The sequence below is a fragment of the Streptomyces sp. NPDC043685 genome, assembly GCF_056436585.1.
On record NZ_JBWKCH010000004.1, the window covers coordinates 182,999 to 407,992 of the forward strand.

General features: G+C 72.3%; 212 protein-coding genes, 1 tRNA gene and 3 pseudogenes (1 of these 216 running past the window's edge). 97 read left to right on the forward strand and 119 right to left on the reverse strand.

All coding sequences use genetic code 11. From position 1 onward, the window contains the following. Positions 1 to 69 precede the first annotated feature (69 nt). From AC0665_RS14260 to AC0665_RS14270, 3 genes are all read right to left on the reverse strand, one after another. Entirely contained in the window at positions 70 to 645 is a 576-nt protein-coding gene (locus AC0665_RS14260) for a SigE family RNA polymerase sigma factor (RefSeq protein ID WP_468408508.1), read from the reverse strand. Positions 646 to 1,167: 522 nt separating this feature from the next. Next, a complete protein-coding gene (locus tag AC0665_RS14265) occupies positions 1,168 to 2,244 on the reverse strand; it encodes an aspartate-semialdehyde dehydrogenase (protein ID WP_468408506.1) in 1,077 nt (358 codons plus the stop codon). Next, positions 2,244 to 3,521 carry an aspartate kinase gene (locus AC0665_RS14270; protein WP_356443529.1) on the reverse strand — a complete coding sequence of 426 codons (1,278 nt, stop codon included), beginning with the start codon at positions 3,519 to 3,521 and terminating at the stop codon, positions 2,244 to 2,246. Before AC0665_RS14270 ends, AC0665_RS14265 begins: the two co-directional genes overlap by 1 nt. Positions 3,522 to 3,756: 235 nt before the next feature. Between AC0665_RS14270 and AC0665_RS14275 the strand changes: the two genes are divergently transcribed. Together AC0665_RS14275 and AC0665_RS14280 are read left to right on the forward strand one after the other, a co-directional pair. Further along, positions 3,757 to 4,449 (forward strand): response regulator transcription factor, encoded by a 693-nt coding sequence (locus AC0665_RS14275; protein WP_468634939.1) that lies wholly within the window; start codon positions 3,757 to 3,759, stop codon positions 4,447 to 4,449. Beyond that, positions 4,446 to 5,804, forward strand: a complete 1,359-nt coding sequence (locus AC0665_RS14280) for a sensor histidine kinase (RefSeq protein WP_478705089.1) — start codon at positions 4,446 to 4,448, stop codon at positions 5,802 to 5,804. The genes AC0665_RS14275 and AC0665_RS14280 overlap by 4 nt, the downstream gene beginning before the upstream one ends. A gap of 6 nt (positions 5,805 to 5,810) precedes the next feature. Here the strand turns inward: AC0665_RS14280 and AC0665_RS14285 are convergent, their stop codons facing one another. Continuing rightward, on the reverse strand, positions 5,811 to 6,335 hold the full coding sequence (locus AC0665_RS14285; protein ID WP_478603386.1) for an SgcJ/EcaC family oxidoreductase: 525 nt from the start codon (positions 6,333 to 6,335) through the stop codon (positions 5,811 to 5,813). A gap of 173 nt (positions 6,336 to 6,508) precedes the next feature. On the opposite strand from AC0665_RS14285, the gene AC0665_RS14290 reads away from it, so the two are divergent. Next, positions 6,509 to 7,345: a PhzF family phenazine biosynthesis protein gene (locus tag AC0665_RS14290; protein ID WP_478705090.1), complete on the forward strand. Its 837-nt coding sequence runs from the start codon at positions 6,509 to 6,511 to the stop codon at positions 7,343 to 7,345. Between the two features lie 57 nt (positions 7,346 to 7,402). Here AC0665_RS14290 and AC0665_RS14295 read toward each other — a convergent pair whose 3' ends face one another. The 3 genes from AC0665_RS14295 to AC0665_RS14305 form a co-directional block, all read right to left on the reverse strand. Next, on the reverse strand, positions 7,403 to 8,062 hold the full coding sequence (locus tag AC0665_RS14295; RefSeq protein ID WP_478705091.1) for a DUF5063 domain-containing protein: 660 nt from the start codon (positions 8,060 to 8,062) through the stop codon (positions 7,403 to 7,405). Further along, positions 8,055 to 8,654, reverse strand: a complete 600-nt coding sequence (gene recR, locus AC0665_RS14300) for a recombination mediator RecR (protein WP_003991835.1) — start codon at positions 8,652 to 8,654, stop codon at positions 8,055 to 8,057. Before recR ends, AC0665_RS14295 begins: the two co-directional genes overlap by 8 nt. Before the next feature lie 93 nt (positions 8,655 to 8,747). Next, the gene (locus tag AC0665_RS14305; RefSeq protein ID WP_078615225.1) at positions 8,748 to 9,089 is read right to left on the reverse strand and encodes a YbaB/EbfC family nucleoid-associated protein; all 342 of its coding nucleotides are present in this window, start codon (positions 9,087 to 9,089) and stop codon (positions 8,748 to 8,750) included. A 276-nt stretch (positions 9,090 to 9,365) separates the two neighbouring features. Here AC0665_RS14305 and AC0665_RS14310 point away from each other — a divergent pair, with 276 nt between their 5' ends. After that, positions 9,366 to 10,124 carry an SLATT domain-containing protein gene (locus AC0665_RS14310; RefSeq protein WP_478705092.1) on the forward strand — a complete coding sequence of 253 codons (759 nt, stop codon included), beginning with the start codon at positions 9,366 to 9,368 and terminating at the stop codon, positions 10,122 to 10,124. 305 nt (positions 10,125 to 10,429) lie between these two features. Here the strand turns inward: AC0665_RS14310 and AC0665_RS14315 are convergent, their stop codons facing one another. From AC0665_RS14315 to AC0665_RS14325, 3 genes are all read right to left on the reverse strand, one after another. Further along, the gene (locus tag AC0665_RS14315) at positions 10,430 to 12,688 is read right to left on the reverse strand and encodes a serine/threonine-protein kinase (RefSeq protein WP_478705093.1); all 2,259 of its coding nucleotides are present in this window, start codon (positions 12,686 to 12,688) and stop codon (positions 10,430 to 10,432) included. Positions 12,689 to 12,766: 78 nt separating this feature from the next. Next, positions 12,767 to 13,225, reverse strand: a complete 459-nt coding sequence (locus AC0665_RS14320; protein WP_468408492.1) for a MarR family winged helix-turn-helix transcriptional regulator — start codon at positions 13,223 to 13,225, stop codon at positions 12,767 to 12,769. Beyond that, entirely contained in the window at positions 13,222 to 13,836 is a 615-nt protein-coding gene (locus tag AC0665_RS14325) for a type 1 glutamine amidotransferase family protein (RefSeq protein WP_478508290.1), read from the reverse strand. Before AC0665_RS14325 ends, AC0665_RS14320 begins: the two co-directional genes overlap by 4 nt. Positions 13,837 to 13,997: 161 nt before the next feature. On the opposite strand from AC0665_RS14325, the gene AC0665_RS14330 reads away from it, so the two are divergent. From AC0665_RS14330 to AC0665_RS14340, 3 genes are all read left to right on the forward strand, one after another. Continuing rightward, a complete protein-coding gene (locus tag AC0665_RS14330) occupies positions 13,998 to 15,353 on the forward strand; it encodes an aminotransferase class III-fold pyridoxal phosphate-dependent enzyme (protein ID WP_468408488.1) in 1,356 nt (451 codons plus the stop codon). 118 nt (positions 15,354 to 15,471) lie between these two features. Further along, positions 15,472 to 16,173 (forward strand): GntR family transcriptional regulator, encoded by a 702-nt coding sequence (locus AC0665_RS14335; RefSeq protein ID WP_363117516.1) that lies wholly within the window; start codon positions 15,472 to 15,474, stop codon positions 16,171 to 16,173. Positions 16,174 to 16,294: 121 nt separating this feature from the next. Next, positions 16,295 to 16,945, forward strand: coding sequence for a hypothetical protein (locus AC0665_RS14340; protein ID WP_363117515.1), 651 nt, complete (start codon positions 16,295 to 16,297; stop codon positions 16,943 to 16,945). 9 nt (positions 16,946 to 16,954) lie between these two features. Here the strand turns inward: AC0665_RS14340 and AC0665_RS14345 are convergent, their stop codons facing one another. Continuing rightward, the gene (locus tag AC0665_RS14345) at positions 16,955 to 17,248 is read right to left on the reverse strand and encodes a hypothetical protein (RefSeq protein ID WP_468408486.1); all 294 of its coding nucleotides are present in this window, start codon (positions 17,246 to 17,248) and stop codon (positions 16,955 to 16,957) included. A 135-nt stretch (positions 17,249 to 17,383) separates the two neighbouring features. Then, entirely contained in the window at positions 17,384 to 18,667 is a 1,284-nt protein-coding gene (locus tag AC0665_RS14350; RefSeq protein WP_468408484.1) for an adenylosuccinate synthase, read from the reverse strand. A 185-nt stretch (positions 18,668 to 18,852) separates the two neighbouring features. Here AC0665_RS14350 and AC0665_RS14355 point away from each other — a divergent pair, with 185 nt between their 5' ends. Further along, positions 18,853 to 19,734 carry a diacylglycerol kinase family protein gene (locus AC0665_RS14355; RefSeq protein WP_478603373.1) on the forward strand — a complete coding sequence of 294 codons (882 nt, stop codon included), beginning with the start codon at positions 18,853 to 18,855 and terminating at the stop codon, positions 19,732 to 19,734. A 1-nt stretch (position 19,735) separates the two neighbouring features. On the opposite strand, the gene AC0665_RS14360 is transcribed toward AC0665_RS14355, so the two are convergent. Then, complete coding sequence (locus tag AC0665_RS14360) at positions 19,736 to 20,242, reverse strand: GbsR/MarR family transcriptional regulator (protein ID WP_468408480.1); 507 nt, start codon at positions 20,240 to 20,242, stop codon at positions 19,736 to 19,738. Between the two features lie 74 nt (positions 20,243 to 20,316). On the opposite strand from AC0665_RS14360, the gene AC0665_RS14365 reads away from it, so the two are divergent. Both AC0665_RS14365 and AC0665_RS14370 read left to right on the forward strand, forming a co-directional pair. Beyond that, on the forward strand, positions 20,317 to 21,222 hold the full coding sequence (locus AC0665_RS14365; protein WP_468634919.1) for an ABC transporter ATP-binding protein: 906 nt from the start codon (positions 20,317 to 20,319) through the stop codon (positions 21,220 to 21,222). Beyond that, a complete protein-coding gene (locus AC0665_RS14370; protein WP_478603371.1) occupies positions 21,219 to 22,847 on the forward strand; it encodes an ABC transporter permease in 1,629 nt (542 codons plus the stop codon). The genes AC0665_RS14365 and AC0665_RS14370 overlap by 4 nt, the downstream gene beginning before the upstream one ends. 7 nt (positions 22,848 to 22,854) lie before the next feature. On the opposite strand, the gene AC0665_RS14375 is transcribed toward AC0665_RS14370, so the two are convergent. From AC0665_RS14375 to AC0665_RS14465, 19 genes are all read right to left on the reverse strand, one after another. Next, on the reverse strand, positions 22,855 to 24,060 hold the full coding sequence (locus AC0665_RS14375) for a cytochrome P450 (RefSeq protein ID WP_478603368.1): 1,206 nt from the start codon (positions 24,058 to 24,060) through the stop codon (positions 22,855 to 22,857). Positions 24,061 to 24,164: 104 nt separating this feature from the next. Then, positions 24,165 to 24,830 (reverse strand): response regulator, encoded by a 666-nt coding sequence (locus AC0665_RS14380; RefSeq protein WP_468408472.1) that lies wholly within the window; start codon positions 24,828 to 24,830, stop codon positions 24,165 to 24,167. Then, positions 24,827 to 26,170 carry a sensor histidine kinase gene (locus AC0665_RS14385; RefSeq protein WP_478705094.1) on the reverse strand — a complete coding sequence of 448 codons (1,344 nt, stop codon included), beginning with the start codon at positions 26,168 to 26,170 and terminating at the stop codon, positions 24,827 to 24,829. The genes AC0665_RS14380 and AC0665_RS14385 overlap by 4 nt, the downstream gene beginning before the upstream one ends. A 109-nt stretch (positions 26,171 to 26,279) precedes the next feature. Then, positions 26,280 to 26,963 (reverse strand): response regulator, encoded by a 684-nt coding sequence (locus tag AC0665_RS14390; protein ID WP_468408468.1) that lies wholly within the window; start codon positions 26,961 to 26,963, stop codon positions 26,280 to 26,282. Continuing rightward, positions 26,960 to 28,336 carry a sensor histidine kinase gene (locus tag AC0665_RS14395; protein ID WP_478705095.1) on the reverse strand — a complete coding sequence of 459 codons (1,377 nt, stop codon included), beginning with the start codon at positions 28,334 to 28,336 and terminating at the stop codon, positions 26,960 to 26,962. The genes AC0665_RS14390 and AC0665_RS14395 overlap by 4 nt, the downstream gene beginning before the upstream one ends. Next, positions 28,329 to 29,525, reverse strand: a complete 1,197-nt coding sequence (locus AC0665_RS14400) for an acyltransferase family protein (RefSeq protein ID WP_478603675.1) — start codon at positions 29,523 to 29,525, stop codon at positions 28,329 to 28,331. Before AC0665_RS14400 ends, AC0665_RS14395 begins: the two co-directional genes overlap by 8 nt. 7 nt (positions 29,526 to 29,532) lie before the next feature. Continuing rightward, positions 29,533 to 30,681 carry an alpha/beta hydrolase gene (locus AC0665_RS14405; RefSeq protein ID WP_478705096.1) on the reverse strand — a complete coding sequence of 383 codons (1,149 nt, stop codon included), beginning with the start codon at positions 30,679 to 30,681 and terminating at the stop codon, positions 29,533 to 29,535. 200 nt (positions 30,682 to 30,881) lie between these two features. Further along, on the reverse strand, positions 30,882 to 31,745 hold the full coding sequence (locus tag AC0665_RS14410; RefSeq protein WP_478705097.1) for an alpha/beta hydrolase: 864 nt from the start codon (positions 31,743 to 31,745) through the stop codon (positions 30,882 to 30,884). Between the two features lie 239 nt (positions 31,746 to 31,984). Further along, on the reverse strand, positions 31,985 to 33,169 hold the full coding sequence (gene kynU / locus AC0665_RS14415; protein WP_478508299.1) for a kynureninase: 1,185 nt from the start codon (positions 33,167 to 33,169) through the stop codon (positions 31,985 to 31,987). After that, a complete protein-coding gene (locus tag AC0665_RS14420) occupies positions 33,162 to 33,992 on the reverse strand; it encodes a tryptophan 2,3-dioxygenase family protein (protein WP_468408460.1) in 831 nt (276 codons plus the stop codon). The genes kynU and AC0665_RS14420 overlap by 8 nt, the downstream gene beginning before the upstream one ends. 150 nt (positions 33,993 to 34,142) lie before the next feature. Beyond that, positions 34,143 to 34,556, reverse strand: coding sequence for a DUF3151 domain-containing protein (locus AC0665_RS14425; protein WP_363117499.1), 414 nt, complete (start codon positions 34,554 to 34,556; stop codon positions 34,143 to 34,145). A gap of 122 nt (positions 34,557 to 34,678) precedes the next feature. Then, positions 34,679 to 36,145: an MFS transporter gene (locus tag AC0665_RS14430; RefSeq protein ID WP_468408458.1), complete on the reverse strand. Its 1,467-nt coding sequence runs from the start codon at positions 36,143 to 36,145 to the stop codon at positions 34,679 to 34,681. Positions 36,146 to 36,220: 75 nt separating this feature from the next. Beyond that, entirely contained in the window at positions 36,221 to 37,243 is a 1,023-nt protein-coding gene (gene fbaA, locus AC0665_RS14435) for a class II fructose-bisphosphate aldolase (RefSeq protein ID WP_468408456.1), read from the reverse strand. A 148-nt stretch (positions 37,244 to 37,391) separates the two neighbouring features. Continuing rightward, the gene (gene pyrE / locus AC0665_RS14440; RefSeq protein ID WP_184848200.1) at positions 37,392 to 37,940 is read right to left on the reverse strand and encodes an orotate phosphoribosyltransferase; all 549 of its coding nucleotides are present in this window, start codon (positions 37,938 to 37,940) and stop codon (positions 37,392 to 37,394) included. A 10-nt stretch (positions 37,941 to 37,950) separates the two neighbouring features. Further along, entirely contained in the window at positions 37,951 to 38,739 is a 789-nt protein-coding gene (locus AC0665_RS14445; RefSeq protein WP_468634901.1) for an aldose epimerase family protein, read from the reverse strand. A gap of 89 nt (positions 38,740 to 38,828) precedes the next feature. Continuing rightward, a complete protein-coding gene (locus tag AC0665_RS14450) occupies positions 38,829 to 39,872 on the reverse strand; it encodes an SRPBCC domain-containing protein (protein WP_478705098.1) in 1,044 nt (347 codons plus the stop codon). Between the two features lie 111 nt (positions 39,873 to 39,983). After that, on the reverse strand, positions 39,984 to 41,648 hold the full coding sequence (locus tag AC0665_RS14455; protein WP_478705099.1) for a polyamine aminopropyltransferase: 1,665 nt from the start codon (positions 41,646 to 41,648) through the stop codon (positions 39,984 to 39,986). A 189-nt stretch (positions 41,649 to 41,837) separates the two neighbouring features. After that, positions 41,838 to 42,365, reverse strand: a complete 528-nt coding sequence (locus tag AC0665_RS14460; protein WP_468408448.1) for a DUF2617 family protein — start codon at positions 42,363 to 42,365, stop codon at positions 41,838 to 41,840. Between the two features lie 556 nt (positions 42,366 to 42,921). After that, positions 42,922 to 43,248 (reverse strand): hypothetical protein, encoded by a 327-nt coding sequence (locus tag AC0665_RS14465; protein WP_478603345.1) that lies wholly within the window; start codon positions 43,246 to 43,248, stop codon positions 42,922 to 42,924. 127 nt (positions 43,249 to 43,375) lie between these two features. Here AC0665_RS14465 and AC0665_RS14470 point away from each other — a divergent pair, with 127 nt between their 5' ends. From AC0665_RS14470 to AC0665_RS14490, 5 genes are all read left to right on the forward strand, one after another. Then, positions 43,376 to 44,563: a pyridoxal phosphate-dependent aminotransferase gene (locus AC0665_RS14470; RefSeq protein ID WP_363117490.1), complete on the forward strand. Its 1,188-nt coding sequence runs from the start codon at positions 43,376 to 43,378 to the stop codon at positions 44,561 to 44,563. Between the two features lie 158 nt (positions 44,564 to 44,721). Next, entirely contained in the window at positions 44,722 to 45,291 is a 570-nt protein-coding gene (locus AC0665_RS14475; RefSeq protein ID WP_478705100.1) for a hypothetical protein, read from the forward strand. 17 nt (positions 45,292 to 45,308) lie between these two features. Continuing rightward, a complete protein-coding gene (locus AC0665_RS14480; RefSeq protein ID WP_478705101.1) occupies positions 45,309 to 46,598 on the forward strand; it encodes a peptidoglycan-binding protein in 1,290 nt (429 codons plus the stop codon). Then, the gene (locus tag AC0665_RS14485; RefSeq protein ID WP_478705102.1) at positions 46,595 to 47,305 is read left to right on the forward strand and encodes an ABC transporter ATP-binding protein; all 711 of its coding nucleotides are present in this window, start codon (positions 46,595 to 46,597) and stop codon (positions 47,303 to 47,305) included. Before AC0665_RS14480 ends, AC0665_RS14485 begins: the two co-directional genes overlap by 4 nt. Then, the gene (locus AC0665_RS14490) at positions 47,302 to 48,612 is read left to right on the forward strand and encodes an ABC transporter permease (protein ID WP_478705103.1); all 1,311 of its coding nucleotides are present in this window, start codon (positions 47,302 to 47,304) and stop codon (positions 48,610 to 48,612) included. The genes AC0665_RS14485 and AC0665_RS14490 overlap by 4 nt, the downstream gene beginning before the upstream one ends. Before the next feature lie 114 nt (positions 48,613 to 48,726). Here AC0665_RS14490 and AC0665_RS14495 read toward each other — a convergent pair whose 3' ends face one another. After that, positions 48,727 to 49,086, reverse strand: a complete 360-nt coding sequence (locus AC0665_RS14495; RefSeq protein ID WP_033310122.1) for a hypothetical protein — start codon at positions 49,084 to 49,086, stop codon at positions 48,727 to 48,729. Positions 49,087 to 49,388: 302 nt separating this feature from the next. Between AC0665_RS14495 and AC0665_RS14500 the strand changes: the two genes are divergently transcribed. After that, entirely contained in the window at positions 49,389 to 51,026 is a 1,638-nt protein-coding gene (locus AC0665_RS14500) for an ATP-binding protein (RefSeq protein ID WP_468408438.1), read from the forward strand. A gap of 9 nt (positions 51,027 to 51,035) precedes the next feature. Here AC0665_RS14500 and AC0665_RS14505 read toward each other — a convergent pair whose 3' ends face one another. From AC0665_RS14505 to clpB, 7 genes are all read right to left on the reverse strand, one after another. Continuing rightward, a complete protein-coding gene (locus tag AC0665_RS14505; protein WP_468408436.1) occupies positions 51,036 to 51,755 on the reverse strand; it encodes a response regulator transcription factor in 720 nt (239 codons plus the stop codon). A gap of 182 nt (positions 51,756 to 51,937) precedes the next feature. Further along, positions 51,938 to 52,813, reverse strand: coding sequence for a hypothetical protein (locus AC0665_RS14510; protein ID WP_478705104.1), 876 nt, complete (start codon positions 52,811 to 52,813; stop codon positions 51,938 to 51,940). Between the two features lie 667 nt (positions 52,814 to 53,480). Continuing rightward, on the reverse strand, positions 53,481 to 54,008 hold the full coding sequence (locus AC0665_RS14515; RefSeq protein ID WP_351636630.1) for a YbjN domain-containing protein: 528 nt from the start codon (positions 54,006 to 54,008) through the stop codon (positions 53,481 to 53,483). Between the two features lie 195 nt (positions 54,009 to 54,203). Then, a complete protein-coding gene (locus AC0665_RS14520; RefSeq protein WP_478508310.1) occupies positions 54,204 to 56,483 on the reverse strand; it encodes an ABC transporter permease family protein in 2,280 nt (759 codons plus the stop codon). Continuing rightward, entirely contained in the window at positions 56,480 to 57,172 is a 693-nt protein-coding gene (locus AC0665_RS14525) for an ABC transporter ATP-binding protein (RefSeq protein ID WP_468408430.1), read from the reverse strand. Before AC0665_RS14525 ends, AC0665_RS14520 begins: the two co-directional genes overlap by 4 nt. Positions 57,173 to 57,230: 58 nt before the next feature. Further along, the gene (locus tag AC0665_RS14530) at positions 57,231 to 57,641 is read right to left on the reverse strand and encodes a hypothetical protein (RefSeq protein ID WP_478603323.1); all 411 of its coding nucleotides are present in this window, start codon (positions 57,639 to 57,641) and stop codon (positions 57,231 to 57,233) included. A 307-nt stretch (positions 57,642 to 57,948) separates the two neighbouring features. Further along, on the reverse strand, positions 57,949 to 60,546 hold the full coding sequence (clpB, locus tag AC0665_RS14535; RefSeq protein WP_468408428.1) for an ATP-dependent chaperone ClpB: 2,598 nt from the start codon (positions 60,544 to 60,546) through the stop codon (positions 57,949 to 57,951). 104 nt (positions 60,547 to 60,650) lie between these two features. Here clpB and AC0665_RS14540 point away from each other — a divergent pair, with 104 nt between their 5' ends. Further along, positions 60,651 to 61,067, forward strand: coding sequence for a pyridoxamine 5'-phosphate oxidase family protein (locus AC0665_RS14540; protein ID WP_478705105.1), 417 nt, complete (start codon positions 60,651 to 60,653; stop codon positions 61,065 to 61,067). A gap of 167 nt (positions 61,068 to 61,234) precedes the next feature. Here AC0665_RS14540 and AC0665_RS14545 read toward each other — a convergent pair whose 3' ends face one another. Then, on the reverse strand, positions 61,235 to 61,570 hold the full coding sequence (locus AC0665_RS14545) for a Rieske (2Fe-2S) protein (RefSeq protein WP_030846386.1): 336 nt from the start codon (positions 61,568 to 61,570) through the stop codon (positions 61,235 to 61,237). Between the two features lie 370 nt (positions 61,571 to 61,940). Here AC0665_RS14545 and AC0665_RS14550 point away from each other — a divergent pair, with 370 nt between their 5' ends. Continuing rightward, positions 61,941 to 62,900 carry a helix-turn-helix transcriptional regulator gene (locus AC0665_RS14550; protein WP_468408424.1) on the forward strand — a complete coding sequence of 320 codons (960 nt, stop codon included), beginning with the start codon at positions 61,941 to 61,943 and terminating at the stop codon, positions 62,898 to 62,900. Between the two features lie 84 nt (positions 62,901 to 62,984). Here AC0665_RS14550 and AC0665_RS14555 read toward each other — a convergent pair whose 3' ends face one another. The 7 genes from AC0665_RS14555 to AC0665_RS14585 all read right to left on the reverse strand — a co-directional run bounded on the left by AC0665_RS14555 (position 62,985) and on the right by AC0665_RS14585 (position 72,395). Further along, positions 62,985 to 64,016, reverse strand: coding sequence for a helix-turn-helix transcriptional regulator (locus tag AC0665_RS14555; RefSeq protein WP_468408422.1), 1,032 nt, complete (start codon positions 64,014 to 64,016; stop codon positions 62,985 to 62,987). Between the two features lie 190 nt (positions 64,017 to 64,206). Then, a complete protein-coding gene (locus AC0665_RS14560; protein ID WP_478705106.1) occupies positions 64,207 to 65,574 on the reverse strand; it encodes a DUF6895 family protein in 1,368 nt (455 codons plus the stop codon). Next, positions 65,571 to 66,404: an ABC transporter permease gene (locus tag AC0665_RS14565; protein WP_478508313.1), complete on the reverse strand. Its 834-nt coding sequence runs from the start codon at positions 66,402 to 66,404 to the stop codon at positions 65,571 to 65,573. Before AC0665_RS14565 ends, AC0665_RS14560 begins: the two co-directional genes overlap by 4 nt. Next, positions 66,401 to 67,501, reverse strand: a complete 1,101-nt coding sequence (locus tag AC0665_RS14570) for an ABC transporter ATP-binding protein (protein ID WP_478508314.1) — start codon at positions 67,499 to 67,501, stop codon at positions 66,401 to 66,403. Before AC0665_RS14570 ends, AC0665_RS14565 begins: the two co-directional genes overlap by 4 nt. Beyond that, a complete protein-coding gene (locus AC0665_RS14575) occupies positions 67,483 to 68,883 on the reverse strand; it encodes a lanthionine synthetase C family protein (protein ID WP_478508315.1) in 1,401 nt (466 codons plus the stop codon). Before AC0665_RS14575 ends, AC0665_RS14570 begins: the two co-directional genes overlap by 19 nt. Continuing rightward, on the reverse strand, positions 68,880 to 72,101 hold the full coding sequence (locus AC0665_RS14580; protein ID WP_478603316.1) for a lantibiotic dehydratase: 3,222 nt from the start codon (positions 72,099 to 72,101) through the stop codon (positions 68,880 to 68,882). Before AC0665_RS14580 ends, AC0665_RS14575 begins: the two co-directional genes overlap by 4 nt. Positions 72,102 to 72,227: 126 nt before the next feature. Beyond that, positions 72,228 to 72,395: a gallidermin/nisin family lantibiotic gene (locus tag AC0665_RS14585; RefSeq protein WP_086603600.1), complete on the reverse strand. Its 168-nt coding sequence runs from the start codon at positions 72,393 to 72,395 to the stop codon at positions 72,228 to 72,230. A gap of 217 nt (positions 72,396 to 72,612) precedes the next feature. Between AC0665_RS14585 and AC0665_RS14590 the strand changes: the two genes are divergently transcribed. The 7 genes from AC0665_RS14590 to AC0665_RS14620 all read left to right on the forward strand — a co-directional run bounded on the left by AC0665_RS14590 (position 72,613) and on the right by AC0665_RS14620 (position 78,007). Further along, entirely contained in the window at positions 72,613 to 73,206 is a 594-nt protein-coding gene (locus AC0665_RS14590) for an RNA polymerase sigma factor (protein WP_478705107.1), read from the forward strand. Further along, positions 73,203 to 74,186 (forward strand): anti-sigma factor, encoded by a 984-nt coding sequence (locus AC0665_RS14595; protein WP_478603312.1) that lies wholly within the window; start codon positions 73,203 to 73,205, stop codon positions 74,184 to 74,186. The genes AC0665_RS14590 and AC0665_RS14595 overlap by 4 nt, the downstream gene beginning before the upstream one ends. A gap of 149 nt (positions 74,187 to 74,335) precedes the next feature. Then, positions 74,336 to 74,962: a hypothetical protein gene (locus AC0665_RS14600; RefSeq protein WP_478603309.1), complete on the forward strand. Its 627-nt coding sequence runs from the start codon at positions 74,336 to 74,338 to the stop codon at positions 74,960 to 74,962. Next, positions 74,963 to 75,817 carry a hypothetical protein gene (locus tag AC0665_RS14605; protein ID WP_478508318.1) on the forward strand — a complete coding sequence of 285 codons (855 nt, stop codon included), beginning with the start codon at positions 74,963 to 74,965 and terminating at the stop codon, positions 75,815 to 75,817. A 5-nt stretch (positions 75,818 to 75,822) separates the two neighbouring features. Further along, entirely contained in the window at positions 75,823 to 76,755 is a 933-nt protein-coding gene (locus tag AC0665_RS14610) for an ATP-binding cassette domain-containing protein (protein ID WP_468408402.1), read from the forward strand. Continuing rightward, the gene (locus AC0665_RS14615; RefSeq protein WP_468634861.1) at positions 76,752 to 77,180 is read left to right on the forward strand and encodes a DUF2511 domain-containing protein; all 429 of its coding nucleotides are present in this window, start codon (positions 76,752 to 76,754) and stop codon (positions 77,178 to 77,180) included. The genes AC0665_RS14610 and AC0665_RS14615 overlap by 4 nt, the downstream gene beginning before the upstream one ends. An 86-nt stretch (positions 77,181 to 77,266) precedes the next feature. After that, a complete protein-coding gene (locus AC0665_RS14620) occupies positions 77,267 to 78,007 on the forward strand; it encodes a helix-turn-helix transcriptional regulator (RefSeq protein ID WP_468634859.1) in 741 nt (246 codons plus the stop codon). Between the two features lie 441 nt (positions 78,008 to 78,448). On the opposite strand, the gene AC0665_RS14625 is transcribed toward AC0665_RS14620, so the two are convergent. From AC0665_RS14625 to AC0665_RS14670, 10 genes are all read right to left on the reverse strand, one after another. Next, the gene (locus AC0665_RS14625; protein WP_390983150.1) at positions 78,449 to 79,162 is read right to left on the reverse strand and encodes an ABC transporter ATP-binding protein; all 714 of its coding nucleotides are present in this window, start codon (positions 79,160 to 79,162) and stop codon (positions 78,449 to 78,451) included. A gap of 1 nt (position 79,163) precedes the next feature. Further along, complete coding sequence (locus AC0665_RS14630; RefSeq protein ID WP_478705108.1) at positions 79,164 to 79,970, reverse strand: lantibiotic immunity ABC transporter MutE/EpiE family permease subunit; 807 nt, start codon at positions 79,968 to 79,970, stop codon at positions 79,164 to 79,166. A gap of 120 nt (positions 79,971 to 80,090) precedes the next feature. Continuing rightward, positions 80,091 to 80,471, reverse strand: coding sequence for a DUF4288 domain-containing protein (locus tag AC0665_RS14635; protein WP_468408394.1), 381 nt, complete (start codon positions 80,469 to 80,471; stop codon positions 80,091 to 80,093). A gap of 45 nt (positions 80,472 to 80,516) precedes the next feature. Continuing rightward, entirely contained in the window at positions 80,517 to 80,858 is a 342-nt protein-coding gene (locus AC0665_RS14640; RefSeq protein ID WP_468408393.1) for a hypothetical protein, read from the reverse strand. Positions 80,859 to 80,973: 115 nt separating this feature from the next. After that, a complete protein-coding gene (locus AC0665_RS14645) occupies positions 80,974 to 82,083 on the reverse strand; it encodes a sugar ABC transporter substrate-binding protein (RefSeq protein WP_478603302.1) in 1,110 nt (369 codons plus the stop codon). Positions 82,084 to 82,363: 280 nt separating this feature from the next. Continuing rightward, positions 82,364 to 82,816: a heat shock protein transcriptional repressor HspR gene (locus AC0665_RS14650; RefSeq protein WP_363117689.1), complete on the reverse strand. Its 453-nt coding sequence runs from the start codon at positions 82,814 to 82,816 to the stop codon at positions 82,364 to 82,366. Positions 82,817 to 82,821: 5 nt separating this feature from the next. Next, a complete protein-coding gene (gene dnaJ, locus AC0665_RS14655) occupies positions 82,822 to 84,003 on the reverse strand; it encodes a molecular chaperone DnaJ (RefSeq protein ID WP_363117450.1) in 1,182 nt (393 codons plus the stop codon). A gap of 33 nt (positions 84,004 to 84,036) precedes the next feature. Continuing rightward, on the reverse strand, positions 84,037 to 84,702 hold the full coding sequence (gene grpE, locus AC0665_RS14660; RefSeq protein WP_468408389.1) for a nucleotide exchange factor GrpE: 666 nt from the start codon (positions 84,700 to 84,702) through the stop codon (positions 84,037 to 84,039). Further along, positions 84,699 to 86,555, reverse strand: coding sequence for a molecular chaperone DnaK (gene dnaK, locus AC0665_RS14665; protein ID WP_468408387.1), 1,857 nt, complete (start codon positions 86,553 to 86,555; stop codon positions 84,699 to 84,701). The genes grpE and dnaK overlap by 4 nt, the downstream gene beginning before the upstream one ends. 93 nt (positions 86,556 to 86,648) lie before the next feature. Continuing rightward, positions 86,649 to 87,668, reverse strand: a complete 1,020-nt coding sequence (locus AC0665_RS14670; RefSeq protein ID WP_478705109.1) for an MraY family glycosyltransferase — start codon at positions 87,666 to 87,668, stop codon at positions 86,649 to 86,651. A 242-nt stretch (positions 87,669 to 87,910) separates the two neighbouring features. Here AC0665_RS14670 and AC0665_RS14675 point away from each other — a divergent pair, with 242 nt between their 5' ends. The 10 genes from AC0665_RS14675 (at position 87,911) to AC0665_RS14720 (ending at position 99,602) form a co-directional block, all read left to right on the forward strand. Beyond that, positions 87,911 to 90,238: a (Fe-S)-binding protein gene (locus tag AC0665_RS14675; RefSeq protein ID WP_478705110.1), complete on the forward strand. Its 2,328-nt coding sequence runs from the start codon at positions 87,911 to 87,913 to the stop codon at positions 90,236 to 90,238. A gap of 383 nt (positions 90,239 to 90,621) precedes the next feature. Beyond that, positions 90,622 to 91,029: a hypothetical protein gene (locus AC0665_RS14680; protein ID WP_468634847.1), complete on the forward strand. Its 408-nt coding sequence runs from the start codon at positions 90,622 to 90,624 to the stop codon at positions 91,027 to 91,029. A 39-nt stretch (positions 91,030 to 91,068) separates the two neighbouring features. Further along, positions 91,069 to 91,194 (forward strand): hypothetical protein, encoded by a 126-nt coding sequence (locus AC0665_RS14685; protein ID WP_478603291.1) that lies wholly within the window; start codon positions 91,069 to 91,071, stop codon positions 91,192 to 91,194. 150 nt (positions 91,195 to 91,344) lie between these two features. Continuing rightward, positions 91,345 to 91,926, forward strand: a complete 582-nt coding sequence (locus AC0665_RS14690; RefSeq protein ID WP_478603289.1) for a dihydrofolate reductase family protein — start codon at positions 91,345 to 91,347, stop codon at positions 91,924 to 91,926. 228 nt (positions 91,927 to 92,154) lie between these two features. Beyond that, on the forward strand, positions 92,155 to 92,478 hold the full coding sequence (locus tag AC0665_RS14695; protein WP_478705111.1) for a hypothetical protein: 324 nt from the start codon (positions 92,155 to 92,157) through the stop codon (positions 92,476 to 92,478). Between the two features lie 261 nt (positions 92,479 to 92,739). After that, positions 92,740 to 94,146: an FG-GAP-like repeat-containing protein gene (locus AC0665_RS14700; protein ID WP_478705112.1), complete on the forward strand. Its 1,407-nt coding sequence runs from the start codon at positions 92,740 to 92,742 to the stop codon at positions 94,144 to 94,146. A gap of 35 nt (positions 94,147 to 94,181) precedes the next feature. Then, entirely contained in the window at positions 94,182 to 95,606 is a 1,425-nt protein-coding gene (locus AC0665_RS14705) for a hypothetical protein (protein WP_468634839.1), read from the forward strand. 38 nt (positions 95,607 to 95,644) lie between these two features. After that, positions 95,645 to 97,093, forward strand: a complete 1,449-nt coding sequence (locus tag AC0665_RS14710; protein ID WP_478705113.1) for an FG-GAP repeat domain-containing protein — start codon at positions 95,645 to 95,647, stop codon at positions 97,091 to 97,093. A gap of 17 nt (positions 97,094 to 97,110) precedes the next feature. Then, positions 97,111 to 98,472 carry an FG-GAP-like repeat-containing protein gene (locus tag AC0665_RS14715; protein ID WP_468408367.1) on the forward strand — a complete coding sequence of 454 codons (1,362 nt, stop codon included), beginning with the start codon at positions 97,111 to 97,113 and terminating at the stop codon, positions 98,470 to 98,472. 119 nt (positions 98,473 to 98,591) lie between these two features. Next, positions 98,592 to 99,602: a Yip1 family protein gene (locus tag AC0665_RS14720; RefSeq protein ID WP_468408365.1), complete on the forward strand. Its 1,011-nt coding sequence runs from the start codon at positions 98,592 to 98,594 to the stop codon at positions 99,600 to 99,602. A 93-nt stretch (positions 99,603 to 99,695) separates the two neighbouring features. Here the strand turns inward: AC0665_RS14720 and AC0665_RS14725 are convergent, their stop codons facing one another. After that, a complete protein-coding gene (locus AC0665_RS14725) occupies positions 99,696 to 100,223 on the reverse strand; it encodes a phosphoribosyltransferase (RefSeq protein ID WP_468635151.1) in 528 nt (175 codons plus the stop codon). Between the two features lie 23 nt (positions 100,224 to 100,246). After that, positions 100,247 to 100,822, reverse strand: a complete 576-nt coding sequence (gene dcd / locus AC0665_RS14730) for a dCTP deaminase (protein ID WP_363117436.1) — start codon at positions 100,820 to 100,822, stop codon at positions 100,247 to 100,249. A gap of 530 nt (positions 100,823 to 101,352) precedes the next feature. Between dcd and AC0665_RS14735 the strand changes: the two genes are divergently transcribed. After that, a tRNA-Gly gene (locus AC0665_RS14735) sits at positions 101,353 to 101,426 on the forward strand. A 246-nt stretch (positions 101,427 to 101,672) separates the two neighbouring features. Here AC0665_RS14735 and AC0665_RS14740 read toward each other — a convergent pair. From AC0665_RS14740 to AC0665_RS14750, 3 genes are all read right to left on the reverse strand, one after another. Further along, the gene (locus AC0665_RS14740) at positions 101,673 to 102,086 is read right to left on the reverse strand and encodes a DNA-binding protein (RefSeq protein WP_478705114.1); all 414 of its coding nucleotides are present in this window, start codon (positions 102,084 to 102,086) and stop codon (positions 101,673 to 101,675) included. Then, positions 102,083 to 102,364, reverse strand: a complete 282-nt coding sequence (locus tag AC0665_RS14745) for a hypothetical protein (protein ID WP_367560061.1) — start codon at positions 102,362 to 102,364, stop codon at positions 102,083 to 102,085. Before AC0665_RS14745 ends, AC0665_RS14740 begins: the two co-directional genes overlap by 4 nt. Positions 102,365 to 102,623: 259 nt before the next feature. Continuing rightward, on the reverse strand, positions 102,624 to 103,277 hold the full coding sequence (locus tag AC0665_RS14750; RefSeq protein ID WP_468408357.1) for a TetR/AcrR family transcriptional regulator C-terminal domain-containing protein: 654 nt from the start codon (positions 103,275 to 103,277) through the stop codon (positions 102,624 to 102,626). A 127-nt stretch (positions 103,278 to 103,404) separates the two neighbouring features. On the opposite strand from AC0665_RS14750, the gene AC0665_RS14755 reads away from it, so the two are divergent. Then, the gene (locus tag AC0665_RS14755) at positions 103,405 to 104,922 is read left to right on the forward strand and encodes an FAD-dependent monooxygenase (protein ID WP_478603273.1); all 1,518 of its coding nucleotides are present in this window, start codon (positions 103,405 to 103,407) and stop codon (positions 104,920 to 104,922) included. A gap of 228 nt (positions 104,923 to 105,150) precedes the next feature. Further along, the gene (locus AC0665_RS14760) at positions 105,151 to 105,585 is read left to right on the forward strand and encodes a hypothetical protein (protein ID WP_478705115.1); all 435 of its coding nucleotides are present in this window, start codon (positions 105,151 to 105,153) and stop codon (positions 105,583 to 105,585) included. Between the two features lie 223 nt (positions 105,586 to 105,808). On the opposite strand, the gene AC0665_RS14765 is transcribed toward AC0665_RS14760, so the two are convergent. After that, on the reverse strand, positions 105,809 to 106,504 hold the full coding sequence (locus AC0665_RS14765; protein WP_478705116.1) for a hypothetical protein: 696 nt from the start codon (positions 106,502 to 106,504) through the stop codon (positions 105,809 to 105,811). A gap of 128 nt (positions 106,505 to 106,632) precedes the next feature. Between AC0665_RS14765 and AC0665_RS14770 the strand changes: the two genes are divergently transcribed. Next, positions 106,633 to 107,430 carry a DJ-1/PfpI family protein gene (locus tag AC0665_RS14770; protein WP_478705117.1) on the forward strand — a complete coding sequence of 266 codons (798 nt, stop codon included), beginning with the start codon at positions 106,633 to 106,635 and terminating at the stop codon, positions 107,428 to 107,430. Positions 107,431 to 107,550: 120 nt separating this feature from the next. On the opposite strand, the gene AC0665_RS14775 is transcribed toward AC0665_RS14770, so the two are convergent. The 4 genes from AC0665_RS14775 to AC0665_RS14790 all read right to left on the reverse strand — a co-directional run bounded on the left by AC0665_RS14775 (position 107,551) and on the right by AC0665_RS14790 (position 111,651). After that, on the reverse strand, positions 107,551 to 107,982 hold the full coding sequence (locus tag AC0665_RS14775; protein WP_468408333.1) for a hypothetical protein: 432 nt from the start codon (positions 107,980 to 107,982) through the stop codon (positions 107,551 to 107,553). Further along, positions 107,975 to 108,940, reverse strand: coding sequence for a hypothetical protein (locus AC0665_RS14780; RefSeq protein WP_478705118.1), 966 nt, complete (start codon positions 108,938 to 108,940; stop codon positions 107,975 to 107,977). Before AC0665_RS14780 ends, AC0665_RS14775 begins: the two co-directional genes overlap by 8 nt. A gap of 298 nt (positions 108,941 to 109,238) precedes the next feature. Further along, complete coding sequence (locus tag AC0665_RS14785; protein ID WP_478705119.1) at positions 109,239 to 110,618, reverse strand: phosphatase PAP2 family protein; 1,380 nt, start codon at positions 110,616 to 110,618, stop codon at positions 109,239 to 109,241. Between the two features lie 187 nt (positions 110,619 to 110,805). Beyond that, the gene (locus AC0665_RS14790; RefSeq protein ID WP_478603258.1) at positions 110,806 to 111,651 is read right to left on the reverse strand and encodes a LysR family transcriptional regulator; all 846 of its coding nucleotides are present in this window, start codon (positions 111,649 to 111,651) and stop codon (positions 110,806 to 110,808) included. Between the two features lie 103 nt (positions 111,652 to 111,754). Between AC0665_RS14790 and AC0665_RS14795 the strand changes: the two genes are divergently transcribed. From AC0665_RS14795 to AC0665_RS14830, 8 genes are all read left to right on the forward strand, one after another. Next, positions 111,755 to 112,480, forward strand: a complete 726-nt coding sequence (locus tag AC0665_RS14795; RefSeq protein ID WP_468634771.1) for an SDR family oxidoreductase — start codon at positions 111,755 to 111,757, stop codon at positions 112,478 to 112,480. A gap of 432 nt (positions 112,481 to 112,912) precedes the next feature. Further along, a complete protein-coding gene (locus AC0665_RS14800; RefSeq protein WP_070024256.1) occupies positions 112,913 to 113,116 on the forward strand; it encodes a cold-shock protein in 204 nt (67 codons plus the stop codon). A gap of 186 nt (positions 113,117 to 113,302) precedes the next feature. Continuing rightward, on the forward strand, positions 113,303 to 114,793 hold the full coding sequence (locus tag AC0665_RS14805; RefSeq protein WP_468408319.1) for a DEAD/DEAH box helicase: 1,491 nt from the start codon (positions 113,303 to 113,305) through the stop codon (positions 114,791 to 114,793). 81 nt (positions 114,794 to 114,874) lie between these two features. Then, positions 114,875 to 115,108 (forward strand): CBS domain-containing protein, encoded by a 234-nt coding sequence (locus AC0665_RS14810; RefSeq protein ID WP_468408317.1) that lies wholly within the window; start codon positions 114,875 to 114,877, stop codon positions 115,106 to 115,108. Between the two features lie 478 nt (positions 115,109 to 115,586). Next, positions 115,587 to 115,937 (forward strand): MerR family transcriptional regulator, encoded by a 351-nt coding sequence (locus AC0665_RS14815; RefSeq protein WP_468408315.1) that lies wholly within the window; start codon positions 115,587 to 115,589, stop codon positions 115,935 to 115,937. A 235-nt stretch (positions 115,938 to 116,172) separates the two neighbouring features. After that, positions 116,173 to 118,236, forward strand: coding sequence for a discoidin domain-containing protein (locus AC0665_RS14820; protein WP_478603255.1), 2,064 nt, complete (start codon positions 116,173 to 116,175; stop codon positions 118,234 to 118,236). 19 nt (positions 118,237 to 118,255) lie between these two features. Beyond that, on the forward strand, positions 118,256 to 118,852 hold the full coding sequence (locus tag AC0665_RS14825; RefSeq protein ID WP_478705120.1) for a TetR/AcrR family transcriptional regulator: 597 nt from the start codon (positions 118,256 to 118,258) through the stop codon (positions 118,850 to 118,852). A gap of 124 nt (positions 118,853 to 118,976) precedes the next feature. Continuing rightward, on the forward strand, positions 118,977 to 119,264 hold the full coding sequence (locus tag AC0665_RS14830; protein WP_363117404.1) for a DUF4190 domain-containing protein: 288 nt from the start codon (positions 118,977 to 118,979) through the stop codon (positions 119,262 to 119,264). 132 nt (positions 119,265 to 119,396) lie between these two features. Here the strand turns inward: AC0665_RS14830 and AC0665_RS14835 are convergent, their stop codons facing one another. The 4 genes from AC0665_RS14835 to AC0665_RS14850 all read right to left on the reverse strand — a co-directional run bounded on the left by AC0665_RS14835 (position 119,397) and on the right by AC0665_RS14850 (position 123,750). Beyond that, positions 119,397 to 120,530 carry an FAD-dependent oxidoreductase gene (locus AC0665_RS14835; protein WP_478603251.1) on the reverse strand — a complete coding sequence of 378 codons (1,134 nt, stop codon included), beginning with the start codon at positions 120,528 to 120,530 and terminating at the stop codon, positions 119,397 to 119,399. Positions 120,531 to 120,570: 40 nt separating this feature from the next. Further along, positions 120,571 to 121,014: a hypothetical protein gene (locus tag AC0665_RS14840; protein WP_478603249.1), complete on the reverse strand. Its 444-nt coding sequence runs from the start codon at positions 121,012 to 121,014 to the stop codon at positions 120,571 to 120,573. A gap of 189 nt (positions 121,015 to 121,203) precedes the next feature. Continuing rightward, positions 121,204 to 122,412, reverse strand: coding sequence for a cation:proton antiporter (locus AC0665_RS14845; protein ID WP_478705121.1), 1,209 nt, complete (start codon positions 122,410 to 122,412; stop codon positions 121,204 to 121,206). Between the two features lie 552 nt (positions 122,413 to 122,964). Continuing rightward, the gene (locus AC0665_RS14850; RefSeq protein WP_478603244.1) at positions 122,965 to 123,750 is read right to left on the reverse strand and encodes a helix-turn-helix domain-containing protein; all 786 of its coding nucleotides are present in this window, start codon (positions 123,748 to 123,750) and stop codon (positions 122,965 to 122,967) included. A gap of 70 nt (positions 123,751 to 123,820) precedes the next feature. Here AC0665_RS14850 and AC0665_RS14855 point away from each other — a divergent pair, with 70 nt between their 5' ends. Both AC0665_RS14855 and AC0665_RS14860 read left to right on the forward strand, forming a co-directional pair. Continuing rightward, the gene (locus tag AC0665_RS14855; protein ID WP_478705122.1) at positions 123,821 to 124,654 is read left to right on the forward strand and encodes a phytanoyl-CoA dioxygenase family protein; all 834 of its coding nucleotides are present in this window, start codon (positions 123,821 to 123,823) and stop codon (positions 124,652 to 124,654) included. Continuing rightward, on the forward strand, positions 124,651 to 124,926 hold the full coding sequence (locus tag AC0665_RS14860; RefSeq protein ID WP_468408299.1) for a hypothetical protein: 276 nt from the start codon (positions 124,651 to 124,653) through the stop codon (positions 124,924 to 124,926). The genes AC0665_RS14855 and AC0665_RS14860 overlap by 4 nt, the downstream gene beginning before the upstream one ends. A gap of 100 nt (positions 124,927 to 125,026) precedes the next feature. Here the strand turns inward: AC0665_RS14860 and AC0665_RS14865 are convergent, their stop codons facing one another. The 8 genes from AC0665_RS14865 to AC0665_RS14900 form a co-directional block, all read right to left on the reverse strand. Further along, entirely contained in the window at positions 125,027 to 125,215 is a 189-nt protein-coding gene (locus AC0665_RS14865; protein ID WP_363117397.1) for a hypothetical protein, read from the reverse strand. A 109-nt stretch (positions 125,216 to 125,324) separates the two neighbouring features. Beyond that, positions 125,325 to 126,527 (reverse strand): acyl-CoA dehydrogenase family protein, encoded by a 1,203-nt coding sequence (locus tag AC0665_RS14870; protein ID WP_478705123.1) that lies wholly within the window; start codon positions 126,525 to 126,527, stop codon positions 125,325 to 125,327. A gap of 1 nt (position 126,528) precedes the next feature. Next, positions 126,529 to 127,479, reverse strand: a complete 951-nt coding sequence (locus tag AC0665_RS14875; RefSeq protein ID WP_478705124.1) for a 3-hydroxyacyl-CoA dehydrogenase NAD-binding domain-containing protein — start codon at positions 127,477 to 127,479, stop codon at positions 126,529 to 126,531. Beyond that, positions 127,476 to 128,222: an acetoacetate decarboxylase gene (locus tag AC0665_RS14880; protein WP_468634754.1), complete on the reverse strand. Its 747-nt coding sequence runs from the start codon at positions 128,220 to 128,222 to the stop codon at positions 127,476 to 127,478. The genes AC0665_RS14875 and AC0665_RS14880 overlap by 4 nt, the downstream gene beginning before the upstream one ends. A 7-nt stretch (positions 128,223 to 128,229) precedes the next feature. Then, the gene (locus tag AC0665_RS14885; RefSeq protein ID WP_468634752.1) at positions 128,230 to 129,003 is read right to left on the reverse strand and encodes a crotonase/enoyl-CoA hydratase family protein; all 774 of its coding nucleotides are present in this window, start codon (positions 129,001 to 129,003) and stop codon (positions 128,230 to 128,232) included. A gap of 20 nt (positions 129,004 to 129,023) precedes the next feature. Beyond that, on the reverse strand, positions 129,024 to 130,193 hold the full coding sequence (locus AC0665_RS14890) for a CaiB/BaiF CoA transferase family protein (protein WP_468408289.1): 1,170 nt from the start codon (positions 130,191 to 130,193) through the stop codon (positions 129,024 to 129,026). Between the two features lie 152 nt (positions 130,194 to 130,345). After that, on the reverse strand, positions 130,346 to 131,257 hold the full coding sequence (locus AC0665_RS14895; RefSeq protein WP_468634750.1) for a LysR family transcriptional regulator: 912 nt from the start codon (positions 131,255 to 131,257) through the stop codon (positions 130,346 to 130,348). Positions 131,258 to 131,327: 70 nt separating this feature from the next. Next, positions 131,328 to 131,543 (reverse strand): hypothetical protein, encoded by a 216-nt coding sequence (locus tag AC0665_RS14900; RefSeq protein ID WP_468635170.1) that lies wholly within the window; start codon positions 131,541 to 131,543, stop codon positions 131,328 to 131,330. Between AC0665_RS14900 and AC0665_RS14905 the strand changes: the two are divergent. The 6 genes and pseudogenes from AC0665_RS14905 to AC0665_RS14930 form a co-directional block, all read left to right on the forward strand. After that, a pseudogene (locus AC0665_RS14905) lies at positions 131,538 to 131,636 on the forward strand (DNA-binding response regulator); the annotation flags it as partial. The gene AC0665_RS14900 and the pseudogene AC0665_RS14905 sit on opposite strands and share 6 nt — an antisense overlap. 66 nt (positions 131,637 to 131,702) lie before the next feature. Next, on the forward strand, positions 131,703 to 132,884 hold the full coding sequence (locus AC0665_RS14910; protein WP_478705125.1) for a sensor histidine kinase: 1,182 nt from the start codon (positions 131,703 to 131,705) through the stop codon (positions 132,882 to 132,884). Further along, on the forward strand, positions 132,881 to 133,594 hold the full coding sequence (locus tag AC0665_RS14915) for a response regulator (RefSeq protein WP_468634747.1): 714 nt from the start codon (positions 132,881 to 132,883) through the stop codon (positions 133,592 to 133,594). Before AC0665_RS14910 ends, AC0665_RS14915 begins: the two co-directional genes overlap by 4 nt. A gap of 96 nt (positions 133,595 to 133,690) precedes the next feature. After that, positions 133,691 to 134,920 (forward strand): serine hydrolase domain-containing protein, encoded by a 1,230-nt coding sequence (locus tag AC0665_RS14920; RefSeq protein WP_478705126.1) that lies wholly within the window; start codon positions 133,691 to 133,693, stop codon positions 134,918 to 134,920. Between the two features lie 598 nt (positions 134,921 to 135,518). Beyond that, entirely contained in the window at positions 135,519 to 135,722 is a 204-nt protein-coding gene (locus AC0665_RS14925; RefSeq protein ID WP_003991681.1) for a cold-shock protein, read from the forward strand. Positions 135,723 to 135,875: 153 nt separating this feature from the next. Further along, positions 135,876 to 137,324 carry a DEAD/DEAH box helicase gene (locus tag AC0665_RS14930; protein WP_478705127.1) on the forward strand — a complete coding sequence of 483 codons (1,449 nt, stop codon included), beginning with the start codon at positions 135,876 to 135,878 and terminating at the stop codon, positions 137,322 to 137,324. A gap of 337 nt (positions 137,325 to 137,661) precedes the next feature. Here AC0665_RS14930 and AC0665_RS14935 read toward each other — a convergent pair whose 3' ends face one another. After that, positions 137,662 to 139,707: an RICIN domain-containing protein gene (locus AC0665_RS14935; RefSeq protein WP_478603222.1), complete on the reverse strand. Its 2,046-nt coding sequence runs from the start codon at positions 139,705 to 139,707 to the stop codon at positions 137,662 to 137,664. A gap of 329 nt (positions 139,708 to 140,036) precedes the next feature. Between AC0665_RS14935 and AC0665_RS14940 the strand changes: the two genes are divergently transcribed. After that, positions 140,037 to 141,023: a LacI family DNA-binding transcriptional regulator gene (locus AC0665_RS14940; protein WP_468408273.1), complete on the forward strand. Its 987-nt coding sequence runs from the start codon at positions 140,037 to 140,039 to the stop codon at positions 141,021 to 141,023. Positions 141,024 to 141,137: 114 nt separating this feature from the next. On the opposite strand, the gene AC0665_RS14945 is transcribed toward AC0665_RS14940, so the two are convergent. Further along, entirely contained in the window at positions 141,138 to 141,506 is a 369-nt protein-coding gene (locus tag AC0665_RS14945) for a YybH family protein (protein ID WP_478603218.1), read from the reverse strand. 106 nt (positions 141,507 to 141,612) lie between these two features. Between AC0665_RS14945 and AC0665_RS14950 the strand changes: the two genes are divergently transcribed. Next, complete coding sequence (locus tag AC0665_RS14950; RefSeq protein WP_468408269.1) at positions 141,613 to 142,503, forward strand: LysR family transcriptional regulator; 891 nt, start codon at positions 141,613 to 141,615, stop codon at positions 142,501 to 142,503. Positions 142,504 to 142,595: 92 nt separating this feature from the next. On the opposite strand, the gene AC0665_RS14955 is transcribed toward AC0665_RS14950, so the two are convergent. Continuing rightward, a complete protein-coding gene (locus tag AC0665_RS14955; protein ID WP_478705128.1) occupies positions 142,596 to 143,528 on the reverse strand; it encodes an NAD(P)-dependent oxidoreductase in 933 nt (310 codons plus the stop codon). 62 nt (positions 143,529 to 143,590) lie between these two features. Between AC0665_RS14955 and AC0665_RS14960 the strand changes: the two genes are divergently transcribed. The 7 genes from AC0665_RS14960 (at position 143,591) to AC0665_RS14990 (ending at position 147,727) form a co-directional block, all read left to right on the forward strand. After that, the gene (locus tag AC0665_RS14960) at positions 143,591 to 143,941 is read left to right on the forward strand and encodes a winged helix-turn-helix transcriptional regulator (protein ID WP_468408265.1); all 351 of its coding nucleotides are present in this window, start codon (positions 143,591 to 143,593) and stop codon (positions 143,939 to 143,941) included. Positions 143,942 to 144,081: 140 nt separating this feature from the next. Then, positions 144,082 to 144,720, forward strand: a complete 639-nt coding sequence (locus tag AC0665_RS14965; RefSeq protein ID WP_468408263.1) for an ankyrin repeat domain-containing protein — start codon at positions 144,082 to 144,084, stop codon at positions 144,718 to 144,720. A 281-nt stretch (positions 144,721 to 145,001) separates the two neighbouring features. Continuing rightward, positions 145,002 to 145,277 carry a hypothetical protein gene (locus tag AC0665_RS14970; protein ID WP_478705129.1) on the forward strand — a complete coding sequence of 92 codons (276 nt, stop codon included), beginning with the start codon at positions 145,002 to 145,004 and terminating at the stop codon, positions 145,275 to 145,277. Between the two features lie 441 nt (positions 145,278 to 145,718). Then, positions 145,719 to 146,093, forward strand: a complete 375-nt coding sequence (locus AC0665_RS14975) for a sortase-dependent protein (protein WP_468408259.1) — start codon at positions 145,719 to 145,721, stop codon at positions 146,091 to 146,093. Next, positions 146,090 to 146,731, forward strand: coding sequence for a class F sortase (locus tag AC0665_RS14980; RefSeq protein WP_468408257.1), 642 nt, complete (start codon positions 146,090 to 146,092; stop codon positions 146,729 to 146,731). Before AC0665_RS14975 ends, AC0665_RS14980 begins: the two co-directional genes overlap by 4 nt. Continuing rightward, positions 146,728 to 147,219, forward strand: a complete 492-nt coding sequence (locus AC0665_RS14985; RefSeq protein WP_478603207.1) for an RNA polymerase sigma factor — start codon at positions 146,728 to 146,730, stop codon at positions 147,217 to 147,219. The genes AC0665_RS14980 and AC0665_RS14985 overlap by 4 nt, the downstream gene beginning before the upstream one ends. Then, on the forward strand, positions 147,203 to 147,727 hold the full coding sequence (locus AC0665_RS14990) for a hypothetical protein (RefSeq protein WP_478508356.1): 525 nt from the start codon (positions 147,203 to 147,205) through the stop codon (positions 147,725 to 147,727). The genes AC0665_RS14985 and AC0665_RS14990 overlap by 17 nt, the downstream gene beginning before the upstream one ends. A 22-nt stretch (positions 147,728 to 147,749) precedes the next feature. Here the strand turns inward: AC0665_RS14990 and AC0665_RS14995 are convergent, their stop codons facing one another. After that, positions 147,750 to 148,730 carry a cytochrome c oxidase assembly protein gene (locus AC0665_RS14995; RefSeq protein WP_478603205.1) on the reverse strand — a complete coding sequence of 327 codons (981 nt, stop codon included), beginning with the start codon at positions 148,728 to 148,730 and terminating at the stop codon, positions 147,750 to 147,752. A 313-nt stretch (positions 148,731 to 149,043) separates the two neighbouring features. Here AC0665_RS14995 and AC0665_RS15000 point away from each other — a divergent pair, with 313 nt between their 5' ends. Next, entirely contained in the window at positions 149,044 to 149,952 is a 909-nt protein-coding gene (locus AC0665_RS15000) for a putative RNA methyltransferase (RefSeq protein WP_478705130.1), read from the forward strand. Here the strand turns inward: AC0665_RS15000 and AC0665_RS15005 are convergent. The 5 genes from AC0665_RS15005 to AC0665_RS15025 all read right to left on the reverse strand — a co-directional run bounded on the left by AC0665_RS15005 (position 149,918) and on the right by AC0665_RS15025 (position 154,668). Next, positions 149,918 to 150,616: a DUF4328 domain-containing protein gene (locus AC0665_RS15005; RefSeq protein WP_478705131.1), complete on the reverse strand. Its 699-nt coding sequence runs from the start codon at positions 150,614 to 150,616 to the stop codon at positions 149,918 to 149,920. The two genes, AC0665_RS15000 and AC0665_RS15005, sit on opposite strands and share 35 nt — an antisense overlap. Before the next feature lie 34 nt (positions 150,617 to 150,650). Then, the gene (locus AC0665_RS15010; RefSeq protein ID WP_468408249.1) at positions 150,651 to 151,013 is read right to left on the reverse strand and encodes a DUF952 domain-containing protein; all 363 of its coding nucleotides are present in this window, start codon (positions 151,011 to 151,013) and stop codon (positions 150,651 to 150,653) included. Next, positions 151,010 to 151,972 carry a class A beta-lactamase gene (gene bla, locus AC0665_RS15015; protein ID WP_478705132.1) on the reverse strand — a complete coding sequence of 321 codons (963 nt, stop codon included), beginning with the start codon at positions 151,970 to 151,972 and terminating at the stop codon, positions 151,010 to 151,012. Before bla ends, AC0665_RS15010 begins: the two co-directional genes overlap by 4 nt. A gap of 76 nt (positions 151,973 to 152,048) precedes the next feature. Then, the gene (locus tag AC0665_RS15020; RefSeq protein ID WP_468408245.1) at positions 152,049 to 152,597 is read right to left on the reverse strand and encodes a tellurite resistance TerB family protein; all 549 of its coding nucleotides are present in this window, start codon (positions 152,595 to 152,597) and stop codon (positions 152,049 to 152,051) included. Positions 152,598 to 152,748: 151 nt separating this feature from the next. Beyond that, the gene (locus AC0665_RS15025; RefSeq protein ID WP_478705133.1) at positions 152,749 to 154,668 is read right to left on the reverse strand and encodes a hypothetical protein; all 1,920 of its coding nucleotides are present in this window, start codon (positions 154,666 to 154,668) and stop codon (positions 152,749 to 152,751) included. Positions 154,669 to 154,978: 310 nt separating this feature from the next. Here AC0665_RS15025 and AC0665_RS15030 point away from each other — a divergent pair, with 310 nt between their 5' ends. Further along, positions 154,979 to 155,341: a DUF1304 domain-containing protein gene (locus tag AC0665_RS15030; protein WP_468634721.1), complete on the forward strand. Its 363-nt coding sequence runs from the start codon at positions 154,979 to 154,981 to the stop codon at positions 155,339 to 155,341. Between the two features lies 1 nt (position 155,342). Here the strand turns inward: AC0665_RS15030 and AC0665_RS15035 are convergent, their stop codons facing one another. Further along, positions 155,343 to 155,756: a DUF5994 family protein gene (locus AC0665_RS15035; RefSeq protein WP_468408239.1), complete on the reverse strand. Its 414-nt coding sequence runs from the start codon at positions 155,754 to 155,756 to the stop codon at positions 155,343 to 155,345. A 262-nt stretch (positions 155,757 to 156,018) separates the two neighbouring features. Between AC0665_RS15035 and AC0665_RS15040 the strand changes: the two genes are divergently transcribed. Next, positions 156,019 to 156,393, forward strand: coding sequence for a DUF6479 family protein (locus AC0665_RS15040; RefSeq protein WP_363117363.1), 375 nt, complete (start codon positions 156,019 to 156,021; stop codon positions 156,391 to 156,393). After that, a complete protein-coding gene (locus tag AC0665_RS15045; RefSeq protein WP_478705134.1) occupies positions 156,390 to 156,917 on the forward strand; it encodes a hypothetical protein in 528 nt (175 codons plus the stop codon). Before AC0665_RS15040 ends, AC0665_RS15045 begins: the two co-directional genes overlap by 4 nt. Here the strand turns inward: AC0665_RS15045 and AC0665_RS15050 are convergent. Together AC0665_RS15050 and AC0665_RS15055 are read right to left on the reverse strand one after the other, a co-directional pair. Beyond that, positions 156,911 to 157,648 carry an Ig-like domain-containing protein gene (locus tag AC0665_RS15050; protein ID WP_478705135.1) on the reverse strand — a complete coding sequence of 246 codons (738 nt, stop codon included), beginning with the start codon at positions 157,646 to 157,648 and terminating at the stop codon, positions 156,911 to 156,913. The two genes, AC0665_RS15045 and AC0665_RS15050, sit on opposite strands and share 7 nt — an antisense overlap. A 140-nt stretch (positions 157,649 to 157,788) precedes the next feature. Further along, positions 157,789 to 159,450, reverse strand: a complete 1,662-nt coding sequence (locus AC0665_RS15055) for a glycoside hydrolase family 13 protein (protein ID WP_363117360.1) — start codon at positions 159,448 to 159,450, stop codon at positions 157,789 to 157,791. 316 nt (positions 159,451 to 159,766) lie between these two features. Between AC0665_RS15055 and AC0665_RS15060 the strand changes: the two genes are divergently transcribed. After that, a complete protein-coding gene (locus tag AC0665_RS15060; protein ID WP_468408231.1) occupies positions 159,767 to 160,711 on the forward strand; it encodes an LAETG motif-containing sortase-dependent surface protein in 945 nt (314 codons plus the stop codon). 297 nt (positions 160,712 to 161,008) lie between these two features. Here the strand turns inward: AC0665_RS15060 and AC0665_RS15065 are convergent, their stop codons facing one another. Further along, the gene (locus AC0665_RS15065; protein ID WP_478705136.1) at positions 161,009 to 161,983 is read right to left on the reverse strand and encodes a nucleoside hydrolase; all 975 of its coding nucleotides are present in this window, start codon (positions 161,981 to 161,983) and stop codon (positions 161,009 to 161,011) included. A 345-nt stretch (positions 161,984 to 162,328) separates the two neighbouring features. On the opposite strand from AC0665_RS15065, the gene AC0665_RS15070 reads away from it, so the two are divergent. Then, positions 162,329 to 162,874, forward strand: coding sequence for a pyridoxamine 5'-phosphate oxidase family protein (locus AC0665_RS15070; protein ID WP_363117357.1), 546 nt, complete (start codon positions 162,329 to 162,331; stop codon positions 162,872 to 162,874). Between the two features lie 30 nt (positions 162,875 to 162,904). Here AC0665_RS15070 and thrS read toward each other — a convergent pair whose 3' ends face one another. Then, entirely contained in the window at positions 162,905 to 164,125 is a 1,221-nt protein-coding gene (gene thrS / locus AC0665_RS15075; RefSeq protein WP_468408227.1) for a threonine--tRNA ligase, read from the reverse strand. Between the two features lie 632 nt (positions 164,126 to 164,757). Between thrS and AC0665_RS15080 the strand changes: the two genes are divergently transcribed. After that, positions 164,758 to 165,555: a hypothetical protein gene (locus AC0665_RS15080; RefSeq protein WP_478705137.1), complete on the forward strand. Its 798-nt coding sequence runs from the start codon at positions 164,758 to 164,760 to the stop codon at positions 165,553 to 165,555. A 14-nt stretch (positions 165,556 to 165,569) separates the two neighbouring features. On the opposite strand, the gene AC0665_RS15085 is transcribed toward AC0665_RS15080, so the two are convergent. The 4 genes from AC0665_RS15085 to AC0665_RS15100 all read right to left on the reverse strand — a co-directional run bounded on the left by AC0665_RS15085 (position 165,570) and on the right by AC0665_RS15100 (position 169,901). Then, positions 165,570 to 166,361 (reverse strand): GAF and ANTAR domain-containing protein, encoded by a 792-nt coding sequence (locus tag AC0665_RS15085; protein ID WP_468634707.1) that lies wholly within the window; start codon positions 166,359 to 166,361, stop codon positions 165,570 to 165,572. Positions 166,362 to 166,641: 280 nt separating this feature from the next. Then, positions 166,642 to 167,484: a TIGR03943 family putative permease subunit gene (locus AC0665_RS15090; protein ID WP_478705249.1), complete on the reverse strand. Its 843-nt coding sequence runs from the start codon at positions 167,482 to 167,484 to the stop codon at positions 166,642 to 166,644. Further along, complete coding sequence (locus AC0665_RS15095; protein WP_478705138.1) at positions 167,481 to 168,470, reverse strand: permease; 990 nt, start codon at positions 168,468 to 168,470, stop codon at positions 167,481 to 167,483. Before AC0665_RS15095 ends, AC0665_RS15090 begins: the two co-directional genes overlap by 4 nt. Positions 168,471 to 168,557: 87 nt before the next feature. Further along, entirely contained in the window at positions 168,558 to 169,901 is a 1,344-nt protein-coding gene (locus tag AC0665_RS15100) for a helix-turn-helix domain-containing protein (RefSeq protein ID WP_478603174.1), read from the reverse strand. A 756-nt stretch (positions 169,902 to 170,657) separates the two neighbouring features. Between AC0665_RS15100 and AC0665_RS15105 the strand changes: the two genes are divergently transcribed. From AC0665_RS15105 to AC0665_RS15120, 4 genes are all read left to right on the forward strand, one after another. Continuing rightward, positions 170,658 to 171,218 (forward strand): hypothetical protein, encoded by a 561-nt coding sequence (locus AC0665_RS15105; RefSeq protein ID WP_468408217.1) that lies wholly within the window; start codon positions 170,658 to 170,660, stop codon positions 171,216 to 171,218. A 414-nt stretch (positions 171,219 to 171,632) separates the two neighbouring features. Then, positions 171,633 to 174,038, forward strand: a complete 2,406-nt coding sequence (locus AC0665_RS15110; RefSeq protein WP_478603172.1) for a glycoside hydrolase domain-containing protein — start codon at positions 171,633 to 171,635, stop codon at positions 174,036 to 174,038. A gap of 11 nt (positions 174,039 to 174,049) precedes the next feature. Next, entirely contained in the window at positions 174,050 to 174,505 is a 456-nt protein-coding gene (locus AC0665_RS15115; protein WP_468408213.1) for a hypothetical protein, read from the forward strand. Continuing rightward, positions 174,483 to 175,133, forward strand: coding sequence for a M15 family metallopeptidase domain-containing protein (locus tag AC0665_RS15120; protein ID WP_478705139.1), 651 nt, complete (start codon positions 174,483 to 174,485; stop codon positions 175,131 to 175,133). Before AC0665_RS15115 ends, AC0665_RS15120 begins: the two co-directional genes overlap by 23 nt. Here AC0665_RS15120 and AC0665_RS15125 read toward each other — a convergent pair. Next, a complete protein-coding gene (locus tag AC0665_RS15125; protein ID WP_478705140.1) occupies positions 175,126 to 176,235 on the reverse strand; it encodes a hypothetical protein in 1,110 nt (369 codons plus the stop codon). The genes AC0665_RS15120 and AC0665_RS15125 overlap by 8 nt on opposite strands. Before the next feature lie 65 nt (positions 176,236 to 176,300). Further along, complete coding sequence (locus AC0665_RS15130; RefSeq protein ID WP_478705141.1) at positions 176,301 to 177,506, reverse strand: PP2C family protein-serine/threonine phosphatase; 1,206 nt, start codon at positions 177,504 to 177,506, stop codon at positions 176,301 to 176,303. Positions 177,507 to 177,627: 121 nt separating this feature from the next. Between AC0665_RS15130 and AC0665_RS15135 the strand changes: the two genes are divergently transcribed. Both AC0665_RS15135 and AC0665_RS15140 read left to right on the forward strand, forming a co-directional pair. Continuing rightward, positions 177,628 to 178,068 carry a hypothetical protein gene (locus AC0665_RS15135; RefSeq protein ID WP_468408205.1) on the forward strand — a complete coding sequence of 147 codons (441 nt, stop codon included), beginning with the start codon at positions 177,628 to 177,630 and terminating at the stop codon, positions 178,066 to 178,068. Positions 178,069 to 178,215: 147 nt separating this feature from the next. Then, positions 178,216 to 179,184 (forward strand): hypothetical protein, encoded by a 969-nt coding sequence (locus AC0665_RS15140; protein ID WP_478705142.1) that lies wholly within the window; start codon positions 178,216 to 178,218, stop codon positions 179,182 to 179,184. On the opposite strand, the gene AC0665_RS15145 is transcribed toward AC0665_RS15140, so the two are convergent. After that, positions 179,081 to 180,430, reverse strand: coding sequence for an aminotransferase-like domain-containing protein (locus AC0665_RS15145; RefSeq protein WP_478705143.1), 1,350 nt, complete (start codon positions 180,428 to 180,430; stop codon positions 179,081 to 179,083). The genes AC0665_RS15140 and AC0665_RS15145 overlap by 104 nt on opposite strands. A gap of 77 nt (positions 180,431 to 180,507) precedes the next feature. Here AC0665_RS15145 and AC0665_RS15150 point away from each other — a divergent pair, with 77 nt between their 5' ends. Next, positions 180,508 to 181,317: an alpha/beta fold hydrolase gene (locus tag AC0665_RS15150; protein ID WP_468634691.1), complete on the forward strand. Its 810-nt coding sequence runs from the start codon at positions 180,508 to 180,510 to the stop codon at positions 181,315 to 181,317. Between the two features lie 43 nt (positions 181,318 to 181,360). Continuing rightward, positions 181,361 to 182,362 (forward strand): endonuclease/exonuclease/phosphatase family protein, encoded by a 1,002-nt coding sequence (locus AC0665_RS15155; protein WP_468634689.1) that lies wholly within the window; start codon positions 181,361 to 181,363, stop codon positions 182,360 to 182,362. A 74-nt stretch (positions 182,363 to 182,436) separates the two neighbouring features. On the opposite strand, the pseudogene AC0665_RS15160 reads toward AC0665_RS15155, so the two are convergent. Further along, positions 182,437 to 182,715 (reverse strand): annotated as a pseudogene (locus AC0665_RS15160) (snapalysin family zinc-dependent metalloprotease); the annotation flags it as partial. Here AC0665_RS15160 and AC0665_RS15165 point away from each other — a divergent pair. Beyond that, complete coding sequence (locus tag AC0665_RS15165; RefSeq protein WP_478705144.1) at positions 182,698 to 183,573, forward strand: LysR family transcriptional regulator; 876 nt, start codon at positions 182,698 to 182,700, stop codon at positions 183,571 to 183,573. The pseudogene AC0665_RS15160 and the gene AC0665_RS15165 sit on opposite strands and share 18 nt — an antisense overlap. A 43-nt stretch (positions 183,574 to 183,616) precedes the next feature. Here AC0665_RS15165 and AC0665_RS15170 read toward each other — a convergent pair whose 3' ends face one another. Next, entirely contained in the window at positions 183,617 to 185,680 is a 2,064-nt protein-coding gene (locus AC0665_RS15170; RefSeq protein ID WP_478705145.1) for a PhoX family protein, read from the reverse strand. Between the two features lie 279 nt (positions 185,681 to 185,959). Here AC0665_RS15170 and AC0665_RS15175 point away from each other — a divergent pair, with 279 nt between their 5' ends. The 4 genes from AC0665_RS15175 to AC0665_RS15190 all read left to right on the forward strand — a co-directional run bounded on the left by AC0665_RS15175 (position 185,960) and on the right by AC0665_RS15190 (position 190,640). After that, positions 185,960 to 187,948, forward strand: coding sequence for a VWA domain-containing protein (locus AC0665_RS15175; protein WP_478705146.1), 1,989 nt, complete (start codon positions 185,960 to 185,962; stop codon positions 187,946 to 187,948). Positions 187,949 to 188,095: 147 nt separating this feature from the next. Continuing rightward, a complete protein-coding gene (gene metG, locus AC0665_RS15180) occupies positions 188,096 to 189,811 on the forward strand; it encodes a methionine--tRNA ligase (protein WP_468634680.1) in 1,716 nt (571 codons plus the stop codon). Between the two features lie 146 nt (positions 189,812 to 189,957). Beyond that, the gene (locus tag AC0665_RS15185) at positions 189,958 to 190,323 is read left to right on the forward strand and encodes a PH domain-containing protein (protein WP_030846758.1); all 366 of its coding nucleotides are present in this window, start codon (positions 189,958 to 189,960) and stop codon (positions 190,321 to 190,323) included. A gap of 47 nt (positions 190,324 to 190,370) precedes the next feature. Beyond that, a complete protein-coding gene (locus tag AC0665_RS15190; protein ID WP_478705147.1) occupies positions 190,371 to 190,640 on the forward strand; it encodes a hypothetical protein in 270 nt (89 codons plus the stop codon). A gap of 225 nt (positions 190,641 to 190,865) precedes the next feature. Here the strand turns inward: AC0665_RS15190 and AC0665_RS15195 are convergent, their stop codons facing one another. Next, a complete protein-coding gene (locus tag AC0665_RS15195) occupies positions 190,866 to 191,828 on the reverse strand; it encodes a GlxA family transcriptional regulator (protein WP_478705148.1) in 963 nt (320 codons plus the stop codon). Positions 191,829 to 191,847: 19 nt separating this feature from the next. Between AC0665_RS15195 and AC0665_RS15200 the strand changes: the two genes are divergently transcribed. Beyond that, positions 191,848 to 192,870, forward strand: coding sequence for an NAD-dependent epimerase/dehydratase family protein (locus AC0665_RS15200; RefSeq protein WP_478603670.1), 1,023 nt, complete (start codon positions 191,848 to 191,850; stop codon positions 192,868 to 192,870). A gap of 95 nt (positions 192,871 to 192,965) precedes the next feature. On the opposite strand, the gene aspS is transcribed toward AC0665_RS15200, so the two are convergent. Beyond that, the gene (gene aspS / locus AC0665_RS15205; protein ID WP_468408180.1) at positions 192,966 to 194,729 is read right to left on the reverse strand and encodes an aspartate--tRNA ligase; all 1,764 of its coding nucleotides are present in this window, start codon (positions 194,727 to 194,729) and stop codon (positions 192,966 to 192,968) included. Between the two features lie 179 nt (positions 194,730 to 194,908). Here aspS and AC0665_RS15210 point away from each other — a divergent pair, with 179 nt between their 5' ends. Continuing rightward, complete coding sequence (locus AC0665_RS15210; RefSeq protein WP_468408178.1) at positions 194,909 to 197,047, forward strand: SpoIIE family protein phosphatase; 2,139 nt, start codon at positions 194,909 to 194,911, stop codon at positions 197,045 to 197,047. Here the strand turns inward: AC0665_RS15210 and AC0665_RS15215 are convergent. The 3 genes from AC0665_RS15215 to AC0665_RS15225 form a co-directional block, all read right to left on the reverse strand. Next, positions 197,002 to 198,081 (reverse strand): AI-2E family transporter, encoded by a 1,080-nt coding sequence (locus AC0665_RS15215; RefSeq protein WP_478603148.1) that lies wholly within the window; start codon positions 198,079 to 198,081, stop codon positions 197,002 to 197,004. The genes AC0665_RS15210 and AC0665_RS15215 overlap by 46 nt on opposite strands. A gap of 84 nt (positions 198,082 to 198,165) precedes the next feature. Then, the gene (locus tag AC0665_RS15220; RefSeq protein ID WP_363117333.1) at positions 198,166 to 199,143 is read right to left on the reverse strand and encodes a pirin family protein; all 978 of its coding nucleotides are present in this window, start codon (positions 199,141 to 199,143) and stop codon (positions 198,166 to 198,168) included. 177 nt (positions 199,144 to 199,320) lie between these two features. Next, positions 199,321 to 200,850, reverse strand: coding sequence for an MFS transporter (locus AC0665_RS15225; RefSeq protein ID WP_478705149.1), 1,530 nt, complete (start codon positions 200,848 to 200,850; stop codon positions 199,321 to 199,323). Positions 200,851 to 200,982: 132 nt separating this feature from the next. Here AC0665_RS15225 and AC0665_RS15230 point away from each other — a divergent pair, with 132 nt between their 5' ends. Beyond that, entirely contained in the window at positions 200,983 to 201,744 is a 762-nt protein-coding gene (locus AC0665_RS15230) for a TetR/AcrR family transcriptional regulator (protein WP_478705150.1), read from the forward strand. Here AC0665_RS15230 and AC0665_RS15235 read toward each other — a convergent pair. Beyond that, on the reverse strand, positions 201,741 to 202,205 hold the full coding sequence (locus AC0665_RS15235) for an SseB family protein (protein WP_363121359.1): 465 nt from the start codon (positions 202,203 to 202,205) through the stop codon (positions 201,741 to 201,743). The genes AC0665_RS15230 and AC0665_RS15235 overlap by 4 nt on opposite strands. Positions 202,206 to 202,396: 191 nt before the next feature. On the opposite strand from AC0665_RS15235, the gene AC0665_RS15240 reads away from it, so the two are divergent. The 6 genes from AC0665_RS15240 (at position 202,397) to AC0665_RS15265 (ending at position 209,780) form a co-directional block, all read left to right on the forward strand. Next, entirely contained in the window at positions 202,397 to 204,223 is a 1,827-nt protein-coding gene (locus AC0665_RS15240) for an acyl-CoA dehydrogenase (RefSeq protein ID WP_363121360.1), read from the forward strand. Between the two features lie 76 nt (positions 204,224 to 204,299). Beyond that, on the forward strand, positions 204,300 to 205,592 hold the full coding sequence (locus AC0665_RS15245; protein WP_478508388.1) for a M18 family aminopeptidase: 1,293 nt from the start codon (positions 204,300 to 204,302) through the stop codon (positions 205,590 to 205,592). 87 nt (positions 205,593 to 205,679) lie between these two features. Next, complete coding sequence (locus AC0665_RS15250; protein WP_361296595.1) at positions 205,680 to 205,934, forward strand: DUF6458 family protein; 255 nt, start codon at positions 205,680 to 205,682, stop codon at positions 205,932 to 205,934. Between the two features lie 100 nt (positions 205,935 to 206,034). Further along, positions 206,035 to 206,376 (forward strand): hypothetical protein, encoded by a 342-nt coding sequence (locus tag AC0665_RS15255; RefSeq protein ID WP_478705151.1) that lies wholly within the window; start codon positions 206,035 to 206,037, stop codon positions 206,374 to 206,376. 362 nt (positions 206,377 to 206,738) lie between these two features. Beyond that, the gene (locus AC0665_RS15260; protein ID WP_478705152.1) at positions 206,739 to 207,332 is read left to right on the forward strand and encodes a hypothetical protein; all 594 of its coding nucleotides are present in this window, start codon (positions 206,739 to 206,741) and stop codon (positions 207,330 to 207,332) included. Positions 207,333 to 207,440: 108 nt separating this feature from the next. Further along, positions 207,441 to 209,780, forward strand: a complete 2,340-nt coding sequence (locus AC0665_RS15265; RefSeq protein WP_478603139.1) for a hypothetical protein — start codon at positions 207,441 to 207,443, stop codon at positions 209,778 to 209,780. A gap of 30 nt (positions 209,781 to 209,810) precedes the next feature. Here AC0665_RS15265 and AC0665_RS15270 read toward each other — a convergent pair. Then, positions 209,811 to 209,918: pseudogene (locus tag AC0665_RS15270) on the reverse strand (cupin domain-containing protein); the annotation flags it as partial. Positions 209,919 to 210,017: 99 nt separating this feature from the next. Here AC0665_RS15270 and AC0665_RS15275 point away from each other — a divergent pair. Then, positions 210,018 to 210,509, forward strand: coding sequence for an LURP-one-related/scramblase family protein (locus AC0665_RS15275; protein WP_468408165.1), 492 nt, complete (start codon positions 210,018 to 210,020; stop codon positions 210,507 to 210,509). Between the two features lie 11 nt (positions 210,510 to 210,520). Here the strand turns inward: AC0665_RS15275 and AC0665_RS15280 are convergent, their stop codons facing one another. Further along, positions 210,521 to 211,318, reverse strand: coding sequence for a carbon-nitrogen family hydrolase (locus AC0665_RS15280; RefSeq protein WP_468634649.1), 798 nt, complete (start codon positions 211,316 to 211,318; stop codon positions 210,521 to 210,523). 181 nt (positions 211,319 to 211,499) lie between these two features. Between AC0665_RS15280 and AC0665_RS15285 the strand changes: the two genes are divergently transcribed. Both AC0665_RS15285 and AC0665_RS15290 read left to right on the forward strand, forming a co-directional pair. Next, positions 211,500 to 212,324: a maleylpyruvate isomerase family mycothiol-dependent enzyme gene (locus tag AC0665_RS15285; RefSeq protein ID WP_478705153.1), complete on the forward strand. Its 825-nt coding sequence runs from the start codon at positions 211,500 to 211,502 to the stop codon at positions 212,322 to 212,324. A gap of 182 nt (positions 212,325 to 212,506) precedes the next feature. Then, positions 212,507 to 213,247 carry an SAM-dependent methyltransferase gene (locus AC0665_RS15290; RefSeq protein ID WP_478603129.1) on the forward strand — a complete coding sequence of 247 codons (741 nt, stop codon included), beginning with the start codon at positions 212,507 to 212,509 and terminating at the stop codon, positions 213,245 to 213,247. 1 nt (position 213,248) lies between these two features. On the opposite strand, the gene AC0665_RS15295 is transcribed toward AC0665_RS15290, so the two are convergent. Both AC0665_RS15295 and AC0665_RS15300 read right to left on the reverse strand, forming a co-directional pair. Further along, positions 213,249 to 214,544, reverse strand: a complete 1,296-nt coding sequence (locus tag AC0665_RS15295; protein WP_468408157.1) for an MFS transporter — start codon at positions 214,542 to 214,544, stop codon at positions 213,249 to 213,251. Then, entirely contained in the window at positions 214,541 to 215,191 is a 651-nt protein-coding gene (locus tag AC0665_RS15300; RefSeq protein ID WP_468408155.1) for a GntR family transcriptional regulator, read from the reverse strand. Before AC0665_RS15300 ends, AC0665_RS15295 begins: the two co-directional genes overlap by 4 nt. A gap of 208 nt (positions 215,192 to 215,399) precedes the next feature. Here AC0665_RS15300 and AC0665_RS15305 point away from each other — a divergent pair, with 208 nt between their 5' ends. Continuing rightward, positions 215,400 to 216,299 (forward strand): serine hydrolase, encoded by a 900-nt coding sequence (locus tag AC0665_RS15305; RefSeq protein ID WP_366049203.1) that lies wholly within the window; start codon positions 215,400 to 215,402, stop codon positions 216,297 to 216,299. Between the two features lie 57 nt (positions 216,300 to 216,356). Here the strand turns inward: AC0665_RS15305 and AC0665_RS15310 are convergent, their stop codons facing one another. From AC0665_RS15310 to AC0665_RS15335, 6 genes are all read right to left on the reverse strand, one after another. Then, positions 216,357 to 217,172 (reverse strand): twin-arginine translocation signal domain-containing protein, encoded by an 816-nt coding sequence (locus AC0665_RS15310; RefSeq protein WP_478705154.1) that lies wholly within the window; start codon positions 217,170 to 217,172, stop codon positions 216,357 to 216,359. A 36-nt stretch (positions 217,173 to 217,208) separates the two neighbouring features. Then, complete coding sequence (locus AC0665_RS15315) at positions 217,209 to 219,443, reverse strand: glycoside hydrolase domain-containing protein (RefSeq protein WP_478705250.1); 2,235 nt, start codon at positions 219,441 to 219,443, stop codon at positions 217,209 to 217,211. 246 nt (positions 219,444 to 219,689) lie between these two features. After that, positions 219,690 to 221,123, reverse strand: coding sequence for a dihydrolipoamide acetyltransferase family protein (locus AC0665_RS15320; protein WP_478705155.1), 1,434 nt, complete (start codon positions 221,121 to 221,123; stop codon positions 219,690 to 219,692). Positions 221,124 to 221,133: 10 nt separating this feature from the next. After that, on the reverse strand, positions 221,134 to 222,111 hold the full coding sequence (locus AC0665_RS15325) for an alpha-ketoacid dehydrogenase subunit beta (protein ID WP_468408149.1): 978 nt from the start codon (positions 222,109 to 222,111) through the stop codon (positions 221,134 to 221,136). Between the two features lies 1 nt (position 222,112). Further along, a complete protein-coding gene (gene pdhA, locus AC0665_RS15330) occupies positions 222,113 to 223,303 on the reverse strand; it encodes a pyruvate dehydrogenase (acetyl-transferring) E1 component subunit alpha (protein ID WP_468408148.1) in 1,191 nt (396 codons plus the stop codon). A 429-nt stretch (positions 223,304 to 223,732) separates the two neighbouring features. After that, positions 223,733 to 224,994 carry the 3' portion of a protein kinase domain-containing protein gene (locus AC0665_RS15335; RefSeq protein ID WP_468408146.1) on the reverse strand. The gene runs 328 nt beyond the window's last position, so only the last 1,262 of its 1,590 coding nucleotides appear in the window; its start codon lies off the right edge, out of view — the gene reads right to left on this strand; it ends in the stop codon at positions 223,733 to 223,735.

The window sequence follows — 224,994 nt, forward strand, 5'->3', positions numbered from 1 at the left end:
GCCACCCGTCGAGGCGCTCGGCGGGGTCGGGGCGGTCGCGCCCCTTGCCGCCCGCGCCGTTGCCGTCACTCATACCGGGGCCTCCATGGCGACCCTGAGTGCCGCGATGCCGCGCGAGCCGTACGCCTTGACCGAGCCCAGCGATATGCCGAGCGTCTCGGCGACCTGAGCCTCGGTCATGTCCGCGAAGTAGCGCAGCACCAGCACCTCGCGCTGGCGGCGCTGGAGCCCCTTCATCGCCTTGATGAGGGAGTCGCGCTCCAGCTGGTCGTAGGCGCCTTCCTCGGCGCTGGCCATGTCGGGCATGGGCTTCGACAGCAGCTTCAGGCCGAGGATGCGGCGGCGCAGCGCGGAGCGCGAGAGGTTGACGACGGTCTGGCGCAGGTACGCCAGCGTCTTCTCGGGGTCGCGGACCCGCTTGCGGGCGGAGTGGACACGGATGAACGCCTCCTGGACGACGTCCTCGCAGGAGGCGGTGTCGTCGAGGAGGAGCGCTGCGAGACCCAGCAGCGAGCGGTAGTGCGCGCGGTAGGTCTCGGTGAGGTGATCGACGGTGGTGCCGGCCGCGACGCCGTCCTCCGCGCCGTCGCGCTGACTTGGGATGCGGGTCGGCCGCGCTGCGGGCACGGGCGCGATCACCGGCATGCCACCGGGCGTACCGGACATGCGGGGTCGTAGAGCCGCCGGACGGGGCGGTCGAAGGACCGTGCCGCGTGCCGCGCTGAAGTCGAGTACCTCTGCCACGCCTGTTGGACACGCGTACCCCTGTCAGGGTTGTACGTGCCGGGCAACACTTTCACGCCGACCGTCGCCGTCGACGGTCTACCCGCGTCAGGCAGCACAACCGATGGTGCATCAAATGCCCTCATGCGTCCCGCTCTTCCCCTATGTCCAAATGTGAACGGACGTCCCCACGCCCGGTTCCAGGCGTCCCCACGCCTGATGAAGCGCTCCCACGGCCGAAGGGCGACCGCAAAGACGCTCCCCGCCCTCCGCGCGGTTGCGGAGAGCGGGGAGGTAAATCCTCTGATGCCGGAGCGCTGTGAACAAGTGATCCGGACCATCGACCGGCTCACATGTCGTGCACAGATCCTACAAACCGCCTATGACATCGGCTCGGGGATTCCGGCGCGCGAAACTTCACGAAAACCGGGGGGAACACCGGGTTCACGCCAGTTCGGCCGCGACCAGCTCGGCGATCTGCGCGGTGTTGAGCGCGGAGCCCTTGCGCAGGTTGTCCCCGCACACGAACAGTTCGAGCGCCGTGGGGTCGTCCAGGGCCCGCCGGACCCTGCCGACCCAGGTCGGGTCGGTGCCGACCACGTCGGCGGGGGTGGGGAACTCCCCGGCGGCCGGGTTGTCGAACAGCACGACCCCGGGCGCTGTGGCGAGGATCTCACGGGCCTTGTCGACGGTGACCTCGCCCTCGAAGCGGGCGTGCACGGTCAGGGAGTGCGTGGTGATCACCGGCACCCGGACACAGGTGACGGCCACGGGAAGGCGGGGCAGGGAGAGGATCTTGCGGGATTCGTCCCGCACCTTCAGCTCCTCCGAGGACCAGCCGTCCTCTCGCGCCGTGCCGGCCCAGGGCACGACGTTCAGGGCGACCGGCTCGGGGAACGGCCCGGTGTCGTCCCCGACGGCCCGGCGGACGTCGCCGGGGCTGGTGCCCAGTTCCGTGCCGGCGACGAGGGAGAGCTGCCGGCGCAGGGTCTCCACACCCGCGCGCCCGGCCCCGCTGACGGCCTGGTACGAGGAGGCGACCAGCTCGCGCAGCCCGAACTCGGCGTGCAGCGCGCCCACGGCGACGATCATGGAGAGCGTCGTGCAGCTGGGGTTGGCGACGATGCCCCGCCGGCGCATGCGCACGGCGTGCGGGTTGACCTCGGGCACGACGAGCGGCACGTCCGGGTCCATCCGGAACGCGCCGGAGTTGTCGACGACCACCGCGCCCTTGGCGACGGCGAGGGGCGCCCACTGCTCGGCGACCTCGTCGGGGACGTCGAACAGGGCGACGTCGACCCCGTCGAAGGCCTCCTCGGTGAGCGCCACGACCTCGGTCTCCTCGCCGCGCACGGCCAGCTTGCGGCCGGCCGAGCGCGGGGAGGCGATGAGTCGGATCTCGCCCCAGATGTCCGCCCGCTGGGACAGGATCCGGAGCATGACCGTGCCGACGGCTCCGGTCGCTCCCACCACGGCGAGCGTCGGGCGTGCGGACCGGCCGGTTCGGTCGGGTCCGGCCATCAGCGGCCGGTGCCTCCGTAGACGACGGCCTCGTCGCTGTCGGAGTCGAGTCCGAACGCCGAGTGCACGGCGCGGACGGCCTCGGGCACGTCGTCGGCGCGGGTGACGACCGAGATGCGGATCTCGGAGGTCGAGATCAGCTCGATGTTCACGCCCGCGTCGGACAGGGCCGTGAAGAAGTCGGCCGTGACACCCGGGTTGGTCTTCATGCCGGCGCCGACCAGGGAGATCTTGCCGATCTGGTCGTCGTAGCGCAGGGAGTCGAAGCCGATGCCGGCCTTGTTCTTCTCCAGCGCGTCGATGGCCTTGCGGCCCTCGGTCTTCGGCAGCGTGAAGGAGATGTCCGTCAGGCCCGTGGAGGCGGCGGACACGTTCTGCACGACCATGTCGATGTTGATCTCGGCGTCGGCGATCGTGCGGAAGATCGAGGCCGCCTCGCCCGGCTTGTCCGGCACGCCGACAACCGTGACCTTGGCCTCGGAGGTGTCGTGCGCGACACCGGAGATGAGAGCCTGCTCCACCTGCTTGTCCCCTTGATCGATCGGCTCGCTGCTGACCCACGTGCCCTGCAGCCCGCTGAAGCTGGACCGGACGTGGATCGGGATGTTGTACCGGCGGGCGTACTCCACACAGCGGTGGAGCAGCACCTTCGACCCGGACGCCGCCAGCTCCAGCATGTCCTCGAAGGAGATCCAGTCGATCTTCTTCGCCTTCTTCACCACGCGCGGGTCGGCGGTGAACACGCCGTCCACGTCGGTGTAGATCTCACAGACATCGGCGTCCAGCGCGGCCGCCAGGGCCACCGCCGTGGTGTCCGAGCCGCCGCGGCCGAGCGTGGTGATGTCCTTGGTGTCCTGGGAGACGCCCTGGAACCCGGCCACGATCGCGATGTTGCCCTCGTCGACCGAGGTCTTGATCCGGCCGGGCGTGACGTCGATGATCCGGGCCTTGTTGTGGACCGAGTCGGTGATGACACCCGCCTGGCTGCCGGTGAACGACTGGGCCTCGTGGCCCAGCTTTTTGATCGCCATGGCCAGCAGGGCCATGGAGATCCGCTCTCCGGCGGTCAGCAGCATGTCGAGCTCGCGCCCGGCAGGCATCGGGGAAACCTGCTCGGCGAGATCGATCAGCTCGTCCGTCGTGTCGCCCATCGCGGAAACCACGGCAACCACCTGGTTGCCGTTCTGCTTCGCTTCCACGATCCGCTTGGCGACGCGCTTGATGCCCTCGGCATCGGCTACGGAGGAGCCTCCGTACTTCTGCACGACAAGGCCCACGTGCGCTCCTCGCTCAATCCGTCTCTGTCCGCTCATACGCATTCGTACCGCGGTCGGCTCAGTCTAACGAGCGTCCGAAAAACCCCTCCGCGATATCGCATGGTGAGATCTCGGCCCGCCCGTCCAGAGTGGCTCATGCCCATCTGGGCACGGGCCACGCGAGAAAGTGCCCGGCGTCACAATCGCACGTGGACGCGGTCCTGATCTGGCAACTTTCAAGCACTAGGGTTCGGCTGTGCGCGTACTCCTGGTGGAAGACGATGAACCGGTCGCCCAGTCCCTGCGCCGTGGCCTCACGCGCTACGGCTTCGAGGTGGAGTGGGTCACCACGGGCGAGGCGGCCCTGCGGCACCCGGGCCCCTACGAGGTCGTCCTGCTGGACCTCGGCCTGCCCGACACCGACGGGCTGGACGTCTGCAAGACGCTGCGTGAGCGCGGCGACGTGCCGATCATCGTGATCAGCGCCCGCAGCGACGAGACGGACCGGGTGGTCGGCCTGGAGCTCGGCGCGGACGACTACGTCTCCAAGCCGTTCGGCGTCCGCGAGGTCATCGCGCGGATCAGGGCGGTCATGCGCCGCACCCGGCCCCGCACCCCCGACGCGGCCCCCGACCGCTACGGCACCCGCCTGACCGTCGACCGCAAGGCCGCCCGGGTGCACCTGGACGGCGAGGAGGTCTCCCTCACGCCCAAGGAGTACGACCTGCTGGCCTTCCTCACCGAGGAGCCCGGGGCGCTGATGTCCCGCGAACAGATCATGGAAGCGGTCTGGGACGCGAACTGGTTCGGCCCCACGAAGACGCTGGACGTGCACGTGGCGGCGCTGCGGCGCAAGCTCGCGGGGGCGATCACGATCGAGGCCGTACGCGGGGTGGGATTCCGGCTGGAGATCACGCAGGACACCGGCGGGGACGGCAGCGCCTCATGATCCGCCAGCTCGTCCGCAGCTACGTCCTGCTCGTCGCCGTCGCCATCGCGCTGTTCACCGTGCCGGTGGCGTTCACGCTCACGGACCAGCTGCGCGGCGACACCAGGTCGGCGGTGCTGCGCGAGGCCGGTGCCATGGCCCTGCTGCTGGGCGACGGCCGGGCCGCGTCCTGCCGGGCGCTTCAGGAGATGGCCAAGGCCTACGACGACGAGATCCAGGTGACCCGCACCGCGAGCTGTGCGGCGGACCTGCCGAGGCCGGCCGCGGACGCGGCGCTGTCCAGTGCACTGGAGGAGGGCAGGGCCACGACCGACTGGGGCTCCTCCTTCATCTGGGGCCCCGAGCTGGTGGTCACGGTGCCCGCCCGCGCGTCCGGCACGGACCGGGTCGTCGGCGCCGTACGCATCGTGTACTCGACCGGCGAGATGACCGGCCGCCTGTGGCAGATCTGGGCCTTCCGGGCGGTCCTCGCCGTGCTCGTCCTCGCGGTGGCCGCGCTGCTCGGCGTCGTGGTGGCCCGGCGGCTCACCCGACCGCTGCGCCAGCTCAACGACATGGCCAGCAAGTTCAGCGACGGCGATCTGACCGCCCGCTCCCCCGTGACGGGCCCGCCCGAGACCCAGACCCTGGCACGCACCCTCAACCAGGGCGCCGAACGCCTGGACACCCTGATCGCCGCCCAGCGCATCTTCGTCGCGGACGCCTCCCACCAGCTGCGCACCCCGCTCACGGCGCTGCGCCTGTCCCTGGACAACATCGCCGACGGCGTGGACGACGAGTTCGTACGGGAGGACGTGGAGCAGGCGACGGCGGAGGTCGTGCGGATGAGCCGGCTGGTCAGCGGACTGCTGGTGCTGGCCCGGGCCGAGGCGAAGGTGACGGCGGCCGAGCCGCTGCCGCTGATGGACATCGTGCGGGAGCGGCTCTCCGTGTGGAGGCCGGCCGCCGACGAGCGCGGAGTCACCGTCGCGCTCGGGGGGAGTGCCGACGGCCGGCTGTCTGTGCTGTCCGGTCCCGGTCATCTGGACCAGATGCTGGACAACGTGCTCTCCAACGCCCTGGAGGTCTCACCCGACGGCGGGACGATCACCGTGCGGGTGGAGGCCGGGGGCGATGTGGTGCGGGTGTCGGTCCTGGACGAGGGGCCCGGCATGCCGGACGCCGAGAAGTCCCGCGCCTTCGACCGCTTCTGGCGGGGCCGGGGCCTGACCGGGAAGTCCGGCTCCGGCCTCGGTCTCGCCGTCGTCAGACAACTGGCGACCGACGACGGCGGGACCGTGGCGCTGACGGACGCACCGGGCGGGGGCCTGTGCGTGACGATCACGCTCCGGGCGTCCCACCGGAGCGGCGGCTGACCCGGCTCAGCCCTGCGGCATCTTCGACGAGTGGTGGTTCACGATGAGCCACTTGCCGTTCGGCTGCTTCTCGTAGGCGTAGGTGTAGCGGGCCTTGACGGTGCTCTTCGCACCCGTGTCGTGGTCGGTCAGCGTGAACTCGTAGACACCGGTGTCGATCACGGTGTCCCGGTCCAGGACGTTGACGACGGACTCGATCTTCGTGCCCTTCGGCTTGTTGAGCAGGAAGTGCTCGAAGTAGTCGACGATGCCGGCTCTGTCGGTGCGGACCTGGTTGGAGACGGTGGGCAGCAGGACGGCGTCCTTGGCGTACAGGTCGGCGACCTTCTTCGGGTCACCGGTCTGCAGCGCGGCGTTCCAGTCGTCGAACAGTCCGAGCACCTGCGCCTTGGTCACCGGCTCGGCGTGCTTCTCGCCCTTGCTCCGGGAGTCGGCTCCGGCCACTCCGGTGCCGAGGGCGAAGGAGCCGGCGGCCAGGACCGCGGTGGCGGTGGCGACGGCTATGTGCCGGCGGGCGGGGCGACGGTTCATAACATCTCCTGGGACATCGGGGGGAGTTGGACTGCCTCCGCGTGCTCCGCGGTGGAAGTGACTCCAGCCTCGCGTCCCCCCGGTCAGGGGCCGTACAGCCGTCGTACAGGGCTCGTACAAGGAGCCGCCAAAATCGCGCGGCGCGACCGGCGGCCGGGCGCTACGGTCGGGCCATGGAGACCTTGCGCTACGTCGCGTTCAGCTCGGATCCCGAGGGTGGCAACCCGGCCGGGGTGGTGCTCGACGCGAGCGGCGCCGACGACGCGGCGATGCTGGCGACGGCGGCCGAAGTGGGCTATTCCGAGACGGCGTTCGTGCGGGAGGCCGGCGAAGGATCCCTGGACATGAGGTACTTCAGCCCGCTCGCCGAGGTGCCGTTCTGCGGCCACGCGACGATCGCGACCGCTGTCGCCCACGCCGAGCGCCACGGCACCGGACGGCTGCTGCTGCGCACGGCGGCGGGCCCGGTCACCGTCAGCACGGACCGGGCGGCGGACGGCGCCCTCGTGGCGACCCTGGTGAGCGTCCCGCCGCGCACGGTCCCGCTCGACGAGGGCGACCTCGCCGAACTGCTGGCGATCCTCGGCTGGTCCGCGGAGGACCTGGACCCGGCACTGCCGCCCCGGGTGGCCTTCGCCGGGGCCTGGCACCCGGTCCTCGCCACCGCGAGCCGGGAGCGGCTGGCGGACCTGGCCTACGACATGCCCACGCTCGCGGCCCTCATGGCCGACCGGGACTGGACCACGATCGACCTGGTCCACCGCCAGTCACCCACCGTCTACCACGCCCGCAACCCCTTCCCGCCCGGCGGCGTCGTCGAGGACCCGGCGACGGGAGCGGCGGCGGCCGCGTTCGGCGGCTACCTGCGGGAGCTCGGACTCGTGCCGGTCCCCGCGAAGTTGACGGTCCATCAGGGCGTGGACATGGGACGGCCGAGCACCATCACGGTGACGGTGCCGGCGCAGGCGGGCAGCGGAATCGGCGTCACCGGCACGGCCGTCCGGATCTGACCGGCGTCCGGAGCCAGCCGGGCGTCCGGATCCGGCCGGGTGTCCGGATCCGGCCGGCTACGTGGCCGGGCGCAGCCCCAGCGGGCCCGCGATCTCCTCCGCCATCACCCGGCCCGCCTCGATCTCCAGGGTGTCGTCGCCCATGCTCTGGTCCGTGTCCAGGCCGTCCAGTTCGGCCAGGGGCTGGTTGAGGCGGACGTGGGCGAGGACCGACTGGAGGGCACGCAGGGTGGCCGACGCGGTGGAGCCCCAGTTGGAGAAGTAGGAGAACTGCCACCACCACAGGGCCTCGCTGGTGCGGCCCGCGCGGTAGTGGGACATGCCGTGGCGCAGGTCGGCGATGACGTCGGCCAGGTCGTCCGAGATCCGGGCCGGGACGGGCGCCTTGCGGGGCTCGTAGGGGTCGAAGACCTCGGAGTAGACGTCGATCGGGTCCAGCAGACGGGCCAGGTTCTCGCGGAGCGCGTCGACGTCCGGCTCGGGGCCCGAGTCCGGTTCGTAGCGCTCGTCGGGCACGATGTCCTCGTGCGCGCCGAGCCGGCCGCCGGCCAGGAGGAGCTGGGAGACCTCCAGGAGGAGGAAGGGCACGGCCGATTCCGGCTCGTCGCCCTTGGCGACCTCCGTGACGGCGACCAGGAAGCTCTCGATCTGGTCCGCGATCTGGACCGCGAAATCGTCCGGGTTCTGGTCGGTCGCGTGCAGCGTGGCGTCAGACATCTAGGAGTCGTCTCCCCTCGAAGGCGCGGCCGAGTGTGACCTCGTCCGCGTATTCCAGGTCCCCACCCACCGGGAGGCCGCTGGCCAGGCGGGTGACCTTCAGGCCCATGGGCTTGATCATGCGGGCGAGGTACGTCGCTGTCGCCTCGCCCTCCAGATTCGGGTCCGTGGCCAGGATGAGTTCCGTGACCGTGCCGTCGGCCAGGCGGGCCAGGAGTTCCCTGATGCGCAGGTCGTCCGGGCCGACGCCGTCGATCGGGCTGATCGCGCCGCCCAGGACGTGGTAGCGGCCCCGGAACTCACGGGTGCGCTCGATCGCCACGACGTCCTTGGGCTCCTCGACCACGCAGATGACGGCCGGGTCGCGGCGGGTGTCGCGGCAGATGTTGCACAGCTCCTCCTGCGCGACGTTGCCGCAGGTCGCGCAGAAGCGGACCTTCGCCTTGACCTCCATCAGCGCCTGCGCGAGCCGCCGCACGTCCGTCGGCTCGGCCTGGAGGATGTGGAAGGCGATCCGCTGGGCGCTCTTCGGACCGACGCCGGGCAGCCGTCCCAGCTCGTCGATCAGGTCCTGGACCACGCCTTCGTACAACGGATTGCCTTCCTGGGTCTTACGGGGCGGTGCGCACCGTCCCGTACGTACCGTAGTTGTCTGCCGCCTCTGCGAGGAAGGCGGTGCGCCGGGTCAGAACGGCAGGCCGGGGATCCCGCCGCCGCCGAGGCCCTGCGCGAGGGGGCCCAGCTTCTGCTGCTGGAGCGTCTGCGCGTTCTCGTTGGCCGCCTGGACGGCCGCCACGACGAGGTCGGCGAGGGTCTCGGTGTCCTCTGGGTCCACCGCCTTCGGGTCGATCTTCAGGGCGCGCAGCTCGCCGGCGCCGGTGACGGTGGCCGTCACCAGACCGCCGCCCGCCTGCCCGTCGACCTCCGTCTGCGCCAGTTCCTCCTGCGCCTGTGCCAGGTCCTGCTGCATCTTCTGGGCCTGCTGGAGCAGCTGCTGCATGTTGGGCTGGCCACCACCGGGGATCACGATCAGCTCCTTGCTCGGTACGGGTTTTCCCGTTCGGCACGAGCCTACGTGGTCGGGGCTGCCGTCGCCCCAGCACTCTTTCGAGTGAGTCCGTCTCGCGGCCTATACCTGATCAAGGAATACTTCCGGGCGGAAAAGCGGCGAAAGCCACGTCTTCGCCACCCGTTGGGGGGTAGGAAGGGTCGGGCGCGTTCGGGAGGCGGGCTTTCGTCCATCGCGCAGCGTGATCGGTGAGTGAACCGTACGTGGTCATTCGTGGTCAGTGAGGAGTGCCGGGTGGGTCAGCCGGAGATGCAGCCCGAGGGGCCGCCTCAGGACGGGCGGGGCGAGCAGACGGCGGCCGGGCTGCGGCCCGGCGATCTGACCGGGCGGGTCTTCCCGCTCGGGGACTGGGGCGAGCCGGCGGTCCGGCTGGACGAGCTGTACCGGTGGGTGGAGCGGGGGGCGCTGCGGACGGCGGCCTGGTATCTCGTGGACCGGGTGTGGAAGCGGCGGTGCGCGCGGGTGCTGCGCTGCGGGGCGGCGACCGGGGCGGTCACCGGGGTCGCGCTGCCCGTGCTGGACCTGACCGGTGTCGCGGGCGGGACCGCGCCCTGGGGGTGCCTGGCGCTGCTGGCGGGGGCGGCGTGCGTGGCCGTCGACCGGTACTTCGGCGTGACGTCCGGGTGGATGCGGGACGTGGCCACCGCCCAGGCCGTGCAGCGGCGGCTCCAGGCGTTGCAGTTCGACTGGGCGGCGGAGAGCGTGCGGGAGGTGCTGGGACCGGCGGAGGGCACGGCCGGCGAGGCCGCCGAGCGGTGCCTGGGGGTGCTGCGGAGGTTCTCCGAGGACGTGACGGAGCTGGTGCGGGTGGAGACGGCGGACTGGATGGGCGAGTTCCGGTCCGGGGGTACCGCGCCGGTGGGTCTGCAGGCGGTGACGTTCCCCGGGCCGGGGCGTGGGACCGAGGTGGGGGTGAACGGGCGGTTCGCCGTGCCCCCGGCGGGGGGCACGCGGCCGAACATGCCCCGGCAGCGACCGCCCGAGCCGCGGTGAGGGGAGCCGGCGGCCCTCCGTCCGCCGCCGCGGCGAAACTGCGGCCCTATGGTTCGTCAGCCTCACGTCGTCGTTGACCACGAGCGCGAAGACGGACACCGCCACCCGGTTTGCCCGCAGTTCGGGCAGACCGGCCGGCTTGGGGCCGTCCGACAGCGCCACGACCGGCGGGGAGCCCTCGGAGTCCCGTTTCGCCCGGTCGCCGGCGGCCGTCCGGTCACCGTACGGCCGTGCGAGCATCCATCCTGTTGTCGTCGGCCGGAATTCGCCGGACGTTCAACGGCCCCGGCGCCAGGTCCAGTTGGTCACTGCCTCGTGTACGTCAGCCGCTCCCCGCTGCTGGTGTTCACGCGCTCCAGCGTGCCGTCCGACAGGAGGGTCACCTCGGTGGCCGCGCCCGGGGTGCAGGCGGTGCGGGGCTGTCCGACCTTCACGGTGGTCGGGCCGATGCTCAGCGCGCCGTCGGTGCCGGGTTCCGCGGTCAACCGCCCCTCGAAGACGCAGTGGTAGGTGCCGCCGTCCTTGGTCGGGCCGTCGGCCACGAGGGACAGGACCGTGTCGCCCGGTTCGCCCTGCTGGAGGGTGAGCGAACGGCTGTGCTCGCCGTCGGCGTTGTCGATGGCCGTGGTCCAGGTGCCGAGGTACCCGGTCGGGATCGTGCCGTCCGCCGGGGAGGGGGAGGCGTCCTGCGAGGTCGTCGGGGACGGGCCCGGCGTGGTCGGCGGCGCGCTCGTGCCCTGCGTGGGATCGGGGCCGCCGTCGGCCCGGTCGTCGCCACCGCCCTGCATCAGCGCGTACACGGACCCGCCCGCGGCGAGCGCCACGACCAGGGCGATCACCACGAGCAGCACGGTGGAACGGCCGTCTCTCCCCCGCTGCGGCTGCGGGGGACCGTACGGCGGGGTCGTGCCGTACGGCGGCGGGCCGTAGGGCGGGGTGGAGCCGAGGCCGCCGTAGGCGGGGTGGGGCTGGGGGTGCTGCTGGGGGTAGCCGTAGGCGGGGTACGGGGGCGCGGGCGTCTGCATCCGCGGGTGGGACGGGGCGGCGGCGCCCGGCAGTCGCCCGGGCGCCGGGGGCACGCTCTGCCCCGCGACCATGGTGGGCAGATGGTTCACCGACGGCCCCTCCCCCGGCAGACCCGGCGGGGGCGGCGTCGTGGGGCGCGGCGAGGACTCGTCGGCGGCGGGAGCGTGCTCGGGGGTGGGGCCGGGTCCGCCGGAGGGGGCGGACGGTACGGCGCCGGGGCCGGGGGCCCCGGCGGCGGCCGGGGGTGTCACGGCACCCGGGCTCCCGTAGGAGGCCGACGGTGTCACGGCACCCGAGCCGGGAGCGTCGGCGGGGACCGGCGGTGTGGCAGGGCCGGGACCGGCGGCCCCGGCGGAGCCCGGCGGTACGGCAGAACCAGGACCGGCGGCCCCCGCAGAGCCCGGCGGCACGGCAGAACCAGAACCGGCGGCCCCCGCAGAGCCCGGCGGTACGGCAGAACCAGGACCGGCGGCCCCCGCAGAGCCCGGCGGTGTGGAGGCGTCAGGGGCGGGCCGGCCGGTGGGCTGTGCTCCGGGGCGCTCGCCGCCCCCGTGGCCGGAGGCCGACCCCGCGGGAGAGCCGGCCCCCTCCGGCTCCTCCGCGTCCAGCAACCGCACCGCGTGCCGCCCCAGTTGGGCGACGAGGGCGCTCGGCAGCCACGGATCGAGGGCGCGGCCGTCCGCGACGGTGTCGTCCGCGCCCGTGCGTTCCAGGACGCGGTCGAGGGAGGGCCGGGCGGCGGGGTCCTTGCGCAGGCAGTCCCGGACCAGGTCGGCGATGCCCTCGGGCACGCCTGTCAGGTCCGGTTCCTCCTGGGCGATGCGGAACATCAGGGCGTGCACACCGCTGTTGGCGGTGCCGAAGGGCAGGGCGCCGGTCGCGGCGTAGGCGAGGACCGAACCGAGGCAGAAGACGTCGCACGCCGGGGTGATGCGATCGCCCCGCACCTGCTCGGGCGCCATGAAACCGGGGGATCCGACGAGCGCGCCGGTGCGCGTGAGCCCGCCGTCCGTCACGGTCTCCAGCGCGCGGGCGATGCCGAAGTCGATGACGCGCGGGCCGTCGATGGTGACCAGCACGTTGGACGGCTTGAGGTCGCGGTGGACGATCCCGGCGGCGTGGATGTCCTTGAGCGCGTGCGCGAGCCCGGCCGCGAGGATGCGGACCGTCCGCTCGGGCAGGGCACCATGATCGCGCCCGACGACCTGCTGGAGGCTCGGCCCGGCGACGTACCCGGTGGCGACCCACGGCACGGCGGCCTCGGTGTCGGCGTCCAGCACCGGCGCCGTCCAGTACCCGCCGACCCGCCGCGCGGCCCGCACCTCCTGCCGGAACCGCTCCCGGAACTCCTCCTGCGCGGCGAGTTCCTCACGGACCAGCTTCACGGCGACCGTGCGGCCCCGCTCGGAGCGGGCCAGATAGACGTGCCCCATACCCCCCGCACCGAGCCGCGCCAGCAGCCGGTAGGCGCCAATACTCCCCCAGTGCTCAACGCCTGGGGGCACCCCCAGCGGATCCCCGGGCCCCAGCTTCTCCATCGCTCAGCCGCCTTCCCCCGTACGTGAGCAACAGATCGAGAATAGTGGCGGGCCGGAGCAGGGCGACCTGGCCGACGTCTACGGTTCCGTAACAGGCGGACCTGCCTGGTCCAGCACCTTGGACAGCCGTTCCAGCATCCGTACCGCCTCCGCCAGCTCCGTCTCCCCGAACGCCTCGGCCAGCCGGTCGGCGAAGGCCGCGTGCCCGGGGTCGATCCGGGCGACGGCCGCGCGGCCCTCATCGGTCGGCGCGAGGAGCTTGGCGCGGCGGTGGGCCGGGTTCGGCCGGTACTCCGCGAGGCCCCGCTCCACCAGCAGGTCGGCGACGCGCTGGACGCTCTGCCGGGTGATGCCCATGGCGCGGGCGATGCCGGACACCGGCAGCGGTTCGCCGAGGACCGCGCCGAGCACCTGCCACCAGGCGGCGGTGAGCCCGGCGGGCCGGGCCAGCTCCTCCGCGACGGCGAGGAACTGGCCGTTGAGCCGGAACACCCCGAGCGCGCTGCGGCTGAGCAGGTCCTGACGCTCGCGACTCACAGGGCGCCGGCCTTCTCCAGCACCCCGTAGGCCGCCGGGTCGGAGTCGTGGAACAGCCGGTACCAGGCGTCCAGCACCTCGCCCTCGTAGACCCCGAGCAGCCGGAGGATCTCCCGGGCGAACGCGACGGGCTCGGTCGGGCCGGCGGTGACCAGCCCGCCGTCGGTGACGGCGTCGGCCTCGACGTAGCGTCCGCCGCCCGCGTAGCCGGTCGCGGCCAGGTAGAAGGAGACGGCGCTGGTGTGGTCGCGGTCGTCGAGCAGGCCCTCGCGGGCGAGCCCGGCGGTGGCGCCGCAGATGGCGGCGACCGGGACGCCCGCGTCCAGGAAGGCCCGGGCGGTGCGGGCGAAGGGGGCGAGGTCGTCCGAGGTGTCCCAGAGGTCGGCGCCCGGGAGGATCAGCAGCGCGCTGTCCTCGGGGCGCAGGTCCTCCAGTGCCAGGTCGGGCTGGATGCGCAGGCCGCCGAGGCTCCGCACGGGGGTCGTGGCCGGGCCGACGGTGCGGATCTCGTGGCCGGCGCGGGCGAGCTGGGCCGTGGCGTGGCCGGTCTCCCAGTCGGCGAGGGTGTCGTAGACGGCGAGATGGACGGGCTTGCCGGTGGTGGCGTTCATGGCTCCTCCTCGGTCCCGTGCGTTTATGACAGCATTCTGTCGACTGGGCAGCATGCTGTCAAGATGCCTTGTCCCGCGTGGACAACCTGTCGCGGAATGCCGCCGACGCCAGACAGGCCGCCGATTTCACCGCCCTCTCCCCCGCGCCTACGCTCGCCCGCATGACCCCTCAGCCGAACCCCGAAGCCGGTGCCGCCGTCAAGGCCGCCGACCGTGACCACGTGTTCCACTCCTGGTCCGCTCAGGAGCTCATCGACCCGCTCGCCGTCGCCGGTGCCGAGGGGTCGCACTTCTGGGACTACGACGGCCGCCGCTACCTCGACTTCTCCAGCGGGCTGGTCTACACGAACATCGGCTACCAGCACCCGAAGGTCGTCGCGGCGATCCAGGAGCAGGCGGCGAGGATGACGACGTTCGCGCCCGCCTTCGCGGTCGAGGCGCGGTCGGAGGCGGCCCGGCTGATCGCCGAGCGGACGCCGGGCGACCTGGACAAGATCTTCTTCACCAACGGCGGCGCCGACGCCGTCGAGCACGCCATCCGGATGGCCCGGCTGCACACCGGCCGCCCGAAGGTGCTCTCGGCGTACCGCTCGTACCACGGCGGCACCCAGCAGGCCGTGAACGTCACCGGCGACCCGCGCCGCTGGGCCTCCGACAGCGGCACGGCCGGGGTCGTGCACTTCTGGGCGCCCTACCTCTACCGCTCCCGCTTCTACGCCGAGACCGAGGAGCAGGAGTGCGCGCGGGCGCTGGAGCACCTGGAGACGACGATCGCCTTCGAGGGGCCCTCGACGGTCGCGGCGATCATCCTGGAGACGATCCCGGGCACGGCCGGGATCATGGTCCCGCCGCCCGGTTATCTCGCCGGGGTGCGGGAGATCTGCGACAGGCACGGCATCGTCTTCGTCCTGGACGAGGTCATGGCCGGGTTCGGGCGCACCGGTGAGTGGTTCGCCGCCGACCTGTTCGACGTCACCCCCGACCTGCTGACCTTCGCCAAGGGCGTGAACAGCGGCTATGTGCCGCTGGGCGGAGTGGCGATCTCCGGCGCGATCGCGCAGACCTTCGGCAAGCGGCCCTACCCGGGCGGTCTGACGTACTCCGGGCATCCGCTGGCCTGCGCGGCCGCGGTGGCGACGATCAACGTCATGGCGGAGGAGGGCGTCGTCGAGAACGCCGCGCGCCTCGGCGAGTCCGTCGTCGGGCCGGAGCTGCGGGCACTGGCCGAGCGGCACCCCAGCGTCGGCGAGGTGCGCGGCGTCGGCATGTTCTGGGCACTGGAGCTGGTCCGCGACCGGGAGACGCGGGAGCCGCTGGTGCCGTACAACGCGGCCGGTGAGGCGAACGCACCCATGGCCGCCTTCGCCGCCGCCGCGAAGAAGGGCGGGCTGTGGCCGTTCGTGAACATGAACCGGACGCACGTGGTGCCGCCCTGCAACATCAGCGAGGCGGAGCTGAAGGAGGGCCTCGCGGCCCTGGACGCGGCGCTGTCGGTGGCGGACGAGCACACCGAGTAAAGAGCTGTAAACCCGTCAGTAACCGACATTCTCGCGACTCATTCGAACGCGTAAGGTGGCGTGCTCGTAGACATATACGCGCACGCCACCCGAACGCGACGAGGGAGACGCCCTGACCATGCCCGCCAGCACCGGCAACGGCGCCGTGACGCGCAGCACCCTGCGACAGCAGATCGCCGACGCGCTTCGTGACGAGGTGCTGGCCGGGCGGCTCCAGCCGGGGCAGGAGTTCACGGTCAAGGAGATCGCCGAGCAGTACGGGGTGTCCGCGACGCCGGTGCGCGAGGCGCTCGTCGACCTCTCCGCCCAGGGGCTGCTCGAAGCCGACCAGCACCGCGGCTTCCGGGTCCACGAGTACTCGGTCGAGGACTTCCGCGGCATGATCGAGGCCCGCGACCTGGTCATCGAGGGCATGTTCGTCGCGCTGACCGAGGGGCGCCCCAACGCGGTGCGGCCGGACGATCCCCGGTCCGCCGCCGTCGTCGCGGGGGTCCGCAGGCGCGGCGAGGAGGCGCAGCGGGCCGCCGCCGCCGGTGATCTCTCCGTCCTGATCGGCTACGACCTGCGTTTCTGGCGCGAGCTCGGCGCCTGCTTCGGCAATCCCTACCTCGCCGACTTCCTGCACCGGCTGCGCGTCCAGACCTGGGTCTGCGCGGTGCAGCACCTGCGCCGGCTGACCGATCTGCGCGGCGAGCTGTGGGCCGGTCACACCCGGCTGGTGGACGCCCTGATCGACCGCGACAACGACGCCGCCCGGGCGATCATCGCCGCGTACAACGCGCACTCGCTCGACCTGATCGAGCGGCTCGCCTCTCGATGACCCGAGTCGCCGCTGCCCGTGTGGGTATGGGACAGGCACGGCGGGAGCCGTGACCGTGTCGCACCGCTACCCTTCTTGACCACCGTGCTACCCGACCACCGCGCTGAGCGAGGAGCCTTCTTTGGCCTGTGACCTGTGGCTGGTACCGCTCGTCGACGTGTTGTGCCACACGCCGGACAACCCCTTCGCCGAGGAACTCGCGCAATACAACAAGGTGCTCGCGGAGGCCGGTCTGCCGCCGGTGCCGGTGTACCAGTACATGCCGGGCCTGACCGGTGACGTCGCCCCGGTCGCGGGCTTCGACTACGACGCGCTGCACTTCCTGCGCCGCGCCTACCTGCTCCAGGTGTGCGGCCTGCCGGTGACGCCCGTGGACGAACTGGGCGGCGACTACGAGCAGCTGCTGGAGATGTTCGAGTCGACGGCCCAGCAGTCCCACCTGGTCTGGCACTACGACCACGCGGGCGCCTACGTCCCGGTCGACTTCCCCAGCCCGCTCGCGGACGACGACCTCCTCGCGGGCGGCGGCCCGCTGGGCTCCTCGCACGCCCTGCTGCGGGAGCTGGAGGTCGTCGCCCCTGCGCTCGGCATCGACCCGGCCAACCCGCCGGCGGCCCCCCAGCCGCCACTCGCCCCGACGGAGCTGGAGGAGCCCGCCGTTCCCGCCCCGTACGACCCGAGCCCGTTCGCCCGTGAGCGGCACGTCTGGCTCGGGCTGCACGCGGCCGTGACCCGCAGTCTCGCCCAGGGATCGATGATCGTCTTCAGCTGAGCCGGCGGCTCAGCGGCCCAGCTGGGAGAGGCCCTTCTGCACGTCCTCGACGTTCATCACCGGCGTGTAGGTGATCTCCGCGTTGAGGTGGAGGAAGAAGGGCTCGCTGAGCACCGGCATCTGCGAACTGTCCTGCATGTCGAAGACCAGGAAAGCGGTGCGCTTGCCGTGGTCGGACGTGAAGTAGGCCGCTTCGGGCTTGATCTGTTCCAGCGACTCCTGGATCAGCTTCCCCAGGGTGCCGTTGCGGATGGCCTCGTTGGCCTTCTCCGTGTCCATGGACGCCTTGAGCATGACGCGCATCGCACTCACCTTCTCCTGGTCGACGCACGCGGGGGTATGGCTTCAGCGTATGCCGGTTCCCGGCAACTCTCCCGCCGGGAGAACGCGGGCCGCCCCCCGCGGGAACGGGGGGCGGCCTGCGCGGAGGGTGACCGGTCAGAGGAACGAGTTGATCTCGATCGTCTCGTCGCGGCCCGGGCCCACGCCGATCGCGGAGATCGGGGCGCCGGACATCTCCTCCAGCGCCTTCACGTACGCCTGGGCGTTCTTCGGCAGGTCGGAGAAGGACTTCGCCTTGCTGATGTCCTCGGACCAGCCCGGGAGCATCTCGTAGACCGGCTTGGCATGGTGGAAGTCGGTCTGGGAGTACGGGAGCTCCTCGACGCGCTTGCCGTCGATCTCGTACGCCACGCAGACCGGGATCTGCTCCCAGCCGGTGAGGACGTCGAGCTTGGTGAGGAAGAAGTCGGTCAGACCGTTCACACGGGTCGCGTAGCGGGCGATGACCGCGTCGAACCAGCCGCAGCGGCGGTCACGGCCGGTGGTGACACCGCGCTCCCCGCCGATGCGGCGCAGTGCCTCGCCGTCCTCGTCGAACAGCTCGGTCGGGAACGGACCGGCGCCGACGCGGGTGGTGTACGCCTTCAGGATGCCGATGACCCGGCTGATCTTCGTCGGGCCGACACCGGCGCCGGTGCAGGCACCGCCCGCGGTCGGGTTCGACGAGGTCACGAAGGGATACGTGCCGTGGTCGATGTCCAGGAGCGTGCCCTGGCCGCCCTCGAACAGGACGACCTTGTCCTCCTCCAGCGCCTGGTTCAGCACCAGGACGGTGTCGCAGACGTACGGCGCGAGCTTGTCCGCGTAGGCCAGCAGCTCCTCGACGACCTGGTCCACGGCGATCGCGCGCCGGTTGTAGAGCTTGGTGAGGATCTGGTTCTTGACGTCGAGGGCCGCCTCGACCTTCTGCGTGAGGATCGACTCGTCGTAGAGGTCCTGCACGCGGATGCCGACGCGGTTGATCTTGTCGGCGTAGGTCGGGCCGATGCCGCGCCCGGTGGTGCCGATCTTCCGCTTGCCGAGGAAGCGCTCGGTCACCTTGTCCACCGTCACGTTGTACGGCGTGATGATGTGCGCGTTTCCGCTGAGGAGGAGCTTGGACGTGTCGACGCCACGCTCGTTCAGACCGCTCAGCTCGGAGAGCAGGACCGACGGGTCGACGACGACGCCGTTACCGATGACCGGCGTACAGCCGGGAGACAGGATTCCGGAAGGGAGGAGGTGCAGTGCGTACTTCTGATCACCCACGACCACCGTGTGGCCGGCGTTGTTGCCGCCCTGGTAGCGCACCACATAGTCCACGGAACCACCGAGCAGGTCGGTGGCCTTTCCCTTGCCTTCGTCACCCCACTGAGCACCGAGCAGCACAAGTGCGGGCACGCGCGTACACCCCTTCCGGGCGGGGCATGTCCATGGTCGAGGGCGAACGCGGAGGATCACAGCCGCGTGCACCGCGACCGCCGTTGGCGGCCAACCGTCGGACCGGATGCCCCGGAATAGACGAAGCCCCTGGCGCAATAGCGCAAGGGGCTCTTGCACAAAGATGCTACCCGAGGAAGCGAGGCATGGCCGAGGTGGCGACTTCCGCGACGTCCGAGCAGCTGTTGGTGGTGGTCGACCCGGGCGCCCGTCGGTCGGACGGCGAGTCCGTCAGGATCGCGAAAGACGTGCTCGGCGCGGGTGCCGGCATGAAGCTGTGCCTGCCGGACGGGCCGGAGGAATTCGCGCGGGCACTGGCCCGGCGGGGCTCGCGGCGACCGGTGGTGGTGGGCGACGACCGGGCCCTGATCCGCGCGGTGGCGCTGCTGCACCGCCACCGGGAGCTGGCCGGATGCGCGCTGTCGGTGGTGCCGGTCGGCAGTGCGCAGGCCCTGGCCCGGTCCCTGGGCGTGCCCGCGGGGACGGTGGCGGCGGCGCGCGCGGTGCTCGACGGGGTCGAGCGGCGGATGGACCTGATGGTCGACGACAGCGACGGGGTGGTGCTCGGCGCGCTGCGGATACCGCCCTTGTCGCCCGCCCCGGCCTGGTCCGGCCCGCAGGCAGAGCCGGACCCGGGGCACGTGCCGGGCCGCCCGTGGCTGCGGACCTGCCAGTCCCTGGTGCGGACCCTGGTGCCGGTCAACCGTCCGTCCCGGCCCGCCGCCGCGCCCGAGCCGGGGCCGTCGCGGCTGCGGGTCGAGGTGGACGGGGAGACCCTCGTGGACCTGAACCAGCCGGTGGAGGCGGTGTCGGTGGCACCCTCCGCGGCGGGCCTGGCGTCGGTGGAGGTCAGACCGGTGTCGGTGGGCGCGGAGGCCTCGCCGCTGCTCGCGGAGGGTCGGACGGTGACGGTGTCCGGGGCGCACTTCCGCTACCGCGCGGACACCGTGGTCTCGGGGCCGGTGCGCACCCGGACGTGGGTGGTGCGGGAAGGAGCGTGGGGGCTGACGGTGCCGTCGGGGCGGTGAGTCAGGCCCCGGCGTCCGGCCCGAAGATCCTGGCCCGGTGCACGCGCCAGCGTTCCATCAGCCCCGCGAGCTCGCCCTCCATGAACTCGAAGAACGCCAGGGTCTCGGTGAGGCGGCGGCCCGCCGGGGTGCCGGCGCCGAGGCCGGCGACGCCCTCGCGCAGGGCGGCCTCCCAGCGCTTGAGGACGGCGTCGCGGTTGGTCAGGGCCTCGTACCACTGATCGCCGTGCACCCGGTAGCGCTCCCGGCGCGAACCGGGCTCCCGCTCGCGCGAGACCATGTGCGTCTGGGCCAGGTAGCGCACCGCGCCGGAGACCGCCGCGGGGCTGATCCGCAGCTGCTCCCCCAGCTCGGCGGAGGTCATCGAGCCCTCGTCCGAGGACAGCAGCGCCGCGAAGACCCGGGCCGGCATGCGCGCCATCCCCGCCTCGACGAGCTGCGCCGCGAAGGACTCCACGAACCTCGACACGGCCTCCGCGTCCCGGCCGCTCCCGGCTGATTGCGTCATGGGGCCCATCCTAAGCGCGGTTCACACTGTTCCTAACCTTCACAAATTTCTGAAAGTCGCGTACGTTCTGAAGCGTGACGAAGGCCATCACCGTCTCCGGACTGCACAAGTCCTTCGGACGGACCCACGCGCTCGACGGACTCGACCTGGAAGTCGCCACCGGCGAGGTCCACGGCTTCCTCGGCCCCAACGGCGCCGGGAAGTCCACCGCCATCCGGGTCCTGCTCGGTCTGCTGCGCGCCGACTCGGGCGCCGCACAGGTCCTGGGCCGCGACCCGTGGCAGGACGCGGTCGAGGTGCACCGCCGCATCGCCTACGTCCCCGGGGACGTGACGCTGTGGCGCAACCTCTCCGGCGGCGAGGTCATCGACCTCTACGGCCGGCTGCGCGGAGGACTCGACCGAAGGCGCCGCGCACAGCTGACCGAGCGCTTCGAACTCGACCCCACCAAGAAGGGCCGCACCTACTCCAAGGGCAACCGGCAGAAGGTCGCCCTGGTCGCCGCGTTCGCCTCGGACGTCGACCTGCTCATCCTGGACGAGCCGACCTCGGGCCTGGACCCGCTGATGGAGGAGGTCTTCCGGGCCTGCGTCGAGGAGGAGCGCGACCGGGGCCGCACGGTCCTGCTCTCCTCCCACATCCTCAGCGAGGTCGAGCAGCTGTGCGACCGGGTGAGCATCATCCGCAAGGGCCGTACGGTCGAGAGCGGCTCGCTCGCCGACCTGCGCCACCTCACGCGCACCAGCGTCGTCGCCGAACTCGCGGGCGCGCCCGACGGCCTGGCGGAGCTGCCGGGCGTGCACGGCCTGGAGGTGCGGGGGCACCGCGTCCGCCTCCAGGTCGACACCGAGCGGCTGGACGGCGTCCTGCGGTCGCTGAGCGCCTCGGGCGTGCGGTCGCTGACGTCGACACCGCCGACGCTGGAGGAGCTGTTCCTGCGCCACTACCAGGACGGCACGGCCGAGGCGGGCGCCCGATGACGGCCTTCGCGGCGCGGCCCGGCGGCGCACGTCACCTGGCGGGCACGGGCACCCTGCTGCGGTTCGCCCTGCGCCGCGACCGGCTCCTGATCCCCGTCTGGATCGCGGTGACCGCGCTGATGGTCCTCTCCATGCCGAGCACGCTGGAGGGCCTCTACGGCACTCCCGCCGCACGCGCGGACCTGGTCCGGCAGGTGGAGACCAACTCCTCGCTGCGGGCGATGGTCGGCCCGGTCTTCGGCGACTCGCTGGGCGCCCTGACGGCCTGGCGCGTCGGCCTCTACGCCGGTGCCCTGGCGGCCGTGATGAGCCTGCTGGTCGTCGTGCGGCACACCCGGGACGAGGAGGAGAGCGGCCGTCAGGAGCTGGTGGCGTCCGGGACGGTGGGCCGCCGGGCCTCCCTGACGGCGGCCCTGCTGGGGGCGGCGGTCGCGAACGGGGTGCTGGCACTGCTGCTGACGGCCGGACTGGCCGGCCAGGGCGGCACCGGGGCACTGGCCCTCGGACTCGGGGTCGCCGGGGCCGGGATGGTCTTCGCCACGATGGCGGCGATCGTCGCCCAGCTGACGCAGAGCGCGCGGCTGGCGCGCGGCCTGACGGCGGCGGTGCTCGGGGCCGCGTTCGTCCTGCGCGCGGCGGGCGACTCGGCCACGGACGGGGGCACCTCCCCGGCTTCCGGCGCCGGAGGAGGCTCCTCGGTCCTGACCTGGCTGTCGCCGCTGGGCTGGCTGGAGAACCTGCGGCCCTACGCCGCCGAGCGCTGGTGGGTGCTGGTGCTGTTCGCCGGGGCGGTGGTCCTCCAGGGCCTGGCGGCCTACGCGCTGGCCGGCCGCCGGGACCTCGGCATGAGCTTCCTGCCGACCCGGCCGGGCCCGGCGTCCGGCGATCTGGGCAGCGCGGGCGCCCTGGCCTGGCGGTTGCAGCGGGGCGGTGTGCTCGGCTGGGGCATCGGATTCTTCCTGGCCGGGGTCGTCTACGGCGGCATGACCGAGGGTGCGGCGGACCTGGTCGGCGGCAACGACAACGCCCGGAAGGTCTTCGAGCGGATGGGCGGCCACTCCGGCCTGACGGACGCGTTCCTGGCGTCGATGATCGGCATGCTCGGCCTGGTCGCGGCGCTGTACATCGTGGCGTCGGTGCTGCGTCTGCACGGCGAGGAGACCTCGGGCCGGGCGGAGCCGGTGCTGGCCAACGCCGTCGGCCGCCTGCGCTGGGCCGCCGGCCATCTGCTGATCGCCTTCGGCGGCGCCACCCTGATCATGCTGCTGGCCGGGCTGGGTTTCGCCGTCGGCTACGGCAGGCGGACCGGCCCGGTGCTGGTCGCGTGTCTGGCGCAGCTCCCGGCGGTGTGGGTGATCGGCGGGCTGGCGGTGCTGCTGTACGGGGTCCTGCCCCGGGCGGCCATGGCGGCCTGGGGCATCGCCGGGGCGGCACTGCTGATCGGCTGGGTCGGGCCCGCGCTGGACGTACCGCGGGCGGTGCTGGACCTCTCCCCGTTCGGCCACCTGCCCAAGCTGCCGGGCGGCTCCGTACGGTGGGGGCCGCTGCTGGCGCTGACCGGGCTGGCGGTGGCACTGGTCGCGGGCGGGCTGGCGGGGCTGCGGCGGCGGGACATGACCACCTAGCCGGTGATCAGCCCACCTCGACGGTCAGCCCCTCCAAGCCCCTGATCACGAAGTTCGGTTTCCTCTCCGGCTCGGTGGCGAGGCGGAGGGTCGGGGCCCTGTCCAGCAGGGCGCCCATCGAGGCCGCCAGTTCGATCCGGGCCAGCGGGGCGCCGATGCAGTAGTGGATGCCCGCGCTGAAGGAGATGTGCGGGTTGTCCGCGCGGGTGAGGTCGAGGCCGGACGGGTCCCGGAACACCTCCGGGTCGTGGTTGGCGGAGCCGAAGAGCATGGCGATCTCCGCGCCCCGGGGGATGGTCGTGCCGGCGATCTCGATGTCGTCCAGGACCCAGCGCTCGAACAGCTGGAGCGGGGTGTCGTAGCGCATCAGCTCCTCGATCGCGGAGGGGACGAGCGTGTGGTCCGAGCGCAGCAGCTCCAGCTGGGAGGGGTTGCGGAACAGGGCATACCAGCCGTTGACCGTGGCGTTCACCGTGGCCTCGTGGCCGGCGTTGAGCAGCAGGACGCAGGTGGAGATCATCTCCTGCTCGGTGAGGCGGTCGCCCTCGTCGTGGGCCTCGATGAGGCCGGAGACGAGGTCCTCGCCCGGCTCCTTGCGGCGGGCCGCGATCAGCTCGCGCAGATAGTCGGAGAACTCGACCGACGCCCGCACCGCCCGCGCCGCCGTCTCCTCGGACGGGTTCAGCTCGTACATCCCGCAGATGTCCGCCGACCAGGGGCGCAGCGGGGCCCGGTCGGACTCCGGGATGCCCAGCATCTCGGCGATCACCGCGACCGGGAGCGGCTCCGCGACGTCCTTCAGCAGGTCACCGCCGCCCGCCGCGACCAGATCCGCCACCAGCGCGTCGGCCAGCCCCCGCACATACGGCTTCAGCCGCTCCACCGTGCGCGGCGTGAACGCCTTCGACACCAGACGGCGGATCCGGGTGTGGTCCGGCGGCTCCAGGTCGAGCATCCCGTGGTCGTTGAGCGTGTGGAACGGCTCGTGCTCCGGCGGGGGCGCGCTGCGGCCGAACTCCTCGTGCGTGAACCGGTGCTGGTACGTCCGGCCGAGGCGCCGGTCGCGCAGCAGTGCCGAGACGTCCGCGTGGTGCGAAACGAGCCACTGGTTCGTGGGCTCGAAGTAGTGCACGCGGCCCTGGGCACGCAGCTCGGCGTAGGCGGGGTACGGGTCGGCGAGGAAGGCCGGGTCCCACGGGTCGAATGCAGCCATGCCGGGACGCTAGCCCCACAACCCCGTCCCTGACCAGGGTCTTCCTTCAAGTGGCCGAGGGGAAAACGCGCTTTCCACGTCACCCCCCGGCCGCCCGGGGGCGGCTACCCGGGCGTCACCAGCCGTGCCTCGTACGCGAACACCGCCGCCTGGGTACGGTCCCGCAGGCCCAGCTTCACCAGGATCCGGCTGACGTGGGTCTTGATCGTCGACTCGGCGACCACCAGCCGCTCCGCGATCTCCGAGTTCGACAGGCCCTGCGCGATGAGGACCAGCACCTCCGTCTCCCGGTCGGTGAGGTCCCCGTACGCCGCCTGCGCGGAGGGCATCAGGCGCGGCGTCGCGGAGAGCTTGGAGAACTCGGTGATCAGCCGCCTGGTCACCGACGGGGCCAGCAGCGCCTCCCCCGACGCGACCACGCGCACCCCGTCGGCGAGCTGGCGGGCCGAGGCGTCCTTGAGGAGGAAGCCGGAGGCACCGGCGCGCAACGCCTGGTACACGTACTCGTCGAGGTCGAAGGTGGTGAGCACCAGCACCCTCGCCGCGCCGTCGGCGGCGACGATCTCGCGGGTCGCCTCGATGCCGTTCAGCTCGGGCATGCGGATGTCCATCAGCACCACGTCCGGGGCGAGCTCGCGGACCTTGGTGACGGCTTCCCGGCCGTTCACCGCCTCGCCGACGACCTCGATGTCCGGCATCGCGTTCAGCAGGACCGAGAAGCCCTCGCGCACCATCATCTGGTCGTCAGCGATCAGGACGCGGATGGTCATGCGTCACCCTCGTCCGGCAGGGCGACCGGCAGGAACACCGTCACCTCGTAACCTCCGTCGTCCGTGCCGCCCGCCGTCATCTCGCCGTTCAGCATCGACACCCGCTCGCGCATGCCCGTGATGCCGTGTCCGGCGCCGGGCGAGGGCTTGATCAGGTGCGGGTGGGGCGGCGGGCCGTTGACGACGCGCACTCCCAGGCCGCCGAGCACATAGCCCACCTCGACGCGGGCCGTCGCGCCCGGAGCGTGCCGCAGGGTGTTGCTGAGCGCCTCCTGCACGATCCGGTACGCCGACAGCTCCACGCCCTGCGGCAGCTCGCGGACCGCTCCCGTCACCACCTTGTCCACCGGTAGCCCGGCGTCCCGCACATTGGCCAGCAGCCCGTCCAGGTCGGCGAGCGTGGGCTGCGGCGCGTCCGGGACCTCGTAGTCCTCGGCGCGGACGACGCCCAGCACGCGGCGCAGTTCGGTCAGGGCCGCCACCGCGTTCTCCCGGATCGTGGCGAACGCCTTCTCCAGCTCCGGGGGCGGGTTGTCCACCCGGTAGGGCGCGGCCTCCGCCTGGATGGCCACCACCGACATGTGGTGCGCGACGACGTCGTGCAGCTCCCGGGCGATGGTGGTGCGCTCCTCCAGCAGGGTGCGGCGGGAGCGCTCGTGCGCGGTGACCGTCTGCTGGGCGGTGACCTCCTCCTCCGCGTGGCGGCGGATGTGCCAGACGGTGACGCACAGCAGGACCAGGGCCGATATGACCAGCATGGAAGCGGCGTTGCTGCCGTACTCGTAGTACGTCGGGCCTATGCCGGTGTCGGCGATGAGGGCGTACAGCGCCGTCAGCACCCACATCCATGCTGCCGTGCGCGGCCGGGTGCGTATCGCCACGACCGTCAGCACGGTCAGATGGCAGGCGAAGCTGCCCGCGGCCCAGGGCCATTCGCCCCAGCGGCTGCCGAGCACGGAGGCGAACGGGGTGGAGACCATGGACGCCCAGAACGCCGCGACCGGCCGCACCATGGTCAGCAGCACGGGAACCACGCAGAGCAGACCGAGCAGCACGGCCGGGCCGCCGGAGTCGACCGTGGAGGCGGCCAGGGTGATCAGGGCCGCCACGCCGATCACGGCGTGCGGGAGCCACGCGGCGTACACCCGCAGCCGCCCCGGCAGCCGCCGCACGAGCCGCCCGTCCGTGCGCCGGCCCGGCAGCGGCCGGTAGGCGAACGCGTCGTGGATGAGGTCCTGCCGCAGCCCGCGCAGGGAGTCCACCGCCACCCGGTACTCCGGACTGCGCGGCTTGGCCCCGCCCCCTGGCGGCGTGGTCTGCATGTGAGTCGTCTCGGTCACGTACAGAACGGTAGGCGTAGGCCGGGATCGCGGTCGTCCCCAGTGAGAGGGGTCATACGGGGTCCCTCTCAGGTACTACGGGAGCCACCAGGGGGGACCGGCGCCGCCCTCAGTAGCCGGAGGGCCGCACCAGCCCCGACTCGTAGGCGAACACCGCCGCCTGGGTGCGGTCCCTGAGGCCGAGCTTCACCAGGATCCTGCCGACGTGGGTCTTCACCGTCTGCTCGGCCACGAACAGATGCCGGGCGATCTCCGCGTTCGACAGGCCCTGCGCGATCAGCGCGAGCACCTCCGTCTCCCGCTCGGTGAGGTCGCCGACGCGCTCCTTGAGGGGGGCGCGGGGCCTGCCGTCGAGCCGCGAGAACTCGGCGATCAGCTTGCGGGTGATGACCGGGGCGAGCAGCGCCTCCCCGGCCGCGACCACCCGGACCGCCTCGGCGAGCTGTTCCGACGAGGCGTCCTTCAGCAGGAACCCGGAGGCCCCGGCACGCAGCGCGTCGTACACGTACTCGTCGAGGTCGAAGGTGGTGAGCACCAGCACCCTGATGTCCGGGTGTGCGGCCGTGATGCGCTCGGTCGCCTCGATGCCGCCGATACCGGGCATGCGGATGTCCATGAGGACGACGTCGGGGGCGGTCTCGGCGGCCTTCGCGATGCCGCCCGCGCCGTCCTTCGCCTCGCCGACGACCTCTATGTCGGGCTGGATGCCGAGCAGCACGGTGAAGCCCTGCCGGACCATCGCCTGGTCGTCGACGATGAGAACCCGGATGGGGTCGCCGGTGCCGCTCGTCATGAAATCCCTCCCTGGGGGGCCGTGGGGTGGTCGGTGCCGGGGGTGCCGGCGGGCGGGGTGTCCGGGAGGAAGGCGGTGACCTTGAAGCCGTCCCAGTGCCACGGGTGCGCCGTCATGGTGCCGCCGAGCATCGCGACCCGTTCCCGCATGCCGAGCAGGCCGTGGCCCGCCCCTGTCGAGGGGGGCGGGGGCGCGGTCGGGCGGCCGTTGACGATCTCCACCTCGACGCCGTCCGGCTGGTAGGCGAGGCGGACCGTGATCCGCGCGCCCGGCGCGTGCCGCAGGGCGTTGCTCAGCGCCTCCTGCACGATCCGGTACGCCGACAGCTCCACGCCGGGCGGCAGCGGGCGCCGCTCGCCGCTGATGTCGGTGACGACCTCGCGGCCGGCGGCCCGGGTGTTCTCCACCAGCGCCTCGAGCCGGTCGAGCGTGGGCTGCGGCGCGTGCGGTGTGAACGCGTCCCCCGGGCCCGCGAACGGCTCGCCCGGCCCGGGGTGCTCCGAACGCAGGACGCCCAGCACCCGGCGCAGTTCGGTCAGGGCCTCCAGCGCGTTCTGCCGGATGCCCGCGAGGTTGTCCTTGAGCTCGTCGGGCGGGTTCTCGACGAGATGCGGGGCGACCTGCGCCTGGATGGAGATGACCGACATGTGGTGGGCCACCACGTCGTGCAGCTCCCGCGCGATGCGACTGCGCTCCTCCAGCAGGGTGCGCCGGGCGCGCTCCTCGGCGGTGAGCGTGGTCTGCTCGACGAGCTGCGCCCGGGCCTCGCGCCGCCCGCGCAGCGCGCCGGCCAGTATCACGACGACGGTGAACAGGGAGATCGCGAGCACACCGGTGGTGTCGTAGGGTCCCGCGGTCCACACGTGCTCGAAGACGTAGGTGACGGCCGCGGTCACCGACAGAGCCGCCACCGCCGCCCGGGTGGGCACCCGCAGCGCGAGCAGCAGCAGCACGAGCAGCTCGGCGATGATGCCCGCTGCGGTCCAGGGCCAGGTGTAGGTCTCCGGGCCGAAGCCCACCCGGGTGCGCACCGTGACGGCGACCAGGACGAACATCCCCAGGGACAGCCACCACGCCGGTACCGGCCGCCACAGCCCGAGCACCACGGCGCCGCCCTGCCCGACCCCGGCCAGGAGGGCGAGTCCGGAACCGAGATGGCCGTTGTCCGCCATGTCCCCGGCGCCGCCGACCGTGATGCCGAACGCGGCCAGGCACAGCAGCCCGTGCGGCAGCCAGCGCAGCCATGTGGAGGGCGGCAGCGGGTCCGCGCGCAGGGTCCACAGGTCTTCGCGCACACCCCGCAGCCAGCCCCTGAAGCGCGCTCGCAGCGCGCGGCCCACCCCCGAGTCCTTCACGCGGCTCAGCCTAGACATGACGGGCCTTCGCCGCTGTGCCCCGGTCGGACGGCCGGTGCGCCCGCACCACCCGCGACCTGCGGCCCCGGCCGCCACCGCCCTGCTCGAAGGACCGGAAGGCGGCCCAGCAGACCGCGAGGGCGAGCACGAACACCGGCAGCCACAACAGCCGGGCCCCGACCCAGCCGAGTCCGTCGGGCACGGTGTGCAGGCCGGGCAGCCGGCCCGCGAGCAGACCGGTGGCCGTCGTGGCCATCAGGGCCGTCTGGTGCCAGAGGAAGACGGTCATCACGGAGAGGTTGAGCAGCGCCACCGCCGCCCACGCCACGGGCCCGCGCATCGCCCGCCGCAGCCGCTCGCGCAGCAGCAGGGCCAGGCCGCACTGGGCCAGGCCGAAGGTGACGACGGCCAGCGTCGGCGGGTACAGGTTGGACACGCCCTCGCCCGGGACGCCGACCATCGACGCCGGATAACCCGCCCATGCGACGAGGCCCGCGGTCGCCGCCGCCCCGGCCCCCAGCAGGAGCCAGCCCGCGCGGCGGCGTTCCAGCTCACCACGGGTCCAGGCCGCGCCCAGCGTGTAGGGCACCGTCCAGGCGGCCACCACGTTCACCCAGCCCAGCCAGGCGGGACCGCCCAGGCCGAAGCGGAGCAGGTCCACGTGAAGTACGACGGCCAGCGGCCAGAGCGGGTTGAGCCGGGTGAGCAGCGGGGTCGCCGCCGTCAGGCCCGCGAACACCACGAGGAACCACAGCGGGGACAGGGCCAGCTTCACCAAGGTGCGGACCGTGCCGAACTCGGCGCCCGACAGCAGCAGGGCGAGCGCCGCGACCGTCCACAGGACGAGGATGGCGGCGACCGGCTTGAACAGCCGGGTGAGGCGGCTCGTCAGCCACTGCCGGTACGGCACACCGCGGGCCCGGGCCGAGGCGAGACCGCGGGTGGCGACATGGCCCCCGACCAGGAAGAACACCGCGAGTGTCTGGAACATCCAGGAGACGGGCGCCAGCCAGGGCATGTGCTGGAGGGGGCTCGCCGTGCGCAGGGTGCGGCCGTCCGAGACCAGGGCCGTGACCAGCCAGTGCCCGAGGACGACCCCGAGGACGGCGGCGGCCCGCAGGGCGTCCACGGCCCGGTCCCGGCCGGGCGGGGTGTCCCTGGTGATGCGCTCGGCACCACGGCGCATGCCCTGCCGGATGTCTCGCATGCCGAGGTCAGTCATGGGTCACCGCCTTGGTCTCGCCCAGGACGATCCGGGCCAGGTTGGTCAGGGAGGTCGAGCCGGGCCGGAAGTAGGCGCTGTGGCCGGCGTCGCCCGCCTCGAAGGCCCGGGCGCCGAAGGCCGGGGAGACGGGGTCGGTGCCGAAGCCGACGGTGGTGCCGAACAGGTCGGCGCTCAGATGCGGTACGTGCTCCACCCAGTCGTCGGCGCCCCGGGCCGCCCAGACGCGGGCGCGGGTGCGCAGTCCGGCGACGGTGTCCGCGCCGGTGCCGGGGCTGCCGACGAGCGCGATGTCGTCGACGGCGAGTCCGGTGGCGGAACGGCCGCAGACGACCGAGCCGTAGGAGTGGCAGAGCAGCGAGAGGTGTGCTCCCGCGCGGGTGATCGCGCGCAGGTCGGTGACCAGCGCGCGCAGTCGTGGGGCGGCCTGCTCCGCCCTGCCGGTGGTCGTGACCGTCGTGCTGACGGTGGCCGGGGTCTCGTAGCCCAGCCAGGCCACGACCGCCGTGCGGGTGCCCGCCGGGGCCTGCCGGATGAGCTCCCGGTGCAGGGCGGCGGCCGCCGCGTGGAACCGGGCGTAGGTGTCGAGGCTCGTGTCGGAGCCGGGGACCAGGACGGCGACGCGATCGGCCCGGGCGAGATCCCCGAGCACCTCCGTCACCAGACCGGAGCCACGGCCGTCGAAGTGCAGCAGCTCTCGGCCCGGCCCCGCCAGTTGACGGTCCGTCGCGGCGCGGGCCCGGTCGTGGTGCGCGGCGGCGGTGCGGGCCGCCTCGGCGGCGTTGGCGCGGTTGGCGGCGTAGGCCTCGTCGAGCGTCGACGCGCTGAGGGGCGCGAGGGAGGCGGGGGGCGGGGCGGGGGTCTGCGGCCGCACGGCCGCGGAGAGGGGGAGAACCACCGCGCTCGTGACGAGCGCGGCGAGCACGGCGCGCCGCCAACGGCCGGTGTGGCGCGGGGGGTTGAGGGAATGCCGGCGGTTGATGCGAGACCGGCGGTCGGCACGGCGCGAGCCGTCGACGTTGCGCGAGCCGCCCTCGTGGTGCGAGCCGTCGGCGCGGCGCGAGCCGTCGGCACCTACGCCGTCACCACCGCGTCCGACACCCGCGCCGCCGCCACGGCGGTACTCCCCTACGGACCCCATGGACGTCCCCCTCCCCTCGCACCCGGCCATCGGGTCTGCGTGGAAGGGAAGTTACGGAGGGCAACGCCTCGTCCGCGTCACACCGGGGAACCCATCCGCGGTGTAGCTCTCAGGTACTACGGGTATGACCGGGGACCCCCCGACGGGCTCGCGGAGAGACTCTCACGACACCGCGCCGCGACACCGCGCCGCGACGCCGCTCACCAGGCAAGTTGCGCGATCTCCTCCACCACCACCGCGCACGCGTCCGCCGTCGGGTCGATGAGCGGGAAGTGCCCCACGTCCTCCAGCAGCGTCACCCCCACCATCTCCCCGGCCTTGGCCGCCGCCTCCGCGTACGACTCGGCGACCGCCTGCGGCACGACGAGGTCCGTGCGGCCCTGGACCAGGGTGGTGGCGATGCCGGTGGGCAGCAGCAGCGCCGGGTCCGCGTACGGCTGCCGCTCGGCGAAGTGCTCGTCACCGCCCAGGAGCTGGCGCGCGGCACCCCCGCACACGTCCAGCTTGTCGGCGATCGCGAAGTCCGCGATCGGGGCGAGGGCGACGACACCGCGCAGCGACACCGGACTGCCGCCGCGCCAGGGCGAGTCGGCCGGAAGGACGTGCCGGGCCGCGCCCCACAGGGCGAGGTGCCCGCCCGCCGAGTGGCCGGTGAGGACCGTGCGGCGCGGGTCGGCGTGCGGAAGTGCCTCCCGGACCAGCGCCGGAAGGGCGTCGAGCGCCGCGGCGACGTCGTCGAAGGTGTCGGGCCAGCGGCCCGCGAGGGCGTCGTCACCGCCACCGCGCCGGTACTCCACGCTGGCCACGGCGAACCCGCGGCGGGCGAGGACGCCCGCGAAGGGGCTGATGTGACGCCGGTCGTACGGGGCCCGCCAGGCACCGCCGTGCAGCACGACGACGACCGGGGCCGGTCCCGGGCCGCCCTCGCGGCGCGGTGCGAAGAAGTCGATCACCTGGTCGGGGTGGTCGCCGTAGGCAGCGGTGGCGTCGGGGTCGACGGGCGCGTGGGAGAAGGCCGACTTCTCCTCGGCAGCGGCCCGTGCTGCTGCGACGTCGTCCGTCATGCTCCAACCTTCCAGCGGTGAACCGTAGATGGCGGACCGGTTGCGGGGTCAGCCGTTGGCCGGGACGGTACCAGGCACGTGACATGCGAGGACATGGGGATGTCACGCTCGGTGAGGTCGAACGGCGGCCCGACCGTCGCGGAGCCGGCGGGCGGCGGCCCGACGGGCGCGGGGCCGGCAGGCGCGGGGCCGGCGGGCGCGGGGCCGGGACACCGCGCGGGCGTCCCGGCCGCCACCGCTCAGGCCAGGGTCTGCGCCAGCACCCGTGCGGCCCGCTCCACGTCGGCGAATCCGACGTACAGCGGCGTGAAGCCGAAGCGCAGCACGTCCGGCGCCCGGAAGTCGCCGACCACACCCCGCTCGATGAGCCGTTTCATGACGTCACCGGCGTCGTCGCAGCGCAGGGCGATCTGGCTGCCCCGCTCCTCGTGCGCCACCGGCGTCACGCACTCGACCCGGCCCTCGGGCACATGGGCCGCCACGCACTCCAGGAAGAAGTCCGTCAGGGCGAGGGACTTGGCCCGCACCGCCTCGACCGACACCCCGTCCCAGACCTCCAGGGCCGCCTCCAGGGCGAGCATGGAGAGGATGTCCGGCGTGCCGACCCGGCCCCGCAGCGCGCCGGGGGCGGCCTCGAAGTCGCTGCGCATCCCGAACGGCTCGGCGTGCGAGTTCCAGCCGGGCAGCGGGGAGTCGAAACGGTCCTGCACCTCCCGCCGCACATACAGGTACGCGGGTGAACCCGGCCCGCCGTTCAGGTACTTGTAGGTGCAGCCGACCGCGAGGTCCACGCCGTGCTCGTCCAGGCCGACCGGCAGCGCGCCCGCGCTGTGGCACAGGTCCCACACGGCGATCGCCCCGGCCTCGCGCACGGCGGCCGTCAGTCCCGGCAGGTCGTGCAGCCGTCCGGTGCGGTAGTCCACGTGGTTGAGCAGGACGGCGGCGGTCCGCTCGCCCAGCGCGCCCGGCACCTCGGCGGGGGTGACCGGCCGCAGGGTGCAGCCGGTCAGCCGCGCGGCGGACTCGGCGATGTACCCGTCGGTGGGGAAGGTCGTCGCGTCGACGAGGAGCTCGTCACGGCCCTCACCGGCCAGGCGCACCGCGCCCACCAGCGCCTTGAACACGTTGACACTCGTCGAGTCGCCGACGACGATCTGCCCCGGCGCGGCCCCGACCAGCGGGGCGATCCGGTCGCCGATCCGCTCGGGCGCCGTCCACCAGCCGCTCTCCTCCCACGACCGGATGCGCAGCTCGCCCCACTGGCGGCGTACGACGTCCTCGACCCGCCCGGGCACCGCGGCCGGCAGCGCGCCCAGCGAGTTGCCGTCCAGGTAGACGACCTCGTCCAGCACGAACTCGGCCCGCTTGCCGCCCAGTTCGTCGACGGCGTCCAGCTTCTGCGCGCGTTCCGTCAGCTCAGACATAGGACCGCGCCGTCCACAGCTCGGGGAAGACGTTCTTCTGCGCGCGCTTCTCCAGCCAGGCCACTCCGGCCGAGCCGCCCGTGCCGGTCTTGGCGCCCATCGCGCGGCGGGTGGCGACCAGGTGGTCGTTGCGCCAGCGCCACACCAGTTCGGCGACGTCGCTCAGCGCCTCGCCCAGCCGGGCGACCTCGTCGCTCTCGTCGCCCGAGTAGACGGCCGTCCAGGCCGCCTCCACCTCCGGCGACGGCTCGTAGCGCTTGGTGACGTCACGCTCCAGCACGGCCTCCGGGATGTCGTACCCGCGCCGGGCGAGCAGCCGCACGACCTCGTCGTACAGGCTCGGCTCGTGCAGCGCCTTCTCCAGCTCGGCGTGCACGCGCGGCGCGCCCCGGTGCGGGACGAGCATCGACGCGGACTTGTCGCCGAGCAGGAACTCCATGCGCCGGTACATCGCCGACTGGAAGCCCGAGCCCTCACCGAGGGCGCTGCGGTACGAGTTGAACTGGGCCGGCGTGAGCTGGGCCAGCGGCTTCCAGGAGTGGTTGAGCGCCTCCAGTTCGCGCACCGACCTCTTGAGCGCGGCCGTTGCGGTGGGGATGTCGTCACCCCTGAGGGCGCGTGCCGCCGTCTCCCACTCGTGGACGATGACGGTGAACCACAGCTCCATCACCTGGGTCGTCACCAGGAAGACCATCTCTCCGGGATCGTCGGAGAGGGTGTGCTGGAGGTGCGTGAGCACGTCCGCCTTGACGTAGTCCTCGTACGGCGTCGTGCCGTGGAAGTCGAGATGCGGGGTCTCGGGCTCGTGAGCCTCGTGGGACATCGCTGTCTCCTGCGTATTACTCCGGGTAGCGGTCCGCCCCTGCCGAATCCGACACGGGGGCCCCGGTCCCCGAGGGCATATTGCGCAATCGTCCCCCCAAACCGCAAGGCCCGCCTTTCGGGGGCGGGCCTCGCGTGCACGGACCGTGACTCAGCCCAGGACCTGCGCCGCCGTCGGCGAGGAGTCCTTCAGGAACTGGGAGCAGCGCTCGTACTCCTCCTGCTCGCCGATGGCCTGCGCGGCCCGGGCGAGGGCGTGCAGGGCACGCAGGAAGCCGCGGTTGGGCTCGTGCTCCCACGGGACCGGGCCGTGGCCCTTCCAGCCGTTGCGGCGCAGCGCGTCCAGGCCGCGGTGGTAGCCCGTACGGGCGTACGCGTAGGACTCCACGGTCGAGCCCCGCTCGAACGCCTCGTCGGCGAGCTGCGCCCAGGCGAGCGAGGAGGTGGGGTGCGCACCGGCGACCTCGGCGGGCGCGGCGCCCGAGGCGAGCATGTCCCGCGGCCCGGGGTCGTCGGGGAGGTGAGTCGGGGGCGGACCCCCGAGAAGGTTCTCGTGAATGGACATGCCCCAAGTCTGCGCCATCCCACTCGGCCGCGGGCACCGGTCCCGCTCAGCCTCAGCACCGGCACCCTGCGCCGTGCATCCAGCGCCCTGCACCTGGCACCCGGCAGCAGCGCCCCGCCCCTCTACCCCAACCGCTTACGCACCGGCTCCCCCTCCAGCGGAGGGGCCGTCACACCGCCGTGGTGCAGGCACTCCGGGCGCTTGCAGTCCGGGGGCGGCCTGCGCACCGTCGCGGCCGCGACCACCGCGCCCGCCACCAGCGCCCCGGCACACCACCCCATCGCCTTGCCGAACGCCGTGTCGAAGGCGGCCGGCTCCCGGTACGCCTCCTCGCCCATCCCGGCCAGGAGCGGCAGCGCCGCCACCGCCACGAGGCCCGCCGCCCGGGCCGCCGCGTTGTTGATGCCGCTGGCCAGCCCCGCCCGCACCACGCTCACCGAGCCCAGGACCGTCGCCGTCAGCGGTGCCACCAGCGTGACCATGCCGAGCCCGAGCACCATCAGGGCCGGCAGCACGTCGGCGGCGTAGGACGCTCCCGGTCCGACCCGCAGCATCAGCAGCATGCCCGCCGCGCACAGCAGCGGCCCCACCGTCAGCGGGAGGCGCGGCCCGATGCGGTCGGCCAGCTCCCCGGAGCGCGCGGACAGCAGCAGCATCAGGGCGGTCGTCGGCAGCAGCGCCGTACCGGCCGCGAGGGCCGAGTAGCCCACGACCACCTGGAGCTGGAGCGCGGCGAGGAAGAAGAACCCGCCGAGGGCCGCGTACACGCACAGCGTGACGAGGTTGACGGCCGTGAACTGCCGGGACGCGAAGATGTCCGGCGGCATCATCGGATCCGGCCGGCGCCGCTCGACGACCACGAACGCGACGGCGGCGGCCACCCCCGCCACCGCCGCGACCAGCACGACCGGACCGCCCCCACCGGCCTCGATCAGCGCGTACGTCACCAGCGCGAGCGCCAGCGCGCCCAGCACGGCCCCGAGCACGTCGAAGCGCCCGTGCGGCCTGCGGTCCCCCGACTCGGGAACATGCCGCAGCGCCACCGGCACGCACACCAGCGCCAGCGGCACGTTCAGCCAGAACACCCACCGCCAGCCCGGCCCGTCCACCAGCCAGCCGCCGACGAACGGCCCGACCGCCGCCCCGATCCCGCCGAAGCCGGACCACAGGCCGACCGCCCGCCCCCGGTCGTCGGGGTGGAAGGACGCCTGGATCAGCGCCAGTGACCCGGGGGTCAGGAGCGCGCCGCCGACCCCTTGAAGGGCCCGCGCGGCGATCAGCACACCCGCGTTCGGCGCGATCCCGCACAGCAGCGACGCCACCGCGAACCACACCACCCCGACGACGAACACCTTCCGCCGCCCGAACCGGTCCCCGAGCGCCCCGCCCAGCAGGATCAGCCCGGCCAGCGTGACCATGTAGGCGTTGACGGTCCACTGCAACGCGGACAGATTCGCGTCGAGGTCGCGGCCGATGCGCGGCAGGGCGACATTGACGACGGTCGAGTCCAGCATCGCCATGCTGGAGCCGAGGACGGTGGTGAGCAGGACCCACTTGCCCTGCGGTGAGGCCAACCGGACATCGGGCATGCAGGGAGCATAGGAGCACACGGACGAGCCCGGCACCTCAGAAGGTGCCGGGCTCGACGCGAGCGGGACCGGGACTTACTTGATCTTCGTACCGGTCGAGCGCAGGTGGCCGCAGGCCTCGACCACGCGGGCGGCCATGGAGGCCTCGGCCAGCTTGCCCCAGGTGCGCGGGTCGTAGGTCTTCTTGTTGCCGACCTCGCCGTCGACCTTCAGGACACCGTCGTAGTTGCGGAACATGTGGTCCGCGACCGGACGCGTGAACGCGTACTGGGTGTCGGTGTCGATGTTCATCTTCACGACGCCGTTCTCCAGCGCGGTGCGGATCTCCTCCTCCGTGGAGCCGGAGCCGCCGTGGAAGACGAAGTCGAACGGGGAGCCCTTGCCGAACTTGGCGGCGACGCCCTCGTTCAGCTCCTTGAGCAGCTCGGGACGGAGCACGACGTTGCCCGGCTTGTACACGCCGTGCACATTGCCGAAGGACGCGGCGAGCAGGTAGCGGCCCTTCTCGCCCAGGCCGAGGGCCTCGGCGGTGCGGATCGCGTCGTCGACCGTGGTGTAGAGGGAGTCGTTGATCTCGTGGGTGACGCCGTCCTCCTCGCCACCGGTCGGGGTGATCTCCACCTCGAGGATGATCTTCGCGGCACGGGCCTGCTCCAGCAGCTCCTGCGCGATGGAGAGGTTGTCGGCGAGGGTCTCGGCCGAGCCGTCCCACATGTGCGACTGGAACAGCGGGTTCAGACCGGCCTCGACGCGCTTCTGGGAGAGCGCCAGCAGCGGACGTACGTACCCGTCGAGCTTGTCCTTGGGGCAGTGGTCGGTGTGCAGCGCGATGTTCACCGGGTACTTCTCGGCGACGATGTGCGCGAACTCGGCCAGGGCGACCGCGCCGGTCACCATGTCCTTGCTGTACTGACCGCCCAGGAACTCGGCGCCACCCGTGGAGATCTGGACGATGCCGTCGCTCTCCGCCTCAGCGAAACCGCGCAGGGCCGCGTGCAGGGTCTGGGTGGAGGTCACGTTGATGGCCGGGTAGGCGAACTTTCCTGCCTTCGCCCGGTCCAGCATCTCGTTGTAGACCTCGGGAGTTGCGATGGGCATGCGTCCGCTCCTTGTATCTGCGGGTTGACGTACTGCTGTGTCTAACGGCCCTGACCTAGACCTTGGGGTGCGACGTCATCGTCGGCCCCATCTTTCCAGACTTGGCCGGAAGGTCCAGGCCACCGTCCACGCCCTGGTCAGTACCCGGTCAGTCGAGGCCCAGCTCGTCCTTGGAGAAGGCGAAGAGGTACGGCACCCCGGCCCCCTCCTGGATCTTCTCGGCGGCGCCGGTCGCCCGGTCGACGATGGTGGCGACGGCGACGACCTCGGCCCCGGCCTCGCGCACGGCCTCGACGGCGGTCAGCGGGGAGCCGCCGGTGGTGGAGGTGTCCTCGACCACCAGCACGCGGCGGCCCGCGATGTCCGGGCCCTCGACACGGCGCTGCAGACCGTGCGCCTTGGCGGCCTTGCGCACGACGAAGGCGTCCAGGCGCTTCCCGCGCGCGGCGGCCGCGTGCAGCATGGCGGCGGCGACCGGGTCGGCGCCCATGGTGAGCCCGCCGACGGCGTCGAAGTCCAGCTCGGCGGTCAGGTCCAGCAGCACCTGACCGACCAGCGGGGCGGCCTCGCCGTCCAGGGTGATGCGGCGCAGGTCGACGTAGTAGTCGGCCTCCAGACCCGACGACAGGGTCACTTTGCCGTGCACCACGGCCTTGTCCTTGATCTGCTGAAGCAGCGCGCCACGCGTGTCCGTCATGGCGCCCAGCTTAGAGGCGGCGCCAGCTCCAGGTCGTGGCGGCCTCCAGCGGCTCCAGCGGCGTGACCAGGCGCGGCAGGGTGTTGAGCCCGTTGGGCGGGCCGGTCTGCGGCTCCACGCACACGGCCTCCCGCTGCTCGTCGTAGACGACGACCCACTCCTCGCGGCTGGTCACCTTCAGCTCCAGCTGCCCGGGCCAGGTCAGGGTCACGTCGACGCCGCCGGGCATGCCGAAGCAGTCGTCCCAGGGGCCGGGCCGCGGGTCGAGGCGGTTGCCGGTGGGCAGGTGGTCGTCGCCGCGCTCCTCCTGCCAGGCGGGGGCGAAGTCGACGGTGACGTCCTCGCCGCCGAGGTTCCGGTTGAACCAGGGGTGCCAGCCGATCTGCGCCGGGAAGGACGACTGGTACGTCTCGACGGACATGGTCAGCGTCAGCGCGTCCTCGGTGAGGGACACCATCTGGGTGACGAGGCCCGGGTGGGGCCAGGGGTCGGCCAGCTCGCAGGTGAGGACGGCCTCGGCCGTGCTCGTGCGGGCGGTCCGCCAGGCGCCGTCGCGGACGGTGCCGTGGATGGCGTTCGGCGGGGCGTTGAGGGGCATCTGCCGCACCTCGGCACCGTCCAGGAACCGTCCGTCCCGGATCCGTCCGCACCACGGCACCATCGGGAAGCACCCGAACCGCTCACCCTGGCGAAGCAGTTCGACGCCGCCGATCCGCAGCCCTCCGACCCGGCCGCCGTTGCCCGGCTGCACGGTCACCTCCGCGTCACCCGCGGTCAGCGTGATGTCTTCGTCACTCACGGGACGACCCTACTGCGGTGATCAAGAGGGCCTCACGGGATGCGGGGTGCTTCGGCCACGCCCACCCGGCGCGGTCGGCCGCCGAACGCTCAGCGGCGTCTGCGCAGGGCCCGGACCGCCACGACGGCCGACGCCAGTGCCAGCGCCGCCGCGGGGGCCGCCCAGCGCAGCGGGCCAGGGGGCGAGACGGTCTGCGGCGCGGGCACGGGGGCGTACCGGCCGCGCGGGGGCGCGTGGTCCACCTCCTCGGCGCTGCGTCCGATCATGGTCCGCCGGGCGTGCGCCGCCTCGGCGATGTCCTCGTCGTCCTCGTCGTCCGCCGCGTCCTCGTCGCCCGTGGGGCCGAGAGGGGAGGACGGGACCTCGGCGCCGAAGGCGGAGGAACGTCCGGGGGTGGAGGCCGGAGGCTCATCGGTGGAACCGGGGTCGGCGGGGGCCGGCGGTTCATTGGTGGAACCGGGGTCGGCGGAGGCCGGGGACTCCTCCGTGGAACCGGGGTCGGCAGGGGCCGGCGGTTGATTGGTGGAACCGGCGTCCGCGGAGGCCGGAGGTCCCTGCGTGGAACCGGCGCCCGGAGCCGCAGGCCCCTCCGCGGAACCGGCGTCGCCCGCAGCCGCAGACCCCTCCGTGGAACCGGCGTCGGCGGGGGGCTGCGTCCCGGTTCCCGTGTGGGGCCCGGCCGGAGGCCGCCGCGCCGCGTCGTCCTGGTCCGTGGCCGCCGCGGCCAGGTGCTCCGCGAAACGGTTCAGCAGCCGGGTGACCGCCCCCTCCACCGCGTCCGCCGGGAGGTCCTTGATCCGGCCGTCCGCGGAGGCGGTGCCGCCGTACACGACGGTGCAGCCGTCCTGCGCCGCCCGCAGCGCGATCCGCAGGGCGAGCTTGACCGAGCCGCTGCCGCGCGCCTCCTCGGCCTCGCCCTCGACGGCGTACACGTCGTCCCCGCGCCGGAGCACCCGTACGGCACCCCGGTAGGTGACGGAATGGCTGCCGACCCGGATCTTCAGCCGCCCGGCGACGGGCTCGGCGCCGGCGTCCTGCTGGAGCCCGGGAACAGCCCGGGCGACCCGCGCGGGGTCGTCCAGCACCTCTCTCAGCCGCTCCGCCGGAACCGGAACGAACACCTCGTGCTCCATGTCGACGGACTCTACCCAGCGGAGCCCGGAACGCACCCCCGCCTGCGGGATTCACGCCCGATCCACCCCCGCCAGGCGTATCCTCCCGGCCCACCCGTCCGGCCCGGCCGTTCAGTAGCGCGGATGCACCAGCGTCGACGCGGGCAGCCCCCCGATCCGCGTCGCCCGCGCAGCGCGCTCCCCCGCCGCCAGCGACGCCCGGGTGAGGACGCTCGGCCGGGGACCGTCCGGGTCGAGCCGCGGTCGCGGGTCCGTGCGCCCGGCCAGGACGAAACCCCAGTCCCGAGGCGCCAGGGAACGGTCGGCGGGGGTGCGGTCGGGACCGGCGAAACCGGTGCGGCGGCCGCCCGTGCCGTACGGGGCGGTGTCGAACCCGGCCGCGCGCAGCGTCGCCTCGACCGTCCAGTACACCCGGGGCGCGGCCGCGACCGGCCCGGCGTGCACCACGAGCCGTCCGCCGGGGGCGAGTGCGCGCCGGGCGAGGCCGTAGAACTCCTGCGAGTACAGCTTGGTGCTCGCCGTGATGCCCGGGTCCGGCAGGTCCGAGACGACGACGTCGTATCTCGCCCCGTGCCCCGCCCCCTTCGCCCCGCGCAGCCGGCCGAAGACGTCCTCGGTCGTCACCCGTACGCGCGGGTCGCCGAACGCGTGCCGGTTGAGGGCGGACAGGGCCGGGTCGGTGCGGGCCAGCCGGACCACCTCCGCGTCGAGTGCGACGACGTCGACCCGCTCCACTCCGGGGTGGCGCAGCACCTCGCGGGTGGCCAGGCCGTCGCCGCCGCCGAGGATCAGCACGCGTGCGTGCGGCCCGCTCATCGCGGGGTGGACGAGGGCCTCGTGGTAACGCCGTTCGTCGCGTTCGCTGACCCGCAGCCTGCCGTCGAGGAACAGGTCGAGGGGCCTGCCGTCCGTGCCGCCGGTGAGGACGATCTCCTGTACGTCGCTCTGGAGCGCCACGCGGATGTCCCCGCCGTACACCGCCTGCCGGGCGGCCTGTTCGAAGTCGTCGACGAGGACGGCCGCCGAGGCGAGGACCGCGAGGACGAGGGCGTTGCCGAGCAGCAGCAGCCACCGGGCGCGCCGGGTCAGGTCCCGGCGGAACAGGCCGAGCACCAGCGCACCGCCGACGACCGCGTTGACCGCGCCGGTGAGCAGCGCGCCGGTCAACTGCCCCAGGAACGGCAGGAGAAGGAAGGGGAAGGCGAGACCGCCGACGAGGGCTCCGACGTAGTCGGCGGCGAACAGGTCGGCGACCGCGCCCCCCGCGTCCTGGCGGCGGATCCGCTGGATCAGCTCCATCAGCAGCGGGACCTCGGCGCCGATGAGCAGGCCGGTGGCCAGGGAGAAGGCGACGAGCAGGCAGCGCGGCCCGCTGGCCCACACCCCGCCCCAGTCGCCGGTCCAGGCGAACACGGCGTACAGGGCCATCGCGCTGCACCCGCCGACGAGCGCGAGGATGGCCTCGACCGCGCCGAAGGCGGCCGCGGCGAGCCGGCGCAGCCGCTTCGCGGCGAGGGATCCGATGCCCATCGCGAAGACCATGACGGACAGCACGACGGATGCCTGGGTGACGGAGTCGCCCATCAAGTACGAGGCGAGCGCGACGAGTTCCAGTTCGTACACGAGTCCGCAGGCCGCACAGACGAACACGCCGGCGAGGACCAGGAACCGTCCGGTGCCGGGCCGGACGGGCAGTCGCGCCGGTCCGCCGGGGCCGCCCGGCGCGCTCCAGGACGGCGGGCAACCGGGCGGGGCGGGCGCTTGCGGCTCGATCACGCTGCGACGTTACGTCACGCCTCGACTGCGGTTCGTCACCCACACGTGTGGTGCTGGTTTACAGGGGCCGGGCGTCGGTGCGAGATGTGGTCGGCCGCCTGCGGTTCGGTCGGCCGTGCGGCCGTCGATCGCACGTCGGTCGGCCGCACGTCGGTCGACCACGCGACGGTCGGCCGCGCGACGGTCGGGTCAGAGGGCGAGGACGGTCGCCGGCACGCGCACGCCCACTCTCGTGCGGGTCGCCACCAACTGCCCCTCCTGCGGGTAGGCGTGCCAGGTCCGCCAGTGCACCTGCCCCTCGTGGTGCTGCGCCAGCAGGGCCGTGAAGGCGTGCGGGCTGCCGGGGAAGACACCGGCGAGACCGTGCGGATGGTCGGAGACGAGGGCCAGCAACTCCTGGGCGCGGCCCGCGAAGGAGCCCGGGGACAGCACCTCGACCCGGGCCGCGAACTCGTACTCCCAGTCGCCCACCCGCTTGGCGACACCGAGCGGCAGCGGTGTGCTGCTGCCCGCGATGCACGCCACCGTCTCCGAGCACACGCCCCGCTCCTCCTCCAGCAGGACCTGGTGGGACGCGCCGAGGAGCCGCAACTGCAGTTTGGTGCCCGCCAGTTCGAGGTCGAGGGTGGCCAGTGCGGGAAGCGGCTCACGCCCCAGGGCCCAGGCGAGATCGGTCGCGCGCGTGTCGGTATAGGAGGTGTTCAGCGTCGTGAGCATGGATCGGCTCCACAAGCACACAAGGAGAGGGAGATGGGTCCGCTGCGCCCCGGTCGCACCGGGGGATGCCGGCCCGTTTCAAACCGGTCGGCCGGTTTCAGGAAGGTGTCCGCAAGACGTCCGAGGGGCTGCGTGGTGAGGTAGAGGGAATCATGAACGGCGGCGTCGCCACAGCGTTTTTACCCAAGTACGTAGGGTTTCCATCCCTCAGAGGGCTCCACAGCTCACCTGTTCAACTACGGCGTGCGCCGGTGCCGGGGAGGCGTGCGCCGGTGCGCTGTGGCCCGCGCCCGGCGTCGTGACGGACCGGAGCCCGCGCTGCCGTCCGACCCCCTGACGGACGGTCGGCCGCGAACAGTTGCCGACGTCGCGTCCTCCCGCGCCGAGTTGTCCTACAGGCATGGGGCGTCACCAGGGCCCCGTCGAGGCCGTCCGACGGACATTCGATCGATGATCCGTCCGAGAAGCCCCGGACATGACAACGCGGGGCCCGCCCCAGGTGCGGACCCCGCGTTCGATGGCTGCGGCTTCCCGTCGTGAGGACAGCCGACTTCAGTCAGCTGCCTCCGCCGCCGCAGCCACCGCCGCCCCCGCAGGACGACCCGCCTCCGCAGGACGAGCCGCCACCGCAGGACGAGGAGGAGCCGCCGCAGGAGTGACCCCCGTGGTGCCCGCCGTGGTGTCCACCGCCGCCGGACGAACCGGAGGAGCCGGAGTCTCCCCCGCCGGCCCACCAGCTGTTGTGGCTGCTGCCGCCGCTCGACCCGGTGGACGCCCACGCCCCGCGCCGCGTCGTCCGTCCGGAAGAGCCCCTGCGGGCCTTGGAGACCAGCGCCCCCACCAGGACGACTCCGACCACCGCCAGGATGATGCCGACGATCATGGCGTCACCCTCCTTTCGTTCCCCCGAAGCGGCCCCCCGTGGGCGCCTCGCTCTTGCGTGAGGCGGTGATGCCCTCCCCGCTCACGGCCCAACACAGAGTTGAGGAACTCCAGAGCTTCGGCGCAGGATGGCCGGCATGACCTCCAGCGCGCGCCCCCTCCTCAACCGCCGGCTCGCCGAGTTCGGGACGACGATCTTCGCCGAGATGTCCGCCCTGGCGCTGAGCACCGGCGCCATCAACCTCGGGCAGGGCTTCCCCGACACCGACGGCCCGGAGGAGATCCGGGAGGCCGCCGTACGGGCCCTGCGGGACGGCCGCGGCAACCAGTACCCGCCGGGGCCCGGCGTCCCCGAGCTGCGCACCGCCGTCACCGCCCACCAGCGGCGCCGCTACGGCCTGGCCTACGACCCGGACACGGAGGTCCTGGTCACCGCAGGCGCCACGGAGGCCATCGCCGCCGCCCTGCTGGCCCTGGTGGAGCCCGGCGACGAGGTGATCGCCCTCGAGCCGTACTACGACTCCTACGCGGCGTGCATCGCGATGGCGGGCGGGCGCCGGGTGCCGGTCACGCTGCGCGCGGACGTCGAGGAGGGCCGCTTCCGTCTCGACCTGGACGAGCTGCGCGACGCCGTCACCGACCGCACCCGGCTGCTGCTGATCAACACCCCGCACAACCCGACCGGCACCGTCCTCACCCGTGAGGAGCTGGCCGCGATCGCCGAGCTGGCGGTGGAGCGGGACCTGCTGGTGGTGACGGACGAGGTGTACGAGCACCTGGTCTTCGACGACGCCGAGCACCTGCCGCTGGCGACGTTCCCGGGGATGCGCGAGCGCACGGTCACCATCTCCAGCAGCGGCAAGACCTTTTCCTTCACCGGCTGGAAGGTCGGCTGGATCACGGCGGCCCCGGAGCTGGTCACGGCCGTGCGCTCGGCGAAGCAGTACCTGACGTACGTCTCGGCGGGCCCCTTCCAGTACGCGATCGCCGAGGCGCTCGCCCTGCCGGACAGCTACTTCGCCTCCTTCCGCGAGGACATGCTGGCCAAGCGGGACCTGCTGTCGAAGGGCCTCGCGGAGGCGGGCTTCAAGGTGTTCCGGCCCGCGGGCACCTACTTCGTCACCACCGACATCCGCCCCCTCGGCGAGTCCGACGGTTTCGCCTTCTGCCGGGCGCTGCCGGAGCGCGCGGGCGTGGTCGCGATCCCGAACGCCGTCTTCTACGACCACCGTGAGGCGGGCGCGCCCTTCGTGCGGTTCGCCTTCTGCAAGCAGACCGGGGTGCTCCAGGAGGCCGTGAAGCGCCTGAAGTCGTGACTCGGGCCGCGGAGGGCCGCACCCGCAAGCGGCCGGAACCAGGAGCTGCGCCCGCATGATCGGATGACAGGTTCTTCAAAGGTTTTTCACGACCTCCTGCCTACGGTCGGGATGCCCGCCGCACCCGCGGTCGGGTCCGACAGGAGGCAGGAGAACCAATGAGGACGAACCGGGTGCTGATGGCCGTGGTGTCCGCGTCGGTCATGGCGATCACCCTCGTCGGCTGCGGCGGCGACGGCGACACCCCGAAGGTCCCCACGGCCGACGGCGGCAAGACGTCCGGCAAGACGTCCACGCCGGGCGGCGGCGACGACGTGGCCGCGTATGTGAGCGCCCAGCGCGAGTGGGTGAAGTGTCTGCGGGACAACGGCGTGGACGCCCCCGACCCCGACGCCAAGGGGCAGGTCGACTTCGGCGACACCGCGGCGCTGAAGAAGGACACGAAGTTCCTGAACGCCTCCGAGAAGTGCGCCACGCTCAAGGCGGCCGTCCCCGAGAGCCTCGAGAACGCGAGCCAGCCCAAGCTCACCCCCGAGCAGATCAAGGTCAAGCGCGACTACGCCGACTGCATGCAGAAGAACGGCGCCCCCGACTTCCCCGACCCCGGTCCCGACGGGACCGCGCAGGGCTCCGAGTGGGACCAGACGTCGGCGGGAGCCAAGCGTGCCACCCGTGTCTGCGCTCCGATCATCGGTGACCCGGTGGACCAGCCCGAGGGCAAGGGCTGACGATGACGGAGGCGGTCATGCAGACCGATCACGAGCGCGGGGCGGCTCCCGCGCCGCCGCCGCGCGGACGGCGCGGCCGGCGTACGGTCCTGGTGACCTCGGCTTTGGCCGTCGTGGCGGCGGTCGCCGTGGTCGGTGCGCTGGGCCTCGGCGGAGGCGACGCGCAGGACGGCTCCTCCGCCCCGCCCCGCTCACACTCCACCGTCCCGGTCACCCGGGCCACGCTGACCGAACGCACCACGGTGGACGGCCAGTTGGGCTACGGCACGGAGATACCGCTGCCGGTCAAGGCGACGGGCACCGTGACCTGGCTCCCCAGGGAGAGCGGGACGGTGAAGCGCGGCGGCACTCTGCTGCGCGTCGACGACCGGCCGGTGGTGCTGCTGTACGGGACGCTGCCGATGTACCGGGATCTGGGCCTGACCGCGGACACCCGGCAAGGCACCCGGCAGGGCACCCGGCAGGACGCCGGGACCGAGGGGGACGCCCGGGGCAAGGCCGACCAGGGCACGGCCGACCAGGGCGCCGCGGGCGCCGCCTCCGGCGCCCCGGCTCCCTCCGGATCGCCGACGCCGGGTGGTGCCGGGGTCGGAGGGACGGGGGGCACTCTGCGCGGGATGGACGTCCTGCAGTTCGAGAGCAATCTCGCCGCTCTCGGCTACACCGGCTTCACGGTCGACGAGGAGTTCACCGACCTCACCGCCCGCGCGGTCAAGCGCTGGCAGAAAGACCTCGGGCTTCCCCGGACCGGCACGGTCGGCGTCGGGGACGTCGTCTACTCCACCGGCACGGTGCGGATCGGCCACGCGGGTGTCCGGCTCGGCTCGGCGGTCACCGAGGACGTCCTCACCTACACCGGTACGTCTCGGAAGGTCGTCGTCAACGCTTCGGCGGCGGAGGACTCCTGGGCCGTGCGGGGTGCCGCCGTCACGATCGGGCTGCCCGACGGGAAATCGGTGAAGGGCGAGGTGGCCTCGGTGGGGAAGAAGGCGACCGCTCCCGAGGAGGGAGGCGGGGAGGGTGGATCCGGGACACCGACGGTTCCGGTGACCATCACCATCAAGGACCAGGAATCCGTGGGGAGGCTGGAGAGCGCGCCGGTCACCGTCGAGTACGTGGGGCGGGAACGGGCGGACGTCCTCACCGTCCCGGTCGCCGCGCTGGTCGCCCTTGCCGAGGGCGGCCACGGCCTGGAGACCGCGGACGGCCGGTTCGTCGCGGTGAAGACCGGACTCTTCGCGGACGGCCGGGTGGAAGTGAGCGGAAGCGCGGTTCGCGAGGGCATGAAGGTGAGGATCCCCGAGTGAGCGGAGCGTCGACGGTCGTGGAGTTCGACGCGGTCTCCAAGACGTATCCCGGTGGTGTGGCGGCGGTACGGGACGTGAGCTTAAGCATCGGGCGGGGCGAACTCGTCGCGGTCGTCGGCCCGTCGGGCTCGGGCAAGTCCAGCATGCTGAACCTCATGGGCAGCCTCGACCGGCCCTCCGCCGGGCGGGTGCTGGTCGACGGCCACGACGTGGCGAAGCTGACGGACCGTGAGGTGTCGGCGCTGCGGGCCACCCGGATCGGCTTCGTCTTCCAGCAGTTCCATCTGGCGGTGGGCGTCCCGGTCCTGGACTCGGTGGCCGACGGGCTGCTCTACGCCGGGGTGCCGCTGCGCCGCCGCCGGGCCAGGGCGGCGGTGGCACTGGAACGGGTCGGCCTCAGCCACCGCGTCCACCACCTCCCGCACCAGCTGTCCGGCGGCGAGCGCCAGCGGGTGGCGGTGGCCCGGGCGGTGATCGGCGAACCGGCCGTCCTGCTGGCGGACGAGCCGACCGGCAACCTGGACTCCGCTTCCGGGGAGGCCGTACTCGGTCTGCTGCGCGAGCTGCACGCCGCCGGGACCACGGTCGTGATCATCACCCACGACCGGGAGATCGCGGCCGGGCTGCCCCGCCGTATCGAGATGCGCGACGGCCGCGTGGTGGCGGACACCGCGACCGCGGACGCACCGGACGAGGCGGTCCGATGACCGACGGCACGACGAACGGCCTGCCCATGGACGACGCCCCACCCACCATGCCGTCCGGCACCCGCGGGGACACCGGACGTGACCGCGGACGGGCGAGCGGTGCCGTCGGTGGCACGGGCGGCCGGCTGCGGGCCGCCCGACTCGGTCCCCGGGACGTCGTACGGCTCGGTGGGACCGGGCTGCGGACTCGCCCCCTGCGGGTCTTCCTCTCCGCGCTCGGGATCGCGATCGGCGTCGCCGCCATGATCGCGGTGGTCGGGATCTCCGGCTCCGGCCGGTCGGAGGTGGACCGCCGGCTCGACGCGCTCGGCACCAATCTGCTGCGGGTCGCCCCCGGCGACACGCTCGACGGCACCGAGGCCAAGCTGCCCCACGAGGCCGTCGCGATGATCGGCCGCGTCCCGCCCGTGCAGCAGGTCGCCGCCACCGGCGCGACCGACGCACACGTCTACCGCAACGAGCACATCGCCATCGGACGCACCGGCTCCCTGGAGGTCCTCGCGGCCGACAGGCACCTGCTCCCGGCCGTCGGCGGCCACGTCCGCCGGGGCCGCTGGCTGGATTCCGCGACCGAGGAGTACCCGGCGGTCGTCCTCGGCTCCACGGCGGCGGGGCGGCTCGACGTGTACGCGCCGGGGACCCGGGTCTGGCTCGGCGGCCGCTGGTTCTCCCTCGTCGGCGTCCTCGATCCCATACCGCTCGCGCCGGAGCTCGACAGCGCGGCACTGGTCGGCTGGCCGGCGGCCCGGACGTACCTGCGCTTCGACGGCCATCCGTCGACGGTCTACGTCCGCGCCGAGGACAGCCAGGTCGCGGAGGTACGGGCCGTGCTGCCCGCCACGGCGTACCCGGAGAAACCGGGCCAGGTCCGCGTCTCCCGGCCCTCCGACGCGCTCGCCGCCCGCGAGGCCACCGAGTCGGCGCTGACCGGGCTGCTGCTCGGCCTCGGCGGCGTGGCCCTGCTCGTCGGTGGCGTGGGGGTCGGCAACACGATGGTCATCTCGGTCCTGGAGCGGCGCCCGGAGATCGGCCTGCGCCGGGCGCTGGGGGCGACCCGCGGCCAGATCCGGACCCAGTTCGTGACGGAGTCGCTGCTGCTGTCGCTCATCGGCGGCCTCGGCGGGACGGTGCTGGGGACCGTGATCACGGCGGCCTACGCCCTCAGCCGCGGCTGGCCGACGGTCGTCCCGGCCTGGGCGAGTGCGGCGGGGATCGGCTGCACCCTCGTCATCGGCATGATCGCGGGGCTGTATCCGGCGGTACGGGCGAGCCGGCTGTCGCCGACGGAGGCTCTGTCCGGCTCCTGAAGCCCGCCCGTCGCACGGGTCAGGGGCGGCCTCGACGAGACCGCCCCTGACGCACTATCGGTCCGGCCCGCTCGTCACTCCCGCATCACTCCTGCGGGAGTGCAGGCCGACGTACTAGAAGCCGCAGTACACGAGGCTTCCGCCGTCGCTCAGCAGGTCGTCGCGGACCCAGCCGGACGTACCGGTGGTGTCGTTGCGGAGGTACGTCCAGGTCTCACTGGTGTTGCCGATGCGCGTGTAACAGTGGTAATCGAGGCGGTGGGTGTTGTAGGCGATGCCATTGCTGGCACAGCTCGTGCTGGATCCGCTTCTCTCGTTGGCGCCGTTGGCCGTCCTGTTCCAGGCGCTGCTGTCCATGTCGGACGCGGTCCTGCCGCAGGACGCGGCCGCGGTGGCCGGGGTGGAGAGGGCGAGCGGGACGGCCATGGCCACCGCCGCCAGGGCGGGTACGACAGCCGCGATTCGACGCTTCACTTTTAACCCCCATGAATGCGTTCTCTGTCGGCACTGCTCCCCCAGGCCGTTGAATGACACCTGAGCGAAACAGCGACCACTGCATCAATCGGTGTGCGAGTGGCGTCAGTACGATCACAGCCCAAAAGACACTGAAGAAAGCATTCCGCCCTCAACCGTCCAGTAATTGCCCATGCGAGACCGAAAACACCGGAAGAGGAAATGCGCCATTCCACAGTCCTTACGTCCGGAAGCGCCCTCTTGACGAACATCCGAGTCCCGTGGAACACACACGTCCCGGCGGGTGGGCGGGGTGGCACGCGATGAGCTTCCGGCTCCGGGTACTCGGCCTGCTGATGCTGGTCGCGATGGCCGCCACCGCCGCCACCGCCTGGCTGACCCTGCGTCAGGCGAACCGCCAGGTCCGGGAGAGCGTCACCGCGGGACGGCAGGAGGTCTCCCGGATCACCGGCGACCTGCGCGCGTACGGGTTGGCGCACGGCACCTGGGAGGGCCTCTCACCGACGGTGAGGCGCCTGGCCGAGGACACCGGCCAGCGCATCCGGGTCGCCACCGAGAACGACGTCCTGCTCGCCGATTCCGACGCGCTCCAAGGCCGTGCCCCCCGCCCGGTGAGCGACCAGCCGCCCGTGCTGGTCGACCCGCGTCCCCTGGTGCGGATCCCCGCGGGACAGCCACCGCGGACCTCGATGAAGCTGACGGCGACCGCGATCGCCCAGTACCGGGCCGAAGCCGCGTACGCGGCCTGCCTGACCCGGGCGGGGGCCGAGGTGACGGCACGGCCGGACGACACCGGAGTGCCGCGGGCCGGCACGGAGCACCGGCCGGAACAGTGCGAGGAGCCGAAAGGCGAACCGGACCCGCAGACTCCGAAGGACCTCGCGGTGATCCGGGCATGCGAGTCGGAGCAGCAGTTCATCACCTGCCTGCAACGGGTGTTCAACGAGCGCGTGGGCTCCGCAGCCCCGCCACGCCTGGTGATCCGTCTCGGCGTCCGGGACGAGTCCCCGCCCACCCTGGCCGCGGCACCCACGATGGCCGTCGCGGGCGGCGTCGCCCTCGCCGCCGTGCTCGGCGCCCTGCTCCTGAGCCGGGCGGTGCTGCGCCCGGTCCGTGCCATGACCCTGGCCGCCGGGGGGCTGGGCGAGGGAGACCTGGGGCGCCGGGTCCCCGTCTCCGGCCGGGACGAGATCGCCCAACTCGGCCGCGCCTTCAACCGGATGGCCGAATCCATTCAGGCCGGCGAGCAACGCCAGCGCCGCCTCACCGGTGACATCGCCCATGAGCTGCGCACCCCGCTGGCCAATCTGCGCGGTTATCTGGAGGCCCTGCGGGACGGGGTCGTCGAGCCGACCCCCGAGCTGCTCGACTCCCTCCACGAGGAGGCACTGCTACAGCAGCGGATCGTCGACGACCTGCAGGATCTCGCGCTGGCCGAGGCCGGTGCGCTCACCTACCACCGGGTGCGCGTCGACCTGCGTGAGCTCCTCGAGGCCGCGAGCACCGCTCACCGAGCCCAGGCCGACGCGGCAGGTGTCGCGCTGCGGCTGGAGGCGCCGGGATCTGTGGACGTCATGGCCGACGCCGACCGGCTGCGCCAGGTCGTCGGCAATCTGGTCGGCAACGCGCTGCGGGCCACGGCGCCGGGCGGCACGGTGGCACTGGTCCTGGGACGGCACGGCGATGGTGCGTTGATGCAGGTGCGGGACACCGGAAGCGGGATTCCCGCCGAGGACCTGCCGCATCTCTTCGACCGCTTCTGGCGGGCGGACGCGGCACGGGGCCGCGCCACCGGGGGAAGCGGCCTGGGGCTGTCCATCGCCCGCCAGATCGTGACGGACCACGAGGGGACGATAGAGGTGGAGAGCGCCGTCGGCGTCGGCACGACCTTCACCGTCACCCTCCCCGTCGCCCGGCCGTCGCCGGCCGAGGCCGGCTGAACGGTCCCGTCAGGGGCCCGCGAGCGCTTGGGCCGGCGCCGAGCCTTCCACCAAGCGGTATCCCCGGCCGTACACGGTCTCCAGATGGCGCGGCCGGGCCGGGTCGTCCCCCAGCTTCCGGCGCAGGTTGCGCACATGGGCGTCCACCGTGCGCTCGAGTACGTCGCTGTCGAAGCCGAAGGCGCGCTCGATGATCTGGGCCCGGGTGAACACCCGCCCGGGCTCGCGGGCCAGAGCCTCCAGGATCGAGAACTCCTTGGAGGTCAGCACCACGGGACGGCCCGCCACCCGGACCTCGAATCGGGCGGTGTCCAGTTCGACCGCGCCGACCCGCAGCACCTCGCTCCCGGCCGCGCCGCCTTTCCTGGAGCGCCGCAGCAGCGCCCGTACCCTCGCGGTGAGTTCGCGGGGACTGTAGGGCTTGGTGAGGTAGTCGTCGGCCCCCAGATCGAGGCCGAGGAGCATGTCCTCCTCGGTGCTGCGGGCGGTCAGCAGCAGAATCGGCACCTCGAAGGCCTCGGCACGCAGGATGCGGCATACGTCGAGTCCGTCGACGAGCGGCAGCATCACATCGAGCACGATGAGATCCGGCCCCGTCGAACGCGCCCGTTCCAGCGCGGCCCGGCCGTCGGCCACGACCTGCACCGCGTTGCCTTCCCGTTCCAGATAGATCCGGATGAGACGAGATTGTTTTTCGTCGTCTTCGGCGACCAGAATGCGCGCGCTCAACGCTTCTCCTCAGGAGGCCCTGCACGATGCCAGCACCGTCAATACCAACGCGCCTCCGGAATTTCCTCCTCCGGAATTCCCTCCTCCGAAAATCCCCGGGAGGCCGCGCTCGCTGAACAGTACCGCGAGCCGGGCCGCGCTTCGGTGTGAGTGGTCCACGGGTACACACGCTCACCCCCGGCTCAGCCCGCCGCCCGCAGACGCTCCTCCGCGAGGCGGTCACGGCAGGTGCGGCAGTGTCCGGGCTGCGGGGCGCGGAAGGCTCGCTCGCAGCCGTCGCAGGTCTGGAAGGGCAGAACGGCCGGGCGTTCGACGGTCGGGGGCGACGGGAGCGGAGGCGGCGCCGGCAGCGGCGTTTCCCTGAGCCGGAAGGCCAGGACGCTTGCCGGCCGGGCCCGGAAGCGGTCGGGGAGCCGTACGGTCAGCAGCTCGGTGATCTCCCGCGGCCCGACTCCGGCCGCCAGCCACTCGGTGACGGCCGGTGCCAGGCGGGCGGCCTCCTGCGCCGAGAGGACGAGGCGGGGGTCGACCCGGCGGAGGGAGGCCAGTACGGCGACGGCCTCGGGGGCCGCGTCGGCGAGGGCCGGTGCCGGGCCGCCGGGCTCCTCAGGGGCGGGAGCGGGCGTCGCGGTCCGTCGGGTCTCCGGGACGGTGGGCTGCTTCCGTGGCCGCGGCTTCGGCGGCTCGGGCGGGTCCGGTGGGCCGTCGCCGCCGGGCACGTCGTAGAAGTACGTCCGGGTGCGGACCTGCCCGGTGGGCGTGCGTTCGCGGCGGCGCTCCAGGTATCCGGCCGATTCGAGTTCCCTGAGTGCTCGCGAGATGAGGATCTCGCCCTCGCTGAAGTGCTCGCACAGGGCGGTGATGGTCACCGGGGAGCCGTCGGGCAGGGAGGCGATGTACGCCGCGACGCCGATCGTGACCGCGCTGCCGCGCCGCTGGGCGAGGGCGTTGGAGATCACCGTGAAGTCGGCGGTGAGGCGGGTGCGTACGTGGATCACGCCGGAAGCCGGAGCTCCGGCGTCGGCGCGCAGGCGCGCGTTAGACTGCGGGTCAGCCATCGGGAAGGTACTGCTTCCTGATCGGTCAGGCCCTCGATCGGGATGCCAGTCCCGGCCGGGGGCCGTATCTGTTTGCGGTTGTCGCGGCGAACGTAACGGCCCGTTACCCGCCCCTGCAAGCCGGTCACTCGGACGGGTGACGCCCGCCTTCCGGCGCGGGGAGGGTGGGTGGGCGGGTGGTTCTGTCCCTGGTTCTTTCAGGAGGTCAGTGGCCTGCCGGACCCTCGCGGACAAGGGCCCGGTGAGTCCGGAGGCCGCCTCGGGAACGGTGGGGCCGGGCCCTCAACTCGGCTGTGAAGGCGGCCCGGGAGGCGACGTCGAAGCGCAGCGCTCGGGTTGATCGGGGTAGATCAACCGCGCGCCGCCGCCGATCACCGGGAAGCAGCTCAGCAACAGGGCGAAGCGCGCGAACCTCGCACCGCCCTCCCAGTCGGCTGGAGGCCCCAGGACCAGCCAGAACGCGAGACCCACCCCCGCGATCACCACCGCTACGCCCAGTAACCGGCGCACCTCTTGCTCCCTTGTGTGCGATCTTCAGTCAGCGGTTCACTCTATTCATCGGAGACAGCGGCGCAGGGCTGGGCCCAGCGCGCGAAAAGGCAAACGGCGCGTGCAGCGCGTACCTGTTCGTACGCACCGACGCGCCGCAAAGGGCCGGGCGGGAGGCCTACTCGTCGTCCTCGGGCTTCTCCGCCTCGTTGATCTCCTCTTCGAGGCCGAGCTGCTCGACGAGCCACTTGTCGAACTCGATCGCGGCGCGCACCCAGCTGACCGTCGAGGAGACGAAGTGCTCCAGGCTGACGCCCATGCCGATCAGCATCTGGGCCTCGCCGATCAGGCGGACCGTGCCGTCGTCGTGGGTGTGGCTGTAGACCTTGGGCCACAGGGTGCGGCGGTTCCAGTCGTCGATCGACTCGAGGAGCTGCGGCTTGGCCTCGATCTCGTGGGGCCGGTCGTAGAACGTCCGCACGGAGAAGACCTGCTGGTCTCCCTCTCCTCGGAACATGAAGTAGGTGCGGAACTGCTCCCACGGCGCCGCGAGGTCTCCCTCGTCGTCGACGACGTACTTGAGCTCCATCTGGTCGAGGAGCTGCTTCACGAGGTCCTGATCCGGGACGACGGGGCCGGCCGGTCCGCCGGGCTGCGGCTCGGGCTGGCCCCCGAAGTTCGGAATCGAGGACGGGTCGATGGTCACCGTGAATTTCCCTTCGTACGGATTCCGCCATCCTCCCCCATGCGGGGAGGGGGGTGGCAAGCCCCGACTACCCCGCTAAGCCCATGGCTGACACGATCCGGTCAACCGCGACCCGCGGGGGCCTTCTCACCCGGGCCCGACCCCGGTGCCGAGCAGGCCCACCGGGTGAGGCTCGGGGCGGTCGAGCGCGGGTGATCAGTCGCGGCGGATCAGTTCCGGGTCGATGCGCCGCCCTACGAGCGGGAGTGCGCCGAGGGCGGACACGGCCGCCACGCCCGCCGCCGCGAGCGCGAGCACCGGGACGCCGGCGAAGTCCCAGTAGATCTCGCTGCCCCCGGTGATCAGATAGCAGGACTCGGCGAGCTTGCCCGTCAGGAGCGCCAGTGCGAGCCCGATGCTCAGGGGGAGCACGACCTGTACGCACTGCACGGCTCGCATCGTCCTCGCCCGCGCTCCGACCAGCGTGATGGCGGTGACCTGCGGGCGCCGCTCGACGGCCCGGTCGGTCGCCGAGACGACGAAGGCCGCGGTCCCGATCACCAGACCCATGATCATGCCGACGGCGAGCAGGGTCTCGAGGACGGCGATCTGCTGGAGGCCCTCCACGTTCACGCCGACGGGTTCGACGGCGGTGGTCGGGGCGACGGCGGCGATACCGTCAAGGACCCTGCGGACCTCGTCGTGGTCGGAGCTGCTGGTGAGGACGTACCGCGCCCCCTCCGGTCGGGCCGTGGCGGGCAGTGCCGACGGCGGAATGAGCACATCCGCTCCGTGGACCGCCGACGGGTCGTACGCGCGGTAGGCGATCTGGTCGCGCGGGAGTGTGATGTCCAGGCTCTTGCCGCGACCGCCTTCCGGTATGCGGAAGGTAAGGACGTCGCCCGGGCGCGCGCCCTGACCGGTGCCCGCGTTCGGGTCACTGAGCCGCATCACCTTGCCGTCCACGCAGCCCTCCACATGCCGTACCAGCCTGGTCAGCTGGTCGCAGGTGGCGACGACGGCGCTGGCCCAGGGCTGGTCGGCGGAACCATCGGGGTCGGTCGAGGACTCCATCGTCACGGCGTGCGCGCGTACCCCCGGTACACCGGCGATTTCATGCTGCTGTCGCGGGGTGAGCGAGGACAGGGGGATCGAGTAGTCCTGCACAGGAGCGGACGGCCGGGTGACCTGCTCCAGCTGGATGAGGACGCCCTGGGCGAGGGAGGCGGAGAAGACGAGCAGCACGAGGCCGGTGACGACCCGCATGGTGCTGCCCGGCTCGACCTCGTTGCGGCGCATCGCCAGGTTGAGGGTGAGGGACTGGGTGGTTCGCGCGAGCCGGCGGGCCAGGACGTAGGAGATCAGAGGCAGCGTCAGCACCAGCCCCAGGCCCGTCAGGAGAATGCCCGCCGGCATCAGCAACGCGTTGAGGCCGAGGCTGTCGGCGGGGTGGTCGGTGAAGCCGGTGGCGCAGTAGCCGACCACGATGCCGAGGCCGGTCACCAGGAGCAGGCCGCCCCATTTGGTCGGGTGCTTGGGGGCGGCGGTGCGGCGTACCGCCAGTGGATTGGCGGCGGCATCGCGTGCGCTGGCCCGGCCGACGAACCAGGCGAGGAGCGGGCAGCCGATCAGGCAGACGGCGATGGTCGTCGCGGACAGCGCGCCATCGGCCGGGTACCACCTCAGGCTCGGCAGCCCGGTCCGGGTCATCACTTGGTTGAGGACCCAGTATTCGCCGAGGCCGAGCACCGCGCCGAGCAGGGCCGCGACAACGGTTTCGGCGGCGTTGACCCGCTGGGTGCCCTTGGTGCTCAGGCCCAGCAGACGCAGGGAGGCGAGGCGGCGGTTCCGGCTGGCGGCGGAGAGCCGGGCGCAGACGGAGAGGAAGATGCCGAGGGGGAGCAGGACCAGAGATCCCAGGGCGAAGCGGATGTAGGTCAGGGTCGAGGGTTCGACGGCGGGAAAGGGGGCGTAGCTGTACCCCCAGCCCTTCAGGGCGCGTCCCTCGTCGGCGATCTTGTCGCGTGTCGTGCCGATGTAGGCGAACAGCTCGTCGGGGTGGGCGAGCCCCGTCGCGCCGATCAGACCGCTCTCGTGTCCGGGCAGGAGCCCCTTGACCGCGGGCTGGTCACGCAGCAGGTCGTGTACGCGGGGGGAGACGAACACCTCGCCAGGACCCGGGAGTTCCTTCAGCCCGGGCGGGACCTCATCTGCGTGGCCGGGCCCCTTGGCGATGAACACCCGGGTGAACGCCTTGGAGCCGTAGGGGTCGGTGCGCTGGAGGAGCAGGGTGGAGTCCGCGGGCCGCGCCGAGGTGGTCTGCGGCTGTCGTGCGGCGGCCCGGCCGTCGTGGGCGTCGAGGATCTGCGGGATGGTGAGGACGAGGGCGAGGCAGCACACCCCGAGGGAACCGCCGGCCGCCATGAGGAAGAAACGCACGCGGTTGCCACGGCCGGCACCGAACAGCAGGCGCAGACCGAGCAGGAACTCCCTCACGCCGCCTCCCGGGGCGTGAGGACTCCGTCGGACATCGTGTAGAGGCTGTCGGCCTGCGCGGCGACGGCGGGGTCATGGGTGACCAGGATGACGGCGGTGCCCTGCGAGCGTGCCAGGCCGAGGAACTCCTTCAGTACGGCGGATGCGTTGGCACTGTCCAGGGACCCGGTCGGCTCGTCCGCGAAGACGACGGCCGGGCGGTGGACCAGGGCCCGTGCGACGGCGACGCGCTGGCTCTGGCCGCCCGACACCTGCGACGGGCGGCGCTCCCGCAGTTCTCCGAGTCCCAGCCGGGTGAGAACCTCGCCGGCGGCCTCGAGCGCGGGCCGCTTGCGCTGCCCGGCCAGGCGCAGGGGCAGGGCGGTGTTCTCCTCGATGGTCAGCTCGGGGAGCAGTTCGCCGTACTGGAAGACGAAACCGAAGCGTTCGCGGCGCAGCGCACTGATCTCGTCGTCGCTGAGATCGCCGAGGGTCTTTCCTTCGAACCGCACCTGTCCGCGCGCGGGGGGCAGCACTCCCGCGAGGCAGTACAGCAGCGAGGACTTCCCCGAACCGCTCTGCCCGGTGATGGCCGCGACCTCCCCTCGGGAGATCGAGAGGTGGGCGTCGCTGACAGCCAGTTGCTTGCCGTAACGAAGGTCGACACCCTCGGCCGAGAGAACTTCTGACGTACTGATGGCTTCCCCCAACGAAGCGACCGGGCCCAGGGGGTCGACCTGGGCCCGGTATGTGGCGGTGTGCTTTCGCTTACCGCTGGTAGTGCTTGGTGGTCGAGCAGTTGTCCGGGTTGAACGAACCCTTGTCACGGCAGACACGGATGTACGCGTCGTCGGTGTAGCGCTGCGCGGGCGCCCAGTTGGAGGCCCCGACCGGAACGGTCTTCTTCTGCTTGCCGTCGTAGCGGTTCCAGTCGTAGCCCTCGACCTTCACCTGCACGTACACGTTGTGGTCGTCGCCGTGGTCGGCGTCCTGAAGCTGGCCCTTCCACTCGAAGGCGCCGTGATTCTCGCCCGCGGGGTGCCACTTGTACTGGCCGTGGTGGAACTTCGCACCGCCGGTCGAGAGCGTCGGAATGTCATGCCACGAGGCGGCGAATGCCGTGCCTGCCCCCATGGCGAACAGGCCGGCCGCGAGGGCGCCTACTGCCAACTTACGCACAATTTCTCCCGTTTTTTGTTCTGTTGTGTGGCTCTGCTGGTCAGGGCAGAGCAGCGGTGAAAGTTACCAGCAGGTAAGGGAGAGGAGGCGCCGGCATGTTCGATCTTGTCCTGTCTGTCCGGCCTTTCGAGGGGCACCCTTTGCGGAAGCTTTACCTCTTTGACGAGGTCAGGGCCGCGCCAGTCGAACGGGCCGACCAGGGGTTCCGTGACGGAGCCGCCGGCATCGAGGGCGTGGAATCAGAGGGTGGAACACGAGAACGCCGAGACCGCGCTGGTGCGCTTCTCGGCGTTCACGATGTGACGTTCTACAGCGTCTTGCCCGTGGCCGGGCCCACCAGGAGGCCGTCCTCGAAGCGGTCCACCCGGACCGTGTCGCCGTCCTTGATCTCCCCGGAGAGGATCTCCTTGGCGAGCCGGTCGCCGATGGCGGACTGGACGAGGCGCCGCAGCGGACGGGCGCCGTACGCCGGGTCCATGCCCTCCTCCGCGAGCCAGGCCAGCGCCGCGGGCGTGATGTCGAGCGTGAGACGCCGCTCGGCGAGCCGCTTGGCCAGGCGCTCCAGCTGGAGCTTCGCGATGCGCTCCAGCTCGGGCTTGGTCAGCGCGGAGAAGACGACCAGGTCGTCCAGGCGGTTGAGGAACTCCGGCTTGAAGGAGGTCCGCACCACTTCCAGGACCTGTTCCTTCTTCTCCTCCTCACTGGTGAGCGGGTCGACGAGGAACTGGCTGCCGAGGTTCGACGTCAGGACGAGGATGGTGTTGCGGAAGTCGACCGTGCGGCCCTGGCCGTCCGTCAGCCGGCCGTCGTCGAGCACCTGGAGCAGGATGTCGAAGACCTCGGGGTGCGCCTTCTCCACCTCGTCCAGCAGGACGACGGAGTACGGACGGCGCCGCACGGCCTCGGTGAGCTGGCCGCCCTCCTCGTAGCCGACGTATCCGGGCGGGGCGCCGACCAGCCGGGCCACGCTGTGCTTCTCGCTGTACTCCGACATGTCGATGCGGACCATCGCCCGCTCGTCGTCGAAGAGGAAGTCGGCGAGGGCCTTGGCCAGTTCGGTCTTGCCGACGCCGGTCGGGCCGAGGAAGAGGAAGGAGCCGGTGGGCCGGTCGGGGTCGGAGATCCCGGCGCGGCTGCGGCGTACGGCGTCGGACACCGCGCGCACGGCCTCGGTCTGGCCGATGAGCCGCTTGCCGATCTCGTCCTCCATGCGCAGCAGCTTCTGCGTCTCGCCCTCCAGCAGCCGCCCGGCGGGGATGCCGGTCCAGGAGGCGACGACGTCGGCGATGTCGTCGGCGCCGACCTCCTCCTTGACCATGGTGTCCTTGGCGACCTCTTCCTCGGCCTCGGAGGCGGCCTCCAACTCCTTCTCCAGGGCGGGGATCTCGCCGTAGAGCAGCTTGGAGGCGGTGTCGAAGTCGCCGTCGCGCTGGGCGCGTTCGGCCTGGCCGCGCACGTCGTCGAGGCGTTCCTTCAGCTCACCGACGCGGTTGAGGGACTGCTTCTCCTTCTCCCAGCGGGCGGTCAGGCCGCGCAGCTCCTCCTCCTTGTCGGCGAGGTCGCGGCGCAGTTTCTCCAGCCGCTCGCGGGAGGCCGCGTCGGTCTCCTTGCCGATCGCCAGCTCCTCCATCTTCAGCCGGTCGACGGCGCGCTGGAGTTCGTCGATCTCGACGGGCGAGGAGTCGATCTCCATGCGCAGCCGGGAGGCGGCCTCGTCGACGAGGTCGATGGCCTTGTCGGGCAGGAAGCGGGAGGTGATGTACCGGTCGGAGAGCGAGGCGGCGGCGACGAGCGCGCGGTCCGCGATCTGCACCTTGTGGTGGGCCTCGTAGCGGCCCTTCAGCCCGCGCAGGATCGCGATCGAGTCCTCGACGGTCGGCTCGGCGACCAGCACCTGCTGGAAGCGCCGCTCCAGGGCGGGGTCCTTCTCGATCCGCTCGCGGTACTCGTCGAGGGTCGTGGCACCCACCATGCGCAGCTCACCGCGCGCGAGCATGGGCTTGAGCATGTTCCCGGCGTCCATGGCGGAGTCGCCGCCGGCACCGGCGCCCACGACGGTGTGCAGCTCGTCGATGAAGGTGATGATCTGCCCGTCGGAGTCCTTGATCTCGGCGAGGACGGTCTTCAGCCGCTCCTCGAACTCGCCCCGGTACTTGGCGCCGGCGACCATCGCGCCCAGGTCGAGCGCGACGAGCCGCTTGTCCTTCAGCGACTCGGGCACGTCGCCCTTGACGATCCGCTGGGCGAGCCCCTCGACGACGGCGGTCTTGCCGACACCGGGCTCGCCGATCAGCACCGGGTTGTTCTTGGTGCGCCGCGACAGCACCTGCACGACGCGCCGGATCTCCTGGTCGCGTCCGATGACCGGGTCGAGCTTCCCCTCGCGCGCGGCGGCGGTGAAGTCGGTCCCGAACTTCTCCAGGGCCTTGTACTGGCCCTCGGGGTCGGCTGTGGTCACGCGTCGCTGCCCTCGCGTCCTCTGGAAAGCGGCCTGGAGCTTCTTGGCGTCGGCCCCCTGCTGCGCCAGCACCTCGCCGGCCGCTCCGCCCTTCGCGGCGATGCCGATGAGCAGGTGCTCCGTGGAGAGGTACTCGTCGCCGAGGTCCTTGGCGCGGGCCTGCGCGTCGGCGACGACGGCGAGCATCTCACGGTTGGGCTGGGGCGGCGCGACCGTGGACCCGGTCACGCTCGGCAGCCCGGCGAGGACGCGCTCGGCTCCGGCGCGCACGGCGGCCTGGTCGGCGTCGACCGCGGCGAGCAGGTCGGTGATGTTCTCGTTGTCCTGTCCCTGGAGCAGCGCGAGCAGCAGGTGGGCCGGGGTGAGGTCGGCGTGCCCCTCGGTCACGGCCCGGTTGCTGGCAGCGTTGATCGCGTCCCGGCTCCGGTTGGTCAGCTCGGCGTCCACGTTCGCGTTCTCCTCCTTGCACTGACCCGAACGGCTTGCACAAAGTTGAGTCTAGTGCACTCAAGGACGGTTGGGGGAGGGCCGGAGGGTCTAAGTTCCGGGGCATGGCGACCAAGTACTCCGTGGACCCGGGCGCTCCGGACCCGTCGTTTCTCAGCTTCTGGCGGGAGCGGCGCCTGTGCACCCTGACGACTCCCCGCCCGGACGGCACACCCCACCTGGTACCCGTCGGGGTCACCTACGATCCCGAGGCCCGTCTGGCCCGGGTGATCACCAACAGGGCGAGCGCCAAGGTGCGGTACGTGCGGGCGGCCGGGGAACAGGGGGCGCCCGTCGCCGTCTGCCAGCTGGAGGGCCGCCGCTGGGCGACGCTGGAGGGCCGGGCCTTCGTCCACGAGGAACCCGAGCGGGTGGCCGAGGCGGAGCGGCGCTACGCCGAGCGCTACGGCAGGACGCCGTCACCGAACCCGGCGCGGGTGGTGATCGAGATCCGGCTGACGCGGGCGATGGGGCGAGGTTGAACGAAGTGAATATCCACACCGGAGATCGACAGGATCCGGCCACCGCCGGACGGGGCCGATACCGGTACATGTCCCGGAAAACTGCAGCGGCGTCACCGTGTTCAGGTCACGGTGACGCCGCTGCGGGGGGAAGCACCTGAGCGATCTGTTACGACGGGGGAATCGCGTCAGGCACTGCGGGGGGTGGCAGAGATGGTCCTCGGGGCAGGGGAGTCGGCCTCCACCTGCTGATGGTCCCGTTGGTCCAGGTTCACAAAGATCATTCCGTACCGCACGGCACATCGCACTGGCTGCGGCGCCCCCCGAGGCCGCCGCAGACACCGGTAAGCCCGTACGTCCTCGTCATCGTCCCGCGTGACGACCACCGGCTCACCGAACACGGTCACCATCAACGAGTCACCGCTGTGGGGGATGGCGGTGACCAGGTCGATGAAGTGCCAGCCGGAGCGGTAGGCGGTGGCCATTTCACGACGGAAGGAGCGGTCGTCGGGTGGAGTGGTCACGGTCAGCTCCCGGATCCGGCTGCCCCGGGGCTCGGCCAGCTGCTGTTCTCCGCTCCGTGTTCGCTGTTCACGGCTACGGACGGCCAGCTGCTGTTCGCCCGAACATCGTCCTTCACATCGGAGAAGCCGCTCAGCGCACCGAGGGCTACAACGGCGGAGAAGGCGGCGACAAGCACCGAGCGAAGCATTCTGTTACGCATAGTCGGCTTCGTCCTCACTTGAAGGTCCCCTTTTCCCCCGTCGCATACGACGATGGCTCATTCGGGCACGTCATGGCCACACAATCGATGCATCATGTTCCTGCATGTTCAGGACCCTGGGGGGTGGAGATTTGACATCAAATCGGACTAAGGAGACACATCCCCATGCGATGACCCACTGGTGCGACGAGGGCGGCCGTCTGTATGCCGCCGCACTGCGCGCCGGACGCATCGCACGCGAGGACGTGGAGTCCGCTCCGTGCCTGATGGAGTTCGCCCTGCTCCACCCCGACCCGGACGATCCGAGCTGGCTGCGGCCGGTGCCCCCCGCGGTCGCCCTGTCCCGGCAGCTCAACCCGCTGGAGCAGGAGATAGCCGATCGCCGGCGCCTGGCGACCGGCCTCGCCGAGACCTTCGAGCCCTTCATGGCCCTGGGTACCCAGTTGGCCGCGACCAGTGACGCCATCACTGTGCTGGAAGGCGGCGAACGAATCAACGCCGCACTCAATATGGCGACTTTGCAGTGCCAGAAAGAGATGCTCACCGTCCAGCCCACCGACCGGATGTCCGAGCGCAGCCTCTTGCTCGGCCTGGAGCGTGACCGGCCGCTGATCGAACGCGGTGTGCGCATCCGCACCCTGTACCAGCACACAGCCCGCTACAACCCCGAACAACTGGCCTACGCCGCCCAGCTCTCCAACGGCAAGGCCGAATACCGCACCATCGACGAACTCGTCGAGCGCCTGATCATCTGCGACGAGTCCGTCGCCTTCATCCCCGCCCGCGACGATCAGCAGGTCGCCCTGGAACTGCGCCACCCCGGTCTGGTCCGCTACCTCATCAAGCTGTTCGAGTACCTGTGGGACCGGTCGGTGCCGCTCAGCACGGGCACCCCGTACGAGACCGCCCGCGACGGCATCACGGAGATCCAGTACTCCATAGCCAAGCTTCTGGTCGAGGGACACGTCGACGAAGCCATCGCCAGGCGCCTCGGCATGAACGTGCGCACCTGCCGGGCCCACATAGCCAAGCTCGCGTCCGCCCTGGGCAGCGGCAGCCGTGCCCAACTGGGTTATCTCATCGCCCAGTCCGGCATCCTGAAGCAGGACGACGAAGGAGCGGTCGGCTGACTTCGCGGGCGCACCGGGAGCACGACGTCGACGAGCTGTGCCCCGCGGCGACGGAACTGTACGCCCGGGCCCGGCTGGGCTTCCTCATCGCACGCTCGGGGATTCTTGACCAGGACCACTGAGCGCGGAGCGCTGCGGGCCGTCCAGACCCGCCTGGGCGATGCGCACGCCCAACTGCGTACGGCTGGCCGCCCCCAGCGTCTCCGAGAGCCGCGCGATGTGCGCCCGGCACGTCCGCACGCTGATGCCCAGCCGTTCCGCGATGACGGCGTCCTGGTGTCCCTCCGCCAGCAGCGCCGCGATCGACTGCTCCCGGTGGGAGATCCCCTCGATGCCCGTGTCGGGGAGCGGGGCCGTGAGGGGGATGGCGAGGCGCCACAGCCGTTCGAAGATCGTGACGAGGTACTCGACGAGCGCGGGGTGCCGTAGCTCAAGGGCCATCGTGCGGTCGGAGTTGGCGGGGATGAACGCCACCGTCCGGTCGAAGAGGATCAGCCGGTCGATCACCTCGTCCAGCGTGCGCGCCTCCACCGCGTCGCCCATCAGCTCCAGATAGGTCAGCAACCCCTGCCCGTGCCGGGCGACATGGGTGTACAGGTCCCTCATCCGCACGCCCCTGCCCCGCAGCGCCAGCGCCCGGTGCAGGCCCTCCGAGAGCTCCGCCTCGCGGCGGATGCCGCCGGGCTGGACCGTGAGCACCTCGGCCGTGCAGGCCCGGGTCGCCTCGTCCATCGCGGCCTGGATGCGGGCGAGTCCGTCCAGCACCCGGATCGCCGGACCCTCCGACGCCGCGGCGGCCGGCCGCACCTGACGGCCCAGCCCGGCGTACCACTCGACGGCCGTGACGGCCGAGCCAAGCCGCCGCTGGCTCGCGCTCACCTCGTCGTACATCCCGCGCAGCAGCCGGGTCATGACCTCCTGCGGGGAGGTCGGCACCAGCCAGTCCATGTCGTCGGGGTCCGGGTGCAGCAGGGCGAGTTCCAGCAGGCAGGGCACCGGTTCCGCGTCCCGGCGCGGCACCCGGCCGCGCCGTACGGCCCGGGAGTACACGCGGTCCCCGGCGTCGCACAGTCGGTCGGCACCGTGGGGATGCTCATCCGCCCCGTGCCCGGCCATCGCCCATCCCACCCCCGGTTTCCGCCGTCTTTCCGCAGCGCAACTATGCGCGGACGGGCCGTGGTCCGCAACACGGCTCGACCACAACCGAACCGCTTTTCGGCCCACTTGGGACCGGTATGTGCGGGGCGCCGCGGGGCCGGTGGCCGCACGCCGGGTGGTGTGCGTGCAGCGTTGCGCGACCGGCCGGTCAGTCGTGCGGGGCGTGACCGGAGCCGTCGGTGGCGAAGGCGCACCAGCCCGCCGCGAGCAGGGCGGCGGCGGACCGTGCCAGGGGCGTGCCGTCCCGCCCCAGGGCCCGCAGGGCGCTCAGCACCGCGGCCAGCCCGGGCCGGTCGTGCCGCTGGGCACACACCACCAACAGCGCGTGTCCGGCGGTGGACCAGGCCGTCCGCTCCTGGTCGGTCGCCCGGGCCGCCGCGGCGCGGACGGTCGCGGACCAGCGGCGGATCTCGTCCGCGTCGGGGGCCGCGTCCGGGGACGTGGCGGCGAAGGGTGCGGTGTGCGGCGGCGTCGCGCGGGCGGGCTCCGGCCGGCGGGCCACGCGGCCCTGCCCGGAGCGGGAGTTCAGGCGGACCGCCGCGGCCAGCCCTGCGGCCAGCGTGGTGTGGTAGCAGGTGCCGAAGAGGTAGGCGTCCGCCTTCTCGCCCGTCAGGCCGTGCAGTCGCTCCGGCCGGTGCACCGGTCCGGGCACCGCTCCGTCGGGTCGCTGGGCACGGGCCAGCGTGTCCCAGCCTCGCGTCACGGGATCCCCGTCCGGCCCGTCCCCGTCCCGCGGTCCCGCCGGGCACAGCAGGTCCGCGCACAGCAGCAGTTCCGCGACGAGGTCGAGGTGACCGCGCGTCAGGACGACGTCGAGCAGCAGGAGCACGGTCTCCAGCAGAAGGCCGGGGTCCGGCTCGGCGGCCGGCAGGGGACGCGCGCCGAAGTCCGTTGCGTAGAACAGCGCGTGGGTGAAGGCGTAGGTCTCGCTGTCGTCGAGGAAGAGCGGATCCGGCCCGAGGGCGGGCAGGCTCTGCCCGTAGAGCGTGCCGGCGTCGGGCAGCCCGGGCGGGGCCGCGATCCCCGCGCGGTCGAGGAAGAAGCGCAGCTCGAGCCGGTTGAGGACGGGCTTGTGGGGCCGGGTGTGCCCGCCGGCGCCGACGGCGAGCAGGGCCAGGCACTCCTCGCGCAGCGCGGGCCGGGGGCGGCCCAGAATCCCGAGCAGCGCGACCAGGTTGAGGTGGTAGGGGAAGTACGCGTCGGCGCGGCGCAGCCCCGTCGCGAAGCCGGGGTCGTCGACGACGCGCTCGGCCAGCGCGAGCGCGCCCTCACGCAGGGCCGCGGGAACACGCACGCGCGTCGGGGCGGCCCGGTCCAGCAGGCGCAGGAGACCGAGCAGTTCGAGAAGCGGTCCGGGCCGGAACGGCCGCCGCGGCAGCATCCGCTCCCACTGGTCGGGGTCGAACCAGGCGAGATGCTCCTCCAGCCACCGGATCACGCCCGACAGCAGGGCTGCGGCCGGGTCGCCGGGGACGGCCGCACCCGGAGCGCGGGAGCGGGTGTCCGACGCGCTCACCGGCCGCTCCGCAGCCGCAGCAGCGTCAGGGCCAGGGCCAGGACGGCGCACAGCGCGGCGAGGTCCGCCTGCCAGGGGTGGAGGCCCGCGCCCCCGAGCAGACACTGCCGGGCCAGGTCCACCGCGTACGTCATCGGGTTCAGGTGCATGGCGGCGGCCAGCCAGCCCGGGGCGTCCTGCGGGCTGAACACTGAGCCGGACAGGAACAGCATCGGGAACATGGCGAGCTGGACGGTCGACTGCAGGGTCTGCACCCGCTGGATGAGGGTGGCCAGACACAGGCCGATGACGCTGAACAGCGCGGCGGTGAGCGCGAAGCAGCCGGCCGCCGCGGCGAACCGGAACGGCGTGAGCGGCACTCCGGCGAGCGGGGCGAAGGTGAGCATCACCACGCTCTGCACGGTGACCATTCCGGCGCCCGCCGCGACCTTGCCCAGCGGCAGGCAGATCCGGGGCACCGGGGCGACGAGCAGTTCGCGCAGCACTCCGTACTCCCGGTCCCAGGCGTACGTCTGCCCGGAGGCCACACCGACCGAGACGACCTGGATGGCGATGATGCCGGGGAACACATAGGCGCTGAACGGGGTCCCGGAGCCGACCGAGCCGATCATGCCGTCGAAGCCGACGGCGTAGACGAGGACGAAGAACACGATCTGCACGGCCTGGCTGACCAGCATGCCCGGCCGCTTGACCTGGCGCAGCAGGTCCCGGTGGGCGATGACCGAGATGGCGCGCAGGCCGGTGGACAGACGGTCCGCGAGCGTTTCCCCGGCGCCGTCCGCGGTGGCGGGGGCGGGCCTGACGGGTCCGGCGGCGATGTCGGTGGTCATGGGGTGCTCACCTGCCTGTCCTCGGCCGCGGCCAGATAGACGTCGTTCATGGAGGGGTGCCGCACGGCGAGCGTCAGGCCGGGCACCTCCAGGGCGCGCGCCACGTCGGCGATCCGCGTCTCGGGATCGGAGCAGTGCACGGCGAGGCCGTCCGGCTCGGTGAGCGGGTCGAATCCGGCGGCGCGCAGCTGGGCCGCGGCGCGGGCGTCGTCGTCGCTCGTCACCACGATCCGCGAGGAGTCCAGGCTGCTCTTGAGCCGGGCCGCGCTGCCCTGCCGGACCACCCGGCCCTCGCGCAGGATCACGATCTCGTCGGCGTACTCGGCCTCGTCCATGTAGTGCGTGGAGTACAGCACCGTCACGCCGAGCTCGTCGCGCAGCCGGGTCAGGTCGCTCCACACGTCGCTGCGGGCGCTCGGGTCGAGGCCGTTGGTCGGCTCGTCGAGCAGCAGCAGCCCGGGCCGGTGCAGCAGGGCGCGGGCGATCTCCACCCGCCGGGCGAGACCGCCGGACAGCTCCTCGACGGGCTGTCGTCGACGGTCTGTGAGCCCGAACAGGTCGAGCATCAGGGTGATGCGTGCCCGGGCGTCGGAGCGGCGCATCCCGAACAGCCGGGCGTGGAACCACAGGTTGCGTTCCACGGACAGTTCCTTGTCCAGGGTGCGTTCCTGGAAGACCAGCCCCAGCGCCCGCCGGGCGGCCGTCGGTGACCGGCGTACGTCGTGGCCGAAGATCCGCACACTGCCCCCGTCCGGGCGGGAGGCGGTCGACAGCACCCGCATCAGGCTCGACTTGCCGGCGCCGTTCGGCCCGAGCAGTGCCGTGATCCGGCCGGGCGGGGAGGCGATGTCGACGCCGTGGACCGCGGTGACCTTCCCGTAGCGGACCACCAGCCCCCGCACCTCGTAGGCCGCCACTCCCGCCGGTCCCGGCCGGGGGGTGGCCGCACCGGCCGTGTGGCTCAGCGAGTCGTCCACCCGTACACCCACGTGCCGCTCCTCCCGGATGTCTGTCCGTTCCTCCCGCGCGGCGGCCGTCAGGCTGTCCCGCGGGCCCGCCGTGCCGGGCCGTGCGCCGCTCATGCCAGCCCCAGACATCGGTCCCAGGGCAGCGGTCCGGGGCGGTCCGGCAACAGGGCCAGGGCGACGCCCGCAGCACCCTCCAGCATCCCGGCGACATCCAGGGCGCGATGCGGGACGGGCGAGTGCGCGGCGGCCGGGAAACGCATCAGGTGGCGGAAGCCGAACGGGGCGTCCTCGTCGAGGCAGTCCAGGATCATGCCGGTCAGCCGGGTCCGGCCCGCTTCCAGGACGGGGTCGTGTGCGTCGCGGGTGACGCGGGAGAGGACCGCGAGGAGGCCGGCGTAACCGTGGCAGACGGTCGGGCCGTCGACCGCCCAGCGCGCCTCGTCCCGGCGCAGCGCCGCGTGCAGGGCGTCCACGGCGGCGGCGCACCAGCCCGGCTCGTCCAGGACCCGGCCCGCACGGTGCAGGGCCGCGGCGACGCCCGGCGTGCCGTAGCACCAGGCGGTCCGGGTGAACAGGGCCCGGGGCCGCTCGGCGGCCGTCTCGTCGTCCCAGCCCGCCCGGGCCGGCCAGTAGGGGCCGGTGTCGTCGTGCAGCGTCCATCCCAGCAGCCAGTCGGCGATGCGGTGCAGTGCCTGCGTCAGGCCCGGCACGTGCCGGCCGCGTTCGGCGGCGGCCGCCAGGACCGTGAGCGGGCCCGCGATGCCGTGTGCCAGGCCGAGGTTGAAGTCGCCCCGGGGGTAGTCGCGCCGGTCCCGGTCGCTGATTTGCAGGGCGGCCGGCACCCACCAGCCGGGCACGGTGCGGGTGTCCCCCGGGACCGCCGCCTCCACCGGCTCGGTGATCGCGACCAGGTGACGCAGCGAGGCGTCCAGTGCCCGGGCCACCTCCGGGGAACCCTCCGCCGGGTCGTCCACCGCGTCGAGCAGCAGCCGTGTCGTTCCCGACAGCCCGTTGATCAGGTCGTAGGCGGCCCAGTCGACGCCCTGCTCACCGCGCGCGGCGCGGGCCCGGAAGGCCGCGAGCCGTTCGAGCTGGTCGTCCGCGACCCAGGCGGCCAGGCGCCGGCGCAGCGAGGCGTAGTGCCCGTCGGCACCGGCGCAGGTCTGGGCGGCGGCGAGCAGGGCGGCCGGCCCGGAGAAGAGGCCCCGGCTGGGCGCTTTGGCCATCGCCCGGCCGGCGGCGGCCAGGTGCCGGTGGGCCACCGTGCGCCACGAGGGGTCCTCGCGTGACAGCTCGCCGTACAGCAGGGCGGTGCCGGGCAGGCCGTTGGCCAGGGTGAGGGGGCCCCACATGACGGCGTCGTACACGGGGTCCCGGTTGTCGTCCCGGGAGGCCACGGCGGCCACCGACTCGGGGTCGGCGAGCCGCTCGGCGACCAGGGTGACGGCGTGGCGGGCCTGCTCCGCCCAGGGGGCCGGCGCGAGGTCCGGCGTACCTGCGGTGGGGCTCATGACACATGCCTCCGGCGGTTGAGGTGGTCCTGTACGGCGCCCCGGGCGATGCCGAGCACGGTCGTCTCCCGGGCGGTGGATCCGCCCAGCAGCCGGTTGCACACCATGTGCATCAGGCTGCCCACGACCCGCCCGTCCGGGGTCTCGCGGGTGTCCCTGACGAGCCGGCCGAGCCTGCGCACGGCGTCGTCCCGGTCGCGCAGGGCGCCGAGCACGCGGGCGCCCAGCGGGTCGGAGGACAACTCCGGCCAGCCTCCGTACGGATCGACCACACGGCGCCAGTGGGCGGCTCGTTCGCGGAACGCGGCGGGCAGATCGCGTCGCGACCCGGTCATGGACAGCCAGGCGGCCGCGGCGTCGTCCCCGCAGTCCTCGACGAGCAGCGGGTGCCCGGGTTCGGGGGGCCCGAAGGCGTGGGCGAGGGCCGCGCAGGAGATCACGGCGAGATCGTCCACCCGGCAGCCGGACAGCGGGCCGGGGGCGGCGTCGGACCGGCGGCCCCGGCCGGTCTCGTGGGCGATGCGCAGCAGTTCCACGGCGGCCTCGCTGTCGTACCGGAAGACGTCCTCCGCGGCCTCGATGGCGTCGGCGCCGCCGTACCGCTCGGTCTCCGGGTCGTACTGCGCCACCACGTGGGAGCGCAGCAGACCCCGCCGCTGCCAGTCGTCCAGGAGCTCGCCGACGGACGCGGCGACCGGGCCCCACAACGTGCGGCGGTCGGCGTGCAACCGCACTCTCAGGTGGTGGCCGGCGTCGTCGGTGTAGCGGATGAAGAACCACCGGTCGGCACCGAGCTCGCGGGCCCGCCCGACCAGGTCGGGCAGATGGGTGCGCACCAGGTCGTCCTGGGTGCGCGCGGAGCCGTGGAGCTTGAGGTGGAGCCAGTCGCCGCCGAGCCCGTGGACGGTGCGCCGCGCCGACAGGTGGCCGGCGTACGGGCGGTACGCCGGGGCGGCGGAGCGGCGGACGAGCGGCACGACGAGTTCCGCGGTGTGCCCGGCGAGCGGGCTGTCCAGCAGGCCTTCGTGTTCGCCCGGCACCTCCTGGGCGATGAGGTCGGGGTTGCGCAGCAGTTGGTCGCGCAGCAGTTCCCGGTGCCAGACGTGGTCGAGGTCGAGCAGCAGCCGCTGGTCGGCGGTGACGGCGAGGACCTGGCGCGGCACGTCCCACCGCTCACGCCACGCGCGGACCGCCCCGTCCCATCCTTCGCGTCCGGTGGTGCGCACGTCCTCGGCGGGTCCGCGCAGTTCGTCGAGCCGCCAGACGGCCCCGGCCAGGACGAAGCGGCCGTAGCGGATCCTGGGCACGCACGGCGCCTGGGCGAGCGGCCCCCAGTTCCACGGCTCCCACAGGCGCTGCCCCTCCAGGCCGATCTCCCACAGCAGCCGGGCCGCGTTGGGCGCCTGGGCCGGGGCGCTGACCATGTTGCCGAGCACGGGCACGATCTCCCGGCCCGTGGGCAGGTGGACGGCGGTCAGCCGGTCCAGGGTCGCGCCGATCCCGATGTCGGCGAGGCGCAGTTCCTCCACACCGGGTGCGTCGGGCACGCCGACGGAGATCCGCCGGCCGGTCGCGGGGACGGTGTGCGCGAGGTTGGACGCCCGGCCCGACCTGGTCCGGAACGCCAGGTCGGCGGCGACGGCACCCTCGACGTGCACCGGTGAGCGCCGGTGCAGTTCGGCGAACGGGCCGCCCCAGCCGGGTTCCTGGTCGGCGAAGCGGGCGAAGGTGGAACCGGCGCGGTGGGACCCGGGCGAGGGCGAAAGGAACACGAGGAACTCGCCGTCGGTCAGCGCTTCCGTGGAGGCGGCGACCACCTGCACGGTGATCTCGCAGGAGTTCTGGACCGACTGCGGCTCGGGCTCGTCGTGCGCCAGTTCGGCCAGCTCCGCGTCGGTGATGACGATCTCGCGCCGCCGGTCGCGCAGCGCCGTGGCCGCGAGTCGCGCCATGGCCCGGTCGCGTCGGACGGTGCGCACGTCGTCCGGCGGCTGCGGGGCGGCCTCGCTGTTGGGCCAGCCGTAACCGGCCGGCGCCCCCAGTCCGGTGGCCGGGTCGAGGAGGTCCAGGACGGGCACCAGGCGGTCGGCGCCGTACACGTCGAGGAAACGCCGGTGGTAGTCGCGCAGCGCGAACAGCCCGCGTTTCGGCCGCGACAGCCGGTACATCACGTCCGCCGCCCGCTCGATCTCCTCGCGCACCGCGTACGGCAGGTGCAGGACGGCGTCGAGCTTGGTGTCGATGTGCAGGGGCGTGTCGTCCCGCTCGACCTCCCGTGCGGCGTCGAGCATCCGGCGCAGCGACTCCCGGCCCGCGCCCGGTGGCCGCGCGTCGTAGGCGGCGCGGTCGCGGTCGAGACGGTGCAGCGCGGTGCGGACCTGTTCGGCGGCCGGGGACGCGTCCGGTACCGCGTCCAGGACGCTCAGCACGTGCCGCAGGGGGTCGCCGCCGTTCAGCGGCGGCCGCAGTGAACTGATCAGGATCTCCTGCCGGATCAGCTCGTCCAGCAGGGACCGCACCCGGTGCTCGGGCGCGCCCGGGAAGGCCGAGGTGAGCCGTTCGACGAGCAGCGGGTACGGCACCGGCCCGCGGGACTCCCGCACGGCCCGCGCCACCACCGGGGTGTTGCGTACGGACACGGTGGCGTGGCCTTCGCCGTCCGCGCCCGGCGCCGTCGCCGGGGCCGAGGGGGCGGTCAGGACCAGCCGGTCGCCACGGACGGTCAGCGCCTGGTGGGCCTGCACGTCCAGGGCGGCCCGCACGGTCGGGTCCTGTTCGAGACGGTGCGTCACCTTGGTCAGCCACTGCATGTCGACGTGGGTGCGGGTGCGGTGCCCGGTGCCGCGCGCCGCCTTGGCCGTGGAGTCGAACTCCCCTGTCGTCACACCCGCGAAGAGGCCGAAGGGGGTGGGCCGGGTCCGCATCCGGATGTCGTAGCGCAACACGGCCAGGGCGGCCCGGCGCAGCCGGCTCGCGGTGAGTCCCGCGTCTCCCTGCCGGGCCACGCGGCGCACGAGCGCGCTGAGCGCGGGTGAGGCGAGGAGAAGGGCCTCGTCCAGGACGGGATCGGCGGCGGCACCGGCCAGCAGCGCCACGCAGGCACCGGTGTCCTCGGGCGGGGTGCCGTCCCCGGGGAGGGTCGGGCCCGGTGCGGCGGCCTGGGCCGCGGGTGCGCGGAGCAGGAAGAGGTCCGCCGCGCGGAACAGCGTGTCCCCCAAGATCTTCCCCCTTGTGTGGACGGGCCGGCATCGGTGGGCGGGCCGGTGTGCGCGAGGGCCCGTTTTCGGACGGGAGCGAGGCCCGGAGGCCGGCCGGGGTCCCGGCCGGCCTCCGGGGACAGGGCGTCAGCAGCAGTGGCTGCAGCCCGAACCGCCGCCGTCGCTGGTGCAACCCGGCGTGCAGTAGGAGATGGACGTGATGGCCGGGCCGGCGACCGACTTCTCCACGCCGATCTCCAGGTCGAGGTCGAACAGGTCGGCCTCGTCGTGCTGTGCGATTCCGTGCGTGCCCATGTCAGGCTCCTTCGTCGAAGAACCGGAAATGTGTTCGTCGGATCGATCCGTGGAGCACGGAACCATGCCCCGAGGCGGACGCTCAACGGCTCGTGGCCGGGCTGGCAGCAATGGCAGTCCCCTGGCAGCGGCGGTTACGCCGGGGCGCCACCGGAATCACCGCCGCGATGGCCGCTGAAGCGGTCCCGCGGAAGTGGCCGAAACTTTCGGTGCCGACGTGAACCATGGCAGCACCACGCGCTACGTACTGCGTGTGTGTTCGGACGAAGCCCTGCTGACCGCCGCCGCCCGTGGTGACCAGACCGCCCTGCGGACCCTGTACGAGCGGCACGCGGCCGCCATGCTGCGCCTGATCCGCAGACTCACCTCCGAACCGGCCGTGGCGGAGGAGATCCTGCAGGAGTCCTGGCTCGCGGTGTGGCGGTCCGCGGCCGGCTTCCGCGGGGAGTCCTCGGTCCGCGGCTGGCTGCTCGGAGTGGCGCGTCGGCAGGCGCACAACCAGCTGCGCCGGTCGCGCCCGCCCCTCACCGATCTCGCCGAGGCGGAGCACGTGCCGCACCCGGATCCCGGGGTGGAGGAACAGGTCATGGTGGCCGCCGAGCGCACCGAGCTGCGGGAGGCCGTACGCGCCCTGCCCGAACACCTGCGTGAAGTGCTGGGGCTGGTCCTCGTGGAAGAACTCGCCTACCCGGAGGTGGCCGCCGTCCTCGGCATCCCGGTGGGCACCGTCAAAAGCCGGATGTCCCACGCGCGCAGGCGGCTGGGCAGCATGCTCGCCGCCTCGCGGCTGGAAGGAACAGGACGACGATGAGTGAACACCTCGCGGACGAGGAACTGGTCCGGCTGGTGCGGGACACGCCCGGTGAACAGCAGGCCGCCCGGACGCGGCACCTGGCCGAGTGCGCCGGCTGCCGGACCCGGCTCGCGGACTGGCGCGCCGTCGGGCGGGCGGCGGTCGAGGCGGAGGACGTCCGCACCCTGGCCGTACCGTCCTTCGACCGGTTGCTGGGGCCCGCGCTGGCCGCCGCGACGGCCGGCCCCCGGGACGCCGGAGCGGCCGGGCAGACGCCGGAAGACGCCCGGGCGCCCGGAGCCGGGGCGGGCGCACCGCCGGTGCCGGTTCCCTCCCCGCACGGCCCGGCCGCCGCGCACCGGATGCCGCGCTTCCCCTCCCCCTGGCGGCTGGCCTGGCAACTCGCCCGGACCGAGGCCGCGATGCTGCCTCGGTCGCTGGCTCCGCTGACCGCGATCGGGCTGATCGCGGCCGCGGTGCTGGCGCCCGTGCTCAGCGAGGAACGCCTCGGGCTGCGGCTGTTCGGCGCGGTGTGCGTGCTGCTGGTCCTGCCGGCGGCCCTCGCCGTGGCATCACCGCGCCGGGATCCGCGGCACGAACTGCAGTTCACCCTTCCCCTGCCTCCCGGCACCGTGTTCCTCGCCCGGATGGCCGTCGTGCTCGGCGCCGACCTGCTCCTGGCCGTGCTGTGCTCGGCGCTGGTCGGGGGGCCGGGGTGGTGGCCGGTGGTGACCGACTGGCTGGGCGAGGCGCTGCTGGCCGCGTCACTCGCCCTGTCCCTCGCGGTGCGCGTCGCGCCGGCGGCCGGAGCGGCGGCAGGCGGCACCCTGTGGCTGGCAGGCGTCGTGACAGGGCCTCAGGGGCTGGTGTCGTCGCCGTTGGAGGCCGTCCTGGGACATGTGCTGTCCACCACGCCGTGGACCGTCGCCGCGTCGGTTCTCCTGCTCGCCTGGGCCGCCACGGCCATGCGCCGCTATCCGTCCGGACACGCTCCCTGAGGTGACCACCACGGGAAAAGCGAACCGCGACTCCCGTGAACCCCTGGCCGTCCTGGCGCTACGTACAGGGTGGCCGCCGTCTTCTCGCCGGGTACTCCCCCGGCCCGGCGAAGAGGCGGCGGCCTCCGAGCCGCAGAGAGGAGTACGTGATGACTGCCGGCGCCTGGCACGCATGGCTCCACGAGGCCCGTCGCTGCGGGCGTGGCGCCCTGGTCCTGCCGCTCCTCGCGGCGCTCACGGCGTGGGCGGCGACGGCCACCGGGCCGGGCGGCGGGGCGCTGCTCACCCGGGCGCTGATCACCACGGCGGTGCCCGCCACCATGGCCCTGGCCTGTGCGACCGTGGTCGCCCGGGAACCGATGGCGGAACTGCACCTGACGCTGCCCACCGGCTATCCGCGGACCGTGGCCCGCCGCCTGTGCTGGCCGGCCGGGGTGACGGCCGCCGCCACCGTCGGCCTGGCCGTCGCGCTCACCGCCGCCGACCGGCCCATGGGCACCGCCGTCCTGCTCACCGAACTCGCCGGACTGACGGTGCTGCTGACGGGCTGCGCGGTGTGGGCCACCGTGCGGGCCGGGTCGGCGGGCGCCGGCGCGGGTCTGATCGCCGCGGTGTGCCTGGCCAAACTGCTGCTGGTCGACCGGATCGCGCCGCACGGCGCTCCCCAGGGGCTGCCCGCCTCCATGACGGGCATCGCCCTGACCGCCCTCGCCCTGCAGACTCTCGGCGACGCGGAACGGTCGGGCGTTCTGACGAGGGACCACCAGGAGGGTTGAGTGTCCGCACACGGAACACCACAGAGCCGGACCCGCACGGCGGTACCGGCCCCTGGAGCCCGTACGGCCGCGCTGCTGTGGAGCATCCGCTACGAAGTGCTGATGGCGACCCGGCGCCGTGCCGTCTGGGCCGCCGTGCTGCCGCTGGTCGCGCTCACCCTGCTGCTCGCGTTCACCTCCCCGGTCGTCACCGGCGCCTCGGATCCCGTGGCCCGGGTCGGTGTCACCGCCGTGCTCGTCAACTCCTTCTGCACACTCGGTCTGGCCCTGGCGCTGACCGACCGGCTGCGCCGCGACCTGGAGGCCCGGGGCCTGCCGGAGCTGCTGGCCGCGACCCCCGCCGGCCGGCTGCCCCGCCTCATGGGCTCCCTGCTCGGTCCGCTGCTCACCGCACTGGCCCCGGTCGCCGCGCTGCTCCTGGCCTACGGGGCGTTCCTGTCGCTCACCGCCGGCAGCGTCCGCCCCCTGGCCGCGGCCGTGGCGGCCCTGGGTACGGCCGTTCTGCCCGCCGCGGTGCTGGCGGCGGCCGCGGCCGGGCTGCTCGGTGTGCTGATGCCGACGGCGGCCGCACGGGCCGTCACGGTGGTGCTGTGGCTGTGGGCGACCAACTTCCCGCCCCGGTTCTCCCCCGTGCCCACCCCCACCGGCACGGTGCTGTCACCGCTCGGCGGCTACCCCCTGGTGGCCTGGGCCGGCGCCCCGGACATCTGGGCGGCGCGCGGCGCGGCCGGTCCCCTGCGCCCGGACGTCACCACGACGTCCGCCCTGCTGAACCTCGCCCTGGTGCTGCTGACCGCCGCGGGGTGCCACGCCCTCTGTCTCCTCACCGCACGTCTTCGACGACACGGAGCCTGACCCCGATGAACATCACGACGGAACGCCTGACCAAGGTCCACTCGGGTGGCCGGCGCGCTCTGGACCAGGTCGACCTGCACATCGAGGGCGGCACGGTCGGTCTGCTGGGTGCCAACGGTGCCGGGAAGACCACGCTGCTGCGCATCCTGACCGGGGTGTTGCGGCCCACCTCGGGCCGCGTGGTCGTCGGGGGCCATGATCTGGCCACCACGGCGGGTCTGAACGCGATGAAGCGGGCCCTGGGGTATCTGCCACAGGAGCTCTCCCTGTATCCGGACCTGTCGGCCCGGGAGTTCCTCGACTACATCGCCGTGCTGAAAGGCCTGCACGACAAGCGGGACCGCCGCAGGCAGGTGGAGACACGGCTGGCCGAGGTCGGCCTCGAGGAGGTCGGGCGGGAGCGGCTGGGCGGCTTCTCGGGCGGCATGCGGCGGCGGGTCGGCATCGCCCAGGCGCTGCTCGGCGATCCGTCCCTGCTCATCGTGGACGAACCGACCGCCGGCCTCGACCCCCACGAGCGGATGAGGTTCCGCGCCCTGCTGGCCGGGCTGGGCGGCGGCCGCACCGTGCTGTTGTCCACCCACATCCTCGACGACGTGGCCCAGACCTGCCCGGAGGTCGCCGTGCTCACGGCGGGGCGACTGGTCTTCCACGACACCACCGCCGCGCTCGTCAGCCACGCGGCCGGCTGCACGTACGTACTGCCGGCCGGCGCGCCGGCACCACCGCCGGGCGCGGAGGTGGTCAGCGCCGTCACCACCGCGGCGGGACCCGAGTACCGAGTCGTCGCCACCGCCGCCCCGGCCGGCGCCCGGCCCGTCCCCCCCACCCTCGAGGACGGCTACGCGGCGCTCCTCAAGGCCACCGGCCGCTCCGTCAACGCCTCTGCCTCATCCGAGAGTTCATCCGCGAGTTCCAGCGAGGTAGCCAGTACATGACTCACGACACCGCATCCCCCCACACCACCCGCCCGGCCCCGCGGTACAGGACCGGGCCGGTCCTCGCCCTGTGCGCTGCACTGCCGTTGCTGCTCACCGCCTGCGGCGGCAGCGGCACCTCCCATCCGAGCACCACCCGCCCGGAGCCCCTGCCCAGCCCGACCTCCACCACCCAGCGCATCAGCGAGCGCAACCTCGGCTACACCTGGCCGCTCACCGTCGACCACGGCACCGCCCGGTGCGGAAAGGACAACCAGGCGCTCTTCACCAGCCCCGACGGCACCACGTACGCGCTGAACGACCGCGCCCGTGACGCCGGTTACCGCGACATCGGCCCGCTGCGCGCCAAGGGCGACGACGGCGACCCGATCAGTCTCGGATCCCTGCTGACCAAGACACTGAGACTCTGTGGGGCCGCCGGCTGACCACCGGCCCTCGCAGCGCCGCCCGGACCATGCGGCGCTCTGCCTTCTGCCCACCGCAGATTGACGAACCACGGGGGAACAACGCTGTGCCGCAGCTCATTGTCAAAAACCGTCTTCACGTCCTCGCGCACACCGGCCTTCAGGCCCTCCTGTCGACGCCGGACACTCCGCTCAGCCTTCTGCTGGCCGGGCTCGACCGCGTCGACTTCGTCGACGACGCCCGGCTGGCCGCTCCCGGCGAGCCCCAGCTGCCCGTCCTCCTGCCGGTGTCCAGCGAGCTCCAGGCGGACCGGCTGCGCGCGCTGCGCACCCGGCACGCCATGGCCCTGCTGATCGCGGTCACCGACGACGTCTCGGGACACCTGACCCACGACGCCATACGCGCGGGGGCGAGTTCCGTCTTCAACCTCGCCATCACCGAGGAACGGCAGACCGACCTGTTGCTCGCGCAGTTGCGCGCCCACCGCGCGCCCGGCGCGCCCTCCACCCCGGTCCGGCTGTGGTATCTGCCGGACGGTCCCGCGCACCGGACCGCCGCGGCGGCACCGGGCCCGGCCCTCCCGGCATCGCCGCGGATCCCACCCCGCGCGCAGCCGGGCGGCGGGGCCGGCTACGACGCCGAGTTGCTGCGGATGCTGTGTTCCCCGGCGACGGTGTCGGAGATCGCCCGGCGCAACTACTGTTCGGAGCGGTCGATGTACCGGCGCATCCGCCGGCTGTACGACACCTTCGGCGTCTCCGGCCGCAGCGAGCTGCACGCCCGTGCGGCCGAGCTCGGCCTGATCGGCGAGGACGGCCCGCGCGAGCGCATCCGCCGAGCCGGCTGACACCGGCACCTCGAGGGGTGCCGCACCGGCCCCGGCCCCACGCGGCACCCCCGACCTCCCGCCCGGCCCCACCGGACTCCCGCCCGCTCCCCGGCCCCGTGGGACTCCCCCCTACTCCCTCCGGCACCACAACCGGGCCCACCAGGCTCCCGAGCCCGGCCTCCTCCCGGCCCCGTGGGACCCCTCCCCCGGCCCCGCCCCACACCACAACCCAGCCCCACCAGGCACCCGAGCCCGGCCACTTCCCGGCGCCGTGGGACTCCTCCCCTACCCCCTCCGACACCACAACCCAGCCCCACCAGGCACCCGACCCGGCCACCTCCCGGCCCCGGGGGACCCCTCCCCCGGCCCCTCCCCACACCACAACCCGGCCCCACCGGGCTCCCGGCCCCTGCCGTTCTCGGTGGGCGCCCCGGCGCGGTGGTGCGGGGCGTCGCCGGGCTAGCGGATTCCCGCGTCGGCCGTCTCCACCAAGCGGAAGAAGCCCGCTTCCACGTTCCCGTCGACGGCGAGTCCGTCCACCGGCCCCTCGTACCGGGTCCGGCCGGCCACCAGAACCTGCACCCGGTCGCACACCTGGGCCACTTCCGCCAGCTGGTGGCTGGCGATGAGCACCGCCACCCCTTGGCCGGCCAGCGACCGGATGATGCCGCGCATCTCCCGGATGCCCACCGGGTCCAGACCGTTCGTCGGCTCGTCCAGGACGATCAGCCGCGGCCGGGCCAGCAGGGCCACCGCGATACCGAGCCGCCAGCGCATGCCGAGCGAGTACTCCTTCACCCTGCGCTGCCGCGCGCCGGTCATGCCGACCAGTTCCAGGGCCGGGTCGATCCACTCGGTGGGCACCCCGCGCAGCCGGGCGTGGATGCCCAGGGTCTCGTCGGCCGTGAGCTGGGGCCACAGGCCCGGCACTTCGATGAGCGCCCCGACCTCGGCGAGACTCTCGCGCCCCACGGGCCTGCCGAGGATCTCCAGCGTGCCGCGGGTCGGCCTCTGGAGCCCCAGCAGCACCTTCATCAGGGTGGTCTTCCCGGCACCGTTCGGGCCGAGCAGACCGTAGACCTCGCCCGGCTCGACCGTCAGGTCCACCCCGTCCAGGGCCCGGTGGGCGCCGTAGTGCTTGTGCAGGTCACGGATCAACAGCGCGTGGCTCATCTCAGATCTCCTTACGGATCATGTGAAGTCGCCCCACGGCGAGCAGCACGGCGGACAGGACCGCGGCGAGGGTGACGGCGAGCGGGATGGCACCGGGGTCGGTGACGGGGCTGTCGTCGGGCAGCGGCACGCCGTTCGGCCCGATCCCGGCCAGCGGCAGCACCACCCGCATCGGCCAGGCGAAGGGCACGGCGAACCAGAACGTCTTGTCGGAGACCAGCGCCCCGCACAGCAGCCCGGCGACGCCCACCCCGATGCTCGGGCCCATGCCCCACACGACGGCCACCAGCGTCGCCATGGCCGTCATGGACAGGCCCACCAGCCAGGGCAGGTAGACGGCGGCGGCGACGGTCGCGAGGGCGTCCGGGAACTGCCCGCTGAGCGCGGCGCCGAGGGTGAGCATCACGAGCAGGACGGTGGACGAGACGAAGCCGAGCACGCCCAGAGCGGCCACCTTCCCCACGAAGTACCGGCCGCGCGGCACACCGTAGGAGAGCAGCAGCCGCCACGCGTCCTGGTCCGCGCGGACCGAGAGCGCCGCGGCGAGGCCCGCCGTCATCGGGACGAGGACGCCCCAGAACTCCAGCGTGACGTTGCGGAACACCTCGAAGGTCTGCCCCGACTTGGCCTCCGAGGAGCCGAGGGCGCCGAGGAAGAGCGGGACGGTGATGATCACCGGTGCCAGCAGGTGGTACCAGACGAGGAATCCCCGCTTGAGCCGGGTCAGTTCCGTGCCGGTCACGGTCGCCAGCGAGGGCTTGTCGCGTTCCGCCGGCGTCGGGGCGGCGGCTGTCGTGTCGTGTCGCATGCCCGGTACGTAGCCGCGCGCCGGGCTCCGGTTCACGACGGGACGCCGAACGCGGCCGGGCCGGGCACGGGAGACGGTGTCCGTCCCCGTGCCCGGCCCGGGCCGAGCGGCCGCTCGCGGCTAGGGGGTGTCGTCCTCGCGGGCGAGCAGTGGCTCCACCCGCTCGTACGCCGCCCAGTCGCGGAAGTGACGCGTGTACAGGTCGGCGTCACCGCCGAGGTCGGTGTCCTCGGCCTCCTTCACGTCGACGATCGCCTTCAGTCGCCAGGCGACCGTCTCCTGCCGGTCGTTCAGGTAGCTGGTCTCCGCCGCGCGCGCCCGCCGCTCGACCCGCTCTCTGGCGGACCGCTCGTCGGTCGCGTGCACCAGGACGAAGTTCTCCTGGTACAGGGGCTGCCCCGGTTCCCCGGCCGGGGCCGGTCCGGAGGTGGTCGCCTCCATCACCACCAGGGCGACGTAGGGCTGCGGGGCCGGCTGCTCGGCACCGGTTCGGTCGGTCACGCTCGCTCCTGTCCGCACGTCGGTCAACGCGCCGAACGTCCTCCGCTACTTGTCGAAGCGGCGGTCGTTCAGCAGCTTCCACGCCTTGACATCATCCCGGTCGCCGCTCTGCTTGCCCGCGAAGATCTGGCCGAGCGTGCGCGACAGGCGGTCCGTGGGGAACTCCCGCCGGATGGAGCCCTTCTTGCAGCGGGAGATGAACTTGGCGGCGACCTCGTCGTGGTTGTCCCCGGCACGGCAGTTCCGGGCGGCGGCCAGGTCGTCCGCGGCCGAGACGGCCACCTGCCCGGACACCTGAGCCGGTGCCGCGGACACGGCGGGCGCCACCAGGCCACCGATCGACAGGGCGAGTACCGCGGACGCCAGGACACGGCGCATTGCCTTCATCTCGAACCTCCCAAGGGTCGGGTCGTCATCGGACGATCCGACCCTTCCACCGCCCGTGCGCCCGCAGGGGCGTTGGCAGGGAGATTGGCAGTCCCGCGTCAGTGTCCCGCCCGGGTTACTTCAGCCCGATCGCCCGGCACGCCGCCTTGTACTCGGCCGTGCAGATGTCCGACAGCTTGTAGATGTCGTCCGCGACCACCGTGTCCTTGATGTTCTCCCTGGTGAGCGCGACCACCGGCACGAGCTGGGCCGGGATGTCCTTGTCCGTGGGGCTGTCGACCTTGTCGCGGGTGAGGGAGGCGAACTGGATGTCGCGGCCCTGGACCTTGGCGACGGCCATCTCCGCGGCGTTCTCCGCCTCCTGCGGGTAGGACTTGTACACGCTCATGTACTGCTCGCCGCTGATGATCCGCTGCACGGCCGGCAGCTCCGCGTCCTGCCCGGTGATGGGGGGCAGGTCGCTCACGCCCGCGGTCTCCAGGGCCTTGACGATGCCGCCCGCCATGCCATCGTTGGCGGAGTAGACCGCCGCGATGTTCCCCTTGCCGATCTTCGCGATCGCCTTCGCCATGTTGGCTTCGGCGTTCTCCGGCTTCCAGTCCGCGGTGTCGAAGGACGCGGCGATGGTCACCTTGCCGTTCAGCTCGGACATCGCCCCGGCCTTGAACTGCTTGGCGTTCGGGTCCGTCGGCGAGCCGTTCATCATGACGATCTTGTCGGACAGGCTCGCCTTCTCGCCGATGGCCTCCAGCAGGGTGCGGCCCTGGACCTCGCCGACGAGCTCGTTGTCGAAGGAGATGTACGCGTCGATCGGGCCCTCGGCCAGCCGGTCGTAGGCGATGACCGGGATGCCGGCCTCCTTCGCCTTCTCCACGCCACTGGCGATGGCGTGCGAGTCGACGGCGTCCAGCAGGATCACGTCGACCCGGTCGTCGATCATCTGCTGCAACTGGCTCGCCTGCTTGTCCGCGTTCGCCTCGGCGTTGGCGTAGGCGACGCGGCCCTTGTCGTTGGTGAGCGACTCGACCTTCGTCTTGATGATCGGGTAGTCGAAGTTCTCGTACCGCGTGTTCGCCTTCTCCGGCAGCAGCAGACCGACGGTGATGTCGTTGCCCTTGGCCGGGCTCGCGTCGTCACTGCTCCCCGTCGCGTTGAGCACGCCGCAGCCGGCGAGCGTGACGGACATCGCGGCCGCGGCCACGGATATGGAGATACGACGACGCATGCGGGGGCTCACTTCGCGTGTGATTCGGACGTGGGCACAACATTGGTGCCCATGTGACTGAAAAGCCAACGCGGAGGCGCCCCCCAGCGTCAAGCGGAACCACTTAACGAGATGACAACACCACGCTCCGCAAGCGTTGTGAAGACTCTGCGGAATCATCTTCAAGTGCCGTGCACCACTCGGTCATCGCCCGGAGGGCCAGCGAAACCGGGGCAAGACCTCCAAAGCAGGCGAAAGGGGCCGAGAGTCAACTCCCGGCCCCTTCACCCGCGTACACGCGTCAGTCGGACTGCTGCTGCCTCTTCGGCCGCCACACCACCAGCGCGCTGGTCTGCTGCACCTCCTGGTACGGCACCAGATCGCGGCGGTACGACGCGTGCACCGCCGCCTCGCGCTGGCGCATCGCCGCCGCCGCGCCGTCGAGCGCGTCCTGCATCTCGGCGATCCGGGCCTGGAGCGCGGCGACCTGGTTCTCCAGTTCGATGATGCGCTTGATTCCGGCCAGGTTGATGCCCTCGTCCTGCGACAACTGCTGGACGGTGCGCAGCAGTTCGATGTCACGGGCCGAGTAGCGGCGGCCCCGGCCCGCGGTGCGGTCCGGAGACACCAGGCCCAGCCGGTCGTACTGGCGCAGGGTCTGGGGGTGCAGGCCGGACAGCTGGGCCGCCACCGAGATGACGTAGACCGGGGTCTCCTCGGTCAGTTCATACGGATTGCGCCGACGACCGTCCATCTGACTCATGCTCCCTTCGCGGCCTGGAACAGCTCCGCCCGCGGATCCTCACCCGCGGTCGCCTCGCGATACGCCTCGAGTGCGTCACGAGCCTTCCCCGACAGGTCCTTCGGAACACTCACCTCGACGGTGACCAGGAGGTCGCCGCGGGTGCCGTCCTTGCGGACCGCGCCCTTGCCACGGGCGCGCATGGTGCGCCCGTTGGGCGTGCCCGGAGGCAGCTTCAGCGTCACGGGCGGGCCGCCCAGGGTGGGCACCCGCACCTCGCCGCCGAGGGCCGCCTCGGAGAAGGTCACCGGGACGGTGACCGTGAGGTTGTCCTCCTTGCGGCCGAACACCGGGTGGGAGTCGACGTGCACGACGACGTACAGGTCGCCCGCCGGGCCGCCGCGCTCGCCCGGTGCTCCCTTGCCGCGCAGCCGGATCCGCTGGCCGTCGCTGACGCCCGCGGGAATGCGCACCTGCATGGTCCGCGAGGACTTGGCCCGGCCGCTGCCCTTGCAGACCTCGCAGGCGTTCTCCGCGATCAGGCCGCGGCCCTTGCAGTCCGGGCAGGGGTCGGTGAGGGAGAAGCCGCCACCACTGCCCCGGGCGACCTGCCCGGTGCCGACGCAGGTCGGGCACACGCGCGGTGTGCCGTTCTTGTCGCCGGTGCCCGAACAGGCCTTGCAGGGCGACTGCGAGGACATGCGCAGCGGGACGGTCGCGCCCTCGATCGCCTCGGTGAAGCTGAGCGTGACCTCGGACTCGATGTCCTGGCCGCGCCTGGGCTGCGTCCGCGCACCCGGGCCCGCGCCGCCGCGGTTGAACAAGCCCCCGAAGACGTCACCGAGCCCGCCGCCGAAGCCGCCGGCTCCCTGGCCGCCCTGGGCGCCGCCTCCGAAGAGGTCGCCCAGGTCGAAGTTGAAGGAGCCTCCCGCGCCGCCCGGCCCCGGGCGGAAGCCGCCGTTGCCGAAGAGGGCGCGCGCGTCGTCGTACTCCTTGCGCTTCTTGGGATCGCCGAGGACGTCGTTGGCCTCGGAGATCTCCTTGAAGCGCTCCTCCGCCTTGACGTTTCCCTTGTTGGCGTCCGGGTGGTTCTCGCGGGCGAGCTTCCGGTACGCCTTCTTGATCTCGGCCTCGGTGGCGTCCTTGGGGACGCCGAGGACCTTGTAGTAGTCCTTCTCGATGAAGTCCTTGGTGCTCATCCTCGACGTCCCTCCTTCCCTTCGTCTATGACGTCAGCCCTCGTCCGGGCCACCGCTCTCCTTGTCGTCGGCGTCGGCGGACTCGTCCGCCTTGACCGTCTGCGCCCCCGGCTGGGGTTCGGCCACCGCCACCCGCGCGGGGCGGATGGTGCGCTCGCCGATCCGGTACCCGGGCTGCAGGATCGCGACGCACGTCGTCTCGGTGACGTCCGGTGCGTAGCTGTGCATCAGGGCTTCGTGGATCGTCGGGTCGAAGGGCTCGCCCTCCTTGCCGAACTGCTGCAGGCCCATCTTCGCCGCGGTGCTCTCCAGCGACTCGGCGACGGACTTGAAGCCGCCGACCAGTTCGCCGTGTTCGCGTGCGCGGCCGATGTCGTCGAGCACGGGCAGGAGCTCGGTCAGGAGGTTCGCGATGGCGATCTCCTTGACCGCGATCCGGTCACGCTCGACCCGGCGGCGGTAGTTCTGGAACTCGGCCTGGAGGCGCTGGAGGTCCGCCGTGCGCTCGCTGAGCGCCGAGCGGGCCTGGTCCAGCTGGGCCACCAGGGCCACGTCCTGGCCCGTGTCCCCGGCCGGGGCCGCCTCCTCCTCCGCGGAGGGGGTGGCGGCCTTCGGCTCGGCGTCGTCGGAGGTGGCGCCGGAAGGGACGTCGGGCTGCTGCGACTGCTGCTCGTCGAAGCCCGGGGTCTCCTCCGTCACGCGGCACCGTCCTTCCGGTCCTCGTCGACGATCTCGGCGTCGACGACGTCGTCGTCGGCGGGCTTGGCGCCACCGGCCGCACCGGCGTCACCGGCGGGGCCACCGGCGGCCTGGGCCGCGCCCGCGTCCGCGTACATGGCCTGGCCGAGCTTCTGGGAGACGGCCGCGACCTTCTCCGTGGCCGTGCGGATCTCGGTGGAGTCCTCGCCCTTGAGCTTCTCCTTCAGCTCGGCGACGGCTTCCTCGACCTCGGTCTTGATGTCGCCCGGGACCTTGTCCTCGTTGTCCTTGAGGAACTTCTCGGTCTGGTAGACGAGCTGCTCGCCCTGGTTGCGGGACTCGGCGGCCTCGCGGCGCTTGTGGTCCTCCTCCGCGTACTGCTCGGCCTCCTGGCGCATGCGGTCGACCTCGTCCTTCGGCAGCGAGGAGCCGCCGGTGACGGTCATCTTCTGCTCCTTGCCCGTGCCCAGGTCCTTGGCGGTCACGTGCATGATGCCGTTGGCGTCGATGTCGAAGGACACCTCGATCTGCGGGACGCCGCGGGGCGCCGGCGGCAGACCGGTCAGCTCGAACATCCCGAGCTTCTTGTTGTACGCCGCGATCTCGCGCTCGCCCTGGTAGACCTGGATCTGCACGGACGGCTGGTTGTCCTCGGCCGTGGTGAAGATCTCGGACCGCTTGGTCGGGATCGTGGTGTTGCGCTCGATGAGCTTGGTCATGATGCCGCCCTTGGTCTCGATGCCGAGGGACAGCGGGGTGACGTCGAGGAGCAGGACGTCCTTGACCTCGCCCTTGAGGACACCGGCCTGCAGGGCGGCGCCGATGGCGACGACCTCGTCCGGGTTGACGCCCTTGTTGGCGTCCTTGCCGCCGGTCAGCTCCTTGACGAGCTCGGCGACGGCCGGCATACGGGTCGAGCCGCCGACCAGGACGACGTGGTCGATCTCGCTGATGGAGATGCCGGCGTCCTTGATGACGTTGTGGAACGGCGTCTTGCAGCGCTCCAGCAGGTCCGCGGTCAGCTGCTGGAACTGGGCGCGGGTGAGCTTCTCGTCGAGGTGCAGGGGGCCCTCGGCGGAGGCGGTGATGTAGGGCAGGTTGATCGAGGTCTCGGTGGACGAGGACAGCTCGATCTTCGCCTTCTCGGCGGCCTCGCGCAGACGCTGCAGGGCCATCTTGTCCTTGCCCAGGTCCACGCCGTGGCCGGACTGGAACTGCTGGACGAGGTAGTCGACGACGCGCTGGTCCCAGTCGTCACCACCGAGGTGGTTGTCACCGTTGGTGGCCTTCACCTCGACGACACCGTCGCCGATCTCCAGCAGCGAGACGTCGAACGTACCGCCACCGAGGTCGAAGACCAGGATGGTCTGGTCGTCCTTGTCGAGGCCGTACGCGAGCGCGGCCGCGGTCGGCTCGTTGACGATGCGCAGGACGTTCAGACCCGCGATCTCACCGGCCTCCTTGGTGGCCTGACGCTCGGAGTCGTTGAAGTACGCCGGGACGGTGATGACCGCGTCGGTCACCTTCTCGCCCAGGTAGGCCTCGGCGTCCCGCTTCAGCTTCTGGAGCACGAAGGCGCTGATCTGCTGCGGGTTGAAGGGCTTCCCGTCGAGCTCGATCTTCCAGTCGGTGCCCATGTGCCGCTTGACCGACCGAATGGTCCGGTCCACGTTGGTGACCGCCTGACGCTTGGCCACCTCTCCGACGAGCACCTCACCGTTCTTGGCGAAGGCGACGACGGACGGCGTGGTCCTGGCGCCCTCGGCGTTGGTGATGACGGTGGGCTCGCCGCCCTCCAGAACGCTGACGACGGAGTTAGTCGTGCCCAGGTCGATGCCGACCGCACGTGCCATTGTGATTCCTCCAGCTGACTTGAGTGGAACGGACTCAAGTGTGCACGACGGCCCCCGACCGGTCAACAGAGCTGAGTCGGGCAGACTCAACTCTTATCCGTTCCTTACACGCAATGGCGCTCTGACCTGCGGCGATACCCTGCGTCGAGGTCCGTACACAGGGACACACGAAAGAGCGAACACCACGACCAGCGCCCCACCCGCCACCCACCACAGGGCACCGGCCCCGATCCGGCCGGCATGCGCGAGTACCCCGACGAGCATCCCGGACAACGCCCCGGCCCCTAGCAGCAGACTCGCCCCCGGCGCCGTGAGCCCGAGCCTGCGCAACCGGTGCGCGAGATGGTCGGGACCGCTGCGCAGCACCCCCCGCCCGGCCCGCCGCCGCGTGGTCAGTACGAGGACGGCGTCGGCGGCGGCCACGGCGGTCAGCGCGAACAGCACCCCGGCGCTCTCCGCGACCCCGAGCCCGGCCCGGGCGTACACCGCGCCCACGGCGATCACGAACCCCGCGGCCATGGACCCACAACTGCCCAACGCCACGCGCGCGGGGTGCCAGTTGTGCAGCAGGAACCCGGTCAGGGCGGCGGCCAGCACGCTCACCAGCCCGGCGATCGAGTCCATCACCTCGACGGCCGCGCAGGCCGCCACCCCGAAGGCGGCGACGACCCCGGCCGTGCCCGCCAGCCCGTCGGCGTGGTCGAGCCCCCGCAGCCCGAACACCACCGCCACCACCCACGCGACGGCCAGCAGTCCGGTGCCCACTCCGGTGTCCCCGTACGGCACGACGCACGCCGCCGCCACGCCGGTACCGGCGGCCAGCACCCGGCGCCGCAGCCGCCACACGTCGTCGACGAGCCCGAGCAGGGCGACGGCACCGGCGGCGAGGAGGATCCCCCGCGTCCCGTCGGACGGGGGCGCGAGCTCCCACCACTCCCCCGCCGCCACGACCAGCCCCGTGACGAGCACGACGGCCACGCCCCCGGACAGCGGCACGTCCCGCTGCCGGCGCCGCTCGACCAGCCGCAGCCGCAGGGCGGGTGCCCGCAGGGCGGCGGCGAGCAGGGCGGTGAGGAGGAGGGCGGTGGCGGCGGCGGTGATCCCGTAGAGCACGGATATAAGGTAGGCGCGATTATGACAATTCGGTATGAATAACACGACGGGATCGCGACCGGGATCGGTCCGTTTCTGAGGCGACCCTCAGCGATTCAGATCACTGCCCACCCGGCTACAGTGCGGCGGAGGATGAGGGTAGTCTCAGACGGACTGCATAAGTTACCGCTTAGTAATTTCGGGGAAGCCTGAAGAACGACAGGTCACCCCGACGAAACCCCTCGCAGGCCCGAGGAGCCCCCATGCAACTCGCCGCGATCATCGTGTCGCTGGTTCTGACCGTGGTCGGCGTCGCGCTGCTCGCACGCGCGATCGGCCAGTTCGTCCGGTACTTCAAGCTGGGCCAGCCGGTCCCGGCCGGTACCCGGACCGACAACCCCTACCAGCGCAGCGTGACCCTGGTGAAGGAGTTCCTCGGCCACACGCGCATGAACCGGTGGGGCATCGTCGGTGTCGCCCACTGGTTCGTCGCCGTGGGCTTCCTGACCCTCCCGCCGACCCTGGCCCAGGCCTTCGGGCAGCTGTTCCAGGCCGACTGGGTGCTGCCGGTCGTCGGTGAGTTCCTGCCGTTCGAGCTGTACATCGAGTTCATCGGCGTGATGACGGTGCTGGGCATCGCGGTGCTCATCGCGATCCGCCTGCTGAACCTGCCGAGCCGCCCGGGCCGCAAGTCCCGCTTCGCGGGCTCCAAGGCCGGCCAGGCCTACTTCGTCGAGTACGTCATCCTCACCATCGGCCTGGCGATCTACGTCCTGCGGGGCCTGGAGGGCGCGCTCCACCACGTCGACCACTACGAGGCCTCCTACTTCGCCTCGTACCCGCTGGTCCTCGCCTTCAAGGGCCTGTCGGTCACGGCGCTCCAGAACCTGGTCTACCTGGTCGCCATGATCAAGATCGGCACCTCGTTCATCTGGATGATCGTGGTGTCGCTCAACACCAACATGGGTGTGGCCTGGCACCGCTTCCTGGCGTTCCCGAACATCTGGTTCAAGCGCGAGTCGAGCGGCGGCACCGCCCTCGGCGCGCTCCAGCCGATGACCTCGGGCGGCAAGCCGATCGACTTCGCCGACCCGGGCGACGACGACGTCTTCGGCGTCTCCCAGGTCGAGCAGTTCTCCTGGAAGGGCCTGCTGGACTTCTCCACCTGTACCGAGTGCGGCCGCTGCCAGTCGCAGTGCCCCGCCTGGAACACGGGCAAGCCCCTCTCCCCCAAGCTGCTGATCATGTCCCTGCGCGACCACGCGCACGCCAAGGCGCCGTACCTGCTGGCCGGCGGCGGCAAGACGATGGAGGGCGAGGAGAAGGCCTCCGAGGAGCAGCTGAAGGACGTCCCCGCGGCCGCCCTGGCCGAGGCCGAGCGCCCCCTGGTCGGCACGCTGGAGGACAACGGCGTCATCGACCCGGACGTGCTGTGGTCCTGCACGACCTGCGGTGCCTGCGTCGAGCAGTGCCCGGTGGACATCGAGCACGTCGACCACATCGTCGACATGCGCCGCTACCAGGTGATGATCGAGTCCGCGTTCCCGTCCGAGGCGGGCACGATGCTCAAGAACCTGGAGAAGAAGGGCAACCCCTGGGGCCTGGCGAAGAAGCAGCGCCTGGAATGGCTCAAGGAGGTCGACTTCGAGGTCCCGGTCGTCGGCAAGGACATCGAGGACCTGTCCGAGGTCGAGTACCTGTACTGGGTCGGCTGCGCGGGCGCGCTCGAGGACCGCGCGAAGAAGACCACGAAGGCCTTCGCCGAGCTGCTCCACATCGCGGGCGTCAAGTTCGCGATCATGGGCGGCGACGAGAAGTGCACCGGTGACTCCGCCCGGCGCCTGGGCAACGAGCCTCTGTTCCAGGAGCTCGGCATGGAGAACGTCATGGCGCTGAACATGGCGTTCGGCGAGGAGATGGACGACGAGGGCAAGGTGACGCCCGAGTCGGCGAAGCCGAAGTCGTCGAAGAAGATCGTCGCGACCTGCCCGCACTGCCTCAACACCCTCGGCAACGAGTACCCGCAGCTCGGCGGCGACTACGAGGTCATCCACCACACGCAGCTGCTCCAGCACCTGGTGGACGAGGGCAAGCTGATCCCGGTCACGCCGGTCGAGGGCATCATCACCTACCACGACCCGTGCTACCTGGGCCGCCACAACAAGATCTACACGCCGCCGCGCGAGATCATCGCCGCGGTCCCCGGAGTCCGCAACGAGGAGATGCACCGCCACAAGGAGCGCGGCTTCTGCTGCGGCGCCGGTGGTGCGCGGATGTGGATGGAGGAGCGGATCGGCAAGCGCATCAACAACGAGCGCGTCGACGAGGCCCTCTCGGTCAACCCGGACATCGTCTCCACGGCCTGCCCCTTCTGCCTGGTCATGCTGACGGACTCCGTCAACGGCAAGAAGAACGACGGCAAGGCGAAGGAGTCCATCCAGGTCGTGGACGTCGCCCAGCTCCTGCTGGACTCGGTCAAGACACCGGTCCAGGCGGAAGCCGAGCCCGACAGCGACGATGGTGACGACGGCGAGCCGCCGGCGGGCACGGCGGACTCGGCGAACGCCCCGGAGCCGGAGCCGGTGAAGTAGGCGAACCTCCCACAAACCGTCCTCGGCGCCCCCTGCCCGAATCATCGGGCAGGGGGCGCCGGCGTTCTTGAGGCCTCGTGTCTCCAGGGTCTCGCGTCTCCACGGCCTCGCGCCCTCGTGTCCCGGTGCCCTTGCGTACCGGCGTCCGCCGGCCTCGCGTCCCCGCACCCCCGCGCCCTCACGCCCTCACGCTCCGGCGTCACCCCGGCCTGGCAACCTCGCGTCCCCCGGCCCCGCGCCCCGCGCCACGTGCGGGACGTTCGTCCCGCACGACGACGCCGGAGTGGCGCGCATCGGTCGGGGCGCCGAAGATTTTCTCGGGGACCCGGACGGCCACGCTCACCGCGCGGGCCGCTCGACACCGTGGGAGTCCGGAGGTGGGCATGACGGATCCACGAGAGATCCTCGCGCAGGCGCGCAGAGGTCCCGTACCGGCGAGCTGGCGGGTCTTCACCAAGAAGCGGGGGAAGGTGTCCGGCTTCCTGCGCGGTACGTCGGAGGATCCGGACCCGCTGCTGGTCATCACCCCGGACGGGGTCGTCGAATACAAGGACGAGCGCAAGCCGCCGACGGTCGTCGACTTCCGCTCGCTGGCCGGCGTCACGCTGAAGGCGAGCGCGAGCACCTCCTCCAGCAGCTCCTTCGCGACTCTGACCGTATGGCTGGACCTGGTCCACCTCGACGGCACGAAGGCGAAGTGGAAGTCCGCCTCCTTCGCGGACGACCTCCGCACGATCCAGGGAGTCATCGAGGCGTACAGCGCTCACAAGGTGCTGCAAGGGCGTTTCTGACAGGGGTGGTACGGGGGGAGTACTCGGCACCCCGGCTCGGTGTTCATGAACGTCGTGCTGCTGTGCCCGACCCGCTACTGGGCCCTGTTCAAGCTGCGCGACAAAGCCTGGCAGTCCCGGGGGCTGACGGCGAAGACGGCCGTGCCCGAGCCCGGCCCGGCCTAGGCCGGGAAGCACCGGCCCCGCCCTGCGCCAGGGCGGGCCGCGGGCGCCCGCACCGGAACGGCGGCCGGAGCTCCGATGAGTTCCGCCGCCGCGGGCGGTCCACCCTCCAGCGGGTGCCGCCCCAGGCCCCGCCCGGCCCGAGGAGCTCCCATGACCACCGTCGTCATGCACAACGTCGTCTCCGTCGACGGCTTCATCGCCGGCCCGGACGACGACGTGGGCCCCCTCTTCGACTGGTACGGCAACGGCGATGTCGCGATCAACCAATACGCCAAGGTGTCCAGGGCCTCCGCCGACTACGTCGGTCCGGCCATGGCGAGGATCGGCGCGCTCGTCGTCGGCCGGCACGTCTTCGACATGACCAACGGGTGGGAAGGCGTCCCCCCGGCGGGCGAGCACGTCGTGGTGGTCTCGCACCGGCCCCGCCCCGTCGGCTGGCACCCGGACGCGCCGTTCCACTTCGTCGACGGCGTGGCGGAGGCCGTCGCCAAGGCCAGGGAGCTGACCGGCGAGGACCGTGACGTCGGCGTGGCGGCGGGCGACGTCGGCGGTCAGGCGTTCGCCCTCGGCCTGGTCGACGAGGTGGCGATGGACGTCGTGCCGGTCGTCTTCGGCTCGGGCAAGCGGTACTTCGGCTCGGCGGACGCCCGGTGCCTGCTCGACGACCCGTACGTCGTGATCCAGGGCGACCGGGTGCTGCACCTGCGCTACCGGGTCCGGCAGCGGCCATGACGGCCTGCCGGGCCGGCTGGGGCGGCCACCCCTGCCATCCCGATCCCACCGGCGCCCGGCTGCCGAGGAATTAACCGAACTCACGTACAACCCTTACGTCACCCCGCGGGTCTCTTGATCGCCGAACGCCCGTGAACGCCCGGACAATCCCCGGCGAACGCGGACGGTCGGCCCTTCATCGACTGTGGATGTCCGCCAGGCATCCCCCGCATGCAGCAGGAGACCCGCATGCAGCAGCACGAGCCCCCCTCGGGGCACCGGCACGCACCGGCCCGCCCGGCCCGGCACCGCGGCCCGCGGCGCTCCCTGGCGACCGCCGCCGCGGCCACGCCGCCCGGCGCCCGTGCCCCGTGGGCCGGCCTCGACGGCGACGGCCCCGGCGACGACACGGCGGGGCTCTCCGGCAGGTTCGTTCTCCGCCCGCCGTCCGGCGGCACGACGACAGCCGCCGCCACGGGTTCACCCACCGCCTCCCCCGGCGACTCGGGCGTCTCAGGCGTCTCGGGCGTCTCGGGCGTCTCGACGACGGGCCACCCGAACCGCGGCGACTAATCCGCCAACTGAGCCCCCCGGACCCGGCGGACCCGACGGACCCGGCGGAGCCACCCGCCCCACCGAGCCGCTCACGACGACGGCGCCGCCTCGCACCACGTCGACCACGGCGACCACGTCACCCCACCGCACGACACCGAGCCCCCGCCCCACGGCGACCACCTCACCCCGCTCCCCCAGGCCGCGCGCCCGGCGGAGCCACCCGCATCCCCTCGGGGCCGGGCCTCCCAGGTCCGGCTCCTTCCCACCCGGAGCCCCACCTTGCGCAAGCGCACCCTTCTGCTGGCCGCCGGCCTCACCACCGGCCTGCTCACCACCACCCCCGCCACCGCCGCCCCCTCCGGCCTCGCCGGGGACTTCAACGGGGACGGATACCGCGATGTCGCGGTCGGCGCCCCGTGCGCCGACGTCGGCTCGGCCTCCTGCGCCGGCGCGGTCGTCGTGCTGTACGGTTCGTCGTCCGGTGCCTCGGCCGCCCGCAGGGCCGTCATCACCCAGAACTCCGCCGGGGTGCCCGGCACCGCCGAGTCCGGCGACCTGTTCGGCTCCGCCCTGGCCGCCGGGGACCTGGACCGGGACGGCTACTCCGACCTCGTCGTCGGCGCCAGCAGCGAGACCGTGGGCGACCGGGACAGCGTCGGCTCCGGCACCGTCCTGTGGGGCAGCGCGTCCGGCCTGACCAGCGGCAAAGGCCTGCCCCAGCCGTCGACGCTCGCCGAGTACGGCAACTTCTCCCGGGGCATCGCGACCGGTGACTTCGACGGCGACGGCGACACGGACGTCACCCTCACCGGCCAGAGCCACACCCGCCTCTACAACGGCCCCTTCACCCGCACCGGCGGCCCGCTGAACCACCTCCGCGTCGGCGAGGTCGGCACCACGTTCGAGGTGATCGCGGGCGACCTCACCGGAGACGGCGCGGCCGAACGCGTGTACCCGTTCAACGTGGACGGCGACACCGGCGGCGAGATCGACTACTTCCGGTGGAACGGCACGACGTACAAGATGGCCGATCTGCCGAACGCCGACGGCTACCCCGGCTCCATCGGCGACATCAACCGCGACGGCTACGGCGACCTCGTCCTCGGCGACCCCACGGACCCGTACGACCTCAAGCCCGGCGGCCACAAGGGCGGCCAGATCACCGTCTGGTACGGCGGCCCGAACGGCCCCGACCCGGCGCAGCAGCCGACCGTCGTGCACCAGGACACCACGGGCGTGCCCGGTGCCGGTGAGGCCGACGACAGTTTCGGCAGCGCGGTGAGCACCGGCGACATCAACGGCGACGGCTACACCGACGTCGTGGTCGGCGCCCCGGGCGAGGACATCGGCTCGGCGCGGGACGCCGGATCGGTGACCGTGCTGTTCGGCTCCGCCTCCGGGCTCAAGACCGCCGGTGGCGTGACGTCGTACACCCAGGACACCGCCGGGGTGCCCGGCTCCGCCGAGTCCGGGGACCGCTTCGGGTCCGCGCTCGACCTGACCGACGTGACGAAGGACGGCAAGGCGGACCTGGCCGTCGGTGTCCACGGCGAGAACTCCACGGGCGGCCTGTGGACCCTGCGCGGCTCCGCCTCCGGCCTGACCACGAGCGGCGCGCAGGGCATCACCGCCGGCACCCTCGCCCTCAAGGGCAGCGTCAGCCTCGGCTCGGCGGTGGCCCAGTGACCCCCCATCGGCTCCCCCGTCAGGCCCGTACCCCCTTGCGCAGCCGCGCCACCGCGGCCGTCCTCGCCGCGGCCCTGACCCCGCTCGCCCTCACGCTCTGCGCCCCCGCCGCGCACGCCGCGACGGCCGCCGCCCCCTACGACTTCAACGGCGACGGCCGCACCGACCTCGCGATCGGCGCGCCGGGCGCCACGGTCTCGGGTCAGGCCAAGGCGGGCGCCGTGACCGTCGTCTACGGCAGCACGAGCGGCCCGAAGACCTCCACCCGCACGGTCCTCACCCAGAACACCGCCGGTGTGCCGGGCGCCGCCGAGGCCGACGACGCCTTCGGTGCCGCGCTCGCCTCCGCCGACCTGAACACCGACGGCTACGCCGACCTGCTCGTCGGCACGCCCGGCGAGGACGGCGGCGACACCAACGACGGCACGGTCGCCATCGTCTGGGGCGGCGCCTCCGGCCTGTCCGGCGCCCGTACGCTGTTCAGCTTCTTCAGCACCGACTACGACCGTTACGGCCAGACCCTGGCCGCCGGTGACTTCGACGGCGACGGTGACACCGACGTCGCCGTGGGCTCCACCGGGCCGGTCACCCTCTCGCTCGTGGCCGGCCCGATCACCCGGACCAGCGCGTCCAACGGCGGTTCGGGATCGCGCAACGACGGCTGGGCCTCCTCCTACGGCGTCACGCACCTCTCCGCCGGTGACATCACCGGCGACGGCCACCCCCGGGTGGTCGTGCACGGCCGCGCCGCGCGCACCGACGACGCGGCCACCGCCCTGGCCGACATGAAGATCAGCAACTACACCGACTGGCTGCGGCGGCTGCCGGCCGGCTACGTCTCCGCCGTCGGGGACATCGACGGCGACAGTCACGACGACATCGCCGTGGGCAACGACCGGGAGACCTCCGCCGACCCGGCGGGCGCGCTCGGCGGCAAGGTCTCCGTCGTCTACGGCGGCCCCGAGGGCCCCGACCCGGACCGGGCCCCGCTCGTCCTCACCCAGGACACCGCCGGTGTGCCCGGCGCCTCCGAGAAGGGCGACCGCTTCGGCAGCGGCGTTTCCCTCGGTGACACCGACGGCGACGGGTACGCCGACCTGGCCATCGGCGCGGCGGGCGAGAACGGCTCCGCCGGGGCCGTCACCGTGCTGCGCGGCTCGGCGTCCGGCCTCACCACCAAGGGCGCGACCTCGTACACCCAGAACACCGCCGAAGTGCCCGGCACCTCGGAGCAGGGCGACCGGTTCGGCGAGCGCGTCACGCTCACCGACCACACCGGCGACCGCCGCGCCGACCTGTCCGTCTCCGCGCCCGGCGAGGACGGGGGCGACGGCGCGGTCTGGTCCCTGCGCTCCACCGCGACCGGCCCGACGGCCACCGGCTCGATCTCCTTCGGCCCGGGCACGACCGGCATCTCCACGGCCGGCGCCCCGGGCTACGGCACCGCGCTCACCTCCTGACCACCACCACCCGACCCGACGATCCGACGAGGACCCCGATGCGCAAGCGCACCCTCCTCCTGGCCACGGCGCTGACCTCCGGCCTGCTCACGGCGCTGCCCGTGACGGCCGCCACCGCCGCGCCCGGCACCGGCCCCAGGGCCGACTTCAACGGCGACGGCTACGGCGACATCGCGTTCGCCGCCCCGTACGCCAAGGTCGACGGCCTGGGCATGGCCGGCTACGTCGCCGTGGTCTACGGCGGCGCCACCGGCCTCGACCCGGCCAAGCACACGGTGATCAGCCAGAACACTGCCGGAGTGCCCGGTGCCGCGGAGGCCGAGGACACCTTCGGTGACGCCCTCGCCGTGGCCGACCTCAACGGCGACGGCTACACCGACCTCGCGGTCGGCTCCTCCGGCGAGGACGTCGGCACGGACGAGGACGGCGGCTCGGTCACCGTGTTGTGGGGCTCCGCGAGCGGCCTGGCCGGCGGCACCACGGTCAAGGACCCGGCCGTCTCCGGACACGACAACTGGGGCAGGCTGCTGACCGCCGGCGACTTCGACGGGGACGGCAAGGCCGACCTGGCCGTCGGCACCGGCTCGTCGCACGTGTACGCCGTACGCGGGCCCTTCACCACGGCCGGCGCCACCGGCGCCGCGCAGAAGATCTCCACACCGGAGCCGGCGTATCTCGTCGACGCCATGGACGCGGGCGACACGAACAAGGACGGCCGCTCGGACCTGGTCCTCACCTACCGGGTCCACCTCGACTCGGACGCGTCGGGCAGCTGGTCCAAGGGCGTCGCCTACCTCGGCTCCCCCACCGGCCCGGACACCTCCGCCCCGCGCCCCCTGAACGGCGGCACGTCCCTCGCCCTGGGCGACATCGACGGCGACGGCTTCGACGAGATCGCCCTCGGCAACGTCTTCACGAAGGACGACGACCACGGCGGCAGCCTCGGCGGCCGGGTCGTCGTCATCCGCGGCTCCGAGGGCGGCCCGGTCAACGGCGACGCGCCCATGGCCGAACTCACCCAGGACTCCGAGGGCGTCCCCGGCGCCGACGAGGCGAACGACGGCTTCGGCAACGCGGTCTCCATCGGCGACACCAACGGCGACGGCTACGGCGACCTCGCCATCGGTGTCGTCTTCGAGGACATCGGCACCGTCGAGGACGCCGGCGCCACGGTCCTGATGAACGGCTCCGCCTCCGGCCTCTCGCGCACCGGCGCCCGCACCCTCACCCAGGACACCGCCGGCGTCCCGGGCTCGGCCGAGGCCATCGACTACTTCGGCTCCGACGTCCTGCTGACCGACGTCAGCAAGGACGGCCACGCCGAGTTCACCGTCACCGCCGGCTTCGAGGACGAGGGCGTCGGCGCGATCACCGCCCTGCGCGGCTCGGCCGACGGCCCCGTCGCCGACGGCGCCCGCACCTTCGGCCCCGGCAGCCTCGGCCAGACCCGTTCCTACGGCGCCTTCGGCACCGGCCTCACCGGCTGACGAACCAGGAGATCCCCATGCGCAGATCCACAACGACCGCCCTGGTCGCCGCCCTGCTGGCGACCGGCGTCACCCCCGTGTTCCTCACCGGCCCCGCCGCCGCGGCGCCGGCCAGGCACTACGACGACTTCAACGGCGACGGCCGCCGCGACCTCGCCTACGGCGGCTACGACGACGTCGACCGCGAGGGCGGCACGATCACGGTCGTGTACGGCACCGCCACCGGCCTCGACACCGCCCACCCGAAGCGCTTCCACCAGGACAGCGCCGGCGTCCCCGGCTCCGGTGAGGAGGACGACCAGTTCGGCGCGTCCCTGGCGAGCGCCGACCTCAACAAGGACGGTTACGCGGACCTCGTCGTCGGCAACCCCACCGAGCACGTGGGCGGCGACGACTACCGCGGCACCGTCACCGTCCTGTGGGGTTCGAGGTCCGGCCTGTCCGGCGGCACCAACCTCGCCCCCGTCGGCGGCGCGGGCGGGCGCTTCGGCCACTTCGGCCGCGACCTGGCGACCGGCGACTTCACCGGCGACGGCTCCCCCGACCTGGCCGTGATCGGCGGCGAGGAGGCGTGGCTGTACCGCGGCCCCTTCACCAAGTCGGGCACCACCGGCAAGGTCAGCAAGATCGACAAGAGCTCCGGCGGCTGGTACTCCACCGCCCTCGCCGCCGGAAAGGTCGACGGGGACGGCAGGACGGACCTCGTGGTGATCGGCACGGAGGTCGACGACAGCCGGATCCGCGAGCGCGCCTGGTACCTGAAGGGCACCTCCTCCGGCCTCTCCTCGGGCGCCTCCAAGACCCTCAGCGACCGGCAGGAGGGCCTGTACCCGAGCCCCGTCATCGGCGACTTCGACAAGAACGGCTACGGCGACATCGCCCTCGGCGTGCCCGACAAGGACAACGGCAAGGGCGCGGTCACGATCTGGCGCGGCACCTCGTCGGGCCCGGGCACGTCGGTCACCCTCACCCAGGCCACCTCGGGCGTCTCCGGCAGCCCGGAGGCCGACGACAACTTCGGCTACGCCATCTCGGCCGCCGACACCAACGGCGACGGCTACGCGGACCTCGCGGTCGGCGTCCCGCACGAGGACGTCGCGGGCGACCAGGACCAGGGCGGGGTGCACGTCTTCCGCGGCGGCTCCGGCGGGCTCAGCGGCGCGCGCTCCTCGTGGATCGCCCAGACGGTGCTCGGCCCGGCCGACTCCGACTCGGCCTTCGGCTACGCCCTGCGCCTGCGCGACCTGACCGGCGACGGCCGGGCCGACCTGGCCGTCGGCGCGGCGAACGGAGCGCTGCTCATGCCGGGCACGGGCACGGTCCCGACCAAGACCGGCGCGATCGCCCTGCCGGAGCTCGGCGGCGGCTTCGCCGACTGACCGGCCCCGGGGGAACCGGCCCGGCTCCGGCCGGGCCGGGCCGGGCCGAGCCCGGCGCCCTACCCGTACGGCCGAACCCTGAGACCCCACGGGCCCCCCAAGTCCCGGTCCCTTAAGGGATGTCACAGCTCGGCCGCAAAGCCGGGCCCGGAACCCCGGGCCCGGCACGCCACCGCGCGGGACCAGGTACGTTCGAAGACGTGGCTGGATTCAGGATCGGACGCGGCCGTGACAACGGCGCTCCTCAGACGCGACCGCACAACCCTTCGTACGGGCAGCAGACGCCGCAGGGGCCGTCGTACGGCTACCCGCCGGCGCCACAGCCGTACCCGCAGCAGCCGCCGCACGGCAGCGGCGGCGGCCCGGCGTGGCCGCAGCCGCACGCCGGGCAGGGCGGCGGCTACGGCGGCCAGGGCGAGCCGGAGTACTTCGGCGACGGCGCGTACCCGCCCGGCCCGCAGGGCCCGCCCGACCCGTACGCGGCGAACAACCCGGGCCACACGCAGGCCTTCTCCGTCGGCGAGGACCCCTACACCCAGGGCGACACCTACCGCGCCGGCTCGGCCGCCCCGCCGCCCGGCCCCATCGGCCCGCGCCTGCACTGGAAGGCCCTGCTGCGGGGGATCGTCCTGGCCCCCAACCAGACGTTCCTCCAGATGCGGGACTACTCGATGTGGGGCCCGGCCCTCGTCGTCACGTTCCTGTACGGCCTGCTCGCCGTCTTCGGCTTCGACGGCGCCCGCGCGGATGCGATAAACGCCACACTGTCGAACGCGGTGCCGATCGTCCTGACGACGGCCGTGGCGATGGTGCTGAGTGCCTTCGTCCTGGGTGTCGTCACCCACACCCTGGCCCGCCAGCTCGGCGGCGACGGCGCCTGGCAGCCCACGGTCGGCCTGTCCATGCTGATCATGTCCCTCACGGACGCGCCCCGCCTGGTCTTCGCGATGTTCGCGGGCGGCGACGCGATGTTCGTCCAGCTGCTGGGCTGGGCCACCTGGATCGCGGGCGGCGCACTGCTGACCCTCATGGTCGGCCGCTCCCACGACCTGCCCTGGCCGAAGGCGCTCGGCGCGTCGGCGATCCAGCTGATCGCGCTGCTGTCGATCGTGAAGCTGGGCACGGTCTGAGGCAGACGCCTTGAGAACGAGAGGGGCTCCCCGGCGCGGGGAGCCCCTCTCGTTCTCAGGCATACAGGCGTGTTCGGGCGCTCTCAGGCGCTCTCAGGCGTCGAGCACCTGGCCGGACCGCCGGACCACGGGCGGTTCGACACTCCACGGGAAGTTGATCCAGTCGTCGGTCCGCTTCCAGACGTACTCGCACTTCACCAGTGACTGCGACTTCTCGTAGACGACCGCGCTGCGCACCTCGGCGACGGTGTCGAGGCAGAAGTCACGCACCAGCTTGAGCGTCTTGCCGGTGTCGGCGACGTCGTCGGTGATCAGCACCTTCTTCCGCGAGAAGTCGATCACGTTGGGGACGGGCGCGAGCATGACGGGCATCTCGAGGGTCGTCCCCACACCGGTGTAGAACTCCACGTTGACCAGGTGGATGTTCTTGCAGTCGAGGGCGTAGGCGAGCCCGCCGGCCACGAAGACACCGCCACGGGCGATGCTGAGGACTATGTCCGGCTCGTAGCCGTCGTCGGCGATGGCCTGCGCGAGCTCGCGCACGGCGACGCCGAACTTCTCGTAGGTCAGGTTCTCCCGCACGCCGCCCGTGCTCGTCTCACTCATGTCCGGGTCGCTCATCTCCGGGTCGCTCATCTCCGGGCTCACACCTGGGTCCGATGGAAGTTGAGGAAGGACCGGGAGGCGGTCGGACCACGCTGCCCCTGGTACCGGGACCCGTACCGCTCGCTGCCGTAGGGGAAGTCCGCGGGCGAGGTGAGCCGGAACATGCACAGCTGCCCGATCTTCATGCCCGGCCAGAGCTTGATGGGCAGGGTGGCGAGGTTGGACAGCTCCAGCGTCACGTGCCCGCTGAAGCCGGGGTCGATGAAGCCGGCGGTGGAGTGCGTCACGAGACCCAGCCGCCCGAGCGAGCTCTTGCCCTCCAGCCGGGAGGCCAGGTCGTCGGGCAGGGTGATGACCTCGTAGGTGCTGGCGAGGACGAACTCGCCGGGGTGCAGGATGAACGGCTCGTCGCCCTCCGGCTCCACGAGCCGGGTCAGATCGGCCTGCTCGATGGCGGGGTCGATGTGGGGGTAACGGTGGTTCTCGAACACCCGGAAGTAGCGGTCCAGCCGCACATCGATGCTCGACGGCTGCACCATCGCGTCGTCATACGGATCGATCCGCACCCGCCCGGCGTCGATCTCGGCCCGGATGTCCTTGTCAGAGAGAAGCACGCCCCGAGGATACGCAAGGCGCGCGGAGCGACCACAACCGGACGTCTCCGCGCGCCTTGTGCCGGTTGCCCGGCCCTTTGTCCGTTACCGCTGCTCCTGCTACTGCTTCTGATAGCTGACGGGCACCACGCTGCGGAGCCGCGCACATCGCGGACACCGAAGCAGCCGCCCAGGGCCGAGCCGCTCGGCCTGCTGCATCGGGAACGAAGCGGTGCTGAACACGTGCCCATCGGCACAACGGACGACGGTGCGCTCCATCAAGTCCAAGAGTCCCTTCCCCAAGAGCCGCGTCTGGCTGCTGCTTGCCTGACGACAAAAGCCACAGTACGGGATCAAAGGGACGACCCTCCAGGCGGCACTCCGGTCCCGCCCGGCCCCTCTCACGCTCCTCCACCGTACGCCCCAACTCCGTTCCCCCGCAGCCGCATCCCACGCCTGAAACACCCTCAGGCCCCAGGGCGCGGACGCCGGGGGCCTGAGATGAGGTAGAGTGAGCGAGCATTCGACACCGACTGCGGTCGGCGTCTTACGCGGGTGTAGTTTAATGGTAGAACATCAGCTTCCCAAGCTGAGAGCGCGAGTTCGATTCTCGTCACCCGCTCCATGCGAAACCCCAGGTCAACAACTTGGGGTTTCTTTCTTGTCAAAAGCGGGTTGGGTGCCACTCGTGACAGTCCACGGCTGGGACACCGGCCCAGCCATTCCATCAGCCGGAGCCAGTAGGCCGGTTCGGATCGTCCGATTGACGCGGCAGGTTGCGGTGGTCGTCCGTCGTGGTCCAGTTCCCTAGCGTCGTAACTGCTCCCACCCGGGTCACTTCAGAGCAGCGTCCGCGCAGCGAGCACCTTCTCTACAAGGCGCCTCGGCTCAGACTTTCTCCGCGCTCACGCGGATGCTCGGCGGCGAGCAGCCCGATGTCTTCTACATCGGAAGCCAGGATCGTCACCCGGCCGGGGTGCTGCAGGGCGGTCGCGCACAGCATGGCGTCGATGGCGTACTTGTGGCCGTGCAGCCCCGCTGCACGCAGCAAGGCGGCAGCGGATTGCGCGACGGCCTGGGTCACCGGCTCGACGGCCGGGCGGGACAGGGTCCACTTCAGCGCGGCGTCGTTGATCTTCGGGTGGCTCACCTTGACCAGCACGGCGGCTGAGGTGATCACGGGCAGGTCCGCGTCGCGAGCCGCCGTCAGCCACTCGTGGATCTCCCGATCACGCTGTACGGCCTTCGCCAGGCCCTCGCTGTCCAGGACCAGGGCACCGCTCACGCGGCCGCCCCGGCATGTGAACCGCCCCCGGTCAGCCGGGCACGCTTGGCCGCCACGGCCTCGGGGTCGGCCGGGCCGTGCACCTTGTCGAAGTCCGCGATCAGCTCGTCCAGGTTGTCCCGCTCGATCTGCCGCTGGGCCGCCTTCTCCAGGTAGGCCGAGACGCCCCGCTTGCCGACCCGCTCACGGATCGCCTGCAGAGTGCCAGCGGTCAGGGTGACAGAGATACCGCTGGTGGGGCCGTCGCCTGGCAGGAAGTCCACATCGTCATCAGTCACACCGCGAGTGTGCCATTGCAAATGGCATAGTGGGCGGCAAGTGCACCGCGAGACTCTGACCGGATGACGGAGAAACCCGGTGCCCCTGGCTCTTGGGTGCCGTGGAGCGGCAATGCCCCTGCAACAGCTGATCTCCGCACCGGGCAGGCCGGCGCACTTGTCCCCTCAGCCGCACCGGCGCGCCTCCCCCCTCCCTGACGGAGGTCGTCGCCGGGCCTGGCTCTGACGCCCCGGCCCCGGCAGGCGTGCCCGCCCCGGGTCAGCCGCGCTCCCGCTCCTCCCTGGCGGCGCGCAGACCGAGCACGACGATGCGCAGCCCGTATTCGAAGCCGGCGTCGCCGTCGATGCCGAGCAGGTCGCTCGACGCCTGGGCGGTGAGGGGGAAGCGTTCGGCGTCGATCATCGCGGCGAGCCGCTCGGGGGCGTAGGGGTTGTCGTCGCCGTACGCCGCGCTGGTGTGGGCCTGCTCCTCGATGGTGTGGCCGATGGTGTAGTGCAGGACCGTCGGGAAACCGCGTGCCGCCTCGCTGAGGGTGAAGCCGGCATCCCGCAGGGTTCGCAGGTTCAGCTCCACCGCCCGGTGCACGCTCTCGTGGTTCACGTAGGTGCCGGCGAGGACGCGGGCTCCGTCCCGGTGGCTCAGCATCGCCTGCCGCAGGTGGCGGGCCCAGTCGGCGAGCCAGTCCTCCCAGGAGGAGCCGTCGCGGGGCGGCTCCAGCCTCTCGGCCGCCTCGACGTACACCAGGGTGGCCATGGCGTCGAGCAGCTCCTGCTTGTTCTTGATGTGCCAGTAGAGGGTGGGGGCCCGTACGCCGAGGTCCTGGGCGATGAGGCGCATGGTGAGCCCGTCGAGGCCGACGTCGTCGAGCAGTCGCAGCGCCGTCCGGGCGATCACCTCGGAGTTGGTCTTCATCCCGCTCCCTCCTTCCTGAAGCCTTGACACCCTAACACCGTTAGGGGCACCCTCTAACGGCGTTAGAGTCTCTAACGCCGTTAGACGCGGCCGGCTGGAAGCCGAACCGAAGCAGGGGGAAACGCAGATGACCGACACGACGACGGACACGGATGTGGTGATCGCGGGCGCCGGGCCGACGGGCCTGATGCTCGCCTGCGAACTACGGCTGGCGGGGGTCGACGTGGTGGTGGCCGACCGGCTCGCCGCGCGGACCGGTGAGTCGCGGGCCGGCGGGATGCACGCCCGGACCATGGAAGTGCTGGACCAGCGGGGCGTACTGGACCGCTTCCTGGCGGCCGGCACACCGCGCCCGATAGGGCACTTCTCCGGGCTGTGGCTGGACTTCGACCGGTTCGAGACCAGGCATGCCCGGTCGCTGGTGCTCCTGCAGTCCCACATCGAGCGGCTGCTGGAGGAGTGGGCCACCGAGCTCGGTGTACGGGTGCGCTGGTCGTCCGAGGTGACCGGGATCCGACAGCACGGCCCCGATGTCGAGGTCGACGTGGGAGGGCCGGAGGGCTCACGTTCGACCCTGCGCGCCCGCTACCTCGTGGGCTGCGACGGCGGGCGCAGCGCGGTGCGCAAGCTCGCCGGCATCGGCTTCCCGGGCACCCCGGCGACCCTGACCGCGCTGCTCGGCGACGTCGAACTCGCCGATCCGCCCGCCGAGTCGCTCTTCATGCAGCGGCGAACGGGCGGTGACTTCTCGGTCTTCGCCTTCGAGCCGGGCTGGTACCGGGTGATCACCACGGAGTACGGCCGTGTCGCCGGTCAGAAGGAACCGGTGACGTTCGAGGGGCTGCGGGAGTCACTGCTGAGGATCGCGGGCACCGACTTCGGTATGCACAGTCCCCGTTGGGTCTCCCGGTTCGGTGACGCGGCCCGGCAGGCCGAGCGGTACCGGGAAGGCCGGGTGCTGTTGGCGGGCGACGCGGCTCACATCCACTTCCCGGCAGGTGGCCAGGGACTGAATCTGGGGGTCCAGGACGCGGTCAACCTCGGCTGGAAACTCGCCTCGGTGGTGCAGGGCAGCGCGCCGGAGACCCTGCTGGACAGCTACCACGCCGAGCGGCACCCCGTCGCGGAGCGGGTGCTGCACAACACCCGGGCGCAGGCGGCGCTGTCGCGTCCGGGCCCGCAGACCGACGCGCTGCGCGACGTACTCCGTTCACTCATCGCATACGACGACGTCAACCGGCACCTGGGTGGCATGATCACCGCGCTGGACCTCCGCTACCCCATGAGCGACGACCACCCGCTGACCGGCCGCCGGGTCCCCGACGTCGATCTGAAGACCGGTGACGGCCCGTGTCGCGTCCACGAACTGCTGCGCACCGCGCGCCCCGTGCTGCTCGACCTCCGCGGTGACACCGCACTGGCGGCCACGGCCGAGAGCTGGGCCGACCGCGTCGACCTCGTCGAGGCCCGGTCCACGGCCGGCCACTGGCCCGTCTGGCCGGTCGACGGGACCCCCGCCCCCGCCGCGCTCCTCATCCGCCCCGACGGCCACGTCGCCTGGACCGCACACGCCGGCACCACCCCCGACCCCGCCGCCCTCCGGACCGCCCTCACCACCTGGTTCGGCCCGGCCACGGCCGATTGAACCGGGGAGTTGAGCCGCTCGGCGATGTGCCGGACGAGCCTGACAGCCCGAGTCGGGTGTTTCGCGCGCGCCAGGACGTGGCCTGCACGCGGGCACTCGAAGCCAGGACCACCAAGTCGGCGCGGCTGCACTCGGTCCTGAAGACTCCGCCGACATCGATCGCAGGTGCGGCGTGCATGATGACGCTGCGGAAACTGCTTCCGGTCAAGCGCGGACGACGGGGGACTCGTGGTCTATCAACTCAGCTTCTTCTGCCGCTCTGGAGAAGCCACAGGCGTCGAGGCGCTTGATCGCCTGCTGGACTACCTCCTGGAGAGGGGTCACCGTCTGGTGGGCGAGTGCTTGGAATCAATTGAGGATTCGAGCGCCGCGTTCAGGCTCGGTACCGGTAGCAGCGACAGCGACAGGCCAGTCGCTGACTTGTTGACGCTGGAGGTGCGCGTAGGCGTAGCCGAGATCGCGGAGTCCGTGATCTCGGCATCGCCTGATGACGAGCGGGGCATCTGGGGATGCGACCTGCTGGCCACCGTCACCCTCAGCGGAGACAACCCCGACTGGGCTCTGGTACACCGCATTTGGGCCGCCGTGGTGAGCCTGTGGGGGGCGGTTCCGTGGGACGAGTCCTCCGGATTCGAGATCGCTGTCAGGGCGCCGCAGCTCTGAGCTCTTACCTACTAGCGCGCGGAGCGTACTGGCCCAGCTTTCGAACTGACTCGTGAGACCCGCCGCATCAAGGGCTACGAGGGCCCTTTCCGCCGACCGCTCGACCGCCTGCTCAATATCGTCGGGACGTGTGCGGTGTGGCCCCCACCGCTGTGCGCAGCGCCGTCGATCCGGCCCCGCAGAGGGCGTAGGTGTGCCGTTGCCCGGTCCAGGAGCAAGTTGCCTACAGCGGCTCGGCGGTCTTGCAGGGGTCGTCGGCCGTGACCCGGGCGATGAACCGCCGTGCCTGTTCCTCGGGCGGAACGTCATCGGTGACCGGCAGGTCGAACGTGAAGCCGGGGTCGCGGGGTGACGCCCGGCGGTGCCTGAAGAACACCTCCACTCCCGCGGGGTCCTCGCGCCGAGGCTCCACCCGGTCCACGACGCAGTCCCAGCGCTCGAACCAGCCGCTGTGCACGAGTTCCTGCGCCACCAGCCGCGCGACGGTGTCCACGGGCTCTTCCCATCCGGTGTCGGCGACGGCACGCTTCAGTTCCGCGTCGTACTGAGCGGCGTCGAAGCGGACGTCCGCGGGGACGGGGACCCGGATGTCGTTCGTGTTCTGCCATGAGGACCACACCACCTCGTCATCCCGGCGGTGGATGGTGACGAACACGCCTCCGCAACAGCCCGTGTGACAGTTGTTGTTGGACAGTTCGACGCGGCGGGGTGCCTCATGCGCCGACAACGGCCAGCCCTCGGCCGGACCGAACCAGTCCCCGCGTGAGCAGCTCGACGCTCCGCCGGGATGGATCTCGGCCAGCACGTCCCTGCCGTCGATCAACGGGCGGACCTCTGCCCACTGGTCGATGGCGAGCGGGTGCGGAATCACGTGCCGCAGGGCGAGAGTGCTGATCCTGGTGGGGGCGTTCCCCGACATGCGCGTCAGTGCCACCATCACGACCGTCGTGCCGCTCGGCCTCAGGGCTACGGCCTCGGGAACTTTCCCGGCCTCCCTCACGACTCCTGGTGTGTCAACACAGCCAGCACAACGAGGAGTTGAGGGTCATGGCGGACGGTCCTGGTCGGAGCCGGCGCGGAGTGCTGCGCGGGGCGGTGACGGGTGCCCTGGGCGCGGGCCTGGTGGTCGGCGCCGGTGCCGGCGTTCCGGCCTCAGCCGCGGCGCGGGACGAGGAGGGAGCAGCGGAAGCCGGGCGGCTGCGGGTAGCGGTGCTGCTGTACGACGGGTTCACCGCGCTGGACGCGGTCGGGCCGTACGAGGTGCTGTGCCGGGTGCCGGGCGTGCGGGTGACCATGGTGGCGCGTGAGCGGGGGCCGGTGCGCACCGACACGGGCGAGTTGGCGCTGGTCGCCGAGCGCGCCCTGCGGGACGTGCGGCGGGCCGACGTCCTGCTGGTGCCCGGGGGCGGGGAGCGCGGGACCGTGGCCATGATGGAGGACACCGTCGTCCACGAGTGGATCCGACGTGTCCACCGGCACTCGGTCTGGACGACGTCGGTGTGCACCGGTTCGCTGATCCTGGGCGCCGCGGGCCTGTTGCGCGGCCTGCCCGCCACGACGTACTGGGCCTCGCGCCCGTATCTGAAGGAGCTTGGGGCCATCTACACGCCCGGCCGGTTCGTCGAGGCCGGGAAGATCATCACGGCGGCAGGGGTCTCGGCCGGCATCGACATGGGGCTGCATCTGGCAGCCCGGTTGTCCGACGAGGACGTGGCACGCGCGATGCAACTCGCCGTCGAGTACGACCCGGATCCGCCCTACGACACCGGCAGCCCGGAGAAGGCGGACGAGGCCACGGAGGCGCTCGCCCTGAAACTGCTCGCCGACGCGGCGCGGAAGCCATGACACCGGGCGCCAACCGTCGGTGGGTCCTGCGTCGCGCCGGGCCGGCGTAGGTCCGCTCCGGCTCCCGTCGCCGGACCGGAGCGTGTACCGGCGGCGGTGGCTCCTCAGAACGCGCTGCGGTCAGAGCTCCCACACTTGATCCGGGTCGTCCAGTGCCGCCCGGATCTGGGAGAGGTCTCCGATGTCCGCGAGCGGCGAGCTCTTCGCGATGTCGACGATCCCGCGCACGACGGCTTGCAGCACTTCACCGTTGCCCTCGTCAAGTGCCCTGTCCAGCCGGGAGAACAGCTCCTCGTAGAGGTTGCGCCGCTCCGCGAAGGCCCGGCCGAAGTAGTCCTTGAGGACGGCTTCGGCAGCTCGGATGCGAGCGACCTCCGTGGCTTCGTATGCCTCGATCCGGGCTCTCTTGGTGCTCTCGACCTCGTGGATGTGGATGCACTCACGGGCGGCTTCGACGATCTGGTTCAGCGCGGTGAAGCCGTCCATCGCCCAACCGGGACCCTTGGTCGCGTTGACAACCCTGCCTACGTGCACCTTGGGCTTGTCAGGCATTTCGTGTCTCCTCGATCAATGGTCCGTACGTGATGGTGAGGTTCGCGCTGGACTCGTTCAACGTGCCCTCGGCGTCGACGATCGGAGTCGCCGCCACGTCACGGACCGCCATGGCCAGTGTCATGGCCCGCTGGAAGCGCACGGCGTGCTTTCGTGTGTCGAACGGCTCGGACTCCAGCAACTCCAGCGCGTCGAGCGCTCGAAGTGCGAGGTCCGTGAGGAGGACGCGCAGTTCCGCGGCCCGGGCGTCGACGCCCTCCAGTCGGGCGTCAGTCTCATCGAGCTCAGCGAGGGCCACGGCGGTCTTCGCCTCGAACTCCCTCGCCCGGCTGATCGCCTTCGTGCCCTGTCCCTTGACGAACAGGCCGCCGATGAGCAGCGCGGGACCGATGGTGACGATGTTGAGCGCGGTAGCTCCCAGGGCCACACCACCACCACCCGACGCCAGCGACCCGCCGCCCAGTAGGGCGAGGGTCGCGCTCTCGGCCGCGGCGCCCGACAAACCGGAGATCGCCGCTCCGGTGCTCGCGACTCCGAAGCTGCTCGCTGCCGCCGTGATCCCGGCGCCCGCCCCCGCGCCCGCCACGGCGGATCCGATGGCCCCGCCGATCCATGCCATCGCATCGGCCTCCAGGCCGCGAAGCCCGGGGAGTTCCGCCATGGTCGCGTCGATGCCCTCGACCAGCAGCCTCTCGCTCTCACGCACCTGCCGCTCGTGGCGCCGCAGAAAGTCGCCCATGCGCACGACGACGTCGACGAGCGCCTGGCTCTGCTGTTCCCTCAGTGCCGTCAGGGCGGTGTTCGTCTCTGCCAGCGCGGCCTCGGTCCGGGCCCGGCGTCGTTCGTAGGCTCGGGCCGCCTCGTTGCACCGGTCCTTGGAACGCTTGACGTCATGCGCGCCTTTGGCGCCGAGGGCGGCCCCGCCACCGCCGGTCGCCACACCGACGCCGATAAGCACGACGGGAATGAAAAATGGCACGGCCTCCCCCTCGGTCCCCCATGACCCTGCGCGAACCGGCAGGTTCGACCGTCCACATTGTGCCCATGGCCGGGATCGTCCGGGACGCCTTTCCACCGATCGACCGTGCCCCGACCGAGGGAAGGGTGGTCACGGCGTTCGAGGGCCCGCACGGAAGCGCCCCTCCACTGCGCGGTCGGCCCCCCCCCCAATGGTCCCGGCCCCCGATCACTCCACCCCGGCGCCCACCCCGGCCGCGACGTTCGCACGGGTCGTACGCGGACTGAGGGAGGCCGCCTCAGCGGAGCTCCGGGGAAGGGGTCTGCCGGTCCGCGGGACCCGTTCGCTCTTCGTCGGGCAGGGCGTCGTCGGCGGCGGCTCGGGGCCCGGGCGGGCGTGGGGAGGGGAGGACGGTGGAGTGCGCCGGGTGGCTGTTCCACCGGGCGGTGGTCCGTACATAGCCGTGGATCACCGACGCCATCGCCAGGAGGAGCAGGGGCCCGGACACCACCGGGTGCCGGGCCATGTCCATCGGCAGGTAGCGGTACGACAGCAGCAGCGCGGTGAAGACCAGGGTGCCGTGGGCGACCAGTGCCGCCCCTCGCCGGTCCCAGCCGTGCTCCTGCGCACGCAGGGCCGCCTCGATCGTCAGGGCGAAGACCACGCCGGCGACGAGGTCCACGCCGTAGTGGTAGCCGAAGCCGAGCGTCGCGGCCAGGGTGGCGACCAGCCAGAAGGTGCCCGCGTGGCGCAGCAGGCGCGGGGCCCCGCGGGTGTGGACGAAGATCGCGACGGCCCAGGCCGTGTGCAGACTGGGCATGCAGTTGCGGGGGGTGAGCCCGTCGTACGTCATCGGGGCCGGGGGCGTGACCGGCAGCGGTGTGTGCGGCCACAGGTTGGCCGCCGCCCACTCCACGCCACCCGTGCCGGAGGCGCCCGGGCCGTAGGCGAAGACCGGCCCGACCACCGGGAAGAGCATGTAGATGCCCGGCCCGAGCAGGCCGATCACCAGGAACGTGCGCACCAGGTGGTGGCGCGGGAAGCGGCGCTCGGCCGGCACGTTGCGCAGTTGGTGGAAGGCGACGACGACCGCGGCCACCGCGAGCTGGCCGTAGACGAGGTGGAGGACGTGGGAGCTGATCGGCTCGGTGGCCTCGACCAGCCGGCCCGCCAGCCAGGACGGGTTGCCGAGCGCGTGATCGGCCATGGCCACGTACTGGTCGAGGACCGTCGGGCGGGTCTTGGACGTGATGAACAGCCAGGTGTCGCCGGTCTTGCGGGCGGCCACCAGCAGCAGGCCCAGTCCGACGCCCTTCAACAGCAGGACCCGTTCGGTGCCGGTGCGGCGCGTGACGGCGACGACCGCGAAGCCCAGCATCACCCACAGCGCCCCGGTGCCGAAGGCCCGGCCCTCGGACAGGTCGGCGTCGGCGGCCCATCGCACCGGCAGCAGGACGGCGTCGATGGCGAGGGCGGCGCCGGCGGCGATGAAACGCTGCCGCCAGGTAAGCACCACCATCATCAGGAGCAGACCGCCGTAGAGCGGGCCCGGCTTGGGGGCGAAGACCAGGGCCTGCACCTGGGTGGTGATCGGGCCCGGTTCGCCGTAGCCGCGGGCCGCGATCTCCAGGGCGGCGAGGAAGCCGCACCCGATCACACCGGCCGTGATCCACAGCATCGCCCGCCAGTGGCGCCACGCGCCCCATGGCGTCCTGCCGCCTCTCCCGGACAACACCCGCGATGCTCTGGTTATCAATCGTCTGGCCGATTCATCCGAATGGCTGGGGTAAGCGATGGTGAGTCCACCGCGAGTTCGAACATGCTAACGGAGCGCCGCGGCCCGGCCCCCGTGTCGGACGGGACGCTCACGAACTCACCCGCATCGCCGTCCGCACCAGCCCCGCCACGGCCAGGGATCTGCTGTGGGGCGGCCAGGCGATCACGGTGGTGACCGCCGGTGCGTCCAGCACCGGTACGGCGGCCAGGCCCTCGCGCAACTGGGCCCGGCACGACTCCGGCGCGATCCAGCAGGCGCGGCCGAGGGCGATCAGCTGGAGCAGTTGCGCGTGGTCCCGGGCCTGGGGACCGGGGCCGTCCGGGTAGGTGCCGTCGGGTCCTGGCCAGCGTGGCATCGGCAGGCCGGGCAGGCCGGTGACGTCGGCCGTACGGACGTGGGGGCGCTCGGTGAGGGGGTGCCCGGCCGGGAGGACCGCGACCTGGCCCTCCGTGCGGAGCTCCTCGGTGTCGAGACCGGCCGTGGTGTCGAACGGCAGGTGCAGCAGCGCCACGTCGGCCCGGCCGTCGCGCAGCATCGGCCCCTGCTCGCCCACGCCGCACAGCAGCAGATCGACGGTGACCGCGTCGGGCTCGGCCGCGTAGGCGTCGAGCAGCCGGGCCAGCAGTTCGCCGGACGCTCCGGCCTTCGTGGCGAGGACGACGCCGGCCCGGCCGGTCGCGGCGCGGCGGGTACGGCGTTCGGCGGCCTCGACGGCGTCGAGCGCCGCCCGGGCCTCCCGCAGGAGCACCGCCCCGGCCTCCGTCAGCGTGACCGCGCGGCTGGTGCGTTCCAGCAGCGGTGCCTCGAGGCGCCGTTCGAGCCGGGCGATCGCCCGCGACAGCGGGGGCTGCGCGATGCCGAGCCGCTCCGCCGCCCGCCCGAAGTGCAGTTCCTCGGCGACGGCGACGAAGTACCGCAACTCCCTTGTCTCCACGGCGGCATGCTACTGCCGCGACCTCGGTCGATACCGGTGCGGTATCGGCGCCCACCCGATCGGTGTTGGCCGCCCGCCACCGGGCGCGGACAGGATCGACGGCATGAGCGAACAGACCATCGCGCTGGTGACCGGCGCGAACAAGGGCATCGGATACGAGATCGCGGCCGGCCTGGGGGCCCTCGGCTGGCGGGTCGGGGTCGGCGCCCGGGACCGGGAGCGGCGCGAGACGGCGGTGGCGAAACTGCGGGCGGCCGGCGTCGACGCGTTCGGCGTGCCGCTCGACGTGACCGACGACGCGAGCGCGGCCGGCGCCGCCCGGCTGATCGAGGAGAGCGCCGGGCGTCTCGACGTGCTGGTCAACAACGCGGGGATCACCGGCGACGGGGCGCAGGCGCCCACCTCGGTCGACCTGGCGACGGTGCGGGCGGCCGTGGAGACCAACGTGCTCGGCGTCATCCGCGTCACCAACGCCATGCTGCCGTTGCTGCGCCGTTCGGCCTCGCCCCGGATCGTGAACATGTCGAGCGGGGTCGGCTCACTCACCCGGCAGACCACGCCCGGTGGCGAAACGGGCCCGATCTCCGCCGCCTACACACCGTCGAAGACCTTCCTCAACGCCGTCACCGTCCAGTACGCCAAGGAGCTGCGCGACACCGGCATCCTGATCAACGCCGCCTGCCCCGGCTACTGCGCGACCGATCTGAACGGGTTCCGCGGCGTCCGCACCCCGGAGCAGGGCGCCGCGGTCGCGATCCGGCTGTCGACGTTGCCCGACGACGGTCCGACCGGCGGCTTCTTCGACGACGAGGGAGTGGTGCCCTGGTAGGGACGCCGTCCGGCGGAGTGCGCCGGGACACTCCGGCGGCACCCCGATCGGAGGAATGTGACCTACGTCGCGGGAGCGGGGTCCCGGCGCGTCAGCCGCCCCTCGCGCCGACGAGGGCGGAGACGGTCGCCCGCCCACTGTCCGAGGAGGTCACAGCGCCGAGGTCCGCAGGCACGGCAGGAAGGTCTGCGTCCCCGGAGGGCAATATCTGTGCTCACAAAATGAGAAAGAGAAGCGGGACCCACCGAGTATTCCTCGAACACCGCTCTGAACACAAATTCCGCACACCACAGGCCCGATGGCCCCGTGCTACTGTCGATCTCAGTTGCAGGTGTGGTTGCCAGAAGGTTCATTTCCTACGGGGTAATCATCACGGCGACACGGAATGCACACAGGGTGCATTCCCGAAACCGCCTCCGAAGGAGAAACAAAATGGCTACTGGCACCGTGAAGTGGTTCAACGCGGAAAAGGGCTTCGGCTTCATCGAGCAGGACGGCGGCGGCGCCGACGTCTTCGCCCACTACTCGAACATCGCCACCTCCGGCTTCCGTGAGCTGCTGGAAGGCCAGAAGGTGTCGTTCGACATCGCGCAGGGCCAGAAGGGCCCGACGGCCGAGAACATCGTTCCCGCCTGACACCCGCGCTCGCGCACATTTTTCGCAGCTGGGGCCCGCACCTCTGGGGTGCGGGCCCCAGCTCGCTGTTTTTTTCACCGCCGGTCATATCCGGCCGCATCGACTTCGGCTCGTTTCGAGATTCTCCCTGCGCCGCTCCTCTGCTGCGGGATTTCCTTGCCACGCGCCCGTCAAGGAAGGTCCCGCATGAAGCGTGCCCACACATCCCGTACCCGTGACCGTTTCTCCACAGGCGCAGGCGAGGGCGGCAACCGCCGTTCCGGTGGCCCCCGCCGCTCCCAGGGCTACGGAAGCCGCCGTGCTCCGCAGGGCGAGTTCGCCCTGCCGAAGACCGTCACGCCCCCGCTGCCCGCCGTCGAGTCGTTCGCCGATCTCGACATGCCCGCGCGGCTGCTGGCCACGCTCGGCCGTGAAGGCGTGACCGCGCCGTTCCCCATCCAGGGCGCGACCCTGCCGAACTCGCTGGCCGGCCGTGACGTGCTCGGCCGTGGCCGCACCGGCTCGGGCAAGACCCTGGCCTTCGGTCTCGCCGTGCTGGCCCGTACGGCGGGGCGGCGCGCCGAGCCGCGGCAGCCGCTCGCACTCGTCCTGGTGCCCACCCGTGAGCTCGCCCAGCAGGTCACCGACGCCCTCACGCCGTACGCCCGCTCCGTGAGCCTGCGCCTGGCCACCGTCGTCGGCGGGATGTCCCTGGGCAGGCAGGCCAGTGCGCTGCGCGGCGGAGCCGAGGTGGTCGTCGCGACCCCCGGACGCCTGAAGGACCTCATCGACCGGGGCGACTGCCGGCTGGACGAGGTCGCGATCACCGTCCTCGACGAGGCCGACCAGATGGCGGACATGGGCTTCATGCCGCAGGTCACCGCCCTGCTCGACCAGGTGCGCCCGGACGGCCAGCGGATGCTGTTCTCCGCCACCCTGGACCGCAACGTCGACCGGCTGGTCCGCACGTACCTGAGCGACCCGGTGGTGCACTCCGTCGACCCCTCAGCGGGCGCGGTCACCACCATGGAGCACCACGTCCTGCATGTGCACGACGCCGACAAGCACCGGACGACCACGGAGATCGCGGCGCGGGACGGGCGGGTGATCATGTTCCTCGACACCAAGCACGCGGTGGACCGGCTGACCACGCACCTGCTGAGCAGCGGCGTGCGCGCCGCGGCCCTGCACGGCGGCAAGTCCCAGCCCCAGCGGACCCGGACCCTCGCCCAGTTCAAGCGCGGGGACGTGACGGTCCTGGTGGCCACCAACGTCGCCGCCCGCGGCATCCACGTCGACAACCTCGACCTCGTCGTCAACGTGGACCCGCCCAGCGACCACAAGGACTACCTGCACCGCGGCGGCCGTACCGCCCGCGCCGGCGAGTCCGGCAGCGTGGTCACGCTGGTGACCCCGGGCCAGCGTCGCGGTATGAGCCGGCTGATGTCGTCGGCGGGCATCATCCCGCAGATCGCCCAGGTGCGGTCCGGCGAGGCGGAGCTGAGCCGCATCACCGGCGCCCAGGCCCCCTCCGGTGTCCCGGTCGTCGTCGCGGCGCCGCGCGCGGAACGCCCCCGCGGCGCGTCCGCCCCCTCCCGGGGCCGCCGCGGCCGACGCCCCACCGGCCAGGCCCGGCCCGCCGGTGAGACGGCCCGCCCGGCGGGACAGCGGCGCACCGGCTCCGGTTCGGCCGCGTAGGGCCCCGCGCCCGCCGTCCCTCCCCGCGGCACCTCACCGCACCTCACCGCATCCGTCGGCCCCTCTCGCCAGGAGACCTCCATGACGCCGGTTCAGACGCAGCACCATGGCCCGGTCCACGCACCGTGGATCCGGGACGACATGACGGTCGAGGTGGCGCTGTCCCTCATGGCCGGCGCCCGGGTCGACCACCTCGTCCTGTGCGACGGGGACGACCAGAGCACGGGTCTGGTCACCCTGGCCCGGCTCACGGCGCTGCGGGACGCACCCACCTACACGGACCGGGTGCGGCTCCGGGACGTTCCGGAGCGGTGAGCCACCGGCGGGTGACCGCCACCGAGACCCAGTGAGGGCCCTGCCGACGCGCGTCGGCAGGGCCCTCACTGTCATGTCACCGGCCTGCCGCCCCGCTGCCCCTCAAGCCCGGGCCGGAAGAATCCTTCGCCACGCGCCCGCCAAAATCTGTCTTTGTGAAGGTAGACATTGGCACCCCCCGCCGTTACGCTTTTTCTCGTTGACACAGTCAGGTGAGACGCGAGGAAGGACGGAGGAGCAGACGCCATCAGGATCGCCCGGCCCGGGAGGCTCTCGGTCCGGGTACCGCAAGACCCCGGAATGGATGGTGGTCCCCGGTCACGCAGCCGCGATCCCCGCACCCCTCCCGTCGTCGGGCCGGGTAGCGGAAACAGAAGGTCGGCACAGCATGAGGGCCGACAGATGGTGTTGAATTTCCTTCGGGGCCCTGGTGCCGTACGGCACCAGGGCCCCTCGACGCGTTGTACTACGAGGTGACATGGAAGCAGATACCCCGCTCAGCGACCGGCTGGACGACGACGACTACCCCGCCTACACCATGGGCAGGGCCGCCGAGATGCTCGGCACCACCCCCGGATTCCTCCGGGCCATCGGTGAGGCCCGTCTCATCACTCCGCTGCGCTCGGAGGGCGGACACCGGCGGTACTCCCGCTACCAGCTGCGGATCGCCGCGCGCGCCCGTGAGCTCGTCGACCGGGGTACGCCGATCGAGGCCGCCTGCCGCATCGTCATCCTCGAGGACCAGCTCGAGGAGGCCCAGCGCATCAACGCCGAGTACCGCCGTGCCGCGCAAGAGGCGGCCGCCGGTTCCGAACCCGGCCAGGGCTGATCACGCCCCAGCCGGGTGCCGGTCATCCGCCTCCACGCGACCCCAGGTCGGCGGCCTGGGGTTTGTTGCTGCCCCGGCCCACTCGCGGTGCGGCCGGGGGCGAATCGGCGGCCCCGTCATCAGGTCAACCGTCCCGGACCCTTGACTCGTCCAGCGGAAGTGGCGATTCTCGTCGCACACTTTGCGAGGTCATGACAAGACGACCGCGCGACCCGCCGATCGAGGGACGTGGGCTGTGACCGGTTCCGGACGCCCGTACCGCAGACACAAGAACGTCACCGTGGTGTCGCTCCTCCTGCTCGTGCTGTCGGTCGCGCTCGGCCCCACCCCGAGCTCCGCGGCCGGGAACGACTGGTGGGACCCGGCCGCACGGCCCGCCCCGGACTCCCGGATCAACGTCACGGGCGAGCCCTTCACCGGCACGAACGCCGCGGGCGAGGTGCGCGGGTTCGTCGACGCGCACGACCACATCTTCGCCAACGAGGCCTTCGGCGGCCGTCTGATCTGCGGCAAGGCCTTCTCCGAGCAGGGCGTGGCCGACGCGCTCAAGGACTGCCCCGAGCACTACCCGGACGGCTCGCTCGCGATCTTCGACTTCATCACCAACGGCGGCGACGGCAAGCACGACCCGACCGGCTGGCCCACCTTCAAGGACTGGCCGCGGCACGACTCGCTGACCCACCAGCAGAACTACTACGCCTGGATCGAACGGGCCTGGCGCGGCGGGCAGCGGGTGCTGGTCAACGACCTCGTCACCAACGGCGTGATCTGCTCGGTGTACTTCTTCAAGGACCGTCCCTGCGACGAGATGACCTCCATCCGGCTCCAGGCCAGGCTGACCTACGACATGCAGGCCTACGTCGACCGGATGTACGGCGGGCCCGGCAAGGGCTGGTTCCGGGTCGTCACCGACAGCGCACAGGCCCGCCAGGTGATCGAGCAGGGCAAACTCGCGGTGATCATGGGCGTCGAGACCTCCGAGCCCTTCGGCTGCAAGCAGGTCCTCGACATCGCGCAGTGCAGCGAAGCGGACATCGACAAGGGGCTCGACGAACTCCACGCGCTCGGCGTGCGCAGCATGTTCCTGTGCCACAAGTTCGACAACGCCCTGTGCGGGGTGCGCTTCGACTCGGGCGCGCTCGGGACGGCCATCAACGTCGGGCAGTTCCTGTCGACGGGCACGTACTGGAAGACCGAGAAGTGCGCGGGCCCGCAGCACGACAACCCGATCGGCAACGCGGCGGCGCCCGCCGCCGAGAAGAAGCTCCCGGCGGGCGAGGAGGTCCCCTCGTACAGCGCCGACGCGCAGTGCAACGTGCGGGGGCTCACCGACCTCGGCGAGTACGCGGTGCGGGCCATGATGAAGCGCGGCATGATGCTGGAGATCGACCACATGAGCGTCAAGGCCACCGGCCGGGTGCTCGACATCTTCGAGTCCGAGTCCTACCCCGGCGTGCTCTCCTCGCACAGCTGGATGGACATGGACTGGACCGAGCGGGTCTACGGCCTCGGCGGATTCATCGCCCAGTACATGCACGGCTCCGAGGGCTTCGTCGCGGAGGCGAAGCGCACCGAGGGCCTGCGGGACAAGTACGGCGTGGGCTACGGCTACGGCACCGACATGAACGGTGTCGGCGGCTGGCCGGGACCGCGCGGCGCGGACGCCCCGAACAAGGTCACCTACCCGTTCAGGAGCGTCGACGGCGGCTCGGTCATCGACCGGCAGACCACCGGCGAGCGCACCTGGGACCTGAACACCGACGGCGCCGCCCACTACGGCCTGGTCCCGGACTGGATCGAGGACATCCGCCGGGTCGGCGGCCAGGACACGGTCGACGACCTGTTCCGGGGCGCCGAGTCCTACCTCGACACCTGGGCGGCCTCCGAGAAGCACGAGTCCGAGACCAACCTCGCGGCCGGTGCCGCCGCGTCGGCCAGTTCCTCGGAGTGGAGCCTGTTCACGAGTTACCGGCCCCACCGGGCCGTCGACGGTGACCGCGGCACCCGCTGGGCCAGCGACTGGAGCGACGACCAGTGGTACCAGGTCGACCTCGGCTCCGCCCGGACCGTCGGGCGGGTCACCCTCGACTGGGAGCGCGCCTACGCGAGGTCGTACCGGATCGAGCTGTCCACGGACGGCACGAACTGGCGCACCGCCTGGTCCACGACCGCCGGTGACGGCGGCCTGGACACCGCGCGGTTCGCCGGCACCCCGGCCCGCTACGTCCGCGTGCACGGCCTGGAGCGCGGCACCGGCTGGGGCTACTCCCTGCGCGAGGTCGGCGTCCACGGCGGCTGACGGCCACGAGAGGGGCTCCATGGCACGGTTGCCGTCCGCCGAGCGGCGGCGACAGCTCACCGAAGCGGCGATCAGGGCGATGGCCCGGGACGGCGTCCCCCGGACGACCACCCGGTCCATCGCCGCCGAGGCGGGCGTCTCGCTGAGCGTGGTCCATTACTGCTTCGACTCCAAGCAGCAGTTGATCGAGTCCGTCATCACCACCATCACCGGGCACTACGTGGCGGTGGTGACGGAGGCCCTGCGGCCCCGCGCCACGCTGGAGGAGACCGTGCGGGCCGGTTTCCAGGCCTACTGGGACCACGTCCGGGCCCATCCCGACGAGCACATGCTCACCTACGAACTCACCCAGTACGCCCTGCGCACGCCCGGTTTCGAACAGCTGGCACGCCGTCAGTACGAGCTCTACGCCGAGACGTACGCCGAACTCATCGACCGGCTGCGGCGGGCCATGGGGCTGCGCCTGCGCGTCCCCGTCCCCGCCCTGGCCCGTTACCTCGCCGCCATGACCGACGGCCTGACGCTCAACTACCTCGTGCTGGGCGACGACTCGGCCTGGACGGGCATCCTCGACACCGTCACCGAGCACATCGCCGGGCTGGTGCACGAGAGCTGACGGGGACGCTCTCCCCGAATCGGTTGTCATGGGAACGCCACAGAGGGGCATTCGAACAAAACAAGTCGAAAGTGAGGAGAGCGCGGCCCCTTCGGTCCGTGCCATCGACAACTGGGAGTGTTCCATGGCGAGTTACGGCGGTTCCTCTGCCGCGTCCTCCGGTTCGCGCACCAACGGCCTGGCGATCGCGAGCCTGTGCTGCGGCATCATCGGCCTGTTCCTGCTGAACATCATCCTGGGCCCCCTGGCCATCGTCTTCGGTGTCGTCGCCCGTCGGCAGGCATCGGTCAAGAACGGCGCCGGCATGGCGAAGGCCGGCATCATCCTCGGCATCGTCGACGTGGTGCTGTGGCTCGTGATGCTGGCCGTGGCCACCAGCAACGGCGGATTCAGCTGGTACGTGGGCGGCTGACCGCCCGTACGGACCGGCGCGGGGCATGCGGGTGGGCGGGTGAGTGGTGAGTGCGGTCCGCATGCCCCCTGCCGGACGACGTTCTCGCGCAGTGAGAGCTGCTCGGGGCCGGTGGCGGCACCGGCCCCGAGGTCAGCGGCCGTCCCACTCCAGCCGGCGGACCAGGTCCTCGTCCCCGGGGCGGGGCGCCGGCGTGGCCGGGCGGGTGCCGGTGCGCCGGGAGATGTCGCCGCTGACGGTGATGTTGTGTTCCACGCGAGGGCGGCGCAGGCTCTCGTACGTGGTCAGCGCGGTGCCGGGGTCCGGGGCGTCGCGCAGGGACTTGGCCAGGACGACGGCGTCCTCCAACGCCATCGAGGCGCCCTGGCCGGTGGCCGGGGAGGCCGCGTGGGCCGCGTCGCCGACGAGCAGGCAGCGGGCCGAGCGCCAGGGCATCCCCTTCGGCAGTTCCATGGCGTCGGTGGCCAGGAGGTCGTCGGCCGTGGCTTCGACGATGCCGGCGGCGGGGGTGGCGTCCTCGCGCAGGAGCGTGACGAGGCGGTCGCGCATGCGGGCGGGGGTGTCGTGCGCGGTCTGCCGTGAGGGCCGCGGGTCGGCGGCCACGCGGGCGAACCAGTAGGTCTCCCCCTCGGGGGACACGGTGAAGCCGAAGGCGACGGACGCCCCGCGGACGAACGTGATGAGGTCGCTCGGGGCGGTGCCGGGGGCGTCGGCGGTGCGGCCGTAGAAGACCTGCTCCCCGGCGTGGACGGGACGGGCGGTGGGGGCGATCGACCGGCGGACGGTGGAGTGCAGGCCGTCGGCGCCGACGAGCAGGTCGCCGGTCACGGTGCCGCCGTCGGCGAAGGACGCGGTGACCGAGTCCGGGCCGTCCTCGACGGAGACGAGGCGGGCGCCGTGCCGGATCGGGATGCCTCTGCGGGCCGCCTCGGTCTGGAGCGCGACGTTGAGCTCGCCGCGCCGCAGGCACCGGTACCGCAGGAGGGGGTCCCGCGCTTCCCCGAGGGGCCGGGCCACGCGCTGCGTGCCGGAGCCGTCGAGCATCCGCATCCCGGTCAGCGGGAAGCCGAGAGCGGTGACCGCGGCGGCGGCGTCGAGCTGCACGAGGGCCCGCATGCCGTTGCTCGCCAGGGTGAGGAACGCGCCGATGTCCTCGGCCGCGTCGGGGTGCGCCTCGTGCACCGTGACGGCGAATCCGGCCTTGTGCAGGGCGAGCGCCGTCGCGGTACCGGCGACTCCGCCGCCGATGACGAGTACGTCCCCCACAGCGCCCTGTCCCTTTTCTTCCCCTCGGCCTGACCCGGTGTCAGGAGCCGTACGGTACGCCGCCGGTGTCCGGCCCGGGCCCTGAACGGCCGGGGGCCAGGCGGCGGTAGGCCGCGCGGGCGTGGACGAGCCGGGCCAGGGCGGTGCCGACGAGGGCGGCGGTGAGCAGGCAGGCCAGCCAGGTGGTATCGCGGTGGCCCGCCCAGGTGAGGGCTCCGGCGGGCGGTATGGCGAAGCCGTTGAGGAACAGCCAGCACAGGGCCGCTGTGCCAGGGGCGGCCGTGAACCGTGCGCACAGGCCCAGCAGGGCGGCCAGCAGGGACAGCGCGGGCAGGGCCAGCTCGGGCCGGTCCGGCCCCACCACGGTGTTGACGAGCGCCACCAGCACGAGTGCGCCACCCCCGGCCCCGGCCCACACCAGCGGCGTGGCCACGGGCTGGGGGACGGGCCGCGCTCCGGTGCCCAGGGGTTTCCACTCGATCATGCCGGCGCATCCTTCCGGTCCTCCTGCACGGCGATTCTCCCCCGGCCCTGCCGCTCCCAGGGGGTCCTCGCCAGAGTGCCGGTACGGCCCCGTCCGGGGAACACCCGATCCGGACAGCGGGGCGGCCCGCCCGGGCGGTCGAGGGGGCGTGCTTCCCGTGCCGTGCCGGTGAGGCGGGTGCGGTGTGGGTCAACGGTGGGCCGGGGCCGGGCCGTTGGCGGGTTCCGTGAGCGGTGGGCGGCGTGTCGCGCGGTGCGTGACGCGGGTGGCCAGGGGTTCCGTCCAGCGGGTGGCCAGGGGGCCCAGGACGACCAGGATCAGGACGTAGGCCGTGGCCAGGGGGCCGATGCGGGGTTCGGCGCCGACGGCGAGGCCGGCGATGACGATGGAGAACTCGCCGCGGGCGACCAGCGTGCCGCCCGCCCGCCAGCGGCCCCGGGGCGAGATCCCGGCGCGGCGGGCCGCCCAGTAGCCGGTGCCGATCTTCGTCAGGGTGGTGACGGCGGCCAGGGCGAGCGCGGGCAGCAGGACGGGTGGGATGGCGGCCGGGTCGGTGTGCAGTCCGAAGAAGACGAAGAACACCGCGGCGAACAGGTCCCGCAGCGGGGTGAGGAGACTGCTGGCGCCCTCGGCGACCTCGCCGGACAGAGCGATGCCGACCAGGAACGCTCCGACGGCCGCGGAGACGTGCAGGTGCTGGGCGAGACCCGCCACCAGCAGGGTCAGTCCGAGGACGGCCAGCAGGAGCATCTCGGCGCTGTCCGAGGACACCGCGCGGCTGACCAGCCGGCCGTGCCGCAGGGCCACGTAGAGGACGGCGCCCACCGTGCCGAGCGAGATCAGCAGCGTCACCGCGCCGCCCGTGAGGCCCGCCCCGGCCAGCAGGGCGGTGAGGATCGGCAGGTAGACCGCCATGGCCAGGTCCTCCAGGACCAGTACGCCGAGGACGACGGGGGTCTCGCGGTTGCCGAGCCGCCGCAGGTCGCCCAGCACCTTCGCGATGACCCCGGACGAGGAGATCCAGGTGACCCCGGCCAGGGCGACGGCGGCCACCGGTCCCCAGCCCAGCAGGAACGCCATCACGGCACCCGGCACGGCGTTGAGGACGAAGTCGACGGCGCCGGAGGGGTATTGGGTCTTCAGCGTGGTGACGAGTTCGGAGGCGCTGTACTCCAGGCCGAGCAGGAGCAGCAGCAGGATGACGCCTATCTCGGCACCGGTGGCGACGAACTCCTCGCTGGCGCGCAGCGGCAGGATGCCGCCCTGGCCGAAGGCGAGTCCGGCCAGCAGGTACAGGGGTATGGGCGAGAAGCCCACCCGTCCGGCGAGGCGTCCCAGGAGCCCCAGGGCGAGGATGATCGCCCCGAGTTCGATGAGCATGGCGGTGGTGTCGTGCACGGGCGTCTGACCTCCGTCGATCGGGTCTGCGGCGTCTGTGCCATTGCGGGTGCGACGGCCTGACCGGCGGCGGGCACGGACGCCCGGCGGGTCGGCTCGGTGAACGGTGAGGTGGGGGCGTGACCTCGCGCCGGGACGGCCGGGGATCCGGATCAGGCGGCGTCACGGCGCCGGGCGCGTGCTCCGCCCCCGGCGGTCGCCGGCCGGGACGAACGCCCCGTGCCGACGCGTCGGGCGTACGCGTCACACGTCAGAAGGACGGGAAACCGCTCACGCGGCGCGGTCGGTATCAGGGACGCCGTCACGGGCGGCGTTGTGGACGCGGACGGGAACCACTCGCCCCATGCCACGCCCCCCTCACGCCTGCCCGGTCACCGGGCGGCCACTGTGCCGACGAACTGAGCGGCCGCATGCCGACGACGACTGTGCACGGCCACGCTCAAGCGAGCGTAAGAGCTCGGTAAAGAATCCTAGCGCACGTCAACCGCCTCTGATCGGACGGGAGTTCTGAAGGGGGTAGGCGACGAGCCGCTCAGCCGGCCGCGAGACAGGTCATGCCATCCCGTTGCGCCGCACGGCACGCGGTGACGCTCCGAGTTCGCGGCGGCAGGTCTTGTTGAACGCCTGGAGGTCGGGAATCCCGACCGTCGCCGCGACGGCAGGGATGGCCAGTGTCGAGGCGATGAGCAGATGGCGGGCGCGCTCCATGCGGCGGCGCCGGACGTAACCGACGACCGTGAGCCCGGTGTCCTCGCGGAACAACCGGGTCAGGTGCGTGTGCGACACCCCGGCGGCCCGGGCGATCGCGGGGACGCTGAGCGGGTCGGCCAGATGCTCCTCGACATGGGCCATGGCCGCCCGCAGCGCCGGGTGGCGGGCCGCGGAGGGCGTCTCGGTGGCCTCGGCCAGGCCGGTCGTACGCCACAGCACCGTCCACAGTTCGGCGGAGGCCCGGGCCGGGGACTGCGCGCCGGCCGCGATCGTCTGACGCAGCAGTGCGCTCAGTACCGCCGCCTCCGCGCCCGCGTCCTGCATCACCGGCAGCCGGCGCCGCTCCCCGTCACCCGGCAGCCGGAAGTGGGCGTACAGGTGCTCGCAGCGCGCGGCGTCGTAGTGGAAGTGCACCTCCGTGCCGGGTGGGACGAGGCTGAGGTACCCGGGGCGGATCGGGTGGCGCGCGCCGCCGAACTCCAGGGTGCCGGAGTATCCGTAGAGGTGGAGCTGCCACAGCCGGGGCAGGCGGAAGACCTCGTGCGGGCCGGCGGAGCCGTGCACGCCCACACCGGCGTGCACCAGGTCCGGCGGCCGGTCGAGGGCCACTTCCACGAAAGTCGGCATGGTGGAAAATTACCAGTGGTTGCCGATTACGCCCCACCCCCGGCCGTCCTCGCGCTTCTACGGTTGCGTCATGCCAACCACAAAAAAGCTGTTGAGCTCCGTCGAGGTGGCGCGGTTCGCCGCCCAGGGATTTCTTCGCCTCGACGGCGTCGTGCCCGGGGAGATGAACGACGAGGCGCTCGCTCTCTTCGCCGCGGGGGCGCTGCCCGCCGTCCCGTACGGCACTCCCGTGCCGGCGGCCTTCCCCGCGGGTTCCTTCACCCGGCGGCTTCTCGGACTGCCCGTCGTGGCGGGCGCGCTGGAGAGTCTGGTGGGGCCGGATCCGGCGGTCGACCACCACTTCGTGCACACCCGCCCGCCCAAGGAGGGCAGTGCGCAGCCGTTGCACGCCGACGCCCTCATCGACGTGCGGGCCGACGCGTTCGACGTGCAGCTCATGTACTACCCGCAGGAGGTCACCGCCCAGATGGGCGGCACGCTCGTCGTCCCGGGCAGCCATCTGCGCCGCACCAACGAGTCCGACACCGGCCGCTACCAGAACCTGCGCGGCCAGACCCGGCTGACCTGCCCGGCCGGCACCGTCCTGCTGCTGCACCACGGCATCTGGCACGGCGGGCGGCGCAACGACAGCGACACCGTCCGCCACATGTACAAGATCCGCTTCAACCCGACCGTGCCGCAGGTGCGGCTGTGGGACACGGCGGACCTGAACTCTCCCGAGGTCAGCGAGGAGTTGCGGCGCACGTTCCCCTGGTACGAGCACGCCACGGGGCGGCTGGAGATCCACAACCGGATCCTGCTGTGGCGCTCCCTGTCCGGCGACCCCGGCTTCGACATCGACCACTGGGCCACCCGCATCACCAACCGGCCCGCCGCCCCCACCGCGCAGAGGAGCACCGCATGAGCACCACCCGGCAGCAGGTCCTCGTCCTCTACCTCAACACCTCGGCCCTCGACTCCGAGGTCGTCGGATGGGCGCGCTACGACGGCACGGGCTCGACCCGCCCGACGACCGGTGACAGCGACGAACCCCCGTACGAGACGGGGGTCGGCGCCCTGGAGGACGGCTGGCGCCTGTTCCAGGCGGCCCAGCTCGTGCCGCCGTATCCGGGGTCGGAGCACACCACGTCGTTCCTCAAGCACGAGTTCTTCTTCGAGAAACTCGTGCAGCAGTAAGGCCGACCGGTCACGGCCGCCGCGGCGGGAGGCCTCCTCGGCGGTGGGACGTCCGCGAACGCCCCGGCAGGCCGCCGCGCCCCGAGCGATCGGGACGCGTCTACCGCTTTTGCGCCCGGTAGCGCTTCAACAGCGCGGTGATCCGCGTCGGGTCGGCCCGGCCGTTGAGTTCGGTCAGCAGCTCGTCGGGGCACAACTCGTACAGGTCGCCCCACCAGCGGCGCCCCCGGTTGTCCCAGATGCGGTAGCCGCCGGGCACGCCCCTGGCCACGTAGCGTCTTCTGCTCATCGCGGCGACCGTACGCACTCCACGGCCGGCCGGCCACGCAATATTCCGGCCGGCAGGACGAAACCCCGGGTGCGGACCCGGGGTTGGTTCGTTCCGATGTGTGTCACGGTCAGACGAAGGCGCTCTGGCCGGTGATCGACTTGCCGACGATCAGGGTGTTCATCTCGCGGGTGCCCTCGAAGGAGTAGATGGCCTCCGCGTCGGCGAAGAAGCGGGCGATGTCGTGGTCCAGCAGGATGCCGTTGCCGCCGAAGATCTCGCGGCTCCAGGCCACGACCTCCCGCATCCGGGCGGTGACGAACGCCTTGGCCAGGGCGGAGTGTTCGTCCTTGAAGATGCCGGCGTCCTGGAGCCGGGCGAGCTGCACCAGCATCCCCCAGGACGCGGTGATGTTGCCGAGGCTCTTGACCAGCAGGTCCTGCACCAGCTGGAAACCGCCGATCGGGCGGCCGAACTGACGGCGCTCCCGGGCGTAGTCCAGGGCCAGTTCGTAGGCGCCGGCCATGACGCCGAGGGCCTGCCAGGCGACCCCGGCGCGGGTGGCGCGCAGGATCTCGGCGACGTCCCGGAAGGAGTTGATGTTCTGCAGCCGGTTCGCCTCCGGCACCCGGACGTCGGTCAGGGTGATCTCGGCGTTCTCCACGATCCGGAAGGCGAACTTGTCCTCGATCTTCACCGGGTCGAAGCCGGGCATGTCCTTCTCGACGACGAATCCCTTGACGTGGTTGTCGTCGACGTCCCGGGCCCACACCACGACGTAGTCGGCGAAGGTCGCGTTGCCGATCCACTTCTTGGCGCCGTTCAGGACCCAGGTGTCGCCCTCGCGCCTGGCGGTGGTGCGCATGCCGCCCGCGACGTCCGAGCCGCCGAGGGGCTCGGTCATCGCGAACGCGCCGATCTTGTCCATGGCGGCCATCTCCGGGAGCCAGCGGTCGCGCTGCTCCTGGTCACCGCCGGACTCGATGGAGTACATCGCCAGGCCGTTGTGGACGCCGAAGAAGGTGGACACCGAGGCGTCGGTGCGGGCCATCTCCATGGCCATCGTGCCGCTGAGCAGGTTGCTGACGGCGGGACGGTGCTCGCCGTAGCCCTCGTAGGGCAGCCCGGCGAGGCCGCTGTCGCGGAACAGGCCGATGAGCTCCGTCGGGAACTCGCCCTTGGCCCAGTTGTCGTTGACCAGCGGCTTGACCTGGTCGCGCATGAGGGCGCGGGCCTTGAGGAGGAGCTTGCGCTCGTCGTCCTCCAGCAGCGACTCGTAGCCGTAGAAGTCGGCGGGCAGCTGGTCCTCGAACGGTTCCATGGTGGTGGTCATCTCAGTTCTCCTCCTTCTCGGTGCTGTCCAGGGCGGCCAGGACAGCGAGCTGCCTGCGGTCGCGCGTCTCGGTGAGTTCCGAGTACGTGGAGGAGCCGTAGGCCTTTTCCACGGCTTCGACGAGCCGTTCCTGTCGTTCCTCGTCGAGCTGCGGGGTGCCGCCGCCCGCCCCCGTCCGCTGCATGGACGCGCCGATGTGCGCGACCAGGTGCCGGTAGCCGCCGGGGCCGCCGCCCAGGTGCGAGCCGAGGAACGGCCCGACCGTGGCCCAGCGCAGCCCCAGCGAGTTGGTCATGACCTTGTCGAGCTCCTCGGGGGTCACCACGCCCTGGTCGACGAGGTACACCGCCTCGCGGCTGAGGGCGTTCTGCAGGCGGTTGCCGACGAACCCGGGGATCTCCTTGCGCTCGACGACCGGGGTACGGCCGACGGAGGCGTAGAAGTCCACCGCGGCCCGCACGGCTTCCTCGCCGGTGCGCTCGCCCGGCACGACCTCGACCAGCGGGACCAGGTGCGGCGGGTTGAAGGGATGGCCGATCAGCACGCGGGCGGCGTCCTCCTCCGCCAGCTCCCCCGTGAACGCGGTCGACGGGATCGCCGAGGACGAGCTGAGCAGCAGGGCGTGGGCCGGGGCCTCGCGGGCGAGGGTGGCGAACAGGTCCTTCTTGAACCCGGCCCGCTCGGGGCCGTTCTCCTGGACCACGTCGGCGTCCCGGACCGCCTCGCTCACGTCGGCCGCGATGTGGACCCGGTCGGCGAGGCCGGTGACGTCCAGGCCCCGGACGGCCAGGTGCGGGGCGTACTGCTCCAGGGCCTCGGAGACGGCCTCGGCGAGGTCCTCGCGCGGGTCGCTCACCCGGACGGTCAGGCCGTGTGCGGCGAACAGGGCCGTCCAGGACAGTCCGATGGTCCCGGCGCCGATCACCGCGGCCGTACGGAAGGTGCGGGTCATGACGCGGCTCCCTTCAGGTAGTCGTGGACCGGCTCGGCGCCCGCGAGCGTCAGGTCGGTGAGGATGTGGCTGGCGGAGACGACCTCCAGCACCGGCAGGTCGGCCAGCGGCGCGAGCACGTGCTGGAACAGCTGGAGGCGGGCGGGGCCGGTCCAGGCCTCCTTGACGGTGAGGTCGGTGATGCGGGTGCGCACGAGTTCCTGCACGCGCGGCATGCCGTCGTACCCGGGGATCGTCTTGAGCATGAAGGTCGGCACACCGATCTGCTCCTCGGCCTCGCGCCGGTCCAGCTCGTGGTGCTTGTAGCCCATCGTCGCGGTGGCGACCCGCAGGCTGCCGTGGTCGAGGGTGCCGACGAGCGCTCCGGAGTCGACGTACAGCGAGGGCGAGCCGATGACCTTCGGATAGGCGGAGACCTCACGCCCGGAGGCGGTCGCCGGGAAGTTGTCGAGGTACATGGCGTGCAGGTACTCGCCGCGCTCGCCCTCGAAGCCGACGGGGATGGCCTGGCCGGCCTCGGTGTAGGGGCCGTAGCCGCTGACGTCGCCCATCTTCATGACCTCGAACCTCACCAGCGGCTCGTCGATCCGCAGGGGCTCGGGGACCACGGCCCGCAGTGCGTCGGGGTCGGTGCGGTAGACGACGTTGAGGTACTCGCGGTCGGTGAACCGCGGGACCGTCGGCGCGTACGCCGGGCTGGTGAGCGGGGTGGTGAGGTGCTGTCGTACGTCCTCGGTCCTCATGCCGGCCTCACCGCCCCGTCCACCGCGCGGGGCGGCGCTCGGCGAAGGCGGTCATGCCCTCGCGGACGTCGTCCGAGGCCATCAGGGTCTTCATCTCGCCGCGCTGGAAGGCGAAGGCCTCCTCGTCGGAGGCTCCGTCGGCGGCGCGGACGACCCGCTTGACGGCCGCGAGGGCGAGCGGGGCGTTCTCCGTGACCCGTTCGGCCAGCCGGAGCGCCTCGGCGACGGCCTGCCCCTTGCTCGTGACCCGGTTGGCCAGACCCAGTTCACCGGCGCGGCGGCCGTCGACGGGTTCGCCGGTCAGCAGCAGTTCCATCGCGAGGTGGTACGGCACGCGCTGCGGCAGGCGGATCACCCCGCCGCCCGCGGCGATCAGGCCGCGCTTCACCTCGGGCAGGCCGAACCGGGCGTCCTCGGCGGCGACGATCAGGTCGCAGGCCAGGGCCAGTTCGAAGCCGCCGCCCATGGCGAAGCCCTCCACGGCGGCGATGAGGGGCTTGTCCGGCCGGGCCTCGGTCAGGCCGCCGAAGCCGCGGCCCTCGACCTCGGGCGACTCGCCGCGCAGCGCGGCCTTGAGGTCCATGCCGGCGCTGAACGTCCCGCCCTCGCCGGTCAGGACGCCGGCCCGCAGCGTGGGGTCGGCCTCCAGCTCGTCGAGTGCGGCGGCCAGGGCGGTGGCGGTCGCCGCGTTCACGGCGTTGCGGGCCTCGGGGCGGTCCAGGGTGATCAGCAGGGTGGAGCCGATGCGTTCGGTGCGCACGGGGGGTGTGGGGGTGCTCATGACTGTCGTCCTTCTCGGGATCAGCGGGCGGTGGCGTCGAGTTCGGCGAGGACGTCCTCGGTGTCCTGGCCGGCGACCGGTGCCAGGCGGCGGATCGAGCCGGGGGTGGCGGAGAAGCGCAGCGGGATGCCGATGGTGCGGACCGTGCCCTCGGTCGGGTGCTCGACGGTGTCGAGCAGGTGGCCGTCACGGACGTAGGGGTCCTCGTGGGCGCGGTCGAGTTCCAGCACCGGGGCCATCGGGATGCTGTGCTTGGCGCACACCTCCGCCCACTCCTCGGTGGTCAGCGCCGGGGCGCACTCCTCCAGGAGCGCGGCCAGGTCCTCGTGGTCGGCGCTGTCGATGGCGTCGCCGTTCACGCGCGGGTCCTCGGCGAGGTCCGGGCGCCCGGCGGCGGTGAGGAAGTCCCGGTAGTTCTGCGGGTTGTACGGCATCACGCAGGCCAGGCCGTCCTTGGTGCGCACGGCCTTGTGGCCCTTGAGCATCGACAGCGCGAAGCCGGTGGGTCCGCTCTCGGGCACGTGGGTGTGGCCCGCCAGGTGCTCGACCAGGTTGAACGCGATCAGGGTGTCCGTCATCGGGATCTCGACGAGCTGGCCCTGGCCGGTCTTGTTCCGGTGCAGCAGGGCGGCCAGGACGCTGTAGGCGATGGTCAGGGAGGAGACCTTGTCGCCGATGATCGTCGGCAGGTAGACGGGCTCGCCCAGCGCCCGGTCGGCGATGTCGACCAGGCCGGAGGCGGCCTGCACGGTCTCGTCGTAGGCGGCGTTGCCGGCCCGGTCGGAGTCGCTGCGAAAGCCCTGGGCGTGGGCGTAGACCAGGCCGGGGTTGCGGGCGGCGATGTCGTCGTGGGACAGGCCGAGGCGGTGCAGGGCGCCCGGGCGCATGTTGGTGATGAGCACGTCCGCGGTGTCGATCAGCCGCAGGGCGCGCTCGCGGTCGGTGTCGTCCTTGAGGTTGAGGGACACGCTGCGCTTGTTGCGGTTGACGTTGAGGTTCAGCGGGGTCATGCCCGGGGTCGTGCGGTAGTGGCCGGTGCGCACGGTGTCGGACGGCGACTCGATCTTGATCACGTCGGCGCCCAGGTCGCCGAGGATCTGGGCGGCGTAGGGGCCCATCACCACGGTCGAGAGGTCGATCACGCGGATTCCCTCCAGGGGGCCGGCGACGGTGTCGGTGATGTCCGCCATCGGTTTCTTCACTCCTCGGTTCGCCATGTGTGTGTATCTAGAAACTAAGTTAGCCCGAAAAGTTGGCGAACGGAAACGAATGGAATGACCGAATAACGAAAAGCGGTATGACCGCTGTGGTCATACCGCTTTGTGTGAAGGTTTTCTGATGATTATGCGTGCAGCGGCTCGGCGAACACCTCGCGGGCCACGGCCACCACTTCCTCCAGGTCACCGCCGTTGGCCCGGTCCTTGCGCCAGATCAGCCCGGTATCGAGACGGGGGTGGAAATCGGAGAAGGGAAGGATGACGACATTGTCGAGGCGGTAATTATGGACGGGACTCCTGGAATCCAGCATGGAAATGGAGAACGCGAGACCGCTGGACACTATTTCGGACACTCCGTCGAATGTGGCGCTGCCCAGTTCGACGCGTTTTCTGATGCCGAGCTCGGCGAGCTGCTGGTCGAGGCCGCGGAAGTAGGCGTTGGTCGCCGCCGTCGGGGAGCCCGCGTAGGCCAGTTCCGCCAGCTCCGTGAGGGCGACGGACTCCCGCCCCTGGAAGCGGTCCCGGGGCACCACCGCGCCGAGCCGCTCCGACATCACCGGCAGCTGCTCCAGTGCCGGGTCGCCGCCGGCCGGCAACCGGGCCAGGGTCAGGGCGAGTCTGCCGTCGCACACCGCGTCGACGAGCCGGTCGGTGCCGCCGGGCCAGCGTTTGATCTCGAACCGGTCGCCGACCCGCTCGGCGAGGGCGTCCATCCGTTCGCGCAGGTCGGGATGGACGCCACTGGGCACCCCCAGCAACAGGGTGGTCCGCCGCGGCCGGGCCGTCTCGTCCAGCCGCCACCGGATGGAGTCGACCTGCTCCAGCACCCCGCGCGCGATCGGCAGCAACGCGCTGCCGGCCGGGGTGAGCCGCACGTGATGGGTGTCCCGGTCGAACAAACGGTGCCCGACCTCGTTCTCGAGGTCCTTGATCCGCCGGCTCAACGGGGAGGCGGCCATGTGCAGTTTGCGGGCCGCGGTGGAGAAGTTCAGTTCTTGGGCGACGGCGAGGAAGTAGCGCAGGTGCAGGAGCTCCACGGGATCAAGCCTAGCCGCTGCGCCCCTCCCCCCCTCGCCGAAGAGACGGCCCTCGACCGGTCGGACAGGGTCAGGTCCGCCCCATGCGGGCGAGGGCGGCCCGGGCCGGGAGCACGGTCGCGGCCGTCGCGAGCAGCAGACAGCCGGCCACCGCACCCGCGACCCAGGGCCAGGCCACCGACAACTCCACCGGCAGGCCCAGTTCCCGGCGCAGCCCGTGCGCGATGCCGAACAGGGCGGGAGCGGCCACCGCCAGTCCCCTGACGGCGTCCAGGGCATCAAGCACATCGCGAGCATCCTGCACAAGCTCGACCTGCCCCCGTCGGCCCCGGACGACCACCGCCGTGTGCTGGCGGTCCTGGCCTACCTGCGGGCCTGAGACAGAACCGGTGCGAGAAGACGGTCCGGGCCCCTCGGCCTTCCCCGCCCGTTACCGTGAGGTCGCGTGGGGGGAACACGCGGGGACATACGGGTGTGGTGGGAGCGGGGCCGGGCGCGGGCGGCGGCCAGGCCGCTGGTCGTCGACATCGGCCTCGCGCTCCTGGTGCAGGGCGCGATGACCATGCCGTTCCTCGTGCCGCGGGCGGCCGGGGCGCCCCCGGCGACCTGGGGCGCCTACGGGCTGAGCACCCTCACCGTCGTCCCCCTGGTCTGGCGACGGCGCGCCCCCGTCGCCGTGCTGTTCGCGGTGCTGGCCACCAGTGCCCTGTACCGGTTCACCCTGGACGGGCCCGGGCAGCCGCTGCCGTACACCGGACTCGTCGTCGTCTACACGATCGCCGCGCTGTCCCCGGCCCGCAAACGGCTCGTCGCCGGGGCCGTGCTGCTGGTCGCCGTGCCGGTGGGGGTGTGGCTCAACACCCGGTCGGCCCGTGAACTGACCTTCTCGCTCTTCGTGTTCGCAGCCGCCTACGTCTTCGGACGGCTGACCGACGCCCGGCAGCGGGCCCACCGTGTCGAGGCCGAACAGGCCGCCGCACGCGAACGGGCCCGGATCGCACGGGAGATGCACGACATCCTCTCCCACGCCGTGAGCCTGATGATCGTGCAGGCCGAGGCCGGGCCGGTGGCGGTGCGTGCCGCGCCGGAGCGGGCCGTGGCCGCCTTCGACGCCATCTCCGCGTCCGGGCGGGACGCCATGGCCCAGTTGCGGAACATGCTGGGCGTGCTGCGGGAAGGCGAGGGCGCCGACGAGCCCGGTTCCGCCGCCCCGCGCGAGCCTCAGCCCGGACTCGCCGCCCTGCCCGCTCTCCTCGACCGGGTGCGCCAGAGCGGGCTCGACGTGACGTACCGGGCGCAGGGGGACGTCCGGCCGGTGCCGGAGGGCGTCGGGGCCACCGTCTTCCGGGTGGTCCAGGAGGCCCTGACCAATACCCTCAAGCATGCGGACGCCCGGACGGTGCGCGTTCAATTGGTATATGGGCCAGACGAGTTGGGGGTTCATGTGATCGACGACGGGAAGGGGCCGCGAGGGGTGTCCCGCCGGGGCGGGCACGGCCTCGCCGGGATGCGGGAGCGGGCGGCGGCGCACGGGGGCAGCGCGTCGGCCGGACCCGGCCCGGACGGGCAGGGGTTCGAGGTGCGGGTGCGGATTCCCGTGTCCCGTGCGGCGGAGGCGGGGCGATGACGATCCGGGTCGTGATCGCCGACGACCAGGAGCTCGTGCGCAGCGGCTTCGCGATGATCCTGGACGCGCAGCCGGACATCGAGGTGGTCGCCGAGGCGGGTGACGGCGGCGAGGCCGTCGACGCGGTGCGGAGGCACGCGCCGGACGTGGCGCTGCTCGACATCCGGATGCCCCGCCTGGACGGCATCGAGGCCTGCCGTGCGATCAGCGCGGCAGGCGACTGCCGCACGGTGATGCTGACGACCTTCGACTCCGACGCGTACGTGTACGACGCCCTGCACGCGGGCGCGAGCGGCTTCCTGCTCAAGGACGTCCGCCGGGACGACCTCGTGCACGCCGTGCGGGTCGTGGCCCGGGGCGACTCGCTGCTCGCCCCCTCCGTCGCCCGCCGTCTCGTGGAGCAGTACACCCGGCCCGCCGCCGCCCGGTCCCGCCGGCCCGACCCCCGGCTGGACGCCCTGACCGCCCGGGAGCGCGAGACGCTGCTGCTGCTCGCGCGGGGTCTGTCGAACGCCGAGATCGCCGCCGAGCTGGTGGTCAGCGAGCACACCGTCAAGACGCACGTCGGCAACGTGCTCGCGAAGCTGGGGCTCAGGGACCGCATCCAGGCCGTGATCTGCGCCTACGAGACCGGCCTGGTCGCCGCCGGGGATCCCCCGCCCGGGGGAGCAGCCCGCCGGCGGCCCTCCCCCGCGCCGGGGAGGCCGTGACGCCACAAGACCACCGGTGGGGGCGATCCGCCGGACGGCTGGGCTGCCGAGGATGAGGACGTCGCACAACGTCGGCCCCTCTCAACGGAGTTCACCATGAAGACCCGTACCAGCCTGCTCACCGCCGCCGTGCTCGTCGCCGGCATCGCCGCGGGCCCGTCCGTGCTCCCGGCAGCCGCCTCCGCCCCGGCCGCGTCGACGGCCACGCAGTCCAGCGACGCCGCCCTCGAAGCCGCCCTCGCCGGTCTCCCCACCGCCGACGCCACCGCCGCCCTCGTCCGCGTCGGGGGCAAGGAGGGGGTGTGGCACGGCAGTTCGGGCGTGCACGACCTGCGCACCGGGCGGCCCGCCGATCCTGCCGGCCGCTTCCGCGCCGGGTCCGTGACCAAGGTCTTCACCGCCGCGGTCGCCCTGCAACTGGCCGAGGAAGGACGGCTGGACCTGGACCGCAGCGCCCGCTCCTACCTGCCGGACCTGATCCCGGCCTCGTACGCGGGCGTCACCGTCCGGCAGCTCCTCGACCACACGCACGGCATCCCCGCCCCGGACTTCCCCGGCAGCACCGTCGAGGAGTGGTACGCGAACCGCTTCCGTGTCCACGACCCGAGGGCCATGGTCCGTTCCGCGACGGCGAAGAAGCCCGAGTTCGCGCCGGGCGAGCGGCAGCACTACCTCAACATCGGGTACACGATCACGGGCCTGCTCATCGAGCGCGTCACCCACGACTCCTACGAGCACCAGGTCGCCCGCCGGGTGCTCGGGCCCCTGGGGCTGCGGGACACCTCCCTGCCGGGGACGGATCCGCGCATCACCGGGCGGCACAACCACGGCTACCAGATCATGCGGCTCGACGACGGGACGACCGGCCTCCGGGACGTCTCCGTGTGGGGCACGACGGACGGATGGGCGGCCGGGGACCTCATCTCCACCACCGCGGACCTGGAGACCTTCACCCGCGCCCTGTTCCGGGGGCGGATCGTGCGCGGGCCGCTGCTGGAGGAGATGTTCACGCTGCCGAAGGTGACCGACTTCAGGACCGGCGAACCGGCCGCCTACTCGGCCGGCCTGTCCATGAAGGTGCTGGGCGGACGCGAGGTCTGGGGCAAGACCGGCGGGCGCTGGGGGTACAACGCCGCCATCGCCTCCACCCGCGACGGCTCGCGCACCCTCGTCTACAGCGTCAACTCCACCGACGCCAAGGGCCAGGACATGAACAGGACCGCCGAGAAGATCATGGTGGCGGCGTTCGGCATGCCCCAGGAGCGGCCGGAGGGGAAGCTCACCGCGGCGGTGGCGCCCGCACCAGCCCCGTCCGGTACGCGATGACGACCAGCTGAGCGCGGTCCCGGGCGCCCTCGGTTCGGCCTCGTCCCCGGGCCTGCCCGGCTGGAGGTCGGCGGCCGGCAGGGCGAGGGCGACGAGGCCGGCGACGCCGAGGAGCAGGACGGGTACGGGGCGGCGCGGCACGACCCGCGCCCAGCGGGTGCCGGCGTCGGCCCCGGCGTTCTCCGCGATCCGGCCGCCCCACCGGGCCCGCCCGCTGAGCACGGCGTGCGGCCGCTGAGCACGACGGGCGGCCGCGATCGCGACACCGATGATCTCGGCCGCGTCGCCCGGCCCCCCTCGGCGGCCAGGACGGATGCCCTGACCAGGGCGGCTTACCAGCGCCGGTACTCGACAACCAGTGCGAACGGCAGGCCGGGTCCACCTCGGGGACGATATTCCGAGCCTTCCGGCGCGGCCTGTGCTACCTTGGCTGGCGTTGCAGTTTTGGTTCCCAGAGACTTCGAGTGCTCTTTCGACCTTTTGTCGACGAGCACTTTTTTTGTTTCCGAGGATTCTCGGATCTCCTTAGGGTGATCATTTCGGCGACTACGGGTCCGCAAGGTGCGGGCCCTGAGTACTGCCCTCAAGGGAGATTCATATGGCTACCGGCACCGTGAAGTGGTTCAACTCGGAAAAGGGCTTCGGCTTCATCGAGCAGGAGGGTGGCGGCCCGGACGTGTTCGCCCACTACTCGAACATCGCCACCTCCGGCTTCCGTGAGCTCCAGGAAGGCCAGAAGGTCACCTTCGACGTCACGCAGGGCCAGAAGGGCCCGCAGGCCGAGAACATCGTTCCCGCCTGACGCGTACGCGCATGCCCTGACCGGGGCCCGCACCCTCGCGGTGCGGGCCTCGGCTCGTTTTGTGTTCATCTCCGGCTCAACTCTTGCGAATCCGCGGCTCTTCGAGGCCGTCGCGCATTCCTCGACGCGTGCCGCATCGAGGAAGGTTCCCCCATGGACCGCACGGCTCGCAGGAACAACGGCTCTCCCCACTCCCGCGGCAACGGGTCCCGCTCCCGTAAGCCGGGTGGCGCAGGCGCCGCCTCCCGTACCGCGGGCGGTGGCCACGGCGGCCGCCGCCCCGCCCCCAGCCGGGAGTTCGCCCCGCCCGCCACCGTCACCCCGGCGCTGCCCGCCGTCGAGGCGTTCGCCGAGCTCGACCTGCCCGAGCGGCTGCTGACCGCGCTGACCGCCGAGTGCCTGACCGCGCCCTTCCCGATCCAGGCCGCGACCCTGCCGAACTCCCTGGCCGGGCGGGACGTGCTCGGCCGTGGCCGCACCGGCTCGGGCAAGACGCTCGCCTTCGGCCTCGCGCTGCTGGCCCGCGTCGACGGACGGCGCGCGGAGGCCCGGCAGCCCCTGGGCCTCGTCCTCGTGCCCACGCGCGAGCTCGCCCAGCAGGTCACCGACGCCCTCGCCCCCTTCGCCCGCGCGCTGCGGCTGCGGCTCACCACGGTGGTCGGCGGCCTGCCGATCGGACGGCAGGCGAACGCGCTGCGTAGCGGTGCCGAGGTCGTCGTCGCGACGCCCGGACGGCTCAAGGACCTCATAGACCGGGGCGACTGCCGGCTGGACCACGTCGACATCACCGTCCTCGACGAGGCCGACCAGATGACCGACATGGGCTTCATGCCCCAGGTCACCGCCCTGCTCGACCAGGTGCGACCCGGTGGCCAGCGGATGCTGTTCTCCGCCACCCTGGACCGCAACGTCGACCGGCTGGTCCGCACCTACCTGCACGACCCGGTGGTGCACTCCGTGGACCCCTCAGCGGGCGCGGTCACCACCATGGACCACCACCTGCTGCACGTCGAGGACGACGACAAGCACGCCACCACGACCCGTATCGCCGCCCGCGACGGGCGCGTGATCATGTTCCTGGACACCAAGCACGCCGCCGACCGGCTGGCCAAGAAGCTGCTCGCCGTCGGCGTGCGCGCCATGGCCCTGCACGGCGGCAAGTCCCAGTCGCAGCGGACCAAGACCCTGGCCCGCTTCAAGGACGGCCAGGTCACGGTCCTGGTGGCGACCAACGTCGCCGCCCGCGGCATCCACGTCGACAACCTCGACCTCGTCGTCAACGTGGACCCGCCCGGCGACCACAAGGACTACCTGCACCGCGGCGGCCGTACCGCCCGGGCCGGCGAGTCCGGCACCGTCGTCACGCTGGTCCTGCCCCACCAGCGCCGCGAGATGACCCGGCTGATGGCCGACGCCGGGATCACCCCGCAGGTCACCCGGGTCCGCTCGGGCGAGGCCGAGCTGAGCCGCATCACCGGGGCGCAGGAGCCGTCGGGCGTGCCCGTCGTCCTCACCCCGCCGCCCGCCGAGAAGCCCCCCGCGCGCACGGGTTCCGCCCCGGGCGGACGGAGGAACAGGCCGCCCCGGGGCCGCCGCCGCTGACCGGCCCGCCGGTGTTCCGGGCGGGCCGGACACGCCCCAGAGGTGAGGCGCCGCCCGCAGCACGGAAGCCCCGACGGCCGAAGCCCCTGCCTCGACGCGACCCCCGCCCGTGGTCAGGGGCACCGACCACAGCCGACGGGCGCTCGCTGTCCACAGCGGACCGCCCCTCGCTGTGGACGGCAAGGCACCCAACCCGACCGTCACGAGGCCCGGACCCCGCCGAACCGGGACGGGGGGCAGGCCGCCGTCGGCGGTGAGCCGGCGCGCGACGCCCCCGGCTCCGCGGCCGGTGACGGGCGCGGAGGCGGGGGCATCGGGGACGGGGCCGGGCGGGAGGTCAGCCGCCCGTGACCTCGGTCAGCTTCCAGCGCTGGTTGGAGCCGGAGTTCGGCTGCCAGACGCCCACGGACGCGCCGTCGCTCGTGGACTGGCCCCCGACGTCCGGGAGTTGGCCGGTCGCCACGTTCACGAGCGTCCAGGAGCCGTCGCCGGTCGAGGACGCGATCCACTGCGCGGCGTCGTCGCGGCGGCCCTCGTCGGGTTCGGCGACCAGGGCGCCGTCACGGATCGCCAGGCGCTTGTCCGTACCGGTCTCGGTGAGGACGTAGCGCTTGCGGTTGCCGTCGCCGCGGACCTGCTCCACCCGCCACTGCCGGCCGCTCTGGTCCGACTCGTTCGGGGTCCTGATGACCAGGCCCGTGCCGTTGCCGGCGATGGTGAGGTCCTTGCCGCTCTGGACGCCCGTCAGACGGTAGGTGTGGCCCTTGCGCAGTTCTGCCGCGTCCTTCGCGACCCCGGAGACGCCCTTGACGAGGAAGGACGTCACCGACTGGGCGGGCACCGTGAGGGTGGCCTGCTTGCCGGACACACGGACGGGCTTCTGCTTCTCCAGCTTGCCGTCGGCGCTGGTCACCACCGGGGTGACCGTGGCGCGGGAGGAGACCCGGCCGAACTTCGACAGGTCGAGCGTGACCTCGCGCGCCTCGGTGGCGCTGTTGACGTGGACGACGGTCGCCGCGTCGCCCTTGCGGGAGACCGCCGCGGTGCTGGACGTGTCGTTCGTCTTGATCAGCCGGTCGCCGGGCTTGATGTAGTGCGTGAAGTTGCGGGCCGTGTCGAACTTGGTGTTGGTGTGGACCGGGCAGGACTCCAGGGTGTCCTTCTTGGTGCAGCTGAACGGGAGCTGGATCTCGCCCCAGTTGCCGCCCTTGGCGGACTCGCCGCCCGGCTTCATGTTGTCGTAGTCCTCGACGGGCTGCCAGAACACCCAGGCCTTGGGCTCCAGTTCCCGAAGGTCGTCGACCATGCGCTGGGCGAGACCGAGGCCCGGCCGCATGTCCGTGAAGCTCTGCCCGTCGCCCCAGTCGCCCTCGACCTCGCTCATCCACAGCGGCTTGTCGGCGGCCTTGGCCAGGTCGCGGACGGTGGTGCGCTGGCCGGTGCCGTAGGTGTGGACGTTCATCTGGCCGACGAGGTCGCGGACCTCCTGGGGGTAGGAGTTCCAGTTCGTCGCGAAGGTGCCCGGGTTCGTCTCGTCCATCGCGGATATCTCCGCGTCCGACCGGGACTTCTTCAGCACCGGGGCCAGCGCGCGGATCACCTTCTGCTGGAGCTCGGGGCCGATGTGGGCGCCCTCCTGGCGTCCGCCGACCGGCTCGCCGTCCGGGCCGAGCTTGGTGCCCCAGTAGTTCGTGTTCGGCTCGTTGAACGGGTCGAGGGTGTCGACCTCGATGCCGTGCGCCTTCTCCAGACGCTCGGTCGCGCCCACCAGGTACTTGGCGAAGTCCTCCACGGACTCCGGCTTGAGCTGGTCCTTGCCCGCGTCGAAGTTCCCGGAGACGTAGCCGCTCTCGGTCATGAACCAGGGCGGGGAGTTGCTGAAGGTCTCCCAGTGGGTGATGTCCTTCTTGATGCGGTCGACCCACCAGCGCTGCGTCTTGTCCGCGTTCTTGTTCCAGTCGGCGGGGTCGTCCGCGTCCCACCAGTCGACGTCCTCGCGGGTGGTGCCCGCCGGGGCCTTCCACCAGCCCTCGACCGCGCCGCCGGCCCGCAGGTAGTCCTTGACGTCGGGGGCGTTGCCGCCGCCGATGTTGTAACGGGCGATGTTCAGGTTGAGGCCGTCGTCGCCGAAGAGGAGCTTGTAGAGCTTCTCGCGGATCGCGGGCGGGTAGTCGCCGGTGGCGTTCGCGAACCACACCAGGCTGGTGCCCCAGCCCTCGAACTTCTCCCCCGCGTAGGAAGGGTCGGGCCGGACGGTGACGCCGGTGGCCGCGGAGTCGGCGTGGGCGGCCGACAGGGTCGTCGTGGCCAGCATGGTTCCGGTCGCCACGGCGGTGACGCCGATGGCCCCGAGGAGCCTTCTCTTGCGGGTGCGGTGTGCCATCTCGAGTACTCCAGCTCTTCTGCGTGCCGCACATCGCGGCGGACGCGGAGATCGGGGCCTGCGCGGTGCGATCGGTGCGGGTTCGATACCTTCTCGTACGGTTTCGACTCGGCAATGTTTGCGTAAACATCCGCTGGCGGGATGTCTACACTGTCCCCATCTCAGGGGTCAAGGAGTCGTTCCGGACCGAAAGTTGCGCCGGTGGCGGCGGGCGAAGCGAGGGGCGGGTGGGGACGGTGGAGGGCGAGAGCGGCCCGGCGGGCACGAGTGGCCCAGCGGGCACGAGCCGGACCAGAAGGCGTCCGGCCCGGCCCCGCCAGGGCGCGTCCATGGCCGACGTGGCCCGGCTCGCCGGTGTCTCCTCCCAGACGGTCTCCCGCGTCTCGAACGGCTTCCCGGGCGTCACCGAGGACACCCGCGCGCAGGTCCTGGCCGCCATGCGGGAGCTGGGCTACCGGCCCAACAGCGCGGCCCGGGCGCTGCGCCGGGGCGAGTTCCGCACCCTCGGCGTGATCACCTTCTCGCTGTCCACCATGGGCAACATCCGCACCCTGGAGGCCATCGCCACCTCGGCCGCCGAGCACGGCTACGCCGTCACCCTGCTGCCGGTCGCCGTCCCCACGCAGGACGAGGTCAACGGTGCCTTCTCCCGGCTGGGGGAGCTCGCCGTGGACGCCGTCATCGTCATCATGGAGATCCACCTGCTCGACGCGGTGACGGTCTCCCTGCCGCCCGGTGTGCAGGTCGTGGTGGCCGACTCCGACGCCGGTGACCGCTACACCGTCGTCGACACCGACCAGGCGGGCGGTGCCCGTGACGCCGTACGGCATCTCCTCGACCTCGGCCACGACACGGTGTGGCACCTGGCCGGCCCGGAAGGCTCCTTCGCCGCGCAGCGCCGGGCCAACGCCTGGCGCACCACGCTCACCGAGGCGGGCCGGACGCCGCCGCCCCTGGTGCGCGGCGACTGGTCGGCCGAGTCCGGCTACCGGGCGGGTCTCCTCCTCGCCGACGAGCCGGACTGCACGGCGGTGTTCACGGCCAACGACCAGATGGCCCTGGGCCTGCTGCGCGCCCTGCACGAACGGGGCCGCCGCGTGCCCGGCGACGTCAGCGTCGTCGGCTTCGACGACCTCCCCGAGTCCGCGTCCTTCCTCCCGCCCCTCACGACGATCCACCAGGACTTCGCGCAGGTGGGACGGCTGTGCGTGGAGGGGGTGCTGAGCAAGATGCGCGAGGACGGAGCGGAGCACGGGACGACGCTGGTGCCCACGCGGCTGGTGCGGCGGGCCAGTACGGGGCCCAGGGCGCGGTGACGCTCGCTCGGCGGTAGCCCGCCGATCGGACATTGTGGCCGACCTGCCGGCGGAGGCGCGTCAGGGACGGTCCGGGTGGGTCCCCGCCCTCTGCGCTCCACCGCCGAGGTCGCCTCAGGCCGACGCGGGCGGCAGGAACTCCGGCTGGTCCAGGATCCGCAGCCAGCTGCCGTCCGCCTGCCTGCGGACCACCTGGGCCCGGGCTCCCGTGCCGTCCTTCGGCGGGGTCGAGGTGAGGGCGATGTCACCGTGGACCAGGGTCGGCAGGGGCTGTTCCGGTTCAAAGCGGGGGCGGTCGGCCAGGACCTTCTCCCACAGGGCGCGGATCGCTTCCCGGCCCACCGTGCGCCGGCCGGGCGGGTAGGCGAGGACCGCGTCCTCCTCGTAGAGCGCGGCGACACCGGCCGCGTCGCCGGCGTTGGAGCGCTCGACGAACAGACGGGTGATGTCCTCGGGGCGCATGGCCTTCTCGTACTGCGGCACGGGGTCCTCCTGACTCCTGACGCGGAATGCCTCGGTGTCTCCAGCCTCGCCACCGAGCGATCAGAAGTCCAACAGATGGATCCGATCACCACTAGAATTCCCAGTCATGGAACTGAGGCAGCTGGAGTACTTCGTCGCCGTCGCCGAGGAGCGGAACTTCACGCGGGCCGCCGAGCGGGTGCACATCAGCCAGTCCGGAGTCAGCGCCCAGATCCGCCAGTTGGAGCGGGAACTCGGGGCCGAGCTCTTCGACCGGTCGGGGCGCACCGCGACCCTCACCCCCGCGGGCAGGGCGGCACTCGACCACGCCCGTGCGGCACTCGCCGCGGCCGGGGCCGTCGGGCAGGCGGTGGGTGAGGTCACCGGGCTGATCCGCGGCCGGCTCGTGGTCGGGATGGTCGTCGGCTGCACCCTCACGCCTCTGTTCGACGCCCTCGCCGCCTTCCACCGGGCCCATCCCGGGGTGGAGATCTCCCTGCTGGAGGACCGCTCCGACCGGCTCGTCGAGGCGGTGCGTCTCGGCACGGTCGACGTGGCCCTCGTCGGGACGGGTGAGGCTCCCGAGGGGCTGGAGGCGCTGACGATCATCAGTGAGCGGCTCGTCGTGGTGGTTCCGGACGGGCACCCGCTGGCGTCGCGGCGGCGGGTCGTGCTGCGGGACGTCGTCGCCCATCCCCTCGTGTGCATGCCTGCGGGCACCGGCCTGCGGACCGTCTTCGACCGCGCCTGCGCCGCGCGGGACCTGCGGCCCGGGATCGCGCTGGAGGCCGGCGCCGGGGACGCCGTGGTGGACCTCGCGGCCCGCGGGCTAGGCGTCGCCGTCCTCAGCGAGTCGATGGCCGCGGGCCGGGACGGCGGGGTCGTCGTCCGCGTCATCGACGACGTCGAGACACCCGCCCTGCTCGCCCTGGTCTGGCGGGGCGGGCGCAGTCCCGCGGTACGGGAACTGCTCACGCGGTGCCGCTCGGCTTTCGGCCTGCCCGGCAGCGGCGCGTAGCCGCCACCGCCACCCCGGGGTCTTCAGGACCTTAAAGACCTCCAGGGCCTCCACCTCAGCGCGGCACTCACGGACCGGCGAACGGACGGACGTCACCGTCGCCCGAGGAACTCCGCCACGCGGATGAAACCGTCCTGCCCGTGCCCCCGTCCGATGGCGCGCCGGGCCATGCCCTCCGCCGCGCGCATGACGCCGGCGTCGATGCCGTGCGACTCGGAGACGTGGACGATGTGGGACATCGACGAAGCGGCCGAGACGAGCGGGTTGCCCTCGCCGGAGTAGGTGCCCGCGTCGGCGTCCGCGGCGGTTCCCGCGAACACCGGCGGGAGGATCGCGCCGATGCCCTGGGCGAAGGGCGCCAGTTCGGTCGCCGTGATGCCCTCGGCCCGGGCCACCGCCAGGGCGTGCGCGTAGCCCGCCATCGCGGTCCAGAAGATGTCGAGCAGGGCGATGTCATAGGCCGCGGCCCGGCCCGGATCCTCGCCGAGACGGGTGTGGGTGCCGCCCAACGCCGCCCGGACCCGGGACAGTTCGCCGTACAAGTCCTCGGGCCCGCTGTACAGGAAGACCGCCTCGGGCGTACCGATGGTGGTGGTCGGGGTCATGATCGCGCCGTCCAGGTAACGGACACCGTGGGCGGCGGCCCAGGCCGCGGCGTCACGGGCCCGGGCGGGGGTGTCGGCGGTCAGGTTCACGACCGTACGGCCCTTGAGGGCGGACGCGACCTCGTCCTGGCGCAGCACCGCGTCGGCGGCGTCGTAGTTCACCACGCAGACGACGGTCACCTCACTCGCCGCCACCGCTTCGGCCGCCGACGCCGCGCCCACCGCACCACGGTCGAGGAGCGCACCGTCCCGGCCAGGGGTGCGGTTCCACACGGTGGTGCGCAGGCCCGCGTCGACGAGCGCGCCGGCCAGGGCCCGGCCCATCGGGCCCAGACCGAGGACGGTGACCGTGGCGGCCGGCTGAGCGGGGGACGGTCGGCCGGAATGCGCCGGGACCGGGGAAGCGCTGTACGAAGACATCATCAACTCCTGTGAGGGACAAGATGGATGGACAAGGCAATGAGTGACGAAAGGGGGCGGGTATGACGCGTCGGCGTCAGGATCCGGACGTCTGCGGGGTGACCGCCGCGATCGCCGTGATCGACGGCAAGTGGAAGACGGCCCTGCTCTGGCTGCTGGAGTCGGGCCCGCACCGCCCGGCGGAGCTGCGCCGGCGGCTGCCGGGCCTCTCCGAGAAGGTGCTGACCGAGGCCTTGCGGGAGATGGCCGCGGACGGGCTCGTGCACCGCGAGGCGCACGACGTGCTGCCGCCGAAGACGGTCTACTCCCTGACCGCGTTCGGCCGTGAACTCACCGAGGTGCTGGAGCCGTTGTCCGACTGGGGCCACCGTCGCCTGGAGAAGCTGGCCGAGGCCACCCGGCCGGCCTCCTGACGCGACTGCCTCCTTTGCCTCTTCCGCATCCTGCGCCGCACCGGCCGCCCGACACCAGGTTCGCCCGGCACCGGCGCACTGCCAAGTCCCCACAAAAAGGTGGGTACTCCGGCCCGTTCCGGGTCGGTTAGCGTGACGGCGTGATCAGGCTGCTGCAATGGGACGGGCTCACCGACCGCGCGTGCTTCAACGACTGGTACCGGGACGAGCGTGACCGGTTCGCGGACATGGCACGCGACGCCGACTGGAACCGTCTCTTCGAGACGCTGGGAGAGCGGCCGGAGTGGGTCAACGTGCCCCGGCCCGGCAACCGCAGCGGCTTCTCCCCGCTGCACCAGGCGGCCTGGCACGGCGCGGACTTCGCGGTCGTGTCCCGGCTGATCGCACACGGCGCCTGGCGCACCCAGCGCACCCGGGACGGCCGCCGCCCCGTCGACATCGCCCGCGAACGGGGCCACACGCACCTGCTCGACCTCCTCGAACCGGTGACCGTACGGCCCCTGCCCGACCCGGCGGACGCGCTGGAGCAGCGCGTCCACGCCCTGATGCGGGAGACGACCGGCCGGTGCTTCGAGGAGATCGAACACCTGCTGCCGCCGCTGGCCCCCCTCACGGAAGGGCTCGACGTGCGGGTCGTGTTCACCGTGGTCGGCATGATGGGCGGCTTCCGCTACCACCTCGAAGAGGACCACGTGCATGTGCACGCCAGCTCCCGCATGGACGCCGACGACGGGGACCACTACCGGGTGACACCGGAGGGCTGGACCAAGGCCAGGTAGTCGCGCCGCGGCTCAAGTAGCCTGCCCGGGGCGGGCATTCAGCCGCGTGAGCCCGTACGACCCGAGAGAGGGGCCTCTCGCATGGCCGAGCTGTACCCCGCCATCGAGCCGTACGGGCACGGCATGCTCGACGTCGGCGACGGCAACCGCGTCTGCTGGCCGACCCCGACCCGGCCGTCCGGGAGCGGGCGGCGCGGGAGTGGTGCCGGTGGGAGGACACGCACGTCTCCACCCTGCCGGGCCACCGGCCCGACCCGCGATTCGAGGACCCGCTCTTCCGGATGCGCTTCGCCCGGCTCGTCACGCACTACTGGCGGCACGCCGCCTTCCTGGAGGACGGGGCGCTCCTGCGCGACGCCGGAAAGCTGGCCGGCATCCCCGGTGTGATGATCCACGGCCGGATGGACATCAGCAGTCCTCCGGACATCGCCTGGCACCTGACCCGGGTGTGGCCGGACGCGGAGCTCGTCCTGATCGACGACGAGGGGCACGGCCTGTCGGGAACGTCCACGACGACGGCTGTCCTGGCGGCGACGGACCGGTTCCGGACGACGTAGCACCGGCACCGAACCTCGGGCGTCCGCCGTGTCGTCCGCAGGGCGCGCCCGTCCCCGGACGCTCATTCCGGACGACCGCACCGCCCACCCCCGTCCAAGGACAGCAACCGGGCGAACCGGCCCGGCCTGCCTTGGTTCGACGCCGTCCGGGTCACCCGGGACGAGAGCCGCACCCTGGCCGGCGCGATCGGCGCGTACGTGGCCGTCGCCCGGCGCTCCGGCTCCCCCTGATACCCGGGCGCGATGACGAACAAGTCGTCGAGGACCCTCGCGCTGCCGCTGTCCTTCCTCGGCGGCGGCACGTACACGGCGACCGTCTTCCGGCACCCGTGCGGCGACTTTGCCATCCCTTTACAACCCGCCGGGTCCCCGCCTCGTCTCTCCGCACGATCTGTCACCAGCCCGCCGACCGTCGGGCGGACGACGAAGGAGTGCGATTCCATGCGCCGAACTGTCCTGAGCACCCTGGCCCTGGCGGGCACCGCCGTACTGCTGGGCACGGGGTCCGCTTTCGCGGACGGGCCGACGACCCCTAGCCCGGTCCCGTCGGCCGCCTCGCCCACCGCCATGCCCGAGGAGAGCGCCGAGCCGACCCGGGCGCCCGAACCGGCCCGCCCGCCGGCCGAGGACGAGCCGACCCGGGCGCCCGCCGAGGACCAGGTCTCCCTCCGGCCGAGCGGCGCGCCCGACACCGGTGTGACGGCGTCCCGGGACTCGGGCTCAAGCGGCACGGCGATCGGCGCGGGCGCCGCCGCGGTGCTCGCCCTGGGCGGTGGCACCGTCTTCGTCGTGCGCCGCCGGGCGACCGGGGCGTGAGCCTCTCCAGGCGCGCCTTCACGGCCGGGGTGCCGGCGTCCCTGCTGACGGCGTGCGGGGGTCACGGAACCACCGGTCACACCACCACCGGCCCCGACGCCACCGCGCATCGGCCGAGGACCACTGCCGGGCCGGTGCCGGTCGACGGCGCACGCCCCCTGGCTCGTTCGGTCCCGGTCCGGCTCCTGATCCCGGTCATCGGCGTCGACACCCCGGTGGTCCGGCTGGGTCTGGCGGCCGACGGCACGGTGCAGGTGCCGCCGGTCACGGATCACGACCGGGCGGGCTGGTACCGGCACTCGCCGACCCCCGGCGAGACCGGCCCGTCGGTGCTCCTCGGCCATGTCACGGTCGGTCCGTACGGTGACGGCGTCTTCCGTCACCTCGCCCGGCTGCACCGCGGCGACCGGATCGAGGCGCGCCTGGAGAACGGCACGACGGCTGAGTTCGCCGTCACGGCCGTACGGACCGTCCCGAAAACCGACTTCCCGGCGGACGACGTCTACGGGAACGTGGGCCGCCCCGAGCTGCGGCTGATCACGTGCGGCGGGGCGCGGACCGGAGACGGCTACGCGGACAACGTGATCGTGTTCGCGGCGCTGAGCGGCGCGAACTCCCCCACCCCTGGAGAGCGTTGAAACGGTCCCGTGAGAAGGCAGCGTCCGAGCTGTTCGCCGCCCTCTACCCGCGCCTGGCCGGCTGGTGCCGCCGGCTCGTCGACGACGACGGGACGGCCCACGAGATCGCTTCGGAGGCGTTCACCCGGCTCTGGGCCCGCTGGACGTCCGTGGAGGAGCCGCGCGGGTTCCTCTACGTCACCGCGGCCAATCTCGTGCGCGACCACTGGCGCAAACTGGAGCGCGAGCGCCGGGCCCTGCACCGCGTCACCTCGGAGGTTGCCGTACGCCCTCCCGACGAGCAGGCCGACCCGTCTGTGCGGCTGCTCGTGCAGTCGCTGCCGGAACGACTGCGCGTCCCGATCCTCCTCCACTACTACGCTGACATGCCGATCCGGGAGGTGTCCGCACTGACCGGGCGCAAGGAAGGCACCGTCAAGGCCGATCTGCACGCGGCCCGGGAACTGCTCCGCGTCCACCTGAGGAGAAGCCTTGACCACACGTCTTGACGGCGACCCCGGTGAGCCGGAGTACGCCCCCGACGACCCGCTCGCCGTGATCCTTCGCCCCTCCTCCCCCGACTACCTGGGTGCTCCCGCCGGCCAGTACGAGGCGATCCGCCGTCGTGCGAACCGTCGCCGCCTGCTGCGTGGTGCGGCCGGGGCGGGCCTGTGCTGCGTCGCGGCGGCCCTCATCGCGCTCCCTCTGCGCCACACCGCGGCCGAGCACCCCCCGACCCCGACGATCCCGATGGCCCCGCCCACCACGAGGCCGGCGCCGGCCACCGACTCGGCGCCCCCCACCTCCGTGCCGTCCCCGTCCGCTTCCGACTCGCGGCCCTCGTCCCCGGGCACCGCCGCCCCCCGCACGAGCAGGCCCGGCACCCCCGCGCCCGAGGAGGCGACCGGCCCGACGGAGCCGTCCCGCGCCCCGTCGGCCACCCCCACCTCGATACGCCCCGTCCCGTCGGCGGCCCGCCCGGGCACGGACCGGGAGGCGGTGCCGGACAGCCGCTGACCGGCACCGGCACCGGCCCGGGTCAGTCCCCCGGCCCCTGCCGCCGCATCCGCTCCGCCACCTCGCCCGCTTCGGTCTCCCACCAGGGCCGGACCAGTTCGGCGGGTCCCTCCGCGGTGGCCGTGGGCACGAGTTCGCCGTCGAGACGCCGGTCCAGCACGGCCGTCTGGGCGCGCTCGGCCCGCACCCACTGCGCCAGGACCGCCAGCAGGAAGGGAAGGGCGACCAGTTCGGCGATGCCCAGCATGGCTCCGCCGCCCAGCTGCTGGTCGTGCCGGACATCGGACCCGGGCGGGGCGTGGTGCAGGTACCAGGCGCCGGCGATCAGGGTGCCGTGCGTCATGACCACCAGTCCCGGGAGCGCGTCGACGACCCCGTCCAGGAAGACCAGGGCCGCCCGCACGGGGTGGGTGCACCAGGCGGGCAGGGCCTCCTCACCGGTGAGCACGGGAAGGACGAACAGGCAGCCGGCCGCCAGCAGGTGGAGATACATCAGCTCGTGCAGCCAGCCGACCCGCAGCGCGGTGGCGAAGTACGGCGTGAAGTAGACGGTCAGTTCGGTGGCCAGCACCAGGACCGTGCTGACGAGCGGGAACGTCAGCACCCTGAGCAGCCGGCCGGTCAGCGCCCGCCGCACCCGGTCCGCGCCGCGCTCCGGCAGCGCCCGCACCGCCAGCCGCAGCGGGTCGCCGAGGGCGAGGCCCAGCGGCGCGAGCAGATCGAGCCCCACGTTCTGCACGGCCGCCGGCCAGAACAACTCACGGTCGTAGACGGCGAGGCCGGACATCGTGGCCACGACGATCGTCCCGAGCCCGAGCAGGACGAACGCGGCGAGACGCGCCGGCGGCCACGAGCCGCCCCTGCCGCGCACCCGGACCACCCCCCAGGCGTAGAGCCCACCCAGCACGGCGACGAGCAGCAGCGCCGGGACGTCCGGCCGCCACGACCCCAGCAGTCGCCCGAGGGTCGGGTCCGGAAGGTACACAGCCGACAGTTCGCTCACCGGCGGACGATAACTCCCGAAGTTAAGGAGAGGGGCGGCAGGTGGCACGGCCCGCCAGACCCGGGGGCGTTCAGGCCGTCCACGGCGGCGGCTAGCCTTGCCGTATGGCCCTGGCATGCAACGCCCTGCCGCACTGCTTCCTCTGACGCCGCGGTGAGGAGGGCGACGTGACTGCGTCACGTCGCCCTCCTCGGCGTCCCCGCACCCCGGCCGCCGGTGCACGGCGGCCGGCTGCGCGGCGCTGACGTCTCACCGTCCGCCACGCGCGCGGTGTGCCCGCTTCCCGGTGTGCGCCGCGTTCCGAGGAGCACCCATGCCGTCCGACCGACTTCTGTCCGTCCTGACCTGCCCGCTGTGCCCGGCCGGCCTCCACCGCACCGGCGGAGCCCTGCGCTGCGCCGGCCGCCACACCTTCGACATCGCCCGCCACGGCTACGTCAGCCTGCTGACCGGCCACCGGCGCGCCCCGAGCGCCGACTCCGCCGAGATGGTCCGCAGCCGCGCCGCGTTCCTCGGCGCCGGGCACTACGACCCGCTGGCCCGCACCCTGGCGGGGCTCGCCACCGAACTGGCCCCGCCCGACGCCACCGTCCTGGACGCCGGGGCGGGCACCGGCCACTACCTCGCGGCCGTCCTGGACGCCCTCCCCCGGGCCCTCGGCCTGGGACTGGACAGCTCCGTCCCCGCCCTGCGCGCGGCGGCCCGCGCCCACGCCCGTGCGGAGGCCGCCGGCTGGGACGTCTGGCAGCCGTGGCCGGTCCGCACCGGCTGCGCCGACCTCGTCCTGAACGTCTTCGCCCCCCGCAACGGACCCGAGTTCCACCGGGTCCTCGCCCCCTCCGGCGCCCTGCTGGTCGTCACCCCCACGGCCCGGCATCTGCGCGAACTGCGCGCCTCCACGGGGCTGCTGGCCGTGGACCCCGGGAAGGAGGAGCGCCTTCGCCGGACCCTGGCCGAGCATTTCCGGCACGAGCGCGCCGAGACGCTGGAGTACGCGATGAGTCTCACGGCCGGGGAGGTCACCGGTCTGGTGACCATGAGCCCGGCGGCCCGCCACGTCGATCCCGCCGCGCTGCGCGGCCGGGTCGCGCAGTGGGCGGCACCGGTGCGGGTGACCGCCTCGTTCGTGGTGTCGGTCTACCGGCCTCGCCGAGGCCGGACCGACGGCCGCGAGCGGCCTGAGCGGCCTAAGCGGCCTGGGCGGCCCGGGCGGCCTCGGTGAGCTCGTCCAGGCGCCGCTGCTGGGCCGTCGTGAGCGTGTGGATCATGAGGGCCGCGGCCCCGGCCGCGGCCACGACCACCAGGTCGGCGGCGAGCAGGGGCAGCACTCCGTCGTAGGCGCGGGCGATGACCTCGTCGGTGTCGTCGGCGTAGATCAGCCCCACGCCGCCGGCCAGACCGGCCAGCCACAGGCCCCACCACCAGTTCACGACGGCGGGCAGCGGCCGCTCGGGGAAGACCGAGCGGTGCACGTCCGCGACGAGCCCCCGGGGTATCCACAGGTTCACCACGGGCACGACCCAGCCCAGCCAGAGCCAGACGTAGGCGTAGCGCGGCTCCGCGCCCGACAGGGCCCTGGCGTTGTCCCGCATGCGGTCAAGCCAGAACAGGAACGCGATGGCGCAGACGGCCGTGACGGCACCGCCCACGGAGTCGACCAGGTGGTAGGAGTCCTCCAGGGCGTTCAACGGGCGGTGCTCGCCGCCGCCCTGGTCGGGCAGGCCGGACGCCGGCATCCCGGCCGTGGCGAGCCGGAGGTGCCAGACCGCCCGGACCACCCAGGACAGCGCGGCCAGGGCGAGGGCCACGACGGCGCACCGGGCCACCGCCCGGACGGGACGCGGGGCGGGGACGGGGCCAGTGGGGTGGGACTTCTGTTCGATCACCCCGTCATCCTGCCGGACGCCCGCTCCGGCCCCGTCACCCTGCCGGACGCAGCTCCGCCGGCCGGCCGTCCGCGTCGAACCGCACCTCCAGGACCTGGTCGACGGCGTCCCGGTCGAGGGGGCCGAACACGTGCGGGAACAGGGTGTCCCCGCTGACGCCGGGCGGCGGGGCGGGGGCCGCCGCCTCCCACTCCACCCTGGCGGTGAGCCGTGCCTCGTCGAGGGCGAGCACGAGCAGGGGCCGGGGAGCGTCCCGGTAGAAGGCGTCGACGACGGCCAGGGTGGTCGCCTCGTCCGGGGAGCAGTGCACGAAGCCCTCCTCGGCGAGGGAGGCCGGGGCGTACGCCGGGCCCGGGGCGGTGCTCCAGACGGTGAGCGGAACGACGTGATAGATCATGGCCCCGTTATAGACGCCGACGGGAGGCCCGGGAGCCTCAGGGCGGCGACGGTCCGCCGGGTCGTCTCGGCGATCAGGGCGTCCGACGGCTCGGTGCCGCGGCCGGGCCGGTCGGTCATGACGGCCAGGACCAGCGGCTCGGTCCGGGGCGGGTGGACGATCGCGATGTCGTTGGCCCGGCCGTAGTGGCCCGTCCCGGTCTTGTCGGCCACCTTCCAGCCCTCGGGGAGCCCGGCCCGGATACGGCGGGCGCCGACGTCGGTGGCGTTGCGCGAGAGCCAGTCCATCAGGAGCCGGCGTTCCCGGGCGGGCAGGGCGGTGCCCAGGAGGAGCGTCCGGAAGTCGCCGGCGATCGCCTGCGGGGTCGTGGTGTCGGCGGGGTCGCCCGGCGGCACGTCGTGCAGGTCGGGCTCGTAGTGGTCCATGCGGCTCGTGGTGTCGCCGAGCCGGCGCAGATAGGCGGTGAGCCCGGCGGGGCCGCCGATGTCGCGCATCAGGAGGTTGCCCGCCGTGCCGTCGCTGTGGCGGACCGCGGCGTCACAGAGCTCGCGGAGGGTCATCCCGGTCGCAAGGTGCCGGCCCGTGACCGGGGCGGTGGAGCGCAGGTCGGCCTCGGTGTAGGTGACGCGGCGGTCCAGGCCGCCCGGGGAGCGGTGGTGCAGGACCGCCGCCGCCGCGAGTGCCTTGAACGTCGAGCAGAACGCGAAGCGCTCCCCGGCGCGGTGGACGACGGTGGCACCGGTGCCGGTGGCGAGGGCGTGGACGCCGACGCGGGCGCCGTACGCGCGCTCCAGGTCGTCCAGCCGGAGGTGGCGGACCGGTGATGCGCCGGAGGGTGCCGGGGTGTGCCGCCGCGCGCGGTCGGCGGGGTGGTCGCCGGTGCCGCAGGCGGTGAGCGGGAGCAGGACCGAGGCGGCCAGGAGGGCACGGCGGGAGCGGGCTTCCCGGTCGGCGGTCATGGCGGGGCTCCTGTCACGGGGCGCGCCGGGGCCGGGCTCTCGTCGCTGCGGACAGGAGCCCGGTCCGGCTCGGCGGTCAGAGCTGGAACTCGGCCGGGGGCACTCCCAGTGCCGCGCAGGCCTCACGCAGGACCGTGGCCTCGGCCTGGGAGAAGTGGCCGTCGGCACCGGCGATGACCATGCCCGTCTGGATCACGGCCCTGGCCTCGGTGGGCTTCTTGGCGGCCTTGGTGATCTCCTGCATGGCCTCCGCCTTGCCGAGCTGGAAGTTGGCGGTCAGCTGGTCCACATGCTTGTGGAAACGCGTGCGCAGCTGCTCCGGCGGGAAGTTCTGCAGCACGTCGTTGCCGAGGATCATCGACTCGACCTGCTGGCGCTCGGCCGGGTCCACGTGCCCGTCGGCCGCCGCGACCAGGGCACACATCGCCATGCTCGCGTCCCGGTACGCACCGCTCTTCAACTCGTTCTTCAGCGAGCCGAGCTGCGTCTTCAGCAGACCGACCAGCTGGGCCTTGCTGCCGCCGGACCTGGTCGCGCCACCGTGCCCGCCGGTCGTCGCGCTCCGCCCGCCCTGCCCCTGCTGGAGAGCCTTGGCCTGGTCCTTGAGCCGGTCCCACACTGCCATTGACGCCACCTCGGTACTAGTCGGCCACACCTGCCCGCTCACGCGCGCACACCCCACCAACGCCCGGCCCCCGGGCAAAGGTTCCGCAAAGCGCGACGGCAGACGGCCCGCACCCGGAAACCGGGTACGGGCCGTCGCGGTGTGCCGGACGTCAGGCGTCGTCGCGGGAGCGCGGCCTCAGGCGCGGCGCGAGACGGAAGGCCGCGAAGCCCACCGCCGCCAGGGCCGCGGCCACCGCGAGGAGGACGCCGGTGCCCCCCGCGCCGGTGGAGGCGAGGCTGCCGCCGCCGAGGTCCGTCGACGTACCGCCCGTGGTCGAGGTGCCGCCGCCGGTCGTGCCGGAGGTGGCGTCACCGGCCGTCGGGCTCGGCTCGGCGGAGGGGCTCGGGTCGGCCGTGGGGCTCGGGGACGGGGAGCCGGACTCGTCGCCGGGACCGGGCTCCTCGGTGCCGCCGTCACCGGGGACGACCTCGACCGCGAACTGGGTCATGGCGTCACCGACGGACGCGGCCACGGTGTAGGTGCCCGTGCCCTCACCGGCGGTCAGGGCCGGGGCCTTCGCCCGGCCCGAGGCGTCGGTCTTCACGCGGACGACCCGGTCCTCGCCCTCGAAGCGGGGCGCGTCCTCGCCGGTGTCCTCGACGCGGAACTCCACCTCGGTCCCGGCCGGTGCCGTCGCGCCCGCCTTGACCACCCTGGCCACCAGCGCGTCGGCGAAGTCCTGCCCCTGCTCGGCCTTCTGCCCGTCGCCGCCGGCGATGCTCACGGTGTACGGCGACTCCTTGACCTGCACGGTGAAGACCGTCTCCGCGCCGAGGGTCTTCGCCCGGACGGTGAACCGGCCCTCCCCCCGGCCGCTCAGGTTGATGAAGGGGCTCTGCGCACGGCCCTTGGCGTCGGTCGCGACGACGGCCTTGACGTCGTCGGGGCCGTCGGTGAGGTCGAAGACCGGCTTCACACCGTCCGGGTCGTCGATCGTGAATGTCACCGAGGCGTCCGCGACCGGCTTGCCGTCCTTGTCCCGGGCCGCCACGGCCAGTGGCTTGAAGCCGCCGCCCGGCTGGGTCGTCACGTCGGTGCCGGAGACCTGGACCAGCCGGTCGACCGCCGGGGACTGCCGCCACTGCAGGACGATCCGGCCCGGGCCGCCGGGCGCGTTGACGCCGCCCCCGGCCACCCCGGAGTCGATCGGGTTGCCGGAGGAGGCCCAGAAGGGGTCGGTCTTCTCCGGCGGCGTGGTGCCGTTGCCGACGACCAGCCGGACGTCGTCCACCCGGGCCGGCTCGGCGAAGCTGGAACCGCCGCCACCGCTGCCGGTGGTGGGGTCGTTGCCGGTGGTCGAGCCGGTCTCGGCGCCCGTGCCGCCGCCCCCGCCCGCGTAACCGGCGCCGCCGCCGCCACCGCCGTGGCGGCCCGCGCCGCCGGCGCCTCCGGCCCCGCCCTTGGCGTGGTCGGCGCCCGCGGCGCCGTTTCCGGTCCCCGCGCCGCCCTTCGCTCCGGTGGCGCCCTTGCCGCCGCGGCCCGTCTCGGAGGCGTCCTGACCCGACTCGCCACCGGCGGCGCCCGCCCGGCCGTGGGCCATGTCGCCGCCCCCGCCGCCACCGCCCCCGCCGCCACCGCCCGCGACGATCAGCGCCGCGCCGCCGCTCGTGCGGATCGCGCTGCTGCTGCCGCCGCGCTCGGCGTCGTTGCCGCCCTTGCCGCCGAGGGCGTCACCGGCGTTCGGCCCGGCGACGGCCACGCTCAGCGTCTCGCCCGGGCTGACCTTCACGGTGCCGGCGACGAAACCGCCCGCGCCGCCGCTCGTCATGGAGTTGCCGGCGCCGCCCTCTCCCCAGGCCCGGACGTCCAGGCCCGTCACTCCGGACGGCACCGTGAACTCCTGCTTCGCCGTCGCCGGGTCGAACAGCTGGCAGCCGGAGAAGCCCTCCGTCGGCGTGCAGGCCTTCCCGGCGAGCACCACGCTGCCGGCGGCCGTCGCGGCGCTCGCGCCCGTCAGGGCGGTGCCCGCGGTCAGCGCCACGAAGGTCAGGGCCGCGGCGCCGCGGCGGAACGCGGCGCGGCGTGGCACGGCGGAACCGTGATGCATCAAGAAAACTCCCCCACTCGTCACGAGCTCCCCCCCAGGGAGCCATGAAGTGCTCGATCCAGAATCGAACATGACAGTGCGACAGCTGATCAAACCTCGGACACCGGGTCAACCGAGAATGGTCGGTTCCGGACAAGCGGGAGGGCCGGTCCCGGCTCCCGAGCGGCACACGCGGGGACGCGACGGCCGGGTCCGGCCCTCCTCTGGCCGCAATCTGCCATCCGGGGCGGCGGGCCGCCTCCCGGGAGGGCCCGAACGTGGAAGGCCCGGGGCGGCCTGTGATGATGAGCGCATGTCGACCGTCGCCACGCTCGCGGTGCTGGCCCTCGCCGCGCTCCACGCCTACATCCTGGTGCTGGAGATGTTCCTGTGGACCACGCCGCGGGCCCGGGCCGCCTTCGGCACCACCGCCGCCTTCGCCGCAGAGACGAAGGCCCTGGCGGCCAACCAGGGCCTCTACAACGGCTTCCTCGCCGCCGGACTGGTGTGGGGCGCGGTGGCGCCCGACCCGGTGGGCTTCCAGGTGTCGGTGTTCTTCCTCGTCTGCGTGGCGATCGCCGGGGTCTACGGCGCCGCGACCGCCAGCCGGAAGATCCTCTTCGTCCAGACCGTCCCGGCGCTGGCCGCCCTGGTCCTGGTGCTGCTCGCGCGCTGAGTCACACGCCCTCGGTGACGGCCCGGTCCATGAGCCGGACCGCCTCCGCCCGCGCGGTCGCGGGCGGCACCACCAGCAGGTCCCAGCGGCCGCGGCCGGGGGCGAGCAGGCAGACGGTGTGCGGGGCGGTCGGCGAGTCCGTAAAGCCCACGTGCACCTCCTCGCCCGCGACCACCAGCCGCTCCGGGCAGACCGGCCAGGTGTCCCCGTTGACCAGGACGCTGCTGATCCGGCCCCAGGCGTCCGGCAGTCCGCCGAGCAGCCCGGGCAGTTCGGCGGCCAGGTCGTACGAGCGGGGCCACCACGCCCCGTCGATGCGACGGGCGGTGCGGTCCTGGGGCCGCTGGTCCGCGAGCCGTAGGCGGACCTCGGACGGCGCGGGGGCGGACGGCGGGGGCGAAGGGGCGGACGTCATGGTGGGGCTCCTGCTGCAGATGGGGTGCGGGCCAGGAGGTGGCGAGGCCGCGAGCCCGGTGGGGGAGGTCCTGGAAGTGCCTGGAGCGCCGGGGGCGGGACCGGTTCGGCCACCGGTTGCGGCATACCCCCGGTTCCTCCACCGTACCCCGCGCCGCCCGTGAGGCCGCCGTGAGTCCGCTGTCGGCATGGAGCGGTTTGCCCGGGTTTTACGCTGGGGCATTCCGGGCGCTTTATGGCATTCCGTCGGTGATACTTGGGGCATGAATACGGCAACGTATGCAGAACTGGCGGCGTCGTCAGATCACGCGGTCGCCGTGACCATCGCGTTCGTCGGCGGGCTCATCGTGGCCTGCGCGCTGATCTGGGCCGTACGGGTCGGGATGCGCGTCATGGACACGGACACCCATCACCCCGCCCCGGAGGAACAGCCGCACCTGCCGGACACCGGGCCGGTCCGCGAGACGCGGGAGATGCGGGAGCCCGACGACGTGCCGGTCGTGGCGCGCGACGGGCAGCGGCTCATGCCCCATGAGCTCCACCGCGCGAGCACCAGGACCGGAAAGGACCAGACGCCGCGCCGCTGGTCGCCCGGATCCAGCGGATCCTTCGGCGGCGGCGGGCTCGGACGCACATGACGCCGGGGCCCCCGCGGACGCGGGCAGGCGGCACGGCTGACCGCCGCCGCGGGCGCCGGGCGACGGCAGGGGCGGCCGCGGCGCTGGCCCTGTCCGCGGTGCTCGCGGGATGCAGCGGTGACGACAGCCCCGCGGACACCGTGCGCAAGGCGGAGTCCGCGGTGGGGTCGATCGCCTCGGAGGCCGGCGAGGCGGTGGAGTCCGCCTCGGCCGAGGCCCGCGAGCGGCTCGACGACATCCAGGGCGGCACCGACGTCAAGGGCGACGTGACGACCGGCCCGCCCGTCACCGGGTCCGACGGCCGGGTCCGTACGGAGGTCACCGCCCGCAACACCGACGACGCGTCCCGGTCCTTCGCCGTCCAGGTCACCTTCCGGGACGCCGGGGGACGACTGGCCGACACGGTCATCGTCACGGTCGACCACGTGCAACCCGGGCACTCCGCCACGGCCACCGCCCGCAGCACCCACGACCTCTCCTCCGGCCCCGTGCGCACGGAAGTGACCCGGGCCGTCCGCTACTGACCCCGAGGGGCCGGCCGGTCCGCCGCGACCGAGATGTCGATCTGTTCGCTCATCGCGCTCACCCCGTTCAGGGTGGCGACCGCCTGGAGGCGGTTGGGGCCCGCCGGGAGGCCGGGGCCCGGGACGCAGGTCCAGGCGCCGTCGGCCGTCGCGGTGGTCGCGCAGGCCTCCTGGTCGTCCTTGTCGCGCACGGTGACCTGGGCGCCCGGGTGGGCCGTGCCGGAGATCTCCGGCCGGCCCGCCAGCGGCACACCGGACAGGGGGCGGGACAGCGCCGGTGCGGCCAGGCCGACGGTCACGGCACACCGGCCCACGGCCCGCGGCACGCCCCGGGCGTCGGTGACGCGCAGGGCGCAGCCGCGCAGCCGGGTGCCCGGGACGGCGTCCGCCGGTACCGCCAGCACGAAGGGGAACACCCGGTCCGGCCCGGCCGCCTCCCCGGTGATCGTGTACGTCGCGCTGCGTCCGTCGGCGGCGACCGCGCCGCGGCCGCCGGACGTGCCGGGCCGCGTGCCGGTCACCCGGGCGCCCCGGGGCGCGGTCAGTCTCAGCGTCGCGCCCACGGCCGTCTCCGGGACGCCCGCGATCTCGACGATGCCCTCCCGGCCGGGGACGACGGTCGCGGCACCCCACAGCCCGCCGTCCCGGGCCGCCGCGGGTGCCCCGGGGAGCGCGAGCACCCCCGCCACGACGGCTCCCGCCACGGCCGTGGTCTTCCTGTACCTGTTCATCGGGCGGGGCTCCCTGTGCTGCGGACGTCGACGGCACCGTGCCTGCGATTCTCCGGTCCGCCCCGCCCGGCGGCGCGTGCGCGTGGGCCGTGCGGGTGGCGGGGCGGCAGGCGCACCGGCCCCGCCTGCCGCCCGGGTGGCTAACGCCCGAGCCACGCCGTCGTGTCCGGGCCGAGCCGGCCGTCCTCCAGGGGCGCGCTGGTCAGCAGAACCTCACCGGCCGGCAGTTCGACCGGCGCGCCGGACAGGTTGGTGACACACCGCCAGCCCTCACCGCGGTCGAACCGGAGCACGCCGTCCGGGGCGTCCGCCGCCCAGGTCAGCTCCTCGCCGTCGAGGAGTTTGCGGCGCAGCCGCAGGGCCGTGCGGTACAGCTCCAGGGTGGAGCCCTCGACCCCGTCCTGGGCCTCGACGGCGTAGGCGGCGAAGCCGGGCGGCTGGGGCAGCCAGGCACCGCCGGGCCCGAAGCCGTACGAGGGTCCGGCCGTGGTCCAGGGCAGGGGGACGCGGCAGCCGTCGCGGCCCTTGCGGACGTGGCCGGTCTGCTCCCAGATCGGGTCCTGGAGCACCTCGGTGGGCAGGTCGGCGACCTCGGGCAGGCCGAGTTCCTCGCCCTGGTAGACGTAGGCCGAGCCGGGCAGCGCCAGCATCAGCAAGGTGGCCGCCCGGGCCCGGCGCAGTCCGGCCGCCTCGTCGACCGCCGGGGCGTGGCCGCCGGAGACCAGCCAGGCGTTGAGGTCGGTGCCGGGCGGCAGCATCAGGCGGGAGGCGTGGCGGATCACGTCGTGGTTGGACAGCACCCAGGTGGCCGAGGCGCCCGCGGCCCGGGCGGTGGCGAGCGAGTCCGTGATGACCTGCCGGAGCTCGTCCGCGTCCCAACCGGCCTCCAGGTACTCGAAGTTGAAGGCCTGGCCCAGTTCGTCCGGGCGGGCGTACAGGGCGCGTCGGGCGCCGGGCACCCACGCCTCGGCGACGGCCATGCGGGGCGGGCGGTAGGCGTCGAGGATCTTGCGCCAGTCGCGGTAGATCTCGTGCACCTCGTCGCGGTCGTAGAAGGGGTGCGTGCCGGGCGGCAGGGCGGTGAGCCCCTCCTCGCGGCTCAGTTCGGGACGGCCGAGGTCGCGCAGGGGTTCGCTGAGGTCCTTGACGAGGGCGTGGGCGACGTCGATGCGGAAGCCGTCGACGCCGCGGTCGGACCAGAAGCGCAGGGTGGTGCGGTAGTCGGCGCGGACCTCCTGGTTCTCCCAGTTGAGGTCGGGCTGCTCGGGGGCGAACAGGTGCAGGTACCACTGCCCGTCGGGCACCCGCTGCCACGCGCTGCCGCCGAAGACGGACTGCCAGTCGGTGGGCGGGAGCTCCCCGTGCTCGCCGCGGCCGTCGCGGAAGACGTAGCGGTCGCGGGCCGCCGAGCCGGGCCCGGCGTACAGGGCCTCCTGGAACCAGGCGTGCCGGTGCGAGGAGTGGTTGGGCACGATGTCGACGATGACCTTCAGGCCGAGGCGGTGGGCCTCGGCGACCAGCGCGTCGAAGTCGTCGAGGGTGCCAAGACGCGGGTCGACGTCCCGGGGGTCGGCGACGTCGTAACCGCCGTCGGCGAGCTCGGAGGGGTAGAAGGGGCTCAGCCACAGGGCGTCCACGCCCAGGGCGGACAGGTGACCGAGGCGGCGGGTGATGCCGCGCAGGTCGCCGAGTCCGTCGCCGTCGGCGTCGGCGAAGCTGCGGGGGTAGATCTGGTAGACGACGGCCTGACGCCACCAGTTCGGATCCCGGGACGACAGGTCGAGGGTGGAGCGATCGGTCACGCGGTCTCCTTAGAAGGGCATGTGGGCGACAGCGTTAAATCTGTCCAGAATGCCGGAAAAAGGAACCATCGCGTTGATCGGAGTGATCCATTCCTGCTGTGACGAAAGTGTGATGGCGGCACAACTTCCTTTGCATCACCGCAGGTTGACAGCGTGCTGCGGCGCCGCCACGATGGGGGCTCACTGAGGCGCATGTGACCAATGAGCCCAGTGTTTCTCAGACACTCACCCCCCGGTGCGGCCCCGGCAGCCGCGCGCCGCGCGCTGCCCGCATGCCGTCACCCGGGTTCTGCAGACGCCAAGAAATGGGATCCGCATGTCCATAGCGAGACGTGTCACCGCGCGCCGCCTGCTGGGGACGGGCGCCGCGGCCCTCGCCCTCTGCGCCGCCTCCGCCACCACCGCGTTCGCCCACGGTACGCCCGGCGGCGACGGCTGGTCGTCCGGTGGCAGCTACAAGCCCGGCACGGGCGCGGGCACGGAGACCGGGACCGATCGCTGCCAGTTCTCGCTCGACGGCACGAACTTCTACGACTCGGTCAAGGTCGACGACCAGAACCTGAAGCCGACCGAGGACGGCAAGGTCCACATCAAGGTGCGTACCGCCGGTGACGCGGCCACCTGCACGGCCTCCCTCGCCTCCTACCTCGCCCACGGCGCGACGTTCGCGACCTCCGGCGAGCAGATCTTCGTCGACTTCGACACCGTGACGGTCAAGCCGGGCGTCACCGAGTCGCTCGACATCGCCATCCCGGACAAGGGCTGCTTCGGGCAGATCGACCTCTACCGGGGCGCGGTGAAGTTCGACGGAGAGCTCGACGCGAAGGACGGCTTCGAGCACGGCGAGCTGCCCAAGGGCCCGGACCGCCCGGTCATCAAGGACAAGCTGATCGCGGCCTGGAACGGCGGCACGAAGGAGTGCACCACCCCGCCGCCGGCGGAGCCCCCCGCCTCCACGCCGCCCGCCTCCACGCCGCCCGCGTCCCCGTCCGAGCCGGCCGAGGAGACCACGCCTCCGGCGTCCCCGTCCGAGCCGGCCGAGCCCTCGACGCCGCCGTCCTCCGACACGGACACGCCCACCCCGAGCGCCTCCGAGTCGACGCCCGTGGCGCCCAAGCCGAACGGCGGTGGCGGTGACCTCGCCGAGACCGGCGCCGACAGCAGCACCGGCCCGATCGCCTTCGGCGCGGCGGCCCTGCTGGCGGGCGGCGCGGCCCTCGTCGTCGCGACCCGCCGCCGCGCGGCGAAGCGCGGCGCGTAGCACGCCCTGACCCGAAGAGCAGCGCCCGGTGTGCCGCCGTCCGGCGGCGGCGGCACACCGGGCGTTCTCATGCCCACGCGGCCGGACCACCGCGGCCATGTCGCCCGGCGGGCTCGCCATGTCGCCCGGCAGACTCGCGGTCTCGCCCGGCGGCGGGTCGCGCACGACGGCCCTCGGCGTCACGAACTCCGCGCCCCGGCGACCGCCGCCGTCGCCCTCATCGTCGCCGTCGCGGCCAGGGGGCTCACGGCGGCGTCCCACCGCACCACCGTCGGCGGCCTCCGCACGGCCGGTGGATCACGCCTCGACGGTCGACAGGTACAGCTTCACGTAGCGCTCGACCTCCACGTCCAACGCGACGTCCACCAGGGTCTGTTCGCGCGTGCCCTCGTGGAGTTCCGACTCACCGGGCCGGGCGCGCCGGTCGACGATCGTCATGCCGCGGGTCGGTCCGGGTGCCAGGGAGACCTCCACCGGGAGGCGGTGGGTCGTCAGGCCCTCCGGATCGGCGACCGCGCATACCGCCCCCGCGTCCCCGAGACCGCCGGCCGTCTCGGAGGGGTCGTCGGGGCGGCTGTCCGGACGGGCGGGACGGTGGGCGAGCAGTTCCCCGGCCAGCCGCGCCCCCGGCTCGCCGCTCGCGCGCAGCCGCCGCACATCCGCCGCGGGCACCACGACCCGCGTGAACACGTCCAGGCCGTACATCGTGATCGGCACCCCGGCGGTGAGCAGGATCGCGGCCGCCTCAGGATCGTGCCAGACGTTGAACTCCGCGACGGGCGTGGCGTTCCCGACGGCCGCCGCGCCGCCCATGAAGACGATCCGCTCGATGTTGCGGACCACCTCCGGATGCGTCCGCAGGAGCAGCGCGATGTTCGTGAGCGGGGCCATCGGGATCAGGGTCACCGGGCGCGGGGAGGCGAGGATCTCCCGGCGCAGCAGCGTCACCGCGTCGACGTCGGCGGGCCCGCGCGTGGGCTCCGGCAGGCCCAGATCGCCCATGCCGTCGTGGCCGTGCACGTGCCGCGCCGACCGGGGCGCCTCGATCAGCGGCCGCTCGGCGCCCCGGGCCACGGGGATCTCGGGGGCGCCCGCCTGTTCCAGCACCGTCAGGGTGTTGCGGACGACGCCGTCCACGTCCGTGTTCCCGGCCACGCAGGTGATCGCCCGCACGTCGAGCGCCGGGTGCCGGACGGCGAACAGCAGGGCGAGGGCGTCGTCGACGCCGGTGTCGCAGTCGATGATGACCGGGATGCGCGGGCCGTCCGTCACGGCGGGACTCCTTCCATCGGTTCCCCCGAGAACCTTCCTGGCAGCGACCCTACGGCCTGTGCGACGGCCCGTTCCGGCGGCGTGGGTCCGCGACCGCCGTATCGCGGGGCCTCCGTTTCGCGGGACCGCCGTATCGCGGGACCGCCGTATCGTCACGACGCCCGTGTCCGGCGCCGGCTTCCGGCCGGTCGTGCCGCGGGCGCCGAGCCGGTCGCCCGCCGCTCCGCCGGACGGGCCCGTGCCGTTCCCCGGATCCCGCCCGCCGGCGACCCGAACGGACGCGGCGATGAGTGCGGCCCCGGCGGCCGGTCGTTACCCGTGGAAGGACGAGGAAGGAGTACCGCCATGCCCGCACAGCGACCGACGACCGAACTCGACGCCCGCTACAGCTCCGCGCTCAACCCCCGCCCGGGTGCCTCGCAGGTCACCGCCACCGCCTGGCCCGAGGCGCAACGCCACCTGGAGAACGCGGAGATCTTCTGGGTGTCCACGGTGCGGCCCGACGGCCGGCTGCACGTCACGCCCTGCATCGCCGCCTGGCACGACGGGGTGCTGTACTTCTCGACCGGCCGCCTGGAGCAGAAGGCGAAGAACCTCGCCCACGACGCCCACTGCGCCCTGACCACCGGGTCGAACTCGCTCACCGAGGGGTTCGACGTGGTGGTCCAGGGCACGGCCGAGCCGGTCGCCGACCGTGCGCTGCTGGAGGAGGTGATCACGGCCTACGAGACGAAGTACGGGCCGCACATCACCTCCCCCGAGGGCACCTTCCACGGCATCGGGGACGCCTTCCGCGGCGGCGAGGCGGTGGTGTTCGCGGTGGCCCCGGACACGGCGTACGGCTTCGGCCGGGACGACGGGGTCTACAGCCACACGCGCTGGACCTTCTGACCCCGTCGCGAGCCGGGTGGACCCGTCGTCCTACGACGGGTCCCACAGCGCGGTGCCGCGGGCCGCCACGCGGTCCGCGACGCGGCGCAGCAGCTCGGCGCCGGGCAGGGCGTCCGGCCGGCTGCCGTCGCGCAGGCGGGGGGCCACGAGGCCGGCGGCGGCCTCCCGGCCGCCGATCACGGCCTGGTACGGCACCAGCCGGCCCGCGCGGATCCGGGCGGCGAGGGTGCCCTGCTCGGGCCCGCTGACCTCGGCGCGCAGACCGAGCTCGCGGGCCCGGCCGGCCAGGGCGTGAGCCGCATCGGCCTGCTCGTCCCCCACCGGCAGGACGGCCAGCTGCCGGGGTGCCAGCCACGGCGGGAAGGCGCCGCCGTGCTGCTCGACGAGGTGGGCGACCGCACGCTCCACGCTGCCGATGACGCTGCGGTGCACCATGACCGGGCGGTGTTTCGCCCCGTCGGGACCGATGTAGTGCAGATCGAAGCGCTCGGGCTGGTGGAAGTCGATCTGGACGGTGGAGAGGGTGGCCTCCCGGCCCGCCGGATCGGTGATCTGGACATCGATCTTGGGGCCGTAGAAGGCCGCCTCGCCCTCGGCGGCCTCGTAGGCGAGACCGGAGCCGTCCAGGACCTCCCGCAGCAGGTCGGTCGCCCGCCGCCACAGCTCCGGGTCGGCCACGTACTTGCCGCCCTCCCCGGGCAGGGACAGCCGGTACCGGGTGGCGCGGATGCCGAGGTCCGCGTAGGCGCGGCCGATCAGCTCCAGCGCGGCCCGGGCCTCCTCGACGGCCTGCTCCAGGGTGCAGAAGATGTGCGCGTCGTTGAGGGTGATGGCCCGCACCCGGGTCAGACCGCCGAGCACACCGGACAGCTCCGAGCGGTACATGCCGCCCAGCTCGGCCATGCGCAGGGGCAGTTCGCGGTAGCTGTGGGAGCGGGAGCGGTAGATCAGGGCGTGGTGGGGGCAGAGGCTGGGGCGCAGCAGGACCTGCTCGGCGCCCACGTCCATCGGCGGGAACATGTCGTCGCCGTAGTGGTCCCAGTGCCCCGAGATCTCGTACAGCTCGCGTTTGCCGAGGACGGGCGAGTACACGTGCCGGTAGCCGGCCCGGCGTTCCGCGTCGCGGATGTACTCCTCCAGGGTGTGCCGCACGATCGCGCCGTCGGGCAGCCAGTACGGCAGCCCCGCGCCCATCAGCGGGTCGGTGTCGAACAGGTCCAGTTCACGGCCGAGTCGGCGGTGGTCGTGCACGGTGGGCTCCTCGGGATCTTGAGGCGAGCACCGCGCGACGAAGCCCCGGGGCACTCGCCCCGGGGCTTCGGACATCTGGGTCAGCTGTCAGCGCGCCGGGACACTCTCCGGCGTCGTCGTCGAGGACGGGTACGGCTGGGCGCGCTGCATGGGGGCGACGTTAACAGGGGCTCGCGGGCCGGGCGACGGGTTTTCGGCGGGTGGCTCCGCGGCCGGGCAACGGGTTCGGCGGTGGCCTTGGGGACAGGCGACGGGTTCTCGGCGGGTGGCCCCGGGACCGGGCGACGGTTTCTCGGTCGGGTAGCCCCGCGCCCGGGGCACGGGTTCGCGACGGGTGGCCCCACGGCGAGCCAGGCCCCACGGCGAGCGACGGGTTCTCGACGGGTAGCCCCACGGCGAGCGACGGATTCGCGACGGGCAGCCCCGGGGCCGAGCGACGGATTCTCGACGGGTAGCACCGGGACCGGGTGACGGGTTCGCGACAGGCGGCCCCGGGCGCCCAGCGCGCTCACCCGGACGGACTGTCTCGCTGGTGGGCGGGCGGTCGCGGTGGTGCCGTAAGAGCACCACCCGAGCTTGGAGGGACCGCCCCGCCCGGCGGCGCCTCCATGAGCCCCGCAGGAGGCACCCCGATGACGCACCCTCCGGCCGCCCGTGCGCTCCTGGCCTCCGCACTGTCCGTGACGGCCCTGCTGGCCACCGGGTGTTCCGTCGCGGACGAGCCGCGCCCCCGGTGGTTCTCCGCCTCCGCGTCCCCCTCCGGCGCGTCACCCTCCGCCGCGTCGCCCGCCGTCGAGCAGCCCGCCGGTTCCGGAGCCGCCCTCACCGAGGCACAGGCCCGGGCGGCGCTGGTCACCGAGACCGACCTGGGGGAGCCGTGGGGGCCGACCCGGGGCGCGCGGACCTGGCGGGACGGGCTGCTTAAGGCGACCACGGAGGACCCGGACTGCCAGCGGCTGCTGGACGTCCTCTACACGGAGGAGCCCTTCGGCACCCCGAAGGGCCCGCAGGCGACGTCCGCGCTCGACGACGGGGACACCGAGGCCCAGTTGCACTACCGGGTAGCCGCCCATCGCCCGGCGGACGTGGACCGCGCACTGGACTGGATGAAGTCGCTGCCCGGCCGGTGCGGCCAGTTCACGGCCGCGACCACCCGCGGCGGCGTCCAGGGCGTCGAGGTGCGGGACCTGCCGCTGCCGCCGGCGGGGGACGCCCGGCAGGGCCTGCGGGTCACGCTGGCCGGCGAGACGGAGGAGGGGGAGCTGACGTACCTCACCATGGACCTCGCCGCCGTCCGTGTCGGCGAGGAGGCGATCACCCTCACCCACGCCGGCCTCGACGAGGTGTACACGGAGGTCACCCAGCAGGCCGTGCAGCTCGGCGCGCAGCGCCTGGCCGAGCTCCGCAAGCAGGGCAGGGCGCAGATCTGAGGCTTCGCCCCGGGTCAGTACCGGTCGAAGCGCGTGCGGTGGGCGGTCACGTCCCGTGCCACGTCCAGGGCCGTGCGGCCACGCACGAAGGCGTCCGCCCGCAACCGTGCCAGGGCGTCGTCCGCGCCCACGCCGAGCTGCGCCATGATCATGCCGACGGCCTGGTAGACCTCGTCGTGGTCGGCGGCCAGCCCGCTCAGCCAGTCCTCCCCGTCCGGTGTCTCGGGCTCGGCCCCGTGCGGCAGCGCCATCAGGGCCACCGTCATGACACCCGCCACGATCCGGGCCACGTGCAGCTGGCGGTCGGTGAGCCCGCCCGGCCGGTCCCGGTACAGGTCGAGGGTGCCCACGCACACCGGGCCACTGCCCAGCGGCACCGCGTAGACCGCCCGCACCCCGGCCTCCGTCGCCTGCTGGGCGAAGACCGGCCAGCGTCCGGCGTCCCGGCCTCCGGTCAGGTCGCAGGCGAGCACGGGCGCGCCGTCCTCCAGCGCGCTCTGGCAGGGGCCGTCGCCCAGCGTCGCCTGGATCTGCGCCAGGTGCGCGGCCTGCGCACTGCTCGCGCTCAGTTGCACGGGCATGCCCTCGCTGCGCAGCGACACGCTGGCGCCGATCACCGGCAGCAGTTCCACCGCGACCTCGCACAGCCGTCCCGGCACCTCCCCGGGCTCGGCACCCCGCACCCCCCTGGCGATCACGTCGGCGGCGCGTACCCCGTCCGGGTCCGGGCCGCCGCCCCCGGTACGGCCGGGACCCGGGTCGCCGTCGGGGGCGCCTCGCGGATCGTCCCTGGGCCGCACGGCCACCGCCTCCTTCGATCGCCCCGGCGTTCCGCCGTCGCCGTCCGGTCTCCGGTGGCCGCGGGTGGGGCGGACGGTCGTGCGGCCGACGCGGCCGACCGCGCGTGACCGGTGCCCGGCCGGTGCCCGGCCGGCCCAGGCGCCCGCGACTTCGCCCGCTGCCGGCCGGGCACCGCGCCCGACACCCGCCCGGATCACTCCGAGCCCTCCCGGAATCGTGCCCCGACTACCCGTAGCCGGTGGGGCAAAACCCCTGCGTCCCGGACGTCCTCGCGCGAGACCGGCCTCAGCGCTTCTCGTACGGATTGTCCGGCTGCGGTACCCGCCGGACGGAGGTGGCGTCGACGACCGGGGGCCAGGCGGCGTCAGAGCCCGGTTTCCCCTCCGGACGCCATGTGCCGGTGACCGTCACCCATGTGTCGACCGGCGGGGCCTGCGCGCCGCGCACCTCGACCTCGGCGGTCGTGGCGTCGGCGGCGCAGCAGGAGACGAGGAGGCGGGTGACGTACCAGGTGCCGTCGTCGTCCCGGGTGACGAAGCCGGTGAGCCGGACCGTACGGCCCTGAAGCGAGCGGGCGCTGTCGTAGACCGCCCGGGAGCCGAACTCCCCGAGGGTGAGCTCGACGGGGTCGCCGGACGGCAGGGCCGGGAAGGTGCCGACGCCCTGGGCGGTGCGCCGGGCCGCCTCGCGCTCCGCGCTGTAGGAGCCGAGGGCGGGCGGCGGGAACAGCAGGAGCGCGAGGGCGGGGAGGGTGAGGAACCACGCGACACGGGGCCCGGCGGGACCGTGTCCGTGCCCTCCGTGGCCGCCGTCCTCCCCGGGCCGGGGCTCGGGCCCGGGGTCGTGCTCGTGCCCGGGGTCGTGCTCGGGCCCGGGGTCGTGCTCGTGCCCGAGGGCACCGCCGAGCTCACGCCCGGGGTCGAGGCCGTGCTCCTCCTCGTGGTCGGCGGTTCCGTGGGTGATCATCGCCGCCGCCGCTCCCAGCAGCATCAGCGTCACGCCCGACACCACCAGGTACGGCCGCAGCCCCGCCTGCACGTACCGCAGGTACAGCTCGCTGAAGAGGGACACCCGCAGGATCGCCGCGCCCACGAGCGCGAGCAGTACCGCCGGTCCGTAGCGCCTCACAGCAGCCACCACCCCACCAGGACGCTGCTCCCCACGGCCACCACCCACGTCACCGCCGAGAACCGCACCGCGAAGGCCCTGCCGAACGTGCCGGTCTGCAACGCGATCAGCTTCAGGTCGACCATCGGCCCGACGACCATGAAGGCCAGCCGGGCGGTCGGGGAGAAGCCGCTCAGCGACGCGGCCACGAAGGCGTCGGCCTCACTGCACACGCACAGCACGACCGCGAGCAGCGCGAGCAGCAGCACCGACAACCAGGCCGACCCGCTGAACACCTCCAGCAGCGACCGCGGCACGACGATGTCGAACGTCGCCGCGGCCCCCGCCCCGACGACGAGGAACCCGCCCGCGTGCAGGAAGTCGTGCTGAAGCCCGTCGACGAAGGCGCGGGGACCGCCGCCCGGTGCGCGCCCGCCGCCGTTCCGGGGCAGCCGCAGCCACTCCTGGCGCCCGAACCGGGCCCACAGCCAGCCCATCACCACGGCCGTGCCGAGCGAGGCGAGCAGCCGGCCGAGCACCATCTCCGGCTGCCCCGGGAAGGCGATCGACGTCGCCACCAGGACGACGGGGTTGATCGCGGGCGCCGACAGCAGGAAGGCGAGCGCCGCCGCCGGTGCGACACCCCGGCGCATCAGGCTCCCCGCCACCGGCACGGACGCGCACTCGCAGCCCGGCAGCACCACCCCGGCGGCCCCGGCGACCGGCACGGCGAGCACCGTACGGCGGGGCAGCAGCCGCTGGAACACCCGCTCGGGCACGAACGCCCCGATCGCCGCCGACACGACGGTGCCCAGCAGCAGGAACGGCACGCCCTGGACGGTGATCGCGGTGAACACCGTCCACCAGGCCGCGACGGGCGGGGTGTAGAGGTCGAGCGCCAGCATGGGTCCGAGCACGGACACCACCGCCGCGATGGCGAGCAGCGCCGCGCCGCCGAGCACGGCGTACACCAGGGCCCGCAGGCCCAGCCGTATGCCGTCGGCCATCGTTCGTCGGTTCTCCACGTGCCCGCCCCGGTCGTTCATTTCCCGGAGGGAGGCTAACCCGCACGGCTGTGCGAGGGCCCGGTTTCCTCAGAGAGGAGGCTGCGCGGGCGCGGGCCCGAGGGTGGTGGTGCCGGGGGCCGTACGGTGCCCGAGGCCCGTCCGGTAGGCGTCCAGGGCCGCCTCCACCCGGCCGGTCCGGCGCAGCAGGTCGCCCAGCAGCCGGCACAGGTCGGCCAGGTCCCCGGCGGCGCCCGCCCGCTCCAGCAGGCTCAGGGCGCGGACGTAGTGCTCCTCGGCGTCCTCCGTGCGGCGGGCGTCCTCGGCGATGATGCCGAGCAGGCGGTGCGCGGCGGCGGAGTGGACGGCGCCGCGCTCGGGGGACAGGTGCCCGAGGACGTCGTGCAGCAGGGCCGCCGCCTCGTCGGACCGGCCGCGCCGGTGCAGCACGTCGGCCAGTTCCACGGCGACCTGGCTGCTGTAGAGGGCGGCACGCCTGGCCGACAGCATGCCGAGGGCCTGCCGCAGCTCCTCCTCGGCTTGCTCCAGCCGACCGTCCTGGGCGTAGACGTATCCGCGCATCCAGTGGCAGTTGGCGAGTTCGGTGCGGATCTGCAGGCCCCGGTACAGCTCGGCGGCCTTGGCCAGGGAGGCGTCGGCCTCGGCGAGGCGGCCCTCGGCGACCAGGGTGCGGGCGACGGAGCGGTGCATGCGGGCGACCAGGGCCGGATCGCCGGACTGCGGGGCGAGGGCCAGGGCGAACTCGGCGGCCTGGGCGGCCCGGGCGTGCGCGCCCATGTCCATGTACGGGCCGATCGCGCTGGCGTAGAGCAGCAGCAGGGCGTCGGGGTCGTGGAGGCCGCCGCGGTTGAGTTCGTCGAGGGTGGTCTCCAGCAGGTAGACGGCGTACCGCAGTTCCCCGGCCAGGTAGTGGGCCACGGCCCGGCCGCGCAGGGCCGGGGCCCGGGCGGGCAGGGGCGCACCGGCCAGGCACTCCTCGGCCCGCTCGAAGTACTGCCGGCCGGCCTCGAGCTCGCCGGTCTCCAGGGCGCACTCGCCGAGTCCGAGCAGCGCGGCGGACTGCTCGGCGGCCAGACCGTGCGTCTCCGCCTCGCCGAGCAACTCGGCGTACTGCCCGGCCGCGGCCTCCGCCTCGCCGACGGCGAGCGTGCGCTGCGCCTCGGTCAGCCGCAGCCGCAGCCCGGTGACCAGCCGGGCCGAGCGCCCGCCGGCCAGCTCGTCGAAGGCCACGCCGAGCCGGTCGGCGAGATGCCGCAGGGCGTCGTCGGAGGGGCGTACCCGGCCGGACTCCAGGGTGGAGATGTAGGCCGGTGTGTACACGGGTTCCGCCAACTGCCGCTGTGTCAGTCCGCGTTCCGTCCGCAACCGCTGCACCCGGCGGCCGATGGTCCCCGGATCATCCCGCTCCCCCACGCCAACTCCCCTTGTCCCTCTTGCCGTTCGGCCCGGACTGGCCCTAGGTTAAACGGAGTGTTAAGCGGCATTGTCGAAGACGCTTAACACGCTGCCGCCGTAGTCGCCGCCCCAGTTGCGAGGTCGCCGTGCCGATGCGCACACGCACCGCCGAGCGGTACGTCAGAGGTCTGACGGCTGCGGTCGTCGCCGTCGCCACGCTCCTGCTGGCGGCGAACACGGGGTCGGCGAGAGCGGGGGAGAGCCGGCCCGAGCCGGCATGTCACAGCGATGTGAGCGACAAAGGCGACGCAGCCGGACGATAAGACGGCGAGGACGTCGACCGCGCAGGGGCGGAAATCAGCCAACGGAGTGATCACGCACTCCCTGACCCTTCACCCTTGCTTCACATGGGGCGCACTGTTCAGCTGCGGAGCCGCACCGGGGATACGTCACCTCAGAGGTTTCTGCCCTCCTGAGCGTTCAGGCCATTCCTTCAGCCGACCGACCCGTATGTCGGCTCCTCGGCTAAGTTCTACGCCTATTGCATGACGCACACGGGGCAGAACGACCAATCTGCCCCACCAGGCGCCCGCCTGACCACCGGGAGCCTCACCAGGGGGATACATCTCATGCCTTGTCGCTGTCTTTTGTGCGCACCGATGTGACCTGTGGTGGTCCCCCGCCGGTGCACCCATGCCCCATTCCCGGCGGAGCGTCCGAAGATGACGCGTGCGGTCCCGAGCCAGCTCTCTCTCGAACAGGAGTACCTGTCTTATGCGCACATTGATACGTTTCATCGCCCCGGCGGCCGCCCTCGTCTCCGTTCTCGCCGTCACTCCGCAGGCCATGGCCGCCGACCACGCCCCCTCGAGCAGGGGCATGCGCGTCCCTGGGACCAGTGTCGTGTTCTCCGAGAACGGAGCCCGTGACGCCGGGACGCGTGCGATCGCGGCGGAGAACCCTGCCGCCGTCAGCGCCACCGCGTCACTGTGCGGATCCGGGTACGAACTCGAGTCCGCCGAGCAACTCCCGGACGCGCGCCGATTCGGCACCCTGTTCACCTACACGAGATCCACGACCAGCGTGACGGGGGCGTGCGCGGTGTTCGACAACAACCTCGGCACGGCGAAGCACATGAAGCTGAAGCTGTGCCCGAACAGAACCGGCGTGGCCTGCAAGGTGGACGAGGGAACCTACTCACAGTACGCAGGCCCGGTCAAAGGCGAGGGCAACCACGACTCCGGCTGGAACAACTGCTCCCGGGTGACCGCGATCATGTGGTCGAGCGGCGTCGCGATCATCGACCGAGTCAGGTATGTAGCCCCCTGCGACTGACCAGTTGAGGCGGTTGCGTTCACGGCCGGCGGAGACCGCCGCACCTGTCACAGCGGATGCCGGGTGCGCACCACGCACGGGCCTGTGAGCTCGCCCCGTCGACCTTCGCATCGGCGCACGCCTCGAGACCCGCCGGCCTGTAACCGGGCCGGCGAGCGGCACCCTCCCACCCGTCGACGTCCTTCGACGGCCACAACGACAGCCCAGGACGCCACCTGACCGGCCCCTCGGCGCGACGTACCGGCGCTTCACCGGCACCGCGCATGCCGGCCATGCGCCGCTCGGCACCTGAACACACCTCACGGCACTCGCACCCACAGCGTGCGAGCGCTCATCCGGCAGGACGTCTCGTGCCATGAGCCGGCGTCGTCTGCCTCCGCGTCCCGACCCGCCAAGCAGTCCAGGAGATCCGACATGGCCGACGAGAAAGTCCTCGAAGCGCAGAAGTGGGTCAACTCGACCTATGCGAGCGTGTCCGGTTACCAGAAGTGCCCAGAAGACGGCAAGGTCGGCTGGCCCACGATGTATTCCTTCATCATGGGGTTGCAGAAGGAACTGGGCATCAGCCCCGTCGTCGCGAACTTCGGCGACGGCACCGTTTCCAAACTCGCAGCGCTCGGCGAACTCGACGGCGGCTGGGCAAAAAACAAAAATATCGTGAAAATCATCCGATACGCATTGTTCTGCAAGGGCTACACCGGCGGGTACTCCGACACCGGCTTCTACGACCCGGACATCAAGCTTGCCGTCAAGAAGATGCAGAGCAACATGGGCCTCTCGCAGAGCGGCAGCCTCCAGGCGAAGGTGTTCAAGGCGCTGCTCAACATGGATGCCTACGTACTCACCGCCGGCGGTTCCGAGGAGGTCCGCTCCATCCAGCAGTGGCTGAACGGTCGCTACTGGACGAAGAAGACGGTCGACATCGGCCCGGCCGACGGCCACTACTCCCGCAATGTCCAGCAGAACCTGATGAAGGCCCTCCAACTGGAGATCGGCATCGCCGAGGCGGACGCCACCGGCAACTTCGGGGCCGGAACGCAAGCCGGCATCAAATCCAAGGCCGGCGTCTCGGAAGGCTCGTCCGGAATCTTCGTCCAGCTGTTCTCCGCCGCGTGTGTCTTCAACCAGCCGATCGTCACCGTAAACGGGAACGGCGATACCGTTCAGACGGAGACGGTATTCAAGACATCATTCGACAGCAATCTGACCACCTTCGTCACCACCTTCCAGCGGTTCTCCGAGATATCCGCCAACGGTCGTGGTGACTACGCGACGTGGGCTCAGCTCCTGGTATCGATGGGAGACCCGGACCGACCGGTCACCGCCTCCGACACCGCCTACACGATCACGGCGTCACGCGCCAAGAGAATGTACAGCGACGGGTACCGATATGTCGGCAGGTACCTCAACGAAGCATCCTCAGGCGGCGGTTCGAAGATGCTTGAAGAAGGTGAAGTCTCCAACATCTTCGGTGGCGGACTCCGGATATTCCCGATCTTCCAGGACAACGGCAGGTCACTGTCCGAGTACTACTGGGGGAACGGGTACACCCACGCCAAGAAGGCCCACGACCAAGCCGTGCACTTCGGTTTCAACCGAGGGACGATCATCTACTTCGCCGTCGACTACGACGCCACCGACGCCGATATGCCGGCCATCCTCGAGTACTTCCGAGGCGTCGCGTCCGGGCTCGGAAGCAAGGGGAAGCGGTACGTGCACGGCGTATACGGCTCTCGACACGTGTGCGCCGAGGTCACCAAAGAGACATACGCCCGCTACTCGTTCGTGTCCGGCATGTCCTGGGGCTTCTCAGGCAACCTCGGCTATCCCCTGCCGGCGAACTGGTCCTTCAACCAGATCAAGGAATACCAGGTCACCAACGGAACGGACACCTTCTGGCTCGACCGGGACGCTCACCGCATCGGTAGCGATCCCGGCCAGAGCAGCGTCAACAGACCGTCGTCACCCGCGGACGAGTTCGTCAACTACATCAAGTCCCTCTATGACCTGGCCAAGGCATACGGCAAGGGCAACCCGAACCAGCTCGTCATGGAATACCTCCGCAGCGACGCGTACGACGACAACCAGTGGCGGGCTCTGATCGGGAAAGTGGACGCCGGGTTCGTCTCGTATGTGAACAGCCGAAACCTGAGCATCTGGCCGGAGTTCAAGGATCCGTTCACCGGTCAGCACATCGGAATCGAGCACTTGATGGCCACGGCGAACGGTCAGTTCGTCAAACCCAACCCGGCGGGGAACATCAGTCTCGGTGACGTCGCCGGCTGGGGCGGCGACCTGATGACCCTGTACGGCGAATGGCGGCGGGACCACGACTCCTACGCCTCCGGCGCCACCTACATCAACGACAAGATGGGCAAGATCGGCGTCGCCTCCAGCTTCGGCTTCACCGACCTCGTCGAAGACGCCGACGGATACCTCATCGCGCAAGCCGTGCGCGGCGGTAAGACCATCGTCGACGCGGTCCGTGATCACTATCAGGGCAGCGGCGGTCTCACCCGATTCAGGGACTACCTGAAGCAACGGTTCGGCGGCACCATCGGCGAGGCAGCCGCTCAGGCGAAGAAGATCCTCACGGACGAGCCCGCCAGCGGGGACGGGGTCATCCTGGTGGGCGGCCGCGCAAGCCTGATCCAGAAGTTCGGCGGCATACCCACCCTGATGCCGCACCTCCTTCCTTCCGACCAGCTCAACGCGTGGTGCAACGCGTTCGGCAACAACCTCGCTCAGCACGCCTCCACGGAAACGCTCCGGCGAGCGCAGTACCAGGCGAACCAGCGGCGTCTTCTTGGAGCGAAGTAGCGTCAGCACGCATGACACTCTTCGCACTCTTCGGCCCGCCCGCGATCACGCTCCTCCTCTTCGTCATCGGAGTGTTTCCGTACGCGCTGTGGGTGACCAGGAAGAGGCCCTCGCGGACGGCCCGTCTGGCCGCGGTCGGGAGCGCGGCGGCTCTCGCCGCCTACGGTGCCGGAACCTTCTACGGTCTGGCCTACACGAACCCACTCGACCTCTGTGCGACGAAGACCGCCAGTGGCGACTACGTGGACTCCGGGCGGGACTACAGCCTGACGTCGGCGACCGTCCACCATTTCCCCCCGTCCGTCACCTGCCATTGGAGCAGCGGATACAGCACCGACGATGTGTCGTTCTGGGTCACGCCTCTGCTTTTCGCGGGGCTGGCCTGCGCCACCGTCTGTTTCACCTTGATACTCATCAACCGCTCTCAGCGCAGAAGGGCCCCCCATGACAACGAACTTGACGCGTAGACGAGTTCTCGGCCTCGGGGCCGGGGCGGCGATAGCCGTCGCGACCGCCGGCCCGGCACAGGCCGCCCCTGCTGCCGGCGACCGCGCCTGGACCAAGCGCGCATCGGCGAACGGCTGGCCCGTCCTCGATCACGCCGGGAAGTACCGCGTCGAAGGCACCGACGTCGACGTCTTTCTGGCGGAGGGAGACGTCGCGACAGTTCTTCTCCACGTCGCCCGCCGGTTCGCCTATGAAGTCGACATGCTGTTGCCCGGTGACCTCCAGGGGCACACGACAAAGCGCGATATCGGCTCGGCATTCGAGTCGAACCACCTGTCGGGCACGGCCATCGCGATCCGGCCCATGCACTACCCGCTGGGAGCCGATGTCAAGAACACCGGCATGAGCGAAGCCGAGCAGATCGTCGTCACGGACATCCTCGCGGACTGCGAAGGCGTCATTGCCTGGGGCGGGCATCTGCAGCCGGTGAAGCAGTCCCACTTCCAGCTCGCCGTCGAGCCCGGAGACCCTCGCCTGAAGAAGCTCGCCGACCGCATCCAGGGATGGAACAGCACACCGGGCAGGGGCGCGGGAACGATCGATGCCTTCGCGCCGGCCAGGCGTCGCCGGGCGGCTCGCTTCACGTAGGCCGGGTGACCGCCGCCCCGTCCGAGATGCGTGTTCCGGTTCCGGCGGGCGTCTGCAACTGCCGCAGCTGCCGCTGCACATGATCCAGCGCCCCTTCGCGCCGCCCGGGCACCCGTTCGCGCAACGCGGCCAGGGCGGCGCCCAGTTCGCGTGCGGCGGCGGTGTCGCCGACCTGGCCCCACTGGTGGTGCGCCCGGTCCACGGCCGCCTCGACGGCGGGGGCGTCCGGTGTCTGCCCGGCGTTCAGCCGGGCGGTGGCGATCATCAGCCAGACGCGGCAGCTGCGGGCGGCGTCCCCGGCGAACATCGCGAGGTCGGCGCGTACCTCGGCCCAGTGCAGGGCCTCTTCGGAGGCGGGCCCGTGCGCGGTGACGGCGGCCTGCTCGTGCCGGGCGGCGAGCGCGTCCGCGTCGGTGTGCCGGCCGGACTGGACGGCGGCGGTGATGGCGGCGTGCGGATCCCCGCCGGTCGGGCCCGGCGTGCTCAGCACCAGGTCCGTGGCCGCGCTCTCCGGGGCGATCCGGCTCAGTGCCTGCTGGTGCAACTGCTCGACCGGCGGCCGGAATCCGCTGCGCAGGATGGTGGCGACGGCCTTCATGTACGCCGGGGCCCCGACCGTGCGCCGGGACGGCGGTGGCGCGATGCGACCGTGAACGGCGTTGCCGCGGCCCGAGTCGAGGGGGGTGCTCCGCAGCAGCTGCCAGGTCTCGGCGTCGGCGTGCAGGTCGAGCAGGAGGGTGGTGGCGCCGGCCGGTCTGAGCCGCAGTTCCTCCCGGAACCAGTGCCAGGGGAAGGCCGTGTAGCGGGCGGTGGAGGCGGTGGTGCGGGCCAGCGCGAGGTGGGGCAGGCGCTGCCGGCGGTCGAGCTGGAGCTGTCCGGTGACGTAGACGGTGAGCGGGCCGGGGGCCGCGGCGGCGGCGCGCAGGCGGGTCAGGACGGCCTGCGGCTCCAGCGGGTCGGCGAGTTCGACGACGTTCGCGGTGTCGGTGCCGGACAGCACGGCGGGCGGCACGGCGGCGAGGACCGGGAGCACGGAGGCGGCGTCCACCAGGCGTCCCCTGCCCACCGGCGAGGCCGCCAGCAGCAGCACGGTTCCGGGCATCGCCCCACCCCCTGTGTCGATCACGTACGTCAGCACCGTAACCGCTGCGGCTGCAAAGGGGGGTCTCAAGGCCGCAAACGTCCGCCTTCGGGGGCTTCGCCCCGGGGTCTCCTGCGGACGGCGAACACCGTGGTGTCGTCGGCGAGGCGCCCACCGCCGTGCCGCAGTGTGCCGTCCCGTACGAAGGCCGCCAGACGGGCCGGTTGGGCGATGCCGGGGTCCTCGGCGACGGCCCGGGCCACCTCGTCGGCGAGCGGGTAGAACGCCCCGGCGGCGTCCCTGGTCTCCGTCACCCCGTCCGTCACGAGCAGCAGCGTCTCGTCGTCGGTGGTCCGCCACCGCCCGATCCGCGGGGGCCCGGGTGCCAGACCCCGCAGGCCGAGCGGCAGACCGGCCCCGGCCGTCAGGGTGCGCACCCCGTGCGGCCCGACGGCGAGCGGCGGTTCGTGCCCGAACAGCAGGACGTCCACCGCCTCCCGGTCGTCGTCGGGGAAGGCGAGCAGGACGGCCGTGGCGAACCGGTCGCCGTCCGCGCGGCCGAGGGCGACGGTGTGCCCGCGGTGCCGGATCATCCGCGTCTCCAGCCGCTCGGCGACCGTCGCGAGGTCCGCCTCGTGGTAGGCGGCCTCGCGGAACGTGCCGAGCAGCGCGGCGGCCGCCTCCACCGCGCCCAGGCCCTTGCCCTGCACGTCGCCGACCAGGACGCGGGTGCCGTGCGGGCCGGGCTGGATGTCGTAGAAGTCGCCGCCGACGCGGGCGTCGGTGTCGGCGGTGAGGTAGACGCCGGCGTGGTCGAGGCCGCCCCAGCCGGGCGGAAGGGGGCGCAGCACGGTGCGGCGGACGGTTTCGGTGACGTCGCTCATGTGCAGCGCGCGGTGCTCGTCGCGCACGCGGATCGCGCAGGCCAGGGTGGCGAGGATGCCGCCGAGGGCGACGAGGACGAAGTCGGCGCGTCCGGCCCGGTATTCGTGCGGCCAGGCACTGTCGGCGACGACGTACGTCACCAGCGAGAGGACGGCGAACAGGGCCGTGCCCCACACCCCGCAGATCGAGGCGGCGATGGCCGGCACCAGCACGATCCAGGAGATCATGCGGAACTCGCCGATGGTGTGGTAGTCGGCCACCGCGATGGCGACGAGCAGCAGCAGGGGTGGCGCCCAGGCGACGCTGCGGCCCCGCACCCGCAGGAATTCCTGCCGCCGCACGACGTTGTGGCCCCCGGCCCGGGCGTGCCGGACGAGCGGGCCGTGCCCCTCTCGGTGGCGGCTCACGGCCCCAGCGAAACACGGGGCGGTACCGGCCGCATCCCGTCGCGCCCGCCCCGCCGACTTGCCGGGGGCTCCCGGCCGGTGTGCCCTGGAGCCAGGGGCAGGGACAGAGAGGAGAGCTGTCATGGCTCATGCGGCACCCGCCTCACGCAGGATGATCACGCAGCGTCGCCGGCCCGATGTGTTCGGCGCGCGCACCCACGCCGTCGCGAGGGTGGCACTGCCGGTGGTGCTCGGGTTGGTCTACGGCTTCTGGGCCGCGGCCAACCGGCGTCACGGCGGGCCCATCACGGGCTGGAACCTGCTGTTCGGCTTCGTCACGGCGCTGGTGTTCGCCGTGCTGTTCGCCGCCGTGTGGCAGCTGGCGCCGCGGCTGCCCCGTGAACTGCGCGCGCTGAGCTGGTTCGTCCTCACGGGCTGCGCGATCGGGTTCCTCTACAGCCAGACCGGCGCGTCCGTGTTCAGCTCCAGCGGTCTGGGGCTGCTGGTGGGGGCGGGCGTCATGGCGATGGTGTTCTACCGCTCCTACACGCTCGAGGACGCCGAGGGGCGGCGAACCGGCTGACGGCACGGCACACCCGTTCGGGCGAGTGCGCCCCGAGGCCGTGGAGAGCCGCTCGTCGCAGGTGGGGCGCCGTCCCACCCGGCGGGCGGGCGGCCGGGCACCGTCGCAGCGCTCGCGGACCGGGCCCGGTGCGCCTTGCCTGGAAGGGTGTCCCGGCGCGACCGGGCGCCCGCACCCGCGACGGCGCCCCCACGATCCCGGAACGTCCTGTCGGCCGTTCTGCTCACCGCGGCGTGCCTGCTCCTGCCCTTCGGCGCGCTGGCGTCCTGGGCCGCCCACGGGCTGACCGACACCGGCCGCTACGTCCGTACGATGGCGCCGCTGTCCGCCGACCCGGACGTGCGGCGCGCGGTCGCCGACGCCGTCGGGGACGGTGTCATGAGGGAGGCCGGGCATCTGACGGGCAGCGGGCCGCCGCGCGAGGCCGTCGGGCCCTTCGTGCACGACGCGGCGCGTTCCTTCACCCGCACCGAGGCCTATCGCGCGGCCTGGGACGCCTCGAACCGGGCGGTGCACGACGCGGTGCTGCGCGCCCTGCGCGACGACGGCGCCCACGGGGTGCCGGTCACCGTCGACCCGGCCCCCGTCATCGCCCGCGTCAAACAGCAACTCACCGCCGACCACGTCCCTTTCGCCCACCGCATCCCGGTCACGCACACGCGGATCCCGGTGCTGCCGGCCGAGGACCTGGACCGACTGCGCAAGGGGTACCACGTGCTGGACACCGCCGCCTTCTGGCTGCCGCTCGCCACCGCCGTCCTCGCGGTCTGCGCCATCGCCGTCGCCGCGTGCCGGCGCCGCGCGGTGACCGCCCTCGGTCTGGGCACGGCCCTGGGCGGCGCGCTGCTGGTCCTGGCCGTCGCGATCGGCCGCCGCCTCACGCTCGCCGATCTTCCCGACGCGCTCCACCGCCCCGCGGCGGGCGCGGTCTACGACGCCCTCACCGCCACCCTGCGCACGGTGTCCTGGCTGCTGTGCGCGCTGGGCCTGGCGGTGGCGGCCGGTGCCTGGATCACGGGCCGGTGGTCTCCCCGGCTCGCCGCGCGGCGAGCCGCGCGAGGGTCCGCAGGGCCCGTCGCAGATCCGGCTCCGGAGCCGACGCGAGCCCGAGCCTGACGGCGTCGGGCGTGTGCCCCGGGGCGACGGCGAAGTCCGGGCCGGGCGTGACGGCGATGCCGTGCGCCGCGGCGGCGGCCGTGAAGGTGTCGGCGCGCCACGGGGCGGGCAGCTCCCACCAGGCGAAGTAGGCACCCGGGTCGGACCGGACGGTGAAGCCCGGGAGTTCCTCGGCGAGGATCCGCTGCCGCCGTACCGCGTCCGCCCGCTTGGCCTCGACCAGCCGCGCCACCGTCCCCTCCGCGGCCCACCGCACGGCCGCCTCCAGCGCGAACCGTCCCGCGTTCCAGCCGCCCGAGCGCACGGCGGCGGCCACGGCGGCCGCCCGGTGCGGCGGCACCACGAGGAATCCGGCGGTGAGCCCCGGGGCGACCCGCTTGGAGAGCCCGTCGACGACGTGGGTGAGGGCCGGGGCGTGCACGGCGAGCGGATCGCCGGGCTCCCGCAGGAACGACCAGATGCGGTCCTCCACCACGGGCAGGTTCAGGTCGTGGACCAGCTGGGCGAGTTGCAGCAGTCGCGGCCGGCCCGTCGTCAGGGAGGTCGGGTTGTGCAGCGTCGGCTGCACGTACAGGGCGGACAGCGGCGCCGAGCGGTGCGCCGCGGCGACGGCCTCCGGAAGCAGCCCGGCCGCGTCCCCGGCCAGCGGCACCAGCGTGATGCCGAGGCGCGCCGCGATCTGCTTGACCAGCGGATACGTCAGCTGCTCCACCCCGACCCGGCCGCCCGGCCGGACCAGGGAGGCCAGCACGGCGGCGATGGCCTGCCGGGCGTTGCCCGTGAACAGCAGCCGCTCGGGGGCCGGACGCCAGCCCGGGGTGGTGAGCAGAGCGGCCGCGGCCTGCCGGGCGGCCTCGGTGCCGGTGGCCGCCGCCGGTAACAGCGCCTCGGCCAGCACGTCGGGGCGCAGCAGCGGCGCGAGCACGGGCGCGAGAAGCTCCGACTGGCCGGGCGCGCAGGGGTAGTTGAGCTCCAGGTTGACGGGAGCTGCGCCCGGGCCGGGCTCGGTGAGCGTCCGGCCCGCCTGCCCCGTCACCGGGGCGGCCCGTACGAAGGTGCCGCGCCCGACCTCCCCGACGACCAGCCCGCGCCGCACCAGTTCGCCGTACACCCGCCCGGCCGTCGAGGGGGCGACGCCCCTGCGGCGCGCGAACGCCCGCTGGGTCGGCAGTCGTTGGCCCGGGCGCAGCCGCCCGGTGGCGATGTCGTCGGCGATGCGGTCGGCGATACGCCGGTAGTCACTCATCGGCCGGACCCCCTTGGATTGCACCGAGAGCAAAGATCTTATTGCACCGAGTAGTTGAGCGGCCTAGGGTCGACGCCATGGCACCCTTCCTCGCATACGAGGACAAAGGATCCGATACCCACCGGGTACCCCTGGTCCTCGTCCACGGCCACCCCTTCGACCGCACCATGTGGGCCCCGCAGCTCGACCGGTTCCCGGGTACCCGCCGCGTCATCGCCCCCGACCTGCGCGGCTACGGCGCCTCCCCGACGGCCCCGGCCGTCACGGACTTCTCCGCCTTCGCCCGGGACATCGAGGCCCTGCTGGACGAGCTGAAAGTGCGGTCGTTCGTCCTCGCGGGCCTGTCCATGGGGGGCCAGATCGTCATGGACTGCTACCGCCTCTTCCCCGAGCGCGTCCGCGGCCTGGTCCTCGCCGACACCTTCCCGTCCGCGGAGACCCCCGAAGGCGTACGCACCCGGGACGCCATGGCGGACCGCCTCCTCGCCGAAGGCATGCGCGGCTACGCCGACGAGGTCCTGGAGCGGATGGTCGCCCCGTACGCGTCCGCCGAGGTCAAGGCGCACGTCCACGGCATGATGACGGCCACCTCCCCCGAGGGTGCCGCGGCGGCCCTGCGCGCCCGGGCCCGGCGGCCCGGCTTCGACACCCTGCTGCCCCGCGTCTCCGTCCCGGCCCTGGTCGTGGTGGGCGCCGACGACACCTTCACGCCCGTCTCCGACGCCCTGGCCATGCACGCGGCCCTGCCGGACGCGGAGCTGCACATCGTCGAGGGCGCCGCCCACCTGCCGAACCTGGAACGCCCGGAGGTGTTCGACCGGGCCCTGGAGGAATTCCTGGACCGGGTTGACGCCCGGCAACCTTCCCCCGCCCCACCCCGTCCTTGAGGGAGGATTCGGGGACCCCACCCCGCGAACGGAAGGCCGGGCCTTGGACACCGCCGCTGCCGAGTGGACCGCACGGGACGACGGACGCGAGCACCGTCCACCCGGACGGCGGCTCGGCGCCTGGTGCGCCGGTCTGCTGTTCGCCTCGGTGAGCGTGGTGGTCGGCTTCCGGGCCGCCGACAGCGACGGCATCACCCCCGTGCCGCAGCTCCTCGCCTTCCTCCCCTGGCTGCTCGTGCCCACCGGCGCGGGCCTGCTGCTCACCCTGCTGTCCCGCCGGTGGTCCGGGACGGTGTGGGGCGTGGTCCTGCTGGCCGCGCTGGCGTGGTACATCGAGCCGTACGGCAAGGCCGACGACCCCTCGGGCCGCCCGGTCGCCGACCTGCGCGTGCTGACCTCCAACGTCGAGTTCGGCCAGGGCACCGCCTCGCTCGTCACCGCCGTCCGCCGCGAGAGGCCGGACGTGGTCTTCGTGGAGGAGTGCGACCAGGAGTGCGACGCGCTGCTGAAGCGGGACCTCTCCGCGTCCTACCCTCACCGCCGGGCGGTGGAGGGCGGCGGTTCCGAGGGCTCCGTCATCCTCAGCCGCTTCCCGCTCCGGCCCACCGAGGGCGTGCGCGGCACGATGGGCATGCCCGGCGCGGTCGCCGACGTGGACGGGCACGCCGTACGGCTGCAACTCGCCCACCCCATGCCCCCGCTGCCCGGCCGGGTGGACCTCTGGCGCCGGGAGCTCGGCGCCCTGCGCGACGCGGCCGCCGCCGACCCCGGCACGCCCCTCGTCCTGGCCGGCGACTTCAACGCCTCCCAGGACCACGCCGCCTTCCGCCGCATCCTCGACACCGGCCTGCGCGACGCCTCCCGCCTGGACGGCGCCGACCGCACGGTCACCTGGCCGGCCCGGACGGCCCCCACGCTCGGCGCGCAGATCGACCACGTCCTGGTGTCACGGGAGTTCGCGGCGAGCCGCACCCGCATCCTGGACCTGGCCGACACCGACCACCGCGCGGTCGTCACGGACCTCACGCTGCACGCGGGACGCTGAGACCGGGACCCGGTGCGCGCACACGGATACGGCCGCCCCCGGCAGCGGGACGGCCGTATCCGCGTGGGGGTGTCTCAGCGGGCCGACTTCTCCAGGGCCTTGTCCATCGCCGCCGCCAGGCCGTTGACCCACAGCCGGTTGACCCGGGACCGCTCGGTCGAGTTCGGGTAGGCGTTGGTGCAGGACGGGCCGGGACCACCGCCCGACATCAGCTCACTGCACGGACCCGTGTAGTGGTCGGGCAGACCCAGGACGTGACCCGTCTCGTGGGCGGTGACCCGGGTGGAGTCGTACTGCTGGTTCTGCCGGTAGTCCAGGAAGATGTAGCCGCTGCCGTGGCCGTCGGTCGAGGCGTCACCCAACTGCGCCGTATCGAGCAGGAACTGGGCGGGCCGCTGTTCGTGCGCTCGCACACCGGCTGCCGCCCCACCCCGCTGGGCCGCCTGGTCCTGAGCCGGGCCCGCCCGCTGATGGCCGACCTGCACCTGCTGGTCACCGAGGCGAGGGCGGCGGCCGCCGGCGGCACCGAGCTCCGCATCGGCTCGACGGCGAGCAAGGCCCTGGCGGGCTGGCTGCGCCGGCTGCGCGCCCGGGGCCAGAACCCCAGCCTCCACATGAACGTCTCGCCCAACGCCCTGCTCCGCATGGTCGCCGACGGCCAGCTCGACGTCGCCTTCGTGCACGAGGTCGAGGGCAGCCCGCTGCGCATCCCCGCCGAGCTCCGGCTGCGCGTCCTGGTCGAGCGCGAACCCCAGTGCGTGTCGCTGCCTGTCGACCATCCGGCGGCCGTGAAACAGGAGGTCGACCTGGCCGACCTGGCCGGCGACCGCTGGATGATCGACCCCACGGTCGACGGCGAATGGGACGCCGTGCAGCGGATGTTCCGCGCCGCACGCGTCAGCCCACACGTCCTGCACGGCGACTACCACACGGCCGACGCCCTGGTCGCGACCGGTGAGGTCGTCACCGTCTGCCAGCCGACCCGCACCCCCCGCCCCGACATGGCGGTCCGCCGCATCAAGGGCGACCCGCTCGGCGTACGGCTGCTCGCCGCGGCCCGCACTCAGACCGACCTGGACGGCGTCTACCCCGCGCTGGAGGAGGCGTACGGGGAGGTGGCGCGGCAGGCACCGGCCTACCGGGAGTGGCACCGCCGGGAACGGCCGGCCCCCGGCGGCCCCCTCAGACCGCCGAGCCCGGCCCTTCCCTGACCCGGCCCGCGTCGCTCCTGTCGCCTCCCCCTCGCCGGCCGGCTCAGACGCCGATGTCACGCCCGTCGGCACGCCACACGGCCACCACGGCCGGGCGGACATACGTCCCGGGCCCGTCGGGCCAGGTGCTGGCGGGCTTCTCCACGGACGCGCCGTCGACCTCGCCCGGGTGCTGCACGGCCACCAGCACACGCCGGTCCTGGATGATCGGGCCACAGGTCTCGGCGCCCTTGGGCACGGTCAGGAACTGCTTGAGCTCACCGCGCCGCTCACCCCGGGTCGCCACCCCGAACAGGCCGTCGTGCGAGCCGAGCTGGGAGCCGTCGGTGGAGATCCACAGGTTGCCGTGGGGGTCGAAGGCCAGGTTGTCCGGGCAGGAGATCTGGCTGACGGCGTCCTTCGGGAACCCGGCGAAATAGGTCGCCGGGTCCTCCGGATCACCGGCCACCAGGAACAGCGACCAGGCGAACCGGGTGCTCTCGGGCCGGTTCCAGCGCTCGGTGAGCTCCAGCACGTGCCCGTGCTTGTTGGCGTTGCGCGGATTGGCCTCGTCCGCCTTGGCGTTGCCGCCCACACCGCGGTTGCTGTTGTTGGTCAGGGCGACGTAGACCTTGCCGGTCACCGGGTTGGGCTCGATGTCCTCGGGCCGGTCCATCTTGGTGGCGCCGACCTTGTCACCGGCGAGCCGCGTGAAGACGAACACCTCCTCGGCGCTCATCCCGTCCACGTGCGAGACGGCGCCCTCGGCGGTGGCGGTGGCGAGCGGGATCCACTGCCCGCTCCCGTCGAACTCGCCGTCCTTCGGCAGCTTGCCCGTACCGTCGATCTCGATGGCCGGGGAGTCGCCGGTGAGCCTGGCGACGTACAGCGTGCCCTCGTCGAGCAGCGAGAGGTTGTGCTCGCGGACGGCCCGGGACGAGCCGTGCCGCATGCGCTTGCTGCTGACGAACTTGTAGAAGTAGTCGAACCGCTCGTCGTCGCCGGAGTACACCACCGGCCGGCCGTCGTGCGTCAGCCGCACGGTGGCGGCCTCGTGCTTGAACCGTCCGAGAGCGGTGTGCTTGCGGGGCGTGGAGGAGGGGTCGTACGGATCGAACTCCACCACGTACCCGAACCGGTGCACCTCGTTCGGCTCCTGGGCGACGTCGAACCGCTTGTCGAACCGCTCCCACTTGCGCTCGGTCGCCCCGGTGCCGATCCCGTACCGCTTGTCGGTCGCCCGGCCGCCGTTGGCGAAGTACTGGTTGAAGTTCTCCTCGCCGTGCAGGGTCGTGCCCCACGGGGTGACACCGCCCGAGCAGTTGTTGAGGGTGCCGAGCACCTTGGTGCCGGCCGGGTCGGCGGAGGTCCTGACGAGCGCGGACCCGGCGACGGGGCCGGTCAGCCGGAACTCGGTGGTGGCGGTGACCCGCCGGTTCAGCCGGTGCCGGGGGACGGCGGTGAGCTTCCCGCTCCTGCGGTCCTCCTCCACCACGACGGCGGACAGCCCGTGCGCGGCCCAGGCGATCTCGGCCTGCTCGCGGGTCGGATTGGCGGAGTCGTACCCGCGGAACATCAGGATCTCGTCGGTGTACTCGTGGTTGGCGACGAGCAGCTGCCGGTCGCGCTCCCCGGGCAACGGCAGCAGGGCGAGGAAGTCGCAGTTGTACCCGAACTGCCCCGCCTGCGCCTTCGCGGTCTGCTTCTCCGGGTCGAAGGCGGGCGCACCGCGCAGGATGGGCTCGCCCCAGCGGATGACGACGTTCTGCCGGTACCCCTCCGGGACGGTCACGGCGTCGGTGGTGTTGGGCGCGACGGGCGCGAAGCGCAGGCCGCGCGCGCCCTTGCTCTTGCGCCGGGCGGCCTCGGAGACGGCGGCGGCCGGAGCGGCCCCGGTGACACTCGCGGCACCCGCCCCGGCGGCGGCCACGGTCACCACGGCCGCGGCGCGCATCATCGAACGGCGGCTGAGCGCACCGGCGATCACGTCACCGACGTACGCGTTGGAGCTGGTGTTGGGCACCTCGTGGAAGCAGGCGTCACCACATCGGAAACGACAGGTCATGGCGGACCGGCCGCCGGGGTGCGAACCGGACGGAGTTCCGATCAACGGCAGCAGCTTGCGCACTTTACTCTCCCCTGAAATGCCCTTGGTGTCAGCGTGACCGTAGGGGCACATACGTGCGGTAGCCGGGCGCCCGGGTGAACAACGAATGAACCCGTGGCTGCCGTACGGGGGTTGCGGCGATTCAGCCCGGCGACACCTGCACCGGCCGGATGCGCTCTTGACAGAGTGGGCCTGGGACAACAGACCCTGCCCAAGATCACACAGGAGGGCCGCTAACCTTACGTGTCCGTCCTGGCCAGGGATTGACGGGCTTCAACTCACGCGAAGGGTTGCGCGCACATGGGCATTCTCACTCGGTTGCGGAACGCGTTCGGACGATCCCGCAAGACACAAACCGCCGAGGCGGAGGATGCGGCACGTACGGCGACCGCCGGCGAGACCGGCGGGACCGAGGGCCTGACCAGCGCGGACACCGGCCACGACGCCACCGCCGCACCGGCCTCACCCCCCGCCGGGGACCCGAAGGTCCCCTCCCCCTCTCCGGAACCGAAGCCCACGCCTTCGGCCAACGTCCCCGAGCCCCGCACATCGGACGCCGGAGAACACGACCTCGTCTCGGCGGCCTTCGACCGTGTGACGGTCCCGAGGCCGACACGCTCGACGGACGGGGAGCCGGGTTCTGCGGCGGAATCGGCGGGGGTTGAGGAGGCTGCGGCTGCCGAGGAGCCTGCGGCTGCTGAGGGGACGGCGGTTGCCGAGGAGTCGGCGGCTGCTGAGAAGGCTGTTGCTGACGAGGAACCGGCGGTTGCCGAGGAGCCCGGGGCTGACGCCGAGCCGACGGTCGCCGAGAAGCCCGAGGCTGTGACCGAGCCGGCGGCTGCCGAGAAGGCGACTGCGGACGAGGAACCGGCGGTTGTCGCGGAGGCGGCTGCTGGCGTGGAGCCGGAGTCGGCCGTGGCGGACAAGGCCGCGGATGCGGAGGGCGCTCCGGCGAAGACGCCGGTCGCCGAGGAGCAGGCGGTGGCGGACGAGGCCACGGCGGAGAAGCCGACCGCAGCCGCCCCGGCGACGGTCGAGAAGACGGAGCCGACGACGCCGGAGAAGCCTGAGGGCAGTCCCGCGGACGAGGCACAGTCCGAGCCCGCGGCAAAGAAGAACGCGAAGGCGAAGGCCGGGTCCGACGCACCGGCGAAGGCGGCGGAGGCCAAGCCCGAGCCGACGCCCGAGACGCCCGCAGAGCCGAAGCCCGAGCCGGCGGCCGAGCCCGAGCCGGCAGCCGACGCGAAGCCGAAGGCCGAGCCCAAGGCCACACGGAAGGCCGCGCCGAAGACCGAGGCCAAGACCGAGCCCGAGCCCGAGGCCGCGCCGAAGACCGAGACCAAGGCCAAGCCCGAGCCTGAGGCCAAGCCCGAGCCGGAGGCCAAGCCCGAGGCCGCGCCGAAGGCCGACGCCAAGCCCGCTTCGAAGGCCAAGTCGAAGTCCGCGCCCGCGGCCAAGGCCGATCAGGGGACGAAGTCCGAGAAGGCCCCCGAACCCGCGGCCGCCGACGGCGACACCGCCCCGCAGGGGCCACCCGCACCCGGCGACGAAAGCGGCACGGGTGGTGCGGGTGGGAAGAAGGACACGGCCGAAGCCGCAGGCGAGACCGCAGGCGAGGCCGAACCCGCCCTCCCCCTGACCGCCCTCAAGAAGCACGCCCCCGGCCTCACCACCGCCTACAAGGCCGCCGCCACCACCCTCGAGAAGAACGACCTCACCGGCACCCGCGCCAAGGTCTACCTCGTCCTCGACCGCTCCGCCTCCATGCGCCCGTACTACAAGGACGGCTCCGCCCAGGCCCTCGCCGAGCAGACCCTCGCGCTCGCGGCCCACCTCGACCCCGAGGCCACCGTCCCGGTCGTCTTCTTCTCGACCGAACTCGACGGCACCGGCGAGATCACCCTCTCCGAGCACGAGAACAAGATCGACGACCTGCACGCGGGCCTCGGCCGCATGGGCCGCACCAGCTACCACGCCGCGGTGGAGGCGGTCCTCGCCCACCACGACAAGACCGCGGCGGGCCCCGGCACCCCCGCCCTCGTGGTCTTCCAGACCGACGGCGCCCCGGACGCGAAGACCCCCGCCACCCAGGCCCTCACCGACGCCGCCAAGACCCACCCGAGTGTCTTCTTCTCCTTCGTCGCTTTCGGAGACCCGGAGAACAAGGCCTTCGACTACCTCCGCAAGCTCAAGACCCCGAACACGTCCCACTTCCTCGCCGGTGAGACCCCCCGCGAGCTCACGGACAAGGAGCTCTACGAGGGCATCCTGGCGAACTGGCGCCCGTAGCCGGTCGCTGCCCGCGACGCCGCCCGCTTCCCACCCCGTAAAAGGGGAGGCGGGCGGCGTACCCGTGTCAGCTACGATTTCAAGGTTCCGTAGACGACCGCGACCACGAGATCGTCACCCCACGTAGCGACTTGGGAGCAGCCCGCGATGGCTCGACACCTCATCACCAGCGCCCTTCCGTACATCAACGGGATCAAGCACCTGGGCAACATGGTGGGGTCCATGCTCCCGGCGGACGTGTACTCCCGCTATCTGCGCCAGCGAGGCCACGAGGTCCTCTACATCTGCGCGACGGACGAGCACGGCACCCCCGCGGAGCTCGCCGCCAAGGAGCAGGGCGTGCCCGTGGACGCGTTCTGCACGGAGGCGCATCACCAGCAGAAGGCGATCTACGACGGCTTCAACCTGGCCTTCGACTACTTCGGCCGCAGCTCCTCCCCGCAGAACCACGAGATCACGCAGGAGATCGCCCGCGAGCTGAAGGCGAACGGCTTCATCGAGGAGCGCGCGATCCGCCAGGTGTACTCGAACGCCGACGGCCGCTTCCTGCCCGACCGCTACATCATCGGCACCTGCCCGCACTGCGGCTACGACAAGGCCCGCGGTGACCAGTGCGAGAACTGCACGCGCGTCCTGGACCCGACCGACCTGATCGACCCCCGCTCCGCGATCAGCGGCAGCAGCGACCTGGAGATCCGCGAGACCAAGCACCTGTTCCTCCTCCAGTCGGCGCTCGCCGGCGAGGTGGAGGCGTGGGTCGACGAGCGCGCCGACAACTGGCCCGTCCTCGCGTCCTCCATCGCCCGCAAGTGGCTAACGGAGGGCCTGCACGACCGGGCGATCACCCGTGACCTGGACTGGGGCGTCCCCGTACCCGCCGACACCTGGCCGGACCTCGCCGCCGAGGGCAAGGTCTTCTACGTCTGGTTCGACGCCCCGATCGAGTACATCGGCGCGACGAAGGAGTGGGCGGACCAGGACCCGGAGAACCGTGACTGGCGCTCCTGGTGGTGGGAGTCGGACGCGAACGTCCACTACACGCAGTTCATGGGCAAGGACAACGTCCCCTTCCACAGCGTGATGTTCCCGGCGACCCTGCTGGGCACCCGCGCCCCGTGGAAGAAGGTCGACGTCATCAAGGCCTTCAACTGGCTGAACTACTACGGCGGCAAGTTCTCCACGTCCCAGCGCCGGGGCGTCTTCACGCACGACGCCCTCGACATCCTGCCCGCCGACTACTGGCGCTACTTCATGATGGCGAACGCCCCGGAGTCGGACGACTCGTCGTTCACCTGGGAGCACTTCACCGCCACGGTGAACAAGGACCTGGCCGACACCCTCGGCAACTTCGTCAACCGCGTCCTGTCGTTCTCCCGTAAGCGCTTCGGTGACGAGGTCCCGGCGGGCGCCGAGCCGGGCGAGGCGGAGGCGAAGCTCGGCGAGGAGATCGCCCGGCTGCTCGCGGAGTACGAGTCCCAGATGGAGGCCATCCAGTTCCGCAAGGCGGCGGCCGCGCTGCGCGCCCTGTGGTCGGCGGGCAACTCCTACCTGGAGGAGAAGGCCCCCTGGCTGGAGATCAAGACCAACCCCGAGGGCGCCGCGCTCACCCTGCGTACGGCGATGAACCTGATCCACCTCTACGCCGTGGTCTCCGAGCCGTTCATCCCGACGTCGGCGAAGAAGATGCGTGAGGCGTTCTCCCTGGAGAACGACACCGCGCTGTGGGTCACCGCGGACGAGGCACGCTCCCTCACCGCCGTCCCGGCCGGCACCCCCTTCACCATCCCGCCGGTCCTGTTCGCCAAGCTCACGGACGAGGACCTGGAGTCGTACAAGGAGCGCTTCGGCGGCGAGCCGGCGTAACGCCCGTTCCGCGTCCGACCCTAGGGGAATCTCCTCCTGGGGGCGGACGCGTTCGCGGAACGACTCGTCCCCGGGCTCGTCGCCTCCGGGAACCCCTGTTCATAGGATGACCGAGGCACCTGGCCAACCACATGGGGGGAACACCGATGGCACTCTTCGGCAACGCACACACCGTGAACCCGCAGTCCGCCCAGCAGGACTACGCCCGCCTCCTCGGCCACGGCGAGCAGGTCCACGCCGCGTTCCTGCTGATCCGCGACACCATCCTCTTCACCGACCGCCGCCTCATCCTGATCGACAAGCAGGGCATCACCGGCAAGAAGGTCGAGTACCACTCGGTCCCCTACCGCAGCATCACCCACTTCGCGGTGGAGACGGCCGGCACCTTCGACCTCGACGCCGAACTGAAGATCTGGATCTCCGGCACCCCGACCCCCATCGAGAAAACCTTCACCAAGGGCGTCGACATCTACGAGGTCCAGGCGATCCTGACCCAGTTCGTCGCAAGGTAGCCCACCGCACACGGGGAACGTTCCGCACCTGGAGAGAGCTGGAGAAGATGGTCGCCACTTACTTCCCGGGCAGGGGGACGCTCTTCGAGGAGACGTACCTCGAAGGCAAGGCCGAAGGCAAAGCCGAGGGCAAGGCTGAAGGCAAAGCCGAGGGCACAGTCGAGTCCATTCTCCGCGTGCTCGACAAGCGCGGCATCGACCTCCCCGAGGAAGCCCGCGACCGCATCACGTCCTGCACCGACCTCGACACCCTCACCCGCTGGTTCGACCGCTCCCTGACAGCCGCCTCCGCGGAGGAACTGTTCACCGAAGGGTGACCGGCGCACGGGAACACCGGGCCTGAGCCGGTCGGGTCAGCGGGCCTCTCCCGCGACCGGCTCGCCCACCGTCGCCCTCTCCTCGCCGGGACGCGTCCGCGCGCCCCGGCCCGTGTGCCGTACGAACGCCACCCCGGCCACCGCCGGCACCGACGCCGCCGACAGCGTGTACAGCCCCCGTTCATGCTCCCCGTCGTGTCCTGGTCGAGGGCGAGTCGCGTTCGTTCACTGGCCGGTCTTCGCGCTCCGACGGTGGGTGAAGGCGCTGCGGTAGGCGGCCGGGGTCATGCCGATCTGGCGGCTCAGGTGCTGGCGGAGCGACTCACCGGAGCCGAGGCCGCTGCGGCCGGCCACATGGTCGACGGTGAGATCGGTGGTCTCCAGCAGCTCGCGGGCCCGCAGCAGTCGCTGCTGGAGCAGCCATTGGAACGGGGTCACACCGGTCTCGGTGGTGAAGCGGCGGGTCAGGGTCCGCACACTGACCTTGGCCTGGCCGGCGAGGTCGTGCAGGGAGATCGGCTGGTCCAGATGTTGCAGTGCCCAGATGCGGGCCGTGTCCAACGGGGAGTCGGTCCTGGCCGGCAGTGGGGTCCGCACGAACTGCGCTTGCCCGCCGTGGCGCACCGGGGTGACGACGGCGGCGCGAGCCGCCGCGTTGGCCACGGCCGCGCCGTAGTCGGAGCTGATCAGATGCAGGCACAGGTCGATCCCGGCGGCCGAGCCCGCACCGGTGACGATCGGTCCGTCCTCGGCGAACAGCCGGTCGGCGTCCACGCGCACCGAAGGGAAGGCGCGCCGCAGTTCCTCGGCCAGGGCCCAGTGGGTGGTGGCGGCACGGCCGTCGAGGAGCCCGGCCTGGGCGAGGACGAAGGCGCCGCTGCAGATCGAGGCAACGCGTTTGCCCGCGGCGACCGCCTCCCGCAAGGCGTCCAGTGCGGCCGGCTCGGCATCGTGCCGGCTGGCGGTCGAGGGGACGATCACCGTGTCCGCCGCCGCGACCGCCTCAAGGCCGTGCCGGATCACCACCTCGATGCCACCGGAGGCGGCGACGGTACCGGGCCTGGCGGTGCACACGGTCACCTCATAGCCGGGGAGTCCGTCCAGTTCGGCGGCGCCGAGCAGCGTCGACGGCATGGACAGGTCGAAGGGCTTGACCGCAGGCACGGCCAGGACGGCAACACGATGCATGGCCAGATCCTTGGATCTCGTGGCTTTCAGGCCACTGACCCTACACCGCGTCGACACAGCAGAGTTGGCCGAGCGGCGGGCCCCCGCGAACCACGTTTCCCACTCCAGGGAAGCGTTCCATCTTCGAGGAAGCGGAGACCACGTCATGGCTGAATCAGTCGTCATCGGAGCAGGCGCGACCGGGATCGCGACCGCAAGGCAACTGGCCGACAGCGGCAAGCGGGTCCGCCTCATCACCCGCAGTGGCAGTGGCCCTGACCACCCCGGCATCGAACGGATCGCCCTGGACGCGGGCCGCACTGACGAACTGGCCGAGGCACTGGCCGGAGCGACCACGGTCTTCAACGCCGCCATGACCGCCTACCAGACGTGGCCGGAGACCATGCCGCCGTTGTTCGCTTCGATCCTCGCCGCGACCGAGCGGGCCGGGGCCGACTACGTGATGCTCGGCAACCACTACGGCTATCAGCGGACCACCGGGCCGGTCACCGAGCGAACCCCGATGACCCCGCACACCCGCAAGGGCCGGGTGAGAGCCGAGCTGTGGCGGCAGGCCAAGGATGCCCATGACGAAGGGCGGCTGCGGGTCACCGAAGTGCGAGCCGGCCAGTACCTGGGCCCAGGCGCAGTCTCAGCGTTCACCCTGCTGGTCGCGCCCCGGGTCCGCGAGGGGGAACTGGCTCTCGTCCATGGCAATCCCGATGCGGCGCATTCGTTTTCGTATACCGAGGACGTCGCGACGGCGCTGGTGGCGGTCAGCGGTGACGAGCGAGCCTGGGGACGGGCCTGGAACGCCCCGGTCATCACCACGACCCTGCGCCAGGCCGCGACCGCCCTCGCCGAACTCCACGGAGCGCCCGAACCCCGGTTGGAACCGCTCACCGAACGGGATGTGACGCTGCTGTCCTTCACCGATCCACTGTGGCGGGAGTTCGCCGAGATGAGCTACATGACCGAGCGTCCGTTCCTCGTGGACGACAGCGATATCCGCGACACCTTCGGCCTCAAGCCCTCGACGCTCCGCGAAGCGCTGGCGGCCTGACGCCGCGGGCGGGCCCGGGCTGGGCTGGGTGAAGGCCCTGGGTACGACGATGGCCCGGAACCGGCGTCGGTTCCGGGCCATTGCCGCAAGGTCGCCTACTTCGGCTGCGGCTTGCGCACCGACAGGTGCAGCTCCTTCAGCCGCGCCTCCTCCAGCTCCGTCGGCGCACCCATCATCAGGTCCTGGGCGTTGCCGTTGAGCGGGAAGGCGATGGTCTCGCGGATGTTGGGCTCGTCGGCCAGCAGCATGACGATGCGGTCGACACCCGGGGCGATGCCGCCGTGCGGCGGGGCGCCGAAGCGGAAGGCGCGCAGCATGCCCGCGAACTTCTCCTCGACGGTCTCACGGTCGTACCCGGCGATCTCGAAGGCCTTGAGCATGATCTCCGGCTCGTGGTTCCGGATCGCGCCGGAGGACAGCTCGACGCCGTTGCAGACGATGTCGTACTGCCAGCCCAGGATGTCCAGCGGGTCCTGCGTCTCCAGGGCCTCCAGACCGCCCTGCGGCATGGAGAACGGGTTGTGCGAGAAGTCGATCGCGCCGGTCTCCTCGTCCTTCTCGTACATCGGGAAGTCGACGATCCAGCAGAACCGGAAGACGTTCTCCTCGAAGTGCCCGGCGCGCTTGGCGGCCTCGACACGGACCGCGCCCATGATCTTCGAGACCTCGTCGAACTCGCCCGCGCCGAAGAACACGGCGTGGCCAGCCGCGAGCGACAGGCGCTTCGTCAGCTCGGCGACGTTCTCCTCGGTGAGGAACTTCGCGATCGGACCGGACAGCGAGCCGTCCTCGGCCACCCGCACCCAGGCCAGGCCCTTGGCGCCCTGGGAGACGGCGTAGTCGCCGAGCTGGTCGAAGAACTTGCGGGGCTGGGCGGAGACGTCCGGCACCGCAAGGGCCCGCACGTGCTTGCCGGCGAACGCCTTGAACTCCGAGCCCTCGAAGACATCGGTGATGTCGACGAGCTCCAGCTGAGCGCGCAGGTCCGGCTTGTCGGAGCCGTACTTCAGCATCGCCTCACGGAACGGGATCCGGGGGAAGGGGGACGTGACGTGACGGCCGTTGCCGAACTCCTCGAACAGCTCGGTCATGAGCTTCTCGATCGGCTGGAAGACATCCTCCTGCTCGACGAAGCTCATCTCGACGTCGAGCTGGTAGAACTCGCCCGGCGAGCGGTCGGCGCGCGCGTCCTCGTCACGGAAGCAGGGCGCGATCTGGAAGTAGCGGTCGAAGCCGGAGATCATCAGCAGCTGCTTGAACTGCTGCGGCGCCTGCGGCAGGGCGTAGAACTTGCCCGGGTTCAGGCGGGACGGGACGACGAAGTCGCGGGCGCCCTCGGGGGAGGTCGCGGACAGGATCGGCGTCGCCATCTCGTTGAAGCCGAGGGCGACCATCTTCGAGCGGATCGAGGCGATCACCGACGACCGCAGCATGATGTTCTTGTGCATGCGCTCGCGGCGCAGGTCCAGGAAGCGGTACTCCAGGCGCCGCTCCTCGTTGACCCCGTCCTCGGTGTTGATGGTGAAGGGCAGCGGCTGGGCGGCGCCCAGCAGCTCGACCTCGCCGACCTCGACCTCGACCTCACCGGTCGGCAGCTCCGGGTTGATGTTCTCGGCGCCCCGGGAGACGACCTTGCCGTCGACCCGGACGGTCGACTCCTTGGACAGCTTGTCGAGGGCCTCGTAGGCGGGGGTGCCGGGACGGGCCACGAGCTGCGTGATGCCGTAGTGATCGCGCAGATCGATGAAGAGGATGCCGCCCAGGTCGCGCCGATTGTGCAGCCAGCCACTCAGCCGGACGTCGCTGCCGACGTCAGAGGAGCGGAGCTCGCCGCAGGTGTGGGACCTGTACCGATGCATCGTCGTTCATCCAGTCTTCGCTGATCGGGGTCTGTGTTTCACGTGAAACTGGTCCCCAGCGTACCGGGCAGGCGTAGATCGGCTCTCCACAGTTATGGATCGAGCACCCGAGGGCCGTCGTTCCGGCAGACGTCCGCTATCGGTGGCAGCGTTCGATCGCGTCTTCTTACAGTGGGGCAATGCGCACTGGCGAGCCTCTGCCCGCCGTGGGGGAGGCCCTTGCCGCCCTCGCGACCGGCCTGTGGCACTGGGACACCGCCACCGGGCTGGTCACGGTCGACGCCGAGGCGGCCCGGCTGCTCGGGCTGCCCGCCGAACCGGTCAGCCTCACGGAGGCCCAGGCCCGGGCCCGGCTGCACCCGGTGGACTGGAACGAGATCACCGGCGTGATCCAGCTGGCCGTGGCCGAGGGCACCCTCGCCGAGGTCCGCATCCGGATCATGGACGAGCAAGGCCATATCGTCCGGGTCGTCCGCAGCCGTTCCAAGCCGTCCTTCGACCGGGCCCGCAAGGCGTACCGGCTGATCGGCACGCTCCAGGAGGTCACCGAGCCGACGCCGGGGACCCCGGCCGGGCGCAGCGCGGTCACCGGGGACTGGCGGCGCTCGCGGGAGGCGTTCCTGCTCGACGCGGGCCGGGCGCTGGCCGAGGCGCGCTCCACCCAGGAGGTCCTGCGGGTCACGGCGAATCTGTCGATGCCCGGGTTCTCACCGGACGGACTGGCGGTGTTCGGGGTCTCGGGCGACCGCCTGACGGTCATCGGCCACCACGGGCAGCAGCGGGGCACCGAGAGCCCCTTCTCGGAGATGCCGCTGGACACGGACTATCCGGCCGCTGAGGTGGTGCGCACGGGCCGGGCCGTCTATCTGTCCTCCGCCGAGCAGTACAAGGCCCGCTATCCGCTGACCTGGCCGCTCGCCGAGCGCTTCGGGCGCCGCTCCTGGGCGTTCCTGCCGCTGATCGTGGCCGGGCGCACGATGGGCGCGTGGATGGCGGCCTTCACCTACCCGGTGGCGTTCACCCCGGACGAGCGGTCCGTGCTGGCGACGGTGGCGCGGATGCTGGCGCAGGCCCTGACCCGGGCGGGAGTGGCCGAGAGCGAGCGGGCCCTGACCGACGGACTCCAGCGCACGATGCTGCCGAGACTGGGCCCACAGCGCATCCCGGGCATGAGCGTGGCCGCCCGCTACGTCCCCACCGGCGGCGGACTCCAGGTGGGCGGCGACTGGTACGACGTGATCCCCCTGCCCAGCGGGCGGTTCGCGCTGGTCATCGGCGACGTCCAGGGCCATGACGTCCGGGCCGCCGGCCTGATGGGGCAGCTGCGGATCGCCCTGCGGGCCTACGCCTCGGAGGGCCACCGCCCGGACGCGGTGCTCTCGCGGGCCTCGCGCTTCCTGCACGGCATCAGCGACGAGGACCCCTCCGACCCGCGCTTCGCGACCTGCGTGTACGTCGAGGTCGACCCGGCGACGGGGGTGCTGGACATCGCCCGCGCCGGACACCCGGACCCGGCGATCCGGCTGGCCGACGGCACGGTGCTGACCCGGCCGACGTCGGGCGGTCTGCCGCTGGGCATCGATCCGGACGCCGACTACCCCACGACCCGGCTCGCGCTGGAGCCGGGCGAGACGATGCTGCTCTGCACGGACGGCCTGATCGAGACCGGCGGCCACGACCTGGACACCGGCTGGCGGCGGCTGCGCGTGATCCTGGAGGACCACAAGGGTGATCTGGAGGAACTCGCCGACGCCCTGGTGCAGGCCGTGCACGGGCCGTCCTCGCACCACACCACCGGCCCGCTGGCGGACCGCCGCGAGGACGACATCGCGATGCTGCTGCTGAGCCGGGACGGTGACGGCTGCGGGTGCGGCGACTCGATGACCGTACGGCCTGCGGTGCGCCGTTCGGTGCTGACCGTGGCGCAGGCCGAGCCCGAGCGGGTGGCGGCCGCCCGGCAGCAGATGCGCGAGCTGCTGCACGACTGGACCTCGCCTGACCAGGTCGACTCGGCGGTGCTGCTGCTGTCCGAGCTGCTGACGAACGTCCTCGTGCACACCGACTCCGACGCGCTGCTGGTCGCCGAGATCATGGGCGGGGTGGGTGAGCGGCGGCTGCGGATCGAGGTCGCGGACGCGGGGGACGACCTGCCGCACAAGCGCAGCCCCGGGGAGCTGGCCTCCTCCGGACGCGGCCTGGTGCTCATCGAGCTGCTCGCGCACGCCTGGGGGGTCGAGCCGCGCGGCGAGGGCAAGAGCATCTGGTTCGAGCTCTACGAGTCGCCGGACGGCTCGGGGGACGGCTCCTGGTCGCCGTAGCGCAGGCGCAGTTCCTGGACGACGCCGAACGCGGCGGCGGTCAGGGGCACGGCGAGGAGCATGCCGAGGACGCCGGCGACGGACGCCCCGGCCGTGATCGCCACCATGACCACCGCCGGGTGCATCTGCACGGTCCTGCTCTGGATCATCGGCTGGAGCACGTGCCCTTCCAGCACCTGCACCGCCAGCACCACACCGAGCGCCCACAGCGCGATGACGAACCCCCGGTCGGCGAGCGCGACCAGCACGGCCACGGCTCCCGAGAGGAAGGCGCCGAGGTAGGGGATGTACGCCCCGACGAAGACCAGCGCGCCCAGGCCCGCCGCGCCCGGCACGTCGAGGACGAGCAGCCCCACGGTGATGCAGAGCGCGTCGATCAGGGCGATGAAGGTGGTGCCGCGCATGAACCCCTCCACGGCCCGCAGGGCCCGCCGCGCCATGGCCTCCAGGGTGTCGGCCGACCCGCGGGGCGCCAGGGACCGCAGCGTGGCGGCGGCCTTGTCGGAGTCGCGCAGGAAGAAGAAGACCAGCAGCAGCGCCAGTACGGCCATGGCGATGGTCTCGCCGACCACGCTGACGCCGCTGATCACGCCGGAGGCGGCCGTACCGCCGAACTTGCCGAGCAGCTCGCGGGCGTTGGAGGCGACGTCGTCCAGCGAGGTGCCGGCCGCGCCGAAGTGGTCGGAGACCCCGCGGGCGGCCTGCTTCAGCGAGGCGACGATCTCGTCACCGGTGTCGATGAGTGCGGCGACCACGATGTACACGGCCCCGCCGACCACGGCGACCACCGCGACACAGGTGAGCCCGGCCGCGACGGACCGGTGCACCCCGGCCTTCACCAGCCGCCCGTGCAGGGGCCGCAGCAGCGCCGTCCCGAGCAGCGCGAGCAGCACGGGCACGACGGCGGTCCGGAACTCCGCGACCAGACGGATCCCGACGTAGACGACCCCGGCGGCGAGCAGCAGTACGGCGCACCAGGCGGCGAGACGCCGGACGGGGCCGGGGAGGAGCGGGGCCTGCTGGGTGTCCTGCACCCCTCCACCCGACCACGCACCCGGCGGGCCGTCCCGTCAGGACGGCCCGCCAGGGTGACAGGGCGTCAGCCCCGGGGTGCCGCGTCAGTCCTGCGGGCCGCTCGCGGTCATGCCGTGCACCGCGGGCACCGTGCCCAGACGGCCCTTCTGGAAGTCCTCGAAGGCCTGCATGAGCTCGTCCTTGGTGTTCATGACGAACGGGCCGTAGTGGGCCATGGGCTCGCGGATGGGCTGTCCGCCGAGCAGGACCACCTCGAGGTCCGGGGTGTGGGAGTCCTGCTTCTCGTCCGCGCGGACGGTCAGCGCGGAGCCCGCGCCGAAGACGGCCGTCTGGCCCATGTGGACCGGGCGGCGCTCGGTGCCGACGCTGCCGCGGCCGGCCATGACGTACGCCAGGCCGTTGAAGTCCTCGCGCCACGGCAGGGTCAGCTCCGCACCCGGAGCCACCGTCGCGTGGATCATCGTGATCGGCGTGTGCGTGATGCCCGGCCCCTGGTGCCCGTCCAGCTCACCGGCGATGACCCGCAGCAGCGCGCCGCCGTCGGGGGTGCTGAGCAGCTGGACCGAGCCGCCCCGGATGTCCTGGTAGCGCGGGGCCATCATCTTGTCCTTGGCCGGGAGGTTCACCCACAGCTGGAGGCCGTGGAAGAGCCCGCCGGACACGACGAGATGCTCGGGCGGGGCCTCGATGTGCAGCAGGCCCGAGCCCGCGGTCATCCACTGGGTGTCCCCGTCGGTGATGGTGCCGCCACCGCCGTTGGAGTCCTGGTGGTCGAAGATGCCGTCGATGATGTACGTGACGGTCTCGAAGCCGCGGTGCGGGTGCCAGGGGGTGCCCTTGGGCTCGCCCGGCGCGTACTCCACCTCGCCCATCTGGTCCATCATGATGAACGGGTCGAGATGGCGGTAGTTGATCCCCGCGAACGCCCGGCGCACCGGGAAGCCCTCGCCCTCGAAACCGCTCGGAGCGGTCGTGACGGCCAGCACGGGACGTGCCACGGCATCGGCAGACGCGGTCACGCGGGGCAGCGTCAACGGGTTCTCGACGGTCACTGCAGGCATGTCGGTTCCTCCTCGTGTACGCCCAGTTTAGTTGAGCGTTGAACTTTCTGCCACCCCGAACAGCGAAAACCGGGAAGGCATTCCCGACCCGGGGACGGCGCAGCGAACCACGGGAGACCGGCACGGCGAAAGGCCGTCACCCCCTCGCCGGGGGTGACGGCCTGCGGGCCCCGGGCCTCAGGCGGCCAGTTCACGCTCCTCGCTGCCGGACTTCTCGCCGCCGGCCTCTTCGCCGCGGGCACCGGCCCGCTCGGCCGTGCGGTCGCGCATCACCAGCGTGGCGACGAGCGCCGCGGCCAGGACACCGATCGCGCTGATCGTGAAGGTCGTCGACATCGACGCGGTGAAGGCCTCCCGGGCCGCCCGCACCAGGCCCGCGTCGCCACCGGCGGCCGTGAGGGCCCCGCCGATGGACTCCCGGGCCTGCCCGGGGGCGCCGGCCGGCATCTCGTCGGCGTAGCCACTGGAGAGCAGGGAGCCGAGGATCGCGATGCCGAGGGCGGTGCCGGACTGCTGGATGGTGTCGTTGAGCGCCGAGCCGACGCCCGCCTTGTCCGCCGGGATGGTGCCCATCAGCGCGGCCACCGCGGCCGGCATGGCCAGACCGGCACCCAGGCCCAGGACGCCGAGCGCCACGGCCGGGACGGTGAAGCCGCTGTCGGCGGTGAGCGTGGTCAGCAGCCCGAAGGAGAGGGCCATCAGCAGCATCCCGCCGAGGATGACGAACCGGTTGCCCGCCTTGACGGCGAGCTGCGCCCCGGCCGCGTTGCCGGCCAGCGCCGCCACGGCCAGCGGCAGGAAGGCCAGGCCCGCCTTGACCGCGGACCAGCCGAGCACGAACTGGAGGTACTGGGTCAGCACCAGCAGAAGCCCGGCGTTGCCGATCTGGACCAGGGCCAAGGAGAGCGAGCCACCGCTGAAGTCGCGGTGCCGGAAGAGGGCCAGCGGGACCATCGGTGCGCTGGTGACGTTCTGCCAGACCACGAAACCGGTCAGTGCCACCACCGCGCCGGCCAGGACGAGGAGGGAACGGTCCGCGAACGCGCCGTGCTGCGGGATCTCGATGATCCACCAGACCAGGGCCGTCATGCCCACCGCCGACAGCACCGCGCCCAGCGGGTCCGGCTTCTGCCAGGGCGCCTTCGACTCCGGCATCAGCAGCACACCGGCCAGCAGCGCGAGCCCGACGATCGGCACGTTGATCAGGAAGATCGCCTGCCAGGCGAAGTGGTCGATCAGCACGCCGCCCAGCACCGGGCTGCCGACCAGCCCGAGCATCGACACCGAGCCCCACGCGGCCATCGCCTTGGGCCGCTCGCTCTCGTCGAAGACGGTGATCAGGATCGACAGCGTCGACGGCATGATCAGCGCCCCGCCCACGCCCATCGCGATCCGCACCGCGATCAGCTCACCGGGCGTGGCGCAGAAGACTGCCCCCAGACAGGCCGCCCCGAACAGCAGCAGCCCGATCAGCATCACCCTCCGGCGCCCGAACCGGTCCCCGAGGCTTCCCGAGGTGAGCAGCAGCCCGGCGAAGACCAGGACGTAGGAGTCGAGGATCCACTGCGTCTCCTGGGCGCTCGCCCCGAGGTCCTCGGTCAGGGCGGGCACCGCGACCGTCAGTGCCATGTTGTCGACGACCAGCACCAGCGTGCTCAGGCACAGCACGATCAGGATCCACCAGCGCCGTGGATGGCGAGCGTCCATGTCCTCTTTCCCCTCCTGCGAACACCGTTCCTTCGGTGCGCACACTGTACGCACAGCGGAACAGTGTGCGCAATCCCTGGTTTCTGTACGCTGACTGCGCACGCCGTTCGCACGACGTCTGAGGGAGCCGCGATGAGCAGGAGCAGGGCGACGGACCGGAATCCGATCCCGTCGGTGTGGACCCGCGAGCAGCGCCGGGCCGACCAGCCCGCGCTCAGCCGGGACGCGATCGTCCGCGAGGCGATCGCCATGCTCGACGCGGACGGCATCGAGGCGCTCAGCATGCGCAAGCTCGGCGCCCGCCTGAACGCGGGCGCCACCTCGCTCTACCGGCACGTGGCGACGAAGGACGAGCTGATGGAGCTGGCGGTGGACGAGGTGACCGCCGAGGTCCACGTCCCGGCGGCCGACCGCCCCGACTGGCGCGCGGCGGTGACGGAGGCCGCCCAGTCCTTCCGCACGACCGCGCTGCGGCACCCCTGGCTGACCCTGGTGCTCGGCCAGGCCGGTCTCGCCTACCTGGGCCCCAACTACATGAACTTCTCCGAGCGGCTCGCCGCGCTGTTCACGGCGGCGGGCTTCCCCGAGCCGAGCCGGGCGATCGAGACCGTCTTCTCGTACGTCATGGGCATGAGCAGCGCGGAAGCGGCCTGGCTCAGCACGGTCGCGCGCTCCGGCGAGACCGAGGCCGGCCTCATCACCCGTCTGATGCCGGCCGCCCAGCAGGCGGCGGCCGGCCACTCCCACCTGGCGATCCCGCACGCGGAGGTCGAGGAGGCCACCACCGACCCCGCCGCCCTGCGCGACATGAAGTTCGCCTACGGCCTCGAGGTCGTCCTGGACGGCCTCGCGCTACGCCTGCCGAAGGGAGACGGCGAAGGAGCCAAGGACTAGCCGTACATCCGCCGCATCGCGAACTCGACCATCTGCTCCACGGCCTTCGCGTCGAACACCATCCGGTGGTCGCCCTCCATGTCGAGGACGAAGCCGTAGCCCGTCGGCAGCAGGTCCAGGACCTCGGCGCCGGTGATCACGAAGTACTTGGACTCCTTGCCCGCGTACCTGCGCAGCTCCTTGAGCGTGCTGAACATCGGGATGACCGGCTGCTGGGTGTTGTGCAGGGCGAGGAAACCGGGGTTGTCGCCGCGCGGGCAGTAGACCTTCGACGTGGCGAAGACCTGCTGGAAGTCCTCCGCCGCCATCTGCCCGGTGGTGAACGCGCGCACCGCGTCCGTGAGCGAGGGCGGGGACGGCTCGGGGTACAGCGGCGGCTGCTGCCCGTACCCGCCGGACATCGGCTGCTGCGGAGGCGCGTACTGCCCTTGCGGGCCCGCTGTCTGGTCGTAGCCGTACATGAGCGCAAGCGTACCGAGCACGGAGGGCCGGGCCGGCCTGTTGCCGGTATGAGCCACGCGTCACAGATGACCGGATCGGGGTTGCTTCTTATTACCGACGGGTAGCATCATCGGAGCTACTTGTTGGTACGTGAACTAGCGCGAGGATTCAGTGCCTCGCACACCTCTCTACGGAGCCGGGAGCCGTCACCATGGGGCACTACAAGTCGAATCTCCGCGACATCGAGTTCAACCTCTTCGAGGTACTCGGCCGCGACAAGGTGTACGGCACCGGTCCGTTCGAGGAGATGGACGTCGAGACCGCCAAGAGCATCCTTGAGGAGATGACCCGCCTCTCGGAGAACGACCTGGCGGAATCCTTCATCGACGCCGACCGCAACCCGCCGGTCTTCGACCCGGAGACCAACACGGCGCCGGTCCCCGCGTCCTTCAAGAAGAGCTACCAGGCCTTCATGGACTCCGAGTACTGGCGGCTCGGCCTGCCCGAGGAGATCGGCGGCACCACCTCGCCCCGCTCCCTGATCTGGGCCTACGCCGAGCTGATCCTGGGCGCCAACCCGGCCGTGTGGATGTACTCCTCGGGCCCGGCCTTCGCCGGCATCCTCTTCGAGGAGGGCAACGAGGTCCAGAAGCACATAGCCAAGATCGCCACCGAGAAGCAGTGGGGCTCCACGATGGTGCTCACCGAGCCCGACGCGGGCTCCGACGTGGGCGCCGGCCGCACCAAGGCCGTGCAGCAGGAGGACGGCTCCTGGCACATCGAGGGCGTGAAGCGCTTCATCACCTCCGGTGAGCACGACATGTCGGAGAACATCCTCCACTACGTGCTCGCCCGTCCCGAGGGCGCCGGCCCCGGCACCAAGGGCCTGTCCCTCTTCCTCGTCCCGAAGTACCTCTTCGACTTCGAGACCGGCGAGCTGGGCGAGCGCAACGGCGTCTACGCCACCAACGTCGAGCACAAGATGGGCCTGAAGGCCTCCAACACCTGCGAGATGACCTTCGGCGACCAGCACCCCGCCAAGGGCTGGCTGATCGGCGACAAGCACGACGGCATCCGCCAGATGTTCCGCATCATCGAGTTCGCCCGCATGATGGTCGGCACGAAGGCGATCTCCACGCTGTCCACGGGCTACCTCAACGCGCTGGAGTACGCCAAGGAGCGCGTCCAGGGTCCGGACCTGGCCAACTTCATGGACAAGACCGCGCCCAAGGTCACCATCACCCACCACCCGGACGTGCGCCGCTCGCTCATGACGCAGAAGGCGTACGCGGAGGGCATGCGCGCCCTGGTGCTGCACACCGCGGCGATCCAGGACGAGATCCAGATCAAGGAGGCAGCCGGCGAGGACACCTCCACCCTGGAGGCCCTCAACGACCTGCTCCTGCCGATCGTCAAGGGCTACGGCTCCGAGAAGGGCTACGAGCAGCTCGCCCAGTCGCTGCAGACCTTCGGCGGCTCCGGCTTCCTCCAGGAGTACCCGATCGAGCAGTACATCCGGGACTCCAAGATCGACACCCTCTACGAGGGCACCACGGCGATCCAGGGCCAGGACTTCTTCTTCCGGAAGATCGTCCGCAACCAGGGCGCCGCGCTGAACTCCCTCGCCGAGGACATCAAGAAGTTCCTCGCCCTCGGCACGGGCGGTGAGGAGCTGGCCGCTGCCCGCGAGCACCTCGCCAAGGCCGCGGTCGAGCTGGAGGCCATCGTCGGCCTGATGCTGACCGACCTCGCCGCCACCGAGCAGGACGTCAAGAACATCTACAAGGTCGGGCTCAACACCACCCGCCTGCTGATGGCCTCCGGAGACGTCGTCGTCGGTTACCTGCTGCTTCGGGGCGCCGCGATCGCCGCCGAGAAGCTGGAGACGGCCTCCGCCAAGGACAAGGCCTTCTACACCGGCAAGATCGCCGCCGCGAAGTTCTTCGCCGCCAACGTCCTGCCGGGCGTCACCCTGGCCCGCAAGGTCGCCGAGGGTGTCGAGCTGGACCTGATGGAGCTGGACGAGGCCGCGTTCTAGGTCTCCCGCGTCCTGTGTTCGAGGGCCTGTTCCCCTACGCCGGGAACGGGCCCTCGTCCGTCGTTAAGGTGAACCCATGACCCAACCAGCCCGCTTCGACCGCGGCCACACCGACGACCTCATGACCTTCCTGGCGGCGAGCCCCACGCCGTACCACGCCGTGGCCACCGCCGCCGAACGGCTGGAGAAGGCGGGCTTCAAGCAGGTCGCCGAGACGGACGCGTGGGACGGGACGAGCGGCGGCAAGTACGTCCTGCGCGGCGGCGCGATCATCGCCTGGTACGTGCCGGAGGGCGCCGCCCCCCACACACCGTTCCGGATCGTCGGCGCCCACACCGACTCCCCCAACCTGCGCGTCAAGCCGCTCCCCGACAGCGGGGCGCACGGCTGGCGGCAGGTGGCCGTGGAGATCTACGGCGGACCGCTGCTCAACTCCTGGCTGGACCGCGACCTCGGCCTCGCGGGCCGGCTGACCCTGCGCGACGGCTCCACGCGCCTGGTCGACGTCGACCGGCCGCTGCTGCGGGTCCCGCAGCTCGCCATCCACCTGGACCGCTCGGTGACGGCCGACGGCCTCAAGCTCGACAAGCAGCGGCACATGCAGCCGGTGTGGGGCCTCGGCCGCGATGTGCGCGACGGCGACCTGATCGCCTTCCTGGAGGAGGAGGCCGGCATCCCCGCCGGCGAGGTCACCGGCTGGGACCTCATGACCCACTCCGTCGAACCGCCCGCCTACCTCGGCCGCGACCGCGAGCTGCTGGCCGGGCCCCGCATGGACAACCTGCTGTCCGTGCACGCCGGCACGGCGGCGCTGACCGCCGCGGCCTCCGGCTCGTTGACGTCCATCCCGGTCCTGGCCGCCTTCGACCACGAGGAGAACGGCTCCCAGTCCGACACCGGCGCGGACGGACCGCTGCTCGGCACGGTGCTGGAGCGCTCGGTCTTCGCCCGCGGCGGCACCTACGAGGACCGGGCGCGCGCCTTCGCCGGCACGGTCTGCCTCTCCTCCGACACCGGCCACGCCGTCCACCCCAACTACGCGGAGCGGCACGACCCGACGCACCACCCGCGTGTCAACGGCGGCCCGATCCTCAAGGTCAACGTCAACAACCGCTACGCCACGGACGGTTCGGGGCGCGCCGAGTTCGCGGCGGCCTGCGAGGCGGCCGACGTGCCCTTCCAGTCCTTCGTCTCCAACAACTCCATGCCCTGCGGCACCACGATCGGCCCGATCACCGCCGCCCGGCACGGCATCAGGACCGTCGACATCGGCGTGGCCATCCTGTCGATGCACAGCGTGCGCGAACTGTGCGGCGCCGACGACCCGTTCCTGCTCGCCAACGCGCTGACGGCCTTCCTGGAGAGGTAGAACCACGCGCCACCGCATGGGTGTTCGCCGCGGGGGTACCCGGTGTTCGGGACCGGACCGACCGGACCGTACAGGGAGGCGACACACATGGGCCTCGGCGGATGCATCATCCTCATCGCCGTGGGAGCCATCCTCACGTTCGCGACCGACTGGGACATGCAAGGGGTCAACCTCGACCTGGTCGGCATCATTCTGATGATCGTCGGACTGATCGGCGTCACCACGTTCAGCAGCATCGCGCGGCGCAGGCGCGTGGTGGTGCCCCCCACCACGCCGGTCGTCGAAGACCCGGCGGCGCACCACCACCGGCGCGACGGCTACAGCGACGGTTACGGGGTGTAGGACAGCGAGAGGTCCGCACCCCGGGTCGCGCGCGAGCGTCCGGGAGGCTTTCGACGCAAGTCCAGGTATCTCAGCAACTAACTCAGTAATGTGCTGAGTTATGAACTTCACCGTTATCGCTCACGCCGTCGAGGTGGACCACGGCATCAAGCGGCTCTCGATGCGCTTCATCAAGAAGTACGCGGCGCCGGAGCGGCAACGTCTGAGCGCCGAGCTGTGCGATGAGATCTCCAAGGAGTTCGACAAGCTCGGACTCATCACGCTGCCCCGGCGCCTGCCGACTTCCGAGAACGAGTACGTGTTCGTCATCGAGAAGACCAGCGCCCTCGGCCAGACCGTGGCCATCGCATCGACGCTCGCCGCCCTCGACAAGCTCGGGCAGAGCCCGCTGCCCCGGCTCTTCGACAACTACCCCGAAGCGCTGGGGCACTTGGGCTCGTAAGCGACTACTTGCTGCCCGATCTCGCCCCGATCGGATCACTTCGGGGCAGTGTACGTCCGGGTTCGACCGACCGTCTTGATCGGCTTGGTGGCCCGCCACGCAGACAGTAGTTTCATCAGCGTGCGAAGCGAGGCGCCTGCAACGCACGAGCACCGCGTTGCAGCGGAGGCTCCACGACATCCCGTGCCATGCATCGGAGTTGAGCCTTGAGCGCTTCCGAAAGCCACTCTGCCATCCCCGCCGCCGGCGGCGAGGCCCAACACACATCTCCCATCTTCACAAACGCGAACAATCCACCTGGGAGTGTCTACTTCACCGTCCTGTCCGGCGGCCCGGACATGTCCGTCGCCGGGTGGCTCCACATGCCCTACGAGGCCTTGGAGTCGAAGGAAACCACTGACGTCTGGCGCGAGTTCCGCGAGGAGCTGTACGCGGATCCCGCGCTGAACATCAGGCGCGGTGACACGCTTCGCGCCAGGAAACTCGCCGCCGGGCAGGGCAGGCCGCGCTTCCCGTCGGCCCACCGTGGTCCGAACCGGGCCGAACAGTGGAGCTACCGGCACGTCCTGCGGCGGGGGCTGGGGGTGGTCGCCCGTCTGCCGGGGACCACGGTCGGCAGCGCCCGCGGACGGGGCATGAGCGCCACCGCCACGACCGAGGCCGTCCTCGGCGAGCTGTCCTCCCGGCACGCGAGGGACAGGTCGTCCGCCCTGGCGCTCATCCGCACCCCGGCCGACACCACGTGGTACGAGCTCATCCCCGGCCCCGTCCCCGCCGCCCCGAGCCTGGTCCGAAGTGCGCCGTACGCGTCCGCCGAGGCGGGAGGCCTGCTGGAGGCCGCGGAGTTCGTCGCGTACTGCGCCTACCAGCACTACGCCCGATCCCACCACCGCCGGTTCCTCTGGGATTGGCTCCCCGAGTTGCTGCCGGGTGCCGCGCGGCCCATCGGGATCTGACGAAAGCCGGTCCGCCGACTGCCGAGCAGCGGCCCGAGAGCATCGGGCCGCTGCTCCCCGTCACACCCACACCGCCTTACTGCCCCTTTCTCCCGGAGGACATCGCCCATGCCCGTTCACGCTCCCCGCTCCTTCACCGTGCAGTGGGGTTCCGATTCCGTACTGGTGTCCAATGTCGAGCCCGACCTACCGGTCGCGACCGGGGACGCGGATCTGGCGAAGGTGGTGGCGGCGGGCGAGGCCAACCCGGTGACGCTGCTGCCGGAGGCGGCCTGGCGAGCCGTCGCCCGCGCCACGACCGGGCCCGACGGGGTGGCGGTACAGCTGCGTCCCACCCCCGAGGAGCCCGCCGGGCTGCTGATGGTGGAGAACGTCGACGGTGCCACCCTGCACTCGGTGGTCACCCGGGTCTACCTGAGCGAAGTGCTGCCCGGCATCCAGCCCCGCACGGGCATGGAGGTCATGGAGATCCCCGACCCCCAGGTGCAGGGCATCACCGACGAGGACCGGCCCTGCGCCATCGTCCGCTACCGATTCCAGGACCTCGCCCACCTGCGGAACCACGTGTGGCAGACCATCCACGGCACCCTGTCCCTCAACAGCTACGCGCCCTCCATCCTCGCCCGCAAGGTCACCCGCAACCTCATCACCCATCCCGTCGAGATCACCTTCGAGGACGGCACCGAGTCCTTCCACGCCCTGGTGGTACGGGACGGCATCACCCGGCTCGCCAGCGCCTGGGCCGTGCAGGCCGGGCCGGACGCGGACGCGGCGGAAGCGGCGGGACTCGCGGTGGACTCACTGTTCGGCAAGAACTCCGCCGTGTCCCCGGGGCCCGGCAGTGACCCACTCGGACAGCGGCTGGCCGCCGGCCGCGAGCGATGGCGCCGGGCGCTCAGGAAGGAGTTCGCCCAGGCCATGACCGCGGAGGAGCCGGGAACGCGCGCCGCCCAGATCGCCCAGACCTACGTCCTCCCGGCCCAGATCGCCGTCGGGGCGGAAGGCCACCCCGGGCATCTGCTGGCCGCCGAGGACATCTTCGACGACGCGATCCGCTCTGTCCTGGCCTCGGTGCACGTCGAGTTCAAGCAGTGGGACACGGCCGCACAGAACGTCGAGGTCGCCACCCGCGCCCTCAAGCGCGTGATCCAGCTCGGCGACTCGCTCGTCCCCAAGGACGACCTCCAGGTCGTCTACGGACTGGCCGTCGGCCGGATCCCGGTGGAGGAGATTCCCTCCGTGTTCGCCACCGACGGGGGCACGGCCCCGCCCGGCACCGCCCTGTGGCGCAGCGTCTACCTGGTGCACGCGCTGACCCGCCCGGAGCTTCTCGACCCGCTGAAGGACCAGGCCAAGGCAATCAAGGGCGGCAGGCGCATGGGCCTCAAGGGGTTCGCGGAACTGCTCGGTCCGCTGATCGACCTCCCGTGGCGCTCGTACAAGAAGCACGTCACCACCCAGGCACGCAACGCCTGGAACAACGGCGGCGTCCTCACCTCTGACGTGATCCAGGAGTGGGAACCCCTGCCCACCGACGACTTCACCAGCCTGGTGAAGCCCGCCCTGCTCGGCGACAGGGACGCCCGATGCACCCTGGCCGTGGCCGGGGGCGTGGCGCTGATCGCCGACAAGCTCCTCACCCGCAACGTCGGATCGGCCCTCATGGCCGCCAAGGAGAAGGGCGGCGTCCCGTTCCGCGCCGACGTCAACCAGGTCATCGAGGACCTGTCCCAGCAGCACAACGAGCTGGGGCTGTGGACCCTCGCCCTCGCCGCGAACCGGTTTCGCAGCGACGCGCTGCCCGAGAACGCCGTGACGATGCGCCAGCTCATCCACAAACAGAAGGCGGAGGGCGAGGCCGGCACGCCGTACGTGCATTTCAAGGTGGATCTCGACGAGGCCGACCAGATCGAGCGCGACGCCGACGGTGTGCCGGTGATGCTGCATCAGTGGGACGTCGTCTGGGCGTCGAACCCGGACCGGGCCCTCAAGGCGCGCCCTCAGAAGGCACTCTTCGTGCCGCCCCAGCCGGAGCCGAGGACCGGCCCGGCGGCGGGACCGGCGGAAGCCGACGGGGGTGTGACAGGCGCGACCGGCGAGGGCGTGACGAGCGAAACCGGGGACCGCGAGAGCCGGGAGGCCGGCTCGTCCACAGATCCGGCTCCGGGGCCGTCGCAGGAGGTGTCCCTGCCCGCCAGCCAGCGGGCCGCCGAACACCGGTACGTCCTGCGGCAGAGCGTCACGGGCGCCCGGGACTCCCTCGACCGGTTGCTCCTCCTCGAACCGGAGGTCGGCAGCCACACCCCCATCGTCCCGGTGACCGTCCTCGACGAACTGCACAAGCTGCTCATCGGCCTGCAGACGGACGTGGAGAACCTGCGCCGGAAAGCCGCACAGGAGGAAGCGGTCACGGACGGCGAGGAAGCATCGGAGGAACTGGAGGTGTGACAGGCCGGCTCGTTCCCGGCCCCCCGGCGATCAGCCCAGCAGGTGTCCCGTCGTGGCGTCCACATGGGCCGGGATCGCGTCGTGGTGGTCGCCGACCGTCAGGGTGCCGGTCGGTTCGAACATGAGGATCGCTGTGGGGGCCGCCAACCTGCGCACGCGCCTGTGGCGGGCGACCGGCCTCAGCCCGTCGGCCTACAGACGGCGTTTCGGACCGGGCGGCGGGGAAGCCCTGGTCCCATGAGATTCCTCGTGTACGACCGGCTTCTCGGTTTCGGTGACGACTACTGGATCGAGGACGACCACGGCAGCAAGGTGTTCCTCGTCGACGGCAAGGCGCTGCGGCTGCGGGACACCTGGGAGCTGAAGGACCCCCACGGACGCGTCCTCGTCGACATCCACCAGAAGATGCTCGCCCTGCGCGACACCATGGTGCTCCAGCGCGGCGGAGAGCCGCTGGCGACGATTCGCCGCAAACGGCTGTCCCTGCTGCGCAACCACTACCGGGTGTCCCTGGCCGACGGCAACGAACTCGACGTCAGCGGCAAGATCCTCGACCGGGAGTTCGCCGTCGAGTACGACGGGGAGCTGCTGGCGGTGATCTCCCGGCGGTGGCTGACCGTGCGGGACACCTACGGCGTGGACGTCGTCCGCGAGGACGCGGATCCCGCGCTGCTGATCGCGGTGGCCGTGTGTGTGATCCACCTGGCGGAGAAGGAACGGGAGGACTGAGGGCGCCCGGGTCAGGGCCGGCGCGGGGGCTGGAGGCCCAGCACCCGGTCCTTCAGCGCCGGGAACTGCTCACGGGTCGCCGCGACCTTCCCGGGGTCGAACTCCACCGTGAGGACCTCCTCGCCGGCACCGGCCTGCGCCAGCACCTCACCCCACGGGTCCACCACGATCGAGTGACCGGCCTGGGGAATTCCGGCGTGCGTCCCGGCCGTCGCGCAGGCCAGGACGAACGACTGGTTCTCGACCGCCCGTGCCTGGGCCAGGAGCGTCCAGTGGGACCGGCGGCGCTCCGGCCAGCCCGCCGCCACCACGAGCGTCTCGGCCCCGGCGTCGACGAGCCCGCGGAAGAGCTCGGGGAAGCGGAGGTCGTAGCAGGTGGACAGGCCCAGGGTCGTCGCGGGCAGCCGCACCGTCACCAGCTCGCTGCCCGCCCCCATCAGCACGGCCTCGCCCTTGTCGAAGCCGAAGCGGTGGATCTTCCGGTAGGCCGCGGCCAGGTCGCCGGAGGGGGAGAAGACGAGGGAGGTGTTGTAGAGCGGACCCTCGGGGTCCCGTTCCGGGACGGAGCCCGCGTGCAGCCAGACGCCCGCGTCGCTCGCGGCCTTGGCCATCGCCTCGTAGGTCGGACCTTCGAGCGGCTCGGCCTCGCGCGCGAACTCCTCGTAGGCGAAGGCCCCCGTGGTCCACAGCTCCGGCAGGAGGACCAGGTCGGCTCCGGCCTGTTCACGGACCAGGTCGGCCGCCCGCCGCCGACGCGCTTCGACCGATTCGTCCTCGTTCACGGCGATCTGGATCACAGAGGCGCGCACACTACCACCGTCCTGGCATTCGAGTCGTCCACACGGGCCTACGATCGTCACACGAAAGCACTGCCGGGGTGCCCCAGAGCAGCGTAACTTAGCTCGCGAGACGCCCGCCGACAGCCGCCACCTCCCACTGGCAACGCCGCCACCACCTGCCCGTGCACCGACCGCCGAGGGGTCCCGTTCCGTGAGTCTGCATCCCACCCTCCAGCCCTACGCCGACGCCTGGACCCACTCGATCGAAGCGATATCCGAGCTGGTCCAGCCGCTCGTGGAGGCCGAGTGGAACCGGCGGACGCCGTGCCCGGGGTGGTCGGTGCGGGACGTGGTCTCCCATCTCATCGGTCTGGACTGCGAGATGCTCGGCGACCCGCGGCCCATCCACAGCCTCCCGCGTGACCTCTTCCACGTCACCAACGAGCACCAGCGCTACATGGAGATGCAGGTCGACGTGCGCCGCCACCACACGGCGCCGGAGATGACGTCCGAGCTGGAGTACGTGATCATCCGCCGCAACCGGCAGCTGCGCAACGAATCGCGCGACCCGGGCACCAAGGTGCGGGGGCCGTTCGGCAGCGAGCTCACCCTCGAGGAGTCGATGCGGCGGCACGCGTTCGACGTGTGGGTGCACGAGCAGGACCTGCGTGCGGCCCTGGGCCGGCCCGGCAACCTCGACTCCCCCGGCGCGCTGGTCGCCTGTGACGTGCTGCTCGGCGAACTCCCGCGCGTGGTGGCCGAGGACGCGCAGGCGCCGCGCAGCTCGGCGATCGTCTTCGACGTGCACGGGCCCGTCGAGTTCCTGCGCACGATCCGCGTCGACATCCAGGGCCGCGGCACCCTGGAGACGGCCCCGGCCCTCGGCCCGGCCGCGACCCTCACGCTCGACTGGGAGACGTACGTCCGCCTGGCCTGCGGGCGCGTGAGCCCGCAGGCGGTGTCCGACCGGCTGAAGACGGAGGGCGACCCGGACCTGGCGGCGGCGATCCTGAGGAACTTCACGGTGACGCGGTAGCCCTCCCCGCTGCGGGCATGCGGCCGCCCAGCTGCGGGCATGCGTGCCGCTCGGGGCGGCACGGGTGGGCGTGGGGGAGGCACCCCGCTGCGCCGGGCTGCGGACCCACCCGCCCCCGGCACGAACGCCGGGCGCCGAAAACCCCGTGCCGCCGCCCCACAACCCCCGTAGCGTCCCCCGACATGACCCCACCCCACCGCACCCGCCTGACCTTCCACGGCCCACTGTCCGAGACCCGCGCGGACGCCCTCGTCCAGCGCCTCACCCGCCACCACCCCCGCACGGTCCTGGACATCGGCTGCGGCTCCGGCGAACTCATGCTCCGCGCCCTCGCCGCCGCGCCGGAGGCGACCGGCACCGGCATCGACCTGGACGCCGACGACCTGGCGCGCGGGCGGAAGGCCGCCGCGGAGCGCGGACTGGCCTCCCGGGTGCGGTTCCTCGAGGAGTCCGCCACAGGAACCACCCGCGGCCCCGCCGACCTCGTCCTGTGCGTCGGCGCGAGCCAGGCGCTCGGCGACCGGCTCCCCGACGCGCTGGCCGACCTCCGCCGCCTCGTCACCGACCACGGCCGCGTCCTCCTCGGCGAGGGCTTCTGGGAGCGCGCCCCCACCTGCGAGGAGCTGTCCCGCATGTGGCCGGACGCAGCCGTCACCGACCACCCCGACCTCGCGACCCTCGTCGCCATGGCGGTCGACGCGGGATTCAGGCCGGAGTGGACGGAGACCGCGAGCCTCGACGAATGGGAGGCGTTCGAGTCGGGGTACCTCGCGGACACCGAGGTGTGGCTCGCCGGGCACCCCGGCCACCCCCAGGCGGCCGAGACCCGCGAGCGCCTCGACCGGCACCGCGCCAGGTGGCTCACCTACCGGGGTGTGCTCGGCCTGGCCTACCTCACCCTCGTGCCGGTGGCGGCCCGCTGACCTACACCGGGACGTGCACCGTCTCCACCCGGCTGGCGACCAGCCGCTCCCGTTCCCGCCGGGCCGCCCGCCTGCGCAGCCGCAGGATCTGGCAGACCCCGAGCGCCTGGAGCACGAACACCGCCGAGAACGCCAGGGAGTAGTCGTCGCCGGTCGCGTCCAGCAGCACGCCGATCGCGAACAGCGTGGTCATGGAGGCCACGAAGCCGCCCATGTTGGTGATGCCGGAGGCGGTGCCCTGCCGTTCGGGCGGGTTGGCAGGGCGGGCGAAGTCGAAGCCGATCATCGACGCCGGCCCGCACGCCCCGAGCACGGCGCACAGCACGATCAGCAGCCACATCGGGGCGTGCGGCCCCGGGTAGGCGAGGGTCGCCGCCCACAGGACCGCCGTCGTGCCGACCGTCCCGAGGGCGAGCGGCAGCCGCGCCCCGTGGTGCCGGGCGATGATCTGGCCGTAGACCAGGCCGACGGCCATGTTGGACAGCACGACGAGGGTGAGGAGTTCGCCCGCGACGGCCCGGGACAGCCCCTGCGCCTCGACGAGGAACGGCAGGCCCCACAGCAGCAGGAACACCATCGCCGGGAACTGGGTGGTGAAGTGCACCCAGAGGCCGAGCCGGGTCCCGGGCTCACGCCAGGAGGCCGCGATCTGCCGTCGTACGTAGGCGGCGCCCCGGTGCGGGAGCGGCTCCGGCTCGTGGCCCTCGGGGTGGTCCTTCAGGAACAGCAGCACCAGGACGAACACCACGGCCCCGGCGGCGGCGCTGCCCGCGAACGCCGCCGTCCAGCCGATGCCGTGCAGCAGCCGGGCCAGGACGAGCGTGGAGACCAGGTTGCCGGCCATGCCGACCAGGCCCGCGAACTGGGCGACGAGCGGCCCGCGCCGGGCCGGGAACCAGCGGCTGCCCAGGCGCAGCACGCTGATGAACGTCAGCGCGTCACCGCAGCCGAGCAGCGCCCGGGAGGCGAGCGCCGTGCCGTACGAGGGGGAGAAGGCGAAGCCCAGCTGCCCGGCCGTGAACAGCACCGCGCCCAGCGCCAGCACCTTCTTGGTGCCCAGCCGGTCGACCAGCAGGCCGACAGGTATCTGCATGCCCGCGTAGACCAGCAGTTGGAGGATGGAGAAGGTGGACAGGGCGGAGGCGTTCACGTGGAAGCGGTCGGCGGCGTCGAGGCCGGCCACGCCCAGGGACGTGCGGAAGATGACCGCGACGAAGTAGACCGACACGCCGACGCCCCAGACGGCCAGGGCGCGGCGGCCGCCCGGCGGGTCCTCCGGGAGCGTGCCGGAGCTCAACGGACCTCCCCCCGGGCCAGGTGCGAGAACCAGCCGACGTGCCGGTGGACGAGGCCGACGGCCGCCTCGGCGTCCCCGGAGCGCAGCGCGTCGAGGATCTCCTCGTGCTCGGCGAGGGTCTTGGCGATGCGGTCGGGGTGGGAGTGCATGACGGCGACGCCCATGCGCAACTGCCGGTCGCGCAGCTGGTCGTAGAGGCGGGAGAGGATCTCGTTGCCGCCGCTGCGGACGATCTCGGCGTGGAAGCAGCGGTCGGTGACGGCGGCCCCGGCGAGGTCCCCGGCGGCGGCCTGCTTCTTCTGCCGGGCCAGCAGCTCTTCCAGGCGCTCGATGAGCCCGGGGGGCGCGGGGACGGCCTTGCGCGCCGCGTGTTCCTCGACGAGCAGCCGCGTCTCGACGACGTCGGCGATCTCCTGCGCGGAGACCGGCAGGACGAGGGCGCCCTTCTTCGGGTAGAGCCGGATCAGCCCCTCGGCCTCCAGCCGGAGCAGCGCTTCCCGCACCGGTGTGCGGGAGACCCCCACCGCGTCGGCGAGCTCGCCCTCGGTGAGGAGGGTGCCGCCCTCGTAACGGCGCTCCAGGACGCCCTGTTTGACATGGGCGTAGACACGGTCGGCGGCGGGCGGTTGCTTCACGGCCAGGGTCATGCCGACAGCATAGATACAACAGGTACGCATGAAGGGATACGTCCAGTATGCGGACTCCTGTGTCACACATCTGTGGCAAAACATGGGTCCCCCTCGGCAACAGCGCAACCTTGTGTGCTAGTTACAAGTCAGATACGTGCGGCCCCTTTCCCCTCGTCCTCAACTCGGCCGCACCGTTGGGGCATTCGACGTAATCGGGGTACTTCAGTTGATAACCGGCATTCAGGGCACTCGACTCCGCAGAGCCGCTGCCGTCGCCGTCACCACCGGCGCCATGCTCGCGACCGGTGCCCTCACCGTCGCGCCGGCGCAGGCCGCCTCGGCGCCCTCCATCGCCGCCAAGGGCGGCTATGTGATGAACAACGCGACCGGCAAGTCGCTCTACACCAAGGCGGCCGACACCCGCCGTTCGACCGGTTCGACCACCAAGATCATGACGGCGCTGGTGGTGCTGAAGCAGTCGAACCTCAACATGGACAGCAAGGTCACCGTCCAGAAGGCGTACAGCGACTACATCGTCGAGAACAACTACGCGTCCAACGCGAAGCTGATCGTCGGCGACAAGGTCACCGTCCGCCAGCTGCTCTACGGGCTGATGCTGCCGTCCGGCTGTGACGCGGCCTACGCCCTCGCCGACAAGTTCGGCTCGGGCTCGACGCGCGCGGCGCGCGTGAAGTCGTTCATCGGCAAGATGAACACCACCGCCCAGAACCTGGGTCTGAAGAACACCCACTTCGACTCGTTCGACGGCATCGGCCACGGGGCCAACTACTCCACGCCGCGCGACCTGACCAAGCTCGCCAGCGCCGCGATGAAGAACTCCACGTTCCGCACGGTCGTCAAGACGAAGAAGTACACGGCCAAGACGATCACCAAGACCGGTGGCACGCGGACGATGGCCCCGTGGGAGAACACCAACCCACTGCTCTCCAGCTACTCGGGCGCGATCGGTGTGAAGACCGGCTCCGGCCCGGAGGCGAAGTACTGCCTGGTCTTCGCCGCCACCCGCAACGGCAAGACCGTCATCGGCACGGTCCTCGCCTCGACCGGCCTGGACGCCCGCAAGACGGACGCGACGAAGCTGCTCAACTACGGCTTCACCCGGTAAGGCGGAAGCAGCACGACCGAAGGGGGCTCCGCCGCGCACGCGGCGGAGCCCCCTTCGTCATGCCGCGGCGCGCTGCCGGCGCTCCAGCGCCCGGGCCGCCTTGCGCCGGACGCCCGCCGCCACGTCCACCGGGGAGCCCGCACCGGCGCCCGGCTCCAGCCGCCAGCCGCGGATCCGCGCCGCGACCTGGACCAGCTTCTCGTCACCGGGCCGTACGTCGACGCTGAACAGCGACTCGTCGGGCGTACGGTCGTCGGCGCCCCAGCGGACCACGCCGTCGAGCTCGGCGAGGATGTCGCGGATCACGGCCTCCTGCTGCGGGAAGAACCCGCCCCGCACGCCGCGCGGGTAGCAGCCCGGCCGGATCCGCACCGCCGTGCCGGACGCCAGATTGGACTCGGGCCCGCTCCTGGCGAGGCCGGCGGGGTCGTGCCATCCGACGACGTCGCCCCGGCGCAACGGGTCCACCTCGTAGTGGAACCGGCGCACCAGATGCACGAGGACGGTCTCCACGTCCCCCATGCGCACGGCGACACCCTTGAGCGGAGTGCCCGGGACGGGACGGGTGTAGACGGTGCCGCCGTCGTCGGCGACGTTCTCCATCTCCCAGCCGTTGTGGGAGCGCGAGCCCGCCAGCACGCGCCGGCTGCGGTCCTGCGCGCTGCGCAGGGCGTCCCGTACGCGGGCCGGAAGGGGGTTGCCGGCGTCGGCGTACGCCTGGGACAGGAAAGCGGACAGGGGCAGGGCTGCGACGCCCAGGGCACCGCCGACGGCGGCGACCCGGCCGAGCAGGGCGCGGCGGGACAGGACGCGGCGGTGGCCGGCGCCGGGCGCCGACGCTCTGCGGGGGGTGCGGGGAAGGCTGAGCTTCAACGGAGTCTCTTCCTGGGGTTCTCTGCGCGCACGCGCTCAGGCGTTGCGGAGGATGCTGTTGTACTTCTCGAAGATCTGGTAGACGGCCAGGCTCTGGTGCGTCTGGGACTCCACGTCGGGGTCCCAGGCCCGGTAGCGGCGCAGGAGTTCGGTGATCTCGAACTCGACGAGGTCCAGGCGCATGGTCCGCGGGGTGGTGACCCGGTCGCCGGGCGGCAGTTGGCCGCCCGGCCTGCCCCGGGTGCCCCACAGGTGGATCAGCGCCGCGGTGCGCACGCTGAAGGCGTTGTCCTTGCTCAGCCGCTGCCACACGGCCCACAGGTCGGCGTCCTTGGCCGGGTCGCGGTGGTCACCGGTGGCGAAGCCCCAGCCGATGCAGTGGTTCCAGGCCTGGATGGCGTCGCCCGCGCTGATCTCGCCGATGCCGGTGTGCGAGTCCTTGACGGAGCCGGAGCCCGTGAGGTGGTGGTCGGCGACCTGCTGGTCGGTGGCCTGGGCGTCGAGGCCGTAGTCGCGCATGGCCCAGTAGACGACCGTCTGGATCAGCGCCTTGCGCATCGAGTACGTCGTCGACAGCTCGGTGATCAGCCCGTCCTGGTCCTGGATCGCCGCGACGGCCTGCGCGTTGCCGTAGAGCCGCGCGTCACCGCCGATGCCGCCCGAGTCGGGACGGCCGATCGACCGCATGTACCGCGACAGGTCGGCCCGCAGCGCCGGCACCTGGCGCTCGTCGAAGGCGACGTCCGGGACGGGCGGCCGCGGCCGGTCGAACGCGTTCTGCCCGGTGTCGCGCCCCGAGGCGATGTTCGCATCGACCTCGAACTGCCCGTCCCCCGAGCCGAGGGTGCGGATCGCGAACTGGTCGTAGGCCCAGTCCGGCGGCAGCGGATGCCCGGCGTTGCCCTCGAAGCCCGAGGACATGTCGGCGACGAAGCTCGCGGTCGAGTAGCCGGCCGCGCCGACCCGCGCGCACACCGCGCGGGAGCCGTAGACGCCGATCTCGTACGGATGCCCGGAGTCCGCCATCGCCTCCTTGACGCCCTTGAAGTGGGGCAGGACGTTCGCGGTGATCTCGGCGTCGAGCGCGTCGAAGTCGACGGCGAAGAAGATCCGGCTCCCCCGCCGGAAACCGTGGTCGCGGGCGGCGTTGACCGCCGCGTACCCGGCGGTCCGCCCGGCGACGTAGTCGAAGTCCGAGGCGTCGTTGTTGACGGTCTGATAGATCGGGAAGCAGCGCAGGCCCTGCTGGGCGATGGTGGCGAGCTCGCCCGGCTGGATGGCTTTCTCCGGCAGGGAGGTGGCACTGGGGTTGGTGAGGTAGCGGCCGACGTAGGTGATCCCGGCCGCCTTGAGCACGGCCGCCCGGGCCGGGGTGACCTGCGCGATGGTGTCGCAGGCCCTGGCGGGGCGGGACTGGTCGCCGAAGGACGCCAGCAGGGAGGCGAAGGTGGCGAAGTCGCCCTCGCCCGTGGCCGGGAGCGCCACGAAGGTCTGGAAGGCCCGGACGGCGGCGGCGAGGGAGGCGTCGAAGGTGTCGGTGAGGGCCGCGGGCCGCCGGTTGAGGACCATCGCGGCGGAGAACAGCCGGACGAAGACACCCTTGTCGCCCTGGGCCACGGGGTGCGCCTTCAGGCCCGACTGGGTGCCGGGCCCGAAGTTGCCGTTGGCGGTGCCGTCCGCCATGCCCAGCTCGTACTGCACGCCGAAGAGCAGCGCCTTGAGCGTGGCCCTGGACACCAGCCCGTCGCAGGGGATGGCGAAGAAGTCCTGCCGGTGGAGGTAGCTGCCGTTGAGCCACTGCTGGACGGCCCGGACCTGTCCGGTGCCCTGGGCATCGATGACGTAGGAGTCCATCGTCAGCAGCGCCTTGACCACCTTGGGCGTCAAGGCGGCACCGGGCAGGGCCTGTTCCAGGCCCATGTCGGTCTTGAGCCGGGTGACGGCCGCACGCACACGGGTGCCGTAGGTGCCGTCGAGGTCGCCGCCGTCGTAGCCCTTGCAGTACAGGCCGGCCTGGAGGATGCGGCAGAAGTCGGGCGAGGGGACGGTGTCCGCGTCGAGCTCGGGGTACCTGGCGGTCAGGGTGCCGAGCGTGGTGGGGCCGAAGCTGTCGGAGAGCGCTGTGATGCCCAGTTCGTACTGGAGGGCACGGGTCAGGGCGTACATGGTCGCCCAGTCGGCCTCGCCGGTCTCCTCCACGGTCGTGCCGATACGGCTGCCGTAGACGGAGTTCACGAATCTCTGGGCCTTGAGCACCATCGCGTCGCGCATGGGGGGTTCACTCACTTTCGAGGGAGTGACCGCGCCCGTCGCAGCCCGGAACCGGGCTCCCCCCGGAGCGCCGGACGAGTGGTCGATCTCGTGGTGAGGTCGATCGTATGTCCGGATAAACCGCTTACTGTGTGGTACTTGGGAGGATTCGAGGAGACTCCTGTGGCCCTCGGCGACCCGCCGGTTCACCCCCGGAGGACGCCGGCGGCCCCCCGCCCCGAGGGGTGGGGGGCCGCCGAGGCCGGCTCATGCCCAGGTGATCAGGCGCTTCGGCTGCTCCAGGATCGCCGCCACGTCGGCCAGCACCTTCGAGCCCAGCTCGCCGTCGACCAGGCGGTGGTCGAACGACAGCGCCAGGGTGGTGACCTGACGGGGCTTCACCTTGCCCTTGTGGACCCACGGCTGGAGCTTGATCGCACCGACCGCGAGGATCGCGGACTCGCCCGGGTTGAGGATCGGCGTGCCCGTGTCGACGCCGAAGACGCCGACGTTGGTGATCGTCACCGTGCCGCCCTGCATGGCCGCCGGGGACGTCCTGCCCTCCCTGGCCGTCGCCACCAGCTCGCCCAGCGACTCGGCCAGCTGCGGCAGCGTCTTGGCGTGGGCGTCCTTGATGTTCGGCACGATCAGGCCGCGCGGGGTCGCGGCCGCGATGCCCAGATTCACATAGTGCTTGAGCACGATCTCCTGGGCGGCCTCGTCCCAGGACGCGTTGACCTCCGGGTTGCGCCGGATCGCCACGAGCAGCGCCTTGGCGATCAGCAGCAGGGGGTTCACGCGCAGGCCCGCGAACTCCTTGTCCGCCTTGAGCTCCTCGACCAGCTTCATCGTGCGCGTCACGTCGACCGTCACGAACTCGGTGACGTGCGGCGCGGTGAAGGCCGAGCCGACCATCGCCGCCGCCGTCGCCTTGCGGACCCCCTTGACCGGGACGCGGGTCTCGCGGGCGGTGTCGTGCGACGCGGCCGCCGGGGCGGTGGCCGGGACCGGCGCCGCCGCCGCGGACGGCTCGGGGGCCGCCGGGGCGGTCGCGGCGACCGCCGCGTGCACGTCCTCGCGGGTGATGATGCCGTCCGGGCCGGTCGGGACGACGGTCGTCAGATCGACGCCCAGGTCCTTGGCCAGCTTGCGGACGGGCGGCTTGGCCAGCGGGCGGTCCAGGCCCGCCGGTGCGGGGGCCGCCGGGGCGGGGGCCGGAGCGTGGCCGTTCAGCTCCGTCCGGACCGCCGTCGAGACCTGCTGGACCGGGACCTCCGCGCCCTTGCGGGGCCGGCGGCGGGTGGAGGAGGTCGCCACCCCGTAGCCCACCAGGACCGGCTGGCGCCCCGAGCCCACCGACTTCGGCTCCTCGACGGGCTCGGCCGCGGCGGACTGCCCGGCGGCGGGCTGCTCTGCGGCGGGCGCGGGCGCGGCGCCGCCACCGCCCACGTCCACCGCGATGATCGCGGTACCCACGTCGACCGTGGTGCCCTCGGGGAAGTGCAGGTCACGCACCACGCCGTCGTACGGGATGGGCAGCTCGACGGCCGCCTTCGCCGTCTCGACCTCGCAGACCACCTGGCCGTCGGTGACCGTGTCGCCGGGCTGGACGTACCACTTGAGGATCTCGGCCTCGGTGAGTCCCTCGCCCACGTCGGGCATCTTGAACTCGCGCACGGACGCTTCCGTCATCGTCGTCACGACCCTCTCCTCAGTACGCCAGCGAGCGGTCGACGGCGTCGAGTACCCGGTCCAGGTTCGGCAGGTACTCCTCCTCCAGGCGGGCCGGCGGGTACGGGGCGTGGTAGCCGCCGACCCGGAGCACCGGGGCCTCCAGGTGGTAGAAGCAGCGCTCCGTGATCCGGGCGGCGATCTCCGCGCCGGAGCCGAAGAACACCGGGGCCTCGTGGACGACGACCAGGCGGCGGGTCTTCTCCACCGACGCCTGGACGGAGTCGAAGTCGAGCGGGGAGACCGAGCGCAGGTCCAGGACCTCCAGGCTCTTGCCCTCCTCGGCGGCGGCGTCGGCCACCTCCTGGCAGAGCTTCACCATCGGGCCGTAGGCGGCCAGGGTGAGGTCGGTGCCCTCGCGGACCACCTGGGCCTTGTGCAGCGGGCCCGGGATGGCCTCCGTGTTGACCTCGCCCTTGTCCCAGTAGCGGCGCTTGGGCTCGAAGAAGATCACCGGGTCGTCGCTCTGGATGGCCTGCTGCATCATCCAGTACGCGTCCGACGCGTTCGACGGGCTGACGATCTTCAGGCCCGCCACGTGCGCGAAGAGCGCCTCGGGCGACTCGGAGTGGTGCTCCACCGCGCCGATGCCGCCGCCGTAGGGGATGCGCACGACGACCGGGAGCTTGACCTTGCCCAGCGAACGGGCGTGCATCTTCGCGAGCTGCGTGACGATCTGGTCGTACGCCGGGAAGACGAAGCCGTCGAACTGGATCTCCACCACCGGGCGGTAGCCGCGCAGGGCCAGGCCGATCGCGGTGCCCACGATGCCCGACTCGGCGAGCGGGGTGTCGATGACGCGGCTCTCGCCGAAGTCCTTCTGCAGCCCGTCCGTCACCCGGAAGACGCCGCCGAGCTTGCCGACGTCCTCACCCATGATCAGGACCTTGGGGTCGGACTCCAGGGCGCGGCGCAGCGACTCGTTGATCGCCTTGGCCAGTGCCATCTTCTCAGCCATCTCAGTTACCCCCCTCGTCGGCGAAGGACGCCTGGTACGCGGCGAACTGGGCGCGCTCCTCGTCGACGAGCGCGTGTCCGTCCGCGTAGGCGTTCTCGAAGATCGCGAAGTGGTCCGGGTCCGGCATGGCACGGACCGCCTCGCGCACTCGCTTGCCCAACGCCTCGGACTCGGCCTCCAGTTCCGCGAAGAATCCCTCGTCCGCGTGGTTCGAGGCCTCCAGGTACCGGCGCAGGCGCAGGATCGGGTCCTTGGCCTCCCAGGCCTGGCGCTCCTCGTCGCCCCGGTAGCGGGTCGGGTCGTCGGAGGTGGTGTGGGCGCCCATGCGGTACGTGAACGCCTCGACGAGGGTCGGGCCCTCGCCGTTGCGGGCCCGCTCCAGGGCCCAGCGGGTGACCGCGAGGACGCCGAGCACGTCGTTGCCGTCGACCCGGACGCCCGGGAAGCCGTAGCCCTGGGCGCGCTGGTAGATCGGCACGCGGGACTGCTTCTCGGTGGGCTCGGAGATCGCCCACTGGTTGTTCTGGCAGAAGAACACGACCGGGGCGTTGTAGACCGCGGAGAAGGTGAACGATTCCGCCACGTCGCCCTGGCTGGAGGCGCCGTCGCCGAAGTACGCGATCACCGCGCTGTCGGCGCCGTCCTTGGCGACGCCCATCGCGTAGCCGGTGGCGTGCAGCGTCTGGGAGCCGATGACGATCGTGTAGAGCTGGAAGTTGTTGCTGTTGGGGTCCCAGCCGCCGTTGTTCACGCCGCGGAACATCCCGAGCAGGTTGGTCGGGTCCACGCCGCGGCACCAGGCCACGCCGTGCTCGCGGTAGGTCGGGAAGACGTAGTCGTCCTCGCGGGTGGCCCGTCCGGACCCGATCTGGGCGGCCTCCTGCCCGAGCAGGGACGCCCACAGGCCCAGCTCGCCCTGGCGCTGGAGGGAGGTGGCCTCGGCGTCGAAGCGACGGGTGAGCACCATGTCGCGGTAGAGGCCGCGGAGCTCTTCCGGGGTGATGCCGGCGACGTACTTGTCGTACTCGGCGTTCTTGACGCGCTTGCCCTCGGGCGTCAGCAACTGCACGAGCTGGGGCTCGGCGCCGGCGTCCTTCTTGGCGGTGGTGCGGGTGCGCTTGGTGCCGGTGGTGCCGGCCTTGCTTCCGGCGCTGCGTCGCGGTGTGCGCGCGGCAGTGCTCTCCACGGTCACGTGTGCTCCTCCGTCGGTCCGGGCCACGGGGTTGCCGGTAGGCCTGGGGGTCCCCCCTGCTCTTTTGAGCTGGGGGGAGCGGCTCACCTGTTCTCGACCACGGGGCACGGGGTGGGTGCCGCTCGGCCGGGAACGGGCGTGACAGGTGCCCCGGCGAGCGCCCTGCAGAAAGCACGTTACCCAGTGCGCCACATTTCTGTGAAACCCCACCTGACCTGCGATTTTGCTTGGATATCCAAGTAAATCGGGAAGGCGTGGAAGGGGCCCTGGTCACAGCCTTGCAGGAGGCCGGAGCAACCGCACGTTAACCCGGTGACCCAGGTCACGGGAAGAGTCCACTTTTCGGCGCGCCCAAAACGGCACGCGCGCGTGGGCCCCGTTTCCGGGCCCACGCGCGCGTGGATCATGCCTGTGAGCAGCGCGGCGAGGTCAGCCTTCGCCGCCGCCCGCGCCGCCGACGATGCCCTCCGTGGTGCCGCCGTCGGCACCGCCCGTGTCGTCCGGCGGAGTCTCCACGTCCGTGGGCGGCTCGTCCGTCGGCTCGCCGGTCGGCTCCGCGGAGGTCGGCGGGTTCGACGGCTGGCCGGTGGGCGACTGCGGAGCGCTCGGCGACGGCTTGTAGGACGGCGTGTAGGACGGCGTCCAGTTGCCGCCGCCGGAGCTCGTGCCGGTGCCGTCGTCCGTGGACGTGTCGGTCGGCGCGTCGGTCGTGTCGTCGCTCGGCGTCTCGCTGGGCGTCTTCTTCTCGGTCGTCTGCGAGGTGGTCGGCGACTGCTTGGTGCCGGGGCCTTTGTCGTCGCCACCGGTGTTCTGCAGCGCCAGAGCCACACCCGCCGCGACCGCGATCACCGCGAGCACGGCGAGGATCCACAGCTTGCCGCGTCCGCTGCCCTTGTTGCCGTGGCCCTCGAAGCCGCCCTCGTCCCCGCCGCCGTAGCCACCGGGCAGGATCGGCGAGGGAATCTGCGTGGTGCCGGAGGCGTCCCCGGGGTGGCCCATCACGGCCGTGCCGGCCAGGCCGCCCGAGGGGGTGTGCCGGCCCTCGTGCATGACGACCGGGCCGGTGTTCCAGGTGCCGGTGTGGCCGCCCTGGTCGTAGAGCATCTGGAGCGCGTACTGGACCAGGCCGCGCATCTCCTCGGCGGTCTGGAAGCGGTCGTCGGGCTCCTTGGCGAGGGCGCGCATGGCCAGGCCGTCCAGCTCCGGCGGGCAGGCGTCGGAGGCCTCGGACGGCGGCGTGGGAATGTCCTGGACGTGCTGGTAGACCACCGACAGCGGGGTCTCGCCGGTGAACGGCGGGCGCAGCGCGAGGAGTTCGTAGAGCAGGCAGCCTGTGGCGTACAGGTCGGAGCGGTGGTCGACGGCCTTGCCGAGGGCCTGCTCGGGGGAGAGGTACTGCGGGGTGCCCATGACCATGCCGGTCTGCGTCATCGTCGTGGACGCGCCGTGCAGGGCGCGGGCGATGCCGAAGTCCATCACCTTCACGGCGCCGTTGTGCGTGATGATCACGTTGGCGGGCTTGATGTCGCGGTGCACGATGCCGTGCTGGTGCGAGTAGGCGAGCGCCTCCAGGACGCCCGAGACGATGATCAGCGCCTGCTCCGGGCCGGGGGCCTCCGCGTTCAGCAGCAGGTCGCGGATGGTGCGGCCCTCGACCAGCTCCATCACGATGTAGGGCACGGACTGGCCGC

What these genes read in the sequence shown, in the direction of transcription:
- AC0665_RS14260 (WP_468408508.1), bottom strand. Translation starts at nt 645, where the DNA reads ATGCCGGTGATCGCGCCCGTGCCCGCAGCGCGGCCGACCCGCATCCCA.
- AC0665_RS14265 (WP_468408506.1), bottom strand. Translation starts at nt 2,244, where the DNA reads ATGGCCGGACCCGACCGAACCGGCCGGTCCGCACGCCCGACGCTCGCC.
- AC0665_RS14280 (WP_478705089.1), top strand. Translation starts at nt 4,446, where the DNA reads ATGATCCGCCAGCTCGTCCGCAGCTACGTCCTGCTCGTCGCCGTCGCC.
- AC0665_RS14285 (WP_478603386.1), bottom strand. Translation starts at nt 6,335, where the DNA reads ATGAACCGTCGCCCCGCCCGCCGGCACATAGCCGTCGCCACCGCCACC.
- AC0665_RS14290 (WP_478705090.1), top strand. Translation starts at nt 6,509, where the DNA reads ATGGAGACCTTGCGCTACGTCGCGTTCAGCTCGGATCCCGAGGGTGGC.
- AC0665_RS14295 (WP_478705091.1), bottom strand. Translation starts at nt 8,062, where the DNA reads ATGTCTGACGCCACGCTGCACGCGACCGACCAGAACCCGGACGATTTC.
- AC0665_RS14315 (WP_478705093.1), bottom strand. Translation starts at nt 12,688, where the DNA reads ATGGAGAAGCTGGGGCCCGGGGATCCGCTGGGGGTGCCCCCAGGCGTT.
- AC0665_RS14325 (WP_478508290.1), bottom strand. Translation starts at nt 13,836, where the DNA reads ATGAACGCCACCACCGGCAAGCCCGTCCATCTCGCCGTCTACGACACC.
- AC0665_RS14330 (WP_468408488.1), top strand. Translation starts at nt 13,998, where the DNA reads ATGACCCCTCAGCCGAACCCCGAAGCCGGTGCCGCCGTCAAGGCCGCC.
- AC0665_RS14335 (WP_363117516.1), top strand. Translation starts at nt 15,472, where the DNA reads ATGCCCGCCAGCACCGGCAACGGCGCCGTGACGCGCAGCACCCTGCGA.
- AC0665_RS14345 (WP_468408486.1), bottom strand. Translation starts at nt 17,248, where the DNA reads ATGCGCGTCATGCTCAAGGCGTCCATGGACACGGAGAAGGCCAACGAG.
- AC0665_RS14355 (WP_478603373.1), top strand. Translation starts at nt 18,853, where the DNA reads ATGGCCGAGGTGGCGACTTCCGCGACGTCCGAGCAGCTGTTGGTGGTG.
- AC0665_RS14360 (WP_468408480.1), bottom strand. Translation starts at nt 20,242, where the DNA reads ATGACGCAATCAGCCGGGAGCGGCCGGGACGCGGAGGCCGTGTCGAGG.
- AC0665_RS14370 (WP_478603371.1), top strand. Translation starts at nt 21,219, where the DNA reads ATGACGGCCTTCGCGGCGCGGCCCGGCGGCGCACGTCACCTGGCGGGC.
- AC0665_RS14375 (WP_478603368.1), bottom strand. Translation starts at nt 24,060, where the DNA reads ATGGCTGCATTCGACCCGTGGGACCCGGCCTTCCTCGCCGACCCGTAC.
- AC0665_RS14380 (WP_468408472.1), bottom strand. Translation starts at nt 24,830, where the DNA reads ATGACCATCCGCGTCCTGATCGCTGACGACCAGATGATGGTGCGCGAG.
- AC0665_RS14390 (WP_468408468.1), bottom strand. Translation starts at nt 26,963, where the DNA reads ATGACGAGCGGCACCGGCGACCCCATCCGGGTTCTCATCGTCGACGAC.
- AC0665_RS14395 (WP_478705095.1), bottom strand. Translation starts at nt 28,336, where the DNA reads ATGTCTAGGCTGAGCCGCGTGAAGGACTCGGGGGTGGGCCGCGCGCTG.
- AC0665_RS14400 (WP_478603675.1), bottom strand. Translation starts at nt 29,525, where the DNA reads ATGCGAGACATCCGGCAGGGCATGCGCCGTGGTGCCGAGCGCATCACC.
- AC0665_RS14405 (WP_478705096.1), bottom strand. Translation starts at nt 30,681, where the DNA reads ATGGGGTCCGTAGGGGAGTACCGCCGTGGCGGCGGCGCGGGTGTCGGA.
- AC0665_RS14410 (WP_478705097.1), bottom strand. Translation starts at nt 31,745, where the DNA reads ATGACGGACGACGTCGCAGCAGCACGGGCCGCTGCCGAGGAGAAGTCG.
- kynU (WP_478508299.1), bottom strand. Translation starts at nt 33,169, where the DNA reads ATGTCTGAGCTGACGGAACGCGCGCAGAAGCTGGACGCCGTCGACGAA.
- AC0665_RS14420 (WP_468408460.1), bottom strand. Translation starts at nt 33,992, where the DNA reads ATGTCCCACGAGGCTCACGAGCCCGAGACCCCGCATCTCGACTTCCAC.
- AC0665_RS14425 (WP_363117499.1), bottom strand. Translation starts at nt 34,556, where the DNA reads ATGTCCATTCACGAGAACCTTCTCGGGGGTCCGCCCCCGACTCACCTC.
- AC0665_RS14430 (WP_468408458.1), bottom strand. Translation starts at nt 36,145, where the DNA reads ATGCCCGATGTCCGGTTGGCCTCACCGCAGGGCAAGTGGGTCCTGCTC.
- fbaA (WP_468408456.1), bottom strand. Translation starts at nt 37,243, where the DNA reads ATGCCCATCGCAACTCCCGAGGTCTACAACGAGATGCTGGACCGGGCG.
- pyrE (WP_184848200.1), bottom strand. Translation starts at nt 37,940, where the DNA reads ATGACGGACACGCGTGGCGCGCTGCTTCAGCAGATCAAGGACAAGGCC.
- AC0665_RS14450 (WP_478705098.1), bottom strand. Translation starts at nt 39,872, where the DNA reads ATGGAGCACGAGGTGTTCGTTCCGGTTCCGGCGGAGCGGCTGAGAGAG.
- AC0665_RS14460 (WP_468408448.1), bottom strand. Translation starts at nt 42,365, where the DNA reads ATGCTCACGACGCTGAACACCTCCTATACCGACACGCGCGCGACCGAT.
- AC0665_RS14465 (WP_478603345.1), bottom strand. Translation starts at nt 43,248, where the DNA reads ATGATCGTCGGCATCATCCTGGCGGTGGTCGGAGTCGTCCTGGTGGGG.
- AC0665_RS14470 (WP_363117490.1), top strand. Translation starts at nt 43,376, where the DNA reads ATGGCCGGCATGACCTCCAGCGCGCGCCCCCTCCTCAACCGCCGGCTC.
- AC0665_RS14475 (WP_478705100.1), top strand. Translation starts at nt 44,722, where the DNA reads ATGAGGACGAACCGGGTGCTGATGGCCGTGGTGTCCGCGTCGGTCATG.
- AC0665_RS14480 (WP_478705101.1), top strand. Translation starts at nt 45,309, where the DNA reads ATGCAGACCGATCACGAGCGCGGGGCGGCTCCCGCGCCGCCGCCGCGC.
- AC0665_RS14490 (WP_478705103.1), top strand. Translation starts at nt 47,302, where the DNA reads ATGACCGACGGCACGACGAACGGCCTGCCCATGGACGACGCCCCACCC.
- AC0665_RS14500 (WP_468408438.1), top strand. Translation starts at nt 49,389, where the DNA reads ATGAGCTTCCGGCTCCGGGTACTCGGCCTGCTGATGCTGGTCGCGATG.
- AC0665_RS14510 (WP_478705104.1), bottom strand. Translation starts at nt 52,813, where the DNA reads ATGGCTGACCCGCAGTCTAACGCGCGCCTGCGCGCCGACGCCGGAGCT.
- AC0665_RS14540 (WP_478705105.1), top strand. Translation starts at nt 60,651, where the DNA reads ATGGCGACCAAGTACTCCGTGGACCCGGGCGCTCCGGACCCGTCGTTT.
- AC0665_RS14550 (WP_468408424.1), top strand. Translation starts at nt 61,941, where the DNA reads ATGACCCACTGGTGCGACGAGGGCGGCCGTCTGTATGCCGCCGCACTG.
- AC0665_RS14555 (WP_468408422.1), bottom strand. Translation starts at nt 64,016, where the DNA reads ATGGCCGGGCACGGGGCGGATGAGCATCCCCACGGTGCCGACCGACTG.
- AC0665_RS14565 (WP_478508313.1), bottom strand. Translation starts at nt 66,404, where the DNA reads ATGACCACCGACATCGCCGCCGGACCCGTCAGGCCCGCCCCCGCCACC.
- AC0665_RS14570 (WP_478508314.1), bottom strand. Translation starts at nt 67,501, where the DNA reads ATGTCTGGGGCTGGCATGAGCGGCGCACGGCCCGGCACGGCGGGCCCG.
- AC0665_RS14575 (WP_478508315.1), bottom strand. Translation starts at nt 68,883, where the DNA reads ATGAGCCCCACCGCAGGTACGCCGGACCTCGCGCCGGCCCCCTGGGCG.
- AC0665_RS14585 (WP_086603600.1), bottom strand. Translation starts at nt 72,395, where the DNA reads ATGGGCACGCACGGAATCGCACAGCACGACGAGGCCGACCTGTTCGAC.
- AC0665_RS14595 (WP_478603312.1), top strand. Translation starts at nt 73,203, where the DNA reads ATGAGTGAACACCTCGCGGACGAGGAACTGGTCCGGCTGGTGCGGGAC.
- AC0665_RS14600 (WP_478603309.1), top strand. Translation starts at nt 74,336, where the DNA reads ATGACTGCCGGCGCCTGGCACGCATGGCTCCACGAGGCCCGTCGCTGC.
- AC0665_RS14610 (WP_468408402.1), top strand. Translation starts at nt 75,823, where the DNA reads ATGAACATCACGACGGAACGCCTGACCAAGGTCCACTCGGGTGGCCGG.
- AC0665_RS14615 (WP_468634861.1), top strand. Translation starts at nt 76,752, where the DNA reads ATGACTCACGACACCGCATCCCCCCACACCACCCGCCCGGCCCCGCGG.
- AC0665_RS14625 (WP_390983150.1), bottom strand. Translation starts at nt 79,162, where the DNA reads ATGAGCCACGCGCTGTTGATCCGTGACCTGCACAAGCACTACGGCGCC.
- AC0665_RS14630 (WP_478705108.1), bottom strand. Translation starts at nt 79,970, where the DNA reads ATGCGACACGACACGACAGCCGCCGCCCCGACGCCGGCGGAACGCGAC.
- AC0665_RS14640 (WP_468408393.1), bottom strand. Translation starts at nt 80,858, where the DNA reads ATGAAGGCAATGCGCCGTGTCCTGGCGTCCGCGGTACTCGCCCTGTCG.
- AC0665_RS14645 (WP_478603302.1), bottom strand. Translation starts at nt 82,083, where the DNA reads ATGCGTCGTCGTATCTCCATATCCGTGGCCGCGGCCGCGATGTCCGTC.
- AC0665_RS14650 (WP_363117689.1), bottom strand. Translation starts at nt 82,816, where the DNA reads ATGGACGGTCGTCGGCGCAATCCGTATGAACTGACCGAGGAGACCCCG.
- dnaJ (WP_363117450.1), bottom strand. Translation starts at nt 84,003, where the DNA reads ATGAGCACCAAGGACTTCATCGAGAAGGACTACTACAAGGTCCTCGGC.
- dnaK (WP_468408387.1), bottom strand. Translation starts at nt 86,555, where the DNA reads ATGGCACGTGCGGTCGGCATCGACCTGGGCACGACTAACTCCGTCGTC.
- AC0665_RS14675 (WP_478705110.1), top strand. Translation starts at nt 87,911, where the DNA reads ATGCAACTCGCCGCGATCATCGTGTCGCTGGTTCTGACCGTGGTCGGC.
- AC0665_RS14680 (WP_468634847.1), top strand. Translation starts at nt 90,622, where the DNA reads ATGACGGATCCACGAGAGATCCTCGCGCAGGCGCGCAGAGGTCCCGTA.
- AC0665_RS14690 (WP_478603289.1), top strand. Translation starts at nt 91,345, where the DNA reads ATGACCACCGTCGTCATGCACAACGTCGTCTCCGTCGACGGCTTCATC.
- AC0665_RS14695 (WP_478705111.1), top strand. Translation starts at nt 92,155, where the DNA reads ATGCAGCAGCACGAGCCCCCCTCGGGGCACCGGCACGCACCGGCCCGC.
- AC0665_RS14710 (WP_478705113.1), top strand. Translation starts at nt 95,645, where the DNA reads ATGCGCAAGCGCACCCTCCTCCTGGCCACGGCGCTGACCTCCGGCCTG.
- AC0665_RS14715 (WP_468408367.1), top strand. Translation starts at nt 97,111, where the DNA reads ATGCGCAGATCCACAACGACCGCCCTGGTCGCCGCCCTGCTGGCGACC.
- AC0665_RS14720 (WP_468408365.1), top strand. Translation starts at nt 98,592, where the DNA reads ATGTCACAGCTCGGCCGCAAAGCCGGGCCCGGAACCCCGGGCCCGGCA.
- AC0665_RS14725 (WP_468635151.1), bottom strand. Translation starts at nt 100,223, where the DNA reads ATGAGCGACCCGGACATGAGTGAGACGAGCACGGGCGGCGTGCGGGAG.
- AC0665_RS14750 (WP_468408357.1), bottom strand. Translation starts at nt 103,277, where the DNA reads ATGAAGACCAACTCCGAGGTGATCGCCCGGACGGCGCTGCGACTGCTC.
- AC0665_RS14755 (WP_478603273.1), top strand. Translation starts at nt 103,405, where the DNA reads ATGACCGACACGACGACGGACACGGATGTGGTGATCGCGGGCGCCGGG.
- AC0665_RS14765 (WP_478705116.1), bottom strand. Translation starts at nt 106,504, where the DNA reads ATGTCGGGGAACGCCCCCACCAGGATCAGCACTCTCGCCCTGCGGCAC.
- AC0665_RS14770 (WP_478705117.1), top strand. Translation starts at nt 106,633, where the DNA reads ATGGCGGACGGTCCTGGTCGGAGCCGGCGCGGAGTGCTGCGCGGGGCG.
- AC0665_RS14775 (WP_468408333.1), bottom strand. Translation starts at nt 107,982, where the DNA reads ATGCCTGACAAGCCCAAGGTGCACGTAGGCAGGGTTGTCAACGCGACC.
- AC0665_RS14785 (WP_478705119.1), bottom strand. Translation starts at nt 110,618, where the DNA reads ATGCTGTGGATCACGGCCGGTGTGATCGGGTGCGGCTTCCTCGCCGCC.
- AC0665_RS14795 (WP_468634771.1), top strand. Translation starts at nt 111,755, where the DNA reads ATGAGCGAACAGACCATCGCGCTGGTGACCGGCGCGAACAAGGGCATC.
- AC0665_RS14800 (WP_070024256.1), top strand. Translation starts at nt 112,913, where the DNA reads ATGGCTACTGGCACCGTGAAGTGGTTCAACGCGGAAAAGGGCTTCGGC.
- AC0665_RS14805 (WP_468408319.1), top strand. Translation starts at nt 113,303, where the DNA reads ATGAAGCGTGCCCACACATCCCGTACCCGTGACCGTTTCTCCACAGGC.
- AC0665_RS14810 (WP_468408317.1), top strand. Translation starts at nt 114,875, where the DNA reads ATGACGCCGGTTCAGACGCAGCACCATGGCCCGGTCCACGCACCGTGG.
- AC0665_RS14815 (WP_468408315.1), top strand. Translation starts at nt 115,587, where the DNA reads ATGGAAGCAGATACCCCGCTCAGCGACCGGCTGGACGACGACGACTAC.
- AC0665_RS14825 (WP_478705120.1), top strand. Translation starts at nt 118,256, where the DNA reads ATGGCACGGTTGCCGTCCGCCGAGCGGCGGCGACAGCTCACCGAAGCG.
- AC0665_RS14830 (WP_363117404.1), top strand. Translation starts at nt 118,977, where the DNA reads ATGGCGAGTTACGGCGGTTCCTCTGCCGCGTCCTCCGGTTCGCGCACC.
- AC0665_RS14840 (WP_478603249.1), bottom strand. Translation starts at nt 121,014, where the DNA reads ATGATCGAGTGGAAACCCCTGGGCACCGGAGCGCGGCCCGTCCCCCAG.
- AC0665_RS14850 (WP_478603244.1), bottom strand. Translation starts at nt 123,750, where the DNA reads ATGCCGACTTTCGTGGAAGTGGCCCTCGACCGGCCGCCGGACCTGGTG.
- AC0665_RS14855 (WP_478705122.1), top strand. Translation starts at nt 123,821, where the DNA reads ATGCCAACCACAAAAAAGCTGTTGAGCTCCGTCGAGGTGGCGCGGTTC.
- AC0665_RS14860 (WP_468408299.1), top strand. Translation starts at nt 124,651, where the DNA reads ATGAGCACCACCCGGCAGCAGGTCCTCGTCCTCTACCTCAACACCTCG.
- AC0665_RS14865 (WP_363117397.1), bottom strand. Translation starts at nt 125,215, where the DNA reads ATGAGCAGAAGACGCTACGTGGCCAGGGGCGTGCCCGGCGGCTACCGC.
- AC0665_RS14870 (WP_478705123.1), bottom strand. Translation starts at nt 126,527, where the DNA reads ATGACCACCACCATGGAACCGTTCGAGGACCAGCTGCCCGCCGACTTC.
- AC0665_RS14875 (WP_478705124.1), bottom strand. Translation starts at nt 127,479, where the DNA reads ATGACCCGCACCTTCCGTACGGCCGCGGTGATCGGCGCCGGGACCATC.
- AC0665_RS14880 (WP_468634754.1), bottom strand. Translation starts at nt 128,222, where the DNA reads ATGAGGACCGAGGACGTACGACAGCACCTCACCACCCCGCTCACCAGC.
- AC0665_RS14885 (WP_468634752.1), bottom strand. Translation starts at nt 129,003, where the DNA reads ATGAGCACCCCCACACCCCCCGTGCGCACCGAACGCATCGGCTCCACC.
- AC0665_RS14890 (WP_468408289.1), bottom strand. Translation starts at nt 130,193, where the DNA reads ATGGCGGACATCACCGACACCGTCGCCGGCCCCCTGGAGGGAATCCGC.
- AC0665_RS14915 (WP_468634747.1), top strand. Translation starts at nt 132,881, where the DNA reads ATGACGATCCGGGTCGTGATCGCCGACGACCAGGAGCTCGTGCGCAGC.
- AC0665_RS14920 (WP_478705126.1), top strand. Translation starts at nt 133,691, where the DNA reads ATGAAGACCCGTACCAGCCTGCTCACCGCCGCCGTGCTCGTCGCCGGC.
- AC0665_RS14925 (WP_003991681.1), top strand. Translation starts at nt 135,519, where the DNA reads ATGGCTACCGGCACCGTGAAGTGGTTCAACTCGGAAAAGGGCTTCGGC.
- AC0665_RS14930 (WP_478705127.1), top strand. Translation starts at nt 135,876, where the DNA reads ATGGACCGCACGGCTCGCAGGAACAACGGCTCTCCCCACTCCCGCGGC.
- AC0665_RS14935 (WP_478603222.1), bottom strand. Translation starts at nt 139,707, where the DNA reads ATGGCACACCGCACCCGCAAGAGAAGGCTCCTCGGGGCCATCGGCGTC.
- AC0665_RS14940 (WP_468408273.1), top strand. Translation starts at nt 140,037, where the DNA reads ATGGCCGACGTGGCCCGGCTCGCCGGTGTCTCCTCCCAGACGGTCTCC.
- AC0665_RS14950 (WP_468408269.1), top strand. Translation starts at nt 141,613, where the DNA reads ATGGAACTGAGGCAGCTGGAGTACTTCGTCGCCGTCGCCGAGGAGCGG.
- AC0665_RS14955 (WP_478705128.1), bottom strand. Translation starts at nt 143,528, where the DNA reads ATGTCTTCGTACAGCGCTTCCCCGGTCCCGGCGCATTCCGGCCGACCG.
- AC0665_RS14960 (WP_468408265.1), top strand. Translation starts at nt 143,591, where the DNA reads ATGACGCGTCGGCGTCAGGATCCGGACGTCTGCGGGGTGACCGCCGCG.
- AC0665_RS14970 (WP_478705129.1), top strand. Translation starts at nt 145,002, where the DNA reads ATGCGCTTCGCCCGGCTCGTCACGCACTACTGGCGGCACGCCGCCTTC.
- AC0665_RS14975 (WP_468408259.1), top strand. Translation starts at nt 145,719, where the DNA reads ATGCGCCGAACTGTCCTGAGCACCCTGGCCCTGGCGGGCACCGCCGTA.
- AC0665_RS15000 (WP_478705130.1), top strand. Translation starts at nt 149,044, where the DNA reads ATGCCGTCCGACCGACTTCTGTCCGTCCTGACCTGCCCGCTGTGCCCG.
- AC0665_RS15010 (WP_468408249.1), bottom strand. Translation starts at nt 151,013, where the DNA reads ATGATCTATCACGTCGTTCCGCTCACCGTCTGGAGCACCGCCCCGGGC.
- bla (WP_478705132.1), bottom strand. Translation starts at nt 151,972, where the DNA reads ATGACCGCCGACCGGGAAGCCCGCTCCCGCCGTGCCCTCCTGGCCGCC.
- AC0665_RS15020 (WP_468408245.1), bottom strand. Translation starts at nt 152,597, where the DNA reads ATGGCAGTGTGGGACCGGCTCAAGGACCAGGCCAAGGCTCTCCAGCAG.
- AC0665_RS15030 (WP_468634721.1), top strand. Translation starts at nt 154,979, where the DNA reads ATGTCGACCGTCGCCACGCTCGCGGTGCTGGCCCTCGCCGCGCTCCAC.
- AC0665_RS15035 (WP_468408239.1), bottom strand. Translation starts at nt 155,756, where the DNA reads ATGACGTCCGCCCCTTCGCCCCCGCCGTCCGCCCCCGCGCCGTCCGAG.
- AC0665_RS15040 (WP_363117363.1), top strand. Translation starts at nt 156,019, where the DNA reads ATGAATACGGCAACGTATGCAGAACTGGCGGCGTCGTCAGATCACGCG.
- AC0665_RS15045 (WP_478705134.1), top strand. Translation starts at nt 156,390, where the DNA reads ATGACGCCGGGGCCCCCGCGGACGCGGGCAGGCGGCACGGCTGACCGC.
- AC0665_RS15050 (WP_478705135.1), bottom strand. Translation starts at nt 157,648, where the DNA reads ATGAACAGGTACAGGAAGACCACGGCCGTGGCGGGAGCCGTCGTGGCG.
- AC0665_RS15060 (WP_468408231.1), top strand. Translation starts at nt 159,767, where the DNA reads ATGTCCATAGCGAGACGTGTCACCGCGCGCCGCCTGCTGGGGACGGGC.
- AC0665_RS15070 (WP_363117357.1), top strand. Translation starts at nt 162,329, where the DNA reads ATGCCCGCACAGCGACCGACGACCGAACTCGACGCCCGCTACAGCTCC.
- AC0665_RS15080 (WP_478705137.1), top strand. Translation starts at nt 164,758, where the DNA reads ATGACGCACCCTCCGGCCGCCCGTGCGCTCCTGGCCTCCGCACTGTCC.
- AC0665_RS15095 (WP_478705138.1), bottom strand. Translation starts at nt 168,470, where the DNA reads ATGGCCGACGGCATACGGCTGGGCCTGCGGGCCCTGGTGTACGCCGTG.
- AC0665_RS15105 (WP_468408217.1), top strand. Translation starts at nt 170,658, where the DNA reads ATGCGCACATTGATACGTTTCATCGCCCCGGCGGCCGCCCTCGTCTCC.
- AC0665_RS15110 (WP_478603172.1), top strand. Translation starts at nt 171,633, where the DNA reads ATGGCCGACGAGAAAGTCCTCGAAGCGCAGAAGTGGGTCAACTCGACC.
- AC0665_RS15115 (WP_468408213.1), top strand. Translation starts at nt 174,050, where the DNA reads ATGACACTCTTCGCACTCTTCGGCCCGCCCGCGATCACGCTCCTCCTC.
- AC0665_RS15120 (WP_478705139.1), top strand. Translation starts at nt 174,483, where the DNA reads ATGACAACGAACTTGACGCGTAGACGAGTTCTCGGCCTCGGGGCCGGG.
- AC0665_RS15125 (WP_478705140.1), bottom strand. Translation starts at nt 176,235, where the DNA reads ATGCCCGGAACCGTGCTGCTGCTGGCGGCCTCGCCGGTGGGCAGGGGA.
- AC0665_RS15135 (WP_468408205.1), top strand. Translation starts at nt 177,628, where the DNA reads ATGGCTCATGCGGCACCCGCCTCACGCAGGATGATCACGCAGCGTCGC.
- AC0665_RS15145 (WP_478705143.1), bottom strand. Translation starts at nt 180,430, where the DNA reads ATGAGTGACTACCGGCGTATCGCCGACCGCATCGCCGACGACATCGCC.
- AC0665_RS15150 (WP_468634691.1), top strand. Translation starts at nt 180,508, where the DNA reads ATGGCACCCTTCCTCGCATACGAGGACAAAGGATCCGATACCCACCGG.
- AC0665_RS15175 (WP_478705146.1), top strand. Translation starts at nt 185,960, where the DNA reads ATGGGCATTCTCACTCGGTTGCGGAACGCGTTCGGACGATCCCGCAAG.
- metG (WP_468634680.1), top strand. Translation starts at nt 188,096, where the DNA reads ATGGCTCGACACCTCATCACCAGCGCCCTTCCGTACATCAACGGGATC.
- AC0665_RS15185 (WP_030846758.1), top strand. Translation starts at nt 189,958, where the DNA reads ATGGCACTCTTCGGCAACGCACACACCGTGAACCCGCAGTCCGCCCAG.
- AC0665_RS15190 (WP_478705147.1), top strand. Translation starts at nt 190,371, where the DNA reads ATGGTCGCCACTTACTTCCCGGGCAGGGGGACGCTCTTCGAGGAGACG.
- AC0665_RS15195 (WP_478705148.1), bottom strand. Translation starts at nt 191,828, where the DNA reads ATGCATCGTGTTGCCGTCCTGGCCGTGCCTGCGGTCAAGCCCTTCGAC.
- aspS (WP_468408180.1), bottom strand. Translation starts at nt 194,729, where the DNA reads ATGCATCGGTACAGGTCCCACACCTGCGGCGAGCTCCGCTCCTCTGAC.
- AC0665_RS15210 (WP_468408178.1), top strand. Translation starts at nt 194,909, where the DNA reads ATGCGCACTGGCGAGCCTCTGCCCGCCGTGGGGGAGGCCCTTGCCGCC.
- AC0665_RS15220 (WP_363117333.1), bottom strand. Translation starts at nt 199,143, where the DNA reads ATGCCTGCAGTGACCGTCGAGAACCCGTTGACGCTGCCCCGCGTGACC.
- AC0665_RS15225 (WP_478705149.1), bottom strand. Translation starts at nt 200,850, where the DNA reads ATGGACGCTCGCCATCCACGGCGCTGGTGGATCCTGATCGTGCTGTGC.
- AC0665_RS15230 (WP_478705150.1), top strand. Translation starts at nt 200,983, where the DNA reads ATGAGCAGGAGCAGGGCGACGGACCGGAATCCGATCCCGTCGGTGTGG.
- AC0665_RS15235 (WP_363121359.1), bottom strand. Translation starts at nt 202,205, where the DNA reads ATGTACGGCTACGACCAGACAGCGGGCCCGCAAGGGCAGTACGCGCCT.
- AC0665_RS15240 (WP_363121360.1), top strand. Translation starts at nt 202,397, where the DNA reads ATGGGGCACTACAAGTCGAATCTCCGCGACATCGAGTTCAACCTCTTC.
- AC0665_RS15245 (WP_478508388.1), top strand. Translation starts at nt 204,300, where the DNA reads ATGACCCAACCAGCCCGCTTCGACCGCGGCCACACCGACGACCTCATG.
- AC0665_RS15250 (WP_361296595.1), top strand. Translation starts at nt 205,680, where the DNA reads ATGGGCCTCGGCGGATGCATCATCCTCATCGCCGTGGGAGCCATCCTC.
- AC0665_RS15255 (WP_478705151.1), top strand. Translation starts at nt 206,035, where the DNA reads ATGAACTTCACCGTTATCGCTCACGCCGTCGAGGTGGACCACGGCATC.
- AC0665_RS15260 (WP_478705152.1), top strand. Translation starts at nt 206,739, where the DNA reads ATGCCCTACGAGGCCTTGGAGTCGAAGGAAACCACTGACGTCTGGCGC.
- AC0665_RS15265 (WP_478603139.1), top strand. Translation starts at nt 207,441, where the DNA reads ATGCCCGTTCACGCTCCCCGCTCCTTCACCGTGCAGTGGGGTTCCGAT.
- AC0665_RS15275 (WP_468408165.1), top strand. Translation starts at nt 210,018, where the DNA reads ATGAGATTCCTCGTGTACGACCGGCTTCTCGGTTTCGGTGACGACTAC.
- AC0665_RS15290 (WP_478603129.1), top strand. Translation starts at nt 212,507, where the DNA reads ATGACCCCACCCCACCGCACCCGCCTGACCTTCCACGGCCCACTGTCC.
- AC0665_RS15300 (WP_468408155.1), bottom strand. Translation starts at nt 215,191, where the DNA reads ATGACCCTGGCCGTGAAGCAACCGCCCGCCGCCGACCGTGTCTACGCC.
- AC0665_RS15315 (WP_478705250.1), bottom strand. Translation starts at nt 219,443, where the DNA reads ATGCGCGACGCGATGGTGCTCAAGGCCCAGAGATTCGTGAACTCCGTC.
- AC0665_RS15325 (WP_468408149.1), bottom strand. Translation starts at nt 222,111, where the DNA reads ATGGCTGAGAAGATGGCACTGGCCAAGGCGATCAACGAGTCGCTGCGC.